The following is a 230686-nucleotide window of genomic DNA, read 5'->3' as shown; positions in this document are numbered from 1 at the left end:
AATTTCATAAAAGAAGAACCTTTGCGCGATGCAAAGGTTCTTTTGGTTAGGAGTGATTTGGTAGCCAGCTGAGGGTGAAGGTCAGTTGCTCAGCTTTCAAGAGGTCTTGGTGTTGAATGCTAGATACTATGGTCTTGTCCAATCGGCATTCTTTGACAAAATTGAAGTGGCTGTGGTTTTGTTCAGCGTGGATATCTAACCATTTATTTTCCTTAGCTAGATAGACACGCAGATGGTCAAAGAGAGGGATTCCGAGGTCGTAGCTGGGTTTGCCTGGACAGGTCGGGTAGAATCCAAGAGCTGACCAGATGTACCAAGCAGAGAGACTGCCATTGTCCTCATCGCCAGGATAGGCTTGCCAGCTTGGGTGAAAGGCTTTCTGACGGAGCGTCTTGATGAGTAGAGCAGTGTAGTCTGGGTAGTTGCTGTAGCGAAAGAAATATGGAATATGGAAGCTAGGCTGGTTAGAGATGGCGACTTGTCCAAAGGGAGCTGTTGCCATCTCGCTCATTTCATGAATCTCGTAACCATAGCCGGTGGTTTCAAAGAGAGGAGCGTCCTGACAGGCTTTCAAAAGATAATTGCTGAAGGCTTCTTTTCCACCCATAAGCTGGATTAAGCCTGGGATGTTATGGAGGACGCCTAAAGTCGCTTGAATGGCAGAGCATTCGGCGTAGTCGCGTCCCCAACTATAGGGAGAGAAGTCAGGGCGGAAGTTTCCTTGGCTGTCTCGGGCTCGCATGTAACCTGTCTCAGCGTCAAATAGATGGCGGTAATTTTGTGACGCAGTTCTATAAGTTTCCGCGATGTCATTCTGACCAAGCTTTTCGGCACAGCTGGCGATACAAAAGTCACTATAGGCGTAGTCTAGGGTGTGGCTGACGCTTTCGTGGTGGTCGGTAGAGAGGTAGCCCAGTTCTTGGTATTGGGCTAGTCCGTGGAGGCCATTGATGCCGAGAGGGTCGGACTTGCTGGCTGTTTCAAGCATGGCCTGGAGGAGTTCTTCTTCTAGGTCGGGGGCCATGTCCTTGCAGGCGCTATCTGCGATAATGCCGTCCAATAGAGTACCAGGCATCATACCACGTTCATCTGGGGCTAGCCATTTTGGAAGGAATCCAGTATCGCGGTAGCTATTGAGGAAACCTTCTAGAAAGCGGTGATAGTGTTCTGGTATGATAAGGGCAAAGAGGGGGAAGGTGGTGCGGAAGGTATCCCAGAAACCATTGTTGCTAAAGAGGACACCGGGCTTGACAGTACCAGTAGCCAGGTCCATGTGGATGGATTGCCCTGATTCATCAACCTCATAAAAAGTCTGTGGGAAGAGGAAGAGTCTGTAAAGGCAGTGGTCAAAGAAGGTCCGGTCGGTTTCCCCTGTCTCCACGATATCAAAACGGTGGAGGAGATTTTCCCAGTTTGCTTGGGCATTTGCTTTACAGCTATCGAAGTCCGTTTGAGGTAGATTGAGCAGCGCTTGAGAAGGAGAAATAAAGGAAGTCGCTAGTTGAATCTCGGCATGGCTATCTGCGAAGTCAATCCGCCAGTCTCCGCTTTCTTGGTTGACAGCAAGAATATCCGTATTTATTTGTAGGGCGGTGAAGAGTATCAGTGGATTTTTATTGGTCTCTGTTTTGCCTTCTTGTCTTAGGGACAGAGTCCGCTTATCTACCTGCTCCACTGTCAGTTCATCTGCTGCGTGAAGATAGAGGGCGAGGGCTTTGCCTTGCTTTTGCTCTAGGCGCATAGAAGCGCCATAGCAAGTCGGTGTGAGCTGGGTTTCAATCTGATAGCGCAGAGAAAAGAGTTTCAAATAGTGAGGCTGGAAGCAAGCTTTATCTATATCATAAGAAGACTGGCGGTGAAAGAGACTGTCTCCCCCAAGCTGACCTGTGACAGGTGTCAGAAGGAGCCACGAGTAGTCCCCAATCCAAGGGCTGGGCTGGTGGGTTAAGCGAATCCCCTGAAAGATGGGCAGATGCGGATCGAAGAACCAAGCTCCCTCCTGGTCACTGGTCTGGGGCACAAAATAATTCATCCCAAAAGGCACGCCCGTGTAGGGCAGGGTATTTCCCCGAGAGAAGGCATGCTTGCTAGCAGTCCCAAAGCGGGTATCGATGGTTTCAAGTAGTGGTTTCATGGTATTTCCTTTAGCTGTTTTTCTACATTATATCAGAAAAATGAGGCCTTTAGATATGGGGTTCGAAAGTAAGCAATTTTGTAGAAAAATGACTATCATTTGTGTATGTATTTTCTGTCTCAAAAACTATATACTGAACATGAAACTTGTTTGAAAGAGGAAACTGCACGATGATTTATTCGAAAGAAATTGTTAGAAAATGGCTGGATGAAGTAGCGGAGCGGGCTAAGGACCATCCGGAGTGGGTGGATGTCTTCGAGCGTTGCTATACAGACACCTTGGACAATACGGTCGAGATTCTAGAAGATGGCTCAACTTTTGTCTTGACAGGGGATATTCCTGCTATGTGGCTTCGGGATTCGACAGCCCAACTCAGACCCTACCTGCACGTGGCTAAAAGAGATCCTCTCTTGCGTCAGACCATTGCAGGTTTGGTCAAGCGTCAGATGACTTTGGTGCTCAAGGATCCTTATGCCAATTCCTTCAATATTGAGGAAAACTGGAAGGGGCACCATGAGACTGATCACACAGAGCTTAATGGCTGGATTTGGGAACGCAAGTACGAGGTGGATTCGCTTTGCTATCCTTTGCAGCTGGCTTATCTCCTTTGGAAAGAGACTGGCGAGACCAGTCAGTTTGATGAGACTTTTGTCGCAGCGACCAAGGAAATTCTTCATCTTTGGACAGTGGAACAAGACCACAAGAACTCTCCTTATCGTTTTGTCCGTGATACGGACCGCAAGGAAGATACTCTGGTAAATGATGGCTTTGGACCTGCCTTTGCAGTGACAGGTATGACCTGGTCAGCCTTTCGTCCGAGTGATGACTGCTGCCAGTATAGCTATTTGATTCCGTCCAATATGTTTGCTGTAGTGGTCTTGGGTTATGTTCAAGAAATCTTTGCAGAACTGGATCTAGCTGATAACCAAAACATCGTGGCAGACGCTAAACGCCTGCAAGCTGAAATCCAAGAAGGCATCGAAAATTACGCTTACACAACTAACAGCAAGGGTGAAAAGATTTACGCCTTTGAAGTGGATGGTTTAGGAAATGCCAGCATCATGGACGATCCAAATGTACCAAGTTTGTTGGCGGCGCCTTATCTGGGCTATTGCGACATTGAAGACGAAGTGTATCAAGCTACACGCCGCACTATTCTGAGCCCTGAAAATCCATATTTCTACCAAGGGAAATACGCTAGTGGCCTAGGAAGTTCTCATACCTTCTATCGCTATATCTGGCCCATTGCCCTTTCTATCCAAGGCTTGACAACAAGAGATAAGGCAGAGAAGAAATTCTTGCTGGACCAGCTGGTTGCCTGCGATGGTGGAACCGGTGTGATGCACGAAAGCTTCCACGTAGACGATCCGACTCTCTACTCTCGTGAATGGTTCTCCTGGGCCAACATGATGTTCTGCGAGTTAGTCTTGGATTACTTGGATATCCGCTAATACTCTTCAAAAATCTCTTCAAACCACGTCAGCTTCGCCTTGCCGTACTCAAGTACAGCCTGCGGCTAGCTTCCTAGTTTGCTTTTTGATTTTCATTGAGTATAAGGAGCTCGCTTTAGTTTCACCGATTCTTGTCAGAATCACACCTTTACATTTAAAACGTTAAAATTTAAGTTAGAATGAGGTTTTACTCATGGAAAATGTTGTTGTACATATTATCTCACATAGTCACTGGGATCGTGAGTGGTACTTGCCTTTTGAAAGCCACCGTATGCAGTTGGTGGAATTATTTGACAATCTCTTTGAGCTCTTTGAAAATGACCCTGAGTTCAAGAGTTTCCACTTAGATGGACAAACCATTGTCCTCGATGACTATTTGGAAATTCGTCCTGAAAATCGCGATAAGGTTCAAGGTTACATCGACCAAGGCAAACTTAAAATTGGTCCCTTTTACATCTTGCAGGATGACTACTTGATTTCTAGCGAAGCCAACGTCCGCAATACCTTGATTGGTCAAGCAGAATGTGCAAAATGGGGCAAATCCACTCAGATTGGTTACTTCCCAGATACCTTTGGAAATATGGGACAAGCTCCCCAAATCCTTCAAAAATCAGGCATTCACGTGGCAGCCTTTGGCCGTGGTGTGAAGCCGATTGGATTTGACAACCAAGTTCTCGAAGATGAGCAGTTTACTTCCCAGTTTTCAGAAATGTACTGGCAGGGCGCGGACGGAAGTCGTGTTCTCGGTATCCTCTTTGCCAACTGGTATAGTAATGGGAATGAAATCCCAGTTGATAAGGACGAAGCCTTGGCCTTTTGGAAACAAAAATTGTCAGACGTGCGTGACTATGCTTCGACCAACCAATGGTTGATGATGAACGGATGTGATCACCAGCCTGTACAGCGAAATCTGAGTGAAGCCATTCGTGTGGCAAATGAACTCTTCCCAGATGTGACCTTTGTGCATAGTTCATTTGACGACTATATCCACGCAGTAGAAAGTGCTCTGCCGGAGCAACTATCTACGGTTACAGGTGAGTTGACCAGTCAAGAAACAGATGGCTGGTACACACTTGCCAATACTTCTTCATCCCGTATTTACCTTAAACAAGCTTTCCAAAAAAACAGTAACTTGCTAGAACAAGTGGTGGAACCATTGACGGTCATCACTGGCGGCCACAACCACAAGGACCAGTTGACCTATGCTTGGAAAGTCCTTCTACAAAATGCACCCCATGATAGTATCTGTGGCTGTAGTGTGGACGAGGTTCACCGTGAGATGGAGACACGTTTTGCTAAGGTCAATCAAGTCGGAAACTTTGTGAAAACTAACCTTCTCAACGAGTGGAAGGGTAAAATTGCAACTCAGGAAGCTCAAAACGACCATCTCTTTACGGTTATCAATACAGGCTTGCATGACAAGGTTGATACTGTCAGCACAGTGATTGATGTGGCGACTTGTGATTTCAAAGAATTGCACCCAACAGAAGGCTATAAGAAGATGGCAGCCTTGACCTTGCCAAACTACCGTGTCGAAGACTTGGAAGGACATGCTGTAGAAGCGAAAATCGAAGATTTGGGAGCTAATTTTGAGTATGATTTACCAAAAGACAAGTTCCGTCAGGCTCGTATCGCTCGACAAGTGCGCGTGACAGTGCCGGTTCATCTGGCACCACTTTCTTGGACAACCTTCCAATTGCTTGAAGGAGAACAAGAACACCGTGACGGTATTTACCAAAATGGAGTGATTGATACGCCATTTGTAACGGTAAGTGTGGATGAAAACATCACAGTCTACGACAAGACAACTCATGAAGCTTATGAAGATGTTGTTCGCTTTGAAGACCGTGGTGACATCGGAAATGAGTACATCTACTTCCAACCAAAAGGAACAGAACCTATCTACGCCGAGCTGAAAGGCTATGAAGTTTTGGAAAATACAGCTCGTTTTGCCAAGATTTTGCTCAAGCATGAATTGACAATTCCAGTAAGTGCAGACGAAAAATTGGATGCAGAACAAAGAGGCATCATCGAGTTTATGACGCGTGAAGCTGGGCGCTCAGAAGAATTGACAAGCATTCTTCTTGAAACAGAGATGACCGTCTTTGTTGACAATCCACAAATTCGTTTCAAGACTCGCTTTACTAACACAGCCAAGGACCACCGTATCCGTCTCTTGGTTAAGACTCATAACACTCGTCCAAGCAATGACTCTGAAAGTATCTATGAGGTGGTGACAAGACCAAACAAACCAGCTGCTTCTTGGGAAAATCCTGAAAATCCACAACACCAACAAGCCTTTGTCAGCCTTTATGATGATGAAAAAGGGGTGACGGTGGCTAATAAAGGACTGCACGAGTATGAAATCCTTGGAGATGACACTATTGCAGTGACCATTCTTCGTGCCTCAGGTGAGTTAGGAGACTGGGGTTACTTCCCAACACCAGAGGCTCAGTGCTTGCGCGAGTTTGAAGTCGAGTTTGCTCTGGAATGCCACCAAGCAGGGGAACGCTTCTCAGCTTTCCGTCGTGCCAAAGCCTTTCAAACACCATTCACTAGTCTTCAGGTCGCTAAACAAGAAGGAAGTGTGGCAGCGACTGGCAGCCTCTTGAGCCATGCGGCGCTCAGCTTACCACAAGTCTGCCCGACAGCCTTTAAGGTAGCTGAAAATGAAGAAGGATATGTTTTCCGTTACTACAATATGAGCCAAGAAAATGTGCGCATATCTGAACACCAACAAACCATTCTTGACTTACTTGAGCGACCATATCCAGTTCATTCAGGACTCTTAGCACCACAAGAAATTCGCACAGAATTGATCAAAAAAGAAGACATTTAACAGTTTTAAAGTGTTTGATAACTAATACTATGAGATAGAAAGGAGGGGCGAAAGAGTAAGGACTAACTACTGATTCGCCCCTTTTTATGGGAAGAACAATGACCATTGCAACGATTGATATCGGAGGGACTGGGATTAAGTTTGCCAGTCTGACTCCTGATGGGAAAATATTGGATAAGACAAGCATCCCAACTCCAGAAAGTTTGGAGGATCTACTAGCTTGGCTAGACCAACGCTTGTCAGAACAAGATTATAGTGGGATCGCCATGAGTGTTCCAGGCGCGGTCAATCAAGAAACAGGTGTGATTGAGGGAATCAGTGCCGTGCCTTATATTCATGGCTTTTCTTGGTATGAAGCTTTTGCTCATCATCAACTCCCTGTCCATCTAGAAAATGACGCCAACTGTGTTGGACTTAGTGAACTGCTGGCTCACCCAGAGATTGAAAATGCAGCCTGTGTCGTTATTGGGACAGGAATTGGCGGAGCTATGATTATCAATGGAAAACTTCACCGAGGTCGTCATGGCTTGGGAGGAGAGTTTGGCTATATGACAACCATTGCACCTGCTGAAAAACTCAACAACTGGTCGCTACTAGCCTCTACAGGAAACATGGTTCGCTACGTAATTGAAAAATCTGGTCAGACTGACTGGGATGGTCGCAAGATTTACCAAGAGGCCGCAGCAGGCAATGCTCTCTGTCAAGAAGCTATTTTGCGCATGAACCGCAATCTGGCGCAAGGTTTGCTCAATATTCAGTATCTGATTGATCCAGATGTCATTAGTCTGGGTGGCTCTATCAGCCAAAACCCTGATTTTATCCAAGGCGTCAGGAAGGCTGTCGATAACTTTGTCGAGACCTACGAAGAATACACGGTCGCACCAGTTATCCAGGCCTGCACCTATCACGCAGATGCCAATCTCTACGGTGCCCTTGTCAACTGGCTACAGGAGGAAAATCAATGGTAAGATTTACAGGACTTAGTCCCAAACAAACTCAGGCAATCGACTTGCTAACAAAGCATATCTCTTTACCAGATGTGGAAGTTGCAGTCGCTCAGTCTGACCAAGCCTCTATCTCTATCAAGGGTGAGGTAGGACACTATCAACTAACCTATCGCAAACCTCACCAACTCTATCGCGCCTTGTCCTTATTGGCAACAGCTCTGGAAGAAGGGGGTAAGGTCGAGATTGAGGAGCAGGCAGCTTATGAAGATTTGGCCTATATGGCAGACTGTTCTCGAAATGCAGTTTTGAATGTCGCTTCTGCCAAGCAGATGATTGAGGTTTTGGCACTCATGGGCTACTCAACATTTGAGCTTTACATGGAAGACACCTACCAGATTGAGGGGCGGCCTTATTTTGGTTACTTCCGTGGGGCTTATTCAGCTGAAGAGTTACAGGAAATCGAAGCCTACGCTCAGCAGTTTGACATGACCTTTGTGCCCTGCATTCAGACCTTGGCCCACTTGTCGGCCTTTGTCAAATGGGGTGTCAAGGAAGTGCAGGAACTTCGTGATGTAGAGGACATTCTCCTCATTGGAGAAGAAAAGGTTTATGACCTGATTGATGGCATGTTTGCCACTCTATCTAAACTGCAGACTCGCAAGGTCAATATCGGGATGGACGAAGCCCATTTGGTTGGTTTGGGGCGCTACCTCATTTTGAACGGTGTTGTGGACCGTAGTCTCCTCATGTGCCAACACTTGGAGCGCGTATTAGATATTGCTGACAAGTATGGTTTCCATTGTCAGATGTGGAGTGATATGTTCTTCAAACTCATGTCAGCGGATGGCCAGTACGATCGTGACGTGGAAATTCCAGAGGAAACGCGTGTCTACCTCGACCGACTTAAAGATCGTGTAACCTTGGTTTACTGGGATTATTATCAGGACAGCGAGGAAAAATACAACCGCAATTTCCGCAATCACCACAAGATTAGCCAAGATATTGCCTTTGCAGGTGGTGCTTGGAAGTGGATCGGTTTTACGCCCAACAACCATTTCAGCCGTCTCATCGCTGTAGAAGCCAACAAAGCCTGCCGCGCCAATGATATCAAAGAAGTGATTGTGACGGGTTGGGGGGACAATGGTGGAGAAACTGCTCAGCTCTCTATTCTACCAAGTCTGCAAATCTGGGCAGAACTCAGCTACCGCAATGACCTAGACCGTTTGTCTGCTCACTTCAAGACCAATACAGGTCTATCAGTTGAGGAATTCATGCAGATCGACCTAGCCAACCTCTTGCCAGACCTGCCAGATAATCTCAGTGGTATCAATCCCAACCGCTATGTCTTTTATCAGGATGTTCTCTGTCCGATTCTTGACAGACACATGACACCTGAACAGGACAAACCACACTTCGCTCAGGCAGCTGAGATTCTCTCTGACATTAAAGAAAAAGCTGGGAACTATGCTTATCTCTTTGAAACTCAGGCCCAGTTGAACCAGATTTTAAGCAGTAAAGTGGATGTGGGACGACGCATTCGTCAGGCCTACCAAGTAAACGATAAAGAAAGTCTGAGAGAAATCGCAAGACAAGAATTACCAAAACTTAGAAGCGAGATTGAAAACTTCCATGCCCTCTTTAGCCACCAATGGTTGAAAGAAAACAAGGTCTTTGGTTTGGATACAGTCGATATCCGTATGGGCGGACTCTTGCAACGTATCAAACGAGCAGAAAGCCGTATAGAGGCTTATCTGGCAGGGCAGATTGACTGCATCGACGAGCTAGAAGTTGAAATCCTACCATTTACTGACTTCTACGCAGACAAGGACTTTGCAGCCACAACAGCCAACCAGTGGCATACCATTGCGACAGCTTCAACGATTTATACGACTTAATACTCTTCGAAAATCTCTTCAAACCACGTCAGCTTCGCCTTGCCGTATAGATGTTACTGACTTCGTCAGTTCTATCTGCAACCTCAAAGCAGTGCTTTGAGCAGCCTGTGGCTAGCTTCCTAGTTTGCTCTTTGATTTTCATTGAGTATAAAAACAAGAACCGTGTCCCTTGTTCAGAGTGTTCCTCGTGAAACCTATTTCTTATAAAAAACTTCTCCACAAAAAATAATTTGTGGAGTTTTTTCTATAATTAGTAGTTTAACCTGACCTTCAAATAGGAGTATACTAATAATGTAATCGTTATCAAACCTAAAAATTCGATGAAATCAGTTTTTAGGAATAAAAAGGGAGGAAATTATGAAAAAGTTTTCAAAGACCTTGAGAGATAACTGGATCTTTCTCTTGATGGTTTTACCAGGGGCACTCTGGTTGATTCTATTCTTTTACATTCCAGTATTTGGGAATGTGGTCGCCTTTAAAGACTACCATATGACCAGTAATGGTTTCATAGATAGTATTGTGAATAGTAAATGGGTCGGGTTAGATAATTTCAGATTCTTGTTTAGTTCAAAAGATGCCTTTATCATCACTCGAAATACCGTTCTCTACAATCTTGGCTTTATCTTTATCGGTTTGATTGTATCAGTAGGGATTGCCATCATCCTCAGCGAGCTCCGCTCTAAGAGAATGGTTAAGATTTTCCAAACGTCTATGTTGTTCCCTTACTTCCTGTCATGGGTTATCATCAGTTTCTTTACAGATGCCTTCCTAAACATTGACAAAGGGGTCTTCAACCATTTCCTAACATCCATTGGCATGAAGGAAGTCAACTTCTACGCTGACTTAGGCATTTGGCCATACCTTCTCCTTTTCCTAGGTATTTGGAAAGGCTTTGGATATAGCAGTGTCATGTACTATGCGACGATCATGGGAATTGACCCAACCTACTACGAAGCAGCAACAGTGGACGGGGCTAGCAAGTGGCAACGTATTCGCAACGTAACCATTCCTCAGTTGATTCCGCTTGTAACAGTCTTGACCATCCTTGCAGTCGGAAATATCTTCCGTGCAGACTTTGGTCTCTTCTATCAAATCCCACACAATGCTGGTCAGCTTTACAATGTAACCAACGTTTTGGATGTATATGTCTTTAATGGTTTGACTCAGACAGCAGATATCGGTATGGCTTCAGCAGCCGGTCTTTACCAATCCGTAGTCGGTTTGATTCTGGTTATCCTATCAAACTTGCTTGCAAGACGAGTTGATCCAAACTCAGCTTTGTTCTAGAAAGGAGGAGAATATGGCAGAAAAGAAAATTAAAAAAGAAAAAATCGATAATGTCGGCATTCACTCCTTCAGTAAGAAAGCAGATATCTTCTTTAGTATTATCTCTGGTTTGATCGCTCTTTCTTGTATCTTACCCTTTATCTTCGTTATCATCATTTCGGTGACAGACGAAAAGAGCATCCTCCAGTATGGATATAGCTTTTTCCCTTCGAAGTTTGGTGTAGATGGATTCCAGTTCCTAGCTCAGTTTAAAGATAAGATCCTCCAAGCGCTCTTTATCTCAGTTTTTGTAACTGTAGTCGGAACAGTGACCAACGTCTTCATCACAACCACTTATGCCTACGCCATCTCACGGACAACCTTTAAGTACCGCAGATTCTTTACGATTTTCGCTCTTCTTAGTATGTTGTTCAATGCTGGTTTGGTACCAGGCTATATCGTGGTCACTCGCCTGCTTCAACTTGGTGATACCGTTTGGGCCTTGATTGTTCCAATGCTTCTCTCACCATTCAACATCATCTTGATGCGTTCCTTCTTCAAGAAGACCATTCCAGAAGCCATTCTCGAATCTGCTCGTATCGATGGTGCCAGTGAAGCTCGGATCTTCTTCCAGATTTGTTTGCCATTGTCACTTCCAGGTATCGCAACCATCACGCTTTTGACAGCTCTTGGTTTCTGGAACGACTGGTTCAACGCCCTTCTTTACATCAAGAGTGACAACTTGTATCCATTGCAATATTTGCTTATGCAAATCCAGCAAAATATGGACTACATTGCAAAAGCAGTCGGCCTATCTGGCCAACTGGGAGTTGCTCTACCAAAAGAAACAGGTCGTATGGCCATGGTTGTGGTTGCAACCCTTCCAATCGCGATTCTGTATCCATTCTTCCAACGCTACTTTGTTAAAGGTTTGACGATCGGTGGTGTGAAAGAATAGCACTTGCTGAGAAACACCGTTTCTCCCTTCCCAACTTCATCATAGCGATTGAAGTTAAAAATCATTAAATCGTTTATAAGTTTAAAAATAAAAAAAGGAGTTTTTATCATGAAAAACTGGAAAAAATATGCTTTTGCATCTGCTAGCGTAGTCGCTTTGGCTGCTGGTCTTGCTGCTTGTGGAAACCTTACAGGTAACAACAAAAAAGCTGCAGATACTACTTCAGGTGAAAAACCTGTAATCAAAATGTACCAAATCGGTGACAAACCAGATAACTTGGATGAATTGCTAGAAAATGCAAACAAAATCATCGAAGAAAAAGTCGGTGCTAAATTGGATATCCAATACCTTGGATGGGGTGACTATGATAAGAAAATGTCTGTTATCACATCATCTGGTGAAAACTATGATATCGCATTTGCGTCTAACTATGTCGTAAATGCTCAAAAAGGTGCTTATGCTGACTTGACTGAATTGTATAAAAAAGAAGGAGCAGAGCTTTACAAAGCACTTGACCCAGCTTACATCAAAGGGAACACTGTAAACGGTAAGATCTATGCAGTACCAGTTGCAGCTAACGTTGCATCATCTCAAAACTTTGCCTTCAACGGAACTCTTCTTGCTAAATACGGTATCGATATTTCAGGTGTAACTTCATACGAAACACTTGAGCCAGTCTTGAAACAAATCAAAGAAAAAGCTCCAGATGTAGTACCATTTGCGGTTACGAAGAACTTTATCCCATCTGATAACTTTGACTACCCAGTACCAAATGGACTTCCATTTGTTATCGACCTTGAAGGAGACACTACTAAGATTGTAAACCGTTACGAAGTACCTCGTTTCAAAGAACACTTGAAGACTCTTCACAAATTCTATGAAGAAGGATACATTCCAAAAGACGTAGCAACCAGCGACACTTCATTTGACCTTCAACAAGATACTTGGTTCGTTCGTGAAGAAACAGTAGGACCAGCTGACTATGGTAACAGCTTGCTCTCACGTGTTGCTAACAAAGATATCCAAATCAAACCAATCACTAACTTTATCAAGAAAAACCAAACAACACAAGTTGCTAACTTTGTCATTTCAAACAACTCTAAGAACAAAGAAAAATCAATGGAAGTGTTGAACCTCTTGAACACGAACCCAGAACTCTTGAACGGTCTTGTTTACGGTCCAGAAGGCAAGAACTGGGAAAAAATTCAAGGTAAAGAAAACCGTGTACGCGTCCTTGATGGCTACAAAGGAAATACTCACATGGGTGGATGGAACACTGGTAACAACTGGATTCTTTACATCAACGAAAACGTTACAGACCAACAAATCGAAGATTCTAAGAAACAATTGGCAGAAGCTAAAGAATCTCCAGCACTTGGATTCATCTTTAACACTGACAATGTGAAATCTGAAATCTCAGCAATTTCTAACACAATGCAACAATTTGATACAGCTATCAACACTGGTACTGTAGACCCAGATAAAGCTATTCCAGAATTGATGGAAAAATTGAAATCTGAAGGTGCCTACGAAAAAGTATTGAACGAAATGCAAAAACAATACGACGAATTCTTGAAAAACAAAAAATCATAAGAACGATTGATTTCGTGTATTCATTCCTAATTCCTAAAAATGTGATCACTGCCTTCCTTAGTTCTCTAGGGGAGGTAGTGATTTTTAGGATGTAAAAATGAAAAGAGTGGTTCTGAGGGTTTATACGATGTGATACACATACATCTATAGAGGATTTATTATGAAAAAATATCGTCTTCTTTTCAAAATGAGTGCTGTCTTCTCTTACCTATTTTTCGTATTTGGCCTTTCCCAGCTGACGCTTATTGTCCAAAACTATTGGTAATTTCTTCTGGATTCAAAATATCTTGAGTTTGCTATTTATCGGAGTCATGATTTGGATTCTGGTTAAGACAGGCCATGGTTATCTCTTTCGCATTCCAAGAGAAAAATGGCTTTGGTATTCGATTTTGACAGTATTAGTGGTAGTGCTCCAGATCTTTTTTAACGTTCAGACAGCTAAACATGTTCAGTCAACTGCTGAAGGTTGGGCTGTATTGATTGGTTATAGTGGGACTAACTTTGCAGAGCTAGGTATCTATATAGCCCTGTTCTTTCTGATTCCACTGATGGAAGAGTTAATCTATAGAGGATTACTGCAACACGCCTTTTTTAAAGATTCGAGATTTGCTCTTGATTTGCTTCTTCCTTCTATTTTATTTGCTCTCCCTCATTTTTCAAGCCTGCCTAGTCTGTTAGATATCTTCGTCTTTGCAACAGTTGGAATCATCTTTGCTGGTTTGACCCGCTATACCAAGAGCATTTATCCATCCTATGCGGTGCATGTTATCAATAATATCGTAGCAACATTGCCATTTTTGCTGACTTTTTTACATAGGGTGTTTGGGTAAAATACTGGCTGGAGAGTTAGGAATTATAGTTTTTCAATTTATAAGCGAATTTCAGGAGTGAAATGAGTATGACACCATTAAAATGGTTTGCTGGAGGAAGTGAAAGACGTTGTGAAGCCATGACGATCATTGATCATCTATTGGAAGATATAAAGGCTGCGCCTCAACTTACTCCCTTGAAAAATCAGTTAGTGATTTATCAAAAACGATTAGAGGATGATGGAATCTCTACTCCATTTATTCTGAGCCAAATGAACATTGACATCTCACGTGTGTTGATTGAAAATAAGCTGGGTTTGTCAGAAAGTCAAGCTAAGCAAGTCAAAAAATTGAGAGAATTATCTGCGATTCGGTATGGTTACTGATGAAGTACAGTGGCAGGTCTCTCTATATAATTTCCGGTCAAATAAATTGCATTCGTTTTCCCAAGTGGGTATACTAGAATAGTTGAATGAAAAATTCTGAAAATTTAAGAATAGAAAAGAGAACAAATCTTATGGCAAAAGATATTCGTGTCTTACTTTACTACCTCTATACTCCAATTGAAAATGCAGAGCAATTTGCGGCAGATCACTTGGCTTTCTGTAAATCAATCGGTCTCAAAGGCCGTATCCTAGTCGCTGACGAGGGGATTAACGGGACTGTTTCAGGTGATTACGAAACAACTCAAAAATACATGGACTACGTTCACAGCCTCCCAGGAATGGAAGACCTCTGGTTCAAGATTGACGAAGAAAATGAACAAGCCTTCAAGAAGATGTTTGTTCGCTACAAGAAAGAAATTGTCCACCTTGGTTTGGAAGACAACGATTTTGACAACGACATCAACCCACTTGAAACGACGGGTGCTTACTTGTCTCCAAAAGAGTTCAAAGAGGCCCTTCTTGACGAAGATACAGTGGTCCTTGACACACGTAACGATTATGAGTACGACCTAGGACACTTCCGTGGGGCTATCCGCCCAGACATCCGCAACTTCCGTGAGTTGCCACAATGGGTTCGTGACAACAAGGAAAAATTCATGGACAAGCGTGTCGTGGTTTACTGTACAGGTGGGGTTCGCTGTGAGAAATTCTCAGGCTGGATGGTCCGTGAAGGCTACAAAGATGTTGGTCAATTGCACGGAGGAATCGCAACTTACGGTAAAGACCCAGAAGTTCAAGGCGAGCTTTGGGATGGGAAAATGTACGTCTTTGACGAGCGTATCGCCGTCGATGTCAACCATGTTAACCCAACCATCGTAGGGAAAGACTGGTTTGATGGAACACCATGTGAACGTTATGTCAACTGTGGCAATCCCTTCTGTAACCGTCGTATCTTGACATCAGAAGAAAATGAAGACAAGTACCTTCGTGGATGCTCACACGAGTGCCGTGTTCACCCACGAAACCGCTATGTTGCTGAAAATGAATTGACACAAGCAGAAGTGGTGGAGCGCTTAGCTGCTATCGGTGAAAGCTTGGAAACAGTGGTAGCTCAGTAATAAGGAGAGATCCTAATGGAAAAATTTTGCGTTTATGGTAAATTAATTGCCAAAGAAGGAAAGGAGCAGGAACTTGCTGCTTATATGCAAGAAGTTGTCAAAGAAATGCAAAATCTTGATACTTGTTTCTGCTATATCTTAGGAGAGAAGGCAGACGAACCCAACAGCATCTATATTTATGAGGTTTGGGAGAGCGAGCAAGCTCACAATGACAGTCTGACCTTGGAAGTTTTTCAAAATCTCATTGCAAAAGCTAGACCCATTATTGCAGGCATGGAAAATTTACATAAGCTGACTATTTTTGATGGTAAGGCAAGTTTCTAAATTCCTAAGAAAAACTAAAAACTTTAGACGATTCAAACGTCTAAAGTTTTTTATCATTTATCTACAGGTAAAAGTCTTGCTGGACAGAGATTTGGGAAAGCAGACTATTTCCGCTGATTCTTGGGGCATCTCGCGGATTATCACTTGATTTCTGGTTTTCTTTCCACAGTTCTGATTTTTTGTCCTTTCTTTTTGATGTGATATAATGAACTTAAATAAATGGGAAAGGAGCAAGTCTATGTCTAAAGATATCATGGAAGAAGTAGCAGCCTATCTGCGTCAGCATGCAGATGAAGAGCTGAGTCTGACCGATTTGGCTGAGCATTTCCATTATAGTCCTTCCCATCTATCTAGAACTTTCAAGAAAAAGATGGGTTTTTCTATCAAGCAATATGTGGAAGCTCTTAAGATGGAAAAAGGGATTCAGGAGATTGTAGAAAGCCGGCAAAATGTGACCGAGACCTCTATGGAAGCTGGTTATGATAGTCTAGGCAGTTTTTCCAATACTTTTAAGCGGCATACTGGACTTTCGCCTAAAAAATACTACCAAGAATCAACCAAGGCTTATGATTTTATGGTAAAACAGCTGGATGAGAAGGGAGCTTTGTTGCATCAGGATCCTGACCACAAAAGTGGCAATCGGTTGACTGTGGCGTTATCTTATCCCGAGGGGTATGAACCACGCATTAGCTGTGTCGGGTTGTTTAAAACCCGAATACCCAAAGAAGAGCCGGTTATCGGAGTAGCACTGAGTCAGGAGAGACAGTTTACTTTTGAAAATGTACCCGATGGTCGCTACTATCTTTTGGCCTGTGAATTGCTGGAGGATTTACGCCTAACTAAAAACTATGTCTTGAAGCATAACTTTCGCTGGGGCAGCGATGAGCCTCTCACTTTTTCAGGCGATAGCATCTATCAGGAGGAAATCAGCATGCGCAGACCCTTGCCCAGCGATCCACCTATTACAGTTAATCTTCCAGTTTTAATCATGCGTTCCCTAGCCAAACAAGCGCAATTGAGAATAAGAAAATTTTTGCCATAATTGATACACTGATGGTAGAGAGTTATTCTCAGATATAAGAAATCGGAGGAACAATAATGAAATTAGATGTGTTTTTAAGTTTTAATGGCCAGGCCGAAGAAGCTTTTCGTTTTTATGCTGACCTTTTTCAGACAGAGATTAAGGGACTTGTCCGAGCCAGTGAGATGATGGATCCAGCTGGCCTTCCTGCAACAAAACGGGATAAGATTGCTTGGATTGCCTTAGATACGGAAAACTTGACCCTGAATGGTGAGGATGTAGGCATTTTTAACGACCTGTCTATTCCTAGCAATCATCAGCCCAATCAATGGTTAGTTCTGAGCCCAGACAGTAGAGAAGAAGCCGATGAGCTCTTTGCTAAGCTTGCTGAAGGTGGGCAGATTCTCTATTCTCTAGAGAATCAGGCTTTCGCAGAGTTTTATGGCCGCTTGATTGACCGTTTTGGTATCGGCTGGGATGTGATGAAATGAGGTAGAAGGATGGCATATAGTGAATCCTTAGCCCAGCAAGTCCGTGCCATTTTAGCTACTGAACTTCCTCCTCATGTTTTTGAAGAAGAGGTAGAAGAGAAGAAGATGTTTGGTGGTTTGGCTTTTATGATCCGAGGTAAGATGACCGTGACTGTGAGTTCAGAAAAGGGTCAAGAGCTTGTCATGGTGCGCATCGGTAAGGAACTGGAAAAGCAGACTCTGCCTAAAAATGGTGCCAGTGTGACTTTAATGAAGGGTAGGCTTTATCATGGCTATATTGATTTAGATGGTGAAGCACAAAAAGAACTGTCTTATTGGATCAATCTAGCTTTGTCCTACAATCAGGAACTGACGCAGCAGGATAAAAAGTAAGAAGAGCTCAGAATGAGTTTTTGCTTTCTTAGAAGTTCATTCATTGCTTTTCTATGAAATTCAGATATATTCTCAGAATATGTATTGATTTTGTGACTTTAATTAGCAAGATTTTATGAAAATAAATCTTATACGAAGAAATGATGCTAAGAAGGGACACGTAGGCAATTAAATTGATAGGCAAATTAAAAAGATCTACAATCATAAAAAGATATATGAGATTATAAAGAAATACTTACCTTTAGTTATAAGCGTAATATAGACGAAATGCTTGAACATCTAAGTTACGATTCCAATTATTCGTGTGGATACTTTGATAATAAGGAAGAAAAAATAAAATTTTCAAAGATTCAATTTGTAATAATTGATAAGGAAGAGGTTATTTTTGTCTCATCATCTTATGCGTCTTATCCATATTCTTTGAAAGGAATCGGTGGGGGTATATAGAAAATATTTTGAACAAGCATGGCAGTTAGCTACAAAATTAAAGTCAGATAGCAATATAGATAAGGACAGTATAAGCTATATAGAATTTACTTACAGAAAATAAAGACGATTCCTTTGGTCGTCTTTATTGCATTTCTAGGGTGTGTGAATACCGATTACTTTTAGTCTGCTGAATGTCAAGCAATTTTCAGGGGCTGTTTTTCTATGCTTTTTATCTAAAAATCTAAAATTTGTTTCTGTATCTTTCAGGAAAATAGGTTATACTATATGTAAACGATTTCAAAGGAGGCCAGTTATGGCGAAAACATTTTTTATCCCAAATAAAGAAAGCATTCTAGGACAACAGGAGGTCTTGACTGCCAAGTCTATCTTGGCCTTGGTGGAGGGCTTGGAGTCACACAGTTATGATGCGGTCTATCTCCGTCAGCCCCTCAATCGTCTCGAGTATATCGAGTGTGGGATTGTAGGTCAGTCACAATTTCTCTTCAAGGTCAACTATGCGGATAGTCGAAAAGGCTATCAAGTGGTGATTCCAGACTTCCTTACCAGAGCGGACTGGGAGATTGTAGAGGCTCTCCTCCAAGCCCTATCGAGTAATTTGGGGCAAATGGTAGAAGGGCTAGAAGGGTTTGAATTTGAAGCTTATTTCCGACAAATAGTTCAGAATTATCTAGCTGACAAAGCGGCTCGTCTAGTATACTGCCAAGGGCTCTTGTCCCCTATCTATCTCAACAAGGAATACCTCGAGAGCTTTTTGGCTGAGGATGGATTGGCACGTTTTGAAGAGCTGGTCAAGAAGGTTCAAGGCTCTGATGCCTACCTTGCCAGTGTAAAATTTTACCCAGATGCTCAGGGCAAGGTACACGGTATCTATCACCTAGCCCAAGGAGTCAAGACGATTTTGCCAAAGGAACCCTTTGTACCAGCTCCTTATACCGAGCAGCTGGCAGGCAAGGAGCTTGTTTGGGAGATTGACCTAGTGACGATTTCTGGTGATGGGTCCAAAGCCGAAGACTACGAATCCATCGCTCGCTTGGATTATGAAAAATTCCTAGAGTCACTACCAGAAACATTTTACCAGCAATTAGATGCTAATCAATTAGAAGTACAAGCCATTTTGGGAAAAGACTTTGAAGAATTGGCAAGCATCGAGTAGACCTTGTCCAAAAAAGAGTAAGCATAAAAATCCCTGTCATTAACAAATGGCAGGGATTTTGATTAAAAGAATGTCAGGATGCGAAGGTAGTCTACTGTTAGCGCAAGCTCTGCTATGAAGAAGGGTAAGAGAATAGCGCCATCAAGTAAGACAGCTAGCAAGAATCGATAAAATGGGTCAAGGCTACTGGTCTTACTTGGCTTGCTAATCACAAAGAGATTTCCAAGGGCAAAGATGGCCATGCTGAGAAGAGTTAGGATGCCAGCAAATCGTAAGCCCCCAAAGAGTGCAAAGAAACTTGCTAGAGCCGTTAGGACAAGTGGGATAGCAAAGAGTCGGCTGTAACGATCGCAAGCTTCTTGGAATGTGAAGTCGCTCTCCTGGTCCAGTACCCGTCGGACAGTAAAGCCTCCCAAAATGATAGAAAAGTAAAATAGAGCGCTAGCGACCAAGATAGAAAGGCCAGCAAAGAGATCTAAAGGAGGGAGCTGGTTAGGAGAACTATTAGCAATAGAAATCATATAGCCATAGTAGAGGTGCTTGATATGATAGATACTAAAGAAAAGGTTAATTGAGGATAGCAAAGTGAGCAGGGCAAAGACACTGTAACGATGCTTTTGGTCCGTAGTCTTGCTGGCAGTTGGTTCTTGGATAGCATCCAGCAGCCAAGTCCAAAATAGTGCGATTTCTTCTTTGAATCTGGCTGTTTTACGAGGGTCAATATCTGGGATATAGGGGCTTTCTAAAGCATTGCTGAGGATACTTTTCTCTTTTGTAGGGTTTTCTTGCTGGTGTTCCTCTTCAGCTTTCCCTTCTCCCTCTTCCTCGGTTTGGGTTTCCTCAGTCATTTCGGGAGCTTTCTCCTCGTGGGTTTCCATCTCTTTAGGTGAGACAGATGTTTCTTGGCTTACTTGTAGTTCGGTCTCCACAGTTTCTGAAGTCTCAGGCTCGTTGGGCTGGATTTCTGATTTTGTCTGAGGTGATTTCTTCTCAAGATCGGCACTTTCAAACCATTCTTGTGTCATGGTGGAACCTCCTTTTTTATGGTCGTTTTCTATTTTTAGATTAGCAGATGAAAGCGTTTTTGTCAATGATTGCTAGGTGGAGCAGAGTACTCTTCTTCCTCGGGGAGGTAGATATCCTGATTGGCTTTTATAATGAGCAGGTCCTTGACATCTGCTTTTTCCGTTTTATAAGGGTTGGCAAGTTCATTGTCTTTTTGTTTAGGATGTTCTCTTTGTGCTTTACGATAAATACCGCCGTGCTTAGAAGAAATATCTAAATTGATACGATCGAATTCAGTCTTAGAAAGAAAGAGTCTTAAGTCGTGATGAGAGTCTAGTTCAACCTTGCCTTGGATCTTGATGTTTTCAGCATAGATGTGTCCCCCCTCCGTCTTGACTTGACTATCTGTTAATTCGGTATCAAAGATATTGATGATGTGAGGTGTCGTTAGTGTGCTGTTCTTGATAGAACTTTCTGTTAGTCTTAAGAGATAGCCTTTTGTTTTAATTGTCGCATTTTCAAGATTGGCTTGACGAATGTTGGTTTGTCCAAGATTGGCTGAGACGGTGATGGCTTGCAAGGTTCTTCCTTTAGGGAGGGAGAGAATGACTTCGTCAAAACGGTGAGAATAACTGCTGGCGATACGAAGTAGGCCTTCGATTCCTGAGCCGAGAAAACGATGTTGGGCGGCTTGTTTGTCAGTGACGGTCAGTGTTTTGTCACTCATGCCAGTAGTCAGATCATGACGACCAGACACCGAAGGATGATAGGTGATATGGATCTTGTCATCTACAGACTCTGTGATGGTTAGGCTATGTTCTTCAAGGGTCAAATCAAGTTTTTCCACTTCATTTCCAAAGGTCACTTCTTCGATACGATTGTCATAGACGGGGTCTTTTGACATGGCAAGTAAACTTTGAATACCATTGGACTGCGCGCCTACAATGATCATGATAAAACCGAGGATTGTAGAAACCACACCAAAAATGAGAAATCCTTTTGTCAATTTACGCATGTCTGTCACCTCTCTTTCCTTTTTTAAGAATCCATTGCACCAAGCGGACGATCAGGAGCCCAAAGAAACGAGCTACATAGGAGATGCCCAGTAGAACAAGAGAAGAAGCACCGATAGAAAGCAAACCGGCCCCAAAAATCAAGATAAAGGCAGATTTGGCTTCGACTAGGACGCTAAAGCTCTCTACGATAAAGAGTCCACCTAGCAGGATACCCGTCACAGAGACGGTAAAGAAGGCTAGAATGACGGAGGCAGCCGCGATAAAAATACCGATGATGGCCATGAGGATGCCAATCCCGACCGGAATTCCGATAGGAGCTACTAGCAGGGCCAGGAGGGCAATGTGTAGCAGTTGACGGTCATTCTTTTGAGCAGGGGCTTCATTGACTTTTTTATCGAGAAGATCAGAGAGGACATCATGGGCAGCTTCTTTTGGAGTGCCTAGACTGGCAATAAGCTCCTCTTCGCCCTCAGGGCCGGCATCGTCAAATAGTTCCTTAAAGTAGTCCATAGCTTCGATGCGGTCAGCTTCAGGCAGTTTATTGAGATAGGTTTCTAACTGAGTCAGATAGTCAGTTCTTGTCATGGCGGATACTCCCTTCTATGATGCCGTTGACGGTGTCGGTATAGAGCGTCCACTCTTCCTTTAGAGTAACGAGCTGCTCTACGCCCCGATTGGTCAAGGAGTAGTATTTGCGCATACGCCCCTGAAACTCTCTAGAGTAGGTGGTCAGAAAGCCACTGGCTTCCAATTTTTTGAGAATGGGATAGAGCGTAGATTCTTTGATATTGGCGATGAGCTTAATAGTTTGACTAATCTCATAACCATAAGAATCCCCCTGCTCCAGTACAGCCAAGATGAGAAACTCGATCAAGGCAGAGGATGTTGGGAAGTACATGGGAAACCTCCTTTATATTATATAAAAATTTTATATATACTCTTTTCAAATATATTGTATCTCAATATGAAAGCCCTGTCAAGAAATATGTGTAAAAATTTTACATATAAAAAACTCCTAGTAAAAACTAGAAGTTTAAAGGATCTTATCCGCCCGATCTACCATAAAGAGCGAGATAGTCATGATGATATCGATGACTAGAAGGGCAAGGACAGCTGGGATCCAAGATTGAAAAAGTTCAAAACTATAACCAAACAAGGCAGGTCCAAAAGCAGCTAAGATGTAGCCTCCTGTTTGCGCTAGTCCTGATAGCTGAGCGGTCTTTTCAGGAGAACTGGTTTTAAGAGAAAAACAAACCATGAGGTAGGGGAAGAGGGCACTGCAGGCCGTTCCAATCAAGAGATGGACGACTAACCAGTAGAGGAAATTATTGGTTGGATACAAGAGCATGGCAATTCCTGTCAGCCCAGCGATAGAGATAATTGCTAGCATGATTCGACGGTGACCATCTGATAGACGAGTCGTTAGACTTGGAACAGTCATTGAAAAAGGAATGCTGATCAGTGAGAAAATAGAAGCGAGGAGAGCCACATCATTATTAGAAAGGCCAGCACTAACAGCCATCGTTGGCAACCAGGTCATACTTGTATAAAAGAGCAAGGACTGAAGCCCGCCAAAGATAATGATAGCCCAGACATCTTTACTTTTTAGAATATTCTCTTTGACTTGCTTTTCTTTTTGGCTTTCTAGGTGGTGGTTATGGCGATGATTTGGCAACCAGACTAGCAGAGTGACCAGACAGAGAAAGCTGAGAACGAGGATGAGGCCCTTCCAAGAACTAGCTTGGGTGATAGGGACGGATAGATAAGAAGCGATGGCTGTCGAAATTCCCATGGCAGTGACATAGAGAGTTGTTAGGAAACTAATCTTTTGAGGCTGATTTGCCTGGATCATACTTGGGAGGAGTACATTGAAGATCGCAATGCTTGCTCCCACAATTAAGGTCCCTAGATAGAGAAGGGGGAGATTGAAAATTCGAATGACAGAGCCAACAGTTAAGAGGAGGAGACAGTAAGTAAAGAGATGTTCCAACCCAATTTTTTGTGCCAAGCGACTTGCAAAAGCAGAGAAAAGAGCAAACATCAAGAGAGGGAGACTGGTTAAAATCCCAAGAGAGCTAACCTCCACTCCTAGTCCCTGAGCGATATCTCCTAAAATAGTTGGTAGAGCAGTAAAGGGAGAACGTAAAACGGTCCCGATTAAGACAATTCCTAGAACAAAAAAGAGTGATTGTTTTTTCATAAAAACCTCGATAGGATGATTTTAATAACAGCTTATTTTAAGGTTTTTTCCTTATAATGTCAAGTAATGACAGCCAAGACAGTTCAATCAATGGAAGTGAAAATAAAGTGAAAAGAGACAGATTTCTTTACTAGAATTTTCCTTGATTTGATATAAAAATAGGAAACTAGGAGAATTTGTGATAAAATAGTGGAAGGAAATCTATACATTGGAGAAAAACTGTGCCTGAAAAGCAAAAAATCAGCGTCTTGATGTCGGTCTATGTAAAGGAAAATCCGACGTTTTTAAGAGATGCTATCAAAAGTGTTCAAAACCAGACCTTGAAACCGAGTGAACTTGTTCTTGTTGAGGACGGGCCGCTCACACCCGAACTCTATCAGGTGCTAGATGAAGTGGAAGCTCAGTCAGACATTACAGTGAAACGGTGCCCCTTAGAAGAAAATCAAGGTTTAGGCTTGGCTCTTCGATACGGCGTTTTACAGTGCCAGTATGATATTATTGCTCGCATGGATACGGATGATTTAGCCGTTCCGGATCGTTTTGAGAAACAGCTTCAGCTAATGGAGAAAGAAGATCTCGATCTCTTAGGCGGGCATATCGCAGAGTTCATTGACAATCCAGATGAGATTGTGTCTTATCGTCGTGTTCCAACTCAACATGCAGACATTGTGGCTTATCAGAGAATGAGAAGCGCCTTTAACCATATGACAGTCATGTTTAAAAAGGACATGGTCCTCAAGGCGGGCAACTATGAAGATGGCCTTTACATGGAGGATGACCTCCTTTGGCTCAATATGATTGCGGCAGGTGCCAAGACTGGGAACCTTGATCAAATCTTGTGTAAGGTTCGTGTCGGTGCAGGGATGTTTGAGCGTCGAGGTGGCTTGCGTTACCTTAAACTCTATCGTCAAGCTCGCCAACGGATGCTTGAGCGAGGGCAAATTTCTTACATGGAATATGCTAAAAGTGTAGCCATTCAGGCAATTGTTGCACTTTGTCCAGGCTTTGTACGTCAGTTTATCTTCGTCAAACTTTTAAGAAAGAGAAAGTAAGCCCCGATAGACTGAATGATTCAGGTTATCATAACAACAGTATCATCTGACTCTTTTAAGGGGGAGTAAATTCCTATGAATAAAAAACTAACAGATTATGTGATTGATCTGGTTGAAATTTTAAATAAACAGCAAAAACAAGTGTTTTGGGGGATATTCGATATTCTGAGTATGGTGGTTTCCATCATCGTATCTTATATCTTGTTTTATGGCCTTATAAATCCTGCGCCTGTGGATTACGTGATCTACACTCTTTTAGCTTTCCTCCTCTATCAAATCATGATTGCTTTTTGGGGACTGAATGCTAGTATCAGTCGTTATAGCAAGATTACGGATTTCATGAAAATCTTTTTCGGAGTGATGCTCAGCAGTGTTCTTTCTTATGGAATCTGTTATGCCTTTCTTCCATTGTTTTCTATCCGTTTCATCGTACTCTTCATTTTGTTGAGTACCTTCCTCATCTTGCTTCCTCGTATCACTTGGCAGTTGATTTATTCTAAACGTAAAAAAGGTAGTGGAGATGGAGAGCATCGTCGGACCTTCTTGATTGGTGCTGGTGATGGTGGTGCCCTCTTTATGAACAGCTACCAACATCCAACTAGCGACCTTGAGCTAGTGGGGATTTTGGATAACGATGAAAAGAAAAAGGGACAAAAACTAGGTGGCATCCCAGTTTTGGGCTCTTATAATAATCTACCTGAATTAGCTAAACGTCACCAAATCGAGCGTGTCATCGTGGCCATCCCTTCGCTTGACCCATCAGAGTACGAACGCATCTTGCAGATGTGTAATAAACTAGGCGTCAAATGTTACAAGATGCCTAAGGTTGAGACAGTTGTTCAAGGACTCCATCAACTAGGTAGTGGCTTCCAGAAAATTGATATCACAGACCTTTTGGGCCGTCAGGAAATTCGTCTTGATGAATCGCGTCTGGGTACTGAGATTACAGGCAAGACCATCCTGGTGACAGGAGCTGGTGGTTCGATTGGTTCAGAGATTTGTCGTCAGGTTAGCCGCTTCAATCCAGAACGTATTATCTTGCTTGGGCATGGCGAAAATTCCATCTATCTCGTTTATCATGAATTGATTCGTACATTCCAAGGAATTGATTATGTTCCTGTTATTGCAGATATTCAGGACTATGCTCGCCTCTTACAGGTGTTTGAACAGTACAAACCAGCCATTGTTTACCATGCTGCAGCCCACAAGCACGTTCCGATGATGGAACGCAATCCAAAAGAAGCCTTCAAGAACAATATCCTCGGGACTTACAATGTTGCCAAGGCTGTGGATGAGGCCAAAGTGCCTAAGATGGTCATGATTTCGACTGACAAAGCGGTCAATCCACCCAATGTTATGGGTGCAACTAAGCGCGTGGCAGAATTGATTGTCACTGGCTTTAACCAACGTAGCAAATCAACCTACTGTGCAGTTCGTTTTGGGAATGTTCTCGGTAGTCGTGGTAGCGTGATTCCTGTCTTTGAACGCCAGATTGCTGAAGGCGGTCCTGTAACAGTAACAGACTTCCGTATGACACGTTACTTCATGACCATTCCAGAGGCTAGCCGTCTAGTAATCCATGCTGGCGCTTATGCTAAGGACGGAGAAGTCTTTATCCTCGATATGGGCAAACCAGTTAAAATCTATGACTTGGCTAAGAAAATGGTCCTTCTAAGTGGGCACACGGAAAGTGAAATTCCAATCGTTGAGGTCGGTATCCGCCCAGGGGAAAAACTCTATGAAGAACTCTTGGTTTCGACCGAATTGGTTGATAACCAAGTCATGGACAAGATTTTCGTTGGTAAGGTAAATGTCATGCCGCTAGAAGCCATCGATCAAAAGATTGAAGAGTTCCGTTCACTCAGCGGAGATGAGCTCAAAGAAGCGATTATTTCCTTTGCGAATGAGACAACTCATGCTGAGTAAGAGTGTCCAACTACCTTCATAATGAAACAACTATCGCCAGTTTTCTGAGAGAATCAGAAAGCTGGTTTTTATAAATAGAGAGTAGAGAACATCGGATCTTTCAAAGGTTTAATAAGCGCAACTATTCAAGGGACGATGTTATGTGATCTATCAGGAGAGTGATTTCAGACAATCTAAAAACTACCTCTTTTTTAAGCTGGTAACATAACTTTGCGAAATAAGTATTAAAATCAAAAGGAGATTTTTTGTATGCTGAGTGCTATTAGGAGTTTTTTCAAAGGCTATGCAAATTTTTCTGGTCGTTCCACACGTCCAGAATTTTGGTGGGTTTGGCTACTAAATATGGTGATTTTCTTGCCCGCCTACTACTCACTTTTTACTGGAGTAGAATCTGATAAAGCCATCAGGAATATTGCGGTCTTCAGTATGTGTATTATTTTGTTTATAGTAGAGTTTGTTCCTCTACTAGCACTGATAGTACGTCGCTTACGAGATGTAGGTATCCATTGGGCCTATATCTTTATTGTATTTGTTCCTTTAGGTGCAGTAACACTGCTCGTTATGCTCGCTATGCCAAGTCAACGATTTGTAGAAAAAGTGATAGAGAATAGTGAAACAAATAAAGAGAACACTGAAGACTCTCGATTTGAAGAAATGGTACGAAAATATTAAGATATTTTTACTTTATTTAAAAACGGCTGAGTCGTTTCGCAGCAAATAATCCCTTCAGGGCTTGTCAATCATTCTACTTTATGGTAGACTCTATGAAGAAAAAATAAAGGAGATTATTGTATGTTTAATGCTTATAAGAACTTTTGGAAGGGTTATGTAAACTTTACTGGTCGTTCAACTCGTTCGGAGTACTGGTGGATTTATTTTACAAACTTATTAATCTGTCTTCCTGCTTACATGAAATATCATGATGCAGTGTCAACTCGCCCATATAACTTGGAGGCACTCCGTAGTTTACAAGCTATGAGTGGTTTTTACTTCTTTTTAGCGGCTATTCTCATGTTGCCTTCTATCGCCGTAACTGTTCGTCGCTTACGAGACGCTGGTTTCCACTGGGCCTTTATCTTCATTGCTTTGGTTCCTATCGTTGGACCGATTGCCCTTATTGTGATGCTTGCTTGGCCAAGTAAGAAGGATGAAGATGCAGATACTGAAGAACAGGATCAAATTACTGCTTAAGCATGGAGTTGATTCCTTCTGATAGTAACAACATATAAAAAATACTCCTCAACCTAGTTCACTAGTGTTAGGAGTATTTTTGTATATTGTATTATTTATAGTTGCTTAATGATATCGTCAATGGTACGGGCAATCCAGTCAGGCTGATAGCTGAGTAAATCAGCCTCTTCTCCAAATCCCCAAGTAACAGCGAACTTTTTGATGCTAGTTTCTTGGGCTCCAATCATATCAAACTTGGTATCTCCGATGATAAGGACTTGGTCTGCAGGGAGTTGATGCGTTTGCAAGGCAAAACGGATGACATCCGCCTTGTGTGGCGTTTCCGGACTAGAGCCGTAAATGCCATCAAAGAAATGATGGATTCCCAGATTTTTAGTCATATCATGAGCAGTAGGAGTATTCTTTGTTGTAGTGATGTAGAGAGGGTAGTTTTGTGAAAGTTCTTGGAGTAATTCCGTTATTCGGGGGAAGAGTTGGGCTTCGTGGATCCCTTTTTCCTTGTAGTAAGAGCGGTATATCTGGACGGCCTCCGAGATTTGTTCCTTGGGAAGACAAGTTGCAAAACTACTTTCAAGGGGTGGTCCCATAAAACCACGAATGGTTTTGGCATCAGGGCTCGGAACTCCTAGCTCTTTAAAGGTATGGGTAAAGGCATTGTGGATCCCGAGGGAACTGTCAACCAAGGTTCCGTCTAGATCAAAAAAGATTGCTGAGATAGAGGACATAGTTTCTCCTAATAGATATAGATAAGCTTATTCTCCGAAGATTTCTTTTTGTAGGCGGCGACCAGTAGGTGTAGCGGCGAGTCCACCCTCGGCCGTTTCACGAAAGGCAGTTGGAAGACTTGATCCGACTTGGTACATGGCATCGATGACTTCGTCAACAGGGATCTTAGACTCGATACCTGCCAAGGCCATGTCTGCTGCGATAAAGGCAAAGCTGGCTCCCATGGCATTGCGCTTAACACAGGGAACTTCAACCAAACCAGCGACGGGGTCGCAGATGAGGCCCAGCATATTTTTAATGACAAAGGCGATGGCTTGGCTAGCTTGATAGGGCGTTCCACCTGCAGCCAAGGTCAAGGCTGCGGCACTCATGGCAGAGGCAGAGCCAACTTCGGCCTGACAGCCACCTTCAGCACCTGAGATAGAGGCGTTGTTTGCGATGACTAGTCCAAAGGCACCCGCAGCAAAGAGGAAATCCAGCTGTTCTTCGTGGCTAAGGTCAAGTTTTTGGATAGCAGCAGTGAGAACGGCTGGCAGACAGCCGGCACTTCCTGCAGTTGGAGTGGCGCAGACCAAGCCCATCTTCGCATTGTGTTCATTGACCGCGATGGCATTTCGGGCAGTTGATAGAATGGTAAAGTCCGATAAGGCCTTGCCACTTTTGAGATGGCGGTCTAGTTTGGCCGCGTCTCCACCCGTTAAGCCACTACGAGATTTGTTTTCACTGAGGCCGAGCTCGACAGAGGCTTTCATGACTTCTAGATTGCGTTCCATGAGGAGGAGAACTTCTGGCCGTTCCCGACCAGTTAGTTGATATTCTGTCGCAATCATGAGTTCTGCAACATTTCCTCGGAAGTCTAGATCTGCTTGCTCAACCAATTCTTTGATAGAATAAAACATGTTTCCTCCTACTTAAAGAAATTGACATTGTGGAGATGAGGGATTTTTCGAATTTCTTTAATCGCCTCTTCGCAACTTCGACTATCGACTTCGATAATCATAATGGCTTTTTCTCCAGCTTTTTCCCGAGTCACATTCATCTGCGCGATGTTGATATCGAAACGAGAGAGGGCTTCAGTAACATGGGCAATCATACCCGGAACATCCTGATGCACGATGATGATGGTCGGTGTATTCATGTTGAGAGAGACAGCAAAGCCGTTAAGCTCCGTAACTTGGATATTTCCCCCACCAATGGAAATTCCTGTCACACTAATGGACTTGTGTTCATTCTTCACAGTAATTTTAGTGGTGTTAGGGTGAGGAGCGTTGCTGTCTTTCTGAATGGTCCAGACAATCTTAATGCCACGTTTATGGGCAATCTCTAGGCTATTTGGAATGTCGGGATCGTCCGTATCCATACCTAAAATACCAGCGACGAGAGCAAGGTCCGTTCCATGACCACGGTAGGTCTTGGCAAATGAGTTAAATAATTGGAATTCTACCTCTGTTGGCGTATCGTCAAAGATGGAAGAGACGATTTTCCCGATACGAACAGCACCAGCAGTATGGCTACTTGATGGGCCAATCATAACTGGTCCGATAATATCAAAGACAGACTGAAAACGAAGTGAGTGCATCTGTTTCCCCTTACAAAGATTCTTATATCTATTATATCAAAGAATGGCCCTCTGCGCTTATTTCCCTTATCAAAAGCTTAAAATGATTAAAGATAGTATAAAATAAGGTCTTTTGTGACAAAAACCTACTTAAAACGGTAAATATAAAACATTTTTGTAATATTTCTACATAAAACCGTTAAACAACGGTAACATTTAAAAGGTATCATAGATATATCCAATGGAAGGAGAATTTTTAGATATGTCATTAACAACTAAAAAAATTAAAACAACTATCGCAGGAGTAGCAGCTTTGCTTGCTTTCTTTGCTCCATCACTTGCATCTGCCCAAGAAACTGTAACTTACACAGTTAAATCAGGTGATACTCTTTCAGAAATCGCTGAGAAGTACAACACAACTGTTGAAAAATTGGCAGCAAAAAACAACATCAAAGATATTCACCTTATCTATGTTGACCAAGTTTTGGTTATCGAAGGAACAGCTCCATCGACAGCAACTGCAACCGCTGCAGCTTCAACAACAACTTATGAAGCACCAGCAGCTGCGGAAGAAACTGCAGAAGAAGTAACTGAAACAACAACCTATGAAGCGCCAGCTACACCAGCTACACCAGCAGCTCCGGCAGCAGAAAGCAACACTGCAGCAGCTTCTACTGTAAGTGGTTCTGAAGCAGAAGCCAAAGAATGGATTGCTCAAAAAGAATCAGGCGGTAGCTACACTGCTACAAACGGACGTTACATCGGACGTTACCAATTGACAGATTCATACTTGAACGGTGACTACTCAGCTGAAAACCAAGAACGTGTAGCAGATGCCTACGTTGCAGGACGTTACGGTTCATGGACAGCTGCCAAGAACTTCTGGCTTAACAACGGTTGGTATTAAGAACTAGCTAACAGAAAAATATGTAAAAGTCGAGGAAATCCCTCGACTTTTTTATATTTCCTTTGGTTGATGATAGGTCTCCACTTCTTTTTTGAGATGAGCTAGCATGGAGGTTTCATCGGTTAGTTCCAGAAGGGAGAAACCTTTTTGGATAAGTTTAGAATCATCCGTACAAATCCCAATACGGACATAGCAGATAGCAAGCCTATCGTAGCTTTTCTTGTTCTTGGCATCCTCCAGTAAAGTGTAGCAGATTTGTTGGCACATGTTTTTATCTTGATTGTATAAGTAAATGGTAGAGAGGTTGAGTAGGATTGCCATTCGCAAGTCATATAAATGTTGATAGTTTTTATAGACTTCTAAGCGTTGCAAGATTTTTCCAGTGATGAGATGGATATGTTCTATAGGAAAGGTAAAGAGAATGGTATTGAGGATTTTTAAGTCATTCTCGTACCAAGTGTCCTGCTTTTCTATCTTCTTCCATAGCTTCTTTACAGTATTGTTAACTTCGATTGACAGTTTTTTAGTCCCATTTTGGCGGGTATAGATAACAATTTCTAGCATATCTCGTATCTCTTTGATGGGGAGGTCGTGGTGAGTTTTGAGGTAGTCTTGACATTTTTGAAATAGTTTTTCGAGTTCATTAGTCCCTAGGATTGAGCTCATATTGAGATAGGTTTGCATAATTTCTGTGCGTTGACTTGGTTGATAAAGTTGACAGATATATTCAAACTCTTCAAAACTCATATTGACTTGTCGGAGAAGAAACTCCATATTCTCATATTTAGGAGTTGTTTTCCCGCTTTCGATTTTTGATAGGCTGGTTCTTGAGAGAATATCCCCACAGACCTCCTCTTGAGTTAACCCTTTTGACTCACGGATTTCTTTATATACTTTTCCGAAATCATAGCGCATGTTCTCCTCCTTATTTGTGAAAAAAGTTAACAAAAAATAGAAATTGATTAAAAATATTGTATCATAAAGACAGAAAAAGTAAAATAAAGATCTAAGATAATTTTGTGAAAAAGCCAACAAAGATCTTTGGCGTTACGAAAAAGAGTTATAATATAGCTATAAAAAGATCGGAGAAACATTATGGATAAAAAAGTATTTCGCTTTTTGGTCTTTTTTGCATTCTTGGTCACCTTAGCTTCACAGTTTCCGTGGAATTGGCCAATATAATGTGCTAGTTATTTAATCAAGAGAGGAGGGAGCTTACGACATATAGAGACGTAATGTGCTATCATTAGCCAATTGGTGTTAGATTTGTATAGTGCTAGGGGGTGATATTTTTGAAAAGAAATAAAAATGACTATATAGTTGATTTTATTTTTGGTGTCGTTTTCATGGGATTGTTGTTGACGGGTTGTTATATTTCATTTTTTCAACCAGATATTTATAAGATTCAAATTATATTTTTGATACTGTTAACATTCCCTATTAGTTATGTTGTCATTAAATATTTTATAAGAAAGTAGGTTTGCAAAATTAAAAAATGTTCTCTGTTTCTTTTGACCATAATTTTTCTTAATATATTCTCTCCAACGGCTTTAGCTTTAGAATCTGCTATGAATAGCAAATCTAATTTGACAACGTCTGATTTTCAATCCAATCCGTCGTATGTTCGTGTTGTAGATTCACATAATCTAGCAATCACAAACGAAGATGGAACGGTGTCAAAAGTATATATTGATGACGAACACAATGTTTTTATTGATGGGGTCTTAGAACTAACCTCAGATGAATTTAATAGTATGGTTCAAGTAAGTAAAAATGAAGAGCAGTCCACTGAACAGCCTGTTATGGCGAGATCAGCTACTACTTGGTATTATCTTGATACACATACTTATAATATTGACTTTCAAAATAGAAGTCGTACAGTCTTGCTAGGTGTCATTTCTTTTCTAATCCCTTATTTAAGCCCTGCGATTGGTATTGGTTCAATATTAGATGCCTTATTAGGACAAGGAGCTCCGGGCATGTATGTAAAACTAAACAGATACTATCGAAAAGGGTATCAATTTTACAAATACTGTTACCATTTTTACTCTGATGCAGCAATGAGATATAAGGTGGCTTATAGAGAAGAAATCAAACGAATGTGGTAATATATTACAATTTCTAGTTTTAAGAATAAAGATAATAGTTAAAATATTTTTCAAATCAAGGGAGTCAATATGGGACTCCCTTGTATTCTTCAAAAAGTGTTATAATCAATCTTGTTTAAAGAACAGGACTTCGATGTTTACAAATGAACCAATTCATCTGTTTCTGCGAAACAGTTAAAGATATAAGATGTGAGGAAAATATCATGAAAAAATTAGTGTAGCAACCGTAATGGCATGTGGTTTGCTTGCTACGACAAATGTTTTGGCAGTATGGGTTGATGGTGGTCAATGGAATTATGGAGTAGGTTGGACAGGAACTTTTGGATATTCTGATTATTTACATTCTACTCGATCTCATACAGCAACGGTCCGACATGGTAGTAGAATCTCTAAGGAGCGTGAAGCTCCCTAGGTTTGGGCTCAAGCTTCCCTCACAAAGATTCCGCCAACAGGATTAGAATATTTCTATGGATTTTAAGTGGAATTTTCCCTCTCCTATTAGGAGAGGGAGAACTTTATTGGAGGTATCTTTATGAAAAAAATCTGTAATTTCTGTATGTTACTCCTGCTTTTGTGTACCACTTTTTTTGTTTTTAATATAAACTACACACGAGAAGTGGTGCGGATTCGGGAAATGGGAAAGACTGTAGATTCTTTGGATTTGTATTTGAAAGATATTAATGAACCTGCAGTATCTGTTCTTCGATTTTTTGAGGATGTATCAAAGGAGTACAAAGTCTCCATTATCAAAACAGACAGTGGTGATGAGGTGGTCAAGTCTGGTGTTTTTGATAAAGATACCTTCCCCTACCAAGAGTTTGGGATTTCTTCTCTTGATTTTACCACAGATGGTGAGGGAGTTTACAGTAATAAAGAAATTTCCAATAAACTTGGTACGATTCCGACTTTTCTAAAAGCCAAGCCTATTCAGCTTATGACTTTTCAAACCTATATCAAGGATACATCTCGTAGTTTAAATGGTCGCTATACGATAACTTCTACACAAGAGATGGACAAGGATAGGATTGTACAGAAATGGAGCGATTTTTTCAAGATAGACCAGGCTACCTTGCTAGAGCCGACCTATAAAAGTGCAGTGGAAGTCATAAATCGAGATTTGCTTTTATCTGCCATTGTTTTTGTCTTGGCTATTTTACTTCTTGTGTTAGTGACAGTGTATCAACCGATGATGGAGATGAAAAGAGTTGGGGTACAAAAATTACTTGGTTTTCAAGATCGGGCTGTTTTAGCTGATGTTGTGAAAGGCAACCTCTACCTCCTACTAGGTGGGACGCTTGTGATCAATCTAGGAGTGTTTTTCTTGCTTGATTATAAGCCAAAAGATTTGTTCCCTATGTTATGGTTGTCGCATTTTTTGCTTTTGCAACTTTATCTCTTTATCAGTTGGTTGACTTACCTCTTAATCCAAAAAATGACAATCAGCTCTCTGCTGAAAAGTTTTTCATCTTTCAAATTTGGTTTACTCTTTAATTATTTGATGAAAATTGGAACTACCATTTTACTGACAGTCTTGCTAGTTGGGGTAGGAAAAAGTTTGGAGCAAGAAAACAAAGAGTTGGATTACCAGAAACAGTGGATCAGTCAAGGAAATTATCTGACCTTGGAAACTTTCCAACTCAATGATAACCTGTGGCAAGAGCAGTTGGCAGGCTCAGGGCAGGCAGTGGATTATTTCTATCGATTTTATCAGGATTTGGTAGAAAAAACGCAGGCGGGCTATGTGCAAAGTAGCAGTCTTCCTGTAAAAAATTTTGTCAAATCAGAACAGATTCAGCAATATCAGTTGACAGATACGGTGGATGTTTACTATGCTAATCGCAATTTTCTAAAGAGCAAGGGATTCAAGTTACCCGATACCAGCACTAAAAAAGTTATTTTGATGCCAGCAAGTACGAAAGGTGAAGAAGATAAAAATCAGCTCTTGGGCAAGTTAATTGCCTATCATTCGATGAAGTATGAAGAGCAGCAAAAACGAACGATAGAGGAGATGGATATCGAGATTGCTTACTATGAAGGTGATTGGTCATTCTTCCCCTATAACGAGAAGCGAAAGGAAAATCTCTACAATCCAATTATTAGCTTGGTCAATGATTCTGATATGATGTGGGATGAAAAAGCTTCCCTTTCAACAACAGGTTTAAATAATCCCATTAAAATCGAAAATACAGCTCAACATCAAAAAGAGGTGACAGCGTTAGTTGAGAAATTATCAGATGGGAATTATTTAAAATTTTCATCTATTCAAGCCATTCAACAAGAGAAGGTGGATAGTTATCGAGATGCTGTTCGGAATTTCAACATACTCTTTGCTTTGGTTGGTCTTCTTAGTATGATGATTTCCTACTTCTTATTAGTAACAACTTTCTTATTGAAGCGAACAGACATTATCACCAAGAAGTTTATGGGCTGGAAATTGATAGATCGGTATCGTTCCTTGCTGGGTCTTCTATTAGCTGTCTATAGACTTCCTTTTGTAGCCCTGCTATTCTTTACACAGGCACTGTTCCCGCTCTTGCTTTTCGCAGGATTTACAGGCTTAGATATTCTGTTTGTACTTTTTTTGGGCTCTAAGATGGAACAAAGAAATGTAGTGCAGTTATTGAAAGGGGATCACTTATGATAAAGTTGGAAAATGTTACGAAAACCATTGGGAAAAAAGTTATTTTGGAGAACTTATCTCTAAAAATTAACCAAGGAGATTTAGTTGCCATTGTTGGAAAAAGTGGCAGTGGCAAGTCAACCTTGTTAAATCTCTTGGGTTTGATAGATGGCGATTACAGTGGACATTATGAAATTTTCGGTCAGCAAAATGTACCTGTCAATTCTGTTAAGTCGCAAGCGATTATCCGCGAACATATCTCCTATCTGTTTCAAAACTTTGCTCTGATTGATAATGAAACGGTAGAGTATAATCTCATGCTCGCTCTAAAGTATGTGAAATTGTCCAAGAAAGATAAAGTTAAAAAGATAGAAGAAATTTTAGAGAGAGTGGGCTTGTCATCAACCCTACATCAGAAGGTTTCAGAGTTATCTGGAGGGGAACAGCAACGAATCGCAGTTGCTAGAGCCATTCTAAAACCGAGTCAGCTCCTTTTAGCAGATGAACCAACTGGTTCCCTAGACCCTGAAAATCGAGATTTGGTTTTAAATTTTCTCTTAGATATGAACAAGGAAGGGAAAACGGTCATTATCGTTACCCACGATATCTATGTGGCTCAACAATGCCATCGAGTTATTGAATTGTGAAAGAGAATGTGGAGAGTTCATTGATCTCTTCATCTTACCTGTAATTGGACAATTGTATTTTTAAAACTCAAATAGTATAAATAAGCTTATTATGTGTAAAAATATATCATATAATAAGCTTTTTCTTGATTTAAATGAAATAAAATACAGTTTTTCCTTGACAAACGAGAACGAGAAGAGTATTATTTATACAATAATAAAGTATAAAAATAAAAGGAGGCTCTTCTATGAATAAAGTGAAGAAGGTGTTGATGACGATGTTTGGTTTGCTTATGTTTCCCTTATTATTTGCTTGTAGTAACACTCAATCCCAAGGTGTTGAAGTCATTAAGGCTAAAGGAAAATTGGTGGTGGCCCTAAATCCAGAGTTTGCTCCATTTGAATACCAGAAATTGGTTGATGGGAAAAATCAGATTGTAGGTTCAGATGTTGAACTAGCCAAAGCCATCGCAAAGGAACTAGGTGTAGAAGTGGAGTTCTCTCCAATGAGTTTTGACAATGTACTAGCTAGTCTTGATTCAGGTAAGGCCGATCTTGCCATATCAGGTGTTTCTAAAACGGAAGAGAGAAGTCAAGTTTACGATTTTTCAATTCCCTACTACACTTCGAAAAATAAGGTTATCGTAAGGAAAGCTGAATTAACGAATTACCAATCAGTCAAGGATTTGGCTCAGAAAAAGGTTGGAGCGCAGAAAGGTTCTATCCAGGAAACTCTGGCTAAAGAAACCTTGCAGAATTCTTCTCTCGTTTCACTTCCTAAAAATGGAAATTTGATAACAGATTTAAAATCAGGGCAACTGGATGCGGTTATCTTTGAGGAACCAGTGGCAAAAGGATTTGTAGAGAATAATCCAGACCTAGCCATCGCTGAGTTTGATTTTGACAATGACAAGGAAGATTCCTACGCTGTTGCGATGAAAAAAGACAGTAAAGAATTAAAAGAGGCGGTTGACAAAACCATCCAGAAGTTGAAGGATTCTGGGGAATTGGACAAATTGATTGAAGATGCTTTTAAAGCCTCTATCGAAAAATAGAAAGAAGGAAGAGAAATGAGTAAGGAAAAAGTCATTTTAGCCTATTCAGGTGGATTGGATACATCAGTTGCTATTACATGGTTAAAAAAAGACTATGATGTGATTGCTGTTTGTATGGATGTGGGTGAAGGAAAAGACTTGGAGTTCATCCATGATAAAGCTCTCAAGGTTGGGGCTGTTGAGTCTTATGTCATTGATGTTAAGGAAGAATTTGCTAATGACTATGTTTTAGTGGCCCTTCAGGCTCATGCCTACTACGAACAGAAGTATCCCTTGGTATCTGCTCTGAGTCGTCCTCTTATTTCAAAAAAACTCGTTGAAATAGCTCATCAGACGGGGGCAACCACAATTGCCCATGGTTGTACAGGTAAGGGAAACGACCAAGTTCGGTTTGAAGTCTCTATTGCAGCTTTGGATCCCAATTTAAAAGTAGTTGCGCCTGTTCGTGAGTGGAAATGGTCTCGTGAAGAAGAAATCCAATATGCCAAAGAAAACGGTGTTCCAGTTCCTGCTGACCTTGACAATCCTTACTCTGTCGATCAAAATCTTTGGGGACGCGCAAATGAATGTGGTGTTTTGGAAAACCCTTGGAACCAAGCGCCAGAAGAAGCATTTGGTATCACATCTTCTCCAGAAGAGGCACCAGACAGTCCAGAATTTATTGACATTGAGTTTAGCTGCGGGGTGCCCATCTCCCTCAATGGAGAGAAGATGAAAGTGGCGACTTTGATTCAAAAGCTCAATGAAATTGCAGGCAAACACGGTGTTGGTCGTATTGACCATGTGGAAAATCGCCTAGTCGGTATTAAGTCAAGAGAGATTTATGAGTGCCCAGGTGCTGTGACTTTATTGGCAGCTCATAAGGAGATTGAGGACTTGACTCTTGTGAGAGAAGTGGCTCATTTCAAACCTATTATCGAAAATGAGTTGTCCAATCTCATCTATAATGCCCTGTGGTTTAGCCCAGCAACTCAGGCTTTGATTGCCTATATCAAGGAGACACAGAAAGTTGTCAATGGAACTGCAAAAGTTAAACTCTATAAGGGGAATGCCCAGGTAGTGGCTCGGAAATCTCCAAATTCTCTTTATGATGAAAATTTGGCGACTTATACCAGTGCGGATACTTTTGACCAAGATGCGGCTGTTGGATTTATCAAGCTTTGGGGGCTTCCGACTAAGGTTTATTCAGAAGTTCAGAAAAATGTTGAGTAGTGACGCGATAGAAAGGGACGACAGGATATGCCGAAAAATACAAAATTATGGGGTGGTCGATTTGAAAGCACTGTGGAAGAGTGGGTAGAACAGTTCGGTGCGAGTATTTCCTTTGACCACCAGCTGGCAAAATTTGATTTGATGGGTTCCCTAGCTCATGTTCAAATGCTAGGACAGACTGGCATTTTGAACTTGGAAGAGGCGGAGCAGATCCAAGATGGTCTGAAAGCTTTGTTGCGAGATTTAGAGGCAGGAGAGCTTCATTTTGATATTGCAAATGAAGATATTCATATGAATATGGAAGTGTTGCTGACAGAGAAAATCGGTCCTCTGGCTGGGAAACTACACACGGCTCGTTCTCGGAATGACCAAGTCGCAACGGATATGCACTTATATCTAAAGGAGCAACTTGGGCATGTCTTGGATAAGTTGGCGAATCTGAACAGTGTTTTGCTGGATTTGGCTGAAAAACATGTGGAAACCATCATGCCAGGCTATACCCATTTACAGCACGCCCAACCGATTAGTTTTGCCCACCATCTCATGGCTTATTACAATATGTTCCAAAGGGATAGCGAGCGTTTTGCATTTAACCTGAAACATACGGACCTATCTCCCCTGGGTGCGGCTGCCTTGGCGGGGACAACTTTTCCAATCAATCGTCAATTATCGAGTGATTTATTGGGCTTCCAACAACCCTATACCAATTCCTTGGACGCAGTGAGTGACCGCGATTTTATCTTAGAATTTCTGTCAAATGCCAGCATTTTGATGATGCATATGAGCCGTTTTTGTGAGGAAATCATCAATTGGTGCAGTTTTGAGTATCAGTATATTAGCTTGTCTGATAGCTTTTCAACGGGTTCATCTATCATGCCCCAGAAGAAAAATCCTGATATGGCCGAATTGATTCGAGGGAAGACAGGACGGGTTTACGGACACTTACTCGGACTATTGACCGTCATGAAGTCTTTGCCTCTGGCCTATAATAAGGATTTGCAAGAGGACAAGGAAGGCATGTTTGATACAGTAGAAACGATTTTGAATTCTCTGGATGTGCTGGCAGGTATGCTATCGAGCATGCAGGTTAATAAGGCCAAAATGCAGCAATCCACAGAGAATGATTTTTCAAATGCGACCGAACTGGCAGATTATTTGGCTGAAAAAGGCCTCCCTTTTAGAGAAGCGCATGAAATAGTAGGGAAATTGGTTCTAGACTCTATCAAGCATGGTAAAAACATCCAAGATTGGGATTTGAAGGAGTTGCAAGCCTACCATTCCTTGATTGAAGAGGATATTTATATCTACTTGCGCCCAGAAACCGCTGTTCAGAGACGGAATTCCTTAGGAGGAACCGGCTTTGAGCAAGTAAAATACCAGATAGAACAAGCGAAGAAAGAACTTGAAGGGGAAAATTGATTCGTTTGTAAAGTAAGAAAGAGAGGCTGAGATGATTTATCAGCCTCTTTCTTGTCTTCTCTAACCAAGCGTGTTATAATGAATACTGCTCAAGCGACCTTCAATCGTGAAGCACACACGACCTTCAATCGTGAATAAACGAATAGATGGGAGACTTACCATGAGTGATAACTCTAAAACACGTGTTGTCGTGGGGATGAGTGGTGGTGTTGATTCGTCGGTGACGGCTCTTTTGCTCAAGGAGCAGGGCTACGATGTGATCGGTATCTTCATGAAGAACTGGGACGACACAGATGAAAACGGCGTCTGTACGGCGACCGAAGATTACAAGGATGTGGCTGCGGTGGCAGATCAGATCGGCATTCCTTACTACTCTGTCAATTTTGAAAAAGAGTACTGGGACCGCGTTTTTGAGTATTTCCTAGCGGAATACCGTGCAGGGCGCACGCCAAATCCAGATGTTATGTGCAACAAGGAAATCAAGTTCAAGGCCTTTCTGGACTATGCCATGACCTTAGGCGCAGACTATGTAGCGACTGGGCATTATGCTCGAGTGGCGCGTGATGAGGACGGCATCGTTCACATGCTTCGTGGCGTGGACAATGGCAAGGATCAGACCTATTTCCTCAGCCAACTTTCTCAAGAACAACTCCAAAAAACCATGTTCCCCTTGGGGCATTTGGAAAAGCCTGAAGTACGAAAACTAGCAGAAGAAGCAGGCCTTGCGACTGCCAAGAAGAAAGACTCGACAGGGATTTGCTTTATCGGAGAAAAGAACTTTAAAGAATTTCTCAGCAACTACCTGCCAGCCCAGCCAGGTCGCATGATGACTGTGGATGGACGCGATATGGGGGAGCATGCGGGTCTGATGTATTATACGATTGGTCAGCGTGGCGGACTCGGTATCGGTGGGCAACACGGCGGTGACAATGCGCCTTGGTTCGTTGTCGGAAAAGATCTGAGCAAGAATATCCTCTATGTCGGCCAAGGTTTCTATCATGACTCGCTCATGTCAACAAGCCTAGAAGCCAGTCAAATCCACTTTACTCGTGACATGCCAGAGGAATTTACACTAGAATGTACGGCTAAATTCCGCTACCGTCAGCCTGACTCTAAGGTGACAGTTCATGTCAAAGGTGACAAGGCGGAGGTCATCTTTGCGGAGCCACAACGCGCGATTACACCAGGACAGGCAGTTGTCTTTTACGATGGCGAAGAGTGTCTCGGTGGTGGCTTGATTGACAATGCCTACCGCGATGGACAAGTTTGTCAGTACATTTAAGATTTTCTAAGAGGAAAGAGAATGTTTCAGTTTTTTAAGAAAAAAACGGCTAAAAAAGAGCAAACAATGAGTCTCTCTGACTATAAGAAAGAGTATTTGAGAGAGAAAACGACAGAGTCTATTGAAGCCTTGTTCAAGGAATTGAAACAAGCTAAAGTCTGGGTCCCCTTCAATGCTTCTCTAGTGAATGGGAGTGACGGACAAGAAGGTGCTCGCCTAAAACCAGATATTCTGCGAAAGGGAGACGACTACTTCTATCCTTGTTTCTTAACTGAACAAGATATTCCTAAGGACTATTATGACCGTTTTTCCTGGTTGCAATTGCTTCTTACGGACTGTTTAGTTGCTGCGGAAGAGATAGGGGAGTTTCCGGTGAGAGGGATTGTTCTGGATGCCTTCTCTGACCCAGTTGAGATTGACAAAGGAGCTTTTGAAGCGATTCGCCAATCATAGTACATTTAGATTGACAAATTTTCTCAATTTGCTACAATAATAACAGCAATAGAAATGATGGTCAAAGCTCATGGATGTTGCAGGCTTTTTGTCCTGCACTTCTTTGGAGTTTTGACTGTTTTTGTGTCGTTTAAGGGAAAGGAAAAAAATGACTCAACAAGACTTTCGGACAAAAGTAGGAAATACTGTTTTTGGTGTTCGGGCGACAGCCTTGATTCTCCAAAATTGCCAGCTCCTAGTTACCAAAGATAAGGGCAAGTATTACACTATTGGCGGTGCTATCCAAGTCAATGAAAGAACGGAAGACGCGGTAGTCCGTGAAGTGAGGGAAGAACTGGGTGTCAAAGCTCAAGCTGGGCAGCTAGCTTTCGTGGTTGAAAATCGTTTTGAACAGGACGGTGTTTCCTATCACAACATCGAGTTTCATTATTTGGTAGACTTGCTTGAAGATGCCCCATTGACCATGCAGGAAGATGAGAAAAGGCAGCCTTGTGAGTGGATTGATTTGGATAAACTCCAGAATATCCAGCTAGTTCCAGCCTTTTTAAAAACAGCCCTGCCAGATTGGGACGGCCAACTAAGACACATTCATCTTGAGGAATAGGAGAGAAAATGACTTATAATTTTACGGAAGAATACGATATTATTGTAATCGGTGCGGGACACGCTGGAGTCGAGGCTTCCTTAGCTGCCAGCCGTATGGGCTGTAAGGTCTTGCTTGCGACCATCAACATTGAAATGCTGGCTTTCATGCCTTGTAACCCTTCAATCGGTGGTTCTGCCAAGGGGATTGTCGTGCGTGAAGTGGATGCCCTTGGTGGCGAAATGGCTAAGACCATTGACAAGAGTTACATCCAGATGAAGATGCTCAACACTGGGAAGGGGCCAGCTGTCCGTGCCCTTCGTGCGCAGGCTGACAAGGAACTTTACTCTAAGGAAATGCGCAAGACAGTTGAAAATCAAGAGAATCTGACTCTTCGTCAGACCATGATTGATGAGATTTTGGTGGAAGATGGTAAGGTTGTCGGTGTGCGTACAGCAACCCATCAAGAGTATGCTGCTAAGGCCGTTATTGTGACGACAGGGACTGCACTCCGTGGGGAAATCATCATCGGAGACCTCAAGTACTCATCAGGACCTAACCACAGCCTAGCTTCGATTAACCTAGCTGATAATCTCAAGGAACTTGGGCTTGAAATTGGTCGTTTCAAGACAGGAACCCCTCCACGTGTCAAGGCTTCTTCTATCAACTACGATATGACAGAAATTCAGCCAGGAGACGAAGCGCCTAATCACTTCTCATACACTTCGCGTGATGAGGACTATGTCAAAGACCAAGTTCCATGCTGGTTAACCTATACCAATGGTACCAGTCATGAGATTATTCAAAACAACCTCCATCGTGCGCCTATGTTTACAGGTGTAGTTAAGGGTGTAGGGCCTCGCTACTGTCCGTCGATTGAGGACAAGATTGTGCGCTTTGCGGATAAGGAACGCCACCAACTCTTCCTTGAGCCAGAAGGGCGCAATACAGAGGAAGTCTATGTTCAAGGTCTTTCAACCAGTCTGCCTGAAGATGTACAGCGCGAGCTAGTTCATTCTATCAAAGGTTTGGAAAATGCTGAGATGATGCGAACTGGTTATGCTATCGAGTACGACATGGTCTTGCCTCACCAGTTACGTGCCACTCTGGAAACCAAGAAAATCTCAGGCCTTTTCACAGCTGGTCAGACAAATGGAACATCAGGTTACGAAGAAGCTGCTGGCCAAGGGATCATCGCGGGTATCAATGCAGCTCTGAAAATCCAAGGCAAACCTGAATTGATTTTGAAGCGAAGCGATGGTTATATCGGGGTCATGATTGATGACTTGGTGACCAAGGGAACGATCGAACCTTATCGCCTTTTGACCAGTCGAGCTGAATATCGTCTCATCCTCCGTCATGACAATGCCGACATGCGGTTGACCGAGATGGGACGCGAGATTGGGCTTGTGGACGATGAACGCTGGGCTCGTTTTGAGATTAAGAAGAACCAATTTGACAATGAGATGCAGCGTCTTGATAGCATCAAACTCAAGCCAGTCAAGGAAACCAATGCCAAGGTTGAGGAGATGGGCTTCAAACCATTGACTGATGCGGTGACAGCCAAGGAATTCCTTCGTCGCCCAGAAGTTTCTTACCAAGATGTGGTAGTCTTCATTGGTCCAGCTGCTGAGGACTTGGATGACAAGATTATCGAATTGATTGAAACAGAAATCAAGTACGAAGGCTATATTTCCAAAGCCATGGATCAGGTTGCCAAGATGAAACGCATGGAAGAAAAACGCATTCCAGCCAATATCGACTGGGATGACATTGATTCTATCGCAACAGAAGCTCGCCAGAAGTTCAAACTGATCAATCCAGAAACCATCGGTCAAGCTAGCCGTATTTCGGGAGTAAATCCAGCAGATATTTCTATTTTGATGGTGTACCTAGAAGGTAAAAATCGTAGTATTTCTAAGAATCAAGAAAAGAAAGCATAGAAAAACAGCTCCGAAGATGGGGCTGTTTTGTTGATTTTCGAAGAGTATTATTCTTCATCTGGTGTGAGGATCATCGGGATGATAATCGGCTCACGTTCCGTATTTTCATAGAGAAAGGGGCGAATGGCGTTGACAATAGCACCATTGACAGATTGCACGCTAGCATCTTTGTTCTTCAGTGCGATACGAATAGCATTGAAGAGGATACGTTGGCTTTGGCGAATCAAGTCGCCAGATTCCCTCATGTAGACAAAGCCTCGGCTGAGGATATCTGGACCAGATAGAATCATCTGCGACTTAAAGTCAACAGTTGCGACTGCTAGAACGACACCATCTTCAGATAGATCTCTGCGGTCTTTGAGGACAGCCGCACCGATTTCACCGATACGATTTCCATCAACATAGATGTCTTGGGCATTGAAGTGCCCTGCGATACGGGCTGAGTTAGCAGTAAGGGCAAGCACATCACCATTGCTCATGATAAAGATATTGTCCTTCTCGACACCCGTATCCACCGCTAGTCCAGCGTGGACTTTCTGCATACGATATTCACCGTGAACAGGCATGAAGTATTTGGGCTTGATCAAACGAAGCATGAGTTTTTGCTCTTGCTGACCACCGTGTCCAGAGGTGTGGATATTGTTAATCTTTCCGTGAATGACTTCGACACCAGCTTCTGAGATAATGTTAATCAGCTTGTTGACGCTAGTGGTATTTCCAGGGATAGGACTTGAAGAGAAGATAACGGTATCGCCGGGTTGAAGTTGCACCTGACGGTGGGTTCCGTTAGCGATACGAGAGAGGGCAGCCATCGGCTCGCCTTGACTACCTGTACAGAGGATCAGAACCTCGCCTGCAGGGTAGTCTTTGATTTCATTTGGCTCGATAAAAGTTCCCTTAGGAGCTTTGATGTAGCCAAGCTCGATACCGTTGACAATGGCCTTTTCCATAGAACGTCCAAAGACCGCAATCTTGCGTCCAGTCTTAACTGCAGCATCCGTTGCTTGCTGGAGACGGAAGATATTTGAGGCAAAGGATGCAAAGATGATACGTCCTTCGATGCCTTGGATAATCTTCATGATGGACTGACCAACGACTTTTTCAGAGTTGGTAAAGGTTGGAACTTCTGCATTTGTCGAGTCAGAGAGGAGGCAGAGTACGCCTTCTTCACCAAGGGCTGCCATACGGTGCAAGTCCGCTGGTTCCCCAACTGGAGTAAAGTCAAACTTAAAGTCACCCGTACAGACGATTTTACCTTGAGGAGTATGAATGACAATCCCCAAAGGCTCTGGAATGGAGTGGGTGGTTCTAAAGAAAGTTGCCTTGAGATTTTTAAAGGTCAACTCAGTATTGTGGTTGATTTCGTAAAGTTTGGCGTTGCGCAAGAGACCGTGTTCTTCGAGTTTTCCACGGATCAAAGCCAAGGCAAGTGGTCCAGCGTAGATAGGGACATTTGCTTGCTTGAGCAGGAAAGGAATTCCACCAATGTGGTCCTCGTGTCCGTGTGTGATCAAAACAGCCTTGACACGGTCGATATTGTCTACGATGTAAGAGTAATCAGGAATGACATAGTCGATACCCAGCAAGTCATCTTCTGGGAATTTAATCCCAGCATCGACGATGATAATCTCATCTTGGTATTCAATTCCGTAAGTGTTTTTCCCGATTTCTCCCAGACCACCGATGGCAAAAACGCCGACTTCTTCAGGTTTAAGAGTGTAGGCCATATTAGAACTCCGTAATCTCGAAAGCGCCAGTTTCTTTTTCGTAATCTAGCAATTTGTCAGACAAGAGTTCGATGAATTCGATGTTGTACTCTGGGCGGTTTTCTTCGACAAGTTGGCGAGCAGCGATACGTCCCTCAAGTTCTGAGTTGGCATCGATGTCTAGGTAAAGTGAGCGTGTTGTTTCACGACGTGGGCTACGTTCTTTTGTTTCTTGATAAAAAACTTTGTAAATCATATAGTTCCTTTCTATTTACAGGTCAGCTTATTCCAAACTTTTAGCAGAGATTTGCTTGATTTCATTCCATTTTGTGTCTAGATTGACCTTGATTCGTTACAATTATTTCAATTATACCACAAAATGAAAAATTAGTAAAAGACGGAAATGGAGAAAGTAGGGAGGGTAAGAAGGAGCAAAAAGACAGGTAGGATTTGGTCGGAGAGCGCTTAGGTGTTATAATTAAAGGGGGAATCTATGGAGATAGTAGATTTAAGGAAGAATACAGTTTTAGTTTCATTAATCGTTGGTGTAGATGGCTGGGACAGAATGATACCTTTGAAAAAAGAAAAACTCTTGAGAAATCTCAAGAGCAAATAAAAAGGCTGAGACAAAACTCGGGGATTTTCCTGGGGCAGTCCAGATGGTAGCACCTCTGCCTGAAGCGAATGCATCGCAACCTTTGAATGACTTGTCACCAAATCAAACTCGATCTCAGCTTTTACTTAATTCTATCATCTATGAGGCTAAGAAGTCAATCTATAAGTATAACGATGTAGAAATAGCAAGATGGAGTGGAGTGCTTACTGAACAGGCAAGGGAAAGTCCTTAATTTAAGAGTAAGCAAAAAAAGAGGACGTATCTGCTCAAGGGTTCTTTACAGCCCGAAGCTGAAAGTAGCACCTCACCCGTACTTGAAACAAGTACCTTTGAACGCTCTGTCACCAGTCGCCCTATGTTATCCTCTCGATATTTATACTTTACTATAACTTACTGAGGGAATCAACTTTAAAAGCATCAAAAAGCTCCTGACCGAAGTCAAGAGCCGTCAAACACTGGGGGCGAATTGTTCAATCGCAATTTCAGTTCTTTAGAAACCAAAGTTTCAGGGATAGCACTGCAACCCGAAGAGTAAACAACTCAACCTGATTTTCCTACCAATGTTGAATTACATTTTAACATTGATAGACCAACATTGTCAACAGTTTATATAAAAATAGCAATACCAAAAGGAGGATTAAGAATGTTTAGTTTGTTTGAATTTGCAGTAGGGGTTCGCCTCTTGATGTTTGTAGTCTTTGTAGCTTGTGTCTATGGGGGGAATGCCCTGTTTGTGCATCTGGAACACCGCAAAACAAAGTTCCTTTGGAAGCTTGCTTTTGTGACGCTCTATTCAATTTTTCTCCTCCTGGTCACCTATGTTGTCTGGCTCGTTTTCTACTTTGGTTTAAATGCCTAAAGTCAATTATTCCTCTAGATATACAGAAAATCCACCTCGTCTTTAGATGGGATGGATTTTTCTATTTTTAGGTGCTATCTTTATTGTTATGACGATGATTTCTAACGTCGACAATCGAGTTAAGGAATATATGACTTATTTACACTTCTTTTTGTCTAAGTGGTAGGCCTTTTTGTTTGGAAACAAAGAAAATTCCCATGCGTCAGCTTTTGTAGTATAATAGTAAGCAGACAAAAAGATAGGAATGTGTTATGAAAGTATTAGCTTTTGATACGTCCAGCAAGGCTCTTTCTCTCGCTATTTTAGAGGACAAGCAGGTTCTTGCCGAGACGACGATTAATATTAAGAAGAATCACAGTATTACCCTTATGCCTGCCATTGATTTTTTGATGGCCAGTTTGGATTGGACACCTAAGGATTTGGATCGAATCGTGGTCGCTGAAGGGCCAGGTAGCTACACAGGTTTGCGAATTGCGGTAGCAACTGCCAAGACCTTGGCTCATACCCTGAACATTGAGTTGGTTGGTATGTCTAGCCTCTTGGCTCTGGTGCCACGCCAACAAGAAGGCTTACTTGTTACTTTGATGGATGCGCGTCGCAACAATGTTTATGCAGGATTTTATGAAAATGCCAAACCTGTCATGCCAGAAGCACACTTGTCCTTTGCGGAAGTGCTAGAAAAAGTCAAGGATGCTGAACAGGTGACCTTTGTCGGAGAAGTTGGTCCCTTTGTGGAGCAGATCCAAGAACAGCTACCACAAGCTAGCTACCAAAAAACCTTGCCAAATGCAGCTAATCTAGCTTTGTGGGCATGGGACAAGGGAGCAGACTCCTTACACGACTTTGTACCAAATTACCTCAAGCGTGTCGAAGCCGAGGAAAATTGGCTCAAGAACCACACCGAGTCTGGTGAGTCCTACATTAAACGCCTATGATAGAAATCAAACGAATCCAAAGACAGCCTGACCTAGCTCAATCTATCTATGCTGTCATGGCAGATGTTTACCCAGTCAGCCCTTGGACACTGGAACAAATCCAAGCAGACCTGTCCCAAGGCCAGACTTGGTACGCTCTGGCTTATGATGGGACAGAAGTGATTGGCTTTCTAGCTGTGCAGGAGAATCTCTTTGAGGCAGAAGTCCTGCAAATTGCTGTCAAAGGAGCCTATCAGGGTCAGGGAATTGCGTCAGCCTTGTTTGCTCAATTGCCAGCGGATAAGGAGCTTTTCCTCGAAGTCAGAAAGTCAAACCAACGAGCGAAAGCATTTTACAAGAAAGAAAAGATGGCGATCATCGCTGAGCGAAAGGCTTACTATCATGACCCAGTCGAGGACGCCATCATCATGAAGAGAGAAATAGATGAAGGATAGATATATTTTAGCATTTGAGACATCCTGTGATGAGACTAGTGTCGCCGTACTGAAAAACGATGATGAGCTCTTGTCCAATGTCATTGCGAGTCAAATTGAGAGTCACAAACGTTTTGGGGGTGTAGTGCCAGAAGTGGCCAGTCGTCACCATGTCGAGGTTATTACAGCCTGCATCGAGGAGGCGCTAGCAGAAGCAGGAATTACCGAAGAGGATGTAACAGCCGTTGCCGTTACTTATGGACCTGGATTGGTTGGGGCTTTGCTAGTTGGTTTGTCAGCTGCCAAGGCCTTTGCTTGGGCGCATAGCTTGCCTCTAATTCCCGTTAATCACATGGCTGGTCACCTCATGGCAGCTCAGAGTGTGGAGCCTTTGGAGTTTCCTTTGTTGGCACTCTTGGTCAGCGGAGGACACACCGAGTTGGTCTATGTGTCAGAGGCTGGCGATTACAAGATTGTTGGGGAGACACGAGATGATGCGGTTGGTGAGGCCTATGATAAGGTCGGCCGTGTCATGGGCTTGACCTATCCAGCAGGTCGCGAAATTGATGAGCTAGCTCATCAGGGGCAGGATCTTTATGATTTCCCTCGTGCCATGATTAAGGAGGACAATCTAGAGTTTTCATTCTCAGGTTTGAAGTCTGCCTTTATCAATCTTCACCACAATGCCGAGCAAAAGGGAGAAAGCTTGTCCAAGGAAGACCTGTCAGCGTCCTTCCAAGCAGCAGTCATGGATATTCTTATGGCCAAAACCAAGAAGGCCTTGGAAAAATACTCTGTTAAAACTCTGGTCGTGGCAGGTGGCGTGGCAGCTAATAAAGATCTCAGAGAACGCCTAGCGGCCGAAATTACAGATGTCAAGGTCATCATTCCACCCCTGCGTCTCTGTGGAGACAATGCAGGTATGATTGCCTATGCCAGTGTCAGCGAATGGAACAAAGAAAACTTTGCAGACTTGGACCTCAATGCCAAACCAAGTCTTGCCTTTGATACCATGGAATAAAGAGTCAGCTTGAAGCTGGCTTTTTTGCTAAAATATTTTATAATATGTTAAAAAAGGAAAAGTTTTTACGAATAGAATAGTAAAGGGAGTTTGGCCATGATTGAAAAAATGGAATTGGGAGAATTTTACAAGGAATTGCGTCTGGCGAGAAAACTCAAGCAGTCAGATGTGGCTTGTGATGGACTGACAGCATCCCAGCTATCCAAGTTTGAACTAGGACAGTCTATGCTGTCTGCGGATAAGCTGATCCTAGCTATCCAAGGGATAAATGTGACCTTTGATGAGTTTGGGCACAAGCTCAACAACTATCAAGAATCCCCACACATACGATTTGGTCGAAAGGTTGTGGATCGTTTTGCCCATCAAGATATAGCGGGTTTAGAGCAACTGTTGGAGGAAGTCGAACAAGAACAGATAGCGCAGACCTATCGTCGTTTGAACGCTATTGTGATTAAAAATGCTATCCATTCCTTGGATAAAAGCTATCTACTCGAAGAGGAGGATCGTGAGTTTTTGACCACTTATCTCTATGCTATCGAGTCTTGGACCTGGTTTGAACTTTATATTTTTTGTAATACCATGCCCTTCTTGAGTAATCAGGACCTAATCTTTTTATCCACCTCTTTACTTGAAAAATCCAAGGAATTTAAAGAGTTAGTACACAATCGATTGTATATGAAACAAGGACTGTTAAATATCATCTCAGAGCTCATGGAGCGCAAACTTTTTTCTTATATCCCAATCTTTGAAGCCGAGTTGGAGAGCATGCTCCGTCCATACGATGTTTTTGAGAAATTATTGTGGCAGTTTTTAAAGAAGATGAGCATTTTCCTTCAAACCAAGGGAAGTAATCAAAAAGAGATTGAAGACTTTATCCAATCTCTACAAGTATTAGAAAATCCACAATTAACAGCCCTTTTTGAACTACGCTTACAGCAATATAAAGACCTTATCGATTAACAAACAATCGCAAAAATGAAATTTCTATAAGAAAAAATGTCAAATATGCGATTTTCTAAAATAGGGCATTTTTCGTGTTATACTGTCTTTATTTCATAGTATAGGAGAAAATAAAATGAAAAAGATAATCTCACGCTACTACTTGTTTGTAGCTATTCTACTTGTCATTACTGACCAGTTCTTGATTCGTCTGCTCTTACACAGCGACTTTGCTGCTGGTCTATCTGACTTTGCCTATTATTTGTCGGATATGATGTTGAATTTTCTTGTGGTTCTGCTTGCTATTATTGTTATGGTTTGGTCAGGTAAATGGCAGAAAATCAACAGTAGAAAATTTAAAGGGTCTTATCTTTTTTATTCCTTTTTAGCTCTTCTTGCTTTTGTTATTTGGAATTTTGTCACATTTGTTATTTTCCCACCTACCAAAAATGAAATTGCTTATCAACTGGATGTTCCTACTTTTACAGGTGCAACGGCATTTTTGATGTATTTTTTCTATCCTGTGATTGCAGGTCCCATTTTTGAAGAGATGATTTATCGTGGGTTGGTGATGACTGCTCTGGAAAAAGGAAAGAAGTGGGGTCTGGATGTGCTTGGTTCTGCTGCTTTGTTTGGAATCTTGCACATTAGTAATCACGGTTGGGTCTTGACAGACTTTTTCGTATATATGGGTGGTGGCCTCATACTTGCAGTCTTGTTTAGAGTAACCAAGTCCATTTATTGGCCTATTGGACTGCATATAGTCAATAATGCCATTGGTCAAATTCTGCCCTTGTTGTTTTAGAGTTTCTGCCAATCATAAAAACAAAAGAACTGACTAGCTAAGTATTATAAATAAGACTGTTTTTTCAGTCTTTTTTATTTTGAATGTCTGTTACTAATTTTTGAGTAGTCCTTTGTTTCCTCCAAATTTAGAGAATAAGTCTCAAAATGTAATCGGAAAATCCAAAGTTTGTCAGTCTGAGACTTTTTTTGTATAGTAGAAATATGAAATTTACAAAAATAATCAGTAGTCTGCTTGCTCTTGGAGCTTTACTCATGCTTTTATCAGCTTGCCAGAATATCAAAAAGACACCACTGGTCTTGTTTGAATCCCTTTCGTTCGGTATTTCTCCTAAATCTGTTGAAGAAGTATTTGGAAAGGTAAGCGAGGTGGAGGAAGAAGAGGAAACGGCCTATCGCGACACTTGGCGCGCAGAAGATCCGTATTTCTATAAAACAGGTCGCCTTTTCTATCACTATGAGCAGATTAATTTGAAAGGCTATACTGGTCGAGCAACCTTTACATTTTCAAAAACGCATCGCTTGGAAACAGTAGCGGCTTATTTCCCCGTTGCCTCAAAAGCTGAGCAGCAAGCATTGCTCGATAACTTATCCCAGACTGTAAAAAAAGAGCTTGAAGAACTCCCAGATTACCAGTCCATGACAACTGAGACAGTAGGCATCTATGATGACGGTTATCGCTACAAGGTCAAGTTAAAAGGACAACAGTGGGAACTCTGGGTTGATGTCTATCCAACAGAAAATAAATATGCTACAGACACAGAAACCGATAAGTATACTATCCGAGTGGATCAATTTCTCATGTATCCATGATGCTTCCTCTTCAGCACTTTTTCTGGCAATAGGTTTCGAATCCGAAACTTTTTTCTCTTCTTTGAATATGTTATAATAGTCCGTGCTGTGGCTGTGATGACGAACAGCCTCAATTGGAGAGAATATGAGGAGAAGGATGAAAGAAAAAGGATTTTGGGAAGGTGTTCAGGCGGCCATGCCGACTGCTCTTGGCTATGTCAGCATTGGTCTAGCCTGTGGGATTATTGGTGCGCCTTATGTGACACCTGTTGAGATGGGCTTGATGAGCCTCTTTGTTTATGCTGGGAGCGCCCAGTTTGCCATGTTGGCACTGATTGCGGTCCAAGCGCCTGTGGCAGCTATTGCTATGACGGTCTTTTTGATCAACTTGCGACTCTTTTTGCTGAGCTTGCATGCATCGACCTATTTCCGTCATACTAGTCTTTGGCAAAATATCGGCATGTCCAGTCTCCTGACAGATGAGACCTATGGGGTTTTGATGGGAGAATTAGCCCATACAGACAAGGTCCATCCTATGTGGATGCACGGGAACAATCTCAATAGTTATGTAGCCTGGTTTATTGGGACAGTTGCGGGGACAGCTTTAGGTGGCCTTCTGCCAAATCCTGAAGTCTTTGGCTTAGACTTTGCCCTTGTCGGGATGTTTATCGGGATTTTTACTTCGCAATTTCAGATTATGCAAAGACGGGTTCCTGTCCGCAATCTGCTGCGAATCCTAGCAGTTGTTGCAGTGTCTTTCTTTTTGCTCTTGACAGTAGTGTCTCAGTCGCTAGCTGTTCTGTTTGCGACCTTGCTAGGTTGTACTATGGGGGTGGTCTTAGATGGTCAGTAAATATCTTTTGTTAGCCGTTATCTTTTCAGGCCTAGTGACTTGGGTTCCCCGTATGATTCCCTTCATCTTGGTCAAGTATAAGGGCTTGCCTGCTATCGTTGAGCGGTTTTTGAAGTTCTTGCCTGTTTCCATTATTTTTGCCTTGATCCTTTCAAGCGTAGTGACTGGCAAGGTTGGGAGCCTTCCTCAGATCAAATGGCTGGACTTCTTGGCAGTTTTTCCAACGGCTTGGGTAGCCTTTCGCTACCGCAATCTAGTAGGTACGGTTCTTTTTGGGGTAGTCTTGATTGCAGTCTTGCGTCTGGTCTTTTAAATCAGCCATAAAAAAAAACTATCACCGAGATAGATATCATATAATGGCAAAAAAAAATATTTTCTGTTAAGATAGTAAAGTATTCTATTTTGGAGGAAATGACATGAAAAAAATCGTCAAATATTCATCTCTTGCTGCTCTAGGACTTGTTGCCGCAGGTGTACTAGCAGCTTGCTCAGGTGGTGAGAAGAAAGATGCTGCATCTGGTGAAGCAACATCTAGTAAAAAAGAAATTATCGTTGTAACCAATGCTACACCAAAACCATTCAACTATGAAGAAAATGGCGAATTGACTGGTTACGAGATTGAAGTGGTTCGCGCTATCTTTAAAGATTCTGACAAGTATACTGTCAAGTTTGAGAAGACAGAGTGGTCAGGTGTTTTTGCAGGACTTGATGCTGATCGTTACCAAATGGCTGTTAGCAACATCAGCTACACTAAAGAACGTGCTGAAAAATACCTTTATGCAGCTCCAACTGCTAAAAACCCTAACGTTCTTGTAGTGAAAAAAGATGACTCTAGCATCAAATCGTTTGATGATATCGGTGGAAAATCAACAGAAGTTGTTCAAGGAACAACATCTGCTAAACAGCTAGAAGACTACAACAAACAACACTCAGATAACCCAACTATCCTTAACTACGTTAAAGGGGACTTCCAACAAATCATGGTACGTTTGAGTGATGGCCGATTTGACTACAAGATTTTTGATAAGATCGGTGTAGAGACAGTCATCAAGGACCAAGGTTTGGATAACTTGAAAGTTATCGAACTTCCAAGCGACCAACAACCTTACGTATACCCACTTCTTGCCAAAGGTCAAGATGAGTTGAAGGCATTTGTGGATAAACGCATCCAAGAATTATATAAAGATGGAACCCTTGAAAAGCTATCTCAACAGTTCTTTGGCGGTTCTTATCTGCCAGCAGAAGCTGATATTAAATAGTCGTATGAAATCATCCAGTCTGAGAAAGGCGGATGATTTCTCAATTTTTAGGTATATAGTTTCAAACTATATGTCTGCCTATCTAATAACAATTTGCTAAATCAAATAAAGTATGAGATACTATTACGGTATTATTTTTAAAGGAGATAGAATCATGAAAATTAAAAAATGGCTCGGTGTAGCAGCTCTTGCTACAGTCGCAGGTTTGACTCTTGCAGCTTGCGGAAATTCAGAAAAGAAAGCAGACAACGAAACAGTTGTCAAAATTGCAACAGTTAACCGTAGCGGTTCTGAAGAAGCGCGTTGGGATAAAATCCAAGAATTGGTTGAAAAAGATGGAATTAAATTGGAATTCACAGAGTTCACAGACTATTCACAACCAAACAAGGCAACTGCTGATGGCGAAGTAGACTTGAATGCTTTCCAACACTACAACTTCTTGAACAACTGGAACAAAGAAAACGGGAAAGACCTTGTAGCGATTGCAGATACCTATATCTCACCAATCCGCCTATACTCAGGTAAAAATGGGGAAGAAAACAAGTACACCAAAGTGGAAGAAATCCCAGATAACGGTGAAATCGCCGTACCAAACGATGCAACAAACGAAAGCCGTGCACTTTACTTGCTTCAATCAGCTGGTTTGATCAAATTGGATGTTTCTGGAACTGCACTTGCAACAGTTGCTAACATCACAGAAAATCCAAAGAACTTGAAGATTACTGAATTGGACGCTAGCCAAACAGCTCGTTCATTGTCATCAGTTGATGCTGCCGTTGTAAACAATACCTTCGTTACAGAAGCAAAATTGGACTACAAGAAAGCACTCTTCAAAGAACAAGCTGATGAAAACTCAAAACAATGGTACAACATCATTGTTGCGAAAAAAGATTGGGAATCATCACCTAAGGCTGATGCCATCAAGAAAATTATCGCAGCTTACCACACTGATGAAGTGAAAAAAGTTATCGAAGAAACATCAGACGGTTTGGACCAACCAGTTTGGTAATAAGACACAGGGAGGTGGGAGAGAGTTTCCACCTCTTGCTTTTGTATAGAGAGTTGATTTTAAAGAGGCACTTGTGGTCGTTCTGAAGACACAAGTAGGTAGTAGAAAGAGAGAGAAAATGGTTTTTCCTAGCGAACAAGAGCAGATTGAAAAATTTGAGAAGGATCATGTTGCCCAGCATTATTTTGAAGTCTTGCGCACCTTGATTTCCAAGAAATCAGTCTTTGCCCAACAGGTTGGACTCAAGGAGGTCGCAAACTATCTGGGTGAGATTTTCAAGCGTGTAGGGGCTGAAGTGGAGATTGATGAGAGCTATACGGCTCCCTTTGTCATGGCGCATTTCAAGAGTTCGCGTCCGGATGCCAAGACCTTGATCTTCTATAATCACTATGACACCGTGCCAGCGGATGGCGACCAGGTGTGGACAGAGGATCCTTTTACCCTTTCTGTGCGAAATGGCTTTATGTATGGGCGTGGGGTTGACGACGACAAAGGCCATATCACAGCTCGTTTGAGTGCTTTGAGAAAGTATATGCAGCACCATGATGACCTGCCTGTCAATATCAGCTTTATCATGGAGGGAGCAGAGGAGTCTGCTTCCATGGATCTAGATAAGTATTTAGAGAAACACGCAGACAAACTTCGTGGAGCGGACTTGCTAGTCTGGGAACAAGGAACCAAGAACGCCTTGGAACAGCTGGAAATCTCTGGCGGAAACAAGGGAATTGTAACCTTTGATGCTAAGGTGAAGAGTGCGGATGTGGATATCCACTCGAGTTATGGTGGTGTCGTGGAGTCAGCTCCATGGTATCTTATCCAGGCCTTAAGTAGCCTACGTGCAGCAGATGGACGTATCTTAGTAGAAGGCCTGTACGAGGATGTTCAAGAGCCAAATAAACGAGAGCTAGCCTTGGTGGATACTTACGCCCAACGCAATCCAGAGGAAATTAGTCGCATTTATGGTTTGGAATTACCTCTCTTACAAGAGGATCGTGCAGCCTTTCTAAAACGGTTCTTTTTCGAGCCAGCCCTTAATATCGAAGGGATTCAGTCAGGTTATCAAGGGCAAGGGGTTAAAACGATTTTGCCAGCAGAAGCCAGTGCTAAGTTAGAAGTTCGTTTGGTTCCTGGCTTAGAACCGCATGATGTTCTGGAAAAAATTCGGAAACAGCTAGACAAAAATGGCTTTGATAAGGTAGAATTATACTATACCTTGGGAGAGATGAGTTATCGAAGCGATATGAGCGCGCCGGCCATTCTCAATGTGATCGAGTTGGCCAAGAAATTCTATCCACAGGGCGTTTCAGTCTTGCCGACCACAGCGGGGACAGGACCTATGCATACGGTCTTTGATGCCTTAGAGGTACCCATGGTGGCCTTCGGTCTAGGAAATGCCAATAGCCGAGACCATGGTGGAGATGAAAACGTGCGAATCGCCGATTACTACACCCATATTGAATTAGTAGAGGAGCTGATTAGAAGCTATGAGTAGAGATATTATCAAGTTAGATCAGATCGATGTGACTTTTCACCAAAAGAAGAGAACCATCACAGCGGTCAAGGATGTGACCATTCACATCCAAGAAGGGGATATCTACGGAATCGTTGGATATTCTGGAGCAGGGAAATCAACCCTTGTACGGGTGATTAACCTCTTGCAAAAACCATCTGCAGGGAAAATCACCATTGATGACGATGTGATTTTTGACGGTAAGGTCACTTTGACGGCGGAGCAGTTGCGTCGGAAACGTCAAGATATCGGGATGATTTTCCAACACTTTAATCTTATGAGCCAGAAAACGGCCGAGGAGAATGTGGCCTTTGCCCTTAAACATTCTGGACTCAGCAAGGAAGAAAAGAAAGCTAAAGTAGCCAAGTTGTTGGACTTGGTTGGCTTGGCGGATCGTGCTGAAAACTACCCTTCACAACTATCAGGAGGGCAAAAACAGCGTGTGGCTATTGCGCGTGCCTTGGCCAATGATCCAAAAATCTTGATTTCAGATGAGTCAACTTCTGCCCTTGACCCTAAGACAACCAAGCAGATTTTGGCCTTGTTGCAAGATTTAAACCAAAAATTAGGTTTGACGGTTGTTTTGATTACGCATGAAATGCAGATTGTCAAAGACATTGCCAACCGTGTGGCGGTCATGCAGGATGGCCGTTTGATTGAAGAAGGAAGTGTTCTTGAAATCTTCTCAGACCCTAAACAACCTTTGACACAGGACTTTATCTCAACAGCTACAGGTATTGATGAAGCCATGGTCAAGATTGAGAAGCAAGAAATCGTAGAACATTTATCTGAGAACAGTATTTTAGTGCAGCTCAAGTATGCAGGGGCTTCGACAGACGAACCACTTTTGAATGAATTGTACAAGCGTTACCAAGTAACGGCTAATATCCTCTATGGAAATATCGAAATTCTCGATGGCACTCCTGTTGGAGAATTGGTTGTGGTCTTGTCAGGTGAAAAAGCAGCACTAGCAGGTGCTCAAGAAGCCATCCGTCAGGCTGGTGTGCAGTTAAAAGTATTGAAGGGAGGACAGTAAAATGACAGAGTTGATTCAAACTTACTTACCAAATGTCTACAAGATGGGCTGGGCTGGTCAGGCAGGCTGGGGAACGGCTATCTACCTAACTCTTTATATGACAGTTCTTTCCTTCATCATCGGAGGATTCTTGGGGCTGGTGGCAGGTCTTTTCCTCGTCTTGACAGCGCCAGGTGGTGTCTTGGAAAATAAGGTTATCTTTTGGATTTTGGATAAGATTACCTCTATTTTCCGTGCGGTTCCTTTCATCATCCTCTTGGCAATCATGTCACCACTCTCTCACTTGATTGTGAAGACTAGCATTGGGCCAAATGCAGCCCTTGTCCCCCTTTCTTTTGCGGTCTTTGCCTTCTTTGCCCGTCAGGTGCAGGTTGTCTTGGCTGAGTTAGATGGTGGTGTCATTGAGGCTGCTCAAGCAAGCGGAGCGACCTTCTGGGATATCGTGGGTGTTTACCTATCAGAAGGTCTTCCAGATTTGATTCGTGTGACGACAGTAACCTTGATTTCCCTTGTTGGTGAAACAGCTATGGCGGGAGCAGTTGGTGCTGGTGGTATCGGTAATGTGGCCATTGCCTATGGATTCAACCGTTACAATCACGATGTGACCATCTTGGCGACCATCATTATCATCTTGATTATCTTTACAATCCAGTTCTTGGGAGATTTCTTGACCAAGAAATTAAGTCATAAATAAAAAGAGCCGAAGGGCTCTTTTTTAGTGATTAGATTTTGTGTGTAAACTTTTTACTAATGGCTTGTCCAAGCAAAGCCCCAATCAAGGCACCTAGGAGGATGCTTGAAACAAAGAGAAGGATTTTGTCCAACTCTGGAGCGACCATGATACGCTCAATGTATTCTTGGGATTTCCCACGTGCAACTAAGGTGGCCACGTAAGCTTTGGGACGGATCCACATGAGGAAGATAGGGCCACTTGTGCTAAAAGCAAAGACGAGGAAGGAGAGGGTGTTTTTGATTCGATCTCTGTAGTTTCCGAGACGAGCGATGGCATCTGCTGCAAGACCACAGGCGAGTCCTGGGAGAAAGGCACCAGCGCCATGCTTGCTAGCTAGGAAGAAAAGTGCCATAAAAAGTCCTAGAGTGGTGATAGCGCCAAAACGAGGGACCTTCGTCAAAAGAAGCATGTAGACACTGCCACCGACAAGGGCAGAAAAGGCCGGCGCGTAGAACATATTGCCTGTTTGATCGACCAGGTGTCCTAGGAAGACTCCAATCCCTAGACAGAGGAAATAAAGGACGGCGGCCAAGAGGGTGGTTAAGATATTTTTCTTCATGAGAATCTCCTTGATGCGAATTAACAAAACCAATTGTATCACGCTTTTTGAGGATTGTAAATGGGAGTTCTATATTTTTGAAAACGTTTGAAATATGATATAATAGTTACATCATTAGTTTAAGGAGAGTAGCATGGGAAAATTTCTAGAATTCGTCTTTAATCGTATCTTTTTGGGAATGATTGCGACGGCTTATTTCTGGCTATTAACACTTGCAGGAGGAGTAGTCTTTGGTTTGGCACCAGCTAGTGCAACTCTTATGAGTTTGTATGCGGAGCATGGGTATACCTATCGAGCATACCATTTGAAGGAAGCTTGGGAATTGTATAAGAGCAATTTTGTCAAGAGCAATCTGGCTTTCTATAGTTTTGTGTTTGTGGATCTTGTTCTGATTTATGGTTTGTATCTTCTAGTTCAATTGCCCCACCAGACGATTTTCTACCTTTTGGCGACCTTTCTCAACGTCCTTGTAGTTGCTCTTGTCTTTCTAGCCTATACTGTGTCCTTGAAACTTCAGGTGTACTTTGATTTATCCTACCAAAATACCTTGAAACTGTCCCTTATCGGGATTTTTATGAGCTTACCTGCGATTGCCAAGGTTTTACTCGGGTCCGCTCTCCTTGTAGGAGTTGGTTATTATATGCCTGCCTTGCTCTTTTTTGTAGGAATTGGAATGTGGCATTTCTTTATCAGTGATATGTTGGAACCTATTTATGAAAGTATCCATGAAAAATTGGCGACAAAATAGAATGAAGCAGTTTTGGCTTCACTCTCTTTTACGGATTTATAGTTTGGTTATGATCGTGGTCATTGCCAGTTTTGCAATTATGCTATCGTATGCTGACTGGGACTCGCGTGAGAAAGAGGCCCAACGGGTTGCAGAACGTGTGACCACTCGGACAGTGAGTGAAGTGGAATACTATCACAGAGAGTCAACTCAACTTGCTCAGTCTTTGGTTGAAAATCAGGCCCGCATCGAAGGAATTTACAAGTATTTTAGTCTCAGCACACCAGACTATTTCTATTGGCAATTAGAGCGTAAAACTTCGCCTTATATCTCGGTTTCCCTGTATGAAAATATTGATGACCTCTATGTTCGGAATGATTTTGTGACTGGAGTGGCTATTGTTCTTCAGGACTACAAGGAAGTCTATGTTTCGACTAGAGAAAAACGCAGTGGAGAGAAAATTCCTGCGGAGGATTTTAAGCCAACAGCCAATAGTTTTGCCATTCCTGTTTCCGATCCTGTGTCTGACAAGGATTTAGGAGTGATTTATATCTCCCTATCCCCAGATGTTTTACATGGCGCTATTGACAATACAAGGGGCCATATCCCAATGGCTGTAACAGTAACTTCGCCTTTTGAGACTGAGATGTTCCATATTGGGGAGAAGGTCTCAGCCGAGCGAGAAAACTGGTTTGTAGGTGTCACCTCTCACGGTTATCAGGTTCGAGTTGCTGTTCCTAAAAATTTTGTTCTTACAGGAACTTTGACGAGTTCAGCTGTCATTATTGGGCTAAGTATTCTCTTTATCATCATTTTGTACGTGACCCTTAGACAGACTTTTTCAAATTACCAAAAGCAGGTCGTAGACCTAGTTGATTCGATCGAGGTGATTGCTCAAGGGGAAGAAGGCCTTCGAATCGATACCTCTGAAAAAGACCAAGAATTGCTTCTCATTGCAGAAACAACCAATGATATGTTGGACCGCCTGGAAAAAAATATCCACGATATCTATCAGCTAGAGCTCAGTCAAAAAGATGCCAATATGCGAGCCCTGCAGGCTCAAATCAATCCTCACTTTATGTACAATACTCTGGAGTTTTTACGGATGTATGCCGTCATGCAAAGTCAGGATGAACTGGCGGACATTATCTATGAATTTAGTAGCTTGTTACGCAACAATATCTCCGACGAGCGGGAAACGACCTTGAAGCAGGAGTTGGAATTTTGCCGAAAATATAGCTATCTCTGTATGGTGCGTTATCCTAAATCCATTGCCTATGGTTTCAAGATTGCACCAGAATTGGAAGAAATGAGGATTCCAAAATTTACACTCCAACCATTAGTAGAAAACTACTTTGCCCATGGTGTTGACCATCGCAGAACGGATAATGTCATCAGTATCAAAGCCTTGAAGGGCCAAGGCTTCGTTGAAATCCTAGTGGAAGACAATGGTCGAGGAATGCCCGCTGAGAAACTAGCTAGCTTGCAGGAAAAATTAGCTCAGAGAAGTTTTGAACACGAAGCAAGCTACAGTGGGGAGCGGCAATCAATTGGAATAGTAAATGTGCACGAACGCTTTGTTCTCTACTTTGGGGATCGCTACCAAATCAGTGTAGAGTCAGCTGAGCAAGAAGGTGTTCGTTACCATATCACTATCCAGGATGAATAGAAAGGGTAGAAATGTATAAAGTTTTATTAGTAGACGATGAGTACATGGTGACAGAGGGGCTCAAGCGATTAATCCCCTTTGAAAAATGGGATATGCAAGTCGTCGCAACAGCTAATCACGCAGATGATGCTTTGGACTATGTTAAGAAAAATCCAGTAGATGTGGTCATTTCCGATGTCAACATGCCAGATAAGACCGGACTTGAGATGATTAGGGAAATGAAAGAGCTACTTCCAGATACCTATTATATCTTGCTGTCTGGTTATCAGGAGTTTGACTACGTCAAAAAAGCCATGAACCTTAGTGTCGTGGATTATCTGGTCAAGCCAGTAGACAAGGTGGAGTTGGGCAATTTATTAGAAAAGATTGCGCGACAGCTTCAGGAAAAGGTGGAGAAAAGTCAGACCCTCAGTCAAGAATTGGATGAGACAGGATTTACTAACTATCTGTCAGATAAAGACAGCTGGTGGATAGGACTTTCAAAGGAAAAGCAGGGATCTTTTACCATTCCTTACTACGTTTTGGGGCAAGACTGGCAGATTTTCATCTCTGATCAGCCACTAGATGGCATCGTCGTGACACCATTTGAAGCACCCTACCAGCAGTCTTTTGAGAATTGGAAGATCAATGCTGAGAAAGCCCTCTTCTACGGTTCAGTCAATCTAGAAAAATCCGAGAGTTTGTTTGCTTATTACGAGCCGATTTATCGGGTGATTATCCAAGGGAATATCAATCAAATCATCGAAGAATTAACCCTGCTAGAGAAGATTGTTTTGAAGAATACCCCGCGCGTGGCCATCACGAAGCAGCTCTTTACCCAGTTTGTCATGGATGTCTTTCATTTGTTTGAACACCTAAAAGCAGATGATATGACCGAGATTGTCAAAGCTATCCATGCCATTAATACCTTTGAAGAATTGGTTGCCTATATCAAAGAAACTTTGACCAAGTTCTTTGGCCAGTACCGCATGAATGAAAATGTGGTGAGTGTTCTGGAAGTGATTGGGCGTGATTATCAGAAAGAGCTCTCACTGAAGGATATTAGCAAGGATCTCTTTATCAATCCTGTCTATCTCGGTCAGCTGATCAAGAGGGAAACCAACTCAACCTTTGCGGAATTGCTCAATAAACAGCGAATTAAGGCAGCGCAGCAACTCTTACTTTCGACCAGTGATAGCATCGAAGATATTTGCTATGCAGTTGGCTATAGTAATGTTGGATATTTCTACAAGGTTTTCCGTAAATTGTGCGGAAAATCACCGAAAGCTTATCGGAAACAAGTTGAAACCAGCTTGTAAAAGTTGTATTCCTGTACAAAAAATGCTATAATGTTCAAAATATCTTATGGAGGAAAACATGAAAAAGAATCCTATTTATCTTTGGGTTTTGTTAGTCCTATCAGCCCTCATTTCATCTATGTCATTGTTTGGAATCTTGAGTCCATTGCCAAGTAAAGATGTGCTTCGTACAAGCCTATCTAATAGTGGGTCCCTTACTGCTCAGCAAATAGAAGACACGGTTAACTATACTTACCAAGTAACAGCGTCATCGCACTCTATTTTTAATACGTTGTTGATTGTTTTATCTGCAATTTTAGTTGTAGTAGCCTTTGTATTTCTAGTACGTAAAAATGTGCAATTCGCAAACTATGCTTATATTGGCTATGTTCTACTAGCGATTGTTGGTTTGGTTTATAGCTATATGAACGTTCAAGATGCGGTTCAATTAATCAAAGATACTACTCTCGGCTTAGGAATGGGAGCATTTGCACAAGGAACGAATATTTTGTTCATCATTATCAATGTTCTCTTTTTAGCCTTAGTCTTTTACAAGATGTGGCGCCAACAAAAAGATTTGGCCGAAGAAGTCGAAGCAGAAGAAGTTGCCTAAGTATTGACAAAAAAGAACTATCAAGTTACAATCTTGGTAGTTCTTTTTAAATCGTAAACAAAAAATAGAGGTCAACATGAAAAAAATATCCCTAGTGTATATCAGTCTGAGTGGGAATACAGAGAGTTTTGTAACCCGACTCAAGGACTATCTCTTGTCTCAGTATGAGGGAATTGAGGTCCAAAAAATCCATATCAAGGATTTGGTCAAGGAAGGCCAAGAATTCTTTGAAATGGAACATCCCTATGTCGCTTTCTTGCCGACCTATCTGGAAGGTGGAAATGGTGTCGATAACGGCGATGTTGAGATTCTAACGACTCCAGTGGGCGACTTTATCGCTTATGGAGACAATGCTAGTAAGTGTTTTGGGGTAGTGGGTTCCGGTAATCGCAATTTTAACAATCAATACTGCCTAACAGCCAAGCAGTATAGCCAGCGCTTTGGCTTCCCAGTTTTGGCTGACTTTGAAATGCGTGGTATGCTGGGAGATATTAAAAAAGTCGCAGCAATCATTGCAGACTTGTATGAGTTAGAGACAGAAAAATAAAGTAGTATTAAGGGGCAGTTGAGATTTTCAACTGCTTTTGAGTATGCAAAAGCACCCCCGTAAGGGTGCCATTTATAAACTATCCTGCTTTTCCGATAGCAAGTGCATAGATAAAGAAAATAGCAAAGCCAAAGAGGAAAATCAAACCTGCGATAGCGAGGAGTTTTAGCCAAGAAGGAAGATTTTTATTCTCACGTGTCACCAATACATAGTTCAAAAGAGCGAAGAATGGTGTTGTCAGGAAAGAACCGATCATAGCAAAGCGAAGCATGGTGGAAACTTGTCCAGCAAAGAATTTAATAATTACGATACCAATGATAGCGGTAATGGTCATCCAGATGTTCAAAGATTTGCGAGTATCCTCTTTTTGACGAATCAAGAGTCGCAGCGATTCCTGATTGACACGAGAGTAGCCATCGATAACGGTGATGACCGTTCCAAAGATACAGAGAAAGGCGATAAAGGTAATCAAATAACGGGACCATTCTCCAAGAACAGAGGCATACATACCCACAAATTGAGAGATGTATTTGACTGAAGCAGCTTCAACTGCCTGCCCGGTAGGATACTGAATCAGTGCTCCTAGTGCCACGAAGAATACAGCTAGGATAGCAGTTCCAATGTAACCAACGTTAAAGTCGAAAAGAGCGTCCGCTGTATTAAAGTTGACGGTCTTTTTCTTTTCAGCAGACCAGAGTGAATTGATGGCTGAAATTTCAATAGGAGCAGGCATCCATCCTAAGAGGGAAACGATGAAAGGGAGGGCCGCCATTTGCCAAGGTGTCTTTTCGACAAAATCAGAGCTGTATTCTGGATGTTTAATTGCTGCAATAATAACTGCAAGAACTGTTGCAATGGTCAAAGCAGACATGATCCATTTTGCCATACCATCCAATAGTTTGTAGCCACCAAAGAGTAGCATGGCCCAAATGACTGCAACAAGGATAAGAGACCATTGAGTGATGCTAAGACCAATCATTGGAAAAGCGCTAGCGATGATAGCTGAGCAAAGGATAGCGACTCCAGCTGTATTAACCATTGCAGAGAAGACGTTGAGGACAAAGAAAATCCAGAGATAGAGTTTTCCTTTTTCGGCATAACCTTCCACCAAGGTTTTACCAGTGTCGGCAGTATATTCGGCACCAAAACGGAAAAATGGATATTTAAAAACATTGGCCAAGATAACCAAGAGGAGTAGTGACCACCCATAAGAACCACCAGCTTGAGTAGAGGATACGATATGAGAACCTCCAACAGCAGCAGAAGCCATTAGGATTCCTGGTCCCATTGCCTTTAGTTTGCTTGCCCAGGTTGACTGGTTTGATAACGTAACTTGTGACATAATAAACGCTCCTATTTTTAAATTTTCAGAATAATCTGAATATACAGCTACTATTCTACAAAAAACTTAAAGGAAATGCAAGAATATTTTGAAAAAATATAGAAAATTACAGAAAACTTTACATGTATTAATGAAATTTCTCCAAGGAGAATATGGTAAGCCTAAAAAATCCGAGAAGAAAGCTTCTCGGATTTTGATTATTTCAATTGATCTGTAACGTCTTTTGAGAGCAACATTCCCAGATGGTAAGTTTTATTGATATGTGCAATGACATCATTGATATTTTCAGTCGTGTGAATTTTCTCTTTGATGTCAGACCTAAATGTCTCGTCCTTCAAGAGTTGCTCTTGGTAGAGTCTTTGAAGTCTTTCCTTCTCGTACTTATTGAGCAGAAAAAGGAAAACCAAGCTAAGTACAACGAGGATATAAGCATATTGGCTCATAAGGAATCTCCCAGTGTGATAAATAGTAAAAGTGAATAAATTGTTTCATTGAACAGCTGCAAGGCCGAACAAAATATAAATGTTATTTTGCTCAATCGTTCGGATTGCTTTCAAGTAATTTAAAAGATTACGACATGAGCCTAACCAAATCGATATTATTTGGTTAGGTGAATTAGTGAAGCGTTTAGGCAATTCGTACTGGTTACGACGTCATGGGCTCTAAATCGATTATATTTAGGGACCATGACTAGTGAAGCGCCAAGCCAAAGTCCGAATAGGATTTGGCGTTAGTTACTTAGATTGCTCTGCAATCAAGTAACTTTGGCGATTTACATCTTCTCCGGCGCTTCTACTCCGAGCAAACGAAGAGCTTCTTTGAGGATGACTGCGGTTGCGTAGTTGAGGGCCAGACGACTGTCGCGCTCAGGACTTTCATCTAGGATACGTGTATGTGCATAGTACTTGTTGAAAGCTTGAGCCAGACTAATCGCAAATTTCGCAATGATAGAAGGTTCAAAGTTATCTGCTGCACGATTGATAATACGTGGAAAGTCTTGGAGTAGTTTAATGATTTCCCAGCTTTCAGCATCGTTCAAGCTGTAGTTGCCAGCTGTATCTGGTTTGAAATCGGCTTTGCGCAAGATAGATTGGATACGAGCGTAGGCGTATTGAACGTAAGGTCCAGTTTCTCCTTCAAAGGATACCATAGCTTCAAGGTCGAAGTCATATCCATTTGTACGGTCGGTCTTAAGATCATAGAACTTGATAGCCCCAACTCCAACAGCGTGGGCAACTTGGTCTTTATTTTCTAACTCAGGATTTTTCGCCTCGATTTGGGCCTTGGCACGACTAACAGCCTCAGCGATAGTCGGTTCTAGCAAGATGACATTTCCTTTACGAGTAGAGAGTTTTTTCCCTTCTTTTGTTACCAATCCAAACGGAACATGGACAATGTCTTGGCTCCAATCGTAGCCCATCTCTTGTAGTACTGCCTTGAGTTGTTTGAAGTGGGCAGATTGCTCTTGACCAACAACATAGATGGATTTTGCAAATTGGTATTCGTTTTTACGGTAAAGGGCTGCAGCCAAGTCTCGTGTGATATAGAGAGTTGCACCATCAGATTTTTTGATAAGGGCTGGATGTTCAATTCCATATTTCTCAAGATTGACAACTTGAGCCCCTTCTGACTCAACAAGAAGTCCTTTTTCAGCGAGAATGTCTACAACAGCATCCATCTTATCATTGTAAAAGGCCTCCCCGTTGTAGCTGTCAAATTCGACTTGCAATTCATTGTAAAGGCGGTTGAATTCCACTAAACTTTCATCACGGAACCATTGCCAGAGAGCGAGGGCTTCCTCATCTCCATTCTCCAGTTTGCGGAACCATTCGCGCGCTTCTTCATCCAAGCTAGGATCTTTTTCAGCTTCAGCATTGATGCGAACGTAGAGTTTAAGAAGTTCATCGATTGGATGCGCTTTAACGGCTTCCTCATTTCCCCATTTTTTGTAGGCGACAATCAGCATCCCAAACTGTTTGCCCCAGTCTCCCAAATGATTGACCTTGACTGTTTGATAACCGATTTTTTGGAAAATATGTGACAAGCTATCTCCGATAACTGTTGAACGCAAGTGCCCAATAGAGAATGGTTTTGCGATGTTGGGACTAGACATATCAATAATGACATTTTCTTGCTTGCCAATGTTTTGGTCAGCATAGTGATCTTTTTCAGTGATAACATCCTGTAATACCTGAGCCGAAATAGCACTTTTATTAAGGAAAAAGTTGACGTAAGGTCCAGTAGCGACAACCTTTTCAAAGGCTTGACTATTGATTTTTTCAGCAATATCTGCTGCAATCATTTGAGGAGCTTTACGCTCGACCTTTGCTAGAGAAAAGGCAGGGAAGGCGATGTCTCCCATTTCTGAGTTTTTAGGTGTTTCCAGTAAATTTAAAATAGCCTCTTGATCCAGGCTATCAATGACGCTAGCCAACTCACTAGCAATCAGTTCTTTTGTATTCATAAGGGCTCCTTTTGGGCTTTTTTACTATTTTAACACAATTTACTACATTTTTTGAGAAAGAAAAGAATTTTTTTGAATTATCTAGTTTTTTTGGTATAATGTAGTTATAAAATAAATGTAAAACTTGTTATAAATATTCACTTAAGAGGATAATATGAGAAAAAGAGAACGGCATCAGTTGATTAAAAAGATGATCACCGAAGAAAAACTTGGGACACAAAAAGAGATTCAAGATCGTTTAGAAGCTCGTAATGTTTATGTGACACAAACGACTTTGTCACGTGATTTGCGTGAAATCGGCTTGACCAAGGTTAAGAAAAATGATATGGTGTATTATGTACTAGCAAATGAGACAGATAAGATTGATTTAGTTGAGTTTTTGTCTCATCATTTAGAAGGAGTTGCAAGAGCAGAGTTTACCTTGGTACTGCATACCAAACTTGGGGAAGCTGCAGTCTTAGCAAACATTGTAGATGCAAACAAGGATGAATGGATTTTAGGAACGGTTGCTGGTGCTAATACCTTATTGGTTATTTGTCGAGACCAGCACGTTGCCAAGCTGATGGAAGATCGTTTGCTAGATTTGATGAAAGATAAATAAGGTCTTGGGAGGTGCTCTCAAGACTTATTTTTAGCAAGGAGAGACGGAAAATGGCAACAGAAAAGTTATCACCCGGCATGCAACAGTATGTGGATATTAAGAAACAATACCCAGATGCTTTTTTGCTTTTTCGGATGGGTGATTTTTACGAGTTGTTCTATGAAGATGCAATCAATGCAGCACAAATTTTAGAAATTTCCTTAACGAGTCGGAATAAAAATGCAGAAAATCCGATACCCATGGCGGGCGTCCCCTATCATTCTGCCCAACAGTATATCGATGTTCTGATTGAGCAGGGCTATAAAGTTGCTATAGCTGAACAGATGGAAGATCCCAAACAAGCAGTGGGGGTTGTCAAGCGAGAGGTGGTGCAGGTCATCACACCTGGTACAGTAGTCGATAGTAGTAAGCCCGATAGTCAGAATAATTTCTTGGTTGCCTTAGATCGTGATGGCAATCAATTTGGTCTGGCTTATATGGATCTAGTGACAGGTGATTTTTATGTGACTGGTTTATTGGATTTTACTCTCGTTTGTGGGGAAATCCGTAACCTCAAAGCCCGAGAAGTGGTACTGGGTTATGACTTGTCAGACGAAGAAGAGCAAATCCTCAGCCGTCAGATGAATTTGGTACTTTCTTATGAAAAAGAAGCCTTTGAGGACCTTCATTTACTGGATTCACGACTGGCAGCTGTGGAGCAAGCGGCAGCTAGTAAGCTCCTCCAGTATGTTCACCGGACCCAGATGCGGGAATTGAACCACCTCAAACCTGTTATCCGCTATGAAATCAAAGATTTCTTGCAGATGGATTATGCTACTAAGGCTAGTTTGGATTTGGTTGAGAATGCCCGTTCAGGCAAGAAGCAAGGCAGTCTTTTCTGGCTTTTGGATGAAACCAAAACGGCTATGGGTATGCGGCTCTTACGTTCTTGGATTCATCGTCCCTTGATTGATAAGGAGCGAATCGTCCAGCGTCAAGAGGTGGTGCAGGTCTTTCTTGACCACTTCTTTGAGCGTAGTGATTTAACGGACAGTCTCAAAGGTGTTTATGATATCGAACGCTTGGCTAGTCGGGTTTCTTTTGGCAAGACCAATCCCAAGGATCTCTTGCAGTTAGCTACTACATTGTCTAGTGTGCCACGTATTCGTGCGATTTTAGAAGGGATGGAGCATCCTGCTCTGGTCTATCTCATCGAACAGTTGGATGGAATCCCTGAGTTGGAGAGCTTGATTAGCGCAGCGATTGCTCCTGAAGCTCCTCATGTGATTACGGAGGGTGGCATTATTCGGACCGGATTTGATGAGACTTTGGATAAATACCGCCGAGTACTCAGAGAAGGGACTAGCTGGATTGCTGAGATTGAGGCTAAGGAGAGAGAAAATTCTGGCATCAGCACGCTCAAGATTGACTACAATAAAAAAGATGGCTACTATTTCCATGTGACCAATTCGCAACTGGGGAATGTGCCAACCCACTTTTTCCGCAAGGCGACGCTGAAAAACTCGGAACGCTTCGGTACCGAGGAATTAGCCTGTATCGAGGGGGATATGTTGGAGGCGCGTGAGAAGTCAGCCAACCTAGAGTATGAAATCTTTATGCGCATCCGTGAGGAAGTCAGCAAGTACATCCAGCGTTTGCAGACTCTAGCTCAAGGAATTGCAACGGTTGATGTCTTGCAAAGTCTCGCAGTTGTGGCTGAAACCCAGCATTTGATCCGACCTGAGTTTGGGGATGATTCACAAATCGATATCCAAAAGGGACGCCATGCTGTCGTTGAAAAGGTCATGGGAGCTCAGACCTATATTCCTAATACCATTCAGATGACAGAAGATACCAGTATTCAGCTAATCACAGGGCCAAACATGAGTGGGAAGTCTACCTACATGCGTCAGCTAGCCATAACAGCGGTTATGGCCCAGCTGGGTTCTTATGTGCCGGCTGAGAGCACCCATTTGCCTATTTTCGATGCTATCTTTACCCGCATTGGAGCAGCAGATGACTTGGTTTCAGGTCAATCAACCTTCATGGTGGAGATGATGGAGGCCAACAATGCCATTTCTCATGCGACCAAGGATTCCTTGATTCTCTTTGATGAGTTAGGTCGAGGAACTGCGACTTATGATGGGATGGCTCTTGCCCAGTCCATCATCGAATACATTCATGAACATATCGGAGCCAAAACCCTCTTTGCGACCCACTACCATGAGTTGACCAGTCTGGAGTCTAGCTTGGAACACTTGGTCAATGTTCATGTGGCAACCTTGGAGCAGGATGGGCAGGTCACCTTCCTTCACAAGATCGAACCAGGACCAGCTGACAAATCCTACGGTATCCATGTTGCTAAGATTGCTGGTTTACCAGCAGAACTTTTAGCAAGGGCGGATAAGATATTGACTCAACTGGAGAGTCAAGGGACGGAAAGTCCTGCTCCGATGAGAGAAACAAGTGCTGTCAAAGAACAGATGTCACTCTTTGATGCGCCTGAAGAACATCCTATCCTAGCAGAATTAGCTAAACTGGATGTGTACAATATGACACCTATGCAGGCTATGAATGTCTTAGTCGAGCTCAAACAAAAGTTATAAAAAGAATCCCACTCATGTATTTGTGAGTGGGGTTTTCTCTATTACTTTTTATGAGCCAAGAGTTGATTGATGTGGTCCACTTTTTTAGCTTCTCTTTTATAGAGAATAGCCCAGATGATGAGGTAGACAATAGCAAACTCTGGAATGAGCTGGAGATAGAAGGTCCAGTGGAAGGGGAACCAACCAGCTAGAGTTGCTAGTGGAACAAAGCCAGCCAGCATGAGGAAGAAATGGGAAAGTGTGGCACGGAGTAAGCTCCAGTCACGGCTGAATAAGCGACTGCCAAAGCTAAAGAGAACTCCGATAGCTGACCAGATGATCATACAGTAGAGCAAGACCAGGGCACCGTGAATCTGATGTTGCACCATCGCTTGTCCGATCAGAGACTCGGGGCTCAGCGGGGCATAGGTATTTGGGGCATAAATGAGTGAAAAAAGGATAGAGAGGATGAGGCCGATAAGAACACCAGCAGCTGCATCGTGAAAGATTTGTTTTTTCATAGTTCTAATTTCTCCTTGATGGTTTTTAGGTAGCGGCGTGAAGAGTAGGTGAAGCTTTCGTTTTTTAAGAAAATTTCAACCAGACCGTTGGGCGTGAGCTTGAGATGAGAGATGGAGTCGATATTGACGATTTCAGATTGGGAAATTTGGATAAAAGTGGTCGGCAAGAGTTCAAGAACCTGATAGAGTCGCAAATCAACGCTGTAGGTCTGAGATGCAGTTTCTGCTAGAACCTTGCGATTCTCGATATAGAAGCGTTGTATCTTACTAATTTCAATTAGATAGACCTGATTATCGATCTTACCTTTGATTGTTTCTTTTTGGTCAATATTTTCTGCGAACTCGATGACTTTCTGGACTTTTTCGGTCGGCTGAGGAGTTTGGACAATCAGCTTTTCCTCCTCGTAAGTCTCCTTAATCTGTAGTTCTACTTTCATAAATTTCCCTCCTTTTCAGTTATACAAGGTTGTGATCACTTCCTGTACACCTTTATTAAACACTATTTTACGGCCCGTGGCAAGAGCTTTTGTCTATGTGGAGAGATTTGGAGTCTATGTGGTATTTGCTTTTTCTGATAGTATCTGAAATATGGTATAATAGCACTAATCAATTTCTAGGAAAATAGATACAGAAAGGGGCTGAAAGATGTCTCAAATTATTGAATTGCCAGAGGTGCTGGCAAACCAGATAGCGGCAGGAGAGGTCATTGAACGTCCTGCCAGTGTAGTCAAAGAGTTGGTAGAAAATGCTATTGACGCGGGCTCTAGCCAGATTATCATTGAGATTGAGGAAGCTGGTCTCAAGAAAATTCAAATCACAGATAATGGTCATGGAATTGCCCACGATGAGGTGGAATTGGCCTTGCGTCGTCATGCAACCAGTAAGATAAAAAATCAAGCAGACCTCTTTCGGATTCGGACGCTCGGATTTCGAGGTGAAGCCCTGCCCTCTATCGCTTCTGTTAGTGTCTTGACTTTGTTGACGGCGGTGGATGGTGCGAGTCATGGGACCAAGCTCGTTGCGCGTGGGGGTGAAGTCGAAGCAATCACTCCTGCGACAAGTCCAGTGGGGACCAAGGTTTGTGTAGAGGACCTCTTTTTCAACACGCCTGCACGTCTCAAGTATATGAAGAGCCAGCAGGCGGAGCTGTCTCATATCATTGATATTGTCAACCGTCTGGGCTTGGCCCATCCAGAGATTTCTTTTAGTTTGATTAGTGATGGCAAGGAAATGACACGAACAGCTGGTACGGGTCAACTACGCCAAGCTATTGCTGGAATTTATGGCTTGGCGAGTGCCAAGAAGATGATAGCCATTGAGAATTCGGATCTAGACTTTGAAATTACAGGTTTTGTGTCCTTGCCTGAGTTGACTCGGGCTAATCGCAACTATATCAGCCTCTTCATCAATGGGCGATATATCAAGAACTTCTTGCTCAATCGTGCAATTTTGGATGGCTATGGCAGCAAGCTCATGGTGGGCCGTTTTCCACTGGCTGTCATTCACATCCATATCGACCCTTATCTAGCGGATGTCAATGTGCATCCGACCAAGCAAGAAGTGCGGATTTCTAAGGAAAAAGAACTGATGGCGTTAGTCTCAGAAGCTATTTCTAACAGTCTCAAAGAGCAAGCCTTGATCCCTGATGCCTTGGAAAATCTTGCCAAGTCGACCGTGCGCAATCGTCAAAAGGTAGAACAGACCATTCTCCCACTCAAAGAAAATACGCTCTACTATGAAAAAACAGAACTCTCAAGACCTTGTCAAGCTGAGGTGGCTGATCATCAGGTTGAATTAACTGAGGAAGGTAGGGACTTAACCCTGTTTGCCAAGGAAACCTTGGACCAGCTAACCAAGCCCGCAAAACTGCATTTTGCAGAGAGAAAGCCTGCTAACTACGACCAACTAGACCATCCAGAGTTAGATCTTGCTAGCCTCGATAAGGCTTATGACAAGCTAGAGCGAGAAGAATCATCCAGCTTCCCAGAGTTGGAGTTTTTCGGACAAATGCATGGAACTTATCTCTTTGCCCAAGGGCGAGATGGCCTCTACATCATAGACCAGCACGCGGCTCAGGAACGAGTTAAGTACGAGGAATACCGTGAAAGCATCGGCAATGTTGACCAGAGCCAGCAGCAACTCCTAGTGCCCTACATCTTTGAGTTCCCAGCAGATGATGCCCTTCGTCTCAGGGAAAGAATGGCACTTTTAGAGGAAGTGGGCGTCTTTCTAGCAGAGTACGGAGAAAATCAATTTATACTGCGTGAACATCCTATTTGGATGGCAGAAGAAGAAATCGAGTCTGGCATCTATGAAATGTGTGATATGCTCCTCTTGACCAAGGAAGTTTCGATCAAGAAATACCGAGCAGAGCTGGCTATCATGATGTCCTGCAAGCGGTCTATCAAGGCCAACCATCGTATCGATGACCACTCAGCCAGACAGCTCCTTTATCAGCTTTCTCAATGTGACAATCCCTATAACTGTCCACACGGACGTCCCGTTTTGGTGCATTTCACCAAGTCGGATATGGAAAAGATGTTCCGACGTATTCAAGAAAATCATACCAGTCTTCGTGAGTTGGGGAAATATTAAGAACACAAAAAGCCTTTGTTTTTCCAAACAAGGCTTTTTAGCTTTTCTAAGGTGGGAATTTTGAATGGACATGGGCAACTTGACACGAGGTTTACACTTGCTTGACAAGACCAGTCCTATAAAAAATGTTGAGAAAACAGAATTAGGTGATTCAAGGTTTTGTAGAGTCGTCTTTGTCGGAAGGATTCTCAGGACCAATTACCTTATCAAGATAACGTTGTTTGGTTTTGAGAGTCTTGTTAATCGCAATTGCTGAAGCAATCAAAAGAACGAAGGTCAGCCAAATCCAGGCAGTGAATTCGGCTGGTAAACTCGAACCGGCTAAAAAGAGATAGATAGCCAGAGCCAAGACGAAAATATAAATCACTTGCCAGAGACCATAGGATTTAACCTCTTTATAGTAGTTGTCCTTGTCTTCCTCCAAGGTCACTGCTGTGGAACCTTTTTCAGAGTTTTCATCCAGAAGTAGATAGTCAGTTGTCACTTGGAAAATCTTGCTTAATTCAATGATTTTTTCGATTTCAGGAAGGACTTGTCCAGACTCCCATTTTGAGATGCTTTGCCGAGAAACATTGATTTGTTCAGCTAGCTTTTCTTGGGACCAACCTTTTTCCTTTCTGAGTTCAAATAGTTTTTCTGCGAGTTTCATCATTCTATCCTCCTTTTTCTACCTCTATCCTAACAATTTTTACTTATAATGAGAATACAATCTCCTGTACTATTTGTCAACCAGAGGTTGCACCTTTTGTTGCAGTTTTCAGCAAAAAAATATGATATACTAGGTAAGAAAAAGCGAAGAAATTATGAAAAAGGAATGAAAGATGAAAGAATTTTTTGCCCTCCCCAAGCAAATTCAAATGCGGGAATGGATGAGCTTTGTAGCACGGATTTTAGAGAGTGCCATTACTCCTTTTATGGCCATGTACTATGTTCAATATTTTGGAGCCTTTTGGGCGGGGTTATTGATGATCACAACCAAACTCATTGGTTTTTTAGCTGGGCTGTATGGTGGACATTTGGCGGATCTTTGGGGACGTAAGAAAGTCATTGACTGGGGAAACTTTGGTCTTGCGAGTGGCTACTTTCTTGTGCTGCTGGCAAATATGCCTAATCATATTTTTCCCTTTTTGACTTTTGTCGGAATGTTGCTGGCAGAGACCGCAGGAACTTTCTCTTGGCCGGCTATTGATGCGATGATTATTGATTTGACCGACGAGCAAAATCGCCGTTTCGTTTATACGATTAGTTATTGGTTTGTCAATGTATCCGTTATGTTAGGAGCAGGGCTTGCAGGTTTCTTTTACGACCACCATTTTTTTGAGTTGCTTCTGGTTTTGACGGTGATTAGCTTCTTGAATTTTTTCCTCGCTTGGAAATATTTTTCAGAAAGCAAGCCAGCTAATCTGGTCTTTGAGCATGGTAGCAGTCCTTTGGCAACTGTGAAAAATTATGTTTCTGTTTTTCAGGACAAAATTTTCCTACTTTATACGTTAGGGACTGTATTTAATGGTGTTATCTGGTTGCAAATTGACAATTATATACCCGTTCATTTGAAAGAGTCATTCATCGCGAGTAGTATTTTCGGTATTCATATTTCAGGAGCTAAGATGCTCAGTATCATGGTCTTTATCAATACCCTGATTATTGTTTGCTTCATAACGACTGCCAATCGTTTGACCAAGGAAATGAAGCTCATACCGCAGTTTTTATTGGGAAGTATTATCTTTGACTTGGGTATGCTTTTCACCATTGTCTTCAGGAGTTTCTGGGCTCTGTTTTTGCTAGCCATTCTCTATACTATGGGGGAACTCATCTGCATGCCGCCAAGCCAAGTTTTGCGGGCGGAAATGATGAATGAGAATAAGCTCGGAACCTACTCAGGTTTCCTTAATATGGCGCAGCCTTTAGCGTCTATTTTAGCGGGGGCGATGATTTCTATCAGCGCTGCAACAGGTGCTGTAGGTGTTTGGCTCGTTTTTATTGTGTGTGCAGTACTTGGGTTGCTTCTTATCATCAGAGCAGCGCATTTACAAGGAATTGCAAATCAATTATAGAAAGTGAAAATTATGTACGAATATCTAAAAGGAATCATTACCAAAATCACTGCTAAATATATCATCCTTGAGGCAAATGGTATCGGTTATATCTTGCATGTAGCCAATCCCTATGCCTACTCAGGTCAGGTCAATCAAGAAACTCAGATTTATGTGCACCAAGTTGTTCGTGAGGATGCCCATCTGCTCTACGGTTTTCGCTCAGAAGATGAGAAAAAGCTCTTTCTCAGTCTGATCTCGGTCTCAGGGATTGGTCCTGTGTCAGCTCTTGCTATCATCGCAGCTGATGACAATGCTGGCTTGGTTCAAGCGATCGAGACTAAGAACATCACCTACTTGACCAAGTTCCCTAAAATTGGCAAGAAAACAGCCCAGCAGATGGTGCTGGACTTGGAAGGCAAGGTAGTCGTGGCTAGTGATGACCTTCCTTCCAAGGTCGCAGTACAAACCAGCGCTGAAAACCAAGAACTGGAAGAAGCTATGGAAGCCATGCTGGCACTGGGCTACAAGGCGACAGAGCTCAAGAAAATCAAGAAATTCTTTGAAGGAACGACAGATACAGCTGAGAACTATATCAAGTCGGCCCTTAAGATGTTGGTCAAATAGGAGTATAATATGCCAAAACGCTGTGGTTGGGTAAAAATGAATAATCCCTTATATCTAGCCTATCATGATGAGGAGTGGGGGCAACCCCTTCATGATGACCGCGCTCTTTTTGAACTGCTCTGTATGGAGACTTATCAGGCTGGTCTGTCTTGGGAAACGGTACTCAACAAACGCCAGGCTTTCCGAGAAGCATTTCATGGCTATCAAATTCAAGCGGTCGCGGAAATGACAGATGGGGAGTTGGAAGCCTTGTTAGAGAATCCAGCCATCATCCGAAATCGTGCCAAGCTCTTTGCGACGCGTGCCAACGCCCAAGCATTTTTACAAATCCAGAAAACCTTTGGCTCTTTTGATGCTTATCTCTGGTCCTTTGTTAAGGGGAAAACGATCGTGAATGATGTTCCTGACTATCACCTAGCACCTGCTAAAACAGCCTTGTCTGAAAAATTGGCTAAAGATCTAAAAAAACAAGGATTCAAGTTCACAGGCCCAGTTGCCGTTTTATCTTTTCTACAAGCAGCAGGGTTAGTTGATGACCACGAGAATGATTGTGAGTGGAAGGGGAATTAAATGATGTCTAACAAAAATAAGGGAATTCTGATTTTTGCGATTCTCTATACAGTTCTCTTTGTATTTGATGGAGTTAAATTGCTGGCTTTCTTGATGCCATCTGCTATTGCAAATTATCTAGTTTATGTAGTACTAGCTCTATATGGCTCTTTCTTGTTTAAGGATCGATTGATCAAACAATGGAATGAGATTAGAAAGACTAAAAGGAAATTCTTCTTTTGCGTCTTAACAGGATGGCTCTTTCTCTTTCTGATGACTTTTGTCTTTGAATTTGTATCAGAGATGTTGAAGCAGTTTTTTGGGCTAGTCGGACAAGGTCTAAACCAGTCGAATATTCAAAGTACCTTTCAAGAACAACCAATACTGATAGCAGTTTTCGCCTGTATCATAGGACCTTTTGTGGAAGAACTCTTTTTCCGTCAGCTCTTGTTACATCACTTGCAGAAACGTCTGTCAAGTTGGCTAAGCATTCTTCTGGTAGGACTTGTTTTTGCTCTGACTCATATGCACAGTTTGGCTTTATCAGAGTGGGTCAGTGCAGTCGGTTATCTAGGTGGAGGCATTGCCTTTTCTATCATCTATGTGAAAGAAAAAGAGAATATTTATTATCCTCTAGTTGTTCATATGTTAGGCAATAGCCTTCCCTTGATTATTTTAGTTATCAGTAGTATGTGACGTTTTAGTAGTTATACAAGAGAAAAAGCTGAGAATCTCCTCTCAGCTTTTTGATTATATGCTAGTAACTTTTATAGTGCAGTAAGAAATGTCAGTCCACCTAAGACAACGCCAGCTGAGTTTGGAATAATTAGTATCCAATCCTTCTTAGGTTCTTTTGTCCATCCATAAATAACCCAAATTAAACAAGATACTGCTGCGGATAAAGGCTGGAATGGTTGAGCTTTGTTGCCTTGTAAATTGGCAAAAATTTGTGGGATGTAGGCGATAAATACAATAATCCCGATAAAGGCCCCGATTGAACCGACAATTTGATTTATTTTTTGTTTAGTCATATACACCTCCTTCAAAAAGATATCATAGAAATTAGCGAAAATCAATACAAAAGCATAAAAATGGAGAAATTGTTTATTTTTTGTTATAGTCAAAGCGAATGACTTGCTCTTTTGCATCCACATAAGCATAGACGCCAAAGGGTACAATGGCTCTTGGTGTGGCGTGCCCAACGTTTAGATTATAGACAATTGGGATATTGCTGTCAACGATGCTCATTAGTGCCTCTTTATAGTCGTCATAGAAGGCTTCATCCATTGGCTTTCCGACCAAGAGTCCACTGATGACCTCAAATACCCCAGTTTCTTTCAAAGCCAGCACCATCTTTTTGAAGTTTTCCGGCTCAGGCTTCTCTTCGCTTGTTTCTAACAAAAGAATCTTTCCTTCCCAGTCGGATAAGTCAGGGAAGAGTTTGTACTTTTGGCAGAGCTCCGTGCTATCTACGTATCGAGAATTGTCAAAGATATCATAGAGGGATTCAAGGCAACCGCCGAGAATTTCTCCCTCAAACTGGGTATTTCCTTGTAACAAATCAAAGCCTGTATTTACATGACTGATACGAGCTGTTCCCAGGGCCTTGGGACTAAAATCAGTTCGTTCCTCATACCAAACGTCGCTAGGGCGGATTTCTGAGATTCTTCCAGTCTCAATCAGTTCTTTAAAGTAGTGAAAGCTATAGGGCAACATCTCCTTGTCCAATTCACAAATGTCTGCTAGAAAGGATTGCCCATAAAAAGTCTTGACCCCTAGTTTGTGCAACATAAGGTGGTTCATAGTAGTATCCGAGAAGCCAAGAAAAATCTTTGGCTTGATAACCTTTTGAAGCTGGTCGTTTTCAAAAAGATAAGGTAGCAAGCGATAGGTATCATCCCCACCGATGGCACATAGGATCATGTTGATGCTATCATCAGAAAAGGCCTGCATCAAATCCTCTGCACGTGCCTCCGGATGGTCCTTGCTAAAGTCTAACCCTTTTAGCGAATGGGGCAAAAAGACAGGATTGAGTCCCAAATCCTTGAGACGTTGGAGACCCAAGTCGACTTCGTGTTTGACAAAATTCTCTCCGATAATGCCACTAGACAAACTAACAATACCAATAGTAGAAACTATATCTCATCCTCCTAGAAATAGATTGATACTCTTCGAAAATCAAATTCAAACCACGTCAGCTTTGCCTTGCCGTACTTAAGTACAGCCTGCGGCTAGCTTCCTAGTTTGCTCTTTGATTTTCATTGAGTATGAGCCTATTTTATCACAAAAGATGAAAGAAAACTATAAGAATCAGACTCAGAAGTTCTATTGAATTTCAAGAAAGCAAGTGAAAAAGCAACCGCCTGTGCAGTTGCTTTTCGTTTTTCTAATCTCGCTAGATATGAGTTACTTGGTCAACTCTTGATTATAGGAGAGAGCTAAATCAATCCAGTAAGGAAGTTCTTTTTGACCTTCGATATCTAGGTCTATATAGCCATGATAAGGTCGCCCTCTCATCAATGTAGTACGAGCTCCTGTTCGGGGTAGAACTTGCTTTTCCATTTCTTTGCCAATTCTCACCATAACCAGCTCGTCTTTTCTGGAACTGACTGTAAGGACCATTTTCCCACGAATCATAAAGGCAAGGCCACCAAACAGTTTCTTTTCTTCTAACTCTTCTTCGAAAATTTGGGGAGGAAGTTTGAGCGCTAGAATTTTTCGAATCTGCTGAGCTAAGGATTGACTATATGCCATAGCTTTTCACTTTTCTTAATAACGTGATGGGCCCGCGCTTGCACTTCGGATGTTGAAACGTTTCTTGAGATAGAAGCGAAGGGCGAGAAGGGCAGCTCCCAGGATAGCCAAAGGCAATGGAGCAAGGACTGGATTGAGGCTGGTTGGTAGGAAGCTTGTTGCAAAGAAGACAACCAACCAAAGGACCATAGAGGCCAGGATAACGAGGATTGATTTCCAGAATGGAGGACGTTGGCTACGGTCTGTGTCTGGTCCATAATACTGGTAGACAAAGTAGTACATCAAGTAGAAGGCAAGTCCTCCTACAAGTCCAACCAACAAGAGGGTAATCAACCCATAGCCAATAGCCTGATCTGTAGAGAAGAAGGTAGTCAGAGCGCTAACTAATGCAAAGAGACTAGTGATAAAAAGGGCTGAGTCCATAATCATGAGTTTTGGATCGTCATTTTCTTTTGGATGCTCTTTTTCATATTGCTCCTTGACAGTGAAGCTATGGGCCCAGTGAGTTGGAGCGCCGTAGAGGGAACGAGCTGTCGTTCCTTTGGCTTGCTCTTCAAGGATTTTAGGAATGACTTCCTCAAAGACGGCCTTGATTTCAGCGTCTGTTTTACCATCTTTGATAAATTGTTGGGTAGCGATGTGGATAAACTCTTGGTTTTTCTTAGTTAATTTTTGTAGATCAATCTGAGACATAGGGATTCCTCTTAGAACCATTTTTTATGGATGAGATAGAGAGTGAGCGAAACACTCATAGCAAAGGCGATAAAGACGATTAACCAGAAGGCGTGCGGCTCACCGTTCAGAGGGATTTCATTATCCTTGAAGTTCATCCCATAGGCTGAGAAGATCATGGTTGGGACAGACATGACAATGGTCACGAGAGCCAAAGTTTTCATGATATTGTTCTGGTTATTGGAAATGATAGAGGCAAAGGTCTCTGTCATAGAGTGAAGGACATTTCCATAGATATCTGCCATCTCGATGGCCTGTTGGGTTTCAATCAGAGTGTCTTCGAGTAGGTCTTCGTCTTCTAGGTATTTCTTGATATTGCTAGTTGCGCTAGTCAATTTCTTAATCACGCGCTCGTTCGTCTTCAGTGAGGCCTTGAAATAGACGATGGTCTTTTCCAATTCCATGAGCTCGATCAGCTCTTCGTTTCGAGTGGATTTGTGAAGTTGACTTTCGATTTGTTCACTCTTACGGTCGATCGAACGAAGGGCCGTAAGGTAAAGTTCGGCGTTGCGATAGAGAATCTGGAAGATAAAGCGTGAACGCATGAAGGTGTAGAAATTGCGCAGTCTACGGTTGATAAAGACATCGAGAACGGGGAGGGATTCCAAGCAGGTGGTGATAATGGTTTCCTCGGTGATGATAATCCCCAGCGGAATCGTAACGTAGTAGGTACGATTGTTTCTTTCCTCTGTGATGGGAACGTCCACGATGATCAAAGTATACTCATCTTCGATGGTAATACGGGACATTTCTTCCGCATCGAGCGGTGCTCGAAGGTCAGCGATGTCAATGTCAAAGGCATTGGCAATTTCCAGTGATTCATTTTGTGTAGGATTGACGAGGTTGATCCAAGTACCCGGTTCAAGCGTGTCGATCTCTTTAAATTCAGTTGTTGTTGAGAGAAAAACTTGTTTCATATCCCCTATCCTTTCCTACTATTCAGTGATTCATTTTTTGCACCGTACTATTATACTATAAAAACAGCTTTTTGGGTAATAGAATTTCACATTTTTTGGTATAATGGAAAGCAATAATGGACTAGAAAGAACAAAGATGCAAGATAAAATTGTGATTCATGGGGCGCGTGCCCATAACTTAAAAAATATTGATGTGGAGATTCCGCGAGACAAGCTAGTTGTTGTGACTGGTTTGTCAGGGTCTGGGAAATCCAGTCTGGCCTTTGATACCCTCTATGCGGAGGGCCAACGTCGCTATGTAGAGAGTTTGTCAGCCTACGCTCGCCAGTTCTTGGGCAATATGGAAAAACCAGATGTGGATGCCATTGATGGTCTCAGCCCAGCTATTTCCATCGACCAGAAAACCACCAGCAAAAACCCTCGTTCGACCGTGGGAACGACGACTGAAATCAATGACTATCTGCGTCTCCTCTACGCACGTGTGGGGACGCCTTACTGTATCAACGGACACGGGGCTATCAAGGCTTCTTCTGTGGAGCAAATCGTTGATAAGGTCTTAGAATTGCCAGAACGCCAACGCTTGCAGATTTTGGCCCCTGTTATCCGCAAGAAAAAAGGACAACATAAGAGCGTCATTGAAAAGATTCAGAAAGATGGCTATGTTCGTGTCCGAGTGGATGGGGAAGTCTATGATGTGACCGAAGTGCCTGAACTGTCTAAGAGCAAGCAACACAATATCGATGTTGTGGTCGACCGTATTGTCATCAAGGAGGGCATTCGTAGCCGTCTCTTTGACTCCATTGAGGCTGCCCTTCGTATCGCAGAAGGTTATGTGATTATCGACACTATGGACGATTCGGAGTTGCTCTTTTCTGAGCACTATGCCTGTCCAGTTTGTGGTTTTACCGTACCAGAGTTAGAGCCTCGTCTCTTCTCCTTTAATGCTCCTTTTGGCTCATGCAGTGAGTGTGACGGTTTGGGCATCAAGCTGGAGGTGGATGTTGACTTGGTGGTTCCTGATACCAGCAAAACTTTGCGTGAGGGAGCATTAGCACCTTGGAATCCTATTTCATCCAACTACTATCCAAACATGCTTGAGCAGGCCATGACAGCCTTTGGAGTGAAAATGGATAAGCCCTTTGAGGACTTGTCAGAAGAAGATAAAAACTTGATTCTCTACGGGTCTGATGGCAAGGAATTCCATTTCCACTATGAAAATGAATTTGGCGGTGTGCGCGATATTGACATTCCTTTTGAGGGGGTTGTCAATAATATCAAGCGTCGTTACCATGAGACTAACAGTGATTACACGCGCACCCAGATGCGCCTCTACATGAATGAGCTGACCTGCGGAACTTGCCACGGCTACCGTCTCAATGACCAGGCCTTGTCTGTTCGTGTGGGTGGGGAGCAAGGACCACATATCGGTGAAATTTCGGACCTGTCTATCGCAGACCATTTGGAATTAGTGAGCCAGCTGACCTTATCTGAAAATGAAGCCATCATCGCCCGTCCTATTCTCAAGGAAATCAAGGATCGCTTGACCTTCCTCAATAATGTGGGACTCAACTATTTGACTCTGTCACGTTCGGCAGGAACCCTATCAGGTGGAGAGAGTCAGCGTATTCGCTTGGCGACTCAGATTGGGTCTAACCTATCAGGTGTCCTCTATATCTTGGATGAGCCATCGATTGGTCTCCACCAGAGGGATAATGACCGCCTGATTGCTAGTCTGAAAAAGATGCGTGACTTGGGCAATACTCTCATCGTGGTGGAACACGATGAAGATACCATGCGCGAGGCGGATTATCTGATTGATGTTGGTCCGGGTGCTGGTGTTTTTGGTGGAGAGATTGTCGCTGCAGGAACGCCCAAGCAGGTGGCTCGCAACAGCAAGTCTATCACAGGCCAGTACTTATCAGGAAAACGAGCGATTCCAGTACCAGAAGAGCGCCGTGCCGGAAATGGTCGTTTTATCGAAGTGACAGGTGCGCGTGAGAACAACTTGCAAAATATCACTGCTCGCTTTCCGCTAGGAAAATTCATCGCAGTGACAGGTGTATCAGGTTCAGGAAAATCGACCTTAATCAACAGCATCCTCAAAAAAGCCATTGCCCAGAAGCTAAACCGTAATTCAGACAAACCTGGTAAATTCAAGACCATCACAGGGATTGAGCATGTAGACCGTTTAATTGATATTGACCAGAGCCCCATTGGACGAACGCCGAGGTCCAACCCAGCTACCTATACGGGAGTTTTTGACGATATACGTGACCTCTTTGCCCAGACAAATGAAGCTAAGATACGAGGCTACAAGAAGGGCCGTTTCAGTTTTAACGTCAAGGGTGGTCGTTGCGAAGCCTGCTCAGGTGACGGGATTATCAAGATCGAGATGCACTTCTTGCCAGATGTTTACGTGGCTTGTGAAGTCTGCCACGGGACTCGCTACAACAGTGAAACCCTTGAAGTTCACTACAAGGAAAAAAATATCTCGCAGGTCTTGGATATGACCGTCAACGATGCGGTGGAATTCTTCCAACACATTCCTAAGATTCAACGTAAACTCCAGACCATCAAGGATGTAGGGCTGGGCTATGTAACGTTAGGACAACCAGCTACCACCCTTTCAGGTGGAGAAGCCCAGCGTATGAAGTTAGCTAGTGAGCTCCACAAACGCTCGACAGGAAAATCCTTCTACATTCTGGATGAGCCGACGACAGGGCTTCATACCGAGGATATCGCTCGCTTGCTCAAGGTTTTAGCTCGCTTTGTCGACGATGGCAATACTGTTCTCGTCATTGAGCACAATCTGGATGTCATCAAGACGGCAGACCATATCATCGATTTGGGACCTGAGGGCGGTGTCGGTGGCGGAACCATCATCGCAACAGGAACTCCAGAAGAAGTAGCGGCCAATGAAGCCAGCTACACAGGACACTATTTGAAAGGAAAGTTACATCATGAATAAACGTGTGCAAGCATTTCTAGCTAAAATGCAAGAAAAAGAACTAGATGGTATCATCATCAACAACCTTAAAAACGTCTATTATTTGACTGGTTTTTGGGGTTCAAATGGAACAGTCTTTATCAGCCGTGACCGTCAGATTTTGGTGACAGACTCTCGCTATATCATTGCAGCTAAGCAAGAAGTGACAGGTTTTGAGATTGTGGCTGACCGCGATGAATTGGCTGTTATTGCAGGCATTGTTAAGGATATGGGCTTGTCTCGCGTCGGTTTTGAAGACGAGATTTCGGTCTCTTATTATCACCGTATGCAGGCAGCATTTGCAGGGATCGACTTGCTTCCACAGACTCAGTTTGTTGAAGCGCTTCGTATGATTAAGGATGAGGCGGAGATTGCGACTATTCGTAAGGCATGTTCTATCTCAGACCAAGCTTTTTGCGATGCGCTTGATTTTATCAAACCAGGAAAAACTGAGATTGAAATTGCCAACTTCCTTGATTTCCGCATGCGGGAGCTAGGAGCGGCAGGCTTGTCTTTTGATACCATTTTAGCAAGTGGTATCAACTCTTCCAAACCTCACGCCCACCCAATGCACAAACCGGTTGAAGCAGGAGAAGCCATCACCATGGACTTCGGCTGTCTCTACGACCACTATGTCAGTGATATGACACGGACCATCTACCTCGGTCATGTCAGTGACGAGCAGGCAGAGATTTACAATACGGTTCTGAAAGCCAACCAAGCTCTGATTGATCAAGCCAAGGCAGGGTTAGGTTTTCGTGAATTTGACAAAATCCCTCGTGATATTATCATCGATGCAGGCTATGGTGACTACTTTACTCACGGTATTGGACACGGTATCGGACTGGATATTCACGAAGAACCTTACTTTAGCCAAACTTCCAAAGAAGTCATTAAATCTGGTATGGTCTTGACCGATGAGCCGGGTATTTATCTGGATGGAAAATACGGGGTGCGTATCGAGGATGATATCTTGATTACGGATACAGGTTGCGAATTATTGACCCTTGCTCCAAAGGAATTAATTGTTATTTAAGAAAATTAAGATAAATCATTGACTTTTATATTTTAAAGGTTTATACTGATAGACGAAAACGGTAGGTGAGGCTACCATAGGGATACGGATGACTACCGCAAAGCAGTGGAGACACTACTCGTTGGTCAACAGTCCTGGTCGCGAAGGCCAAGACTAAGCTCATTACATCGCCCTATGGAGTTAAAGCTTGAACGAAAAAACAGATAATTAGTTTTTTAATCCTGCCATTTTATGGTGGGATTTTCTACTGTTTTAGAACAAGGAAAGGAGACAAACGATGCAAATTGACGATCATCCAGAACCGCACATACACAGCCAATCGCTGATTTGTGTCGTTCTGCCCTTATAAAGTGATTGGTCTCTGTGTATGAAACACATCATTCATACAGATAGGAGAAACCAATGAAAACTACAAAAGAAAGATTAGCAACAGCTATTCACACACCCTTAAACGAAACTCTATCTTTTTATAAGACAAGTCTAACAGGCTTGACTGAGGAGCAGGTGGAGAAAAATCGTGACCTATATGGCGAAAACACCATCACCAAGGGTCAAGAAGACAGTATCCTCAAAAAGATTTACGAATCTATTATCAATCCATTTACAATCATCCTGCTGGTCATCGCTATGATCTCCATGGTGACCAATGTCTGGTTGGCGAAGCCTGGACAAGAAGATCCGACGACCTCTATCATCATCGTCGTTCTCGTATTGATTTCTGGTGGCATACGCTTTGTCCAAGAACTGCGGAGTGACAAGGCTGCGACCAATCTATCAAAAATGATTGTGAACACTGCCACAGTTATTCGCGAAGGCCAGAGTTTAGAGGTCGCAATTGAAGATTTGGTCGTTGGAGATATAGTCAAGTTAAGTGCTGGGGATATGATACCAGCAGACCTCATTTTAATTGAATCACGCGATTTCTTTGTTCAACAGTCTGGTTTGACAGGTGAAAGTGACTCGGTTGAAAAACTAGCCTTGTCAAAAATGAGTCAGTCAAACTTTGATAGTCTGCTAGAAGCAGAAGCACTCGCCTTTATGGGAACCAATGTGATATCAGGGAGTGCCAAGGCTTTGATCCTAGCGGTCGGCGATGACACTATGATGGGAGAAATCGAGCAAACTCTCAATACCTATGACGAACCGACCTCTTTTGAACGGGAGATGAACAGCATCTCTTGGCTCTTGATCCGTTTGATGTTGGTCATGGTTCCCATCGTGTTTCTCTCCAATGGCTTGACAGATGGCGACTGGCTGGAAGCAGGTGTGTTTGCACTGAGTGTTGGTGTTGGATTGACACCTGAGATGCTTCCTATGATCATCACGGCCAGTCTAGCAAAAGGCTCCATTATCATGGCCAAGGAAAAAGTCGTCATCAAAAAACTCAATGCCATACAGGACCTAGGTGCTATTGATATCCTATGCACGGATAAAACCGGAACCCTTACCCAAGATGAAATTGTCCTTGAATATCCTTTGGATATACATGGAGATTTGGATTTGTCTGTGTTGAGACGGGCCTACCTCAATTCCTATTTTCAAACCGGTTTGAAAAACTTGATGGACCGTGCCATTATCAGTAGAACTGAAAAAGAAGCTAAAGAACACGCTATTCTACAAAATTTGGATACTAGCTTCCAAAAAATAGATGAATTACCTTTTGATTTTGAACGCAGACGGATGAGTGTCATCGTCAAGGATGAGAACGAAGTTGTTAGTTTGGTAACCAAGGGTGCCCTAGAGGAAATGCTTGCGATCTCAGCCCATGTGGAATATCAAGGTCAGATTAGCCCTCTGACGGATGATATCCGAGTGGAAATCTTAAAAGAAGTAGATCAACTTAATCAACAGGGATTGCGAGTCTTGGGAGTTGCCTATAAAACAGGCCTAAAAGAAGGTTTTGCTTACTCCGTTGAAGATGAAAAAGAGATGATTCTAACAGGATATCTTGCCTTTCTAGATCCACCAAAACCATCAGCAGCACCTGCTATCCAAGCTTTGTTAGAACACGGTGTTCAAACAAAGATCTTGACGGGGGACAATGAGAAGGTGACCCAAGCAGTTTGCGAAAAAGTTGGTCTAGACGTTGATCAAATCTTGTTGGGTTCTGATATTGACGCCATGACGGACGAAGAATTGGCTCAAGCAGTTGAGAAGGTGACTGTCTTTGCCAAACTCTCTCCGGATCAAAAAGCACGAATCATTTTACAAATCAAATCGAATGGACATTGTGTCGGCTATATGGGAGATGGGATCAATGATGCCCCTTCTATGAAAGTGGCAGATGTGGGGATTTCTGTTGATACAGCAGTAGATATTGCCAAAGAAACGGCTGATGTCATTTTGTTAGATAAGGATTTGATGGTGCTTGAAAAAGGGCTGGTTGAAGGACGCAAAGTCTATGCTAATATGACCAAATATATCAAGATGACGGTCAGCTCTAATTTCGGGAACATTTTCTCTCTGTTAGTGTCTGGTATCTTTTTACCTTTCCTTCCTATGGCTCCGATTCACTTGATTGTGTTAAACCTCGTCTACGACCTTTCTTGCATTGCCTTGCCATTTGATAATGTGGATGAAGACTTTTTGAAGCATCCTCATAAGTGGGAGGCTAAGTCTATTACTCGTTTTATGATTTGGATGGGTCCGATTTCGTCTGCCTTTGATATTTTGACCTTTATCTTACTCTATTTTGTCATTGTCCCAATGGCGACAGGCCAAGCCTATGCTCACGGAGCAGAGTCTGCAACGGGCTTTATCATCTTGTTCCAGACAGGTTGGTTCATTGAATCCATGTGGTCCCAAACCATGGTTATCCATATGCTTCGTTCAGCAAAACTTCCTTTCTTACAAAGTCGTCCATCATGGTTTGTTCTTGGGACAACCTTGCTAGCGGCTAGTTTTGTGACCTTCCTTCCCTACTCTTCAATTGCTAGCCTGCTTCATTTAACCCCTTTGGAACCAATTTATTTCCTCTTTTTGCTTTTGATTATCGTTCTCTATATGATAAGTGTTACAGTTGTGAAACGATTGTATATCAAAAAATTTAAAAGTTGGTTATAAATTGATTTTGTCAAGAAAAAAGTACGAAAATCGCGAAAAAAGTTAATTTTTTTTAAAAATAGGTCGCAAGTCGGATGTTTTTTATGGTATAATAGACTAAACTGATAGTAACATGTAGCGAAAGGGGTAGGTACATGATCAAAATTTATACAGTCTCAAGTTGTACTAGCTGTAAAAAAGCGAAAACCTGGCTCAATGCCCACCAGTTAAGTTATAAAGAACAAAATCTCGGTAAAGAAGGAATTACAAGAGAAGAGTTATTAGATATTCTCACGAAAACAGATAATGGAATTGCCAGTATCGTTTCGTCAAAAAACCGCTACGCTAAGGCACTTGGAGTTGACATCGAGGATTTGAGTGTCAATGAAGTGCTCAACTTAATCATGGAAACACCACGGATCTTAAAGAGTCCGATTCTCGTTGACGAGAAGCGCCTACAAGTCGGCTATAAAGAAGATGATATCCGTGCCTTCTTGCCACGCTCTGTCCGTAATGTAGAAAATGCAGAAGCACGTCTACGTGCAGCTCTATAAAACATCAAGGCTGGGAGTGACTCCTGGCCTTGTTTGCTCTTTTGTTTTAAAATCATGTGAGGAATTATGAAAAAGTTACTAATTGCTAGTTTTGCTCTCCTCTTTTTGCTTGCGGGATGTGGGCAAAAAAAGGAAACTCCTGCTGCTACCACAACAGCATCTGAACCTCTTCAATCAAACCTTCCCGTTTTGGACAATGCCGAAAAGAATACGGTTGTTACCAAGACCCTGTTGATGCCGAAGTCAGAAAATGGAACGCAGCAGACTCAGACCATTACCTATAAAGGTAATCAGTTTTTGACCTTGACCATTCAGCAAAAACGACCTGTCGGGGATGAACTCAAGACCTTTATCTCTGAAAATGGCCTAGAGGAGACGCAAAAAGCGCTTCTAGAAGCGGAAGAAAAGGATGAGACCATCCAAGAGGCACGCAAACTAGCAGGATTCAAACTGGAAACAAAGCTACTCAGCGAGACAGAAATCCAGACTACAACGACTTATGATTTTCAAGTATTGGACGTCAAAAAGGCATCTCAGCTGGAATATTTAAAAAATATCGGCCTTGAAAATCTCTTAAAAAACGAACCTAGCCAGTATATTGCTGACAGAGTGGCAAATGGGGCGACAGAACAATAGAAAATCCAAATAAATAGACTGACTTATTTGTAGAACGTCAGGGAATGTGCTATAATAGTACTATTCTAAGGAAAGAGGGTGTTAGAATGGGATTTACTGAAGAAACTGTACGGTTTAAATTGGATGATTCCAATAAGAAAGAAATTAGCGAAACATTGACAGATGTTTATGCTTCTTTGAATGACAAGGGCTACAATCCGATTAACCAGATCGTCGGTTATGTATTGAGTGGTGACCCTGCCTACGTTCCTCGTTATAACAATGCGCGAAATCAAATCCGTAAGTATGAGCGTGATGAAATTGTTGAAGAATTGGTACGCTACTACCTTAAGGGACAAGGAGTCGATCTATAATCTATGAGAATTATGGGATTGGACGTCGGTTCAAAAACAGTGGGTGTTGCCATTAGCGATCCCCTAGGCTTCACCGCTCAGGGACTTGAAATCATCCAGATCAATGAGGATCAGGGCCAGTTTGGTTTTGACCGTATCAAGGAATTGGTTGACAGCTATAAGGTAGAACGCTTTGTAGTAGGTTTGCCAAAGAACATGAACAATACCAGCGGTCCGCGAGTAGAAGCCAGTCAAGCCTATGGTGCCAAGCTAGAAGAACTCTTTGGTTTGCCGGTAGACTATCAGGATGAGCGTTTGACAACGGTCGCTGCGGAGCGTATGTTGATTGAACAAGCAGATATCAGCCGTAACAAACGCAAGAAAGTTATTGATAAGTTGGCTGCTCAGCTGATTTTGCAAAATTATTTAGATAGAAAATTTTAAGACAGAGGAGAAACTATGTCACACGATCACAACCATGACCACGAAGAACGTGAATTGATTACACTAGTAGATGAGCAAGGAAATGAAACCTTGTTTGAAATTCTTTTGACCATCGATGGGAAAGAAGAATTTGGTAAAAACTATGTTCTGCTAGTGCCAGTTAACGCAGAAGAAGATGAAAATGGTGAAGTTGAAATCCAAGCTTACTCATTCATCGAAAATGAAGATGGAACAGAAGGCGAATTGCAACCAATCCCAGAAGACTCAGAAGACGAATGGAACATGATTGAAGAAGTCTTCAACAGCTTTATGGAGGAGTAAAAACATCCAGTGGATGTTTTTAGCCCTGCGCCAGAAATTAGAAACGCAGGAACGTCCGGTGGACGTTTTTAGCCCAGTTCCTTAAAATAAGAGAGAACTGGTTTGTTCAGTGAACATTTTTACCCTTACGCTAAAAATAAAGACCGTAAGTAAGTCCGGTGGACGTCTTTAGCCCACGTTGAAATTCATAGTAGCTAGTGATTAGCTAACCAGGTAAGAGGTCGGGATTTTAGTCCCGACCTCGCTTTTTATTTGTAATCATACTTTGATGCGGTAGTTGATTGGACTTTTGTTAAGGAGACATGTATGTTTGAAGTAGAAGAATGGCTGCATAGTCGGATTGGTTTAAACTTTAGATCTGGTCTTGGACGAATGCAGCGAGCAGTGGATTTGCTGGGGAATCCAGAGAAGACTTATCCTATTATCCACGTAACAGGGACTAACGGTAAAGGGTCAACTATTGCCTTTATGAGGGAGTTGTTTGTTGCTCATGGTAAAAAAGTTGGTACTTTTACCTCTCCTCATATCGTCAGTATCCATGATCGAATCTGTATTAATGGACAGCCGATCGCAGAGGAAGACTTTGTCCGTATAGCCAACCAAGTCAAGGAGATGGAGAAAATTCTTTTAGAAACACATGATCAATTGTCTTTCTTTGAGTTGTTGACCCTGATTGCCTTGCTTTATTTTAAAGAGCAGGGAGTGGATCTAGTTCTGCTAGAAGTGGGGATTGGTGGTTTGCTTGACACCACTAATGTCGTAACAGGAGAGATTGCAGTTATTACTTCCATTGGGCTAGATCATCAGGAGACCTTGGGCGATAATCTGGAGGAAATAGCCAAGCAGAAAGCTGGTATTTTCAAGGCTGGCAAGAAGGCGGTCATTGCCAAGCTTACTCCAGAAGTGGAGCTTGTCTGTCAAAAAAGAGCAAGAGAGCTAGCTGTTGAACTTTATCAAGCTAGGCGAGACTTCTCCTTGAATGCTGGGGATTTTTCAAGTAACCTAGCTAGTTTTTCACAACTTGAAATCAGTTTGGAGGGTGCTTATCAGCAAGAAAATGCTGCCTTGGCTTTAGAAACTTTTCTTCTGTTTATGGCGTCAAGAGAGGAAGGTGTCGAGGAAGAGCCTGTTAGACAGGCTTTGAAGAAGACACATTGGGTAGGTCGATTGGAACGGATTCGTCCGCAAATCTACCTAGATGGGGCTCACAATCTGCCAGCCTTGACTCGTCTAGTAGAGTTTATCCAGGGGAAAATCCAGCAAGGTTACCAGGTTCGCATCCTTTTTGGAGCACTTAAACGCAAGGATTATCAGGGGATGCTAGGCTATCTATCTGAGCAGTTGCCTCAGGTAAAACTTAAGGTAACAGGCTTTGACTACCAAGGCTCTCTGGATGAAAAGGATGTGGTAGGTTATGATTTGATTCCTTCCTATGGCGACTTTATCAGAGAATTTGAAGATAAGGCCAATGGCCAGAACTTGCTTTTCGTGACGGGATCCCTCTACTTTATCTCGGAAGTCCGAGCAAGTTTGGTAGGAAGCGACGAGATTAGTTGACCTTATAGGTTTATGTTGCTATACTGTAGGTAGGAGGTATATCTGGAAACGATTCTAGCAAAACATTGGCACAAAAGAAAGGAAATCGCTATGAAAACGAAAACATTCACACTTTCTATTGCTTCTTTAGCAATTCTTAGTCTTTTAGCAGCTTGTGGGCCTAAGGAACAAGCATCTACCCAGCCATCTGCTCAACAATCATCTACTCAACAAGAATCATCTTCTAGTGCGGCTACCAGTGCTAGTCAACCACAGGCGTCCTCAAGCCAGGACACCGCTGCGGCAGCTCAACCGACTAATATTGATGGTACCTATACTGGAAAAGATGAGAACGACCAGATCACTCTTGTTGTAACAGGCAAAACTGGTACATGGACTGAGGTCGAACCAGATGGAGATAAGGAAATCAAGCAAGTCAGCTTTGAGCCAGAAAATCAACGTGTCATTATCGGAGATGATGTTAAAATTTACGCGGTTAATGGTAATCAAATGATTATCGATGACATGGACCGAGAGGCATCTGACCGAGTGGTCTTAACAAAATAGGATCTCAAATTTAAATAGAAGTTTGGAATTAAGGTTTCAGCTTTACCTTCTACAACTTCAATAGCGACTGTCATAGGATTTGTGCGATATTGAAAAATATAAATAATATTGGAAAGAACTATCATTTTGGTAGTTCTTTTTAAGCCTCTTAATACCCTAGTTAAAAAGATAAGAGGGGCAGCGCTTCATATAGTGTGGGTGTAGTATAGAAATCTTGCAGTTTTTGGAATAGTTTGCATAGAAAAAGGTAAACGGTTGCCATCTACCCTTGAACTGAGGTATACTAGTAGAAACATGAGTTTATCAAGCAGTTAAGGAGAATGTTAGAAAAGGAAGGGGATTTATGACAGCTAGAAAAATGCAGCTACTCATGTCCAAATATGGTTTTAGTATTACAATCATGTTGGCAGAGTTGTTTATCGTCTTTGGTTTGTTTCTCTATCTAGGCCAGATGGCTCCAATTGTCTGGATTATCCTAGTCATTTTAGTGAGTTTAGCGACCATTGTATCGATTGTCAATCGATCTATGAATCCTGAGAGTAAGGTAACATGGCTGTTAGTAGCCTTTGTACCAGTGTTTGGCCCCTTACTCTATATTATGTTTGGAGAGCGTCGTTTATCTAAAAAGGAAATGAAGCAGCTAAAGCAGCTCCAATCAATGGTTGATCGAGAGGACAATAGCAGAGCCCTCCGTTTGGAGTTAAAGGAACAAGACAAGTCGGCTTACGGCGTTATCAAATCACTCCTCAGCATGGACACGAATGCCGATGTCTATGATCGAACGGATACACAATTTTTTGCATCTGGTGAAAGCATGTGGCATCAGATGCTAGAGGATCTCAAGAAAGCTGAGAAGTTTATCTTTCTCGAATACTATATCATCGAAGAAGGTTTGATGTGGAATAGTATTTTGGAGATTTTGGAAGAAAAGGCAGCTCAAGGAGTAGAGGTGAAGCTTCTCTATGATGATATTGGTTGTATGGCAACCTTGCCTGGAGATTACACCATCCAGCTTCGTGGTCGAGGGATTGAAGCCCACAAATTTAATAAGGTGATTCCACGTTTGACCGTTGCTTATAACAACCGTGATCACCGTAAAATCATGATTATCGATGGTCAAATTGCCTATACAGGTGGTGTCAATCTGGCCGATGAGTATATCAACCATATCGAACGCTTTGGTTATTGGAAGGATAGCGGTATTCGTCTGGATGGACCGGCAGTTAAGGCTTTTACTAGACTCTTTTTATCTGCATGGTATATCAACCGTGGGGAGATTAGTGACTTTGACCAATACCATCTCGAAAATCAGCCCAAAGATGGGATGGGGCTCTGTATTCCCTATAGTAGTGGGCCAAAACCCATCTACAGAGCTCAAGTTGGAAAAACGGTCTATCAAAATCTTATCAATCAAGCTACAGACTATGTTTATATCACGACACCCTATCTGATTGCTGACTATGATCTCACCGAAAGTATCAAAAATGCAGCGTTGAGAGGGGTAGATGTGCGAATCGTGACGCCTTGTATCCCAGATAAGAAGGTCATCCAATTGGTTACTCGAGGAGCCTATCCAGACTTGTTATCTGCAGGGGTTCGTATTTATGAGTACAGTCCGGGATTCCTTCATAGCAAGCAAATGCTTGTCGATGGAGAGGCGGCTACTGTGGGGACCATCAATTTTGACTATCGTAGCTTGCTCCACCACTATGAAAATGCCGTCTTACTTTATAGAACGCAGTCCATCATCGATATTGAAAGGGACTTCGAAGAAATTTTTAAAGTTTCTCAAGAAATTTATCCTCACACCATCAAAACCAGCTGGTATCAAAGCCTAATCAAGGAAATTGTCCAGTTGTTTGCACCTATGCTCTAACTATCGACCAAGATCTAGCCCAAGGCTGGATCTTTTTTGTCTTCTTACGAATAGATAAGTAAAGGAGAAAACCATGCTTAATCTAGAAGATGATGATTTTATCAGAGAGTATAGTAATAGTCGATTTCATCGTTTTCGTGAAATCGAACGCTTTGCGTTATTGGATAAGAAATTCAGCAAATATCAATCCCAAGCTGACATTCCTGTAAGATTTTGATATACTAAAACAGATAAACTTAGAGGAGAAATTGAATGAACGTATACGGGAAAATAGATGAGAAACAAGAAGAATCTCATTACCAAGACTGGTCAGTGCCAGAAAAACGAGAAGGAGCTCCCATTCCCTTTTTTAGTATTTTGCTTTGGAGTTTAGTAGCCACAGCCATTTCGGTTGCCCTGCCTTTTATTTTTGGTTTAATCAGTCCGCAACAAAGTCAGGATCTTTATACCGGTTGGGCCTTGCATCAAAATGGTCAAATGTATACAGATTACTTTGGAACGAATGGATTGCTCTATTACTTGCTAACCTATCTTTCCCTAGGAAGTATTCTGCTTGCTTTGGTTGAGTGGTTGGCTTTGTTTGGAGCAGGTATTATTCTTTTTAAGGCTGCGGATACTCTTGTCGGTCAAGAAAAAGAAGCGAAGCGAGTTGTCTTTATTTTATACTTGCTTGTAGCAGGCCTCGCTTTTGGTGGCGGTTATGCTCTCTTGCTAGCTCTGCCTTTCCTATTTTATTCATTGAGTATCGTTACAAATTATCTAGCTTTTCCAAAGGACGACAAAGGATTTGTACGAGTGGGGATGAGCCTTGCACTTGCTTTCTTCCTTGCGTCAATCCCAACCGCCTTGTTTGCGGCTGTACTGGCCTTGGGTATTATCGGCTTTAATCTAGGCAAAGGTCACTTTGTTCATGGCCTATATCAGTTCTTTGCGTCAGCCCTAGGATTTTCACTCTTATTCTATCCTTTAGGCTACTATACAGTGTGGACAGGTAGTTTTGGAGATGCCATTAGCCAGACCTTGTATCCGGTAAATACTCTTAGCCTCTTTTCGAACTCGCATTTGCTTGAAAATGCAGCCTTCTATGGCTTGCTTGCTATTGGATTAGGTTTCCTTGGTTTGCTCTTTGCAGGCTTGTTCCAGTCAAAACCAGCCAAGCAATATGCCCTCTCAATTGCTGCTAGCTTGGGATTGTTGGTTTCTTTGGGAATCTTGATTCTCTCCAAAGAACCTATCAACGGTACTCGTCTTGTGGTGCTAATTCCTTTCTTGGTCTTGCTCCTTCTGACAGGAATCAAGGAAGATGTTTCTGAAGGAGGGAGTCGTCGTAGAAGAAGACGTGAGAAACAAACTTCTTTCCTTAAAGGAAATTTCTATCTACCACTGATTGCCCTTGCCTATCTCATTGTTCTTCCTATCGTGAGTCGCTACCTTTCTCACCCAGCGGCTTATCAGGAGAGAGAACGTCTTGCCAGCGTGGTCAAACAACAAACGAGTTCTGAGGATCGTGTCTATGCTTGGGATGATCGTCCTGATTTCTACCGTGCAAGTGAACGCTTGGCGCCGACTTCTCTATCAACTCCAACACTTTATACTGCAAGCGATGAAAATAAAACCAAACTGATGAATGACCTGAAAGAGAATCAACCGAAGATGATTTTGGTCAATCAAAAAGTTGCCTTGTGGTCAGATGTAGAGAGCTGGCTCAGTGAAAACTATGAGCTTGTTCAGACAGATACTAGCGAGTTCAAACTTTATAAATCAAAATAACAAAAAATCAATATCTTGTGGAATTTTAAAAATTTTAGGATTTTTAACACAAGATATTGATTTTTATTTTTAGAGTGGTATAATACTTCATAGAACAACATTTTAGAAAAGAGCATGGATATGATTGTATTAGAAGAAAAGCTTGCAACCGTTCCCACCTTGTTCGTTGAAAAACGAGATGGTAGACGTGTGGTGTTTGATGTAGACAAGATTGACAAGGCTCTCCACAAGGCGGCGGAAAAGGTTATGGACGTTACGCCTCTAGTAGAAAAACGCCTAAATGGTCTAGTTGAAAGAATCGTGACGGAAATTCACAGCCGCTTCCCTCAAGGTGTCAAGATTTACGAAATTCAAAATGTCGTAGAACATGAACTCCTTGAAGCCAAAGAATATGCGCTAGCTGAGGAGTATATCACTTATCGGACACAAAGGGATTTTGAGCGCTCAAAAGCGACAGATATCAACTTTAGTATCCATAAGCTCCTCAATAAAGATCAAGCAGTTGTCAATGAAAATGCCAATAAAGATAGCGATGTCTTCAACACCCAACGTGATTTGACAGCGGGGATTGTTGGGAAATCAATCGGACTGCAAATGCTTCCTAAGCACGTAGCCAATGCTCACCAAAAAGGGGATATCCACTATCATGACTTGGACTACAGCCCCTACACTCCTATGACCAACTGCTGTTTGATTGATTTTAAAGGCATGTTGGAAAATGGTTTTAAGATTGGCAATGCAGAGGTAGAGAGTCCTAAGTCTATCCAGACTGCGACAGCTCAAATTTCACAAATCATCGCCAATGTCGCTTCTAGCCAGTACGGGGGCTGCTCAGCTGACCGTATCGATGAAGTCTTAGCTCCGTATGCAGAGAAGAATTACCAGAAACACCTCAAGGATGCGGAAGAGTGGGTCCTGCCTGATAAACGGGAAGATTATGCTTGGAAGAAAACGCAAAAGGACATCTACGATGCCATGCAATCTCTCGAGTATGAAATCAACACCCTCTTCACTTCAAATGGCCAAACACCTTTTACTTCGCTAGGTTTTGGTCTGGGAACCAATCGTTTTGAGCGTGAAATTCAAAAAGCTATTTTGACCATTCGTATCAAGGGTCTGGGTTCAGAACATCGAACAGCCATCTTCCCTAAACTCATCTTTACGCTAAAAAGAGGACTCAACTTAGAGAAAGGTTCACCTAACTACGACATCAAACAGTTGGCTCTTGAGTGTGCAACCAAGCGGATGTACCCAGATGTCTTGTCCTATGATAAGATTATCGAGCTGACAGGCTCCTTCAAGGTTCCTATGGGATGCCGTTCTTTCCTTCAAGGCTGGAAAGATGAAAATGGTGTTGAGGTCAATTCAGGTCGTATGAATCTAGGTGTTGTGACAGTCAATCTGCCTCGTATCGCTCTCGAGTCCGATGGTGACTTGAACAAGTTCTGGGAAATCTTCAACGAGCGAATGAACATCGCGGAGGATGCTCTGGTTTATCGTGTCGAACGAACCAAGGAAGCAACACCAGCAAATGCCCCTATCCTTTATCAGTATGGAGCCTTCGGCCGCCGTCTCGGAAAAGAAGAAAGTGTAGACCAACTCTTTAAGAATCGCCGTGCAACTATTTCTCTAGGCTATATCGGTTTGTATGAAGTGGCGACGGTCTTCTTTGGTAATAGCTGGGAAAGCAATCCTGAAGCCAAGGAATTCACGCTTGACATCATTCGTGATATGAAACGACGTGTAGAAGAGTGGTCAGATCAATATGATTACCATTTCTCTATCTACTCAACACCATCCGAAAGTTTGACGGACCGTTTTTGTCGTTTGGATACAGAGAAGTTCGGCTCTATTCCTGACATCACGGATAAGGAATACTACACCAACTCGTTCCACTACGATGTCCGGAAAAATCCAACACCGTTTGAAAAATTAGACTTTGAGAAAGTTTATCCAGAAGCAGGTGCGTCAGGTGGTTTCATCCATTATTGTGAGTATCCAGTTCTTCAACAAAATCCTAAAGCCTTGGAAGCTGTTTGGGACTATGCCTATGACCGTGTCGGTTATCTAGGGACCAATACTCCGATTGATCGTTGCTACAAGTGCGACTTTGAAGGGGATTTTGAACCAACTGAGAGAGGATTTGCTTGTCCCAACTGTGGCAATAGCGACCCTAAAACAGTAGATGTGGTCAAACGTACGTGTGGTTATCTGGGAAATCCTCAAGCACGTCCGATGGTTAACGGACGCCACAAGGAAATCGCTGCGCGTGTCAAACACATGAACGGTTCAACTATTAAAACAGCAGGACATGAAGTAACAAATTAGAAGGAAATGGAATGGGGAAATACCAATTAGACGATAAGGGACGCGCACAAGTGACCCGTTATCACGAGAAACACTCGAAAGGTGGAACAGGTAAAAAAGAACGCTTGCTCAACCTCAGAGAACAGTTTTTAAACAAGAACAAGAAAAAATAAAAGTGAGAGTCTGCTCTCACTTTTCTCTTAGGTGGGAGGGGAATATGGAACTACGCAGACCGATATTGGCAGATAAAGAAACAGTTTTAGAGATGATGGCAGAGTTTGAACAGACTCAATCAGCCCACGATGGTGGGTTTTGGAACGCCAACAATTTTGTTTATGAAGAGTGGCTAGAAGAAAATCTTCAAGCGGAAGCGGGACTCAATATTCCTGAAAACTGGGTTCCTGCTATCCAGCTGGTTAGTTTTGACGTAGCAGGCCAGGCTCTTGGCTTTCTCAACCTTCGTCTCCGATTAAATGACTACTTACTAGAAAATGGGGGCCATATTGGCTACTCCATTCGTCCATCTGAAAGAGGCAAAGGTTATGCCAAAGAAGCCCTCAGACAAGGTCTGCAATTTGGCAAGGAAAAGAACATCAAAAAAGCACTTGTGACCTGTAGTACGGAAAATCCTGCTAGTAGGGCGGTGATTGTTGCAAATGGCGGACTCTTTGAGGATATTCGCAATGGCGTAGAACGTTACTGGATAGATTTGGAGTAGAAGGATGACATGGAATATACCAAAACCAGGTGAATGGAAAAGTGAGGAGCTTAGTAAAGGGCGAATCATTGATTACAAGGCTTTTAACTTTGTCGATGGAGAAGGTGTGCGAAACTCTCTCTATGTATCAGGTTGCATGTTTCACTGCGAGGGGTGCTATAATGTTGCGACTTGGTCTTTCAACGCAGGCATTCCCTATACGGCAGAATTAGAAGAACAAATCATGGTAGACCTTGCCCAGCCCTATGTTCAAGGCTTGACCTTACTGGGGGGAGAACCTTTTCTTAATACAGGTATCCTCTTACCTCTCGTTAAGCGAATTCGAAAGGAATTGCCAGACAAAGACATCTGGTCCTGGACGGGCTACACGTGGGAAGAAATGATGCTGGAGACTCCAGACAAATTGGAACTCTTGTCGCTGATTGACATCCTTGTCGATGGACGGTATGATAAAAGCAAGCGCAATCTTATGCTCCAGTTCCGAGGTTCCTCTAATCAACGTATCATTGATGTGCAAAAATCCCTCAAAAGTGGGCAAGTGGTGATTTGGGACAAGCTTAATGACGGAAAAGAAAGCTATGAGCAGGTGAAGAGAGAATGAAGAAAAAAGACCTGATAGAACAACTGGTTTCAGAGATCGTAACGGGAAGAGTTAGGACGCTAGGGATCTACGGCCATGGGGCTTCAGGCAAGTCAAGCTTCGCTCAGGAATTACATCAAGCCCTAGATTCTACTACAGTAAATTTACTAGAAACAGATCCCTATATCACCTCAGAACGTCACCTGGTAGTACCAAAGCAAGCGCCAGATCAAAAGGTGACAGCTTGTCTCCCAGTGGCGCATGAACTGGCAAGTTTACAGAGAGATATTCTCGCCTTGCAGGCAGGTATGGATGTCTTAACAATCGATGAACCGTGGAAGGCTAGCGAGGTCTTGTCTGGAGCCAAGCCGATTCTGATTGTTGAAGGGATGTCTGTGGGATTTCTACCCAAGGAACTCTTTGACAAAACTATCTGTTTCTACACGGATGAGGAGACCGAATTAAAGAGGCGCTTAGCTCGAGATACGACTATGAGAAATCGGGATGCATCTTTTGTATTGGCTAGCCATCAGATGAGACGGGAGCAGTATCTGCGATACTATAGAGAAACCGAGTCAAGGGCGGACATTCTAGTGGATCAATCAGACGATACATTCAAGGTTAAAATGACACACATTATATAGAAGAAAAGATTGATTTTTATAGATGTAAATCAGTAATCATAGGAAGATGAAATAGGAAAACAGTTTCATCCTAAAAAAACGAAAAAAAGCTCACAAATCCCTTGCAATCGCAGGGGCTTTGTGTTATTCTATTATGGTGCTGTAAATTACAGCCTTAGCTTTGATGCAAGAGGTTGCGACACGCTCGGTTGCATTGCCACGCAACGCGCGTCGGTTTTCTTGTGGAGCTAGCCTATTATCTTAAATAGACGAAAAGGAGAAAAAGATGGCAAACAAAAAAATCCGTATCCGTTTGAAAGCTTACGAACACCGTACGCTTGACACAGCGGCTGCAAAAATCGTAGAATCAGCTACTCGTACAGGTGCACAAGTTGCGGGTCCAATCCCACTTCCAACTGAGCGTAGCCTCTACACAATTATTCGTGCGACTCACAAATACAAAGACTCTCGCGAACAATTTGAAATGCGTACACACAAACGTTTGATCGATATCGTTAACCCAACTCAAAAAACAGTTGATGCGTTGATGAAATTGGATCTTCCAAGTGGTGTAAACGTAGAAATCAAACTTTAATCTAAAGCTTGATACCTTGAGCATAAAAAACGCTCGTTAAAAACTTTTTGAATAAAAAATATAGAAAAGGAACTATTTTCTCATGACAAAAGGAATCTTAGGGAAAAAAGTGGGAATGACTCAAATCTTCACTGAAGCTGGCGAATTGATCCCTGTAACAGTTATTGAAGCAACTCCAAACGTTGTTCTTCAAGTTAAAACTGTAGAAACAGACGGATATAACGCTATCCAAGTTGGTTTCGATGACAAACGTGAAGTATTGAGCAACAAACCTGCTAAAGGACATGTAGCGAAAGCTAACACGGCTCCTAAGCGCTTCATTCGTGAATTCAAAAACGTTGAAGGCTTGGAAGTTGGTGCTGAAATCACAGTTGAAACATTCGCAGCTGGAGACGTTGTTGACGTAACTGGTACTTCTAAAGGTAAAGGTTTCCAAGGTGTTATCAAACGCCATGGACAATCACGTGGACCAATGGCTCACGGTTCTCGTTACCACCGTCGTCCAGGTTCTATGGGACCTGTTGCACCTAACCGCGTATTCAAAGGTAAAAACCTTGCAGGACGTATGGGTGGCGACCGCGTAACAATTCAAAACCTTGAAGTTGTACAAGTTGTTCCAGAAAAGAACGTTATCCTTATCAAAGGTAACGTACCAGGTGCTAAGAAATCTCTTATCACTATCAAATCAGCAGTTAAAGCTGGTAAATAATAAAGAAAGGGGAAATCAGTCACAATGGCAAACGTAACATTATTTGACCAAACTGGTAAAGAAGCTGGCCAAGTTGTTCTTAACGATGCAGTATTTGGTATTGAACCAAATGAATCAGTTGTGTTTGATGTGATCATCAGCCAACGCGCAAGCCTTCGTCAAGGAACACACGCTGTTAAAAACCGCTCTGCAGTATCAGGTGGTGGACGCAAACCATGGCGTCAAAAAGGAACTGGACGTGCTCGTCAAGGTTCTATCCGCTCACCACAATGGCGTGGTGGTGGTGTTGTCTTCGGACCAACTCCACGTTCATACGGCTACAAACTTCCACAAAAAGTTCGTCGCCTAGCTCTTAAATCAGTTTACTCTGAAAAAGTTGCTGAAAACAAATTCGTAGCTGTAGACGCTCTTTCATTTACAGCTCCAAAAACTGCTGAATTTGCAAAAGTTCTTGCAGCATTGAGCATCGATTCTAAAGTTCTTGTTATCCTTGAAGAAGGAAATGAATTCGCAGCTCTTTCAGCTCGTAACCTTCCAAACGTGAAAGTTGCAACTGCTACAACTGCAAGTGTTCTTGACATCGCAAATAGCGACAAACTTCTTGTCACACAAGCAGCTATCTCTAAAATCGAGGAGGTTCTTGCATAATGAATTTGTATGATGTTATCAAAAAACCTGTTATCACTGAAAGCTCAATGGCTCAACTTGAAGCAGGAAAATATGTATTTGAAGTTGACACTCGTGCACACAAACTTTTGATCAAGCAAGCTGTTGAAGCTGCTTTCGAAGGTGTTAAAGTTGCCAATGTTAACACAATCAACGTAAAACCAAAAGCGAAACGTGTTGGACGTTACACTGGTTTTACTAACAAAACTAAAAAAGCTATCATCACACTTACAGCTGATTCAAAAGCAATCGAGTTGTTCGCTGCTGAAGCTGAATAATCTAAGGAGGAAATATCGTGGGAATTCGTGTTTATAAACCAACAACAAACGGTCGCCGTAATATGACTTCTTTGGATTTCGCTGAAATCACAACAAGCACTCCTGAAAAATCATTGCTTGTTGCTTTGAAGAGCAAGGCTGGTCGTAACAACAACGGTCGTATCACTGTTCGTCACCAAGGTGGTGGACACAAACGTTTCTACCGTTTGGTTGACTTCAAACGTAACAAAGACAACGTTGAAGCAGTTGTTAAAACTATCGAGTACGATCCAAACCGTTCTGCAAACATCGCTCTTGTACACTACACTGACGGTGTGAAAGCATACATTATCGCTCCAAAAGGTCTTGAAGTAGGTCAACGTATCGTTTCAGGTCCAGAAGCAGATATCAAAGTCGGAAACGCTCTTCCACTTGCTAACATCCCAGTTGGTACTTTGATCCACAACATCGAGTTGAAACCAGGTCGTGGTGGAGAATTAGTTCGTGCAGCTGGAGCTTCTGCTCAAGTATTGGGTCAAGAAGGTAAATACGTTCTTGTTCGTCTTCAATCTGGCGAAGTTCGTATGATTCTTGGAACTTGTCGTGCTACAGTTGGTGTTGTCGGTAACGAACAACATGGACTTGTAAACCTTGGTAAAGCAGGACGTAGCCGTTGGAAAGGTATCCGCCCAACAGTTCGTGGTTCTGTAATGAACCCTAACGATCACCCACACGGTGGTGGTGAAGGTAAAGCACCAGTTGGTCGTAAAGCGCCATCTACTCCATGGGGCAAACCTGCTCTTGGTCTTAAAACTCGTAACAAGAAAGCGAAATCTGACAAACTTATCGTTCGTCGTCGCAACGAGAAATAATAGTAAACTAGTCGCCTAAGCAACTAGGAAATCCGCCAGCTCGGTAGCGCTCCATGTGAGCGCAAGCCGCTGTGGTACAACATTTAAAGGAGAAAATATAAAAATGGGACGCAGTCTTAAAAAAGGACCTTTCGTCGATGAGCATTTGATGAAAAAAGTTGAAGCTCAAGCTAACGACGAAAAGAAAAAAGTTATCAAAACTTGGTCACGTCGTTCAACGATCTTCCCAAGTTTCATTGGTTACACTATTGCAGTTTATGACGGACGTAAACACGTACCTGTTTACATCCAAGAGGACATGGTAGGTCACAAACTTGGTGAATTTGCACCAACTCGTACTTACAAAGGTCACGCTGCAGACGACAAGAAAACACGTAGAAAATAAGGAGAACATAAATGGCAGAAATTACTTCAGCTAAAGCAATGGCTCGTACAGTACGTGTTTCACCTCGTAAATCACGTCTTGTTCTTGACAACATCCGTGGTAAAAGCGTAGCCGATGCTATTGCAATCTTGACATTCACACCAAACAAAGCTGCTGAAATCATCTTGAAAGTTTTGAACTCAGCTGTAGCTAACGCTGAAAACAACTTTGGTTTGGACAAAGCTAACTTGGTAGTATCTGAAGCATTCGCAAACGAAGGACCAACTATGAAACGTTTCCGTCCACGTGCGAAAGGTTCAGCTTCACCAATCAACAAACGTACAGCTCACATCACTGTAGCTGTTGCAGAAAAATAAGGAGGTAACATCGTGGGTCAAAAAGTACATCCAATTGGTATGCGTGTCGGCATCATCCGTGATTGGGATGCCAAATGGTATGCTGAAAAAGAATACGCGGATTACCTTCATGAAGATCTTGCAATCCGTAAATTCGTTCAAAAAGAACTTGCTGACGCAGCAGTTTCAACTATCGAAATTGAACGCGCAGTAAACAAAGTTAACGTTTCACTTCACACTGCTAAACCAGGTATGGTTATCGGTAAAGGTGGTGCTAACGTTGATGCACTCCGTGCAAAACTTAACAAATTGACTGGAAAACAAGTACACATCAACATCATCGAAATCAAACAACCTGATTTGGATGCTCACCTTGTAGGTGAAGGAATTGCTCGTCAATTGGAGCAACGTGTCGCTTTCCGTCGTGCACAAAAACAAGCAATCCAACGTGCAATGCGTGCTGGAGCTAAAGGAATCAAAACTCAAGTATCAGGTCGTTTGAACGGTGCAGATATCGCCCGTGCTGAAGGATACTCTGAAGGAACTGTTCCACTTCACACACTTCGTGCAGATATCGATTACGCTTGGGAAGAAGCAGATACTACATACGGTAAACTTGGTGTTAAAGTATGGATCTACCGTGGTGAAGTTCTTCCAGCTCGTAAAAACACTAAAGGAGGTAAATAACCAATGTTAGTACCTAAACGTGTTAAACACCGTCGTGAATTCCGTGGAAAAATGCGCGGTGAAGCAAAAGGTGGAAAAGAAGTAGCATTCGGTGAATACGGTCTTCAAGCTACAACTAGCCACTGGATCACTAACCGCCAAATCGAAGCTGCTCGTATCGCCATGACTCGTTACATGAAACGTGGTGGTAAAGTTTGGATTAAAATCTTCCCACACAAATCATACACTGCTAAAGCTATCGGTGTGCGTATGGGATCTGGTAAAGGGGCACCTGAAGGTTGGGTAGCACCAGTTAAACGTGGTAAAGTGATGTTCGAAATCGCTGGTGTATCTGAAGAGATCGCTCGCGAAGCGCTTCGTCTTGCAAGCCACAAATTGCCAGTTAAATGTAAATTCGTAAAACGTGAAGCAGAATAAGGAGAAGGCATGAAACTTAATGAAGTAAAAGAATTTGTTAAAGAACTTCGTGGTCTTTCTCAAGAAGAACTCGCGAAGCGCGAAAACGAATTGAAAAAAGAATTGTTTGAACTTCGTTTCCAAGCTGCTACTGGTCAATTGGAACAAACAGCTCGCTTGAAAGAAGTTAAAAAACAAATTGCTCGTATCAAAACAGTTCAATCTGAAGCGAAATAATAGACTAGGGAAGGAGAAATTTCAATGGAACGCAATAATCGTAAAGTTCTTGTTGGACGTGTTGTATCTGACAAAATGGACAAGACAATCACAGTTGTAGTTGAAACAAAACGTAACCACCCAGTCTATGGTAAACGTATTAACTACTCTAAGAAATACAAAGCACATGATGAAAACAATGTTGCCAAAGAAGGCGATATCGTTCGTATCATGGAAACTCGCCCGCTTTCAGCTACAAAACGTTTCCGTCTTGTAGAAGTTGTTGAAGAAGCGGTCATCATCTAATCAAACCTGAAAGGAGAAAACTGAAATGATTCAAACAGAAACTCGTTTGAAAGTCGCAGACAACAGCGGTGCTCGCGAAATCTTGACTATCAAAGTTCTTGGTGGTTCAGGACGTAAATTTGCAAACATCGGTGATGTTATCGTGGCATCTGTAAAACAAGCTACTCCTGGTGGTGCGGTTAAAAAAGGTGACGTTGTAAAAGCTGTTATCGTTCGTACTAAATCAGGTGCTCGTCGTGCTGATGGTTCATACATCAAATTTGACGAAAACGCAGCAGTTATCATCCGTGAAGACAAAACTCCTCGCGGAACACGTATCTTTGGCCCAGTTGCACGTGAATTGCGTGAAGGTGGCTTCATGAAGATCGTGTCACTTGCTCCAGAAGTACTTTAATTGGTTGCTCAAAGAAAATTAAAACAAGTCTAGGAAGTAAGACGAAAGCATAACTTAAGTTAGGTGAGTTGAAACTGACGAAGGATTGCTTTGATTTTCGCAGAGCAAAAACAAACAAACTAGTCCCCTAGCTTTAAGCTAGGGTGCCCTTATGGGCGTAAGAAAAATCAAGGAGAAACCTAATGTTTGTAAAAAAAGGCGACAAAGTTCGCGTAATCGCTGGTAAAGATAAGGGAACAGAAGCTGTTGTCCTTACTGCCCTTCCAAAAGTAAACAAAGTTATCGTTGAAGGTGTTAACATCGTTAAGAAACACCAACGTCCAACTAACGAACTTCCTCAAGGTGGTATCATCGAGAAAGAAGCAGCTATTCACGTATCAAACGTTCAAGTTTTGGACAAAAACGGTGTAGCTGGTCGTGTTGGTTACAAATTTGTAGACGGTAAAAAAGTTCGCTACAACAAAAAATCAGGCGAAGTGCTTGATTAATCACGAAGGAAAGGAGAAGTATAATGGCAAATCGTTTAAAAGAAAAATATCTTAATGAAGTAGTTCCTGCTTTGACAGAACAATTCAACTACTCATCAGTGATGGCTGTGCCTAAAGTAGATAAGATCGTTTTGAACATGGGTGTTGGTGAAGCTGTATCAAACGCTAAAAGTCTTGAAAAAGCTGCTGAAGAATTGGCACTTATCTCAGGTCAAAAACCACTTATCACTAAAGCTAAAAAATCAATCGCCGGCTTCCGTCTTCGTGAAGGTGTAGCGATCGGTGCAAAAGTTACCCTTCGTGGTGAACGTATGTACGAATTCTTGGACAAATTGGTTTCAGTTTCACTTCCACGTGTGCGTGACTTCCACGGTGTTCCAACAAAATCATTTGATGGACGCGGAAACTACACTCTTGGTGTGAAAGAACAATTGATCTTCCCAGAAATCAACTTTGATGACGTTGACAAAACTCGTGGTCTTGACATCGTTATCGTAACAACTGCTAACACTGACGAAGAGTCACGTGCATTGCTTACAGGCCTTGGAATGCCTTTTGCAAAATAATATAGGAGGTAAATCTAATGGCTAAAAAATCAATGATTGCTAAGAACAAACGTCCAGCGAAGTTCTCTACTCAAGCTTATACTCGTTGTGAAAAATGTGGTCGTCCACATTCAGTTTACCGCAAATTTAAACTTTGCCGTGTTTGCTTCCGTGAATTAGCTTACAAAGGACAAATTCCTGGTGTAACAAAAGCATCTTGGTAATATCATGATACAAAGAGCGTAACAACCACAGCAAAAATAGGAAATTTGGTGAAGGAGCGATGCTCCAAAACAAATTTATCTTTTTTGCACAGGTTGTAGCTCGTGTTCAAATAAGAGTTCTCTCATTTGAATGTGTCAATACTATCTGAGCCTAGCTCAATCATTAACTAGCAAGTGCAACTTGCAAACTACTAGTAAGAGGAGAAAAACAAAATGGTTATGACTGACCCAATCGCAGACTTCCTAACTCGTATTCGTAACGCTAACCAAGCGAAACACGAAGTACTTGAAGTACCTGCATCAAACATCAAAAAAGGGATTGCTGAAATCCTTAAACGCGAAGGTTTTGTTAAGAACGTAGAAATCATCGAAGATGACAAACAAGGCATCATCCGTGTATTCCTTAAATACGGACCAAACGGTGAAAAAGTTATCACTAACTTGAAACGTGTTTCTAAACCAGGACTTCGTGTCTACAAAAAACGTGAAGATCTTCCAAAAGTTCTTAACGGACTTGGAATTGCTATCCTTTCAACTTCTGAAGGTTTGCTTACTGATAAAGAAGCTCGCCAAAAGAACGTTGGTGGGGAAGTTATCGCTTACGTTTGGTAAAATCAAGATACAAAGCTCGTGAAGAACAAAGAAAAATTAGGAAGTTGGAGAAGTTTGTTTACAAACAAGACAAGTTATCTATTTTGCACAGTTCTTAGAGCGTGTTCAATTTAGCTATTGAACTCAATAAGTATCTTTAACCCCCGTGAAAACTGGCCGTTCTGGCCTGACAATTTAACAGGAGAATAAAAACATGTCACGTATTGGTAATAAAGTTATCGTGTTGCCTGCTGGTGTTGAAATCACTAACAATGACAACGTTGTAACTGTAAAAGGACCTAAAGGAGAACTTACTCGTGAGTTCTCAAAAGATATTGAAATTCGTGTGGAAGGTACTGAAGTAACTCTTCACCGTCCAAACGATTCAAAAGAAATGAAAACAATCCACGGAACTACTCGTGCCCTTTTGAACAACATGGTAATTGGTGTATCAGAAGGATTCAAGAAAGAACTTGAAATGCGCGGGGTTGGTTACCGTGCACAACTTCAAGGATCTAAACTTGTTTTGGCTGTTGGTAAATCACATCCAGACGAAGTTGAAGCTCCAGAAGGAATTACTTTTGAACTTCCAAACCCAACAACAATCGTTGTTAGCGGAATTTCAAAAGAAGTAGTTGGTCAAACAGCTGCTTACGTACGTAGCCTTCGTTCACCAGAACCATATAAAGGTAAAGGTATCCGTTACGTTGGTGAATTCGTTCGCCGTAAAGAAGGTAAAACAGGTAAATAATGTTGAGTGGTTGATTTTCAACCACCAACCTATTTTCCAACTTAGTGCATAGCACACGATTTAAAACTAAAGAGGTGAAAACTGTGATTTCTAAACCAGATAAAAACAAACTCCGCCAAAAACGCCACCGTCGCGTTCGCGGAAAACTCTCTGGAACTGCTGATCGCCCACGTTTGAACGTATTCCGTTCTAATACAGGCATCTACGCTCAAGTGATTGATGACGTAGCGGGTGTAACGCTCGCAAGTGCTTCAACTCTTGACAAAGAAGTTTCAAAAGGAACTAAAACTGAACAAGCCGTTACTGTCGGTAAACTCGTTGCAGAACGTGCAAACGCTAAAGGTATTTCAGAAGTGGTGTTCGACCGCGGTGGATATCTATATCACGGACGTGTGAAAGCTTTGGCTGATGCAGCTCGTGAAAACGGATTGAAATTCTAATAGGAGGACACTAGAAAATGGCATTTAAAGACAATGCAGTTGAATTAGAAGAACGCGTAGTTGCTGTCAACCGTGTTACAAAAGTTGTTAAAGGTGGACGTCGTCTTCGTTTCGCAGCTCTTGTTGTTGTTGGTGACCACAACGGTCGCGTAGGATTTGGTACTGGTAAAGCTCAAGAAGTTCCAGAAGCAATCCGCAAAGCAGTAGAAGATGCTAAGAAAAACTTGATTGAAGTTCCTATGGTTGGAACAACAATCCCACACGAAGTTCTTTCAGAATTCGGTGGAGCTAAAGTATTGTTGAAACCTGCTGTAGAAGGTTCTGGAGTTGCCGCTGGTGGTGCAGTTCGTGCCGTTGTGGAATTGGCAGGTGTGGCAGATATTACATCTAAATCACTTGGTTCTAACACTCCAATCAACATTGTTCGCGCAACTGTTGAAGGTTTGAAACAATTGAAACGCGCTGAAGAAGTTGCTGCCCTTCGTGGTATTTCAGTTTCTGATTTGGCATAAGAAAGGGGATAAAATGGCTCAAATTAAAATTACTTTGACTAAGTCTCCAATCGGACGCATTCCATCACAACGTAAAACTGTTGTAGCACTTGGACTTGGCAAATTGAACAGCTCTGTTATTAAAGAAGACAACGCTGCTATCCGTGGTATGATCACTGCAGTATCTCACTTGGTAACAGTTGAAGAAGTAAACTAATGAATTTTTAGGGGATGTGGCAATACTCATCCCCTAAAACTAGGTATAGTCATCTAAGATGACCATGTATAGGCGAGTTGATAAGGGAGACAACCTTTTCTCTCTTATCGGCGCTAGCATTTTACAAAAGAGGAGAAAATAATAATGAAACTTCATGAATTGAAACCTGCAGAAGGTTCTCGTAAAGTACGTAACCGTGTTGGTCGTGGTACTTCATCAGGTAACGGTAAAACATCTGGTCGCGGTCAAAAAGGTCAAAAAGCTCGTAGCGGTGGCGGAGTTCGCCTTGGTTTTGAAGGTGGACAAACTCCATTGTTCCGTCGTCTTCCAAAACGTGGATTCACTAACATCAACGCTAAAGAATACGCAATTGTAAACCTTGACCAATTGAACGTCTTTGAAGACGGTGCAGAAGTAACTCCAGTTGTACTTATCGAAGCAGGAATTGTGAAAGCTGAAAAATCAGGAGTTAAAATTCTTGGTAACGGTGAGTTGACTAAGAAATTGACTGTGAAAGCAGCTAAATTCTCTAAATCAGCTGAGGAAGCTATCACTGCTAAAGGTGGTTCTGTAGAAGTCATCTAAGAGAGGTGACCCATGTTTTTTAAATTACTAAAAGAAGCGCTCAAGGTTAAACAAGTTCGATCAAAAATTCTCTTTACAATTTTTATCATTCTTGTTTTCCGTATTGGGACAAGTATTACTGTTCCAGGTGTGAATGCGAAAAGTTTAGAAGCTCTCAGCGGTTTATCTTTCTTGAACATGCTTAGTCTTGTTTCAGGGAATGCCATGAAGAACTTCTCCGTTTTTGCACTCGGAGTAAGTCCGTATATCACTGCTTCTATCGTTGTTCAATTGCTACAAATGGATATTTTACCGAAGTTTGTAGAATGGGGCAAACAAGGGGAAGTAGGACGGAGAAAACTAAATCAGGCTACCCGTTATATTGCACTTGTACTTGCATTTGTTCAATCTATCGGGATTACAGCAGGATTTAATACTCTATCTGGGGCGAAATTATTAACGACAGCTTTAACTCCACAAGTCTTTGTTACCATTGGTATTATCCTCACAGCAGGTAGTATGATTGTAACTTGGCTCGGGGAACAAATTACAGATAAGGGATACGGAAATGGTGTTTCTATGATCATCTTTGCAGGTATTGTTGCTTCAATTCCTGAGATGATTAAAGGCATCTATGTTGACTACTTCGTCAATATTCCAAGTAGCCGTTTGACTTCATCTATTATCTTTGTCGTTATTTTGATTATCGCTGTCTTGTTGATTGTATACTTTACAACCTTTGTTCAACAGGCAGAATATAAAATTCCAATCCAATATACAAAAGTTGCTCAAGGAGCCCCATCAAGCTCATACCTTCCATTGAAGGTAAACCCAGCGGGGGTTATCCCAGTTATCTTTGCAAGTTCCATCACAGCAGCACCTGCAGCCATTCTTCAATTTTTGAGTGCTACAGGTCATGATTGGGCTTGGGTACGTACAGCACAGGAAATGTTATCTACAACATCTCCGACTGGTGTTGCTATGTATGCCTTGCTAATCATTCTCTTTACGTTCTTCTATACATTTGTACAGATCAATCCAGAGAAAGCAGCAGAAAACTTGCAAAAGAGTGGAGCCTACATTCATGGTGTCCGTCCTGGTAAGGGAACTGAAGAATTCATGTCGAAACTTCTTCGTCGCCTTGCGACTGTCGGATCGATCTTCCTAGGTGTGATTTCTATCTTGCCGATTGTGGCAAAAGATGTCTTTGGTCTTTCAGAAGCTGTTGCTTTTGGGGGAACTAGTCTTTTGATCATTATCTCAACCGGTATTGAAGGAATCAAACAGCTAGAAGGTTACCTATTGAAACGTAAGTATGTTGGTTTCATGGACAAAACAGAATAAAAGCAAAATTACTTTTGCTTAGAGAGTGGAGTATGAAGGTCTATCTATTAGAGAGATTTTCGTCTCCCCTCTTCTATTTTGTTTTTAAATAGGGGTTGAAAGAGATTTCTGCTTCTATTTAAATACAAAATAAGGAGATCCTATCATGAATCTTTTGATTATGGGCTTACCTGGAGCAGGTAAGGGAACGCAAGCAGCTAAAATTGTGGAGCAATTCCACGTGGCACACATTTCAACTGGAGATATGTTCCGTGCTGCTATGGCAAATCAAACTGAAATGGGTGTACTTGCAAAGTCATACATCGACAAAGGTGAGTTGGTTCCAGATGAAGTTACAAATGGAATCGTTAAAGAACGCCTTTCACAGGACGACATCAAGGAAACAGGTTTCTTGTTGGATGGTTACCCACGTACTATTGAACAAGCCCATGCCTTGGATAAAACATTGGCGGAACTCGGTATCGAACTAGAAGGTGTGATCAATATCGAAGTGAACCCAGATTGTCTCTTGGAACGTTTGAGTGGCCGTATCATCCATCGCGAAACAGGTGAAACCTTCCACAAAGTTTTCAACCCACCAGTTGACTATAAGGAAGAAGATTATTACCAACGTGAAGATGACAAACCGGAGACAGTGAAGCGTCGTTTGGATGTGAATATTGCACAAGGTGAACCAATCATTGCTCACTACCGTGCCAAAGGTTTGGTCCACGATATCGAAGGAAATCAAGATATCAATGATGTGTTCAAAGACATCGAAAAAGTATTGACAAATTTGAAATAAAGCGTTTTTCACACTTGCAAAAAATCGCTACAAATGTTATACTGAGATAGTCTGACTTATAATTGTTGTCTCTGTTTTCAGAGGCATCGAATCGAAATTTATGGAGGTGCTTTTGCGTGGCAAAAGACGATGTGATTGAAGTTGAAGGCAAAGTAGTCGATACAATGCCTAACGCAATGTTTACGGTTGAACTTGAAAATGGACATCAGATTTTAGCAACAGTTTCTGGTAAAATTCGTAAAAACTATATTCGTATTTTAGCGGGAGATCGTGTTACTGTCGAGATGAGTCCATATGACTTGACACGTGGACGTATCACTTACCGCTTTAAATAATCGAAAAACTTGGAGGGATAAGAAATGAAAGTAAGACCATCGGTCAAACCAATTTGCGAATACTGTAAAGTAATTCGTCGTAATGGTCGTGTTATGGTAATTTGCCCAGCAAATCCAAAACACAAACAACGTCAAGGATAAGATAGAAAGGAGAAAACATGGCTCGTATTGCTGGAGTTGACATTCCAAATGACAAACGCGTAGTAATCTCATTGACTTACGTTTATGGTATCGGACTTGCAACATCTAAGAAAATTTTGGCTGCTGCTGGAATCTCAGAAGATGTTCGTGTACGTGACCTTACATCAGATCAAGAAGATGCTATCCGTCGTGAAGTGGATGCAATCAAAGTTGAAGGTGACCTTCGTCGTGAAGTAAACTTGAACATTAAACGTTTGATGGAAATCGGTTCTTACCGTGGTATTCGTCACCGTCGTGGACTTCCTGTCCGTGGACAAAACACTAAAAACAACGCTCGCACTCGTAAAGGTAAAGCTGTTGCGATTGCTGGTAAGAAAAAATAATATAGGAGGTAAAAGTCTTGGCTAAACCAACACGTAAACGTCGTGTGAAAAAGAATATCGAATCTGGTATTGCTCATATTCACGCTACATTTAATAACACTATTGTTATGATTACTGATGTGCATGGTAATGCAATTGCTTGGTCATCAGCTGGTGCTCTTGGTTTCAAAGGTTCTCGTAAATCTACACCATTCGCTGCTCAAATGGCTTCTGAAGCTGCTGCTAAATCTGCACAAGAACACGGTCTTAAATCAGTTGAAGTTACTGTAAAAGGTCCAGGTTCTGGTCGTGAGTCAGCTATTCGTGCGCTTGCTGCCGCTGGTCTTGAAGTAACAGCAATTCGTGATGTGACTCCAGTGCCACACAATGGTGCTCGTCCTCCAAAACGTCGCCGTGTATAATCATCGCATTACACTGCTTTTCGTTTAAGAGGGAGTAACTAAATGATTGAGTTTGAAAAACCAAATATAACAAAAATTGATGAAAATAAAGATTATGGCAAGTTTGTAATCGAACCACTTGAACGTGGTTACGGTACAACTCTTGGTAACTCTCTTCGTCGTGTACTACTAGCTTCTCTACCAGGAGCAGCAGTGACATCTATCAACATTGAAGGTGTCTTGCATGAGTTCGACACAGTTCCAGGTGTTCGTGAAGACGTGATGCAAATCATTCTGAACATTAAAGGGATTGCAGTGAAATCATACGTTGAAGACGAAAAAATCATTGAACTGAATGTTGAAGGTCCCGCTGAAATTACAGCTGGAGACATTTTGACTGACAGTGATATTGAAATTGTAAATCCAGATCATTATCTCTTTACAATCGGTGAAGGCTCTTCTCTAAAAGCGACAATGACTGTTAACAGTGGTCGTGGATATGTACCTGCTGATGAAAACAAAAAAGATAATGCACCAGTTGGAACACTTGCTGTAGATTCTATTTATACACCAGTTACAAAAGTCAACTATCAAGTAGAGCCTGCTCGTGTAGGTAGCAATGATGGATTTGACAAATTAACCCTTGAAATCTTGACTAATGGAACAATTATTCCAGAAGATGCTTTAGGGCTTTCAGCACGTATCTTGACAGAACATCTTGATTTGTTTACAAATCTTACTGAGATTGCTAAGTCAACTGAAGTGATGAAAGAAGCTGATACTGAATCTGACGATCGTATTTTGGATCGTACGATTGAGGAACTGGACTTGTCTGTGCGTTCATACAACTGTTTGAAACGTGCCGGTATCAACACTGTGCATGATTTGACAGAAAAATCTGAAGCAGAGATGATGAAAGTACGAAATCTTGGACGCAAGAGTTTGGAAGAAGTGAAACTCAAACTCATTGATTTGGGTCTTGGATTAAAAGATAAATAAAGGAGGAATACATGGCTTACCGTAAACTAGGACGCACTAGCTCACAACGTAAAGCAATGCTTCGCGATTTGACAACTGACCTTTTGATCAACGAATCAATCGTGACAACTGAAGCTCGTGCTAAAGAAATCCGTAAAACTGTTGAAAAAATGATTACTCTAGGTAAACGTGGTGATTTGCATGCACGTCGTCAAGCAGCTGCTTTCGTACGTAATGAAATCGCATCTGAAAACTATGATGAAGCAACTGATAAGTACACTTCAACTACAGCACTTCAAAAATTGTTCTCAGAAATCGCACCTCGTTATGCTGAACGTAACGGTGGATACACTCGTATCCTTAAAACTGAACCACGTCGTGGTGATGCTGCGCCAATGGCGATCATCGAATTAGTATAAAATCATCAATTTTGTTGAGTGTTATGATGATGGAGTCTTGTGCTCTTAGTCTAGCTCTGGTCTACCGCTGGGACTTCGGTCCTAGCGGGAACACTCATCATCATTTGATAGGGTAGACGCTTGTTTACGAAATTGTTTTTTTCTTAAGAACAACTTCGTAAGCAGGCGTTTTTTAGTATTTTCTATGGAAATATGCTATACTAGGAAAAAAGAAAATCAAAAACGTTCAGGTTTTCTAAAAATCGTAGAAATGGGGTATAAGAATGAAGGCTATTATTACAGTAGTTGGTAAGGACAAGGCTGGGATCGTTGCAGGCGTGTCTACTAAGATTGCAGAGTTGGGTTTGAATATTGACGATATTTCTCAGACGGTGTTGGATGAATACTTTACCATGATGGCGGTCGTTTCTAGTGACGAAAAACAAGATTTCACTTATTTGCGAAATGAGTTTGAAACTTTCGGTCAGACCTTGAATGTCAAAATCAATATTCAGAGTGCGGCGATTTTTGACGCTATGTATAATATCTAGGAGGTGGCTATGGATATTAGACAAGTTACAGAAACCATTGCCATGATCGAGGAGCAGAACTTCGATATCAGAACCATCACCATGGGGATTTCCCTTTTGGACTGTACTGATCCAGACATCGAACGTGCTGCTGAAAAGATTTACCAAAAAATTACCACTAAAGCTGCAAATTTAGTGGCTGTAGGAGATGAAATTGCTGCGGAACTAGGGATTCCTATTGTTAATAAACGGGTATCGGTGACACCGATTTCTTTAATTGGTGCTGCGACTGATGCGACAGACTATGTTGTTTTGGCAAAGGCTCTTGATAGGGCTGCTAAGGAGATCGGTGTTGACTTTATTGGTGGATTCTCAGCTTTGGTACAAAAAGGCTACCAAAAAGGAGATGAAATTCTCATCAATTCTATCCCACGCGCTCTAGCTGAGACAGACAAGGTTTGTTCGTCCGTCAATATCGGCTCGACCAAGTCAGGTATCAACATGACTGCGGTCGCTGATATGGGACGTATCATCAAGGAAACAGCTGCGCTATCAGATATGGGTGCGGCCAAATTAGTCGTATTTGCTAATGCTGTTGAGGACAATCCTTTTATGGCAGGGGCCTTTCATGGTGTTGGCGAAGCAGATGTTATCATCAATGTCGGGGTTTCGGGTCCTGGTGTGGTCAAGCGTGCCTTGGAAAAAGTTCGTGGACAGAGCTTTGATGTGGTAGCGGAAACAGTCAAGAAAACGGCCTTCAAGATTACTCGTATCGGTCAATTAGTTGGTCAGATGGCCAGCGAGAGACTGGGTGTTGATTTTGGAATTGTCGACCTAAGTTTGGCACCTACTCCTGCAGTTGGCGATTCTGTGGCTCGTGTCCTTGAGGAAATGGGCCTAGAAACAGTTGGTACGCATGGGACGACGGCTGCCCTCGCTCTTTTGAATGACCAAGTTAAGAAGGGCGGAGTGATGGCTTGTAACCAAGTCGGTGGCTTGTCAGGTGCTTTTATCCCCGTTTCTGAAGATGAGGGGATGATTGCTGCGGTGCAAGATGGCTCTCTAAATTTAGAGAAACTAGAGGCCATGACGGCTATCTGTTCTGTTGGGTTGGATATGATTGCCATTCCGGAGGATACGCCTGCTGAAACCATTGCAGCTATGATTGCGGATGAGGCGGCAATCGGTGTTATTAACATGAAAACAACGGCTGTCCGTATTATTCCAAAGGGCAAAGAAGGCGATATGATTGAGTTTGGTGGTTTGCTAGGGACAGCTCCAGTTATGAAGGTCAACGGGGCTTCGTCTGTTGATTTCATCTCTCGCGGTGGGCAAATCCCAGCTCCAATCCATAGTTTTAAAAATTAATAAAAAAGAGAGAGGATTTAAGTTGAGTCTAAGGATGGCTGTGTATACTATAATCATTAAATAAAGACCTCCTAACTTTATTTAATAGAAACCCTAAACTTTTTCATAATAATCTCCTAGGGAAGCTACCATGAGGGTAGCTTTTCTTTTGGATAATTTACAAATGTTGGCTTTGCTTTTGAAAGCCGAATATTTCTTTGATCCATGGTATAATAGAAGAAAATGGAGGATAGAAAATGTCTAAAGTAAGATTGTACTTGGTCCGTCATGGGAAAACGATGTTTAACACCATTGGACGTGCTCAAGGATGGAGTGATACACCTCTGACTGCAGAAGGTGAGTTGGGAATCCATGAACTGGGAATTGGCTTGAGAGAGTCTGGTTTACAATTTGACCGCGCTTATTCCAGTGATTCAGGGCGCACCATTCAAACTATGGGAATTATCCTAGAAGAACTTGGCTTGCAGGGGAAAATCCTTTACCGCATGGACAAGCGCATCAGAGAGTGGTGCTTTGGTAGTTTTGATGGGGCCTATGATGGGGACCTCTTTATGGGCTTGATTCCTCGTATTTTTAATGTGGACCATGTTCACCAGTTGTCCTATGCAGAGCTAGCAGAAGGTCTAGTTGAGGTTGATACTGCAGGCTGGGCTGAAGGTTGGGAAAAACTCAGTGGTCGAATCAAGGAAGGCTTTGAAGCGATTGCCAAAGAAATGGAAGAACAAGGTGGGGGCAATGCTCTCGTCGTAAGCCATGGAATGACCATTGGTACCATTGTTTATCTAATCAATGGCATGCATCCGCATGGTCTAGATAATGGTAGCGTGACGATCCTTGAATATGAGGATGGCCAGTTTAGTGTAGAAGTTGTCGGTGACCGTCGTTATCGGGAACTGGGACGTGAGAAGATGGAAGAGCCCTCTATTCAGTCAAAATAGAACTGCTTGCGATAAACTAGAGATTTGATAACCATATCAAAATAAGAAAAAACAGCCAAGGGATATCCTTTTGGCTGTTTTTGATAGGGGAAAACTAGAGGGTAATGCTACTGTTTTTAGAAATTTTCATAAATAGTAATAATGAAGTAACTGTCAAGACAGTGAGGATAGTTGACAAAGCAGCTGCTACGCCATAATTTCCACGAAGTACTTCAGTGTAGATAGCTACGGTCATAGTTTTTGTTTTGGCATTATATAGCAGGATAGAAGTAGATAGTTCTGAAATCATTGTTACCCATGATAGAATAGATCCAGAAATAATACCGGGTAACATCATTGGAACAGTGATTTTACTGAAAGTATTGAGACGGCTACTTCCTAAACTCTCAGCTGCTTCTTCAATACTAGGTGCTATTTGTTGTAAGCTAGCAACAGATGAGCGGATTGTATAAGGGAGTCTTCTTACAGATAAGGAGATAATCAAGATGAAGGCTGTTCCTGTAATCATAAGGAAGCCACTTCCGAAGATACCTGTATTGAATGAAGAGATAAAGGCAATGCCGAGAACTGTTCCTGGTACGATATAAGGTACCATACTAAGGCTATCAATTAAGTTTGTAAACAAATTTCGTTTTCTAACAGCTAGGTAGGAGATAAATGATGCAAATAAAACAACTAGAATCAAAGCAATCAAAGGAATGCGAATCGTATTAAAAATAGTAGCTCCCATGCGATTGAAGGCAATCTTGTAACTGTTTAGAGAATAGCCTTTGACAAATACCATACCTGATGTTTTTAGGAAAGAGGTATAAATCAAAAATAATTGAGGTAGAACAGAAAATAAGACAATTCCGTAAACTGTTGCATAAATTGCTACCATTTTTCCTTTTGTAATTTTTTTCGGCTCAATTGGATGGAGAGAATTCATGCTGAAACTATAGCGATTGGAAATATATTTTTGAATAAGAAAGATTGTTAAAGCAATTATAATCGCCATGATTGCTAAAGCAGATGCAAAAGCAGAATTTCCGCCAACCTCACTAATGAATTGATTATAAATTAAAACAGGGAAAGTTCGATATCCTTCACCAATTAACATAGGAGTTCCGAAGTCGGAGAATGCTCTCATAAATACGAGTAGGGCAGCAGCAAGTAAAGTTGGAACTAAAAGGGGCAAAATAACTGTTATCATACGTTTGAATCCAAATACCCCCATATTTTCAGCGGCTTCAAGAAGAGAATGGTCAATTCTTTTCATGGCTCCAGCCACGTATAGAAAAACTAATGGGAATAGCTGGAGTGTAAACACAAGTACAATTCCTTTGAAGCCATAAATATCAATAGCTGGAAGATGAAGGGCATTTGTCAAGAATTTAGTGATGACACCATTTCGTCCCAACAAGAGAATCCAAGAGTATGCCCCTACGAAAGGAGCTGACATGGAAGCGATAATAATCAATATCTGTAAAAATTTCTTTCCTTTGAAGTCATATATAGAAAAGAGGTAAGCTAATAAGGTCCCTAAAACTAGGGAAGTTACAGTAGAAGTAATGGAGACGTTAAAACTGTTTACCAGTGTCTCAGAGTAATAGGATTTACTAAAGAAATCCTCGAAATTAGCTAGTGAGAATTGACCTTCATGTATGAGTGCTTGCTTGAGTACAATAATAATTGGATAAACAAGAAAAATAAGATAGGTAAGAAAGATGAAGAATGAGGAGGCTGTCCAAATATTTAGTTTTTTACCTTTCATAGCCAACTCCTGTAATAAGATTACGCGAACCATCTGCAGAAAAGACATTTAACTTTTGAGTATTGATTCGTAGACGAATTCGATCCCCTTTTTGAAGATCTTCTTCAAAAGTTGATTCTTCGCTGACCTGTATTTTTAAAGAAAATGCAGTCTTTACAAAATATTCAGTGGTGAGTCCAAGATAAACACTATCGGAAATGATTCCTTCAATATCTCCAGATTCATCTTTGATAAACTCTTCGGGACGGATACTCACAAGAACAGCTTGTTCCTTAGCTTGATCAAGAGCTGGCATAGGGAGGGCATAGTCATCTGAGAAGACGATATAAGCACTGTCGCTCTTTTTTTGTAGTTTGGCTGGGATGAGATTTGTGCGTCCAATAAAGGTTGCCACAAACTCATTAGCTGGTTTATGATAGAGTTCTTTTGGTCGTCCGACTTGTTGGATGATCCCATCTTTCATAACGGCAATCTGGTCTGAAATAGCCATCGCTTCTTCTTGATCGTGGGTCACATATACAGTTGTAATTCCCACTTCGTGTTGAATTTCTCGAATAACTTGGCGCATATCTAAGCGAAGTTTCGCATCCAGGTTACTAAGTGGCTCGTCCATGAGGAGAACACTTGGATTAACAGCTAATGCACGTGCTAAGGCGACACGTTGTTGTTGTCCACCACTGAGCTTATCGGGCTTTCGATCTGCGTATTGATCAATTTGCATTAGTTCCAGATATTTATTAGTTTGTTGAACTAATTCATCTTTTGGAACCTTTTTTTGTTTAAGACCAAAAGCAACATTATCTCGGACAGTCAAATGTGGGAAAATAGCGTAGTTTTGGAAAACCATGCCGATGTTGCGTTTGCTGGGTTCTATATTATTTATTTTAGTATCATCGAAGTAAAATTCTCCGCCTTCAATACTGTTGAAGCCTGCAATCATTCGAAGAAGGGTCGTTTTTCCACAACCTGAAGGTCCAAGAATGGTGAAAAGACTTCCTTTTGGAATCGTAACGTTTAAATTCTCAATGACAGGAATGTCGTGGTAGATTTTTTTTGCGTTAATAATTTTGATCTCACTCATAGTGAACCTCTTTTACTGTTTCGATTGAATATTAGTGAAAATATCATTGTACTTTTTAAGAATAGCTGATTTATTTTGGATGACATAATCTGAATCTTCAGTAGCGATATTGATTTCTGTCATTGCTTTCATATTTTTATTGATTTTAGCATTTTTTCGAATGGGTCTAATGGTTGTTTCAGTTCCTAGTTTATCCTGAATGTCTTGAGAAAGAAGGAAATCGATAAATTTTTTAGCGTTTTCCATGTGTTTGGCATTTTTGATAATAGCTGCGTTACCAGGCAAAAAGACCGTTCCTTCTTTTGGATAAATGACTTTTACATCAACGCCATCGTTTAAGAGTTTCAATGCAGGATCTTCATAGGTGAGTCCTACAGCCATTTCTCCGTCAGCGACAGATTTGTAGACATTTGAAGAACTAGAAGCAATTTTCCCGTCTACTAAGCTAAATAGATTTTTTACATATGTCCAAGCTTGCTCATTTTCATAGCCCCCCTGATCCACAAGAATGTTTGTTAATTGAGCAAAGGCACTAGAAGAATTACTTGGATCAGCAGTAGCGATTTTTCCTTTTAATTTGGGATTGAGTAAATCATTGTAGCCTTCAATTTTAATGTCTTTTGTAAGAGCTGAATTGGCAATGATGACACTGACGTCAAGTGTATAAGGGGTGTAGAATCCGGTTTTATTTTGATATTCGGGGATAATTTGGTCGTTTTCTTGGGAAGTATACGGCTCAAAGAGCTTTTCGTTAGAAGAGAAGAGTGCGTAGGAACCTCCGAAAATGACATCGGCTTCAGGAGCTTCTTTCTCAGCCTCAGCTTTCTTGAATAATTCACCAGTACTAGCTTGGACTAAATCAACCTTGATACCATATTTTTCTTCGAAAGCTGGGATTGTTTCTTCAATAAGATCTTCAGGGTTAGGCGAATAAACAACTAAAGTCTTATCCGTATCATTTTCAATGCTAGTTTCAGCTTCTGTTGTTGAAGAACATCCTGACAAAAGTAGAAATATCCAGCTGAAATAGAGAAGTGATAGTGTTTTTTTCATAATTTTTCTCCTTTTTACGAACATTATTCTCTGTTAGTTTACCTAATGTTTTCAATTACAGAGTTCTACATCATATAATAAAAACCTTAAAGAAATCTAAAACGAGAAATATGAGTTAAAGAAGTTAGGGGAAGTAGCTACAAGAGACAAATAATCAATAGAAGTTAGCTCCAAGTGGGAGCTAATTTTTTTCCTGTTAAATAAGTTGGATTTGCGACTCAGTATTTCTTGTTATCCAAGTCTAAAAGAACATTTCTCGTCTTTCAAATTCCCCCAAAAATGGTATAATAGTAACATCATAAAATTGGAGAGAGACCATGAGTTTTTACAATCATAAAGAAATTGAGCCTAAGTGGCAGGGCTACTGGGCGAAACATCATACATTTAAGACAGGAACAGATGCATCAAAACCGAAGTTTTATGCTCTCGATATGTTCCCATATCCGTCTGGAGCGGGTCTGCACGTAGGACACCCAGAAGGCTACACTGCAACCGATATCCTCAGCCGTTACAAACGTGCGCAAGGCTACAATGTCCTTCACCCAATGGGATGGGATGCCTTTGGTTTGCCAGCTGAGCAATACGCTATGGATACGGGGAATGACCCAGCAGAATTTACAGCGGAAAACATTGCCAACTTCAAACGTCAAATCAACGCGCTTGGATTCTCTTACGACTGGGATCGTGAGGTTAACACAACAGATCCAAACTACTATAAGTGGACACAATGGATTTTCACTAAGCTTTACGAAAAAGGCTTGGCCTATGAAGCGGAAGTGCCAGTAAACTGGGTTGAAGAGTTGGGAACAGCCATCGCTAATGAAGAAGTCCTTCCTGACGGAACTTCTGAACGTGGTGGCTATCCCGTTGTCCGCAAACCAATGCGCCAATGGATGCTTAAAATCACGGCCTATGCAGAGCGCTTGCTTAATGACTTGGATGAGTTGGATTGGCCAGAGTCTATCAAGGATATGCAACGCAACTGGATTGGGAAATCAACTGGTGCCAATGTAACTTTCAAAGTGAAAGGGACTGACAAGGAATTCACCGTCTTTACTACTCGTCCTGATACTCTTTTCGGTGCGACCTTCACAGTCTTGGCTCCTGAGCATGACTTGGTTGACGCTATCACAAGTCCAGAGCAAGCTGATGCAGTAGCTGACTACAAACACCAAGCTAGTCTCAAGTCTGACTTGGCTCGTACCGACCTTGCCAAGGAAAAAACTGGTGTTTGGACTGGTGCTTATGCTATCAACCCTGTCAATGGCAAGGAAATTCCAATCTGGATTGCGGACTATGTTCTTGCTAGCTATGGAACAGGTGCGGTAATGGCTGTTCCTGCCCATGACCAACGTGACTGGGAATTTGCCAAACAATTTGACCTTCCAATCGTAGAAGTGCTAGAAGGTGGAAACGTAACAGAAGCTGCCTACACAGAAGATGGTCTTCATGTCAATTCAGACTTCCTAGATGGCCTTAACAAAGAAGACGCTATTGCTAAAATTGTGGCTTGGTTGGAAGAAAAAGGCTGCGGTCAAGAAAAAGTCACCTACCGTCTCCGTGACTGGCTCTTTAGCCGTCAACGTTACTGGGGTGAGCCAATTCCAATCATTCATTGGGAAGATGGAACTTCAACAGCTGTTCCAGAAAGTGAATTGCCACTTGTCTTGCCAGTAACCAAGGACATCCGTCCTTCAGGTACTGGTGAAAGCCCGTTGGCTAACTTGACAGATTGGCTGGAAGTGACGCGTGAAGATGGCGTCAAAGGTCGTCGTGAAACCAACACTATGCCACAGTGGGCTGGTTCAAGCTGGTACTACCTCCGTTATATTGACCCACACAATACTGAGAAATTGGCTGATGAGGACCTTCTCAAACAATGGTTGCCAGTAGACATCTACGTGGGTGGGGCAGAGCATGCTGTTCTTCACTTGCTTTATGCTCGTTTCTGGCACAAATTCCTCTATGACCTCGGTGTTGTTCCGACTAAGGAACCATTCCAAAAACTCTTTAACCAAGGAATGATTTTGGGAACAAGCTACCGTGACCACCGTGGAGCTCTTGTAGCGACTGATAGGGTTGAAAAACGTGACGGTTCTTTCTTCCATGTGGAAACAGGAGAAGAGTTGGAGCAAGCACCAGCCAAGATGTCTAAATCGCTCAAGAACGTTGTCAACCCAGACGATGTGGTGGAACAATATGGTGCTGATACCCTTCGTGTTTATGAAATGTTCATGGGGCCACTCGATGCTTCCATCGCTTGGTCAGAAGAAGGTCTGGAAGGAAGCCGTAAATTCCTTGACCGTGTTTACCGTTTGATTACAAGTAAAGAAATTGCTGCGGAAAATAATGGTGCTCTTGACAAGGTTTATAACGAAACCGTTAAATCTGTCACTGAGCAAATTGAGTCCATGAAATTCAACACAGCCATTGCCCAACTTATGGTCTTTGTCAACGCTGCTAATAAGGAAGACAAACTCTATGTGGACTACGCCAAAGGCTTTATCCAATTGATTGCCCCATTTGCGCCTCACTTGGCAGAAGAACTCTGGCAAACTGTTGCTGCAACAGGTGAGTCCATCTCTTACGTGGCTTGGCCAACATGGGACGAAAGCAAATTGGTTGAAGACGAAATCGAAATCGTCGTTCAAATCAAAGGAAAAGTCCGTGCCAAATTGATGGTTGCTAAAGACCTATCACGCGAAGAATTGCAAGAAATCGCTCTGGCTGATGAAAAAGTTAGAGCAGAAATTGACGGCAAGGAAATCGTGAAAGTGATTGCAGTACCTAACAAGCTGGTAAATATCGTTGTGAAATAAGATAGGAATCCTTCAGAGTAGAATCTGGAGGATTTTTTGAATTTTTTCATGAAAGTATGATATACTATGTGCAATTATAAAGTTTGAAAAGTGAATCAAGGAGAAAACAATGCCAGTAAATGAATATGGTCAGATAATTGGTGAGTCAATGGAAGGTTATACTCCAGGAGAATTGCCTTCCATTGATTTCTTAGAAGGGCGCTACGCTCGGATAGAGGCTCTTTCGGTGGAAAAGCATGCGGAGGATTTATTAGCTGTTTATGGTCCAGGTACTCCTCGGGAGATGTGGACCTACCTCTTTCAGGAACCAGTGGCAGATATGGAGGAACTGGTTACCGTCTTAAATCAGATGTTGGCTCGTAAGGACCGTTTTTACTACGTGATTATAGACAAGGCAACTGGTAAGGCTTTGGGAACTTTTTCTCTCATGCGTATTGACCAGAATAACCGAGTAATAGAAGTGGGAGCTGTCACTTTTTCTCCAGAACTCAGGGGAACACGTATAGGGACAGAGGCTCAATATCTCCTAGCTCGCTATGTTTTTGAGGAGCTCAACTATCGTCGCTATGAGTGGAAATGTGATGCTCTAAATCTGCCATCCAGACGAGCTGCGGAACGTTTGGGCTTTGTCTATGAAGGGACATTCCGCCAGGCAGTCGTATATAAGGAGCGTACAAGAGATACGGATTGGTTATCTATGATTGATAAGGACTGGGCTCAAGTCAAAGCTCGTTTGGAAGCATGGATGGCTACTGAAAATTTTGATAAAAATGGACGGCAGTACAAGAGCTTAAGAGAATTCTGAGAAGTATTGAGATGATGACTATTAGAAGGCAAGAAATTGTCAAGCTAGAGGATGTTTTGCATCTCTATCAGGCAGTTGGATGGACAAATTATACCCATCAACCTCAGATGCTGGAGAAGGCCTTGTCTCACTCCTTAGCGATTTATCTGGCACTTGATGGTGATGCCGTGGTGGGCTTGGTCCGTTTGGTCGGAGATGGTTTTTCATCAATTTTTGTCCAGGATTTGATCGTTTTGCCTAGCTATCAGCGCCAAGGGATTGGTAGCAACTTGATGAAAGAGGCTTTAGGTGACTTCAAAGATACCTATCAAGTCCAACTAGTGACCGAACAGACAGAAAAAAACTTGGGATTCTATCGATCTCTGGGATTTGAAACCTTATCTACTTATGATTGTACAGGAATGATTTGGGTGGATCGAAAAAGATAAAAAAATTATTTTTCTTAAGTAAAGTTTAAGTCTCCTCGTGTATTATATAGTTATTAGATAAAGACCTCCTAATACTCTTCGAAAATCTCATCAACCTTCGTTAGAGTCGACTTAGCTAACTATAGTTATGCTTGCGCCTATCTGCCTAGTCTGATTTCGATTTTCATTGAGTACCCTTTATTTAATGAAATCCCAAACTTTTCTTTTTCATCATAATCTCCTAAAGAAGTCACCCAATCAGGTGGCTTTTTTTATGTTCACCTGTAGAAATTTTAAAATAAAATTGACCACATAATCATCCATTTCGACCACATAACACCAAACTATATTTTTTCTTTTTCCTTTTTGTTAAACTGAGGGTGTGAAAAGGAGGAAAGAAATATGATTTTACAAGCAAAAGACATCACTAAGAAGTATGGAGACCATATAGCAGTTAGAAATATAAATTTAGAGTTTAAAAAAGGGAGTTTTAATGCAATCTTAGGACCTAATGGGGCTGGTAAATCGACCACGATTTCAATGTTAATCGGACTTAAACGAGCTACTAATGGTCAAATCATCTATGCGCCCAATACTAGGATTGGAGTTGTTTTTCAAGCAAGTGTATTGGATGGAAAGTTGACAGTCAAAGAAAACCTAACCATTCGAGCCCAGCAGTATAAGGGGATTAAAGGTGGTCGTGTGGAAGATTTAATCAATCAACTAGGGTTGACTGCTTTTCAGAAACAACTTTATGGAACTTTATCAGGAGGACAGAAACGTCGAGTTGACATTGCTCGGGCTCTCCTATCCAATCCCGATATTTTATTTCTAGATGAGCCTACGACTGGACTAGATATTCAGACTCGCAAATCCATTTGGGATTTATTGTATCGTCTACAAAGAGATGAAGGGATGACTATTATCTTAACGACTCATTATCTGGATGAAGCAGATGAGGCAGATCAACTTTATATTATAGATCATGGAAAGGTTATTGCTCAAGATTCTGCTACTGAGATTAAAAGTGAGTACGCTTCCAATCTTTTAAAAATTTGTTTTAAAGATAAGCAGGTGGAGAAATTCTTACCTAAGAATATGCCTGTGGAAAAGGAAAATGAGTTTGAGTATAGTCTTTATCCTAAGAGCCAATTGGAAGCGATTGATTATTTGACCCAAGTTCGTGAGAAGATTGCTGGCTTTGAATTTCGTCCAGGAACTATGGATGATGCCTTCATAGCTCTTACAGGAAGAGAGGTGCGCTAATGTTAGCCTTATTAAAACGTGATTTTTTGTTGTATTTTCGTAATCGTTCAGGAGTCTTTTTCTCATTACTAGGAGCTTTGATTTCCTTTCTACTCTATATCATTTTTTTGCAGAAAAATTTGATGGATGCCTGGTCCCAACTTCCTGATAATAAGAGTCTATTAAATAACTGGCTGATGGGTGGAACCTTGGCTGTTACTGGGATTACAACCAGTTTTACAGCTTTGACCCAGATGGTACAAGACCGTGAAAATCAAGTGGATCATGATCTCTTTTTGACAGACTTAGGGAGCTGGGGCTTGCAACTGTCTTATCTTATTAGTAGCCTTATCATTTCCTTTGTTATGCAAGTATTTATGCTTATTGTTATGAGCCTTTATTTTCAAGAAATTCCAGCTATGAATAAGCTATTTGAAATAAGTTTAATCATGCTGCTAAGTAGTCTCCTTTCAACATTGGTAAATGTACTCTTGATTTATCATTTCCAGTCAGTAGATAGTCTAGGTAAATTGGCTACCATTGTAGGTACAGCTTCAGGGTTTTTAGTAGGAACTTATGTACCAATGGGAATTCTTCCTAATTTCGCTCAAGTTCTCATGAAGTGCACACCGGCTACCTATCTTGCTTCTCTCTATAGACAGGTCTTAATGAAGGAGCAATTAGAAACTACATTTATGGGGAATAGTAGCTTATTAGAAGAGTTTCAAGAAAAATTAGGAATCCAGCTTAATTGGCAGAACCTTTTAACAAAGGAAGAAACATACTTAATAGTGGTGAGTATCTGCCTCCTAACTTTTCTGCTTTGGCTGGTAGTAGTTAAAATCTCTAGCAAAAAAATAAAATTTATAGGTTAAGCTAACTTTAAGTCTTCTCTTGTATCATATGGATATTAAATAAAGACCTCCTAACTTTATTTAATGAAATCCTAAACTTTTCTTTTTCATAATAATCTCCCTAAAGAGGCCACCCAATCAGGTGGCTTTTTTGTTTGTGGCTTGGATTTTTGATATAATAGAGCCATGAGTAGAATTTTAGACAATGAGATCATGGGGGATGAGGAGTTAGTAGAACGTACCCTCCGTCCCCAATATTTACGTGAATATATCGGTCAGGATAAGGTCAAGGATCAGCTTCAAATCTTTATTGAGGCAGCAAAAATGCGGGATGAGGCACTGGACCATGTTCTTTTATTTGGTCCTCCAGGTCTCGGGAAAACAACCATGGCCTTTGTTATTGCCAATGAACTGGGAGTCAATCTCAAGCAAACGTCTGGTCCTGTTATCGAAAAAGCGGGTGATCTGGTAGCGATTTTGAATGATTTGGAGCCTGGAGACGTTCTCTTTATTGACGAGATTCATCGCTTACCCATGTCGGTGGAAGAGGTGCTCTATAGTGCCATGGAGGACTTCTACATTGATATCATGATTGGGGCTGGAGAGGGCAGTCGCAGTGTTCATTTGGACTTGCCACCTTTTACCTTGATTGGTGCAACGACACGTGCGGGGATGCTCTCAAATCCTCTACGGGCACGTTTTGGGATTACAGGTCATATGGAATACTATGCCCACGCTGACTTGACAGAGATTGTTGAGCGGACAGCAGATATTTTTGAGATGGAAATCACCCATGAGGCAGCTGCTGAGCTGGCCTTACGCAGTCGAGGAACTCCTCGTATTGCCAATCGTCTCCTCAAGCGCGTGCGCGACTTTGCCCAGATTATGGGAAATGGGGTTATCGATGATGTTATTACCGATAAGGCTTTGACCATGCTAGATGTAGACCATGAAGGTTTGGACTATGTAGACCAAAAAATCCTTCGTACCATGATTGAGATGTACGGTGGTGGTCCAGTTGGTTTAGGAACTCTTTCTGTTAATATTGCCGAGGAGCGTGAGACAGTCGAAGATATGTACGAACCTTACCTTATACAAAAAGGCTTTATCATGCGAACTCGTTCTGGACGGGTTGCAACGGCTAAGGCATATGAGCATTTAGGTTATGAATACAGTGAAAAATGAGCAAGAAATTCTAGATGCTTTCAGAGAAAATCCAGATATGATGACCATTCTGACCATCATTCGTGACCTTGGTCTGAAAGATTCGTGGTTGGCGGCAGGTTCTGTCAGGAATTTCATCTGGAATCTCTTGTCTGACAAATCGCCTTTTGATAGTGAGACGGATGTGGATGTGATTTTCTTTGATCCAGATGTTTCTTATGAGGAAACAGTGTCCCTAGAGAAAAAACTGAGAGAGGATTTTCCTCAGTATCAGTGGGAGTTGAAAAATCAGGTCTATATGCATCTGCACAGTCCCCACACTGTGCCTTACACGAGTTCCCGTGATGCCATGAGTAAGTATCCAGAACGATGTACGGCGATAGGACTCCGCTTGCATGCCGATGCAACTTTAGAGCCCTTTGCGCCCTATGGTCTAGAGGATATTTTAAAGTTTCAAATTTCCCCAACTCCTCATTTTTTAGAGAATGAGGACCGAATGAAGCTCTATCAAGAACGCTTGTCCAAGAAAAATTGGAAAGAAAAATGGGAAAATCTGACTTTCTCAAAAAACTTAAGAAAAATTTAAGTTAGGGACGGTATACTAGGTTCATAAGTTAAGAGGAACTTAACTTAAACTCCTAAAACTTTTTCATAATAATCTCCCTATAAAACTAAGTCGCCCAATTAGGCGGCTTATTTTTTGTCTTTACGGAGAGCTAATAACTTAGCAATAGAAGAAAATAGGGAAATATGGTATAATGAAACGATAGATTTTTGAATAGGAATAAGATCATGTTTGGATTTTTTAAGAAAGATAAAGCTGTAGAAGTCGAGGTTCCAACACAGGTTCCTGCTCATATTGGCATCATCATGGATGGGAATGGTCGTTGGGCTAAAAAACGGATGCAACCACGGGTTTTTGGTCATAAGGCAGGAATGGAAGCCCTCCAAAAGGTGACCAAGGCAGCTAACAAGATGGGAGTCAAGGTCATCACGGTTTATGCCTTTTCAACGGAAAATTGGACGCGCCCAGATCAAGAAGTCAAGTTTATCATGAACTTGCCCGTTGAGTTTTATGATAACTATGTCCCTGAATTGCATGCAAATAATGTTAAGATTCAGATGATTGGGGAGACAGACCGTTTGCCTAAGCAGACTTTTGAAGCTTTGAAAAAAGCAGAGGAATTGACCAAGAACAATACGGGCTTGATTCTCAATTTTGCGCTTAACTATGGTGGTCGTGCTGAAATTACGCAAGCTCTTAAGGGCTTGGCTCAAGATGTTCTAGATGCTAAAATAAACCCTGGTGACATCACAGAAGATATGATTGGGGACTATCTTTTTACGCAACACCTGCCAAAGGATTTGCGGGATCCTGATTTGATTATCCGTACGAGTGGTGAGTTGCGTTTAAGTAATTTCTTGCCATGGCAAGCAGCCTATAGTGAGCTTTACTTTACGGATACCTTGTGGCCTGATTTTGATGAAGCCGCCTTGCAGGAAGCTATTGCTGCTTTTAACCATCGCAATCGCCGTTTTGGAGGAGTTTAGGAGAAGATATGACCAAGGATTTACAAAAGAGAACATTGTTTGCGGTATTGGCCCTGGCAATTTTCCTTCCAGTCTTGTTTGCAGGAGGGCTCTTGTTGCAGATAGGGATTGGCTTGTTAGCCATGTTAGGCGTCCATGAACTCTTGCACATGAAGGGGCTAAAGACTATGACCATTGAGGGTGCATTGACTCTCTTTGCGACCTTCGCTCTCACAGTTCCTTTGGAAAATTACCTAACATTTTTGCCTGTTGATGGGAATGTAGTTGCCTATAGTGTTCTGATTACCATAATGCTAGGGACAACCGTTTTCAGTAAAAACTATACGATTGAAGATGCCGCTTTCCCAATTGCTGTGAGCTTTTATGTTGGTTTTGGCTTCAATGCCTTACTAGATGCTCGGGTGGCAGGTTTTGACAAGGTACTTTTGGCCCTTTTTATCGTTTGGGCGACAGATAGCGCAGCCTACCTGACAGGGATGAATTTTGGTAAACATAGGTTGGCTCCGAGAGTTTCTCCTAATAAGAGTATTGAGGGCTTTGTCGGGGGTATTCTAGGTGCGGTACTGATAACAGTGATTTTCATGTTAGTGGACAGCACAGTTGCTCTTCCTTATGGGATTTATAGAATGAGTCTCTTTGCTGCCTTCTTCAGTGTGGCAGGTCAGTTTGGTGACTTGATTGAGAGTGCCATGAAACGCCATTTCGGTGTCAAGGATTCTGGAAAATTTATCCCTGGACATGGTGGTGTATTGGATCGCTTTGACAGCATGCTGATTGTGTTTCCAATGATGCACTTATTCGGCCTGTTTTAAAGAAAGGAATATTGAATGATTGGATTGCTAACCTTTATCCTCGTTTTTGGGATTATTGTGGTGGTGCATGAGTTTGGACATTTTTATTTTGCCAAGAAATCAGGCATTCTAGTTCGTGAATTTGCCATTGGTATGGGGCCCAAGATTTTTTCCCATATCGGTAAGGATGGCACTGCTTATACCATTCGAATCCTTCCTCTAGGAGGCTATGTTCGTATGGCAGGCTGGGGTGATGATGCGACAGAAATCAAGACAGGAACTCCAGTCAGTTTAACACTTGCTGATGATGGTAAGGTCAAACGGATCAACCTCTCAGGGAAGAAACTGGATCAAACGGCTCTTCCTATGCAGGCAACCCAGTTTGACTTTGAAGACAAGCTCTTTATCAAGGGGTTGGTCTTGGAAGAAGAAAAGACTTTTACAGTAGATCACGATGCAACAGTTGTTGAAGAAGACGGAACCGAAGTGCGCATCGCTCCTTTGGATGTACAGTATCAAAATGCTTCTATCTGGGGCAAGCTCATCACCAACTTTGCAGGTCCTATGAATAACTTTATCTTAGGTGTTGTTGTTTTTTGGATCTTGATCTTTTTGCAGGGTGGTGTTAGAGATACTCAGACCAATCTCTTTCATGTCATGCCAGAGGGAGCATTGTCTAAGGTAGGCGTAGCTGAGACCGCTCAAATTACCAAGGTCGGCTCGCATGAGGTTAAGAATTGGCAAGACTTGACTCAGGCTGTGGAAGCAGATACCAAGGACAAGACAGCCCCGACCTTGGATGTGACCATTTCTGAAAATGGTAGTGAAAAACAAGTCACTGTGACTCCAGAAGAAAATCAAGGACGCTATATTCTTGGGGTTCAACCGGGAGTCAAATCAGACCTTCTATCCATGTTTGTTGGTGGATTTACAACTGCTGCTGACTCAGGGCTCCGTATCCTTTCGGCTCTGAAAAACTTGATTTTCCATCCAGATTTGAACAAACTCGGTGGTCCCGTTGCCATTTTTAAGGCAAGTAGCGATGCTGCTAAAAATGGTCTTGAGAATGTCCTCTATTTCCTAGCTATGATTTCCATCAATATCGGGATTTTTAACTTGATTCCTATCCCGGCTTTGGATGGTGGAAAGATTGTGCTCAATATCCTAGAGGCTATCCGCCGGAAACCCCTTAAACAAGAAATTGAAACCTATGTCACCATGGCTGGTGTAGTTATCATGGTTGTTTTGATGCTAGCTGTGACCTGGAATGACATTATGCGACTCTTCTTTTAGATAATCGAGGAATATTATGAAACAAAGTAAAATGCTAATCCCAACGCTTCGCGAAATGCCAAGCGATGCTCAAGTTATCAGCCACGCCCTTATGTTGCGTGCTGGTTATGTTCGTCAAGTTTCTGCTGGTGTTTATTCTTACCTACCACTCGCTAACCGTGTGATTGAAAAGGCTAAGAATATCATGCGCCAAGAGTTTGATAAGATTGGTGCTGTTGAGATGTTGGCTCCTGCCCTTCTCAGTGCCGATCTCTGGCGCGAATCAGGTCGTTATGAAACCTATGGTGAAGACCTTTATAAACTGAAAAACCGTGAAAAGTCAGACTTTATCCTAGGTCCGACACACGAAGAGACTTTTACAGCTATTGTTCGTGACTCTGTGAAATCTTACAAGCAATTGCCACTTAACCTTTACCAAATCCAACCGAAATACCGTGATGAAAAACGTCCACGTAACGGACTTCTCCGTACGCGTGAGTTTATCATGAAAGACGGATATAGTTTCCATGCTAATTACGATAGTTTGGATGTGACTTATGACGAGTACAAGGCGGCCTACGAACGTATTTTCACTCGTAGTGGCTTGGATTTCAAGGCCATCATCGGTGACGGTGGCGCTATGGGTGGTAAGGATAGCCAAGAATTTATGGCCATTACACCAGCCCGTACAGACCTCGACCGCTGGGTTGTCTTAGACAAGTCAGTTGCCTCATTTGATGAAATTCCTGTAGAAGTGCAAGAAGAAATCAAGGCAGAATTGCTCAAATGGATGGTTTCTGGTGAAGACACCATTGCCTACTCAAGTGAATCTAGCTATGCAGCTAACTTAGAAATGGCAACAAACGAGTACAAACCAAGTAACCGTGTCGTTGCGGAAGAAGAAGTAACTCGCGTCGAAACTCCAGGTGTTAAATCCATTGATGAAGTGGCAGCCTTCCTTAACGTGCCAGAAGAGCAAACGATTAAAACTCTCTTCTACATGGCAGATGGAGAACTTGTTGCAGCCCTTCTAGTTGGAAATGACCAACTTAATGAAGTTAAGTTGAAAAATCACTTGGGTGCAGATTTCTTTGATGTTGCGAGCGAAGAAGAAGTGGAAAGTGCTGTTCAAGCTGGCTTTGGTTCGCTTGGTCCAGTTGGTTTGCCAGAAAATGTCAAAATCATTGCAGACCGTAAGGTACAAGATGTTCGCAATGCTATTGCCGGAGCCAACGAAGATGGCTACCACTTGACGGGTGTGAACCCAGGTCGTGACTTTACTGCAGAATACGTAGATATTCGCGAAGTTCGTGAGGGTGAAATTTCACCAGACGGACAAGGCGTTCTTAACTTCGCCCGTGGTATTGAGATTGGTCATATTTTCAAACTCGGAACTCGCTACTCAGCAAGCATGGGTGCAGATGTTTTGGATGAAAATGGCCGTGCTGTGCCAATCATCATGGGATGTTACGGTATTGGTGTTAGCCGTCTTCTCTCAGCAGTTATGGAGCAACACGCTCGCCTCTTTGTCAACAAAACGCCTAAAGGGGAATACCGTTATGCTTGGGGAGTTAACTTCCCTAAAGAATTGGCGCCATTTGATGTGCACCTGATCACTGTCAATGTCAAGGACGAAGAAGCGCAAGCCTTGACAGATAAACTTGAAGCCAACTTGATGGAGGCTGGTTACGAAGTCTTGACAGATGACCGTAACGAACGTGTCGGAGTGAAGTTTAGCGATAGCGACTTGATTGGTCTTCCAATCCGTATCACTGTTGGGAAGAAAGCGACTGATGGTATCGTAGAAGTTAAGATTAAGGCGACTGGTGACACCATCGAAGTTCATGCAGACAACTTGCTTGAAACCCTTGAAATCCTCAGCAAGAAATAAAAACTATAATCAGAAGAAAAACAAGGCAAAAATGTAACTAGTTTTTACCTTGTTTTTTCTATATAATGGGGAAAATGAGTAAATGAAGAGGTATAACAATGCTAAAATTTCCAAAGGATTTTGTTTGGGGTTCCTCCACTTCTGGACCACAGACAGAAGGACGAGTTCTTGGTGATGGTAAGGGAGATAATCTCTGGGATTATTGGTATCAGGTGGAGCCAAACCGTTATTACAATGGAATTGGACCTGACAAAACATCTACCTTCTATGAAAACTGGAAAAAGGATATTGAGCTTTTGGTAGAGACTGGGCATACAGCCTTCCGAACTTCTATTCAGTGGTCTCGTATTTTCCCGCAAGGTCGTGGAGAATTCAATCCTCAAGGGGTGACTTTCTACCGTCAGGTTTTTGAAGCGATTAAGGCCAAGGGGATTCGTCTCTTAGTCAATCTCTATCACTTCGACCTGCCATTTGTCCTCCAAGAAGACGGCGATGGTTGGGAAAATAAGGAAACTGTCAAGGCTTATGAAGACTATGCTCGTTTTTGTTTTGAGACTTACGGTGACTTGGTAGACCAATGGATTACCTTTAACGAGCCCATCGTTCCTGTAGAGTTTGGCTATTTCTATGATGCTCACTATCCTCACAAGGTAGATGCCAAAGCGGCGGTTAAGGTTGCCTATCACACACAACTGGCTAGTAGTCTTGCGGTTAAGGCCTGTCATGAAGTTTTGCCTGATTCCAAGATTGGGATTGTCCTCAACTTGACACCGGCCTATCCACGTAGTCAGCACCCCGCAGATGTCAAGGCCGCTCGCATTGCCGATCTCTTCCAAGCTCAATCTTTCCTAGATCCGTCTGTTTTAGGAGCTTATCCAGAAGAATTAGTAGAAATCTTGTCTGAGCATGATTTGCTGCCAGAGTACACTGTTGAAGAGTTAGAACTCATTCGTGAGAATACAGTTGATTTCCTAGGAGTCAACTACTACCAACCTTTGCGCGTTATGGCGCCACGTTTTGCTAAACATCCAGACAGTCCCCTCTTGCCAGAACATTTCTATGAGCCTTACGTCATGCCAGGACGTAAAATCAATCCACACCGTGGTTGGGAAATCTACGAGCAAGGGATTTTCCATATTGCCCAAAACATCAAGGAAAACTATGGCAATATCGAGTGGATGCTGACAGAGAATGGTATGGGTGTTGAAGGGGAAGAAAAATTCCGTCAAGATGGGATGATTCAAGATGATTACCGTATTGACTTTGTAAAGGGGCATCTTCGTGAACTTCACCGTGCGATTGAAGATGGAGCCAACTGTAAAGGATACTTAATATGGACCTTTATTGACTGCTGGTCATGGCTCAACAGCTATAAAAATCGTTACGGTTTGGTTGAGCTTGACTTGGAAACACAGGAACGTCGTCTAAAAAAATCAGGCCATTGGTTCAAGGAACTCAGCGACCATAATGGATTTTAAGAATAAAAAGAGTGAGATGGCGTTCATCTCACTTTCTATTACAATATCATCACCAAGGTCCCGATCGTAATCAGGATACAGCCAATAATTGTTTTAAACGTCAGGACATCTTGTAGGAAGAAAAAGGCTAGAACGAGGGTAATGACGAGACTGAATTTATCGACAGCAGATACCTCAGTCGCATTGCCCATCTGTAGTGCCTTGTAGTAGCAGAGCCAGGAGGCGCCAGTGGCCAAGCCAGATAAGATGAGAAAGAGCCAACTTTTTCTACTGATGTTGACAATTTCGGTCTGACTATTGGTCAAGAAAACCATGGCCCAGGCCATAAGAATGACGACGACTGTACGAATGGCGGTTGCTAGATTAGATGGAACTCCCTCAATCCCAATCTTGGCTAAAATTGACGTTAAGGCTGCAAAGACAGCTGATAAAAGTGCGAAGAAAAACCACATGGCAAATACCTCCTCTTTTTATTATAAGTAATTGACGCTGACTTGTCAGGTATCAAGTGAAATTTTGATAAAATACCAGATAGAAAAACTATACCAATTTTTATTCTTGACAAGTGAGAAAAACAATTATATACTGTTTTTGCTGATTCTGTAAAGTGAGAATCAGACTATACCAATTTAAGGAGAAAGCACAGCTGGTCTGTGTCGTATATACTATGTGTGGAATTGTTGGTGTTGTTGGAAACACAAATGCAACTGATATTTTGATTCAAGGGCTTGAAAAGCTTGAATACCGTGGCTATGATTCTGCGGGAATTTTTGTCCTAGGTGGTGCTGAAAATCATCTAGTCAAGGCTGTCGGTCGTATCGCAGAATTATCTGCCAAGACAGCTGGTGTTGAGGGAACAACAGGTATTGGACATACTCGTTGGGCGACTCACGGGAAACCAACGGAAGATAATGCTCACCCACACCGCTCTGAGACAGGACGTTTTGTCTTGGTGCACAATGGAGTGATTGAAAACTACCTTGAAATCAAGGAAGAATACCTTGCAGGTCACCACTTCAAGGGGCAAACCGATACGGAAATCGCTGTTCACTTGATTGGGAAATTTGCAGAAGAAGGTCTCTCAGTTCTTGAAGCCTTCAAAAAAGCTCTTCACATCATCCGTGGTTCTTATGCCTTTGCCTTGATTGACTCTGAAAATCCAGATATCATCTATGTCGCTAAGAACAAATCTCCACTTTTGATTGGTCTTGGAGAAGGCTATAACATGGTCTGCTCCGATGCTATGGCCATGATTCGTGAGACCAACCAATACATGGAAATTCATGACCAAGAGTTGGTAATCGTCAAGGCTGATAGTGTCGAAGTTCAAGACTATGATGGCAATCGCCGTGAACGTGCTAGCTATACTGCGGAGCTAGACTTGTCAGATATCGGTAAGGGGACTTATCCTTACTACATGCTCAAGGAAATCGACGAGCAACCAACGGTTATGCGTAAACTCATCCAAGCCTACACAGATGAGGCTGGTCAAGTTGTGGTAGATCCAGCTATCATCAAGGCTGTTCAAGATGCAGACCGCATCTACATCCTTGCAGCTGGAACATCTTACCATGCAGGATTTGCTTCTAAGAAGATGCTGGAAGAGTTGACAGATACACCAGTTGAACTTGGAATTTCATCTGAGTGGGGCTACGGTATGCCACTTCTCGGCAAGAAACCACTCTTTATCTTTATCAGCCAGTCTGGTGAAACAGCTGACAGCCGTCAGGTTTTAGTCAAGGCTAATGAAATGGGCATTCCAAGCTTGACAGTGACAAACGTACCAGGTTCAACTCTTTCTCGTGAAGCCAACCATACTATGCTTCTTCACGCGGGCCCTGAAATTGCTGTGGCATCAACCAAGGCCTATACAGCACAAATTGCAGCACTTGCCTTCCTTGCAAAAGCAGTCGGAGAAGCAAACGGGAATGCCAAAGCGCAAGCCTTTGACCTGGTTCATGAGTTGTCAATCGTAGCTCAGTCTATCGAATCAACCCTTTCAGAAAAAGAAACCATTGATGCCAAGGTTCGTGACCTTCTTGAAACCACTCGCAATGCCTTTTACATTGGACGTGGTCAAGACTACTACGTAGCCATGGAGGCCAGTCTTAAGCTCAAAGAGATTTCTTACATCCAGTGTGAAGGTTTTGCGGCAGGAGAACTCAAGCATGGAACCATTGCCTTGATTGAAGAAGGAACGCCTGTCTTGGCCCTCTTGTCAGATCCAGTCCTTGCTAACCACACTCGTGGAAATATCCAAGAGGTCGCAGCCCGTGGTGCCAAGGTTCTCACTATCGCAGAGGAAAATGTTGCTAAAGACACAGACGATATCGTCCTTACGACTGTACACCCATACCTTTCACCAATCTCAATGGTCGTACCAACGCAATTGGTCGCTTACTTTGCAACTCTACACCGTGGACTCGATGTGGACAAACCACGTAACCTTGCTAAGTCAGTAACAGTAGAATAAGCTAAGAAAGTCTAGTTCATCTAGACTTTTTTGCTCTCTCTTGGTATACTTGGGTGAGGAGTATTTTTGCTCGGCTCTAATTTTTTATAAGGAGAAGAAAATGAAGAAGAAAAAAAATATTATTGCTATGCTGATTGGTATCGTCTTGTCTAGTTCTTTCTTGATACGTACAATCTTGATCCATCAGCAGAGACAAGCGAAAAAGCAAAACCTGGAACGGATTGCTGCGGTGCAAGAGACGGTTCAGTCTCAAGATCAAAAGAAAGCTGAAGAGCAGAAAGAACACTTTAAAAAAGCATTTGAAGGTATAGATAGAATTTCCATTCAAATGAAAGACTACGATAGCCACACAAAGATTAATGCGGACTACAGTTTTGGTACCAAGGATGGAGTACACTACCTAGTAGAATTAAAAACAGGGAATAAAGTAGCTCTGGAAGGTGTGGACAAGGCCTTTCCATTGTCTGTCAAAAATGAGGACACAAATAGTACGGAGCTTGCCCTGGTTGTCCGTAAAGACCAAGTCTGGTACATGATTGATACAAAGGGTGAGACGATTTACACTTTTGAACAAACAGAATTGACAGAAAACTCGAAGTTAACTTTGAAAGACAATAAACTACAGGTAGAATAAACTAAGAAAGTCTAGTTCATCTAGGCTTTTTCTAATGAGCAAATTTATTGAAAATAAAACTAATTAGTGATAAAATACCCTAAAACTAAAAGAGATAGCGAGGAAACAGGATGGTGGAATTAGGAATTTCAACATTTGGTGAAACAACAGCTCTGGAAGCGACTGGGCAGATTTACAGTCATGATGAACGCATTCGTCAGTTGGTGGCAGAAATTGAGCTGGCTGATAAGGTTGGTTTGGGTGTGTACGGGATTGGGGAGCATCATCGGGAGGACTTTGCGGTATCGGCGCCAGAGATTGTTCTTGCAGCTGGGGCAGTCAATACCAAGAAGATTCGTTTGACTAGTGCAGTCAGCATTCTCTCGAGTATGGATCCGATTCGCTTGTTCCAACAATATGCCACCATCGATGCCTTGTCAAATGGCCGTGCGGAGATTATGGCTGGGCGTGGTTCATTTACCGAATCCTTCCCTCTGTTTGGCTATGACTTGAAAGACTATGAAGCTCTCTTTGATGAAAAGTTAGACCTGCTTCAGCTGGCAAATGAAAGCACCAAAGTGAATTGGCAGGGGCAATTGACCCAAAGCATTGCTGGAAAAGATGTTTATCCTCGTCCAGTTCAGGACAAATTGCCATTGTGGGTGGCGACAGGTGGTCATGTCGAATCAACAGTGAAGATTGCTCAGGCGGGGTTGCCGATTGTCTATGCCATTATCGGTGGCAATCCGCATTATTTTAAAAAGCTGATTCAAGCTTATCGTGAGATTGGAAGGAAGGCTGGTTATGCGGATAAAGACCTGAAAGTGGGCGCTCATTCTTGGGGCTGGATTGCTGAAGATGGCGAGCAGGCTGTCAAAGATTATTTCCATCCGACCAAGCAAGTGGTGGATGCGATTTCCAAGGACCGTCCACACTGGCAGGAGTTGACCTATGAGCAATATTTGGAGCAAGTTGGTCCAAATGGAGCCATGTTTGTGGGAAATCCAGACCAGGTGGCAGAAAAATTGATTCGCATGATTGAGGATTTAGACTTGGACCGTTTCATGCTCCATCTACCGCTTGGTTCTATGCCACATGATCAAGTTTTGAGAGCTATTGAGCTCTTTGGCACGCAAGTGGCGCCCAAAGTACGTGCTTACTTTGCCATGAAAGAGGAGTTATAAAAAAATTCAATCGGCTTGATAGAAAATCTATATCAACTCCTTTTTGAAAAATAGATGAAAATAAAGTGAATCTTTGAAAGGCTAGTAACATCAAGCTTTTCAGGGATTTTTTTCTTTACAGATATAAAAATTTCCAATCGAGTTGATAGTCAATATATATTGGGAAAAGGGGAAAAGGAGTGGTAAGATGGTTTCATTCCAGATGGAAGGAATGGAGGAGATTAAAATGAGTATTAGTCAATCTCATTTAGAAGAAGAATTTAAATGGTTTCATAGTCACCCTGAATTGTCATTTGAAGAATTCGAGACAACGAAACGAGTAAGACAGTTATTAGAAAAAACTGGCATTGAGATTCTAGATTTACCCTTAAGAACGGGCCTAGTAGCAATTATTAGAGGTAATAAGAGTGGGCCAACAATTGCCATCAGAACAGATATTGATGCCCTTCCTATCCAAGAAAACACATCTCTAGACTATCGTTCTACCCATTCAAATGTGATGCATGCATGTGGTCATGATTTTCATCTAACTTCTGTATATGGAGCAACACTCCAGTTGCATGCGCTAAGAAAAGACTTAAAAGGTACTATAAAAATTATTTTTCAACCAGCTGAGGAAATTTTTTCAGGAGCTGTTCATGTGATGGAAGCGGGCGTTTTGGATGATGTCGATGCTATATTTGGTTTACATGTCAATCCCTCTTTGCCTGTAGGAACTGTTGCTATTAAAGCAGGTAGTGTTACAGCAGCCGTGGATCGTTTTCAAATCACTCTACGAGGAGTGGGAACTCATGCAGCTCACCCGGATCAGGGAATTGATCCCATCATTGGGACAACCCAATTAGTGACAGCTCTACAGTCAATCATCAGTAGAAATGTCAATCCTTTTTCAACAAACTTAATTAGTGTAACTCATATAAAAGCTGGAGCAACTTGGAATGTGATACCAGAAGATACTTTTGTTGAAGGGACTGTAAGGACTTTAGATATGGTGGATAGGAAATTTATTAAAAAGAGGATTTATGAACTAACAGAAAATATTGCACAAGCCTTTAATCTAAAATCGGAGATTAATTGGATTGCAGGACCTCCGGCAACCAAGAATGACGGAAAATTAGCTGAGTTTGCCACAGAAATTGCTCAAAAAAGTGGATTGGAAGTTGTCCAGCCGGCAGATAGTTTAGGTGGAGAGGATTTTGCCTTCTATCAACAAAAGATTAAAGGAATGTTTATTCTGGTAGGAACAGGCGAATCTTATCCTTTACATCATCCAGAGTTTCAAGTGAATCCAGGAGCTCTTCTTGCCACTTCGAACTTGCTAGCAAGAATTGGGAAAGAATATTTAGAGAAACTTGTTGAGAAAGGGGAGTAAATGATTGAATTAAGAGACGTTACGAAACAGTTTCAAACCAAACAGCACACGGTTACTGCCTTAGATAAAGTTTCCCTAAAAATTGAAAAGGGTGATATCTTTGGAATTATTGGTTATTCAGGTGCTGGGAAGTCGACATTGCTAAGAATGGTAAATGGATTAGAGAAGCCGAATGAGGGCGATGTTATTGTCGCAGGTAAGTTAATCAAAGATTTGACAGAAAATGAACTCAATCAACTTCGGAAAAAAATTGGAATGGTGTTTCAACAGTTTAGTTTGTTAGAAACAAGAACAGTATTTCAAAATATTGCACTTCCTTTGGTATTGTTAAGAAAGAATAAGAGTGATATCGCTCAAAGAGTAGAAGAACTACTTGATTTTGTGGACTTAAAGGATAAAAAGGATGTTCCAGTAAATAAATTGTCAGGAGGACAAAAACAACGTGTAGGTATCGCTAGGGCTTTAGCCACAAATCCAGAGATTCTACTCTGTGATGAGGCGACAAGCGCTTTAGATCCCAAAACAACACAATCTATCTTGAAATTATTAAAAAAAATCAATCAAAACTTTGGGATTACGATCTTGTTGATTACTCATGAAATGGAAGTTGTAAAGGAAATTTGCAATAAAATGGCTGTCATGGAACATGGGGAAATCGTAGAACAAGGTAGTGTTGTAGATTTGTTTACTTCTCCAAAAAATGACTTGACAAGAAGTTTTATTCATACCATTGTGAATCACAATATTCCACGAAGTATTTTAAAAAGACTTGATCAACGATTTCCTATCTATAGATTGACTTTTTTAGGTGAGAATTCAGAACAGGATCTTCTATCAAGAATCAATAAAGAATATAAGGTTTCGACTCGGATTTTATCTGCTTCTGTAAATGAAGTAGGGGAAACTGTTTTAGGAATTTTGTTTATCCAAATTGAAGGAGAAGAAAATTTACTCAAAGAGGTTGAGGAGTATGTTCGTAAAAATCAAGTTTCAATAGAGAGGGTTGAGTATGGTGAAGGATTGGTTACAAATTAGTAGTGATAAATTAGTTGAATCAGCGAATCAGACCATATATATGATTGGTTGGTCCTTATTTTTTGGAATGTTACTGGCGATTCCCTTGGGATTAGCAATGACTTTATGTAGAAAAGGTGGCCTAAAGGAAAATTTAGTTGTATTTTGGATTATCAATGGTATTGTAAATATCGTTCGTTCAGTTCCATTTGTTATTCTATTGGTGTTTATAGCACCAATAACAAAAATTGTTGTGGGGACTCGGATTGGAACTACTGCAGCTATTGTTCCCTTGGTTTTGTATATTGCACCCTACTTAGCTCGCTTAATAGAGGCTTCTTTATTGGAAGTGAAATCTAGTGTATTGGAGGCAGCTCAGGCAATGGGAGCCAGTACATTGCAGATTATCTGGCATTTTCTATTACCAGAGGCAAAAGCTTCGCTTATTTTAGCTTTGACAACAGGAACAATAGGTTTGCTTGGCGCGACGGCTATGGCAGGTACGATTGGAGGAGGGGGAGTTGGAGATTTGGCCTTAACTTACGGTTACCAACGCTTTAATACACCCCTGATGTTTGCTACTGTCGTGATTTTAATTGTGATTGTTCAACTGATTCAAGCAATTGGAAATTATTTATCTCATAAATTTAGATAGAAGGAAAGAAAAAATCAATGAAAAAACTAACAAGTGTGATTCTATTTTTAGTAGGACTACTGTTTTTAGTAGCCTGTTCAACAAATGGTGGAAGTACAGAATCTGCAAAAGAACAATCCTCTGATAAGAAAGTTATCAAGTATGGGAAGGCTGCAGGTCCTTATACAGTTTTATTTGAAGATGCTATTATTCCCATCTTAGAAAAGGAAGGGTATCAATTTAAGGTAGTGGAATTTTCAGACTTACTACAGAATGATACAGCTCTAAATGAAGGTGAGATTGATGTCAATGTTGAACAACATACTGCTTATATGGAAAATTTCAATAAAACGCAAAATGGAGATCTTGTTGCTATTAGTAAAATTCCAACAATTCCAGCAGGTATTTTCTCATCTAAGAATAAAGATTTAAAAGCTATCACTAAAGGAGCAAAAATTGCCATTCCAAGCGATGCTTCAAATACAGCTCGTGCTTACAAGTTACTTGAAAAAGCAGATTGGCTAAAACTAGATCCAAATGCATCTGTTTCGAAATTGACGAAAGACGACATTGTTGAAAATCCTTATCAACTTGAGATTACGGAAATGGATTCAGCTAATATCCCTAGATCTTTGGATGATTTTGATTTCGCAGTTATAACAGGAAGTATTGTTTACAGTGCAGGAATTGATGCTTCAACAGCTCTGTTGCAAGAGGATATCTTGGAACATTTGATTTTACAAGTGGTCGTTAAAGAGAAAAATAAAGATAGTGACTGGGCAAAGGCAATCAGAGATGCTTACCATTCAAAAGAATTTAAAGACTATTTAGAAAAAAATAATAAGGGCTTGTGGTTTGTACCGAATGATTGATTTTATAGATAAAAAATAAAAACAACACCCCATGACTAGAAGATTCTTCTAATCATGGGGTGTTTTTCTATAGGAGGGCTAGTTTATACTCTTCGAAAATCTCTTTAAACCTCGTCAGCTTCGCCTTGCCGTAGGTATATGACGCTGACTCAATCAGTTCTATCCACGACCTCAAACCAGTGTTTTGAGCAGCCTGCGGCTAGCTTCCTAGTTTACCCTTTGATTTTCATTGAGTGTTATTTCTTTTTCTTGTTTTTTATCAACCATCCAAGTCCGAGAAGGGCAAGGATGCTGAATCCAGCAAGGGCAAGAAGGGATTTGTTCTCAGTACCTGTGTTTGGAAGGACTTTCTGAGAAAGAGTCTCTGTAGCAGTTTCTTGAGAGTCAGGATTTGCTACTAGGTTTTGGGCTAGGTCTTGTTCTGATTCAACTTCCAAGCTAGAAAGATCAAATTCTGGTTTTTCTTCCACGGCTGGGGCGACAATAGCACCACCTTGAGACAAGCGGAGAACAACGGCAGTGAGAGCGTTCAATTTCAAGCCTTTTTCAGTCCATTCGAGACCTTGAGGTTTAGCGATTCCTACTGGTCCGGCTTGATTTTCATCTGCCAGGACTTCAGCCTTTCTCAAGTGAGCAAATGCAGTTCCTAGAGTAAATTCACGAGCCTTATCATCCGCATTGACAAAGACAGCGTAGACATCACCGTTTGGAGCAGTGATTTGGTAGCCGATGGTCACATCTTCTTTTTCAACGCCATTTTGTCCTGGGACAGTAATGAGTTGGACGCGCTCCTTGATATCTTGCAGACTCTTGAGTCGGAAAGCGTCTGTAGATTGACGAAGAGCGATCAATCCTTTCATGTAGTCACGGCTCTTGACATTTTCAGGATATGCTTTGCCATCAGTTGCTTTGGTCCAATCAAACTTGTTGACAGCATCGCTAGAGTCGTAAGAGTCATGGATAAAGTAAGGATAGACAAATGGCTTGCCGTCCTTGTCGCGCAACAAGTGAGACTTGTTTGGAACCTTATCCTCTGAGACAGGATTCTTATAGGCTGGATCAAGGAATTGTTTGGTACGTCCGTATTCCTGACCAGAGTGGATAAACGGAGTTCCTTGAGCGGTCAAGACCATGAGGTTTCCAAGTCGCAAACGACGATGGATCTCAGCGTAGTTTTCAGCCTTGCTTGGGTCTTTTTTGATCGACTGAGCAATAATGTCAAAGAGGGTCAAGTTATCATGGGCTGCGATATACTGGATAACATCTCCAGGGTTGTCTGCTTCAAAGTTGGTTGGTTGGGCAATGAGATTTTTAAAGATGGTATTGATATCGCGTTTGCCACCTGTGATAAAGGCAGGTTGACCTTCGTTTGGATAGCCAGACTTGAGGTTGTTGCGGATGTCGTCTGAAAAGACAGCGACAGTATCTGTTTTCTTCATCCAATCTTGGTCGGCAGGTTGTACAGGCGTATTTTCATCACCAGCATAGGTTCTCCAACCTTCGCCTAGCATGATAAGATTTGGATTGAGGGCGCGTGCAGCTTTGTACGCTTCTTCGATAGAAGCCGCATCGTGGTCACCCATCATATCAAAGCGGAAACCATCTACTTTGTAGGTTTCAACCAGATACTTGATAGAGTCTACCAAGACACGTTTAGACATGTAGTGGGTAGTTCCCAAACGGCCGCCTCCGAAGCTAGTACGTGGAGTTCCGTCTGCGTTCATAAAGTGGTAGTAGTTTGGCTCAATATCCTCAAAAATATCAACATTGGCAGTATGGTTGTAGACCACGTCCAGGATAGCACCCATGCCACGTTTGTGGATTTCGTTGATGAGGTTTTTGAATTCGGCAATACGTTTTTCTGGATCCTTAGGATCGCTTGAGTACATACCAGTCAAGGAGAAGTAGTTTTGAGGGTCATATCCCCAGTTATAGTTGCTGTTGCTTGAAGCGTAGGCAGACAAACGTTCTTGGTTCTTCAATTCATTGACAAAGTAGTAGGACAAGACAGGAAGGAGTTGGATATGAGTCACACCCAAGTCTTTAAGATAGTCTAGTTTTTCGATAAAGGCTTCAAAGGTACCAAATGGTTTGGTCAAGTCTTTTGCGATGGCAGGATCCGAAGTGAAGTCACGTACATGAGCTTCGTAGATAACGGCATCTTCACGCGATTTGAAGTTACGAATCTTTCCATAGGTCAAGTCTTGCGGACCTAACTTCGCTGGATCGACAAAGGCAGCTTTAGCGACCTTATGAGCGGCATCTGTTTTTGCTAGGTCACTGTTCCAAGCCGCTAATGATTTGGCATAAGGGTCAAGAACGAGGACAGTTTTACCTTGGCGCTCGATCTGGTAGTGGTAGTAATAGCCAGTGTAGTTGCTGATACCGAGACCAGAGTTTGCATCCAGAGTTTGTTTCCAGGTTCCTTTTTCTCCTTTTTCAAGGGCGACAGTTCCAACTACCTTTTCAGGGTCTTTCTTGTCATAGACAACAACGGAAACCTTATCAGCACTTGGAGACCAGAGGGTGAGGTCAACACGCTTGCCATCTTCTTTTAGAGTTGCGCCGAGTGGACCATCGTAACTGTAGGACTCATCCTTGAGGCGCCAGCTTGAACGTGTGGTAAAGCTGTCTGAATTGTAGCTGACAGTGTACGGGTGTTGAGTGTCAGAGAAGTCGCCGATGTAGGTCACTTTTTTACCTGCCTCATCCACTTCCACGTCTGTGATAGCTACTTTATTCCCTTGGTAATCAGTGATGCTGGAGTGTTTGAGGATATCGTCTTTCTTAGCTCCAACGAGGGTAGAAAAACTGCTTTCGATACGAGATTTAGCCACGTGTTGGGCACCAGTCATGCGGATATCGTGCACATAGTAGGGGTTAGTGTAGATGGTTTCGTCATCATCTTTGAGGAAAATCTGACTGTGATTTTTTAGATCAGTGAATTTATAATCTTCTTTTCTGATTTTCACATCATCGCCTTTCTTGCTTTCGTCTAGTAATAAAAATCCAAATTCTCTTGCAGCTTCATTGAGTGGGATATCAATGTAGCGTCCATATTTTCCAGTTGCGGTAAAGTCAGTACCGTCAGGCCATTCTCCACTGCTTGGGTTTTTAACATCGCCCCAATACCAGAGAGATTTTTTGTCATAGTTGCCATCGGTGCGGTAGTAGTTGACACGAATAGTTCCTGCTGGTTGAGGGCGGTAGTTGTATACCTTGTAGTTTTCATCTAGCCAGGCCTCATTCATTTTTGGAGAGAGGCGCTCTACCGAACGGTCTCCCGTCAGGTTATCCCCTTTGGTATTGTTGATGAGGAAGCTGACTTTCTTGGCTTGCTCATTTTTGAGTTTGATATCTAGATAATAGCCGTAGTCATCTTGCTTGGCATCCTTAAAGGACTTGGCTCCATTGGGCCAGTTTTCAGACGGTTTTTCAACATCGTCCCAAGTCCAAAGACCTTGAGAATCTTTGTTTTCTTCAGGGAGTTTTTTTACATGGATGCGGAAGTGGTTATCTGCGATGGGTTCTTCAGAGGATGTATCAGCTTGTGGTTTTTGATCTGAAGTTGGCGTCGAAGTGCTGGCATTTACTTTCTCTTCCTTGCTGTCAGCCTGGCTTGTAGTAGCATCTTCTGTTTTAGGTGTTTCTGGCGCTGTAGTAGTTTCCGCAGCTGGAGCTTCCTTTTTAGAATCAAGGGAAGCGCTTGCATTCTTTTGTTCAGAAATAGGCGTTTCCTTTTGAGTTTGACTCGTTTCAGTCTCAGTAGGGTCCTTGGCCACAGCGCTAGTATTTTCCTGAACTTGAGGGAGGTTTTCGTTAGCCGAAATGGTTGGCATTGTAGCTGAAAGCAGGACAACGCTAGCACCGATAAGGACAGATCCTGTTCCATTTTTTAAGGAACGAATACCGTAAATCATTTTTTCTCAGTTTGAGATAGGATTTTTTTATCACAATTCTCCTTGTGTAGTTGTTTCCTATCAGTATAGCACGAGGTAAACATTAGTGCAAGCGTTTTCCTAATTTTTGAGAGAAAATAGAATGCTTCATTCTCTTGAAATTTTAAAATAATATATAGGAGAAGATTGTTTAAAAAATAGTAAAAAACCTTGAAAAATCTAGCTAAATAAGGTATAATGTAAATAATCATTTGTCGTAGGTTTTGTCTGAAATATTGTCCAGACAAGGCTCACAGCAGTTAAATCTTCTGAAAAAGTCAGATTTAGCTGCTCTTTTTGTGCTTTTTTTCAGGTTTTTGAGTGCTTGTAACAAAGATTTAAAGATTCTGAAAATTCATCAAAGGGACACGGTGATAGGGGTTTTAAAAACCATATGACGATTAGAAAAGCCTGATTGACAAGGCTTGGAATTTATTTACAAAGGAGAATCATCTTGGCAGGACATGACGTTCAATACGGGAAACATCGTACCCGTCGTAGTTTTTCAAGAATCAAAGAAGTTCTTGACTTACCAAATTTGATTGAAATTCAAACGGATTCATTCAAAGATTTCCTAGATCACGGTCTTAAGGAAGTATTTGAAGATGTATTGCCAATTTCAAACTTCACAGACACAATGGAGTTGGAATTTGTTGGCTATGAAATCAAGGAACCAAAATACACGCTCGAAGAAGCTCGTATCCACGATGCTAGCTACTCAGCACCAATTTTTGTAACCTTCCGCTTGATCAATAAAGAAACAGGCGAAATCAAGACCCAAGAAGTCTTCTTTGGTGATTTCCCAATCATGACCGAAATGGGTACTTTCATCATCAATGGTGGTGAACGTATTATCGTTTCTCAGTTGGTCCGCTCACCAGGTGTTTACTTTAATGACAAAGTAGACAAGAACGGCAAAGTGGGTTACGGATCAACTGTTATTCCTAACCGTGGAGCTTGGTTGGAACTTGAAAGCGACTCAAAAGACATCGCTTATACTCGTATCGACCGTACTCGTAAGATTCCATTTACGACCTTGGTTCGTGCGCTTGGTTTCTCAGGTGATGATGAAATCTTTGATATCTTTGGTGATAGCGAATTGGTTCGCAATACTGTTGAAAAAGATATCCACAAAAACCCAATGGACTCTCGTACAGACGAAGCCTTGAAAGAAATCTACGAACGCCTTCGTCCAGGTGAGCCTAAGACTGCTGAGAGCTCACGTAGCTTGCTTGTAGCGCGTTTCTTTGATCCACGTCGCTACGATTTGGCAGCAGTTGGTCGTTACAAGATCAATAAAAAACTCAACGTTAAAACACGCTTGCTCAACCAAACTATCGCTGAGCCATTGGTAGACCCTGAAACTGGTGAAATCTTGGTAGAAGCTGGTACCGTTATGACTCGCAGTGTGATCGAAAGTATCGAGAGTCATTTGGATGGCGACTTGAACAAAATCGTTTATATTCCAAACGATGCAGCTGTTCTGACAGAACCAGTTGTCCTTCAAAAATTCAAGGTTGTTGCCCCAACGGACCCAGACCGTGTTGTAACCATCATCGGAAATGCTAATCCAGACGACAAGGTTCGTGTTGTAACTCCTGCGGATATCCTTGCTGAAATGAGCTACTTCCTCAACTTGGCGGAAGGTATCGGCCGTGTGGATGATATCGACCACCTTGGGAACCGTCGTATCCGTGCAGTTGGTGAATTGCTTGCCAACCAAGTACGTCTTGGGCTTTCTCGTATGGAACGTAATGTTCGTGAACGTATGTCTGTTCAAGACAATGAAGTCTTGACACCACAACAAATCATCAATATCCGTCCTGTAACAGCTGCGGTTAAAGAATTCTTTGGTTCATCACAGTTGTCACAGTTCATGGACCAACACAACCCGCTTTCTGAGTTGTCTCACAAACGCCGTTTGTCAGCCTTGGGACCTGGTGGTTTGACTCGTGACCGTGCTGGATATGAAGTTCGTGACGTGCACTACACTCACTATGGTCGTATGTGTCCAATCGAAACACCTGAAGGACCTAACATCGGTTTGATTAATAACTTGTCATCATATGGTCACTTAAACAAGTATGGATTTGTTCAAACACCATACCGTAAGGTTGACCGTGAAACAGGTGTAGTCACAAACGAAATCGTTTGGTTGACAGCCGATGAAGAAGATGAATTTACTGTAGCGCAGGCTAACTCTCGCCTCAACGAAGACGGTACTTTTGCTGAGAAAGTTGTCATGGGACGTCACCAAGGGGTCAACCAGGAGTACCCAGCAGAAGTCGTTGATTACATGGATGTGTCACCAAAACAGGTAGTTGCCGTTGCGACAGCATGTATTCCTTTCTTGGAAAACGATGACTCCAACCGTGCCCTCATGGGTGCCAACATGCAACGTCAGGCTGTGCCTTTGATTGACCCCAAAGCACCTTACGTTGGTACTGGTATGGAATACCAAGCAGCTCATGACTCTGGTGCTGCTGTTATTGCTCAGTATGATGGTAAAGTTACATATGCAGATGCTGATAAGGTAGAAGTTCGCCGTGAAGATGGTTCGCTAGATGTTTACCACATCCAAAAATTCCGTCGTTCAAACTCAGGTACTGCCTACAACCAACGCACTCTCGTTAAAGTTGGCGATGTCGTTGAAAAAGGCGATTTTATCGCTGACGGACCTTCTATGGAAAAAGGGGAAATGGCGCTTGGACAAAACCCAATCGTTGCCTACATGACATGGGAAGGTTACAACTTCGAGGATGCTGTTATCATGAGCGAACGCTTGGTCAAAGACGATGTCTACACATCTATCCACCTCGAAGAATACGAATCAGAAACCCGCGATACAAAGCTTGGGCCTGAAGAAATTACTCGTGAAATTCCAAACGTTGGTGAAGATGCTCTTAAAGACCTTGACGAAATGGGCATTATCCGTATCGGTGCTGAGGTTAAAGAAGGCGATATTCTTGTAGGTAAAGTAACACCTAAGGGTGAAAAAGACCTTTCAGCTGAAGAACGTCTCTTGCACGCTATCTTCGGAGACAAGTCTCGTGAAGTGCGTGACACTTCTCTCCGTGTACCTCACGGTGCCGATGGTGTCGTTCGTGATGTTAAGATCTTTACACGTGCAAACGGTGATGAATTGCAATCTGGCGTTAACATGCTGGTTCGCGTCTACATCGCTCAAAAACGTAAGATCAAGGTCGGAGATAAGATGGCCGGACGTCACGGAAACAAAGGGGTTGTCTCTCGTATCGTTCCTGTAGAAGACATGCCATACTTGCCAGATGGAACTCCAGTCGATATCATGTTGAACCCACTTGGGGTACCATCACGTATGAATATCGGTCAGGTTATGGAACTCCACCTTGGTATGGCAGCCCGTACTCTTGGTATCCACATCGCAACACCAGTCTTTGACGGAGCAAGTTCTGAAGACCTTTGGGACACTGTTAAAGAAGCAGGTATGGATAGCGATGCCAAAACAATCCTTTACGATGGACGTACAGGTGAGCCGTTTGACAACCGTGTATCAGTTGGTGTCATGTACATGATCAAACTCCACCACATGGTTGATGATAAATTGCACGCGCGTTCAGTCGGACCATACTCAACCGTTACCCAACAACCACTCGGAGGTAAAGCTCAGTTTGGTGGACAACGTTTCGGTGAGATGGAAGTTTGGGCTCTTGAAGCCTACGGTGCATCAAATGTCCTCCAAGAAATCTTGACTTACAAGTCTGACGATATCAACGGACGTTTGAAAGCTTATGAAGCTATTACAAAAGGAAAACCAATTCCAAAACCAGGTGTTCCAGAATCCTTCCGAGTTCTTGTGAAAGAATTGCAATCTCTTGGTCTTGATATGCGTGTCCTTGACGAAGATGACCAAGAAGTGGAACTTCGCGACTTGGATGAAGGAATGGATGAAGATGTCATCCACGTAGATGACCTTGAAAAAGCCCGCGAAAAAGCAGCCCAAGAGGCTAAAGCAGCCTTTGAAGCTGAAGAAGCAGAGAAAGCAACAAAAGCGGAAGCAACAGAAGAAGCTGCTGAACAAGAATAAGCAGTTCACTTAGAATAGAAAGGGAAGAAATAGTGGTTGATGTAAATCGTTTTAAAAGTATGCAAATCACCCTAGCTTCTCCAAGCAAAGTCCGTTCATGGTCTTATGGAGAAGTCAAAAAACCTGAAACAATCAATTACCGTACGTTGAAACCAGAACGTGAAGGACTCTTTGACGAAGTCATCTTTGGTCCTACAAAGGACTGGGAATGTGCTTGTGGTAAGTACAAACGCATTCGTTACAGAGGGATTGTTTGTGACCGCTGTGGGGTTGAAGTAACGCGTACAAAAGTTCGTCGTGAGCGTATGGGGCACATCGAGTTGAAAGCTCCTGTATCTCACATCTGGTACTTCAAGGGGATTCCAAGCCGTATGGGCTTGACTCTTGATATGAGCCCTCGTGCCCTCGAGGAAGTTATCTACTTTGCGGCTTATGTGGTGATTGATCCTAAGGATACACCACTTGAGCACAAGTCTATCATGACAGAGCGCGAATACCGTGAGCGCTTGCGTGAGTACGGTTATGGATCATTCGTTGCCAAGATGGGTGCCGAAGCTATCCAAGACCTCTTGAAACAAGTAGATCTTGAAAAAGAAATTGCCGAACTCAAAGAAGAGTTGAAAACAGCTACTGGACAAAAACGTGTCAAAGCCATCCGACGTTTGGATGTTTTGGATGCCTTTTACAAGTCTGGAAACAAACCTGAATGGATGATTCTCAACATCCTCCCAGTTATTCCACCAGATCTTCGTCCAATGTTGCAGTTGGATGGTGGCCGTTTTGCCTCATCTGACTTGAACGACCTTTACCGCCGTGTTATTAACCGTAACAACCGTTTGGCTCGTTTGCTTGAGTTGAATGCACCAGGTATCATCGTTCAAAATGAGAAGCGTATGCTTCAAGAAGCGGTTGACGCTTTGATTGACAATGGTCGTCGTGGTCGCCCAATTACAGGACCAGGTAGCCGTCCATTGAAATCATTGAGCCACATGCTTAAAGGGAAACAAGGACGCTTCCGTCAAAACTTGCTCGGTAAACGTGTCGACTTCTCAGGACGTTCTGTTATCGCCGTTGGTCCAACTCTTAAGATGTACCAATGTGGTGTGCCACGTGAAATGGCGATCGAGCTCTTTAAACCATTCGTTATGCGTGAAATCGTCGCTCGTGACATTGTGCAAAACGTTAAGGCAGCTAAACGCTTGGTAGAACGCGGAGACGAACGTATCTGGGATATTCTTGAAGAAGTAATCAAAGAACACCCAGTACTTTTGAACCGCGCACCGACCCTTCACCGTTTGGGGATCCAAGCCTTCGAGCCAGTCTTGATTGATGGTAAGGCTCTTCGCTTGCACCCACTTGTCTGTGAAGCCTATAATGCCGACTTTGACGGTGACCAAATGGCCATCCACGTACCGCTTTCGGAAGAAGCCCAAGCAGAAGCTCGTATCTTGATGTTGGCTGCTGAGCATATCTTGAACCCGAAAGATGGTAAACCAGTTGTTACTCCATCTCAGGACATGGTTTTGGGTAACTACTACTTGACTATGGAAGAAGCTGGTCGTGAGGGTGAAGGAATGGTCTTCAAGGACCGTGACGAAGCTGTTATGGCTTACCGCAATGGCTATGTTCACCTTCACTCACGTGTTGGTATTGCAACAGATAGCCTCAACAAACCATGGACAGAAGAACAAAAACACAAGGTCTTGCTGACAACAGTTGGTAAAATCCTCTTCAATGACATCATGCCAGAGGGTCTACCTTACTTGCAAGAACCAACAAATGCCAACTTAACAGAAGGTGTTCCAGCTAAATACTTCTTGCCACTAGGTGGAGATATCAAGGAAGCAATCAGCAATCTTGAACTCAACCCTCCATTCAAGAAGAAAAATCTTGGGAATATCATCGCTGAAATCTTCAAACGTTTCCGTACGACAGAAACTTCTGCCCTACTTGACCGCATGAAGAACCTCGGATACCACCACTCAACTCTTGCAGGTTTGACAGTGGGTATTGCCGATATCCCAGTCGTTGAAGACAAGGCTGAAATCATCGAAGAATCACACAAACGTGTAGAACAAATCACCAAACAATTCCGTCGTGGTATGATCACAGATGACGAGCGCTACAATGCTGTTACAGCTGAATGGCGTGCTGCTCGTGAAAAATTGGAGAAACGTTTGGTTGCCAACCAAGATCCTAAGAACCCAATCGTTATGATGATGGATTCTGGAGCCCGTGGTAACATCTCAAACTTCTCACAGCTTGCTGGTATGCGTGGTCTGATGGCTGCTCCTAACGGACGTATCATGGAATTGCCAATCCTTTCAAACTTCCGCGAAGGTTTGTCAGTACTTGAAATGTTCTTCTCAACTCACGGTGCTCGTAAAGGTATGACCGATACAGCCCTTAAAACAGCTGACTCAGGTTACTTGACTCGTCGTTTGGTTGACGTTGCCCAAGACGTTATCATCCGTGAGGACGACTGTGGAACTGACCGTGGTCTCTTGATCCGTTCTATCGCAGAAGGAAAAGAGATGATCGAGTCTCTCGAAGAGCGTCTCAATGGTCGTTACACTAAGAAAACTGTTAAACATCCAGAAACTGGTGCGGTAATCATCGGTCCAAATGAGTTGATTACAGAAGACAAGGCGCGTGAAATTGTCAATGCTGGTGTGGAAGAAGTGACTATCCGCTCTGTATTTACATGTAACACTCGTCATGGTGTCTGCCGTCACTGTTACGGTATCAACTTGGCGACAGGTGATGCGGTTGAAGTTGGTGAAGCAGTTGGTACAATCGCTGCCCAATCTATCGGGGAACCTGGTACACAGCTTACAATGCGTACCTTCCACACGGGTGGGGTTGCCTCAAATACCGATATCACTCAGGGTCTTCCTCGTGTCCAAGAAATCTTTGAAGCCCGCAATCCTAAAGGGGAAGCGGTCATCACAGAGGTCAAAGGGCAAGTTACTGCTATCGAAGAAGATGCTTCAACTCGTACTAAGAAAGTCTTCGTTAAGGGTGAAACTGGCGAAGGTGAGTACGTGGTTCCATTTACAGCACGTATGCGTGTCGAAGTTGGAGACCAAGTCTCTCGCGGTGCAGCATTGACAGAAGGTTCTATCCAACCAAAACGTCTCCTTGCTGTTCGTGATGTCTTGTCAGTTGAAACTTACCTTCTCGGTGAAGTACAAAAAGTTTACCGTAGCCAAGGGGTAGAAATCGGTGACAAACACATCGAGGTAATGGTTCGTCAAATGATCCGTAAAGTTCGTGTCATGGATCCAGGTGACACAGACCTTCTTATGGGTACTCTCATGGACATCAACGACTTTACAGATGCCAACAAGGATGTTCTTATCGCAGGTGGAGTTCCAGCGACTGGTCGCCCAGTTCTTATGGGAATCACCAAAGCCTCACTTGAAACAAATAGTTTCTTGTCAGCGGCTTCCTTCCAGGAAACAACTCGTGTCCTTACTGATGCGGCCATCCGTGGTAAGAAAGATCATCTCCTTGGACTCAAGGAAAATGTTATCATCGGTAAGATCATCCCAGCTGGTACTGGTATGGCTCGCTACCGTAACCTTGAACCACAAGCTATCAATGAAGCAGAATATCTGGCTCCAGAACAAGAAGAGGCAGAACTTGCTCCTGTAGAGGAAGTTGTGGAAATCCAAGTTGAAGAAACAGTAGAATAAAAGCAAACAAGAGAACCTTTGGGTTCTCTTTGTTTTATTTCAGAAAAATTTTCCTACTTTTTCATAAAGTATGGTAGAATAGAAGAACTAAAATGCCAAGGAGGTGTCCGTATGGAACAAACATTCTTTATCATTAAGCCAGATGGTGTGAAAAGAGGGCTGGTGGGCGAAATTCTGCAAAGAATGGAGCAACGAGGTTTCAAACTCGAAAAATTAGAGTTACGTTCAGCAGTTTCAGAAGCTTTGATTGACCAACACTATCAAGACTTGGTTGAAAAAAGTTTTTATCCTCCTATCCGTCAGTTTATGACTTCAGGACCAGTAGTAGTGGGCATTCTATCAGGTCCGAAAGTGATTGAAACTTGGCGGACCATGATGGGGGCTACTCGTCCAGAAGAAGCTCTGCCAGGAACTATCCGAGGAGATTTTGCCAAGGCTGCAGGAGACAATCAAGCCATTCAAAATGTAGTTCACGGCTCCGATTCGGAAGCTTCTGCAAAACGTGAAATTGCTCTCTGGTTTAAGGATTAGACTGGTAAAAAAACAGTTCTGTGTACAACAGAACTGTTTTTTGGTCAGTTGAGCACAAAAAATGGACACTTGAGGCGGAAACAATCATTTCAAACTCCTCACAAGGTATAATCCCATATAGGGAGGGAGAAGAAATGGTAAAATCAATTCGCCTATTGTTGTTGATTGCAGTCATCCAGATTAGTTTTAGTAGTTGCCTATTATGGAAAGAATCCTTTTTATCTTTAAAACAGACCAATGCTTATTTTTTGATTTTGATAGTAGGAATTTCTGTTTTGTGCGCTGGGATAAATTATTTCCATACAGCAGACCAGTCTAGATATAGTATTTTGCATGTTCAAAAGAAAGTGAGTCTTGTTTATTGCCTCCTTTTAGTAGTCAATCTTCTGGCAACCTGTCTGGTTCTCTCAGAAAGCATCCAGACCACTAGCAAATTGCAGCAGGAATTGGTTGACCTCTTTTTGCCCTCCTTTTTTTTCTTGCTAGGAGTAGATCTATTGATTTTCTTACCTTTTGATAAAATTTTTCGCGATATAGAAAATCACCTAAATAAAAAGAAAACAGTCGTCATTTCCGTTCTAGCTACGATGGTTTTCTTGAGGAATCCCTTAGTGATTTCCTCGATTCTCCTTTATATCAGTGTCGGTTTTCTATGTGCACGTTTCCTTTTTCCCAAATGTATCCAAAGGGAAATCTCCTTTTATGGACACCTGATTCGGGATATCCTGTTTGTTTTTTCAATAGTTGTATTCTTTTAAGTGGAGGAAAAATTTTCAAAATTATTATAGTAAGTCCATAAAGAAAATTCACACAAAAGAAAACTTTTTGGTATAATAGTAGCATGCACACAAAAAATGAAGAAGAGCTTCTAGCTCTCGGAGAAAGATTAGGTCATTTGCTTCAAAAAGACGATGTTCTGATCTTGACTGGAGAGTTGGGTGTGGGTAAAACAACCTTTACAAAAGGTCTTGCCAAGGGCTTGGGTATCCGTCAGATGATTAAAAGTCCAACCTATACCATTGTCAGAGAGTACGAAGGGCGTTTGCCACTTTACCACTTGGATGTCTACCGTATCGAAGGTGATGCTGATTCTATTGACTTGGATGAGTTTCTCTTTGGAGGTGGTGTGACTGTTATTGAGTGGGGGTATCTTTTGGGTGAAGATTTACCAGATTCTTACTTGGAGTTGGAAATTTTGAAAGAAGCTGAGGGTCGTTGTCTTCATTTTACGGCTCATGGCTCTCGGGCTGAACAACTCATCAAGGAGCTTCAAGATGGAGTATGAGTTGTGTATTCGTGAGGCAGAGATTTCAGATGCTACAGCCTTAATTGCATTTTTAGATTGTGTTGGTCAAGAGACAGATTTTACCAGCTTGGATGAAAATGGTATCATGATGACAGCTTCTGAAATGGCTCTTTTTATCGAAAAACAAGCTACATCAGAGAATCAAATTACTCTCCTCGCCTTACTGAATGATGAGATTGCAGGAGTCTTAAATATCACAGCAGACCAACATTTAAGAGTTCGACATATCGGTGATGTTTTTCTAGCAGTTCGCAAGAAATTCTGGAACCAAGGCTTGGCGACTATACTTCTAGAAGAAGGCATCGAGTGGGCTAAATCCAGTGGTGTCTTGCGCCGTTTGCAACTCAGTGTACAAAAACGAAACGAGGCCGCTATCCACCTCTACTCAAAAATGGGATTTATCACAGAAGGCTTACAAGAAAGAGGAGCCTATTTAGCAGAAGGGATATTTTTAGATGTTTGTCTTATGGGCAAGCTGATAAATGAATAACGAGATGATTAAAAAATTAATTGGAATGGTGCTAGGTTTCCTAGCAGTGACAGTTGTAGGTGTAGCGGTTTATGGCTATACCATCTACCAACAGGGAACAGAAACCCTAAGTAAAAAGACTTACAAAAAAATCGGGGAAGAAACCAACGTTATCGAAGCGACTGAGCCTCTGACTATCCTCTTGATGGGGGTAGATACGGGAAATGTGGAACGTACAGACCCGTGGGCGGGGAATAGTGATTCCATGATTCTCCTGACGGTTAATCCCAAAACAAAGAAAACCACAATGATGAGTTTGGAACGGGATATTTTGACCAAGATTGAGACTGGAAACGGTCAAGTTCAGGAAGCTAAACTCAATGCGGCCTATGCTAATGGTGGTGCGGAACTTGCAATTTCTACTATTCAAAAGATGATGAATATCCACATTGACCGCTATGTGATGGTTAACATGCAGGGGCTTCAACAATTGGTGGATGCAGTTGGTGGAATTACCGTCAACAATACACTTGGTTTCCCGATTTCGATTGCTGACCAAGAAGAGTTTAATAAGATTTCTATCGGTGTTGGAGAACAAACCTTGAATGGTGAGGAAGCTCTGGTGTATTCACGAATGCGTTACCAAGACCCAGAAGGAGACTATGGTCGTCAAAAACGTCAGCGTGAAGTCATTCAAAAGATCGTTGAGAAGGTTTTGAGCCTAAACAGTGTGAGTCATTATCAAGGCATCCTCAAAGCTTTGAGTGATAACATGCAGACCAATGTGGACTTATCAGCTAAGAGCATTCCACAATTGCTCGGCTATCAAGATTCTTTCAAGAATATCGAAACGCATCAATTGCGTGGGGAAGATGCTGAGCTACAGGGAATTTCTTATCAGATTGTCACTTCAGAACATATGCTCGAGATGCAAAATCTCTTGCGTCGTTCACTAGGTAAAGAGCCAGTGACAGAATTGGAAACCAATGCGGTACTGTACGAAACAGCCTTTGGTCGGACAGCACCTTCAACCAGTACTAACACTTCAAACGAAGAAGCAGAATAAGAAAAGAATCAAATCGTGGGAAATTTCCTGCGATTTTTTCAAAAAAATTCGAATAGATAAGTAGGAGGAAACATGAAAGCAGAAATTATTGCTGTCGGAACAGAAATTTTAACAGGGCAGATTGTCAATACCAATGCTCAGTTTTTATCAGAGAAACTAGCCGAAATCGGGGTAGATGTCTACTTCCAAACAGCTGTTGGAGATAATGAAGCTCGTCTTTTGTCCTTGCTTGAGATTGCGAGTCAACGTAGTAATCTTGTGATTTTGACAGGGGGCTTGGGACCAACTGAGGATGATTTGACCAAACAAACTCTGGCAAAATTTTTAGGAAAAAATCTAGTGTTTGACCCTCAAGCACAAGAGAAACTGGATATTTTCTTTGCTCATAGACCTGACTATGCTCGGACACCGAATAATGAGCGTCAAGCCCAAATTGTAGAAGGGGCGACTCCACTGCCAAATGAGACAGGTTTAGCAGTAGGAGGGGTTTCGGAAGTGGATGGCGTGACCTACGTGGTCCTTCCAGGACCACCTAGTGAATTGAAACCTATGGTCTTAAATCAACTCTTGCCCAAGCTGATGACAGGCACCAAGTTATACTCACGAGTGCTCCGTTTCTTTGGAATTGGGGAGAGTCAGTTGGTGACCATTTTGGCGGATTTGATTGACCATCAAACCGATCCGACTTTGGCGCCGTATGCCAAGACGGGAGAAGTGACCTTGCGCTTGTCTACAAAAGCAGTCAGTCAAGAAAAGGCTGATCAAGCGCTGGATATCTTAGAAAATCAAATCTTGAGTCGCCAAACTTTCGAGGGAATTTCTTTACGAGACATCTGTTATGGATACGGGGAAGAAACCAGTCTAGCAAGTGTCGTTGTAGAAGAGCTAAAGAAGAGACAGAAAAGCATTACTGCGGCAGAAAGCTTGACGGCAGGTCTCTTTCAAGCGACATTAGCAGACTTTTCGGGCGTTTCAGCCATCTTTAATGGCGGCTTTGTCACTTACAGCCTAGAAGAAAAGTCTAAGATGTTGGATATTTCTGAGCAAGAGCTAAAAGAATACGGGGTCGTTTCTGAGTTTACGGCTCGAAAAATGGCAGAGCAGGCACGGATTAAGACTCAGTCTGACTACGGAGTTAGTTTGACGGGTGTGGCAGGGCCAGATAGCCTAGAGGGGCATCCAGCTGGTACAGTTTTTATTGGACTGGCACATGCAAAAGGGACAGAGGTGATCAAGGCTAATATTGCAGGACGGAGTCGAGCAGATGTTCGACATATTGCAGTCATGCATGCCTTTAACCTAGTTCGCAAAGCTTTATTAAGTGACTAAATTTTGGTATAATGAAAGATAGGTCTAAGGACCAGTAGAATATAGGAGAACAAAATGGCGAAAAAACCAACAAAAAAATTAGATGAAATTGGTAAAAAATTTGGAGCTGACCGCGAAAAAGCATTGAACGATGCTCTTAAATTGATTGAGAAAGACTTTGGTAAAGGCTCAATCATGCGCTTGGGTGAGCGCGCGGAGCAAAAAGTTCAAGTGATGAGCTCAGGCTCATTGGCTCTGGACATTGCTCTTGGTTCAGGTGGTTATCCTAAAGGACGTATCATCGAAATCTATGGACCAGAATCATCTGGTAAGACAACGGTTGCCCTTCACGCTGTTGCGCAAGCACAGAAAGAAGGTGGTATTGCAGCCTTTATTGATGCGGAGCATGCACTTGATCCAGCCTATGCAGCAGCCCTTGGTGTGAACATTGACGAATTGCTCTTGTCACAACCAGACTCAGGTGAACAAGGTCTTGAAATTGCTGGAAAATTGATTGACTCAGGTGCAGTTGACCTTGTCGTTATCGACTCGGTTGCGGCCCTTGTACCTCGTGCGGAAATTGATGGGGATATTGGAGACAGTCACGTTGGTTTGCAGGCTCGTATGATGAGTCAGGCCATGCGTAAACTCGGAGCTTCTATCAATAAAACCAAGACAATTGCCATCTTTATCAACCAATTGCGTGAAAAAGTTGGGGTCATGTTTGGAAATCCAGAAACAACACCTGGTGGACGCGCTTTGAAATTCTACGCTTCAGTCCGTTTGGATGTTCGTGGAAGTACACAAATCAAGGGAACTGGTGACCAAAAAGATACCAATGTCGGTAAGGAAACCAAGATCAAGGTCGTGAAAAACAAGGTGGCTCCACCATTTAAGGAAGCCTTTGTTGAAATCATGTACGGAGAAGGAATTTCTAAGACTGGTGAGCTCTTGAAGATTGCAAGTGATCTCGATATCATCCAAAAAGCGGGAGCATGGTACTCTTACAAGGGTGAAAAAATCGGGCAAGGATCTGAAAATGCTAAGAAATACTTGGCGGATCACCCAGAAATCTTTGATGCCATTGACCACCAAGTTCGTGTTCAATATGGCTTGATTGAAGATGAAGAAGGGACAACTCCTACCACTGGCGCAGAAGATCTAGCACCTAACCAAGAAGTAACGCTTGACCTAGGCGACGGACTTGAAATCGAAATTGAAGATTAAAAATAAAAGCGGAGAAGTCTTTCTCTGCTTTTTATGTTTAATTATTAAGTCTCCATAGGCTTCAAAAGCGTAATAAAAGAGTATTTAATCAAAAAAATTAAAAAAACTGTTGCAATTTTTTTAATTTGATGATAAAATTAAAACATTCTATAAAAAGGAGACTACTATAATGGAAAAACGCCTTGTTCGTAACGTACAAGACAAAAAGATTGCTGGTGTTTGTGCAGGTATCGGTGACTACTTTAACATGGACCACACACTTGTTCGTGCACTTTGGATCATCTTCACCCTACTTGGTGGTTCTGGAATCTTAGCTTATGCTGTTCTCTACTTCCTTCTTCCAGAAGGCAATGCAGAAGCTTAAGCCATAGAGAGAATAAAAGTTTATTCTGATCAGTTGAAAATAAAAAATGCATGTAATCGTAGATTACATGCATTTTTATATGTAGCTTCTATCGAAAAAGAGAGGTTCTTCACTAGATGGATAAGTCCTGTTTAATGGTCACTAAAACGACGATACTCTATATGAAAGTCAAAATAATGTTCATTTTGTAACTTTTGGAAGATGTCGCGATAGGCCTCTTCGTCAAAATAGTCGCCACGGTAGAGAATTTCAAAACTCAAACCATCGTACTCTAGAAAAGCGTTGGCTGTTTTGAAACCATTTTGGCGATAGAAATCCATGCGGGCCTTTCTCTGCTCCAAGTTATCGCATTCTTCGTCCAATCGCTCGACTTCTAGTAACATGGTTCGCTGGTAAAAATCAGTCAGCTTTTCGATGATTTCTTTTCCATATCCGTGGCTTCTCAAGTGGGGCATGATGGCAAAAAAACTGATATAGAAGGCCTTTGGATTGGAGATGGCAAAAGCAAAGCCGACAAACTCTTCTTGGTTATAAAAGGCAAAAAAGTGAGCGTCTTCTCGGTCTTGATAGCGTAAAAATTCTGACAGAGGAACTCGTTCTTCCTCAGGGAATGCTTCCTTGTTTAGCTTTTCAACCTTATCCAGATCAGGAAATACATCCGTTATTAATTGACTAGTCAAACTCATAAATGACCTCCTTTTCTTGATTATAGCAAATTGTCTCTCTGTAAGCAATTGATTCCAAACTTAGTGACAGAGCCTTGTCGCTCCTCTAGAAAGCTGATATAATAGCTTTATGAATAAGAAACAATCCGTGGACTTGATACATGGTCCTATTCTTCCTTCGCTTTTAAGCTTTGCCTTTCCAATCTTGCTGTCTAATATCTTTCAACAGCTTTATAATACGGCTGACGTCTTGATTGTTGGGCGTTTTCTTGGCCAAGAATCCTTGGCAGCAGTAGGAGCAACAACGGCCATTTTTGACTTGATTATAGGCTTTACGCTTGGTGTTGGAAATGGCATGGGGATTGTCATTGCCCGCTATTATGGGGCTCGTAATTTCACTAAAATTAAAGAAGCAGTAGCAGCAACCTGGATTTTAGGAGGGCTTCTCAGTATTTTGGTCATGCTGATGGGCTTTGTCGGTCTGTATCCACTCTTGCAATATTTAGATACCCCTGCAGAAATTCTTCCCCAATCCTATCAATATATTTCTATGATTGTGACTTGTGTAGGCGTCAGTTTCGCTTATAATCTCTTTGCGGGTTTGTTGCGGTCCATTGGAGACAGTCTAGCAGCTCTTGGCTTCCTGATTTTTTCTGCTTTGGTTAATGTGGTTCTGGATTTGTATTTTATTACGCAACTGCATCTGGGAGTTCAATCTGCGGGGCTTGCTACCATCATTTCACAAGGGTTATCAGCGGTTCTTTGCTTTTATTATATCCGCAAAAGCGTTCCAGAACTCTTGCCACAGTTTAAACATTTCAAATGGGACAAGAGCTTGTATGCGGATCTCTTGGAGCAAGGTTTAGCTATGGGCTTGATGAGTTCGATTGTGTCTATTGGTAGTGTGATTTTACAGTCTTCTGTCAATACTTTTGGAGCCGTGATTATAAGTGCGCAAACAGCGGCTCGACGCATTATGGCCTTTGCTTTGCTTCCGATGACGGCTATTTCTTCTGCCATGACAACCTTTGCTTCTCAGAATCTTGGGGCCAAGCGACCAGACCGCATTGTTCAAGGACTTCGAATCGGTAGTCGCCTGAGCATGTCGTGGGCAGGCTTTGTCTGTATCTTTCTCTTTTTTGCTAGTCCGACCTTGATTTCCTTCTTGGCCAGTTCAACGGATGGTTACTTGATTGAAAATGGTAGCCTCTACTTGCAGATCAGTTCAGTCTTTTATCCGATTTTGAGTCTCTTGTTGATTTATCGCAATTGCTTGCAGGGCTTGGGCCAAAAAATCCTGCCTTTGGTATCTAGTTTTATCGAGCTAATCGGTAAAATTGCTTTTGTGGTCTTGATTATCCCTTGGGCAGGGTATAGGGGAGTTATTCTCTGCGAACCCCTTATCTGGGTTGCCATGACTACCCAACTGTACTTTTCACTTTTCCGCCATCCCCTGATAAAAGAAGGCAAGGCAATCTTGGCAACAAAAGGACAATCCTAGCTGGATTTGCTGAATAAAATCCATTTCCTCTAGTGAAAATCGAAAAAACTTGTGTTATAATAAGAAAGATTAAAATGTGAAAAAAGGAGATTCCTAATGGGACGTAAATGGGCCAATATCGTAGCCAAGAAAACGGCTAAAGATGGAGCTAACTCTAAAGTATATGCAAAATTTGGTGTAGAGATCTATGTAGCAGCAAAAAAAGGTGATCCAGACCCAGAATCAAACACTGCTTTGAAATTCGTTATCGACCGTGCGAAACAAGCCCAAGTGCCGAAACACGTTATCGATAAAGCGATTGATAAAGCCAAAGGAAACACAGACGAAACCTTTACAGAAGGACGTTACGAAGGATTTGGACCAAATGGTTCTATGCTGATCGTTGATACCTTGACTTCAAACGTCAACCGTACGGCAGCCAATGTCCGTGCAGCCTTTGGTAAGAACGGTGGAAACATGGGTGCTTCTGGTTCAGTTTCATACCTCTTTGATAACAAGGGTGTGATCGTATTTGCAGGTGAGGACGCTGATGCGGTCTTTGAGCAATTGCTCGAAGCAGATGTGGATGTGGACGATGTAGAAGCAGAAGAAGGAACAATCACGGTTTACACTGCTCCAACAGACCTCCACAAGGCTATCGTTGCCCTTCGTGAGTCTGGCATCGAAGAATTCCAAGTGACTGAATTGGAAATGATTCCTCAGTCAGAAGTGGAATTGTCAGGTGAAGACCTTGAAACCTTTGAAAAACTTTACAGTGTTCTTGAGGACGACGAAGACGTACAAAAGATCTACACAAACGTAGATGGATTCTAATAGAAAAACGAACAGTTTTACTAGCTGTTCGTTTTTTTGATATTTGAACTTAAACTCTGGTTTCAGAATCGTTTTGTTTCTTGCTTTTTTCTAGACCTAGACCGACTGCATGTTTTTGGACGAGCAAGAGCTGTCCATTGTCTTGTTTTGCAAAAGTTAAGGTAACGGTCTTGATCTTGTCTCCAATGGAGATATAGGTGATTTTTCTCGTATCATAGCCTCCGATAGTGGAGTCAAATTCGGAGTCTGGTAGTCCGTGTTTTTTGATAATATCCTTGTAGTTGGTACCACCTTTTCCTTTGTTATCAAGGTCACCTTCGATTAAGGCGTCAAACTCTTTTTGGGTCCAGGTGAAGGTATCGTCTTCTTCCTCCTCTGGGATGGAATAGGCGCTATCATCTGTCAAGTCGCTTTCTTCTTCGCGCTCCATTGAGGCACTTGCCTCGCTGTAGGAACGGTTAAACTCCCTGACAAACTCTTTGTAGACATTAGCGTACAGTACTTGGGTCGTAAAGAAAAGTACAAAAGAAGCAACTGCGAGGGATGTTCCGATAATGGCCATGGTTTTCCGTTTTTTGAGATTGACGATAAGGCCGATAATCCCCAAGATAAATGCGACAATGGCGATGAAAAATGATAGATAGTTAATAAATGGAATCCAGGACCCTAAAAGTGCGATGGCTCCAAAAATGGTTGCTAAGATTCCTAAAACTCGTTGTTCTTCTGGTTTCATTTGAACGTTTTCTCCCTTCATCGAGTGAATGGATTTCTATCCACAGTAGTTAGTGCTTATTATAGAAAAAATATTGCCTAATGTCAATTTAAACTAAAATAGTTCTCTTGGAAACTTTTTTCTTGACATCTTTTCTGAAAATGATAAAATAGTTCTCATGGAAACTTATATAGTTCTTGTGAGAACTATATTTATCGTAAGAAAGGAGCAATCATGGACAAGCCGATGTTAATGTTCAAACGTTTTGGACACCAGGTTCATCTGATGGTACAGAAAGAAGCCAAGCGATGTGGCATTGAATTTATGGGTGGACCGCAAGGGCAGGTTCTGCGTTTTTTAGATCATTGTGAACAAAAAGAGGAACTGGTCTTGATTAAGGATATCGAGCAGGAACTCAATATTACCAAATCTGTGGCGAGTAATCTAGTCAAGCGTATGGTGCAAAATGGTTTGGTTGAGTTAGAGGCCAGCCCGAGCGATAAGCGGGCAAAATTTGTTCGCCTGACGGAGAAATCGCATTCGCAGATGCAAAAAGTTAAGGAATTTTTTGATCGGATTGATCAGAGTCTGCTAGAGGGGGTTTCAAAGTCAGACTTAGCAATCTTTGAAAAGGTACTCGGGCAATTGCAAGCAAATGTAGAAAAAATAGGAGGAGAGAATGAAGAAACTCGCTAAACGTATTACAGGAAAAGAGTGGGGAATGATCGTCCTTACGATTCTGTTTACTTGTTTCTCGGTCTATCTCGAGTTAGAGGTGCCGACTTACATTTCGCAAATTACAGAATTACTGGGAACGTCTGGAACGCAGTTGGGTGAACTCTGGTCACCAGCTGCGAAGATGATTGGTTTGTCTTTATTGGCTTTCTTTTCATCTGTTATGGTTGGTTTCTTTGCCGCTCGTGTTGCAGCATCCTATACAACCCATCTACGCACTGACGTATTTCATCGTGTTTTAGATTTTTCGCAGACAGAGATCAAGCGCTTTTCAATCCCAAGTCTCTTGACTCGGACGACCAATGATATTACCCAGGTACAGATGCTCTTTACCATGGGATTACAGGTAGTGACTCGTGGGCCGATTATGGCTATCTGGGCCATTGGAAAAATCCTTGGGAAATCGGAATACTGGCTCTGGGCGGTCGTTGTGGCTGTTATTGTGAATGTCTTGATGACCACCGTTCTTATGACTCTGGCTTTTCCAAAACAATCGGTCATCCAAAAATTAACAGATAAACTCAATAGTATCACTCGTGAAAGTTTGACTGGGATTCGAGTTGTTCGCGCATACAATGCGGAAGATTACCAAGATAAGAAATTTGAAGCAGCCAACGATGAGGTAACACGTCTCAATCTCTTTGTCAATCGATTGATGGCCATTATGAACCCGATCATGATGGCGATTTCCAGTGGATTGAGTTTAGCCATTTACTGGATTGGTGCCTATATCATCAACGATGCAAGTTTGACAGAACGTCTGCCACTCTTTAGTGATATGGTAGTCTTCATGTCCTATGCTATGCAGGTCGTAATGGGATTTCTTCTCATGGGAGCACTCTTTATTGTTCTTCCTCGTACCTTGGTTTCGGCAGGACGTATCAATCAAGTATTGGATCTGCATTCTTCTATTGAAAATCCTAGTCATGCACAGACAGCGGATCCTTCAGTTCAAGGACAAGTGGAATTCCGTGATGTGACTTTCCGCTACTCTAAAAACTCAGAAGCAGTCGTGGAACATGTCACTTTCAAGGCAGAAGCGGGTCAAACCGTAGCCTTCATCGGATCGACTGGATCAGGAAAGTCCACCCTAGTCAACCTCTTGCCTCGTTTTTACGACGTTTCAGATGGACAAATCCTAGTGGATGGTGTCAATGTACAAGATTACAATTTGGAAGATTTGCGCAATAAGGTCGGCTATATCCCTCAAAAAGCAGTCCTCTTCTCAGGAAATGTCAAGGGGAACTTGGACTTTGGTAAGAGCAAAGAAAGTCCTCTAAGCGAAGCTGCTATGTGGCAAGCCTTGGAATTGGCCCAGTCTAAAAGCTTCATCGAGGACAAGGAAGCAGGTCTTGCATCAGAAGTAGCCCAAGGTGGAACCAACTTCTCAGGAGGTCAAAGACAGCGTTTGGCCATTGCGCGTGCCTTGGCTCGTAAACTAGAGATTCTCATCTTTGATGACTCTTTCTCAGCCTTGGACTACAAGACAGATCGTGTCCTTCGCCAAGAGCTAGCTGAGAAAACAAAATCCATGACCAAGCTCATCGTAGCGCAACGGATTTCTACCATTATGGACGCCGACCTGATCTTAGTTTTGGATCAAGGTAAAGTCGTGGGACAAGGCACCCACAAGGAACTTCTAGCTACCAACGAAGTCTACCAAGAAATTGCCTACTCACAACTATCGAAGGAGGAATTGGAACATGGAAAATAAAAAAGTTTCGGTCTGGAAACAGTGCAAACCTTATATGGCAGGCCTCCAACTCCCTCTCCTAATAGCAGTTGTGGCTGCAGTCATTTCAAGTATCATTACCGTTTATGGTCCAACTAAGATTAAAGAAATTACTAACTTGATTTCAGATGGTTTGGCTACAGAAATCGACTTGGTAGCTGTGTCAAACATTGCTAGCTTTTTAGTGATTCTCTATGTATTTGGCGCCATCCTTAACTATACACAGGCCTATATATTTTCAACGAGTATCCAACATTTTTCAAAACGCTTGCGGACGGCTATCGCTGAAAAAATCAATCGTTTGCCACTTGGCTATTTTGACCGTCATTCACAAGGAGATACCCTTTCGCGCGTGACCAATGATGTGGATACAGCAGCGCAATCTCTCAACCAAAGTCTAGGGACAGTTCTTTCAGCTAGTTTCTTGTTGATTGCTGTCTTGGTGACCATGTTTGGGATGAACTGGATTTTGGCATTGGTAACCGTTGTATCAACTCTTGTTGGTTTTGCGGCGGTTTCCGTAATCATGGCTAAGTCACAGGGTTATTTTAAAGCCCAACAAAATAATCTAGCAGCCGTCAATGGTTATGTGGAAGAGATGTACTCTGGACACAATGTAGTGACCAGCTACAACGCAGTGGACACCTCCAAAGCGAGATTTGCAGGCTTAAACCAAGACTTGCATGATAGTATCTGGAAATCTCAGTTTATCTCTGGTATCATGATGCCAGCCATGTTCTTTGTTGGGAACTTTAGTTATGTCTTAGTCATCATCGTTGGAGCTGCGCTGGCGTTAGAAGGGCATATCACAATAGGGATTATTGTAGCCTTTATGGTTTACGTACGGACCTTCTCCCAACCTCTGTCACAGATTGCCCAAGGGATTACGAGCTTGCAACAAGCGAGTGCAGCCATGACTCGTGTATTAGAATTTCTAGCTGAAGCAGAGATGCAGGATGAATCTCATAAGGAGAGACAATTGAGCGACATGAAAGGGGAAGTAGTCTTTGATCACGTGTCCTTTGGCTATACACCAGAGCGCACCATTATCCATGACTTTTCTGCGACAGCTCATGCAGGTCAGAAGGTTGCTATCGTTGGACCGACTGGGGCTGGGAAGACAACCATTGTCAATCTTTTGATGAAGTTCTATGAGATAGATAAGGGAAGTATCCGTATCGATGGTGTGGATACCAAGGACATGAAGCGCTCTGAAGTGCACGATGCCTTTTCAATGGTCTTGCAGGATACTTGGCTCTTTGAAGGAACCATTCGTGATAATCTCATCTACAACCAAACAGGGATTAGTGATGAACGAATGATTGAAGCAGCAAAAGCAGTAGGAATCCACCACTTTATCATGACCCTACCAGATGGATACGATACTATTTTAGATGATACAGTGACCTTGTCAGTCGGACAGAGACAGCTCTTAACCATTGCTCGTGCCCTTATCAAAGATGCACCACTCTTGATTTTGGATGAAGCGACATCCTCAGTCGACACACGTACAGAGGAGTTGATTCAAAAAGCCATGGACCGTTTGATGGAAGGTCGAACTTCCTTTGTCATCGCCCACCGCTTGTCAACCATCCGAAATGCAGACTTGATCTTGGTCATGAAAGATGGAAATATCATCGAACAAGGCAATCATGAAGAACTCATGGCTCAAGGTGGTTTCTATGCGGATCTCTATAATAGTCAGTTTACAGAAGACGAAGCAGAAGAATAAATCAAAAGAAGGCTTGACGGCCTTCTTTTTCTGCACTATACTAGAAGACAAACGTCTCACCTGTAGACGAAAACAAAGTAATGAATGAGAAGTATAAATGAAAAATTATCAAGAATGGTATCGAAATATCAGCTCTAGGCTCACCAGCCATCCCACCCTTCTATTTCTGTTACGCAGTTTCAATCGTTTGATGACAGTCGCCATGCCTCTGGTCTATTTGACCTTGCTAGTCACTACTTATCTGCAGCTAGGACTTGGGAAGCAAGTTGTGGTCTATTTGCTTGTCCCCGCTACAGGTTTTGTGATCTTGTCCCTTTTTCGTAAGAAAATCAATCATCCGCGTCCCTACGAAACTTGGGATATCCGTCCCCTGCTTGAAAAAGATAGTTCGGGACAGTCGATGCCTAGTCGCCATGTCTTTTCAGCAACTATCATCTCCATGGCCTGTTTCCATGCTTGGACTTTGATCGGAATGATCTTTCTTATTTGCTCAGGACTCTTAGCCTTGGTCCGAGTACTAGGTGGTGTTCATTATCCCAAGGATGTCTTGGTTGGCTATGCTTGTGGTCTCATGTGGGGGCTCCTTTTCTTCTTATTTTGACATGTAAGTTAAGCTAGTCCTACAACCACTTACTGCTTCAAAATGACCACTTGCTTTTTTGCCCTTGTATTCCTAACTTAGCTTTGATATAGTAGAGTCAGAAAGGAGATGTGATGAAGTTACGAATTGAGATTGACGGCAATTTAGAGGAGACTGAAATTGTCATCAAGACCCCCACTTTGACAGATGAAATTGCAGACTTGCAACGACTTTTGCAAGAGTCAAAGGCTCCGAGGTTGACTTTTTACAAGGGGACAGGTGAATATTATCTAGACCTGTCAGAAATTCTCTTCTTTGAAACAGAAGGGAGCAAGATCTACGCTCATAACCAGAAGGAAGCCTATGAAGTTCGTCTCAAACTTTATGAGTTGGAGTCTATCTTGCCTCGCTATTTTAGTCGAGTTTCCAAGTCAACGATCGCAAACATCCGTCAGATTTACTCAGTGGACAAGTCCTTTTCAGGAACGGGGACCATTTCCTTTTATCAGACGCACAAGGAGGTTCATGTCTCACGGCATTACCAATCCCTCCTAAAAGAAAATCTAAGAAATATGAGGTAACAGACATGAAAAAGAAAGCATTTGGTATTGTTTTATTGGTTTTAGCAGCTTGGATCTTGCTGCAAGGGAATTTTGGAATTCCTTCTTTGGATGGCAAGATATGGCCTTTACTAGGTATTGTTTTTTTTGCTTACCAATCAGTTGAAGCTTTGCTTCGTCGTCATCTAACATCAGCAGTTTTTACCGCTCTAGTAGCCTTAATGATTGCGAATCATTTTTATAACATTTTTCCTATTCCAAACCAGTCTTTGTTTTGGGCTAGTATCTTAGCAGTTCTAGGTGTCGGTTATCTTACTCACTCAAGTAAGTTCTGGAATGAAAAAAAATGGTGGTACAATGGGAAAAAAACAGTCGTCACGGATAAGGAAGTCGCTTTTGGTAGCGGGACCTTCTATAAACAGGATCAAGATCTCGTAGATGACCAAGTGGAAGTCGCTTTTGGGGATGCTAAAATCTACTATGATAATGCAGAGATGTTAGGTGATTTTGCGACTTTAAATATTGAAGTGGCTTTCGGGAATGCAACCGTCTATGTTCCACAACACTGGCGTGTCGATTTGAAAGTAGAAACATCCTTTGGTGCAGCTAAGGCAGACGCTCCTGTAGCACCAACAAACAAAACCTTGATTATCCGTGGAGAAGTCGCTTTTGGTAAACTTGGAGTTGTTTACGTTAAATAAAAAAATAGTTTAGGCCCTTGATAAATTCAAGAAAGTGTGATAACATAGTACGGTATGTGGTGCTAGCACATCCGCTATATTAGATCTAATAGGAGGAAAACACAATGGCTAAAGTATGTTACTTTACAGGTCGTAAGACTGTATCAGGAAACAACCGTTCACACGCGATGAACCAAACAAAACGTGCCGTAAAACCAAACCTTCAAAAAGTTACGGTTCTTATCGATGGTAAACCTAAAAAAGTTTGGGCTTCAGCTCGTGCTTTGAAATCAGGTAAAGTTGAACGCGTTTAATAAAAATGAAAAGACCGCTTAGGTCTTTTTCTTTTGCTCTAAGGATAAAATCATTTGAAAAATAGAGTAAATATCCGCCGATACAGCATTCTGCTTTTACACTTGGGCTGAAATATGATAAAATAGAGTATCAACTAGTTGAGGTAAAAAAAATGACTGTAAAAATTAATACAAAAGATGGTCAAATCGAACTGACAGATGAAGTGATTGCAACCGTAGTAGGTGGTGCCGCAACTGAGATTTTTGGTGTGGTCGGTATGGCTAGTAAAAATGCCCTCAAAGACAATTTCCAAGCCCTTCTTGGTAAGGAAAATTATTCTAAGGGTGTTGTTATAAAAGCAGCCGAAGATGGTAGCATTGCAGTTGATGTTTATACCGTATTGAGCTACGGAGTAAAGATAAGCGAAGTGTCAAAAAACATTCAAGAGCGTGTTCGTTTTAGTTTAGAAAATCAACTAGGAATTACTGCTCAGACTGTGAATGTCTACATTCAAAATATCAAAGTTGTAGGAGAATAATCGTGTCAAAAATTACTACCAGTTTATTCCAAGAGATGGTGCAGGCTGCATCAACTCGTTTGAATAAGCAAGCAGAATATGTCAATTCATTGAACGTCTTTCCAGTTCCAGATGGAGATACTGGGACAAACATGGGAATGACCATTGAAAATGGTGCCAAAGAAGTAGCAGACAAGCCTGCTTCTACTGTTGGAGAAGTAGCGAGCATTCTTGCTAAAGGTCTCTTGATGGGTGCGCGTGGGAACTCAGGGGTTATCACTTCTCAGCTCTTCCGTGGCTTCTCTCAGGCTATCAAGGAAAAAGATGAATTAACAGGTCAAGACTTGGCTCTTGCCTTCCAATCCGGTGTCGAAGTAGCTTATAAAGCGGTTATGAAACCAGTTGAAGGGACCATTTTGACTGTTTCTCGTGGAGCGGCTATTGGGGCTAAGAAAAAAGCCGAGGAGACAGATGATGCTGTTGAGGTCATGCGTGCAGCCTTGGAAGGCGCGAAAGCAGCTTTGGCTAAGACACCAGAAATGCTTCCAGTCCTTAAGGAAGTTGGTGTGGTAGACTCAGGTGGTCAAGGTTTGGTCTTCATCTACGAAGGATTCCTTTCAGCTCTTACTGGTGAATACAGTGCTTCTGAAGACTTTGTAGCGACTCCTGCTAACATGAGTGAAATGATCAATGCAGAGCACCACAAGTCTGTAGCAGGGCATGTGGCAACTGAGGATATTACCTTCGGTTACTGTACAGAGATCATGGTAGCCCTCAAACAAGGTCCAACTTATTCTAAGGACTTTGACTATGATGAATTCCGTAACTACTTGAATGACTTAGGCGACTCACTCCTTGTTGTCAACGATGATGAGATCGTCAAAGTTCACGTCCATACAGAAGATCCAGGTCTTGTCATGCAAGAAGGTCTCAAATATGGTAGCTTGATCAAGGTAAAAGTGGACAACATGCGTAACCAACACGAGGCGCAAGTTGAAAAAGAAGCAAGTCAAGGCAACAAGCCTGCTGAAACAAAAGAGTATGCCCTTATCGCAGTAGTAGCTGGTCAAGGTTTAGCAGATATCTTCCGTGCCCAAGGTGTGGATTATGTCATCGAAGGTGGTCAGACGATGAACCCTTCAACAGAAGACTTTATCAAGGCTGTTGAACAGGTCAATGCTCGCAACATTATCTTCTTGCCAAACAACAAAAATATCTTTATGGCAGCTCAGTCTGCGGCTGAAGTGCTTGAACAACCAGCTGTTGTGGTAGAAGCACGTACAATTCCTCAAGGATTGACCAGTCTTCTTGCCTTTGATCCAAGCAAATCAATCGAAGAAAACAAAGAACGCATGACTGCAGCCCTTGGTGATGTCATCAGCGGTAGTGTAACAACTGCCGTTCGTGATACAACTATCGATGGATTAGCAATTCATGAAAATGACAATCTTGGTATGGTAGATGGGAAAATCCTCGTGTCAAATCCTGACATGCACCAAACCTTGACTGAAACTTTGAAGCATATGTTGGACGAAGACAGTGAAATCGTGACTTTCTATGTCGGAGAAGACGGAAGCGAAGAACTTGCCAATGAAATTGCCCAAGAAATCGCAGAAGAATTTGAAGATGTTGAAGTAGAGATTCACCAAGGTCAACAACCTGTATATCCATATCTTTTCAGTGTGGAATAGGAGACTTTGAATGAAGAAAGTTTTAGGATTAGTTTTTGCATCGTTACTTGTTCTTTCTGGCTGTGGTCAAACCAATACTGCAACAACAGAGTCAAGTGGCACAGCGAGTTCGGTTGATTCATCCACAAAGTCAAGTCAGGTGAAAGAAGAAATCAAGGAAACGACCAAAGTTCTCAAAGGGAAGATGGAAGAATTTGATGTCACTATGACTTTTGTTTACACGGATGTTGTAAAACAATTCAAGATGGATATGTTGGGAGAATTTGGAGAGGAAATTCCTGCAGAAATTACTCCGGAAGAATTTCAAGAAGTCTTTCGCGAAGCAGTGGAAAGCTCTCCAGAGTATATTGAAATCAAGGACGAGCCAGGTGTTAAAGTTGAATATTTTATCACCGATAATAAAAAGATGAGAATAGTTATTGATCTTGACCTTGAGAAAGCAGATATGGATAGAATTAAAAAGACTTATTTCTTTGAATCACTTAAGGATAGTGTAGAAGACTTTAAGAAACCAAATACTCTGATTGCTGGTTTAAAGTTACAAGGATTTAGAGAAGAATAAACGAAAGAGGCTGGGACAATAGTCCCTTATCTCCAAAAAAATGTTCTTTGTCAACTGTAGTGGGTTGAAGAAAAGCTAGATCTAGAAAGGATGAAATTCGTCCTTTCTTTTTTGATGTTGAGAGCGATAAAAATCCGTTTTTTGAAGTTTTCAAAGTTCCGAAACCCAAAGGCATTTCGCTTGATAAGTTTGATGAGATTATTGGTCGCTTCTAATTTGGCGTTGGAATAAGGCAATTGAAGGGCGTTGACAATTTTCTCTTTATCCTTGAGAAAGGTTTTAAAGACAGTCTGAAAAAGAGGATGAACCAGCTTAAGATTGTCCTCAATGAGTCCGAAAAATTTGTCAGGCTCTTTATTCTGGAAGTGAAAAAGCAGGAGCTGATAGACATTGTATTGGTGTTTCAAGTCTTCTGAATAGTTCAAAAGCTTGTCTAGAATCTCTTTATTTGTTAAGTGCATACGAAAAGTAGGGCGATAAAATCGCTTATCGCTGAGTTTACGACTATCCTGTTGGATGAGTTTCCAGTATCGCTTGATAGCCTTATATTCATGAGACTTTCGATGAAACTGATTCATTATTTGGATACGGACACGACTCATAGCACGGCTAAGATGTTGCACAATGTGAAAGCGATCTAGAACGATTTTAGCACATGGGAGTGAAACAGTCTGGGAGACTGTTTCAGCCTGAGCCTAGAAATTTGAAAGCGAAGCTGTTTAGCTAAATCATAGTAGGGACTAAACATATCCATCGTAATGATTTTCACCTGACAACGAACAGCTCTATTGTAGCGAAGAAAGTGATTTCGGATGACAGCTTGTGTCCTGCCTTCAAGAACAGTGATGATATTAAGCTTGTCAAAATCTTGCGCAATGAAACTCATCTTTCCCTTAGTGAAGGCATACTCATCCCAGGACATAATCTCAGGAAGTCGGCTAAAATCATTCTTAAAGTGAAAGTTATTAAGTTTACGTATGACAGTTGACGTTGAAATGGACAGTTGATGGGCAATATCGGTCATAGAAGTCTTTTCAATCAGCTTCTGAGCAATCTTTTGGTTGATGATACGAGGTATTTGGTGATTCTTCTTGACGAGGGAAGTCTCAGCGACCGCCATTTTTGACCATTGATAGCACTTGAATCGACGTTTTTCCAGAAGAATTCTAGTAGGCATACCAGTCGTTTCAAGGTAAGGGATTTTAGACGGTTTTTGAAAATCATATTTCTTCATTTGGCTTCCGCAATCAGGGCAATCTGGCACATCGTAGTCCAGTTTAGCGATGATTTCCTTGTGTATATCCATATTGATGATATCTACAATCTTGATGTTAGGGTCTTTAATATCGAGTAGTTTTGTGATAAAATGTAATTGTTCCATATGATTCTTTCTAATGATGGTTTGGTTGCTTTTCATTATAGATCTTATGGGACTTTTTTCTACAACAAAATAGGCTCCATGATATCCATAGGGGATTTACCCACTACAAATATTATAGAGCCGAAAACAACAGAAGGAAGCTGGTTTTACAGCTTCCTTTTTCTATGCAAACGGAGTTATAAAGAAATTTATGTAGAAATGAACATTCTATTGGAAATTCTATTTACTATAAGTTATAATGATAAAGCTGTTATATTAGATTAAGTATGAATATAAAGGAGAAATGATGAAGAAAAAAATTTTTAATCAATCTTTTTCCCGCTTTTCAATTAGAAAGTTAAGTGTTGGGACTTGCTCGGTATTGTTAGGAACCTTTATGGTGATGGCTACTTCTCCAGTGCAAGCGGATGAAGCTCAAGTCAACAATAAGGAACAACAAACGCAGGCGGAAATTCAACAGAAGGAAAAAAGTGCTGAGAATGGACAGGAAGTCATTTCTGAGCCTCAAAAAGTGGTAACACAGAACGAAGCGGTTAAGGAGCTGGAGAATAAAACTGAACCGCCCAAAACAGAAGTATCTGCACCAGTCGCTCAGAGCCAACCAGTTTCTCAAGTTGACAATACGAAGGAAGCGAGTCAGCCTTCTTTAGATGAGGAGAAAAAGCAATCTCTAGAATCAACTCCAACTGAGCAGAAAAGCAAGGAAGAAAGTGGCTCTAGCGGGAAAACTTCTTCTAGGCGCAAGAGATCGCTAGATGAAGTCAATGCAGAATTTAAAACTCATTCGCCAATCAAGGATATCCATGCGGTAGATAGTGTCCGTGAATCCTTGACCTTTAGTATTACTGGACACGAAGCAGACTATTCTGGTGGGTATATTAAAATTCATTTCCAAAATGGGAAGGCTATTAAGTTGACCCCTTCTCCAGTTGGTGGTGTAAAGTTCAGCCAAGAAAAAACGAATGGGGACCTTGATTTAAAGATAGAACCTGCGAATCTGAGAGGTGGAGCAAACTATAACTTCGTCTATACTTTTCAGATAGATCCTCTGACGCATAACTGGGGAGGTGCTGTCCAAGCCATTGGGCCAGATCATAAGGTGACCGCAACTGCTAAGCTCTATGACAAAAATGGCAATGTCCTCAAAGAACTTGGAAGTATTGAACACACGTGGAAAGTCTTAGAAAACGGTGTAGGGGGTCTGACACCAATGTCTAACAATCAGGTCATTGGCTACGATCGAAATAACGATGGTATTGTCGATGATGATTCATCGGTCGTGTCCTTCTATCTATTTAACGGTGCGAAAGATCTTAAGAATAATACGGCTCGCAATGATTACTTCAACTATGGAAATGGTGTTTTTGATGGTCGTATGATCAATGGTATGGGGATTAGTGATGTCGGGGGGCATATCATTGATCCTGTCACTTCTTATACCTATAATATAGAGTTAAAAGAAGGTTATGAGTTGACAGATGAAGCCAAAGCTTTGGGATGGACTGCCGATGCAACGGGTTACCATCTGACCATTAACAGAGCTAACAATCCGCTTCAAGATATTAATAACAATAAAAATAAGCTTATTCCAATTTCTTTCAAGTTAAAGAATGCCAAAGTAGCAGATATCAATGGAAAAGCGCAAAAGCTAACTGTGACGGGTATCTATACAAAAGCAGATGGGACTAGTTATCAAAATACGGCTGTTCTTCCCTATGCTCTTTTTGTTCAAAAAACAGATCAGCCAGAGTCTTCTCTCTTTGAATATAGACACTATAATCAGTCTGACTCGGAGATGATTCGTTCTTATGGTGAAACAGAATACCGTTCTAATGTTCGACTTTCATCAGTCGCAGAGGTTGAAAAAGATTATCCTATCAATGACTACACGGTCACCCATAAGATACAGGATTCACGAGAGTCTTATCGGGAAGTCAATGCGATTGAGGAGCGTTATTGGAATGAATTTTTCTCTTCACCGGATGCATCCGTAGAAGTATACAATAAAGCTACAGGTGAGTTATTAGGGACTTTTAATAGTAACACCCGTAGTCTACGATTGACGGAAGAGCAAGATGTGAAGGAACTGGAGTACAAGTTTAAAAATATCAAGATGAGGAAGTCCTCAACCAATGATACTTCGGCATTTTTTTTCCAGACAAAAACACGTTTTAATAATTGGGAAAGTCTCTATAAAGATTCGACGATTAGTAAGTTGGATTCTAGAACGGATTTCACTTTTAAGAATACTGGAAACACTGTTTCCTTCTCTCAAACGGCCTCAGCCGAATTGACGCGTGTTGTCCAGCAAATTTCAATGATTGGGCGAGCCCGAACAGATGTTTTCAATCGACATACAGATGCTTCTGGTTTTAAGCAAGATTTTATCACAAGGACTGCGGGTAAAGACACCCCTACTCAGAACTTCGCAAACTTGACAGGAGTTTACCATCTGGCTTATTTGGCTGACCCACAATTAAACTTTAGTGGAAACCCTAATTTTAAGGTTTATTATAATTACAAAGATACTGGGAAAACTCTCTACTATGCCCAAGTAAAGGGGACTCCAGACTCCCCTATGCCTGCAACACTTTTGAAGTTAGAAAACAAGACGATTCCAAATGGGACCTACACCTATAAAGCGATTGCTTTTTGGGACGAGGAACTTCCTGACGTTCAAGCTCAGAATGGTTATGACTTGGGGGAGCTAGATGGGATTACAGTTACCTCGAAAAATTCGGTTTCTTATGACTTCGATGTGATCGTACAGGCTTCTGAAGCGAGTGGTGTCTACTCTGAAGTGAAGAGAGCTGCAGATCAACACTTTGCCTACAATACCCAAGAGCACTATCCTGGCGATGAGATTGATTTCAGAGTGACCTATAAAAACGCAGCGAAACAGGCGGTTTCAGATGTCTATGTTTTATCATCCCTGCCGATGAAAGGTGATAAACAGCTAGAATCCAGAAATCGTGGCTCTGAATTTACAATGAGTTTGACAAAAGCTCTAACACCACCTTCAGGCTGGGAAGTTCAATATAGTCGTACTGCGGGCACTGCTGCAGAAATTAATGCTTCACAATGGCTCATAGCAGACCAAGTGTCGGATTGGTCAGAGATTCGTGCAGTTCGCTGGCATTCGACTGCTCCGGTTGCTGCTGGAAGTAGGGTTCAGTTTCCTATCGATGGAGCAGTTATCGGGCAAGATACTGCCCCAGGTGCTATGGCTTATCTTTCTTCGGCACTGGCAAATGGCAGTTCCAAGTACACTGAGTCCAATAATGTTTCAATCCAAATGTCTACCAAACTGTCATCTGCAAGTTTTACCTTTGTGGATGTAAACAATCCATCTAAGGAAGTACAACTAGGACAGGTAGACACAGTTGTAGGAAAACCTAATGGACCAATTTCTTATGATCCTGCTGATCGAATTAAGGAATTGGAAGATGCAGGATATGAACTGATCAGTAACGATTTTACAGATCATACCTTTGGTGACTCGGCTAGTCCAAAACAATTCAAGTTTCAGTTTAGACACAAGATTACAGAACTAACCGAAACTGTTCGTGGAACTCGCGAGGTTGATTTTGAATATCTCAAAAAAACAAACCATTCTGATTTATCACTCCTCCCTCCAAAACATGTTGAGACTCATTCGTTTACTCGAACCAAGAGAATTGATCAGGTTTTGGCGAAACGGCAACCAAATGATGCGACAGCAGGTGTGACAAACTCAGCCTGGTCTGCAGACCAAACTTGGTCTCAAGTGATTTCTCCTGAAATTCCTGGCTATTATCCAAGAGAGGATATTGACGCAAACACAATGTCGGGAGAAGGAGCTCTCGATGAATATTTATTGACCGCGGATGATCCTAGAGATGAAGAGTTGGAAAAAGAATTTACCTGGTATCGGGTGGTGTATTATATTCGGATTCCAGTTGTACCTTCAGCAAGTGCAGCGAAATCTAAAGGCCTTCAAGGGCAGAAGCAGGCAGCGACGATTCACTTTGATGAGGATAGAGCAAGCGAGAGTGAGGTTCACTTTACAAAAGGGACAACAACCATTAATGGAGCAAAGAAATCCGTTGAACTAGTCCAAAGTAGTGTCTTTCTTTATGATGAGAATGGACAAAAGGTAACTTCGCTAACCATTGCCGACCAAGGGACGTACGATTTAGATCTTGTAAATAAAACAATTGTCTTTACTCCACTGAAAACCTTCTATGGTCCGGCAACTCCAGTTCAAGTTGGAGTGGTGGATAAAAATGGAGAGTCGGCTGTAACGACCTATACCCCAGTTGTTGAAAGAATAACACCAACAGGTTCAGGTGATAAGACAGAAGGACTTCAAGGTCAAGTGCAAGAAGGTAAAGTGACCTTCACCCCAGGCCATGACTCAGTTCCATTCCCAGCTGATTCGACTCCACTATTTGACAATGGTACAGCTGTGAAAGAAGTGCCAAATGTTGGTAAATTCGAAGTGGACGCGGACGGTAAGGTGACCTTTACTCCTGACAAACAGTTCAAGGGTGAAACGCCAGAGCTTGAATTGACTCGTGTGGATGCCAACGGAACTCCTGTTACTGTCAAGTACCAAGCGGTGGTGAAAGAAGTAGTTCCAACCAGCACTAACGCAACCAGCACAGGTCCTCAGGGTGTTCCACAAACAGGAACTCCAAGCTTCCAAGGTGGCGACCCATTGGTTCCAATTGATGAAACAGTCGAGCCAACCTTCGAAGATGGAAGCAAAGAGAAGTCTATTCCAGGTCAAGGAACTTACACAATTGCGCCAGATGGGACAGTAACATTTATCCCAGACAAACAGTTTGTCGGCAAACCAGATCCAGTAACAGTCAAACGCGTAGATAAGAATGGCACCCCAGTGACTGCGACTTACAGCCCAGAGTTTACTAAGGTGACTCCAACTGGAACCGGTGCAACGAGCACAGGTCCTCAAGGACTTCCACAAACAGGCACTCCAAGCTTCCAAGGTGGTGACCCACTTGTTCCAATCGATGAAACAGTCGAGCCAACCTTCGAAGATGGCAGCAAAGAGAAATCTATTCCAGGTCAAGGAACTTACACGATTGCGCCAGACGGAACTGTAACTTTCACTCCAGACAAACAGTTTGTTGGAAATCCAGCTCCAGTCACAGTCAAACGCGTAGATAAGAATGGCACCCCAGTTACTGCGACTTACAGTCCAGAGTTTACGAAAGTAACCCCAACTGGAACCGGTGCAACCAGCACAGGCCCTCAGGGTGTTCCACAAACAGGCACTCCAAGCTTCCAAGGTGGTGATCCACTGGTTCCAATCGATGAAACAGTTGAGCCAGCCTTCGAAGATGGCAGCAAAGAGAAATCTATTCCAGGTCAAGGAACTTACACGATTGCGCCAGACGGAACTGTAACTTTCACTCCAGATAAGCAGTTTGTTGGGAACCCAGCTCCAGTCACAGTCAAACGCGTAGATAAGAATGGTACCCCAGTTACTGCGACTTACAGCCCAGAGTTTACTAAGGTGACTCCTACAGGAACCGGTGCAACCAGCACAGGTCCTCAAGGACTTCCACAAACTGGTACTCCAAGCTTCCAAGGCGGTGATTCACTGGTTCCAATTGATGAAACAGTAGAGCCAACCTTCGAAGATGGAAGCAAAGAGAAATCTATTCCAGGTCAAGGAACTTACACGATTGCGCCAGACGGAACTGTAACTTTCACTCCAGACAAACAGTTTGTTGGAAATCCAGCTCCAGTCACAGTCAAACGCGTAGATAAGAATGGCACCCCAGTTACTGCGACTTACAGTCCAGAGTTTACGAAAGTAACGCCAACTGGTTCAGGTGATAATACAGAAGGTTTGCAAGGTCAGGTACAAGAAGGTAAAGTGACCTTCACGCCAGGCCATGACTCAGTTCCATTCCCAGCTGATTCAACTCCACTATTTGACAATGGTACAACTGTGAAAGAAGTGCCAAATGTTGGTAAGTTCGAAGTGGACGCAGACGGTAAGGTGACCTTTACTCCCGATAAACAGTTCAAGGGTGAAACACCAGAGCTTGAATTGACTCGAGTGGATGCCAACGGAACTCCTGTTACTGTCAAGTACCAAGCGGTGGTGAAAGAAGTAGTTCCAACCAGCACTAACGCAACCAGCACAGGTATCCAAGGTCAACCGCAAAAGGGTACCCCAACCTTCACAGAAGGCAATCCATTGGTTCCAATTGATGATACGAAACCAATGACTTTCGAAGATGGTCAGTCAACAAAAACAGTTCCAGGTGTAGGTGAATACAGTATCAATCTAGATGGATCTATTACCTTTACGCCGGATAAGAAGTACGTTGGAACTCCAAATCCAGTAACAGTTAGACGGGTAGATAAGAATGGAACTCCAGTCACTGCGACTTATACCCCAACAGTGACTAAAGTGACACCTACAGGGACTAACGCAACAAGCACAGGCCCTCAAGGTGTTCCACAAACAGGCACTCCAAGCTTCCAAGGTGGTGATCCACTGGTTCCAATTGATGAAACAGTAGAGCCAACCTTCGCAGATGGAAGCAAAGAGAAATCTATTCCAGGCCAAGGAACCTACACGATTGCGCCAGATGGTACAGTGACCTTCACTCCAGATAAGCAGTTTGTAGGCAACCCAGATCCAGTCACAGTCAAGCGCGTAGATAAGAATGGCACCCCGGTGACTGCGACCTACAGTCCAGAGTTTACGAAAGTAACGCCAACTGGTAAAGATACTTCTTCAGTTAACATTAAGGGTCTTGTTCAAACAGGTACCCCAACATTTGAAGGTGGTGATCCGCTTGTTCCAATCGATGAAACTGTGGCAGCAACATTTGAAGATGGATCAACTGAAAAAGTGATTCCAGGTGAAGGGACTTATGCAATCTCACCAGATGGCACAGTGACCTTCACTCCAGAAGCTAATTTTGTAGGAAAAGGAACCGGTGTAACGATTGTCCGCAAGGATAAGAACGGTACTCCAGTTACTGCAAGCTATCGCCCAACAGTTGTAGGTCCATCTACTGGTCATGATACGGTTTCTACAGGAGCAAAAGGCCAACCACAAGTGGCAACACCAGTGTTTGAAGGACATATCGATTCGACTGTACCACCAACATTTGAGGATGGTAGCACGACTATGGTTGTTCCGGGTGAAGGAAGCTATACAATTGATAAAGATGGTAAGATTACCTTTACTCCAGAACCAGACTTTGTTGGTACAGCTAAAGGATTGGTTGTGAAACGTTTGGATGTGTATGGAAATGTAGTTACTGCTCACTACACACCAACTGTCCTTGGACAAACACAAGTGAGTGATGCGACATCAGAAGGTCTTAAAGGTCAAACTCAGACTGGTAAACCAAACTTTACAGGTGATGTCGATCTGACAGTTCCGCCAACCTTTGAAGATGGATCAACTGAAAAAGTGATTCCAGGTGAAGGAACTTACGTAATCTCACCAGATGGCACCGTCACCTTTACCCCTGAGGCAGACTTTGTAGGACAAGCCAAAGGTGTGAAAGTGATCCGTAAAGACCGTAATGGAAATATCATTTCAGGATTCTATACTCCAACAGTAGTAGAACTTCCAGAGCAAGTGAAGCCGTCTGATAAAAAAGAACTTTCAGTACCTGATTCGAAACCAGATCAATTGACGCAAAACATCTCTGTAGAAAAAAATCAACTTCCAAATACAGGAAGTCAAGAAGATGGTTTGAAAAATCTAGGAATTCTGACAGCCCTAGCAGGTGCCATGACACTTGGATTGCTAGGTAAAAAGAAACGAAACGATGAATCAGACTAATCATTTTTAAGAACCGAGAAATCGGTTCTTTTTTATGACATTTGTCATATTTCCTAGTGACAGAAGCATCTAGCTCCGTTAACTTCAAAGGACTATAATTGAAGTATGAAATGGAGGAAGAAGAAATGAAAAATAAAATGATTGTCGCAGTGAGTTTAGTAGCAGCAGGAGTTATGACCTATCTCATGTTTTCAGGATTGGACGAGGGTTTCTATCATTTTCCTTGGGAGCTCTTTGCTGGCTTTGGAATGATGTCTTGGCTTGTCAGAGAAGGTTTGAAATTGGTCAGAGATGTGAAAAAGGAGTTTGAGGAATGAAAAAAGCAATCATCTATTTCTTTATCGGCCTGTCACTCTTGGTATGGTTAGTGGAAATGTTTACTGGGTGGTTTGACCAAACCTTGCTTCGCCAATTCATTCGTGGTGCTTGGGGTTTTGGATTTATGATTTTTGTCGTTTTCCCTATGGGAATGAAGTGGTTGAAAGGAGAATCTCATGACTGTGATTAAAGTTGAGAAATTGAGTAAGAAAATAAAAGACAAGGAGATCTTGCGGAACATCTCCTTTGAAATCAACGATGGTGAATGTGTCGCCTTGATCGGGCCTAACGGAGCAGGGAAGACAACCTTGATTGATTGCCTCTTGGGCGACAAGTTCATGAGCTCAGGTCAGATAGCCATTCAAGGCTTTGCACCAACAGATCCTCGATTAAAGCAGCTTATTTCTGTCTTGCCCCAAGAAAATGCAGTTGTTCAAAGCTTGAAAGTGAAAGAACTTTTATCATTTTTCAAGTCACTTTATCCCAACAGTCTTTCAGACAAAGAAATTGATGACTTGCTTAGATTCTCAGACAAGCAGAAAAATCAGTTAGCGGGCAAGTTGTCTGGTGGGCAAAAACGTTTGTTCTCTTTCGTGTTGGCTTTAATAGGTCGTCCGAAAATTCTATTTTTAGACGAGCCAACTGCTGCCATGGATACCTCGACACGTCAGCATTTTTGGGAAATTGTCAATCAGTTAAAGAAAAATGGTGTGACTATTGTCTATTCTTCTCACTATATCGAAGAGGTGGAACATACGGCTGACCGCATTTTGGTTCTCCACAAGGGAGAATTGATTCGCGATACGACGCCTTATGCTATGCGTGGTGAAGAACAAGAAAAACATTTTACGGTACCTCTAACTTATCAGGAAGTTATCAGAACTTTAGACCAAGTTCAAGAGCTTGAAATCAAGCAAAATGCTCTTTCCTTCACCACCAAAGAAGCTAGCCAGGTATGGGAAGTCTTGCAAGAACAGGGCTGCACGATCGAAGAAATTGAAGTTCGCAATCGAACTCTCTTAGACAGTATCTTCGAAACGACTCAAGACTAAAGGAGATTGACGATGAAAAATATGACAAGTCTCATGAAAGTGGAAATCATTCTGATGAAACGGCAAGCAGTCTACTACTTGCTATCCATCGGACTCCCAAGTGTGTTTTACCTTATCTTTTCTGGTATGATGTCAGGGTCAGATATTCCAGAAATTGCTCTTCAAGCCTATCTTTTTGCCATGACGCTCTTTAGTATCATGTCAAGTGCTTTTTTCAGTATCCCAAGCACACTCGAGTCTGATAAGACAAACAACTGGCAAAAATTGATTCAACATTCTCCCGTATCTATGGTAGAATATTATGTATCAAAACTGTTCAGTACCCTACTGACTTTCTTGTTATCAATTACAGTTGTCTTTTCAGTTGGTCATTTTGTCCGTGGAGTGACTCTGCCTTGGCTTGACTGGATGGTAATTGGTGCTATTTTGCTGATCGGAAGCGTGGTCTTTATCAGCATGGGGGTCTTGGTGAGCTTGCTACCCAGTGCTCAACTGATGACGGTTGTTGGAAATATTGCCTATATTGCTTTGGCTGTTCTAGGTGGACTGTGGTTCCCCTTGGATTCCTTCCCAGAATGGCTCCAATCTATTGGAAAGCTGACTCCAACCTATCAACTGATGCAGGTCGTCTCTACTTATTTGGAGCACCACGAGTTTAACATTCTTGCTGCCTTGGTTGTACTAGGTTATACAGTTTTCTTTGGTGTCTTGGTAATCCAACTGAAAAAACGGATTGAGGTAAAATAAATCTATGTTGGAAAAATTTAAAAACATTCATTATATGTTTCATATTTCAATTGTGTTTATCATCTTTCCTATAGCGGGTGTCATCGTTGGAGATTACCCGCTTTTAACCTTGCTATGGACCCTACTATTTGTACTTGCCTTCTATTCGGTTTTAATCAGTCAGAATCGCACCGTGCAGTGGCTAGCATGGTGGTCCATGCTTGTCTACATTTTTTATACATCTGTTTGGCTAAGTTCGGGTTTCACATGGTTTATCTTTTATTTATCCAATCTTCTCATTTATGAGCTGGATGAGATTTCTTTTCACTCTTGGCGTTTTGTCAGTTTTGTTGTCTTACAACCGTTCATTCTGACCGGAATCTATATGGTCAATCATGTTAGTCCCTGGCAATTGGTCTTTTTCTTAGTTACCTTTGTCTTTTCGGATGCACTGATCTTTGGTCTTTATCGAATTCGAGTGTCAGAAGAAATAAAAGAAGAAAAGATGAAACAAAATGCCAAGCTCAGTCTTTTCTTGGCTGAAAATGAACGCAATCGTATCGGTCAGGATCTCCATGACAGTCTAGGTCACACCTTTGCTATGCTGAGTGTCAAGACAGATTTAGCATTACAGTTATTACAGATGCAGGCTTATCCACAGGTGGAAAAAGAATTAAAAGAAATTCATCAGATCAGTAAAGAATCCATGAACGAAGTCCGTACAATTATCGAAAATCTTAAAACCAGAACCCTTGCTTCCGAATTTGCGACTGTTAAAAAAATGCTGGAAATTGCAGGAATTGAAACGGAAATCAATCACCAATTAGATACTGCTAGCTTAACTCAAGAATTGGAGTCAACAGCTTCCATGATTTTGCTTGAGTTAGTGACAAATATCATCAAACATGCCAAAGCATCGAAGGCTTACTTGAAATTAGAACGAACTGAGAAAGAACTCATTCTAACAGTGAGAGATGATGGATGTGGCTTTGCTTCTTTAAAAGGAGATGAGCTCCATACCGTTCGAGACCGTGTCCTTCCTTTTTCAGGAGAAGTAACAGTGATCAGTCAGAAACAGCCGACTGAAGTGCAGGTTCGACTACCTTATAAGGAGAGAAACTAAGATGAAACTACTTGTTGCAGAAGATCAAAGTATGTTGCGAGATGCTATGTGCCAGTTGCTTACCTTTCAACCAGATGTAGATTCTGTCCTACAAGCCAAGGATGGCCAAGAAGCAATCCAACTTTTAGAAAAAGAGTCTGTGGATATCGCCATTCTTGACGTAGAAATGCCTGTTAAGACAGGCCTCGAAGTCTTGGAGTGGATACGAGCAGAAAAGCTAGAAACAAAGGTGGTTGTGGTGACGACCTTCAAACGTCCCGGATATTTTGAACGTGCGGTCAAGGCTGGAGTGGATGCTTATGTCTTGAAAGAAAGAAGTATTGCAGACCTCATGCAAACCTTGCACACTGTTCTCGAAGGACGTAAGGAGTATTCGCCTGAATTGATGGAAGTGGTGATGACGCACCCCAATCCGCTAACAGAGCAAGAGATTGCTGTTTTAAAGGGAATCGCTCAGGGCTTGTCTAATCAAGAAATCGCAGATCAGCTTTATCTATCAAATGGAACCGTCCGAAACTATGTCACCAATATTCTTTCCAAGCTAAATGCAGGCAATCGAACAGAGGCAGCCAACATTGCAACAGAATCTGGTTGGCTTTGATCAGAAGGGTTAAAAAATTCCGAAACGATAACTTGAATAGAAGGAAATCCATACTAAAATGTAGGAGGCAAATCGCCTCCTTCTTGGGTTTAGAAAAGCGGTTAGAACTAGTGTCAAAGAGTTAAAAGATCAGAATAAAAATGAAAAATATCTTGACAATGAAGGAAAAATTGTGTTACAATAATAGACGGTACTTTTTACTTTTGGTCTCTCAAAAGTGTACAGGGACGTGCTGACAAATGTTGCAAAAGTACACACAGATGGTAGCTGTCACCAAGTGTATCATCACCAAAAATAAAAAAACACAGGAGAATGTAGATGCCTACAATTAACCAATTGGTTCGCAAACCGCGTAAATCAAAAGTAGAAAAATCTAAATCACCAGCTTTGAACGTTGGTTACAACAGTCATAAAAAAGTTCAAACAAACGTTTCTTCACCACAAAAACGTGGTGTTGCAACTCGTGTTGGAACAATGACACCTAAAAAACCTAACTCTGCCCTTCGTAAATTCGCTCGTGTACGTTTGAGCAACCTTATCGAAGTTACTGCCTACATCCCAGGTATCGGACACAACTTGCAAGAGCACAGCGTGGTGCTTCTTCGTGGTGGACGTGTAAAAGACCTTCCAGGGGTACGTTACCATATCGTCCGTGGTGCACTTGATACTGCAGGTGTTAACGATCGTAAACAAGGCCGTTCTAAATACGGTACTAAACGTCCAAAAGCATAAGGAAAGGGGATAAAGAGAAATGAGTCGTAAAAATAGAGCTCCAAAACGTGACGTATTGCCAGATCCGCTTTACAATTCACAACTAGTTACTCGTCTTATCAACCGCGTTATGCTTGATGGTAAACGTGGTACAGCTGCTTCAATCGTTTACGGTGCTTTTGAGCAAATCAAAGAAGCTACTGGCAACGATGCACTTGAAGTATTTGAAACAGCTATGGAAAACATAATGCCTGTACTTGAAGTACGTGCACGTCGTGTTGGTGGATCTAACTACCAAGTCCCAGTTGAAGTTCGTCCAGAACGTCGTACAACACTTGGACTTCGTTGGTTGGTAACCATCGCTCGCCTTCGTGGTGAACACACAATGCAAGACCGTCTTGCAAAAGAAATCTTGGATGCTGCGAACAACACTGGTGCAGCAGTTAAGAAACGTGAAGACACTCACCGTATGGCTGAAGCTAACCGTGCCTTCGCACACTTCCGTTGGTAATAAAATGATACCAAGAGCGGTAAAGGCCCAAGGCAAAAATAGGAAACTGATGCAGTGTTCCGTGAACACAAAGCAGTTTATCTTTTTTGCACCGGGCCTCGCTCGGGTTCAAATTAGCTAAAACGATTAGTATTAGCTTCAATTCAACTTATCTACAAGTTGAAACCAACAAAAACAAGATAAACATTGAGAACGGGTAGGTCCTGCCTATCCGTTTTTATTAAAATCGTGTTATAATAGAATAGAAATTAAAAATAAATAGGAGAAACAAACCTCATGGCACGCGAATTTTCACTTGAAAAAACTCGTAATATCGGTATCATGGCTCACGTCGATGCCGGTAAAACAACAACTACTGAGCGTATTCTTTACTACACTGGTAAAATCCACAAAATCGGTGAAACTCACGAAGGTGCGTCACAAATGGACTGGATGGAGCAAGAGCAAGAACGTGGTATCACAATCACATCTGCTGCGACAACAGCTCAATGGAACAACCACCGCGTAAACATCATCGACACACCGGGACACGTGGACTTCACAATCGAAGTACAACGTTCTCTTCGTGTATTGGATGGTGCGGTTACTGTTCTTGACTCACAATCAGGTGTTGAGCCTCAAACTGAAACAGTTTGGCGTCAAGCAACTGAGTACGGAGTTCCACGTATCGTATTTGCCAACAAAATGGACAAAATCGGTGCTGACTTCCTTTACTCAGTAAGCACACTTCACGATCGTCTTCAAGCAAACGCACACCCAATCCAATTGCCAATCGGTGCTGAAGATGACTTCCGTGGTATCATCGACTTGATCAAGATGAAAGCTGAAATCTATACTAACGACCTTGGTACAGATATCCTTGAAGAAGATATTCCAGCTGAATACCTTGACCAAGCTCAAGAATACCGTGAAAAATTGGTGGAAGCAGTTGCTGAAACTGATGAAGATTTGATGATGAAATACCTTGAAGGTGAAGAAATCACTAACGAAGAATTGAAAGCTGCTATCCGTAAAGCAACTATCAATGTTGAATTCTTCCCAGTATTGTGTGGTTCTGCCTTCAAGAACAAGGGTGTTCAATTGATGCTTGATGCGGTTATCGACTACCTTCCAAGCCCACTTGATATCCCAGCAATCAAAGGTATCAACCCAGATACAGATGAAGAAGAAACTCGTCCAGCATCTGACGAAGAGCCATTCGCAGCTCTTGCCTTCAAGATCATGACTGACCCATTCGTAGGTCGTTTGACATTCTTCCGTGTATACTCAGGTGTTCTTCAATCAGGTTCTTACGTATTGAACACTTCTAAAGGTAAACGTGAACGTATCGGACGTATCCTTCAAATGCACGCTAACAGCCGTCAAGAAATTGACACTGTTTACTCAGGTGACATCGCTGCTGCCGTTGGTTTGAAAGATACTACAACTGGTGACTCATTGACAGATGAAAAAGCTAAAATCATCCTTGAGTCAATCAACGTTCCAGAACCAGTTATCCAATTGATGGTTGAGCCAAAATCTAAAGCTGACCAAGATAAGATGGGTATCGCACTTCAAAAATTGGCTGAAGAAGATCCAACATTCCGCGTTGAAACAAACGTTGAAACTGGTGAAACAGTTATCTCTGGTATGGGTGAGCTTCACCTTGACGTCCTTGTTGACCGTATGCGTCGTGAGTTCAAAGTGGAAGCGAACGTAGGTGCTCCTCAAGTATCTTACCGTGAAACATTCCGCGCTTCTACTCAAGCACGTGGATTCTTCAAACGTCAGTCTGGTGGTAAAGGTCAATTCGGTGATGTATGGATTGAATTTACTCCAAACGAAGAAGGTAAAGGTTTCGAATTCGAAAACGCAATCGTCGGTGGTGTGGTTCCTCGTGAATTTATCCCAGCGGTTGAAAAAGGTTTGGTAGAATCTATGGCTAACGGTGTTCTTGCAGGTTACCCAATGGTTGACGTTAAAGCTAAGCTTTACGATGGTTCATACCACGATGTCGACTCATCTGAAACTGCCTTCAAGATCGCGGCTTCACTTGCCCTTAAAGAAGCTGCTAAATCAGCACAACCAGCTATCCTTGAGCCAATGATGCTTGTAACCATCACTGTTCCAGAAGAAAATCTTGGTGATGTTATGGGTCACGTAACTGCTCGTCGTGGACGTGTAGATGGTATGGAAGCACACGGTAACAGCCAAATCGTTCGTGCTTACGTTCCGCTTGCTGAAATGTTCGGTTACGCAACAGTTCTTCGTTCTGCATCTCAAGGACGTGGTACCTTCATGATGGTATTTGACCACTACGAAGATGTACCTAAGTCAGTACAAGAAGAAATCATTAAGAAAAACAAAGGTGAAGACTAATCAGTCCTCACTCTAGAAGGAAGTCACTTAGTGGCTTCCTTTTTTGTCTTTAACTATTCATTTTTGCTGAATATAGTATACAAATTTGGTCGCTAAGTGAGAAAAATACTAATTCTATCCAAAAAGAAAATAATCTAATTTGATAAATTAAAGTAAATAAAGGTTCCTAATTCCGTAGAAAAGTTAATAAAAATGAGGGAAAGATTCATAAATACACTTTTAGATAGAAAATTCAGAAAATTGACTCTTTTGCCTTGAAAATTTTTGAAAAAATGGTATGATAGTAACAAGCTATTTTTTTAAGAGAAGAGAAAGGGGAACAATGGAGAAAATCAGTTTAGAATCTCCTAAGACGGGGTCGGACCTAGTTTTGGAAACACTTCGGGACTTAGGGATTGATACCATTTTTGGTTATCCTGGTGGTGCAGTCTTACCTTTATATGATGCGATATACAATTTTAAAGGTATTCGCCACATCTTGGGACGCCATGAGCAAGGTTGTTTGCACGAAGCTGAAGGATATGCCAAATCAACTGGAAAGTTGGGCGTTGCCGTCGTCACGAGCGGACCGGGAGCAACAAATGCCATTACAGGGATTGCAGATGCCATGAGCGATAGCGTTCCCCTTTTGGTCTTTACAGGTCAGGTTGCGCGAGCTGGAATTGGGAAAGATGCTTTTCAGGAGGCAGACATCGTGGGGATTACCATGCCCATTACCAAATACAATTACCAAGTCCGTGAAACGGCAGACATTCCCCGTATCATTACGGAAGCTGTCCATATCGCAACGACAGGTCGTCCAGGTCCAGTTGTGATTGACTTACCAAAGGATGTATCAGCTCTAGAGACAGATTTCATCTATTCACCAGAAGTTAATTTACCAAGTTACCAACCGACGCTTGATCCGAATGACATGCAAATCAAGAAAATCTTGAAGCAATTGTCAAAAGCCAAGAAACCTGTTTTGTTAGCAGGCGGTGGTATCAGCTATGCGGAAGCTTCTAAGGAACTCAATGAATTTGCTGAACGTTACCAAATTCCAGTAGTCACTAGTCTTTTGGGGCAAGGAACCATTGCAACGAGTCATCCGCTCTTCCTAGGGATGGGAGGCATGCACGGTTCTTTCGCAGCCAACATTGCAATGACGGAAGCGGACTTTATGATTAGTATTGGTTGCCGTTTCGATGACCGCTTGACCGGGAACCCTAAGACCTTTGCTAAAAATGCTAAGGTTGCCCATATCGATGTTGACCCAGCTGAGATTGGTAAGATTATCAGTGCAGATATTCCTGTAGTGGGGGATGCTAAGAAAGCCTTACAGATGCTTTTAGCAGAACCAACTGTTCATAACAATACCGAAAAGTGGATTGAAAAAGTCACTAAGGACAAGAATCGAGTTCGTTCTTATGATAAGAAAGAACGTGTGGTTCAGCCTCAGGCCGTTATTGAACGCATCGGTGAGTTGACGCATGGGGATGCCATTGTCGTAACTGACGTAGGGCAACACCAAATGTGGACAGCTCAGTATTATCCTTACCAAAATGAGCGTCAGTTAGTCACTTCAGGTGGTTTGGGTACCATGGGATTCGGAGTTCCTGCAGCTATCGGAGCCAAGATTGCCAATCCAGAAAAAGAAGTCATCCTTTTTGTCGGTGATGGTGGTTTCCAAATGACCAACCAAGAGTTAGCGATCCTAAATATCTACAAGGTACCGATTAAGGTTGTCATGTTGAATAACCACTCACTAGGAATGGTTCGTCAGTGGCAGGAATCCTTCTATGAGGGTAGAACTTCAGAGTCAGTCTTTGATACACTTCCTGACTTCCAGCTGATGGCACAGGCCTACGGCATCAAAAATTATAAATTTGACAATCCAGAAACTATAGAAAAAGATCTAGAGGCTATTCTGGAGGATGTGCCGATGTTTATCGAGGTGGATATTTCTCGTAAGGAACAGGTCTTACCGATGGTACCAGCTGGTAAGAGCAATCATGAGATGTTGGGGGTGAAGTTCCATGCGTAGAATGTTAACAGCTAGATTGCAAAACCGTTCAGGAGTTTTGAATCGTTTTACAGGTGTCCTTTCTCGTCGTCAAGTCAATATTGAGAGTATCTCAGTTGGTGCGACGGAGAACCCCAATGTATCTCGCATCACTATCATTATTGATGTAGCTTCTCATGATGAAGTAGAGCAAATCATTAAACAGCTCAATCGTCAGATTGATGTGATTCGCATTCGTGATATCACAGATAAACCACACTTGGAAAGAGAAGTTATCTTGGTGAAGGTATCTGCTCCTGCTGAGAAGCGTGCAGAAATCTTGGCCATTATCCAACCTTTCCGTGCAACGGTAGTAGATGTGGCTCCAAGCTCAATCACCATCCAGATGACGGGAAATGCTGAAAAGAGTGAAGCTTTATTACGAGTGATTCGACCATATGGTATTAAAAATATCGCTCGTACGGGTGCAACTGGATTTACCCGCGACTAATACTCTTTGATTTTCAATGAGTATAAAATCCAGCATAAATTTGTTTAACCAGCCTATAAGGCAATAAAAATAGAAAAGAGAGAAAAACTATGGCAGTTCAAATGGAATACGAAAAAGATGTTAAAGTAGCAGCGCTTGACGGTAAAAAAATCGCCGTAATCGGTTATGGTTCACAAGGACATGCGCATGCGCAAAACTTGCGTGACTCAGGTCGTGATGTCATCATCGGTGTGCGTCCAGGTAAATCTTTTGACAAAGCAAAAGAAGACGGTTTTGACACTTACACAGTAGCAGAAGCAACTAAATTGGCTGACGTTATCATGATCTTGGCACCAGACGAAATCCAACAAGAATTGTACGAAGCAGAAATCGCTCCAAACTTGGAAGCTGGAAATGCAGTTGGATTTGCTCATGGTTTCAATATCCACTTTGAATTTATCAAAGTTCCTGCAGATGTAGATGTCTTCATGTGTGCTCCTAAAGGACCAGGACATTTGGTACGTCGTACTTACGAAGAAGGATTTGGTGTTCCGGCTCTTTATGCAGTTTACCAAGATGCAACAGGAAATGCTAAAAACATTGCTATGGACTGGTGTAAAGGTGTTGGTGCAGCTCGTGTTGGTTTGCTTGAAACAACTTACAAAGAAGAAACTGAAGAAGATTTGTTTGGTGAACAAGCTGTACTTTGTGGTGGTTTGACTGCCCTTATCGAAGCAGGTTTTGAAGTCTTGACAGAAGCAGGCTATGCCCCAGAATTGGCTTACTTTGAAGTTCTTCATGAAATGAAATTGATCGTTGACTTGATCTATGAAGGTGGATTCAAGAAAATGCGTCAATCTATTTCAAACACTGCTGAATACGGTGACTATGTATCAGGTCCACGTGTGATTACTGAGCAAGTTAAAGAAAACATGAAAGCTGTTTTGGCAGATATCCAAAATGGTAAATTTGCAAATGACTTTGTAAATGACTACAAGGCTGGTCGTCCAAAATTAACTGCTTACCGTGAACAAGCAGCTAACCTTGAAATTGAAAAAGTTGGTGCAGAATTGCGTAAAGCAATGCCTTTCGTTGGTAAAAACGACGACGACGCATTCAAAATCTACAATTAATTCTTGTAAAGAGAGACAGAAGGCGAGTTGGGGGTACCTAACTCGTTTTTTATCTTGAACAGTATTTGAGGAGGAGACAATGCTAAGTGCAAAAGATGTGGTGAAAGCCCACAAAGTTTTGAGTGGTGTAGTAGTTGATACACCACTAGAATATGATCATTATTTATCAGAAAAGTACCAAGCAAAGATTTATCTCAAAAAGGAGAATGCGCAACGAGTTCGCTCTTTTAAAATTCGTGGAGCCTATTATGCCATTTCTCAGCTATCAAAAGAAGAACGCGAGCGTGGTGTAGTCTGTGCTTCTGCGGGAAATCATGCCCAAGGTGTCGCCTATACTTGTAATGAGATGAAGATTCCTGCAACAATTTTTATGCCTATTACAACACCGCAACAAAAGATTGGGCAGGTTCGCTTTTTCGGTGGAGAGTTCGTGACAATCAAGTTGGTTGGGGATACCTTTGATGCTTCTGCTAAGGCAGCACAAGAGTTTACACTGTCGGAAAACCGCACCTTCATCGATCCTTTTGATGATGCGCATGTTCAGGCTGGTCAAGGGACTGTAGCTTATGAGATTCTTGAAGAAGCCCGTAAAGAGTCTATCGATTTTGATACAGTACTTGTACCAGTAGGTGGTGGCGGATTGATTGCCGGTGTTTCTACATATATTAAGGAAACCAACCCGACTATTGAAGTGATCGGGGTAGAAGCTAATGGTGCTCGCTCTATGAAAGCTGCCTTTGAAGCTGGGGGACCAGTTAAACTCAAAGAAATTGATAAGTTTGCTGATGGGATAGCCGTACAAAAGGTTGGACAATTAACCTATGAAGCGACCCGAAAAAATGTTGAAACGCTGATTGGGGTGGACGAGGGATTGATTTCCGAAACCTTGATTGATCTTTATTCCAAACAAGGAATTGTAGCAGAACCAGCCGGAGCTGCCAGCGTTGCAGCCTTGGAAGTTCTATCAGACTATATCAAAGGCAAGACGATTTGTTGTATCATTTCTGGAGGAAATAACGATATCAACCGCATGCCAGAGATGGAAGAACGTGCCTTGATTTACGATGGAATCAAGCATTACTTTGTAGTGAATTTCCCACAACGTCCTGGAGCTCTACGAGAGTTTGTAAATGACATTTTGGGGCCAAATGATGACATCACTCGTTTTGAATATATCAAACGAGCAAGCAAGGGGACAGGCCCTGTCTTGATTGGGGTAGCCCTTGCCAATAAGCATGATTATGCTGGATTGATTCATCGAATGGAAAAGTTTGACCCATCTTATATTAATTTGAATGGGAACGAAACGTTGTATAATATGTTAGTTTAAGCTAAAATAAAATTATTATCATATTATTTGCGTAATGGTAATGATGGTGCTATAATGAGGGTGACGAAAGGGGGAGATTCCCATGTTTTTACAAATTTTACTTGTTTTATTGTTTTTAGTGGTGATTGCATCAGTGATCATGGTTAGTTCTGTGTATGTGGTTCGACAACAATCTGTCGCTATCATAGAACGCTTTGGTAAATACCAAAAGTTGAGCAATAGCGGTATTCATTTACGAGCTCCTTTTGGGATTGATAGGATTGCGGCAAGAGTTCAACTACGCTTGTTGCAAAGTGAGATTGTTGTAGAGACAAAGACGCAAGATAATGTATTTGTAACGATGAATGTGGCAACTCAGTATCGAGTAAATGAAAACAATGTCACAGATGCCTATTATAAATTGATGCGTCCAGAAGCCCAAATTAAATCCTATATTGAAGATGCTTTGCGTTCATCTGTACCAAAGTTAACCCTAGATGAGTTGTTTGAGAAGAAGGATGAAATCGCCTTAGAAGTTCAAAAACAAGTGGCGGAAGAAATGTCTACGTATGGGTATATCATTGTCAAAACGCTGATTACTAAGGTTGAACCTGATGCTGAAGTAAAACAATCAATGAATGAAATTAACGCGGCTCAACGTAAGAGAGTTGCGGCGCAAGAACTTGCTGAAGCAGATAAGATTAAAATCGTGACCGCAGCAGAAGCTGAAGCAGAAAAAGATCGCCTACATGGTGTAGGGATTGCAGAGCAGCGTAAAGCAATTGTTGACGGACTAGCTGATTCTATCCAAGAGTTAAAGGGAGCCAATGTTGAACTAACTGAAGAACAAATCATGTCTATCCTATTAACGAACCAGTATTTAGATACGTTGAATAATTTTGCAGATAAAGAGGGTAATAATACAATCTTCCTACCAGCAAATCCTAATGGAGTTGAGGACATAAGAACTCATATATTATCGGCTTTAAAAGCCAAATAAAAATATGCAGAATAATATAGTTACGACGTATATATGTTTTTTTATTGACAAATGAAATAAAAACGTATACAATTAAGTATTGTAAAGAATAATTTAGGAGAAGAACATGGCTAAGTCGAACTTTGAAAAAGTAGAAGCAGTTGTTGGCTGGGTTCGTGATAAGAAAATCACAGGCTACCGTATCTCTAAAGAAACGAATGCGCGTGAAATGTCTATCATTGCTCTAGCACAAGGACGCGCAAAAGTTAAAAATATTTCATTTGAAACAGCTCTTGGTTTAATCGATTTCTATGAAAAAAATCATGAAAAATTTGAAGATTAAACTGTGGTCACAGGCAGATTCCTGAGTCGAGTCTGCCTTTTCTTTACAATTACAAATTAAAAAGACTGCATTCTTTATGCAGTCTTTGTTTATTAGCTGAGATAGCGTTGAAGAAATTCTTTTGTCCGTTCTTCTTTAGGGTTCGTGAAGAGTTCTTCTGGTTTACCTTCTTCAGCAATGACGCCCTTATCCATAAAGATGACACGGTGAGAGACATCGCGAGCGAATTCCATTTCGTGGGTTACGACGATCATGGTCAAGCCTTCTTGAGCCAAATCCTGCATAATTTTGAGGACTTCTCCGACCATTTCAGGGTCAAGGGCAGATGTTGGTTCGTCGAAGAGAATGGCATCAGGATTCATGGAGAGTGCGCGGGCGATAGCCACGCGTTGTTTTTGGCCTCCGGAGAGTTGCTTCGGCTTGGCTTGCCAGTAGCGTTCTCCCATGCCGACTTTTTCGAGATTCTCTTTGGCAATTTTTTCAGCTTCAGAGTGGTCGCGTTTGAGTACAGTCGTTTGGGCAACGATCGTATTTTCAAGGACATTCAGATTTTCAAAGAGATTGAAAGATTGGAAAACCATACCGAGCTTTTCACGATAATGGGTGAGGTTATAGCCTTTTTCTAAGACATTTTCTCCTCGATAGAGAATCTCTCCCTCTGTAGGTGTTTCTAGTAAATTAATCGAACGAAGGAAGGTTGATTTTCCGCTTCCTGAGCTCCCGATGATGGAAATAACCTCTCCTTTATGGACGGCGAGAGAAATGTCTTTTAGCACTTCGTTTTGTCCATATGATTTTTTGAGGTGTTTGATTTCAAGAATTGGTTGTGTCATTTTTTCAAATCCTCCGTTTGCATTTGATTAGCACCTGTAGTGTAAGTATCCATGTCCATACGACGTTCGATGAAGCGTAGGATACGGGTCACAGTGAAGGTGAGGACAAAGTAAATCACGGCGATGATGGTAAAGGTCTGGAAGTATTGATAGGTTTGTGTTGCTACAGTATTTCCTGAGAAATAAAGCTCAACAACTGAAATAACGTTCAATACAGAGGTATCTTTGATATTGATGACAAACTCATTACCAGTAGCAGGTAGAATATTACGGACAACCTGAGGTAGGACAATCTTACGCATGGTTTGATTGTGGGTCATACCAAGAGCAGTTGCAGCTTCAAACTGTCCTTTGTCAACTGCTAGAATACCACCACGAACGATCTCTGTCATGTAGGCACCCGTGTTGATTGAGACGATGAAGATAGCGGCTAGTGTGCGGTCAAGATTGATACCGAAAGCTTGGGCAGTTCCATAGTAGATAACCATGGATTGAACAATCATTGGTGTACCACGGAAGATCTCGATATAGACATTGAGAATCCAACCGACTAGTTTCTGTAGGGCGTACATTGCCTTGTTCTCAGATAGTGGAGCGGTACGGAAGACCCCAATCGCAAGTCCGATAAGGAGACCTGTGATGGTTCCGATAATGGAGATTAAGAGTGTGATACCAGCGCCGCGCAGGAGTTGTTGCCAGTTTTCAGAAAGGATCTTAGCGACTTGGCTAAAGAAACTACTTTCTTCCTCTGTTGTTGTAGACTCCACAGGTTGCTCTTTGATCATACGATCCATGAGGGCTACTTGTTCATCCTTAGAGATGGTTTCGATGCTCGCATTGATTTGGCTGATACGGCTGTCATCTTTACGAAGTCCAATGGCAATAGCTGTATCTTCTTCGCCAGTTTTGAAACCTGGTTGAGGTTGGATCATTTTGAACTTAGCGTTAGCAGACTCAGCGGTCATTGCTTCAGGTCGTTCAGAAACATAGGCATCAATAACACCAGCCTCCAGAGCTTGACGCATCTGAGCGAAGTCACCCATAGCAGTTTCTTTTTTGGCACCTGGAATTTGGGAAATCAGGTCATAAAGGTAAACACCTTGTTGAGACGTGATTTTTGCTCCGCTAAAGTCTTCCAAAGATTTAGCATTCGCATAGGCAGAGTCCTTTTTTACCAATAGAACCGGTTCGCTAGTATAGTAACTGCTTGAAAAAGCAATTTCTTGTTTGCGTTCAGCGGTTGGGCTCATACCGGCAATGATCATATCAATTTTGCCAGAAGTAAGGGCTGGAACAAGTCCTTCCCATTTGGTTTTCACGACCAAAGGTTCCTTGCCTAAGTCTTTGGCAATCTTTTTAGCGATTTGAACATCGTAGCCGTTGGCATATTGGTTGGTACCGTCGATTTTGACGGCGCCGTTACTATCGTCGTCTTGGGTCCAGTTGAAGGGAGCGTAAGCTGCCTCCATCCCGATGCGTAAATATTCGTCGGCTTGGACTTGGCTAACTAGTCCTAAGGTAAGGGCTAGGCTAGCAAGGATAGATAAGCATAATTTTTTCATGTTTTCTCCTATTTCTAGTCTAAAAATGACTCTCTCTATTGTATCTAAAAATAGTGAGATTTTCAATACAAGTAAGCCTTTATTTATAAAAAATGATATAATGGTAAAAAGATTGAAAGGGAACCGATTATGAAAAAAAGATGGCTGTTGGCTTTGGTATTTACTTATTTATTATTTATACCGAGCCTGGTTTTTGCAGTAGACTTTGATATCTTATCCTATCAGGGTGATTTGAATATTCATGCAGATAATACTGCAATTTTTAAGGAAACAATTACCTACCGCTTTGGAGATGATTATAATGGTCAGTTAGTTGGACTCGGGAAAGTTGGGAAAATGCCAGAAGGATTTGACATTGATCCCGATCCGACCGTTCAGGTCTCTAAAAATGGAAGAATTGTTCAAAATGCTTCCTTCTATACTATGGAGGAAGAGGACGGCTACAAGGTAAAAATTTACAATGCTGGATATGCCGGAGATACTGTTCGGGTAACGGTTACCTGGAAACTAACAAACCTTCTCTTCTTATATAAGGATATCGCAGAGCTAAATTGGCAACCCTTGACCGATAGTACTGGAGACATCAAAGAGATTGAGTTTAAGGTCAGCTCTGATACTCCAGCAGAGAACCTCTATTTTCATGCAGGCCAACTCCTAAGGGACTCTAGTGTTGAAAAAGTAAATAATCTCTATCATGTCAAAATGAAAGACCTTCCTAGAAAGCGACAGATCGAATTACACGCAAACTGGCCTAGAAGTGCTTTTGCAGGAGCTCCAGATCAAGGATTAGAGGAAGAACGTTTAACCGATTTTAACCGGATTGAAAGCAATATAGCAACAGAAAAAGCGCAAAGTGAGATTTTGATGAAATGGATGCTTCCCGTCATTTTTATGAGTCTCTTACTTCTAGTCCCTATCTTCTATAGGATGTTTCGTCAGAGTACAAGTATTAAAAAGGTCTTTCCAAAAGATCATCGACTCTACGAACCACCGATGGATTTGCCTCCAATGGTTTTAGCAGAAGCAGTGTATTCAACTTCCTTAGAGGAAGTCAATCCCCTAAACAAATCAGGGTTTGGTAAATTTACTTTTGAACGTTTGATTCAGGCAACCTTGTTGGATTTAGTAGATCGAGGTCATTTATCTATTTTTCAAAGGGATGAGGAACCTTATGTGCGCATTATCAGTGAAAAGGGTTTGTCCAATTTTGAGAAGGAATGCCTGCGCATGACTTTGTCAAATAAGAAAGAATTGGCTATTTCAGAGCTCTTCCCTGATTACCAAGTTTCATCTTCCCTTTACCGTGGTGCCAAAGAGTCAGATGAAAAACATATCCGAGAAACAGGCTCGCGTCTTAAACGCTCCTTTGAAGGAAGACTTCAACGCATTCAGTCTTGTGTCAAGGATAAGGTCCATGTACTTCGTATCCCAAGCTATTATCGTCCCTTGACAAGTGAGGAACGCCGCCTTGCTCTTGGGATGCGGGTCTGTTCAGCCATAACAGCTCTAGGTGGATTGCTTTTCTTTTATTATAGTTGGCAAACACATGGGTTCTTTTCGATCCCGTTTCTACTTTTAGGATTGACAGGATTAGGGGCTAGTTTCTGGGTTTATCTTGCCACGCGAGGAGCCTATCGCGATGGAGTTCTGACAGAGGAAGGAGCGGAAATCTTCTATCTCTGGACGAGTTTTGAAAATATGCTTCGCGACATTGCTCATCTAGATCAGGCTGAGCTAGAGAGCATCGTCCTTTGGAACCGTCTACTGGTCTATGCGACTCTCTTTGGTTATGCCAAGAAGGTGAGCAAGTTAATGAAAGTCCGTCATATTCAGCTTGAAAATCCAGATTTGAATCTTTATGTAGCCTATGGTTGGCACTCACAGTTTTACACCTCAACTGCACAAATCAAGCAATATACTGCTGTCGCAAATACAGCTAGCAATTACTCTGTATCTTCTGGAAGTGGAAGTTCAGGTGGAGGATTCTCAGGAGGCGGAGGCGGTGGTAGCATCGGCGCCTTCTAAAAAATCTATCGCAACATCCGAAATTATGCTATAATAGAGGACAGAAAAAGGAGTAATACATGTATCTTATTGAAATTTTGAAGTCGATCTTTTTTGGGATTGTTGAAGGAATTACAGAATGGTTGCCCATTTCAAGTACGGGTCACTTGATCTTGGTTGAAGAATTTGTACAATACAAGGACCAAAATGAAGCCTTCATGTCCATGTTTAATGTTGTTATTCAGCTCGGCGCTATCTTAGCGGTTATGGTCATTTACTTTAACAAGCTTAATCCTTTCAAACCTGGTAAAACTAAGGTCGAAGTTCGTAGAACTTGGCAATTGTGGTCAAAAGTCTTTGTTGCGACCTTGCCTTTGCTCTTGGTTTTTAAACTAGATGATTGGTTTGATGCCAACTTCCATAACATGGTTTCAGTTGCAATCATGTTGATTATCTATGGTGTTGCCTTTATCTACCTTGAAAAACGAAATAAGGCGCAAGCTATTGAACCAACAGTAACAGAGTTAGACAAGTTGCCTTATAAAACAGCCCTTTACATTGGGCTCTTCCAAGTCCTCGCTCTCTTCCCGGGAACGAGCCGTTCAGGTGCAACTATCGTTGGTGGTTTGTTAAATGGAACGAGTCGCTCTGTCGTAACAGAGTTTACCTTCTATCTCGGAATTCCTGTTATGTTCGGAGCCAGTGCCTTAAAGATTTTTAAATTTATCAAAGCAGGTCAACTCTTGAGTTTTGGACAACTGTTCTTGCTCTTGGTTGCTATGGGTGTTGCCTTTGCGGTCAGCATGGTTGCCATTCGTTTCTTGACCAGCTATGTGAAGAAACACGACTTTACACTCTTTGGTAAATACCGTATCGTACTTGGTAGTGTTTTGTTGCTTTATAGTTTTGTGCGTTTATTTGTATAAGAAAAAAGCTTGAGGGAATTTTCCTTCAAGCTTTTTAAAATCCCGTCACTGTCAGTCCTAGCAGTCGGATACCTCGTGGTTGTTCTTCCAAGCTATCGTATATCTCATGCGCAGTTCGCTCGATTTGCTCCTTGTCTTGAGTAGCTAAGGCCAAACTTTTCCTTTTAGTCAAGGTGGAGAAGTCAGCATATCGTATTTTTAGGATAATGATTTTTCCAGCTTTGTCCTGCTTGCTGAGATTGTGAGCTACCTTTTCGGAGAGAAGGGTCAGCTCTTTTTTGATGTCTTCTTCTACTTGCAGAATCTTTCCATAGGTTTTTTCCTTGCCAATGGACTTACGAATGCGATCGGACTTGACCGGTGAGTTATGAATGCCCCTTGCCTTTCGATAAAGGTCAAAACCGAGTCTGCCGAACCGATCGATTAAAGTGACTTCTGAGACGTCCAATAAGTCTGCACCAGTATAAATGCCCATTTCATGAAGGCGTTCAACTGTTTTTTTGCCCACGCCATGAAATTTAGCAATGTCCATTTGTTTGAGGAAGTCTTGGGCTTGATCTGGGAGAATCATTGTCAAACCATGTGGTTTTTGATAGTCACTAGCCATCTTAGCTAGGAATTTGTTATAAGAAACACCTGCAGAAGCAGTCAGGTGTAGTTCCTGCCAGATATCCTCTTGGATGAGACGAGCTATTTTGACGGCTGACTTGATACCGAGTTTATTTTCCGTCACATCCAAGTATGCCTCGTCAATACTCATAGGTTCGATCAAATCAGTGTAGCGTTTAAAAATAGCACGAATCTCAAGTCCCACAGTCTTGTATTTTTCATAATTTCCAGAGATAAAGATAGCTTGGGGACAGCGTTCATAAGCTTCTTTAGAGCTCATGGCAGAGTGTATTCCAAAAGCTCGCGCCTCATAGCTACAGGTAGAAACGACACCACGCCCACCTGTTTGTCTGGGATCGCTTCCGATAATGACAGGTTTGCCCTTTAACTTGGGATTATCTCTGATTTCCACCGCAGCAAAAAAGGCATCCATGTCAATATGGATGATTTTTCTGGACAGATCATTTATCAATGGAAATATGAGCATTCCAATCCCTTTCTAGTGTCATTTTCTATTTATTATACCCTTTTTTCTGAAAAAATGGGAAAGTTCAACCTGACTTTCAAAAATATAATACAGATAAGAACAAAAAAGAGACTGTATTATAAAAGAAAGCGTCTAAAATGCCGATTTTCTCTTGTTGAAATCGGTTACTGTATGGTATACTTGACTCAAGAATGTAACAGATGACTGTTACTAGAAAAAAGAGGACATTAACATGGTTGTTAAGACAGTTGTTGAAGCACAAGATATTTTTGATAAAGCTTGGGAAGGCTTCAAAGGCGTAGATTGGAAAGAAAAAGCAAGTATTTCTCGCTTCGTTCAAGCTAACTACACACCTTACGATGGAGATGAAAGTTTCCTTGCTGGACCAACAGAACGTTCACTTCACATCAAAAAAATCGTAGAAGAAACAAAAGCACACTACGAAGAAACTCGTTTCCCAATGGACACTCGTCCAACATCTATTGCTGATATTCCTGCTGGATTTATCGACAAAGAAAATGAAGTTATCTTCGGTATCCAAAACGATGAACTCTTCAAATTGAACTTCATGCCAAAAGGTGGTATCCGTATGGCTGAAACTACTTTGAAGGAAAATGGATATGAACCAGATCCAGCTGTTCACGAAATCTTTACTAAATACGTAACAACAGTTAACGACGGTATTTTCCGTGCCTACACTTCAAACATTCGTCGCGCTCGTCACGCTCACACTGTAACTGGTCTTCCAGATGCCTACTCACGTGGACGTATCATTGGTGTTTACGCACGTCTTGCTCTTTACGGTGCAGACTACTTGATGCAAGAAAAAGTAAACGACTGGAATGCGATCAAAGAAATTGATGAAGAAACAATCCGTCTTCGTGAAGAAGTAAACCTTCAATACCAAGCATTGCAACAAGTTGTTCGCTTGGGTGACCTTTACGGAGTTGATGTCCGCAAACCAGCGATGAACACGAAAGAAGCCATCCAATGGGTTAACATCGCCTTCATGGCTGTCTGCCGTGTTATCAACGGTGCTGCTACATCTCTAGGACGTGTGCCAATCGTATTGGATATCTTTGCAGAACGTGACCTTGCTCGTGGTACATTTACTGAATCAGAAATCCAAGAGTTCGTTGATGATTTCGTTATGAAACTTCGTACAGTTAAATTTGCTCGTACAAAAGCTTATGACCAATTGTACTCAGGTGACCCAACCTTCATCACAACTTCTATGGCTGGTATGGGTAACGATGGTCGTCACCGTGTTACTAAGATGGACTACCGTTTCTTGAACACTCTTGACAACATCGGTAACTCTCCAGAGCCAAACTTGACAGTTCTTTGGACTGACAAATTGCCATACAACTTCCGTCGCTACTGTATGCACATGAGCCACAAACACTCTTCTATCCAATACGAAGGTGTAACAACAATGGCTAAAGACGGATACGGAGAAATGAGCTGTATCTCATGCTGTGTGTCACCACTTGACCCAGAAAACGAAGATCAACGCCACAACATCCAGTACTTCGGTGCTCGTGTAAACGTTCTTAAAGCCCTTCTTACTGGTTTGAACGGTGGTTACGACGATGTTCACAAAGACTACAAAGTATTTGACATCGATCCTATCCGTGACGAAGTTCTTGAATTCGAATCAGTTAAAGCCAACTTTGAAAAATCTCTTGACTGGTTGACTGATACTTACGTAGATGCTTTGAACATCATCCACTACATGACTGACAAGTACAACTACGAAGCTGTTCAAATGGCCTTCTTGCCAACTAAACAACGTGCCAACATGGGATTCGGTATCTGTGGATTTGCTAACACTGTTGATACATTGTCAGCTATCAAATACGCTACAGTTAAACCAATCCGTGACGAAAATGGATACATCTACGATTACGAAACAATCGGTGAATACCCACGTTGGGGTGAAGATGACCCACGTTCAAACGAATTGGCAGAATGGTTGATCGAAGCTTACACAACTCGTCTACGTAGCCACAAACTTTACAAAGACGCAGAAGCTACTGTATCACTTTTGACAATCACATCTAACGTTGCTTACTCTAAACAAACTGGTAACTCACCAGTCCACAAAGGTGTATACCTCAACGAAGATGGTTCTGTGAACTTGTCTAAACTTGAATTCTTCTCACCAGGTGCGAACCCATCTAACAAAGCTAAAGGTGGATGGTTGCAAAACTTGAACTCACTTGCTAGCCTTGACTTTGGTTACGCAGCTGACGGTATCTCATTGACAACTCAAGTTTCTCCACGTGCTCTTGGTAAGACTCGTGACGAACAAGTTGATAACTTGGTAACAATCCTTGATGGTTACTTTGAGAACGGTGGACAACACGTTAACTTGAACGTTATGGACTTGAACGATGTTTACGAAAAGATTATGTCAGGTGAAGACGTTATCGTACGTATCTCTGGATACTGTGTAAACACTAAATACCTCACTCCAGAACAAAAAACTGAATTGACACAACGTGTCTTCCACGAAGTTCTTTCAATGGATGACGCATTGAGCTAAGATAGTATAAAGAAAACTAGCCTTAAGGCTAGTTTTTTTGTTACTGAGGTTTTGATAATTATAAAACAAGGAATATTATAGTTTTTACTCCCAGAGAGAAGAGACAAATTACTTCTATATAAAATATGACTTTTTCTGCCTTGCTGCAGGTGTCATAGAATTGACTAAAAAGGATCGAATTCTATAAAATATAGACTTCAATCCTTTTTTAAAATATACTATCTAGCTTGAAGAGTAAATGACATATACTTTAGTCGTTATCTTCTTCTTTACGTTTGAATAGTGTAAGACCTAGGGCTGCAAATAGAGCTAGAGCACCAGTCACTGCTGCAGAGTGATTGTTTTCTGTTCCTGTATTTGGTAATACTTTGGTATTATCAACAGTAGTTTGCTCAGTATTTGCATGGTTTTGTTGACTATCTTGACTTAATTGGTCAGTATTATTTGGAGTGGTTGCAGTAGTAGTAGCTGTTCCTATTCTTACAATTTCATCAGTAGGTGTAATTGTAACTGTAGAAGAGAGAATGTTGCTAGAAATAATCTGTCCTTTATCATCAAAAACTTCTTCGATAATGATTGTACGAAGGCCAGCTTTACCTGGGGCCACAATCGTTTTTGTTCCACTAGGCAATTTATCATCATAAATGGATTGAATACCATAAGGAATAGAAAGTTCAATAGTTCGCTGAGCTGTTCTAGTAAGTGGTTTTGTTCCCACAAGTACGATCTGTTTAACAGGTTCAGTTTGTTCATCAGAGATAACACGAGACGAGATCACAGTATTGTTTCGGTTGTCAATAGTATCTTCGTGAACAATAGTTCTAGTGCCTTTAACACCAGGGGTTTGAATCTCTTCTTCCCCAACAAATAGCTTATCAGAAGGCACTTTAACGATATCAAAGTCAATATCCTGTTTCTCAGTTCTTTGAGCAGTTACAGTAAGTGGTTTTGTTCCCACAAGTACGATCTGTTTGACAGGTTCGGTTTGTTCGTCAGAGATAACACGAGACGAGATCACAGTATTGTTTCGGTTGTCAATAGTATCTTCGTGAACAATAGTTCTAGTGCCTTTAACACCAGGGGTTTGAATCTCTTCTTCCCCAACAAATAGCTTATCAGAAGGCACTTTAACGATATCAAAGTCAATATCCTGTTTCTCAGTTCTTTGAGCAGTTACAGTAAGTGGTTTTGTTCCTACAAGTACGATCTGTTTGACAGGCTCAGTTTGTTCATCAGAGATGACGCGAGACGAGATCACAGTATTGTTTCGGTTGTCAATAGTATCTTCGTGAACAATAGTTCTAGTGCCTTTAACACCAGGGGTTTGAATCTCTTCTTCCCCAACAAATAGCTTATCAGAAGGCACTTTAACGATATCAAAGTCAATATCCTGTTTCTCAGTTCTTTGAGCAGTTACAGTAAGTGGTTTTGTTCCTACAAGTACGATCTGTTTGACAGGCTCAGTTTGTTCATCAGAGATGACGCGAGACGAGATCACAGTATTGTTTCGGTTGTCAATAGTATCTTCGTGAACAATAGTTCTAGTGCCTTTAACACCAGGGGTTTGAATCTCTTCTTCCCCAACAAATAGCTTATCAGAAGGCACTTTAACGATATCAAAGTCAATATCCTGTTTCTCAGTTCTTTGAGCAGTTACAGTAAGTGGTTTTGTTCCTACAAGTACGATCTGTTTGACAGGCTCAGTTTGTTCATCAGAGATGACGCGAGACGAGATCACAGTATTGTTTCGGTTGTCAATAGTATCTTCGTGAACAATAGTTCTAGTGCCTTTAACACCAGGGGTTTGAATCTCTTCTTCCCCAACAAATAGCTTATCAGAAGGCACTTTAACGATATCAAAGTCAATATCCTGTTTCTCAGTTCTTTGAACAGTTCTAGTAAGTGGTTTTGTTCCCACAAGTACGATTTGCTTAATAGGTTTAGTAGTGATACTATCAGAAACTTGTTCTCTTGAAATTAGATCATTTGTATCATTATCACGGATTTCTCGATAAGAAACAGTACGGATTCCTTTGACACCAGGAGTTTTGATGACAGAATCACCAACTAGAATAGTATCATCGTTTACATATTCTGTTTCGAAATCGACATCAAACTGATCAAATGCTCCAATAGCTTTGGAAGTTCGTGTACCTACATGGACAATACGATTTTGCGGTGCCGTAGTTACATTTTCATCAGTAAATGTATATTGCGTATCGTTCTTCAAACCAATTGGAAGATTTTCATAGCGATAGGCCATCTCAGTTGTTTGAGTTTGGTTTTTAGTGTCAGTGTAACTATACGTTTTAGTGGCTGTCATAATTTTGCCATCTGTGGTTGTATAGTCTGCTCGAAGCAAGCCAGGAATGCGATCATTATCAGTAGCTTCTCGAATATTTGTTGTTGCATAGAAGTATCTGAGACCATAGTTTAGGATATCGGTTCCACTTGATTTCTCATAAGCAGAGTTATCGACACTAGTCGCATAGGTATTTACAATTTTCGTTCCAGCTACACCAGGAGTTTTCTCAATGCTAGTTCCAGCTGCAATAGTTTTATCGTTCACGTAGATTGTCTCATATGGAACAGTCTCTTCTGAACTGTTGATTAAACTAGGGGAACTTGTTGAAAAACGACTAACTCCCATATTGAATTGAGTGCTATTCTTTTCCTTGTTAGGAGTAAGGCGTTCGGTTGCAGGCTTATAGATCGCATTGCCAAGTGGATCGGTTTTCGTATCGGTAGTAGAAGCTGTGATTTCTGATTCGGAAGTGAAGGTATTGTTTTCAGTATATCGAACCAGGTGATTGGCTTCTAATACACGGATTGGCAAATCAACATTGTTAGCATAACTAATATTAGAAATTTTAATATCGTTTCCAATAAAAGCTAATGGTTGAGTTCGACTAAGTGTATTTGGAAGGTTGCTTGGAGTTCGAGTTGTATTAATACCAAAGCCAAGTCCAGGTTGCACCAAAGTACCATTATTTCCATTTAAACTAATTAACGGCGTTTGCGTTGCAGCGTTCTTAGCTAAAGTTTGCGTGATTTCACCAAAATCTAAATTATTATCTTTAAAAAGAATACCTTCTGCATTAGTTGTAATAGAAATGATAGGCATTGTTTTTTGTTTTCCGATGATGCCAGGTCTAGTACTCATGAAGGTTCGTTTGACTTTAATGTCATTGTTTTGGAAAACAACAGACCCACGGAACTTATCTTGGTTAGCTCGAATTGTTTTATCTGCGACATTAAAATTACTAGTCGATTCAGCGATTGTAATAGCAGATAAATCTTTATTTGGATCACCGTAAAGTTCTTCAAGCTCGACTTTATTATTACTAATGTTGATGGAACCAGAACCATATCCCAATCCGTTTGCAAATTTACTTGTATCAGATAATGTAGCGGTTCCCCTAATATTGTCATTAGAAGAGTTAATCATCTTAATCAAATCGTTTGCTGAGTGTCCAGTGATTTGATTGTTTTTTATATTCAGTACATAGTTTAGATAAGGCTCTTGCATACGAACCAAGATAGCATTTGTATTGTAGTCTTGGTTTGTAGCGGTTCTACCTGATGAATCCAAATCTTGAATGCGGTTATTACTAATTTCAAAATAACCTACGGCTCCGTCTGCACTCAAGTCCTGAGATTTTTCATTCGTTTGTAAATGAATCGCTTCATACTGGAGGTAATCATGGCCATGTGTGAATTTTCCGTCAACTTTCAAGTCATCTCGTACTAGACGATTTGTTTTATCTTGTGTGACAACGTTGTTTCGAATGACAACATTTTCCATTTTAAAGTTTCGGTTGTAGACAGAGATACCTAACAAGCGATCTCCGTATGAAACGTTGTTTTCGATTAAAATTCGGTCACCGTCGTGAATATCCAAACCTTTACGATAGTTATAGGTACTCGTATTGTTTCGGAAAACTATTCCATTATTGTAGGATCCAGCCTCTGAAGCGAAACCATAACCTGTACTTCCGTTTAATTTGTGTCCATTTTCAGAAGTGGTTGTTCCTTCAATAAGGATATTGGTTTGGTAAGAGAATTGAACTCCAGCCACTCGGTTATTGTGAGTATTACTGTTTAATACTTTATTGTTTTCACCTAAGTTTAGACTACTGAAAGTATAACCAGGAGCTTTTCCAGCAATCAAATTACTCACAGAGCGAGGACGGCCCCAACCAGGTAGAGAGATATTTGAGACACTGTTATATGACGACCCGAAGCGGATACCAGCTTTGTTAGCTCCACTCGCTTCAACGTTCTCAACAGTTACATTATCAGAATCATTGATAAGGACGCCATCGACTTTTCCATAGTAGGGCATTCCTTTGACGTAGAAGCCATCATGTTGTTCTCCAAAAGCTTCTTTTAAGTTTTGGATAGAAACAGATAAATCTTTTACAAGGAATCCATTTTGATTTTCAACTAGCAAAACAGCATGGTCGCGATTGTCAGTATCATTCTCGTTGCTATCCCAAGGATTTCCTAGCTGAACTAAATTTGTTTTTAATACGGTTGTTCCTGGACCGTCTCCAAAGAGACCGGTTACATTTGAGTGCTCGGAACCGATTTTAATTTGATTAAAGGAGCCACTTTCGCTTTTGCGATAGATAGGCAGTGCTATTCCTGTAAGGTTTTCTCCGTTAGAACTAACATAACGAACAAGTCCATCCGAGTCTACACGAAGATTTTCATATTCTTCTTTCGTAACATGCGAAAGATTCTGAACACCATCAATTCGTCCTTTTTGTATAGGCATAGGGACACCTGATCCGTATGTTAAAATTTTATAGTGATCAATTTCGCCTTTATCACGAGCAACATTGACAATTCCAGAAAGTTTGACGGCAACACCAGTATGTTGTGTACCATCTGGATCAGCCATTACAATTTCATTTGCTGCTTTTAGTGCTTTATTAACAGCGAGAGTATCATCTTGGTTATCAGCTACATTCAAACCAAAATCAGTAGCATTGACATAGTACCATTTGTTTTTATGATCATAGTGAACATCATACTCAATACCTTCAACAGTTGGTTTTGAAACAACGGTTCTTACATCTTCTGTGATGGCATCTTGAATTTTCTTTGATTGGTTTTCTTTTGGTATTTCAGGAATGGCTTTTGCTTTGATTGCTTCCTCGTCAGCTTTTACTTCTGGTTTTAGAGCGGGTTCGATAGATTCAGCGGGCTCAGTCGGTATAGAGTCTTTTGGCTGACTTTTATTTTTTTCCGCAGATGTGGATGCGCTTACACTTCGGAATCCACTTCGTCCTATTTGTTTACTATCTGCTGGCTCTGCTGGCTTCGTAGGAGTTTCAGCTACAGTGCTAGCACTATCGGATACATTGGAAGAAGGAGTAGTAGACTGTTCAGTCACTGAACTAGGATTATTACCATTCTCAGCAGAATTTGGAGTATTTCCGTCTTCATTGGTTTTTTCAATCGTTGAAGATGTAACTGTAGTCGGTTGTAGCATTTCTGAAGTGTCTCCCCCAACTTCATTAGCGGCTACGTTATTGACTAATAAGGCTGATGTAACAATTCCGATTGAAACAGCAACCCAGTGCTTCTTTACTTTACGTAACTTTTTCATAAAATTATAATTCCCTTTATAATGTATATATTAAGTAGTTTAGCCACAATTATTCATAATAATTTATATTTAGTTTCTCCTACAAATAACTGTAATAATAATATATAAAAATATATTGTAGCTATACTATTTTAACAAATCAAGTAGTTTGAGTCAAGAAATTAAACTAGAAAATTACAAGATAATTACAGAATGATTACAATTATTTAATAATTCAAATTATTTTATTTACAAAATAGTTAAACTTAGATTAGTTTTACTTGACAAAGTAGTATGTATAATGCTAGAATGTAAGTGGTTATTTATGTTTAATACTTAAAGTGTTTGGAGGGCTTTAGCTACTAAATATCAAATAATCTGTGATTTCTTCTTCGTTTCTCAGGAGAGGGATTAAGAACATTGAAAATAAAATATAGAAAAGAGGGAAAACATGGCAAAAAGCAAAATGCTGAAATTGCTTTCAAAACTTTCAGCTGCAGCTCTTTCTGTCTTGACACTTACATCTGTTTCGACAAATACTGTTAAAGCTGATGACCCGACGCCAAAGGAATTAACGCAAGTTATTACAGGTGTTGAGTTGTTGGATGCTTCAGATACGAAACAGAATGTAACTTCTGAGGGAGATTATGCAGTTCGTACAGGGAATGCCTACAAGCTTCGTGTAACGTTTGATCTCAAACAATACAATGAAAACTTGAACAATGGTGATTATTTCACTTTCGACATTCCTGCACCAATGACAGTCTACAACGGCACTCAACAGTTGGTTGACCCAGCTACGCAAGTAACGATTGGGGAAGCAGTTGTAACATCGAGTGGTAATGGCCAAGGTGGTAAAGCAAAAATTACCTTGAAAAACTTGGACAAGTACCTAGCTGCAACTGGTGGAGATAAAGTTAAGGATGTATCTGGTAACTTTGCGGCATCATTCCGCTTCCTAACAGACCAGACTAAGACACCAATTAGCTTTAATTCTTCTTCTATGAAGCAAGAGGTAACTCATACCTATACGTCTAAGACAATCACGGGTCCTAAAGTTGGTACTGAGAACTATGCGAAAGCTGGTGGACAAGCTTCCCGTGAAAGCTGGAACTCTCCAAAACTAGCAGCTATCGGTTCAGTAAGCTCAGGTAACGAGCAATCAAACTGGCGTGTACGTGTGAACACAGAAAAACAAGATTTTGGACAAAACATTGTGCTTCATGACACAATTCCAAATGATGACACATCCTACACACCAGCTCAATACATTCCAGAAAGCTTGAAGATTTACAAGGCTGATATTACAGGCGGTACTTCTGCTGTTCCTGATGGGGCACAATTGATGGTTGAAGGTACTGACTATACAGTTGCTTGGAACTCAAACTATACATCATTTGATGTTACAATCAAAGATGGAACGACTTCTTACTTCGTTACATATAGTACTACCACTCCAAATGATGGTACGAAAGTAGCAAATATCGTAGCTTTGTCTCTTGCAGACGGAACAAAACTTGCACAAAATACAAGTCGCCCAGGTGCGCTTAGCATGAAAGCGGAAGCAACATCTTTGATTTCTGGTACAATTGTAGCATCTACAGCCTACCAAATTAAGATTAATAAGACAGACGCGTTCACTCTTACACCTGTTCAAGGAGCAGTTTATACTGTGACAGCAGCAGATGATGCAAGTGAAACAACAGAAGTGACTACGAATGAAAAAGGAGTAGGGCTTACTAAAACTTATGATCAGAAATGGGAAGGTAAAACGTTCAAGATCAAAGAGAAGACTGCTCCATCAGGCTATAAGCTAGATGAAAAAGAGTACACAGTCAAACTCGGAGCAGCAGGTTCTACGATCAACCTTAAGGACGAACCTGTTCCAGCTGTGTTCAATGTAACAGCTAAGAAAGTGGTAGAAGGTCGTACAGATAAACTTCCAAAAGCGGATGAGTTTACCTTTAACCTATATACAGCAGAGAACTTGAAGACTCCAGTAGCCACAGCGAAATCAAAAGCTGATGGAACGATTACCTTCGAGAACATTGAAGTAAAAGGTGCGGGAACTTACCGCTACGTCATCAAAGAAGATACTTCAGCAGCAGCTTCTGGTATTACATTTGATGAAGAAGGTAAGGAAGTTACTGTAACAGCAGCATTCCAAGGTGGAGTATTGACAGCTTCTGTCACTTCAGCAGAACCAACTTTCACCAACACTTATAAAGCCGCTTCAACAGATGCGACAATCAAAGCAACTAAGAAGATTACAGGTAAAGAACTTGTAGCTGATGCTTATACTTTCGAATTGAAAGAAAAAGATACAGATAAAGTTGTAGCTACTGCTAAGAACGCTGCTTCAGGCGAAGTTGTCTTCAACGTCAACTACACAGAAGCAGGCGAGCACACTTACACTATCACTGAAAAAGCAGGAACAGAGTCAGGTGTGACTTACTCAACTGAATCTTACACAGTTAAAGTGAATGTAGTAGATAACGGTCAAGGTCAATTGGTTGCGACTGTAGATGAAGCAGAACGTGTCTTCACTAACACTTATAAAGCCGCTTCAACAGATGCGACAATCAAAGCAACTAAGAAGATTACAGGTAAAGAACTTGTAGCTGATGCTTATACTTTCGAATTGAAAGAAAAAGATACAGATAAAGTTGTAGCTACTGCTAAGAACACTGCTTCAGGCGAAGTTGTCTTCAACGTCAACTACACAGAAGCAGGCGAGCACACTTACACTATCACTGAAAAAGCAGGAACAGAGTCAGGTGTGACTTACTCAACTGAATCTTACACAGTTAAAGTGAATGTAGTAGATAACGGTCAAGGTCAATTGGTTGCGACTGTAGATGAAGCAGAACGTGTCTTCACTAACACTTATAAAGCCGCTTCAACAGATGCGACAATCAAAGCAACTAAGAAGATTACAGGTAAAGAACTTGTAGCTGATGCTTATACTTTCGAATTGAAAGAAAAAGATACAGATAAGGTTGTAGCTACTGCTAAGAACACTGCTTCAGGCGAAGTTGTCTTCAACGTCAACTACACAGAAGCAGGCGAGCACACTTACACTATCACTGAAAAAGCAGGAACAGAGTCAGGTGTGACTTACTCAACTGAATCTTACACAGTTAAAGTGAATGTAGTAGATAACGGTCAAGGTCAATTGGTTGCGACTGTAGATGAAGCAGAACGTGTCTTCACTAACACTTATAAAGCCGCTTCAACAGATGCGACAATCAAAGCAACTAAGAAGATTACAGGTAAAGAACTTGTAGCTGATGCTTATACTTTCGAATTGAAAGAAAAAGATACAGATAAGGTTGTAGCTACTGCTAAGAACGCTGCTTCAGGCGAAGTTGTCTTCAACGTCAACTACACAGAAGCAGGCGAGCACACTTACACTATCACTGAAAAAGCAGGAACAGAGTCAGGTGTGACTTACTCAACTGAATCTTACACAGTTAAAGTGAATGTAGTAGATAACGGTCAAGGTCAATTGGTTGCGACTGTAGAAAATCCGGATGCAGAACGTGTCTTCACTAACACTTATAAAGCCGCTTCAACAGATGCGACAATCAAAGCAACTAAGAAGATTACAGGTAAAGAACTTGTAGCTGATGCTTATACTTTCGAATTGAAAGAAAAAGATACAGATAAAGTTGTAGCTACTGCTAAGAACGCTGCTTCAGGCGAAGTTGTCTTCAACGTCAACTACACAGAAGCAGGCGAGCACACTTACACTATCACTGAAAAAGCAGGAACAGAGTCAGGTGTGACTTACTCAACTGAATCTTACACAGTTAAAGTAACTGTAGCAGATAACGGTCAAGGTCAATTGGTTGCGACTGTAAAAGATGCGGATGCAGAACGTGTCTTCACAAATATTTATACAGCACCAGTTCCACCGGCTCCAACAGCTACATCAGAAACACTTGAGTTTACGAAAGAATTGACTGGTCGTGCTTTGGTTGATGGTGAATTCCAATTTGAATTGTATGAAGATACAAACAAACTGGATACAAAAACAAACCAAGCTGGAAAAGTAACGTTTAATGTAATCAACTATGATGCAGAAGGTGTTCATACTTATACTGTAAAAGAAGTGAATGCCGGAGCAGCTGGTATTACTTACGATACAGAAAAGACTGCAGTGGTAACAGTAACCAAAGATGCAGCAACAAATGCCTTGAAGGCAACTGTTGAATATCCAGCAGGTAGTGTCTTTAAGAACGTCTACACGCCAGATCCAGCGCCAACGCCAGATCCAAAACCAACGCCAGATCCAGCGCCAACGCCAGATCCAAAACCAACGCCAGATCCAGCGCCAACGCCAGATCCAGCACCAACGCCAGATCCAGCGCCAACGCCAGATCCAGCGCCAACGCCAGATCCAGCGCCAACGCCAGATCCAGCACCAACGCCAGATCCAGCACCAACGCCAGATCCAGCGCCAACGCCAGATCCAGCACCAACGCCAGATCCAGCGCCAACGCCAGATCCAGCACCAACGCCAGATCCAGCACCAACGCCAGATCCAGCACCAACGCCAGATCCAGCGCCAACGCCAGATCCACAACCAACACCTCCAGTAACTGAGGAAAAAGGTCAAGCTGAACTTCCAAACACAGGTGAAGCAACCTCTATCCTTTCTGCAATTGGATTTGTAGTATTGGCATTGAGCGGATTGGTATTCTTCGTAAAACGTAAAGCTTAGGCTTTCGTAGGAGAAACATGAAACTTGGTAAGTGAGAATATTTCTTCTCTCTTAAACTTGATAGAGAAAGTCTCTAGAAAATTCGTTTTCTAGGGGCTTTTTTTGTACTTCAAAAAATTTTTTAAAAAATAGTCAAATTTGGTCAAAAAACTATTGACTTTTACTGACCAATGTGATATAGTAGGAACATAAGGAAAATGAATTCCTTAGAAAACTTCATTTTCAATGATCCTATTTCTTGAAAATGTATGATAGATACCCTAGAAAGGGGTGAGGCCTATGTTAAATCTAACAGATTTTGAAAAGAAGATGATAAAAGGCTTATTTAAGAAAGAAAAACCAGAAATTATACGTAGGGTAGCTAGTTAGCTAGTCTAAAATTTTTAAAACAAAGGTCAAAGATAGTCAATATCAGAGATCGCATATAATTAAGAATAAACGAGGTAAAGAATATGAACAACAACTTTAATAACTTTAACAACATGGATGATTTATTTAACCAATTGATGGGAGGTATGCGAGGGTATAGTTCTGAAAATCGTCGCTACTTGATTAATGGACGTGAAGTGACACCTGAGGAATTTGCTCACTATCGTGCAACTGGTCAATTGCCAGGTAATGCAGAATCTGATGCACAAATGCAACAACACGCTTCAGGTATGAAACAAGACGGTGTCCTTGCTAAACTAGGTCGCAACTTGACAGCGGAAGCTCGTGAGGGCAAGCTGGATCCTGTAATCGGACGAAACAAGGAAATTCAAGAAACATCTGAAATCCTCTCACGTCGTACGAAAAATAATCCTGTTCTAGTTGGAGATGCAGGTGTTGGTAAGACAGCCGTTGTCGAAGGTCTAGCACAAGCGATTGTGAATGGAGATGTTCCGGCTGCCATCAAGAACAAGGAAATTATTTCTATTGATATCTCAGGTCTTGAGGCTGGAACTCAATACCGTGGTAGCTTTGAAGAAAACGTTCAAAATCTAGTCAATGAAGTAAAAGAAGCAGGGAATATTATCCTCTTCTTTGATGAAATTCACCAAATCCTTGGCGCTGGCTCAATCGGAGGAGACAGTGGTTCTAAAGGGCTTGCGGACATTCTCAAGCCAGCTCTCTCTCGTGGTGAATTGACCGTTATTGGAGCGACAACTCAAGACGAATACCGTAACACCATCTTGAAAAATGCAGCTCTTGCTCGTCGTTTCAACGAAGTCAAGGTCAATGCTCCTTCAGCAGAGGATACCTTTAAAATCCTTCAAGGGATTCGTGACCTCTATCAACAACACCACAATGTCATCTTGCCAGACGAAGTCTTAAAAGCAGCAGTGGATTATTCTATCCAATACATTCCTCAACGTAGCTTGCCAGATAAGGCTATTGATCTTGTGGACGTAACGGCTGCTCACTTGGCAGCTCAACATCCTGTAACAGATGTTCATGCTGTTGAACGGGAAATTGAGGCAGAAAAAGACAAGCAAGAAAAAGCAGTTGAGGCAGAAGACTTTGAAGCAGCTCTCAATGCTAAAACACGTATTGCAGAATTAGAGAAAAAAGTCGAAAACCACACAGAAGACATGAAAGTGACTGCAAGCATCAACGATGTGGCTGAATCTGTGGAACGTATGACTGGTATTCCGGTATCTCAAATGGGAGCGTCAGATATCGAACGTTTGAAAGATATGGCTCATCGCTTGGAACACAAGGTAATCGGTCAAGACAAGGCAGTTGAAGCTGTAGCTCGTGCTATCCGTCGTAACCGTGCTGGTTTTGATGAAGGCAATCGCCCAATCGGTAGCTTCCTCTTTGTAGGTCCAACTGGGGTTGGTAAGACAGAACTTGCTAAGCAATTGGCGCTGGATATGTTTGGTACCAAGGATGCGATTATCCGCTTGGATATGTCTGAATACAGTGACCGCACAGCCGTTTCTAAATTGATCGGTACAACAGCCGGTTATGTGGGTTATGATGACAATAGCAATACCTTGACAGAACGTGTTCGTCGCAATCCATACTCTATCATTCTCTTGGACGAAATTGAAAAGGCTGATCCTCAAGTAATCACCCTTCTCCTCCAAGTCTTGGATGATGGTCGTTTAACTGATGGTCAAGGAAATACAGTGAACTTCAAGAACACGGTCATTATCGCGACATCAAATGCTGGATTTGGCTATGAAGCTAACTTGACTGAAGATGCGGATAAACCAGAGTTGATGGATCGTTTGAAACCATTCTTCCGTCCAGAGTTCATCAACCGCTTTAACGCAGTTATCGAGTTCTCACACTTGAATAAGGAAGACCTTTCTAAGATTGTGGACTTGATGTTGGCGGAAGTCAACCAAACCTTGGCTAAGAAAGACATTGATTTGGAAGTCAGCCAAGCAGTTAAGGACTTTATCACCGAAGAAGGCTATGACGAAGTCATGGGTGTTCGTCCTCTCCGTCGTGTGGTTGAACAACAAATTCGTGATAAGGTAACAGATTTCCACTTGGATCATCTAGATGCTAAACATCTGGAAGCAGATATGGAAGATGGCGTTTTGGTCATTCGTGAAAAAGCCTAACTCAAGATTTTGAGAATAAAAAAAGAAGGAACTAGCTACAAGCTGGTTCCTTTTTGTGTTTAGATGATATGGCGCTCAAAGGCATCATCTGAGATTCCTTGTTCTAGGATGAGTTTGGCCCATTCTTTAGCAGAAAAGAGGCTGTGGTCCTTGTAGTTTCCGCAAGATTCGATGGTTGTTCCAGGGACATCTTCCCAAGTAGTGGTTTCAGCAATTTCCTTGAGCGAATCCTTGATAACAGCTGCAATTTCAGCACTGGTATGGCGACCCCACATAATCATGTGGAAGCCTGTACGGCAACCAAATGGCGAACAGTCAATCATGCCGTCGATTCGAGTACGGATGAGTTTGGCCAAGAGGTGTTCGATAGTGTGAAGGCCAGCGGTAGGGATAGAGTCCTCATTTGGCTGTACCAAGCGAATATCAAAGTTGGAGATGACATCTCCCTTTGGTCCGGTTTCTTCCCCAATCAAGCGAACATAAGGTGCTTTAACAATGGTGTGGTCAAGTTCAAAACTTTCAACAATAACTTCTTTTGACATGGTAGTTCCTTTCAGTTTTCTTCTTTCATTATATCATAAAGACTGCTCTTGAAACAGAGAGAAAACCTCTCCAAGAAAGGAGAGGTTTGAGTTTTTATTTCCGATACAAGCGATCGTATTGGTAGTATGGGTCAAAGGTTACGTTGATGCCTAGTTTGCGAAGGACGTTCTTGTCTTCATCGGTCAAGATGATGGTAGAGTGGGCTTCGCTTCCTTTGAGATTCCCAAGTTCCTCCATGGCACGCGCAGCGTCAGGATTTTCCATAGCTGTGATGGCTAGTGCAATCAGGATTTCATTTGAGTGGAGGCGAGGATTGCGACTGCCGAGATGATTAATTTTAAGGCCTTGAATTGGTTTGACGACTTCAGGCTCGATTAGTTTCACTTCCTTAGCGATATCAGCTGATTTTTTGATGGCATTGATCAAGGCTGCAGCTGTAGGACCAAAGAGTTCAGAGTTTTTACCAGTTACGATTTCCCCATTTGGCAATTCAAGGGCTAGGGCAGGGCCACCGGTTTCTTCAGCCTTTTGGCGTGCAGCAACAGCAACCTTACGGTCTGCAGGTGTGATACCGAGGTCGTTCATGAGAAGTTCAATCTTCTTGACAGCAGTTTCTCCGACTTTTTCAGCTTTAAAATCAAGAACAGTTTGATAGTAGCGACGGATGATTTCTTGTTTAGAGGCTTCGATAGCAGCCTCATTATCTGTAATAGCAAAGCCAACCATATTGACACCCATGTCTGTTGGTGAAGCGTATGGAGATTCACCGAGAATGCGCTCCAACATACGTTTGAGCACTGGGAAGATTTCGATATCACGGTTGTAGTTGACAGTGGTTTCTCCGTAGGTTTGGAGATGGAAGGGGTCAATCATATTGACATCATCAAGGTCCGCGGTTGCAGCCTCGTAGGCCAAATTGACTGGATGATGAAGGGGCAGGTTCCAAACTGGGAAGGTTTCAAACTTAGCGTAACCAGACTTGATGCCATTAAGTTGGTCGTGGTACATATTGGACATACAAGTGGCCAATTTTCCAGAACCAGGTCCAGGAGCTGTTACGACGATCAAGTTGCGACTGGTTTTGATGTAGTCGTTTTTCCCCATGCCTTCGGGAGAAATAATGTGATCCATATCCGTCGGGTATCCTTTGATCGGATAATGAAGATAAGAATCAATCCCGTTTTTATCTAACTGGTTGCGGAAGGCATCTGCAGCAGGTTGTCCAGCGTACTGTGTGATGACAACTGAGCCAACAAAAATTTCCAGCTCATTGAATTTGTCAATCAAACGAAGAACTTCTTGGTCATAAGAAATGCCCAGGTCGCCACGCGATTTAGAATGCTCGATGTTGCTGGCATTAATGGCGATTACAACTTCAACTTGCTCTTTCAATTCTTGCAAGAGCTTGATTTTATTGTCAGGCTCATAACCAGGAAGGACACGAGCAGCGTGGAAATCTTCTAACATTTTGCCACCAAACTCCAAATAGAGCTTGCCGTCAAATTGGTTGATGCGCTCCAAAATGTGGTCGCGCTGTAGATTCAAATATTGTTCAGAACTAAAAGCTTGTTTTTTCATTTTTTTACCTCTGACCTCTATTATAATAAAAAATTGGAAGATAGGAAACTACGGAGTCAAAAAAGAAATTAAAAAGATTAGGCAAACGCTTGCACAAAGTTTTAAAAAGCGCTATCATAGACTATAGATTATTAAAATAATGAGGTAAGAAGATGCAAGAAAAATGGTGGCATAATGCCGTAGTCTATCAAGTCTATCCCAAGAGTTTTATGGATAGCAATGGAGATGGGATTGGTGATTTGCCAGGAATTACCAGTAAGTTAGACTATCTAGCTAAGTTAGGAATCACAGCTATTTGGCTTTCTCCCGTTTATAACAGTCCGATGGATGATAATGGCTATGATATTGCCGATTATCAAGCAATTGCAGCTATTTTCGGAACCATGGAGGACATGGACCAACTGATCGCAGAAGCTAAGAAGCGTGGCATTCGAATTATCATGGACTTGGTGGTCAATCATACCTCAGATGAACATGCTTGGTTTGTCAAGGCATGTGAAAATCCTGACAGCCCTGAGCGTGACTACTATATCTGGCGGGATGAGCCTAATGATTTGGAGTCTATCTTTAGTGGGTCTGCTTGGGAATACGATGAAAAGTCAGGTCAATACTATCTCCACTTTTTCAGTAAGAAACAGCCGGATCTCAACTGGGAGAATGAAAAACTGCGCCAGAAAATTTACGAGATGATGAACTTCTGGATTGATAAAGGCATTGGTGGTTTCCGTATGGATGTTATTGACATGATTGGGAAAATTCCTGATGAGAAAGTAGTCAATAACGGTCCTATGCTCCATCCCTATCTCAAGGAGATGAATCAAGCCACTTTTGGTGATAAAGATCTCTTGACAGTAGGGGAAACCTGGGGAGCAACGCCCGAGATTGCTAAGCTCTACTCGGATCCAAAGGGGCAAGAATTGTCTATGGTCTTCCAGTTTGAACACATCTGTCTTCAATATCAGGAAGGGCAACCTAAGTGGCACTACCAAAAAGAGTTAAATGTAGGGAAGTTAAAAGAGATTTTTAACAAATGGCAGACTGAGTTGGGAGTTGAAGACGGCTGGAATTCCCTCTTCTGGAACAACCATGACCTTCCTCGCATCGTCTCTATTTGGGGAAATGACCAAGAATACCGTGAGAAATCTGCCAAAGCCTTTGCAATCTTGCTTCATCTCATGAGAGGGACTCCCTATATCTACCAAGGTGAGGAGATTGGGATGACCAATTATCCTTTTGAAACACTGGATCAAGTAGAAGATATTGAATCCCTCAACTATGCGCGTGAGGCTCTTAAAAAAAGTGTTCCGCTAGAGGAAATTATGGACAGTATCCGTGTTATCGGTCGTGATAATGCACGTACTCCGATGCAATGGGATGAAAGCAAAAATGCTGGTTTCTCAACAGGTCAACCTTGGTTGGCAGTTAATCCAAACTATGAAGAAATCAACGTTCAAGAAGCACTGGCAGATCCAGAATCTATTTTCTATACTTATCAAAAACTCGTTCAAATCCGTAAGGAGAACAGCTGGCTGATTCGAGCTGACTTTGAATTGCTTGATACAGCTGATAAGGTCTTTGCCTATATTCGTAAAGATAGAGACCGTCGTTTCTTAGTTGTGGCTAACTTGTCCAATGAAAAACAAAACTTTTCAGTAGAAGGAAGAGTTAAGTCAATCTTGATTGAAAACACTGTGACTCAAGAAACAGTTGAAAAACAAACCTTAGAGCCATGGGATGCTTTCTGTGTGGAACTAACGGATTAAAATAAGTGAACCTCAAGCCTTTGATGCTTGAGGTTCTTTTACTAAAAAATATATAGAAAAGTCTTTAAAAAATATTTGTTAGAATTTTCTAAAAAATCTGGCGAAAGTCCTTGCTTTTATGAAAAAATAGGGTATAATGGTGAAAACACTATCTTTAAGGAGATTACTTATGAAATCGAAAAAGTGGCTCTTAGGAGCAGGTGCTGTTTTGAGTGCAGCCCTACTGTTAACTGCTTGTGGGCAAAGTGAAAAGAAAGCGGATGCTCCCAAGACATTCTCTTATGTCTACGCTATGGATCCATCTTCTTTGGACTATAGTGTGACGAGCAAGAGCTCAACCTCTGACGTTATAGCAAACGTCGTTGATGGTCTTTTGGAAAATGATAAGTATGGGAACTTAATTCCATCACTTGCAGAAGACTGGTCTGTTTCAAAGGATGGTTTGACTTACACCTACAAACTTCGTAAGGGTGTAAAATGGTATACTTCTGATGGAGAAGAATACGCTGAAGTTAAAGCTAAAGACTTTGTTACTGGGCTTAAACATGCCGCTGACGGAAAATCAGATGGTCTTTCTTTGATTCAGGATTCTATCAAAGGTTTGGCAGAGTATGTCAGTGGTGAGAGCAATGATTTCTCTACCGTAGGAGTTAAGGCTGTTGATGATTACACGGTAGAATACACGCTTAACAAACCAGAAAGTTTCTGGAACTCTAAGGTCACAACTGCAACCATGCTTCCAGTTAATGAAGAATTTTTGAATTCTAAAGGGAGCGACTACGGTGCACCAACCCCATCAGGTATCCTATATAATGGTCCTTATTTCTTGAAATCATTGACTTCAAAATCAGTCATTGAATATGAAAAGAATCCAAACTACTGGGATAAGGACAATGTCAAGATTGACAATATTAAACTAACCTTCTACGATGGATCAGACCAAGAATCCTTGATTCGTAGCTTTACACAAGGTGCCTATACAACAGCCCGTCTCTTCCCAACAAGCTCAAACTTTGAGTCAACTAAACAAGAGTACGGCGATAAGATTGTTTACAGTCCACAAGAAGCGACTAGCTACTACCTCACTGTTAACGTAAACCGCCAATCTTACAATAAAACAGCCAAAACAGACGAAGCTCAAAAAACATCAACGAAAGAAGCTCTTCTTAACAAGAACTTCCGTCAGGCGCTAAACTTTGCCCTTGACCGTCACTCATACACTGCTCAGTTGAATGGTGAAGAAGGTGCGAACAAGATTATCCGTAACAGCCTAGTGCCTCATGACTACGTTCAAGTTGGTGAAAAAACCTTTGGAGAGTTGGCACAGGCAGAGCTCGTTTCATATGGAGACCAGTGGAAAGATGTAGCCCTTACAGATGGCAAGGATACGATTTACAGTCCTGAAAAAGCTAAGGCAGCCTTTGCTAAAGCCAAGGAAGAATTGCAGGGCAAGGGAGTTACCTTCCCAATCCATTTGGATATCCCGGTTGAACAAACAGATGTAATCGCAGTTCAACAAACCAACTCACTCAAGCAGTCAATCGAATCATCGCTTGGTACTGAAAATGTCATTGTCGATGTCCTTCAAATGACAGATAATGAAAAAATTAGCATTACGTCTCAAGCCAAGGTGCCATCTCAAAAAGACTATGACTTGAACGGAACTGGTTGGGGACCAGACTATCAAGACCCAGCTACCTACCTCAACATCCTTGATGCCAAGAAGGGATCGGCCCTTAAACACTTGGGAATCACTCGCGGAAAAGATCCAGAAGTGATGGCTCAAGTTGGACTGGACGAATACAAGAAACTTTTGGATGATGCTGCAGCTGAAACTAGCGACCTTAATAAGCGTTATGAAAAATACGCTAAAGCTCAAGCTTGGGTGTCAGACAGCTCGCTCTTAATCCCAGTTGCTTCTTCAGGTGGTTCTCCAACTGTTAGCCGAACTGTACCATTCACAAAAGCATACTCTCAAGTCGGAATCAAGGGAGACCCATTTGTGTTCAAAGGTTTGGAGTTGCAAAATGACGTTGTGACTGCAAAAGAATACGAAGAAGCCTTCAAGAAATGGCAACAAGAAAAAATCGAAACAAATGCCAAATACCAAAAAGAACTTGAAAAACACGTCAAGTAATCTATAAACAGAAAAGGAAGTTGCAGGAAACTGTGCTTCCTTTTTTTGTTTTGAGACACCAGTTGTCATAAAAGTAGTAACTTTACATTTTTGAATAAATTTGATAAAATATGGTTATGTTATAAAAAGTGACATAAAGGAGTGAATGATGATCAAACTGAAAAAAAGACTAATCGGGACAGGTCTTGTCTTAGCGACAGGGATTTTGCTCTCTGCATGTGGACAGTCCAACACAGATACTAGCACTTATTCATCAACATTTAGTGCGAATCCAACAACTTTTAACTATCTCCTAGATTATTATGCAGATAACACTGCCGTTATTACCAATCTTGTAGATGGTTTGTTAGAAAATGACAGCTATGGGAACCTCGTACCTGCTCTTGCGGAGGATTGGTCTGTTTCAGCAGATGGTTTGACTTATACCTACAAGCTTAGAAAAGATGCCAAGTGGTATACAGCTGACGGTGAGGAATATGCTTCAGTCAAAGCTCAGGATTTTGTCACTGGGATCAAATATGCCGCGGACAATAAGGGGCAAGCCATGGATCTGATCCAAAATTCAATCAAGGGATTGAATGACTATGTGACGGGTGTGACCAATGACTTTTCAACTGTCGGTGTCAAAGCCTTGGATGATTACACAGTCGAGTACACTTTGACTCGACCAGAACCGTATTGGAATTCAAAGACAACCAATAGTATTCTTTTCCCAGTCAACGAAGAGTTCTTGAAATCAAAGGATAAAGATTTTGGTACCTTGACACCAGACAGTATCCTTTATAACGGTCCCTATCTGTTAAAAGATTTCACATCAAAATCTTCGATCGAATATGTGAAGAATCCACACTATTATGATCATGATAAAGTAACCATTGAAAAAGTTAAGTTAGCTTACTTTGATGGGTCAGATCAGGAGATGACCATTCGAAACTTTGAAAGTGGTGCTTACTCGATTGCAGGAGTCTATCCAAATAGTTCGAACTATGCTAAGACAAAAGAAAAATACCAAGACAATATCGTCTATAGCTTACAAGATAAGACATCTTGGTACTTTAACTTTAACGTTAACCGAAAAGCCTATAACCATACTGCAAAAACCTCAGACCAGCAAAAGAAATCAACTCAAACAGCTATCTTAAATAAAAATTTCCGTCAAGCTATCAACTTTGGTATTGATCGAACAGCCTACTCTGCTCAATCTAACGGTGAAGAAGCAGCGAGCAAAACCCTTCGTAATACTCTAGTTCCTCCAACATTTGTCCAGGTGGGAGATAAGACCTTTGGAGAAGTAACAGCTTCTAAGCTTGTGAACTACGGAACTGAGTGGTCAGGTATCAATTTGGCAGATGCTCAAGATGCCTACTTTAACAAGGAAAAGGCCCAAGCAAAATTTGCGGAAGCTAAAAAGGAATTGGAAGCCCAAGGCGTGACTTTCCCAATCCATTTGGATGTCCCTGTTGATCAGACGAATAAAAATGCGGTTTCTGGTATGAACTCGGTTAAACAAACCCTTGAAACAGTACTAGGTTCTGACAATATCGTCATTGACGTTCAACAGCTTTCTACAGATGACTTTGGAAATGTTGCCTTCCTAGCACCAAATCCAGCAGCTCGTGACTACGACCTAAACTTTGATGGTTGGGTTGGTGATTACCAGGATCCATCAACTTATCTAGACCCCTTCAATGCTGAAACTGGCTTCTATCTCAAGATTTTTGGTCTTGATGCCAAGGAAGACCAAGAGCTCATTAAGAGTTTGGGGCTTGATACCTATACACAACTCCTGAAAGAAGCAGATGCTGAGAATAAAGATGTCGCTAAGCGTTATGAAAAATACGCTGAAGCTCAAGCTTGGATGATTGACAATTCTCTAGTCATGTCTGCTATGTCAAATGGTGGTACAGCCTCTGTAACCAAAGTAACTCCGTTTACACGTGCCTACTCCCTAGTGGGAATCAAGGGTGACGGAAATAATTATAAGTACATGAGATTGCAAAAAGACCCTGTTACCAAGAAACAATTTGATGAAGCCAAGGCTAAGTGGGAAGAAGAAAGTAAAAAAGCTATCGAAAAGAGCCAGAAAGAGTTTGAAAACCACGTAAAATAAGATTACAGACAAGGTTGCCCCTAAGCGCCTTGTCTTTTTGTGTAGAATCGCATTCGTAAGTTTGGTCAAATTTTAGTGTAATTTATTTGGCCAAATTTTAGTGTAATTTAAGAGAACAAAAGCGAATGAAAACGCTAAAAATTGTGAGTTAGATGTATGGTATTTCTTGTGTAATTGTGATATAATAGCTCAGATTATAATGTACGGGAGATATTTATGAGTAGACGTTCGAAGAGAGCTCGTTTAGGGAATGTAAAACGAAATGTTAATATGGTTTTAGCAACCATTTATTTATTATTGAGTGGTTTTTTGCTGTTCTTAATTTTTAAACATAATATCCTAGCTTTTCGATACCTCAATATCCTTACGGCGGTTCTTATTTTTATTTCTGCTGTAATTGCAATCCTTCTGATAGTGTATAAAAAAGCCGAGAAGTTTACGGTTTTCTTTTTGACACTTGCTATCGTAGTTAGCTCGGTTTCTCTCTATGCTTTGCAACAGTTTGTCGGTTTTACCAATCATATCAATGCGACTTCAAACTACTCAGAGTATTCGATGAGTGTGGTCGTTTTGAAAGATAGTGAAATCAATAATGTGACTCAGTTAGAGAGTGTTACAGGTCCGACTGAAACAGATAATGATAATATCCAAAAGTTGGTGGCGGATATTAAAACGACACAGAGTAAAGACTTGACAGTTGAACAGAGTGCTTCTTATCTAGCAGCTTATAAGAGTCTGCTTTCTGGCGAAACGAAAGCAATTGTCTTAAATAGTGTTTTTGAGAACATCATCGAAGCAGAGTATCCAGATTATGCTTCGAAAATTAAGAAAATCTATACAAAAAAACTAACCAAGGATGTTGCGGCACCAAAGGTATCGAAGAATAAAGCTTTCAATATTTATGTGAGTGGTATTGATACCTATGGTCCGATTAGTTCCGTTTCGCGTTCAGATGTAAACATTTTGATGACTGTGAACCGAGATACCAAGAAAATCCTTCTGACTACAACGCCTCGAGATTCCTATGTTCCGATTGCGGATGGGGGAAATAATCAAAAGGACAAATTGACCCACGCTGGGATTTATGGAGTGGACTCGTCGATTCATACCCTGGAAAACCTATATGGTGTGGATATCAATTACTACGTCCGTTTGAACTTCACTTCTTTCTTGAAGTTGATTGACCTTTTAGGAGGGATTGATGTTTATAATGATCAAGAATTTACCGCGCATACTAATGGGAAGTACTATCCAGTAGGAAATGTCCACTTAGATTCTGAGCAGGCTCTGGGATTTGTTCGTGAGCGCTACTCTTTAGCAGATGGAGATCGTGATCGTGGACGCAACCAACAAAAGGTTATTGTAGCTGTGATTCAGAAATTAACATCAACTGAGGCTTTGAAGAACTACGATAACATCATCAAGGGATTGCAAGATTCTCTTCAGACCAATATGCCTTTGGAAACTATGATGGATCTGGTTAATACTCAATTGGAGAGTGGCGGGAACTACAAAGTCAACTCTCAAGACTTGAAGGGAACTGGACGCACGGATCTTCCTTCATACGCTATGCCAGATAGTAACCTCTACATGATGGAAATTGATGAAAGTAGCTTGGCCGCTGCGAAAGCTGCTATCAATGATGTGATGGAGGGCAAGTAGCATGATAGATATCCATTCGCATATCGTTTTCGATGTGGATGATGGTCCAAAGTCGATAGAGGAAAGTAAAAAGCTTCTAAGAGAGGCCTATAGTCAAGGAGTAAGAACAATCGTTTCCACTTCGCATAGACGAAAAGGGATGTTTGAAACTCCTGAAGAAAAAATTGCAACCAACTTTCTAAAGGTGCGAGAAATGGCTAAGGAAGTTGCGGATGACTTAATCATTGCCTATGGAGCGGAAATCTACTATACTCCGGATGTTGTTGAGAAGTTAGAAAAGAAATTAATCCCAACCCTCAACGATAGCCGCTATGCTTTGATTGAGTTTAGTATGAATACAGCCTATCGAGATATGCATAAGGGATTGAGTGATATTCTAATGTTAGGCCTTACACCCGTCATTGCCCACATTGAACGCTATGATGCTTT

The 230686-nt window shown here is 41.9% G+C and carries 210 protein-coding genes, 4 pseudogenes and 1 riboswitch (2 of these 215 only partly in view); of the genes and pseudogenes, 176 read left to right on the top strand and 38 right to left on the bottom strand.

Annotated elements, in window-relative coordinates:
* Nucleotides 1–10 carry the 3' end of an alpha-L-fucosidase gene (locus FD735_RS09335; RefSeq protein ID WP_176553077.1) on the top strand. The gene continues 1670 nt to the left of window position 1, outside the view, so the window shows 10 of its 1680 coding nt (coding positions 1671–1680); its start codon lies off the left edge, out of view; it ends in the stop codon at nt 8–10.
* A 36-nt stretch (nt 11–46) separates the two neighbouring features.
* Here FD735_RS09335 and FD735_RS09330 read toward each other — a convergent pair whose 3' ends face one another.
* A complete protein-coding gene (locus FD735_RS09330; RefSeq protein WP_139659038.1) occupies nt 47–2134 on the bottom strand; it encodes a GH92 family glycosyl hydrolase in 2088 nt (695 codons plus the stop codon).
* 170 nt (nt 2135–2304) lie between these two features.
* Here FD735_RS09330 and FD735_RS09325 point away from each other — a divergent pair, with 170 nt between their 5' ends.
* The 15 genes and pseudogenes from FD735_RS09325 (at nt 2305) to FD735_RS09250 (ending at nt 19207) form a co-directional block, all read left to right on the top strand.
* Nucleotides 2305–3585, top strand: a complete 1281-nt coding sequence (locus FD735_RS09325) for a glycoside hydrolase family 125 protein (protein WP_049504571.1) — start codon at nt 2305–2307, stop codon at nt 3583–3585.
* A 193-nt stretch (nt 3586–3778) separates the two neighbouring features.
* Nucleotides 3779–6424, top strand: a complete 2646-nt coding sequence (locus FD735_RS09320; RefSeq protein WP_139659037.1) for an alpha-mannosidase — start codon at nt 3779–3781, stop codon at nt 6422–6424.
* A 98-nt stretch (nt 6425–6522) separates the two neighbouring features.
* Entirely contained in the window at nt 6523–7392 is an 870-nt protein-coding gene (locus tag FD735_RS09315; protein WP_176553076.1) for an ROK family protein, read from the top strand.
* Nucleotides 7386–9266, top strand: coding sequence for a beta-N-acetylhexosaminidase (locus FD735_RS09310; RefSeq protein ID WP_139659035.1), 1881 nt, complete (start codon nt 7386–7388; stop codon nt 9264–9266). Before FD735_RS09315 ends, FD735_RS09310 begins: the two co-directional genes overlap by 7 nt.
* A gap of 357 nt (nt 9267–9623) precedes the next feature.
* A complete protein-coding gene (locus tag FD735_RS09305) occupies nt 9624–10553 on the top strand; it encodes a sugar ABC transporter permease (RefSeq protein WP_139659034.1) in 930 nt (309 codons plus the stop codon).
* 13 nt (nt 10554–10566) lie between these two features.
* Nucleotides 10567–11490 carry a carbohydrate ABC transporter permease gene (locus tag FD735_RS09300; RefSeq protein WP_000818344.1) on the top strand — a complete coding sequence of 308 codons (924 nt, stop codon included), beginning with the start codon at nt 10567–10569 and terminating at the stop codon, nt 11488–11490.
* Between the two features lie 108 nt (nt 11491–11598).
* Nucleotides 11599–13083 carry an ABC transporter substrate-binding protein gene (locus tag FD735_RS09295; RefSeq protein WP_084939959.1) on the top strand — a complete coding sequence of 495 codons (1485 nt, stop codon included), beginning with the start codon at nt 11599–11601 and terminating at the stop codon, nt 13081–13083.
* Between the two features lie 160 nt (nt 13084–13243).
* Nucleotides 13244–13913: pseudogene (locus FD735_RS09290) on the top strand (lysostaphin resistance A-like protein).
* Between the two features lie 68 nt (nt 13914–13981).
* Nucleotides 13982–14278 carry a bacteriocin immunity protein gene (locus FD735_RS09285; protein ID WP_176553068.1) on the top strand — a complete coding sequence of 99 codons (297 nt, stop codon included), beginning with the start codon at nt 13982–13984 and terminating at the stop codon, nt 14276–14278.
* Between the two features lie 131 nt (nt 14279–14409).
* The gene (locus FD735_RS09280; protein WP_139659032.1) at nt 14410–15396 is read left to right on the top strand and encodes a rhodanese-related sulfurtransferase; all 987 of its coding nucleotides are present in this window, start codon (nt 14410–14412) and stop codon (nt 15394–15396) included.
* 15 nt (nt 15397–15411) lie between these two features.
* Complete coding sequence (locus FD735_RS09275) at nt 15412–15720, top strand: putative quinol monooxygenase (RefSeq protein ID WP_139659031.1); 309 nt, start codon at nt 15412–15414, stop codon at nt 15718–15720.
* 238 nt (nt 15721–15958) lie between these two features.
* On the top strand, nt 15959–16762 hold the full coding sequence (locus FD735_RS09265; RefSeq protein WP_139659030.1) for a helix-turn-helix transcriptional regulator: 804 nt from the start codon (nt 15959–15961) through the stop codon (nt 16760–16762).
* 56 nt (nt 16763–16818) lie between these two features.
* Complete coding sequence (locus FD735_RS09260) at nt 16819–17232, top strand: VOC family protein (RefSeq protein WP_139659029.1); 414 nt, start codon at nt 16819–16821, stop codon at nt 17230–17232.
* A 9-nt stretch (nt 17233–17241) separates the two neighbouring features.
* Complete coding sequence (locus tag FD735_RS09255) at nt 17242–17604, top strand: TfoX/Sxy family protein (RefSeq protein ID WP_139659028.1); 363 nt, start codon at nt 17242–17244, stop codon at nt 17602–17604.
* Between the two features lie 742 nt (nt 17605–18346).
* Nucleotides 18347–19207: a DUF4299 family protein gene (locus tag FD735_RS09250; protein ID WP_139659027.1), complete on the top strand. Its 861-nt coding sequence runs from the start codon at nt 18347–18349 to the stop codon at nt 19205–19207.
* Between the two features lie 62 nt (nt 19208–19269).
* On the opposite strand, the gene FD735_RS09245 is transcribed toward FD735_RS09250, so the two are convergent.
* From FD735_RS09245 to FD735_RS09225, 5 genes are all read right to left on the bottom strand, one after another.
* On the bottom strand, nt 19270–20232 hold the full coding sequence (locus tag FD735_RS09245) for a DUF6574 domain-containing protein (RefSeq protein ID WP_139659026.1): 963 nt from the start codon (nt 20230–20232) through the stop codon (nt 19270–19272).
* A gap of 62 nt (nt 20233–20294) precedes the next feature.
* On the bottom strand, nt 20295–21227 hold the full coding sequence (locus FD735_RS09240) for a DUF4097 family beta strand repeat-containing protein (RefSeq protein ID WP_139659025.1): 933 nt from the start codon (nt 21225–21227) through the stop codon (nt 20295–20297).
* Nucleotides 21220–21813: a DUF1700 domain-containing protein gene (locus FD735_RS09235; RefSeq protein ID WP_139659024.1), complete on the bottom strand. Its 594-nt coding sequence runs from the start codon at nt 21811–21813 to the stop codon at nt 21220–21222. Before FD735_RS09235 ends, FD735_RS09240 begins: the two co-directional genes overlap by 8 nt.
* Nucleotides 21800–22126 carry a PadR family transcriptional regulator gene (locus FD735_RS09230; RefSeq protein ID WP_000273860.1) on the bottom strand — a complete coding sequence of 109 codons (327 nt, stop codon included), beginning with the start codon at nt 22124–22126 and terminating at the stop codon, nt 21800–21802. The genes FD735_RS09235 and FD735_RS09230 overlap by 14 nt, the downstream gene beginning before the upstream one ends.
* A gap of 135 nt (nt 22127–22261) precedes the next feature.
* Nucleotides 22262–23428: an MFS transporter gene (locus FD735_RS09225; RefSeq protein ID WP_139659023.1), complete on the bottom strand. Its 1167-nt coding sequence runs from the start codon at nt 23426–23428 to the stop codon at nt 22262–22264.
* A gap of 221 nt (nt 23429–23649) precedes the next feature.
* Here FD735_RS09225 and FD735_RS09220 point away from each other — a divergent pair, with 221 nt between their 5' ends.
* The 4 genes from FD735_RS09220 to FD735_RS09200 all read left to right on the top strand — a co-directional run bounded on the left by FD735_RS09220 (nt 23650) and on the right by FD735_RS09200 (nt 27597).
* A complete protein-coding gene (locus FD735_RS09220) occupies nt 23650–24480 on the top strand; it encodes a glycosyltransferase (protein WP_139659022.1) in 831 nt (276 codons plus the stop codon).
* Between the two features lie 75 nt (nt 24481–24555).
* Nucleotides 24556–26406 (top strand): nucleoside-diphosphate sugar epimerase/dehydratase, encoded by a 1851-nt coding sequence (locus FD735_RS09215; protein ID WP_139659021.1) that lies wholly within the window; start codon nt 24556–24558, stop codon nt 26404–26406.
* 249 nt (nt 26407–26655) lie between these two features.
* Nucleotides 26656–27078 carry a DUF805 domain-containing protein gene (locus FD735_RS09210; protein WP_049504595.1) on the top strand — a complete coding sequence of 141 codons (423 nt, stop codon included), beginning with the start codon at nt 26656–26658 and terminating at the stop codon, nt 27076–27078.
* Nucleotides 27079–27198: 120 nt separating this feature from the next.
* The gene (locus tag FD735_RS09200) at nt 27199–27597 is read left to right on the top strand and encodes a DUF805 domain-containing protein (protein ID WP_061421504.1); all 399 of its coding nucleotides are present in this window, start codon (nt 27199–27201) and stop codon (nt 27595–27597) included.
* 95 nt (nt 27598–27692) lie between these two features.
* Here FD735_RS09200 and FD735_RS09195 read toward each other — a convergent pair whose 3' ends face one another.
* From FD735_RS09195 to sdaAB, 3 genes are read right to left on the bottom strand one after another with little or no spacing between them, the layout of a single operon-like run.
* Nucleotides 27693–28322, bottom strand: coding sequence for an HAD-IA family hydrolase (locus FD735_RS09195; protein ID WP_061421503.1), 630 nt, complete (start codon nt 28320–28322; stop codon nt 27693–27695).
* 27 nt (nt 28323–28349) lie between these two features.
* Nucleotides 28350–29222, bottom strand: a complete 873-nt coding sequence (sdaAA, locus tag FD735_RS09190) for an L-serine ammonia-lyase, iron-sulfur-dependent, subunit alpha (protein ID WP_139659020.1) — start codon at nt 29220–29222, stop codon at nt 28350–28352.
* 8 nt (nt 29223–29230) lie between these two features.
* The gene (sdaAB, locus tag FD735_RS09185) at nt 29231–29902 is read right to left on the bottom strand and encodes an L-serine ammonia-lyase, iron-sulfur-dependent subunit beta (protein ID WP_000555869.1); all 672 of its coding nucleotides are present in this window, start codon (nt 29900–29902) and stop codon (nt 29231–29233) included.
* Between the two features lie 241 nt (nt 29903–30143).
* Between sdaAB and FD735_RS09180 the strand changes: the two genes are divergently transcribed.
* Nucleotides 30144–30788, top strand: a complete 645-nt coding sequence (locus FD735_RS09180) for a LysM domain-containing protein (RefSeq protein WP_139659019.1) — start codon at nt 30144–30146, stop codon at nt 30786–30788.
* A 51-nt stretch (nt 30789–30839) separates the two neighbouring features.
* Here FD735_RS09180 and FD735_RS09175 read toward each other — a convergent pair whose 3' ends face one another.
* A complete protein-coding gene (locus tag FD735_RS09175) occupies nt 30840–31703 on the bottom strand; it encodes a helix-turn-helix domain-containing protein (RefSeq protein WP_139659018.1) in 864 nt (287 codons plus the stop codon).
* 653 nt (nt 31704–32356) lie between these two features.
* Between FD735_RS09175 and FD735_RS09170 the strand changes: the two genes are divergently transcribed.
* The 11 genes and pseudogenes from FD735_RS09170 (at nt 32357) to mnmG (ending at nt 44089) form a co-directional block, all read left to right on the top strand.
* Nucleotides 32357–32896 carry a hypothetical protein gene (locus FD735_RS09170; RefSeq protein ID WP_255296285.1) on the top strand — a complete coding sequence of 180 codons (540 nt, stop codon included), beginning with the start codon at nt 32357–32359 and terminating at the stop codon, nt 32894–32896.
* Between the two features lie 229 nt (nt 32897–33125).
* Nucleotides 33126–33374 (top strand): annotated as a pseudogene (locus FD735_RS09165) (lactococcin 972 family bacteriocin).
* Nucleotides 33375–33428: 54 nt separating this feature from the next.
* Nucleotides 33429–35537 carry a bacteriocin-associated integral membrane family protein gene (locus tag FD735_RS09160; RefSeq protein WP_139659016.1) on the top strand — a complete coding sequence of 703 codons (2109 nt, stop codon included), beginning with the start codon at nt 33429–33431 and terminating at the stop codon, nt 35535–35537.
* Entirely contained in the window at nt 35534–36163 is a 630-nt protein-coding gene (locus tag FD735_RS09155) for an ABC transporter ATP-binding protein (protein ID WP_139659015.1), read from the top strand. The genes FD735_RS09160 and FD735_RS09155 overlap by 4 nt, the downstream gene beginning before the upstream one ends.
* 227 nt (nt 36164–36390) lie before the next feature.
* Nucleotides 36391–37197: an ABC transporter substrate-binding protein gene (locus FD735_RS09150; RefSeq protein WP_139659014.1), complete on the top strand. Its 807-nt coding sequence runs from the start codon at nt 36391–36393 to the stop codon at nt 37195–37197.
* A 15-nt stretch (nt 37198–37212) separates the two neighbouring features.
* The gene (locus FD735_RS09145) at nt 37213–38409 is read left to right on the top strand and encodes an argininosuccinate synthase (protein ID WP_000031910.1); all 1197 of its coding nucleotides are present in this window, start codon (nt 37213–37215) and stop codon (nt 38407–38409) included.
* 27 nt (nt 38410–38436) lie between these two features.
* Nucleotides 38437–39828, top strand: a complete 1392-nt coding sequence (gene argH / locus FD735_RS09140; protein ID WP_139659013.1) for an argininosuccinate lyase — start codon at nt 38437–38439, stop codon at nt 39826–39828.
* A 160-nt stretch (nt 39829–39988) separates the two neighbouring features.
* The gene (mnmA, locus tag FD735_RS09135) at nt 39989–41110 is read left to right on the top strand and encodes a tRNA 2-thiouridine(34) synthase MnmA (protein ID WP_139659012.1); all 1122 of its coding nucleotides are present in this window, start codon (nt 39989–39991) and stop codon (nt 41108–41110) included.
* A gap of 21 nt (nt 41111–41131) precedes the next feature.
* The gene (locus tag FD735_RS09130; protein WP_049504618.1) at nt 41132–41563 is read left to right on the top strand and encodes an SseB family protein; all 432 of its coding nucleotides are present in this window, start codon (nt 41132–41134) and stop codon (nt 41561–41563) included.
* A 148-nt stretch (nt 41564–41711) separates the two neighbouring features.
* Nucleotides 41712–42167 carry an NUDIX hydrolase gene (locus tag FD735_RS09125; RefSeq protein WP_049504622.1) on the top strand — a complete coding sequence of 152 codons (456 nt, stop codon included), beginning with the start codon at nt 41712–41714 and terminating at the stop codon, nt 42165–42167.
* Between the two features lie 8 nt (nt 42168–42175).
* Complete coding sequence (mnmG, locus tag FD735_RS09120) at nt 42176–44089, top strand: tRNA uridine-5-carboxymethylaminomethyl(34) synthesis enzyme MnmG (protein WP_139659011.1); 1914 nt, start codon at nt 42176–42178, stop codon at nt 44087–44089.
* A gap of 47 nt (nt 44090–44136) precedes the next feature.
* On the opposite strand, the gene FD735_RS09115 is transcribed toward mnmG, so the two are convergent.
* Together FD735_RS09115 and FD735_RS09110 are read right to left on the bottom strand one after the other, a co-directional pair.
* A complete protein-coding gene (locus FD735_RS09115; RefSeq protein ID WP_070569451.1) occupies nt 44137–45816 on the bottom strand; it encodes a ribonuclease J1 in 1680 nt (559 codons plus the stop codon).
* A 1-nt stretch (nt 45817) separates the two neighbouring features.
* On the bottom strand, nt 45818–46051 hold the full coding sequence (locus tag FD735_RS09110) for a DNA-dependent RNA polymerase subunit epsilon (RefSeq protein WP_000639581.1): 234 nt from the start codon (nt 46049–46051) through the stop codon (nt 45818–45820).
* Between the two features lie 237 nt (nt 46052–46288).
* Here FD735_RS09110 and FD735_RS09970 point away from each other — a divergent pair, with 237 nt between their 5' ends.
* From FD735_RS09970 to FD735_RS09035, 15 genes are all read left to right on the top strand, one after another.
* Complete coding sequence (locus FD735_RS09970; RefSeq protein WP_255296283.1) at nt 46289–46411, top strand: hypothetical protein; 123 nt, start codon at nt 46289–46291, stop codon at nt 46409–46411.
* A gap of 643 nt (nt 46412–47054) precedes the next feature.
* Nucleotides 47055–47270 carry a hypothetical protein gene (locus FD735_RS09100; protein ID WP_000492029.1) on the top strand — a complete coding sequence of 72 codons (216 nt, stop codon included), beginning with the start codon at nt 47055–47057 and terminating at the stop codon, nt 47268–47270.
* 251 nt (nt 47271–47521) lie between these two features.
* A complete protein-coding gene (gene tsaB, locus FD735_RS09095; RefSeq protein ID WP_139659009.1) occupies nt 47522–48205 on the top strand; it encodes a tRNA (adenosine(37)-N6)-threonylcarbamoyltransferase complex dimerization subunit type 1 TsaB in 684 nt (227 codons plus the stop codon).
* Nucleotides 48202–48639 (top strand): ribosomal protein S18-alanine N-acetyltransferase, encoded by a 438-nt coding sequence (rimI, locus tag FD735_RS09090; protein WP_139659008.1) that lies wholly within the window; start codon nt 48202–48204, stop codon nt 48637–48639. Before tsaB ends, rimI begins: the two co-directional genes overlap by 4 nt.
* On the top strand, nt 48629–49639 hold the full coding sequence (gene tsaD / locus FD735_RS09085; protein WP_139659007.1) for a tRNA (adenosine(37)-N6)-threonylcarbamoyltransferase complex transferase subunit TsaD: 1011 nt from the start codon (nt 48629–48631) through the stop codon (nt 49637–49639). Before rimI ends, tsaD begins: the two co-directional genes overlap by 11 nt.
* Before the next feature lie 96 nt (nt 49640–49735).
* A complete protein-coding gene (locus tag FD735_RS09080) occupies nt 49736–50599 on the top strand; it encodes an XRE/MutR family transcriptional regulator (RefSeq protein WP_139659006.1) in 864 nt (287 codons plus the stop codon).
* A 115-nt stretch (nt 50600–50714) separates the two neighbouring features.
* Nucleotides 50715–51383, top strand: coding sequence for a CPBP family intramembrane glutamic endopeptidase (locus tag FD735_RS09075; RefSeq protein WP_139659005.1), 669 nt, complete (start codon nt 50715–50717; stop codon nt 51381–51383).
* A gap of 203 nt (nt 51384–51586) precedes the next feature.
* The gene (locus FD735_RS09070) at nt 51587–52195 is read left to right on the top strand and encodes a hypothetical protein (protein WP_139659004.1); all 609 of its coding nucleotides are present in this window, start codon (nt 51587–51589) and stop codon (nt 52193–52195) included.
* A gap of 136 nt (nt 52196–52331) precedes the next feature.
* The gene (locus FD735_RS09065) at nt 52332–53027 is read left to right on the top strand and encodes an AzlC family ABC transporter permease (RefSeq protein WP_000659754.1); all 696 of its coding nucleotides are present in this window, start codon (nt 52332–52334) and stop codon (nt 53025–53027) included.
* Nucleotides 53017–53340, top strand: coding sequence for an AzlD domain-containing protein (locus FD735_RS09060; protein ID WP_000253946.1), 324 nt, complete (start codon nt 53017–53019; stop codon nt 53338–53340). Before FD735_RS09065 ends, FD735_RS09060 begins: the two co-directional genes overlap by 11 nt.
* Before the next feature lie 103 nt (nt 53341–53443).
* On the top strand, nt 53444–54286 hold the full coding sequence (locus tag FD735_RS09055; RefSeq protein WP_084921146.1) for an amino acid ABC transporter substrate-binding protein: 843 nt from the start codon (nt 53444–53446) through the stop codon (nt 54284–54286).
* Between the two features lie 154 nt (nt 54287–54440).
* On the top strand, nt 54441–55295 hold the full coding sequence (locus FD735_RS09050; protein WP_000694533.1) for a MetQ/NlpA family ABC transporter substrate-binding protein: 855 nt from the start codon (nt 54441–54443) through the stop codon (nt 55293–55295).
* 118 nt (nt 55296–55413) lie between these two features.
* Entirely contained in the window at nt 55414–56787 is a 1374-nt protein-coding gene (locus tag FD735_RS09045) for a M20/M25/M40 family metallo-hydrolase (protein WP_000231780.1), read from the top strand.
* Nucleotides 56780–57841: a methionine ABC transporter ATP-binding protein gene (locus FD735_RS09040; RefSeq protein WP_042903024.1), complete on the top strand. Its 1062-nt coding sequence runs from the start codon at nt 56780–56782 to the stop codon at nt 57839–57841. The genes FD735_RS09045 and FD735_RS09040 overlap by 8 nt, the downstream gene beginning before the upstream one ends.
* A gap of 1 nt (nt 57842) precedes the next feature.
* On the top strand, nt 57843–58535 hold the full coding sequence (locus FD735_RS09035) for a methionine ABC transporter permease (protein WP_000137507.1): 693 nt from the start codon (nt 57843–57845) through the stop codon (nt 58533–58535).
* A 28-nt stretch (nt 58536–58563) separates the two neighbouring features.
* On the opposite strand, the gene FD735_RS09030 is transcribed toward FD735_RS09035, so the two are convergent.
* The gene (locus FD735_RS09030; RefSeq protein ID WP_139659003.1) at nt 58564–59133 is read right to left on the bottom strand and encodes an MptD family putative ECF transporter S component; all 570 of its coding nucleotides are present in this window, start codon (nt 59131–59133) and stop codon (nt 58564–58566) included.
* A 133-nt stretch (nt 59134–59266) separates the two neighbouring features.
* Here FD735_RS09030 and FD735_RS09025 point away from each other — a divergent pair, with 133 nt between their 5' ends.
* From FD735_RS09025 to nrdI, 5 genes are all read left to right on the top strand, one after another.
* Nucleotides 59267–59881, top strand: coding sequence for a YesL family protein (locus FD735_RS09025; protein ID WP_000514459.1), 615 nt, complete (start codon nt 59267–59269; stop codon nt 59879–59881).
* Entirely contained in the window at nt 59859–61529 is a 1671-nt protein-coding gene (locus FD735_RS09020; protein ID WP_000800569.1) for a sensor histidine kinase, read from the top strand. Before FD735_RS09025 ends, FD735_RS09020 begins: the two co-directional genes overlap by 23 nt.
* An 11-nt stretch (nt 61530–61540) precedes the next feature.
* A complete protein-coding gene (locus FD735_RS09015; protein ID WP_000278920.1) occupies nt 61541–62827 on the top strand; it encodes a response regulator transcription factor in 1287 nt (428 codons plus the stop codon).
* Nucleotides 62828–62885: 58 nt separating this feature from the next.
* On the top strand, nt 62886–63419 hold the full coding sequence (locus tag FD735_RS09010; RefSeq protein WP_139659002.1) for an ABC transporter permease: 534 nt from the start codon (nt 62886–62888) through the stop codon (nt 63417–63419).
* A gap of 76 nt (nt 63420–63495) precedes the next feature.
* The gene (gene nrdI / locus FD735_RS09005) at nt 63496–63966 is read left to right on the top strand and encodes a class Ib ribonucleoside-diphosphate reductase assembly flavoprotein NrdI (RefSeq protein WP_000724244.1); all 471 of its coding nucleotides are present in this window, start codon (nt 63496–63498) and stop codon (nt 63964–63966) included.
* Nucleotides 63967–64045: 79 nt separating this feature from the next.
* Here nrdI and FD735_RS09000 read toward each other — a convergent pair whose 3' ends face one another.
* The 3 genes from FD735_RS09000 to argS form a co-directional block, all read right to left on the bottom strand.
* Nucleotides 64046–65308: an NRAMP family divalent metal transporter gene (locus FD735_RS09000; protein WP_139659001.1), complete on the bottom strand. Its 1263-nt coding sequence runs from the start codon at nt 65306–65308 to the stop codon at nt 64046–64048.
* Nucleotides 65309–65505: 197 nt separating this feature from the next.
* Nucleotides 65506–65751, bottom strand: coding sequence for a hypothetical protein (locus FD735_RS08995; RefSeq protein WP_000084865.1), 246 nt, complete (start codon nt 65749–65751; stop codon nt 65506–65508).
* Nucleotides 65752–66080: 329 nt separating this feature from the next.
* On the bottom strand, nt 66081–67772 hold the full coding sequence (argS, locus tag FD735_RS08990) for an arginine--tRNA ligase (protein WP_139659000.1): 1692 nt from the start codon (nt 67770–67772) through the stop codon (nt 66081–66083).
* Between the two features lie 154 nt (nt 67773–67926).
* Between argS and argR the strand changes: the two genes are divergently transcribed.
* Nucleotides 67927–68373 (top strand): arginine repressor, encoded by a 447-nt coding sequence (argR, locus tag FD735_RS08985; RefSeq protein WP_001231483.1) that lies wholly within the window; start codon nt 67927–67929, stop codon nt 68371–68373.
* Between the two features lie 50 nt (nt 68374–68423).
* Nucleotides 68424–70958: a DNA mismatch repair protein MutS gene (mutS, locus tag FD735_RS08980; protein ID WP_139658999.1), complete on the top strand. Its 2535-nt coding sequence runs from the start codon at nt 68424–68426 to the stop codon at nt 70956–70958.
* Nucleotides 70959–70999: 41 nt separating this feature from the next.
* Here mutS and FD735_RS08975 read toward each other — a convergent pair whose 3' ends face one another.
* Together FD735_RS08975 and FD735_RS08970 are read right to left on the bottom strand one after the other, a co-directional pair.
* Nucleotides 71000–71458 (bottom strand): DUF3021 domain-containing protein, encoded by a 459-nt coding sequence (locus FD735_RS08975; RefSeq protein WP_139658998.1) that lies wholly within the window; start codon nt 71456–71458, stop codon nt 71000–71002.
* A complete protein-coding gene (locus FD735_RS08970) occupies nt 71455–71895 on the bottom strand; it encodes a LytTR family DNA-binding domain-containing protein (RefSeq protein ID WP_139658997.1) in 441 nt (146 codons plus the stop codon). The genes FD735_RS08975 and FD735_RS08970 overlap by 4 nt, the downstream gene beginning before the upstream one ends.
* 208 nt (nt 71896–72103) lie before the next feature.
* Between FD735_RS08970 and mutL the strand changes: the two genes are divergently transcribed.
* Nucleotides 72104–74053 (top strand): DNA mismatch repair endonuclease MutL, encoded by a 1950-nt coding sequence (gene mutL, locus FD735_RS08965; protein WP_139658996.1) that lies wholly within the window; start codon nt 72104–72106, stop codon nt 74051–74053.
* A gap of 151 nt (nt 74054–74204) precedes the next feature.
* On the opposite strand, the gene FD735_RS08960 is transcribed toward mutL, so the two are convergent.
* Nucleotides 74205–74705 carry a helix-turn-helix domain-containing protein gene (locus FD735_RS08960; protein ID WP_139658995.1) on the bottom strand — a complete coding sequence of 167 codons (501 nt, stop codon included), beginning with the start codon at nt 74703–74705 and terminating at the stop codon, nt 74205–74207.
* A gap of 169 nt (nt 74706–74874) precedes the next feature.
* Between FD735_RS08960 and FD735_RS08955 the strand changes: the two genes are divergently transcribed.
* The 4 genes from FD735_RS08955 to FD735_RS08940 are packed head-to-tail and all read left to right on the top strand — an operon-like array spanning nt 74875 to nt 77958.
* Nucleotides 74875–76107, top strand: a complete 1233-nt coding sequence (locus FD735_RS08955; RefSeq protein ID WP_000657470.1) for an MFS transporter — start codon at nt 74875–74877, stop codon at nt 76105–76107.
* A 12-nt stretch (nt 76108–76119) separates the two neighbouring features.
* Nucleotides 76120–76713 (top strand): Holliday junction branch migration protein RuvA, encoded by a 594-nt coding sequence (gene ruvA / locus FD735_RS08950; RefSeq protein WP_000273401.1) that lies wholly within the window; start codon nt 76120–76122, stop codon nt 76711–76713.
* Between the two features lie 9 nt (nt 76714–76722).
* Nucleotides 76723–77283: a DNA-3-methyladenine glycosylase I gene (locus FD735_RS08945; RefSeq protein ID WP_139658994.1), complete on the top strand. Its 561-nt coding sequence runs from the start codon at nt 76723–76725 to the stop codon at nt 77281–77283.
* Entirely contained in the window at nt 77284–77958 is a 675-nt protein-coding gene (locus FD735_RS08940) for a CPBP family intramembrane glutamic endopeptidase (RefSeq protein WP_000987418.1), read from the top strand. It abuts the gene before it with no gap.
* 71 nt (nt 77959–78029) lie between these two features.
* Here the strand turns inward: FD735_RS08940 and FD735_RS08935 are convergent, their stop codons facing one another.
* The 5 genes from FD735_RS08935 to FD735_RS08910 form a co-directional block, all read right to left on the bottom strand.
* Nucleotides 78030–78293, bottom strand: a complete 264-nt coding sequence (locus FD735_RS08935; protein WP_000166112.1) for a SemiSWEET family transporter — start codon at nt 78291–78293, stop codon at nt 78030–78032.
* A 73-nt stretch (nt 78294–78366) separates the two neighbouring features.
* Nucleotides 78367–79401 (bottom strand): S66 peptidase family protein, encoded by a 1035-nt coding sequence (locus FD735_RS08930; RefSeq protein WP_042767657.1) that lies wholly within the window; start codon nt 79399–79401, stop codon nt 78367–78369.
* A 267-nt stretch (nt 79402–79668) separates the two neighbouring features.
* Nucleotides 79669–80016: a TfoX/Sxy family protein gene (locus FD735_RS08920; RefSeq protein WP_007520826.1), complete on the bottom strand. Its 348-nt coding sequence runs from the start codon at nt 80014–80016 to the stop codon at nt 79669–79671.
* Between the two features lie 15 nt (nt 80017–80031).
* On the bottom strand, nt 80032–80709 hold the full coding sequence (locus FD735_RS08915) for a DUF1129 domain-containing protein (protein WP_176553066.1): 678 nt from the start codon (nt 80707–80709) through the stop codon (nt 80032–80034).
* 11 nt (nt 80710–80720) lie between these two features.
* Nucleotides 80721–81665 (bottom strand): magnesium transporter CorA family protein, encoded by a 945-nt coding sequence (locus FD735_RS08910; RefSeq protein WP_000815620.1) that lies wholly within the window; start codon nt 81663–81665, stop codon nt 80721–80723.
* A gap of 136 nt (nt 81666–81801) precedes the next feature.
* On the opposite strand from FD735_RS08910, the gene uvrA reads away from it, so the two are divergent.
* The 50 genes from uvrA (at nt 81802) to FD735_RS08660 (ending at nt 118701) form a co-directional block, all read left to right on the top strand.
* Nucleotides 81802–84633 (top strand): excinuclease ABC subunit UvrA, encoded by a 2832-nt coding sequence (uvrA, locus tag FD735_RS08905; RefSeq protein ID WP_139658992.1) that lies wholly within the window; start codon nt 81802–81804, stop codon nt 84631–84633.
* Entirely contained in the window at nt 84626–85687 is a 1062-nt protein-coding gene (locus tag FD735_RS08900) for a Xaa-Pro peptidase family protein (RefSeq protein WP_139658991.1), read from the top strand. Before uvrA ends, FD735_RS08900 begins: the two co-directional genes overlap by 8 nt.
* Nucleotides 85688–85742: 55 nt before the next feature.
* Nucleotides 85743–85894: riboswitch (M-box (ykoK) riboswitch) on the top strand.
* A 195-nt stretch (nt 85895–86089) separates the two neighbouring features.
* Nucleotides 86090–88750 carry a magnesium-translocating P-type ATPase gene (mgtA, locus tag FD735_RS08895; RefSeq protein WP_139658990.1) on the top strand — a complete coding sequence of 887 codons (2661 nt, stop codon included), beginning with the start codon at nt 86090–86092 and terminating at the stop codon, nt 88748–88750.
* A gap of 134 nt (nt 88751–88884) precedes the next feature.
* A complete protein-coding gene (spx, locus tag FD735_RS08885) occupies nt 88885–89283 on the top strand; it encodes a transcriptional regulator Spx (RefSeq protein ID WP_000591165.1) in 399 nt (132 codons plus the stop codon).
* A gap of 66 nt (nt 89284–89349) precedes the next feature.
* The gene (locus FD735_RS08880; RefSeq protein ID WP_000734690.1) at nt 89350–89919 is read left to right on the top strand and encodes an SP0191 family lipoprotein; all 570 of its coding nucleotides are present in this window, start codon (nt 89350–89352) and stop codon (nt 89917–89919) included.
* An 86-nt stretch (nt 89920–90005) separates the two neighbouring features.
* Nucleotides 90006–90272, top strand: coding sequence for an IreB family regulatory phosphoprotein (locus FD735_RS08875; RefSeq protein WP_000507059.1), 267 nt, complete (start codon nt 90006–90008; stop codon nt 90270–90272).
* Nucleotides 90273–90275: 3 nt separating this feature from the next.
* On the top strand, nt 90276–90695 hold the full coding sequence (gene ruvX, locus FD735_RS08870) for a Holliday junction resolvase RuvX (RefSeq protein ID WP_002876031.1): 420 nt from the start codon (nt 90276–90278) through the stop codon (nt 90693–90695).
* A 15-nt stretch (nt 90696–90710) separates the two neighbouring features.
* On the top strand, nt 90711–91016 hold the full coding sequence (locus FD735_RS08865; protein ID WP_000017624.1) for a DUF1292 domain-containing protein: 306 nt from the start codon (nt 90711–90713) through the stop codon (nt 91014–91016).
* Between the two features lie 306 nt (nt 91017–91322).
* Nucleotides 91323–92573 (top strand): folylpolyglutamate synthase/dihydrofolate synthase family protein, encoded by a 1251-nt coding sequence (locus FD735_RS08860; RefSeq protein ID WP_139658989.1) that lies wholly within the window; start codon nt 91323–91325, stop codon nt 92571–92573.
* A 90-nt stretch (nt 92574–92663) separates the two neighbouring features.
* Nucleotides 92664–93119 (top strand): SP_0198 family lipoprotein, encoded by a 456-nt coding sequence (locus FD735_RS08855; RefSeq protein ID WP_139658988.1) that lies wholly within the window; start codon nt 92664–92666, stop codon nt 93117–93119.
* 343 nt (nt 93120–93462) lie between these two features.
* Nucleotides 93463–94995: a cardiolipin synthase gene (cls, locus tag FD735_RS08850; RefSeq protein WP_139658987.1), complete on the top strand. Its 1533-nt coding sequence runs from the start codon at nt 93463–93465 to the stop codon at nt 94993–94995.
* 73 nt (nt 94996–95068) lie between these two features.
* Nucleotides 95069–95212 carry a hypothetical protein gene (locus FD735_RS09830; RefSeq protein WP_164497043.1) on the top strand — a complete coding sequence of 48 codons (144 nt, stop codon included), beginning with the start codon at nt 95069–95071 and terminating at the stop codon, nt 95210–95212.
* 35 nt (nt 95213–95247) lie between these two features.
* Entirely contained in the window at nt 95248–96765 is a 1518-nt protein-coding gene (locus FD735_RS08845) for a damage-inducible protein CinA (protein ID WP_139658986.1), read from the top strand.
* 120 nt (nt 96766–96885) lie between these two features.
* Nucleotides 96886–99093, top strand: coding sequence for an anaerobic ribonucleoside-triphosphate reductase (gene nrdD / locus FD735_RS08840; protein WP_084974772.1), 2208 nt, complete (start codon nt 96886–96888; stop codon nt 99091–99093).
* A gap of 11 nt (nt 99094–99104) precedes the next feature.
* A complete protein-coding gene (locus FD735_RS08835; RefSeq protein WP_000521625.1) occupies nt 99105–99245 on the top strand; it encodes a hypothetical protein in 141 nt (46 codons plus the stop codon).
* Nucleotides 99246–99289: 44 nt separating this feature from the next.
* Entirely contained in the window at nt 99290–99790 is a 501-nt protein-coding gene (locus tag FD735_RS08830) for a GNAT family N-acetyltransferase (protein WP_125391433.1), read from the top strand.
* 4 nt (nt 99791–99794) lie between these two features.
* Complete coding sequence (nrdG, locus tag FD735_RS08825) at nt 99795–100391, top strand: anaerobic ribonucleoside-triphosphate reductase activating protein (RefSeq protein ID WP_084971909.1); 597 nt, start codon at nt 99795–99797, stop codon at nt 100389–100391.
* Nucleotides 100388–101014, top strand: coding sequence for a uridine kinase (locus FD735_RS08820; protein ID WP_125423170.1), 627 nt, complete (start codon nt 100388–100390; stop codon nt 101012–101014). Before nrdG ends, FD735_RS08820 begins: the two co-directional genes overlap by 4 nt.
* A gap of 265 nt (nt 101015–101279) precedes the next feature.
* A complete protein-coding gene (gene rpsJ, locus FD735_RS08815) occupies nt 101280–101588 on the top strand; it encodes a 30S ribosomal protein S10 (RefSeq protein WP_001284513.1) in 309 nt (102 codons plus the stop codon).
* Nucleotides 101589–101670: 82 nt separating this feature from the next.
* On the top strand, nt 101671–102297 hold the full coding sequence (rplC, locus tag FD735_RS08810; protein WP_000160197.1) for a 50S ribosomal protein L3: 627 nt from the start codon (nt 101671–101673) through the stop codon (nt 102295–102297).
* A 24-nt stretch (nt 102298–102321) separates the two neighbouring features.
* The gene (rplD, locus tag FD735_RS08805) at nt 102322–102945 is read left to right on the top strand and encodes a 50S ribosomal protein L4 (RefSeq protein WP_000024537.1); all 624 of its coding nucleotides are present in this window, start codon (nt 102322–102324) and stop codon (nt 102943–102945) included.
* Nucleotides 102945–103241 (top strand): 50S ribosomal protein L23, encoded by a 297-nt coding sequence (locus tag FD735_RS08800; RefSeq protein ID WP_001055347.1) that lies wholly within the window; start codon nt 102945–102947, stop codon nt 103239–103241. The genes rplD and FD735_RS08800 overlap by 1 nt, the downstream gene beginning before the upstream one ends.
* Before the next feature lie 17 nt (nt 103242–103258).
* Nucleotides 103259–104092, top strand: a complete 834-nt coding sequence (rplB, locus tag FD735_RS08795) for a 50S ribosomal protein L2 (RefSeq protein WP_000512910.1) — start codon at nt 103259–103261, stop codon at nt 104090–104092.
* 103 nt (nt 104093–104195) lie between these two features.
* The gene (gene rpsS / locus FD735_RS08790) at nt 104196–104477 is read left to right on the top strand and encodes a 30S ribosomal protein S19 (RefSeq protein ID WP_000533766.1); all 282 of its coding nucleotides are present in this window, start codon (nt 104196–104198) and stop codon (nt 104475–104477) included.
* A gap of 11 nt (nt 104478–104488) precedes the next feature.
* Entirely contained in the window at nt 104489–104833 is a 345-nt protein-coding gene (rplV, locus tag FD735_RS08785) for a 50S ribosomal protein L22 (protein ID WP_000818137.1), read from the top strand.
* A gap of 12 nt (nt 104834–104845) precedes the next feature.
* Nucleotides 104846–105499 carry a 30S ribosomal protein S3 gene (rpsC, locus tag FD735_RS08780; RefSeq protein ID WP_000529936.1) on the top strand — a complete coding sequence of 218 codons (654 nt, stop codon included), beginning with the start codon at nt 104846–104848 and terminating at the stop codon, nt 105497–105499.
* 3 nt (nt 105500–105502) lie between these two features.
* A complete protein-coding gene (rplP, locus tag FD735_RS08775; protein ID WP_000960946.1) occupies nt 105503–105916 on the top strand; it encodes a 50S ribosomal protein L16 in 414 nt (137 codons plus the stop codon).
* A gap of 9 nt (nt 105917–105925) precedes the next feature.
* The gene (rpmC, locus tag FD735_RS08770; RefSeq protein ID WP_000772918.1) at nt 105926–106132 is read left to right on the top strand and encodes a 50S ribosomal protein L29; all 207 of its coding nucleotides are present in this window, start codon (nt 105926–105928) and stop codon (nt 106130–106132) included.
* 24 nt (nt 106133–106156) lie between these two features.
* Nucleotides 106157–106417, top strand: a complete 261-nt coding sequence (gene rpsQ, locus FD735_RS08765; RefSeq protein ID WP_000440801.1) for a 30S ribosomal protein S17 — start codon at nt 106157–106159, stop codon at nt 106415–106417.
* Between the two features lie 25 nt (nt 106418–106442).
* The gene (gene rplN / locus FD735_RS08760) at nt 106443–106811 is read left to right on the top strand and encodes a 50S ribosomal protein L14 (RefSeq protein ID WP_000616545.1); all 369 of its coding nucleotides are present in this window, start codon (nt 106443–106445) and stop codon (nt 106809–106811) included.
* Between the two features lie 182 nt (nt 106812–106993).
* Nucleotides 106994–107299 (top strand): 50S ribosomal protein L24, encoded by a 306-nt coding sequence (rplX, locus tag FD735_RS08755; RefSeq protein ID WP_000497691.1) that lies wholly within the window; start codon nt 106994–106996, stop codon nt 107297–107299.
* Between the two features lie 23 nt (nt 107300–107322).
* Nucleotides 107323–107865, top strand: a complete 543-nt coding sequence (gene rplE / locus FD735_RS08750; RefSeq protein WP_000013542.1) for a 50S ribosomal protein L5 — start codon at nt 107323–107325, stop codon at nt 107863–107865.
* Between the two features lie 17 nt (nt 107866–107882).
* Nucleotides 107883–108068: a type Z 30S ribosomal protein S14 gene (locus FD735_RS08745; protein ID WP_001085697.1), complete on the top strand. Its 186-nt coding sequence runs from the start codon at nt 107883–107885 to the stop codon at nt 108066–108068.
* 213 nt (nt 108069–108281) lie between these two features.
* Nucleotides 108282–108680, top strand: coding sequence for a 30S ribosomal protein S8 (gene rpsH / locus FD735_RS08740; protein WP_000245504.1), 399 nt, complete (start codon nt 108282–108284; stop codon nt 108678–108680).
* Between the two features lie 193 nt (nt 108681–108873).
* Nucleotides 108874–109410, top strand: a complete 537-nt coding sequence (rplF, locus tag FD735_RS08735) for a 50S ribosomal protein L6 (protein WP_000086624.1) — start codon at nt 108874–108876, stop codon at nt 109408–109410.
* Between the two features lie 83 nt (nt 109411–109493).
* A complete protein-coding gene (rplR, locus tag FD735_RS08730; protein ID WP_004244055.1) occupies nt 109494–109850 on the top strand; it encodes a 50S ribosomal protein L18 in 357 nt (118 codons plus the stop codon).
* Nucleotides 109851–109867: 17 nt separating this feature from the next.
* A complete protein-coding gene (rpsE, locus tag FD735_RS08725; RefSeq protein ID WP_000874204.1) occupies nt 109868–110362 on the top strand; it encodes a 30S ribosomal protein S5 in 495 nt (164 codons plus the stop codon).
* 13 nt (nt 110363–110375) lie between these two features.
* Nucleotides 110376–110558 (top strand): 50S ribosomal protein L30, encoded by a 183-nt coding sequence (rpmD, locus tag FD735_RS08720; RefSeq protein ID WP_000057241.1) that lies wholly within the window; start codon nt 110376–110378, stop codon nt 110556–110558.
* 144 nt (nt 110559–110702) lie between these two features.
* Nucleotides 110703–111143 carry a 50S ribosomal protein L15 gene (gene rplO, locus FD735_RS08715; RefSeq protein ID WP_000766089.1) on the top strand — a complete coding sequence of 147 codons (441 nt, stop codon included), beginning with the start codon at nt 110703–110705 and terminating at the stop codon, nt 111141–111143.
* A gap of 12 nt (nt 111144–111155) precedes the next feature.
* Nucleotides 111156–112466 carry a preprotein translocase subunit SecY gene (secY, locus tag FD735_RS08710; RefSeq protein ID WP_000465385.1) on the top strand — a complete coding sequence of 437 codons (1311 nt, stop codon included), beginning with the start codon at nt 111156–111158 and terminating at the stop codon, nt 112464–112466.
* A 145-nt stretch (nt 112467–112611) separates the two neighbouring features.
* Nucleotides 112612–113250, top strand: a complete 639-nt coding sequence (locus tag FD735_RS08705) for an adenylate kinase (RefSeq protein WP_001050433.1) — start codon at nt 112612–112614, stop codon at nt 113248–113250.
* A 116-nt stretch (nt 113251–113366) separates the two neighbouring features.
* Entirely contained in the window at nt 113367–113585 is a 219-nt protein-coding gene (gene infA / locus FD735_RS08700; protein WP_001029883.1) for a translation initiation factor IF-1, read from the top strand.
* Between the two features lie 24 nt (nt 113586–113609).
* Nucleotides 113610–113726, top strand: coding sequence for a 50S ribosomal protein L36 (gene rpmJ / locus FD735_RS08695; protein ID WP_001808836.1), 117 nt, complete (start codon nt 113610–113612; stop codon nt 113724–113726).
* Between the two features lie 17 nt (nt 113727–113743).
* Nucleotides 113744–114109: a 30S ribosomal protein S13 gene (gene rpsM, locus FD735_RS08690; protein WP_000090781.1), complete on the top strand. Its 366-nt coding sequence runs from the start codon at nt 113744–113746 to the stop codon at nt 114107–114109.
* Nucleotides 114110–114126: 17 nt separating this feature from the next.
* Nucleotides 114127–114510, top strand: a complete 384-nt coding sequence (gene rpsK, locus FD735_RS08685; RefSeq protein WP_001118385.1) for a 30S ribosomal protein S11 — start codon at nt 114127–114129, stop codon at nt 114508–114510.
* Nucleotides 114511–114552: 42 nt separating this feature from the next.
* Complete coding sequence (locus FD735_RS08680) at nt 114553–115488, top strand: DNA-directed RNA polymerase subunit alpha (RefSeq protein ID WP_061421459.1); 936 nt, start codon at nt 114553–114555, stop codon at nt 115486–115488.
* An 11-nt stretch (nt 115489–115499) separates the two neighbouring features.
* Entirely contained in the window at nt 115500–115886 is a 387-nt protein-coding gene (gene rplQ / locus FD735_RS08675) for a 50S ribosomal protein L17 (RefSeq protein WP_000331493.1), read from the top strand.
* Nucleotides 115887–116149: 263 nt separating this feature from the next.
* Entirely contained in the window at nt 116150–116416 is a 267-nt protein-coding gene (locus FD735_RS08670) for an ACT domain-containing protein (protein ID WP_000644111.1), read from the top strand.
* A 9-nt stretch (nt 116417–116425) separates the two neighbouring features.
* Nucleotides 116426–117763: a PFL family protein gene (locus FD735_RS08665; RefSeq protein WP_139658984.1), complete on the top strand. Its 1338-nt coding sequence runs from the start codon at nt 116426–116428 to the stop codon at nt 117761–117763.
* A 236-nt stretch (nt 117764–117999) separates the two neighbouring features.
* The gene (locus FD735_RS08660; RefSeq protein ID WP_139658983.1) at nt 118000–118701 is read left to right on the top strand and encodes a histidine phosphatase family protein; all 702 of its coding nucleotides are present in this window, start codon (nt 118000–118002) and stop codon (nt 118699–118701) included.
* 94 nt (nt 118702–118795) lie between these two features.
* Here the strand turns inward: FD735_RS08660 and FD735_RS08655 are convergent, their stop codons facing one another.
* From FD735_RS08655 to FD735_RS08645, 3 genes are read right to left on the bottom strand one after another with little or no spacing between them, the layout of a single operon-like run.
* On the bottom strand, nt 118796–120454 hold the full coding sequence (locus FD735_RS08655; RefSeq protein ID WP_139658982.1) for an iron ABC transporter permease: 1659 nt from the start codon (nt 120452–120454) through the stop codon (nt 118796–118798).
* Nucleotides 120444–121535: an ABC transporter ATP-binding protein gene (locus FD735_RS08650; protein ID WP_033630403.1), complete on the bottom strand. Its 1092-nt coding sequence runs from the start codon at nt 121533–121535 to the stop codon at nt 120444–120446. Before FD735_RS08650 ends, FD735_RS08655 begins: the two co-directional genes overlap by 11 nt.
* A gap of 12 nt (nt 121536–121547) precedes the next feature.
* The gene (locus FD735_RS08645; RefSeq protein ID WP_139658981.1) at nt 121548–122588 is read right to left on the bottom strand and encodes an extracellular solute-binding protein; all 1041 of its coding nucleotides are present in this window, start codon (nt 122586–122588) and stop codon (nt 121548–121550) included.
* A 317-nt stretch (nt 122589–122905) separates the two neighbouring features.
* On the opposite strand from FD735_RS08645, the gene leuS reads away from it, so the two are divergent.
* The 12 genes from leuS to FD735_RS08585 all read left to right on the top strand — a co-directional run bounded on the left by leuS (nt 122906) and on the right by FD735_RS08585 (nt 136865).
* Nucleotides 122906–125407, top strand: coding sequence for a leucine--tRNA ligase (gene leuS, locus FD735_RS08640; RefSeq protein ID WP_139658980.1), 2502 nt, complete (start codon nt 122906–122908; stop codon nt 125405–125407).
* Nucleotides 125408–125516: 109 nt separating this feature from the next.
* Nucleotides 125517–126212: a GNAT family N-acetyltransferase gene (locus FD735_RS08635; protein WP_033630400.1), complete on the top strand. Its 696-nt coding sequence runs from the start codon at nt 125517–125519 to the stop codon at nt 126210–126212.
* Between the two features lie 11 nt (nt 126213–126223).
* On the top strand, nt 126224–126640 hold the full coding sequence (locus FD735_RS08630; RefSeq protein WP_033630399.1) for a GNAT family N-acetyltransferase: 417 nt from the start codon (nt 126224–126226) through the stop codon (nt 126638–126640).
* A 381-nt stretch (nt 126641–127021) separates the two neighbouring features.
* A complete protein-coding gene (locus FD735_RS08625) occupies nt 127022–127885 on the top strand; it encodes an ABC transporter ATP-binding protein (protein ID WP_139658979.1) in 864 nt (287 codons plus the stop codon).
* Complete coding sequence (locus tag FD735_RS08620; protein ID WP_139658978.1) at nt 127885–128739, top strand: ABC transporter permease; 855 nt, start codon at nt 127885–127887, stop codon at nt 128737–128739. The genes FD735_RS08625 and FD735_RS08620 overlap by 1 nt, the downstream gene beginning before the upstream one ends.
* A gap of 165 nt (nt 128740–128904) precedes the next feature.
* Nucleotides 128905–129903, top strand: coding sequence for a Holliday junction branch migration DNA helicase RuvB (ruvB, locus tag FD735_RS08615; protein WP_084877322.1), 999 nt, complete (start codon nt 128905–128907; stop codon nt 129901–129903).
* Entirely contained in the window at nt 129884–130468 is a 585-nt protein-coding gene (locus FD735_RS08610) for a nucleotidyltransferase family protein (RefSeq protein ID WP_139658977.1), read from the top strand. Before ruvB ends, FD735_RS08610 begins: the two co-directional genes overlap by 20 nt.
* Nucleotides 130469–130674: 206 nt before the next feature.
* Nucleotides 130675–131433: an isoprenyl transferase gene (locus FD735_RS08605; protein ID WP_049520812.1), complete on the top strand. Its 759-nt coding sequence runs from the start codon at nt 130675–130677 to the stop codon at nt 131431–131433.
* Between the two features lie 8 nt (nt 131434–131441).
* Complete coding sequence (locus FD735_RS08600; RefSeq protein WP_139658976.1) at nt 131442–132245, top strand: phosphatidate cytidylyltransferase; 804 nt, start codon at nt 131442–131444, stop codon at nt 132243–132245.
* Nucleotides 132246–132260: 15 nt separating this feature from the next.
* Complete coding sequence (gene rseP / locus FD735_RS08595) at nt 132261–133517, top strand: RIP metalloprotease RseP (protein WP_139658975.1); 1257 nt, start codon at nt 132261–132263, stop codon at nt 133515–133517.
* A 16-nt stretch (nt 133518–133533) separates the two neighbouring features.
* The gene (locus FD735_RS08590) at nt 133534–135387 is read left to right on the top strand and encodes a proline--tRNA ligase (RefSeq protein WP_139658974.1); all 1854 of its coding nucleotides are present in this window, start codon (nt 133534–133536) and stop codon (nt 135385–135387) included.
* A 98-nt stretch (nt 135388–135485) separates the two neighbouring features.
* Nucleotides 135486–136865: a glycoside hydrolase family 1 protein gene (locus FD735_RS08585; RefSeq protein ID WP_139658973.1), complete on the top strand. Its 1380-nt coding sequence runs from the start codon at nt 135486–135488 to the stop codon at nt 136863–136865.
* A 38-nt stretch (nt 136866–136903) separates the two neighbouring features.
* Here the strand turns inward: FD735_RS08585 and FD735_RS08580 are convergent, their stop codons facing one another.
* Complete coding sequence (locus FD735_RS08580; RefSeq protein WP_000264215.1) at nt 136904–137317, bottom strand: EamA family transporter; 414 nt, start codon at nt 137315–137317, stop codon at nt 136904–136906.
* Nucleotides 137318–137532: 215 nt separating this feature from the next.
* Here FD735_RS08580 and glmS point away from each other — a divergent pair, with 215 nt between their 5' ends.
* From glmS to FD735_RS08545, 7 genes are all read left to right on the top strand, one after another.
* A complete protein-coding gene (gene glmS, locus FD735_RS08575; RefSeq protein ID WP_125391451.1) occupies nt 137533–139338 on the top strand; it encodes a glutamine--fructose-6-phosphate transaminase (isomerizing) in 1806 nt (601 codons plus the stop codon).
* Nucleotides 139339–139438: 100 nt separating this feature from the next.
* Nucleotides 139439–139972, top strand: coding sequence for a hypothetical protein (locus FD735_RS08570; RefSeq protein ID WP_125391415.1), 534 nt, complete (start codon nt 139439–139441; stop codon nt 139970–139972).
* A gap of 110 nt (nt 139973–140082) precedes the next feature.
* Entirely contained in the window at nt 140083–141135 is a 1053-nt protein-coding gene (locus FD735_RS08565) for an LLM class flavin-dependent oxidoreductase (protein ID WP_139658972.1), read from the top strand.
* Nucleotides 141136–141361: 226 nt separating this feature from the next.
* On the top strand, nt 141362–142507 hold the full coding sequence (locus tag FD735_RS08560; protein ID WP_255296282.1) for an amidohydrolase: 1146 nt from the start codon (nt 141362–141364) through the stop codon (nt 142505–142507).
* Nucleotides 142508–143542: a methionine ABC transporter ATP-binding protein gene (locus tag FD735_RS08555; RefSeq protein WP_061428311.1), complete on the top strand. Its 1035-nt coding sequence runs from the start codon at nt 142508–142510 to the stop codon at nt 143540–143542.
* Nucleotides 143517–144176 carry a methionine ABC transporter permease gene (locus FD735_RS08550; protein ID WP_125391412.1) on the top strand — a complete coding sequence of 220 codons (660 nt, stop codon included), beginning with the start codon at nt 143517–143519 and terminating at the stop codon, nt 144174–144176. Before FD735_RS08555 ends, FD735_RS08550 begins: the two co-directional genes overlap by 26 nt.
* Before the next feature lie 17 nt (nt 144177–144193).
* A complete protein-coding gene (locus FD735_RS08545) occupies nt 144194–145027 on the top strand; it encodes a MetQ/NlpA family ABC transporter substrate-binding protein (protein WP_139658971.1) in 834 nt (277 codons plus the stop codon).
* Nucleotides 145028–145263: 236 nt separating this feature from the next.
* On the opposite strand, the pseudogene FD735_RS08540 reads toward FD735_RS08545, so the two are convergent.
* Nucleotides 145264–149030, bottom strand: a pseudogene (locus FD735_RS08540) (pullulanase).
* Nucleotides 149031–149419: 389 nt separating this feature from the next.
* Between FD735_RS08540 and rpoB the strand changes: the two are divergent.
* From rpoB to FD735_RS08490, 10 genes are all read left to right on the top strand, one after another.
* Entirely contained in the window at nt 149420–153031 is a 3612-nt protein-coding gene (gene rpoB, locus FD735_RS08535) for a DNA-directed RNA polymerase subunit beta (protein ID WP_139658969.1), read from the top strand.
* A 32-nt stretch (nt 153032–153063) separates the two neighbouring features.
* Nucleotides 153064–156729, top strand: a complete 3666-nt coding sequence (gene rpoC, locus FD735_RS08530; protein ID WP_000228753.1) for a DNA-directed RNA polymerase subunit beta' — start codon at nt 153064–153066, stop codon at nt 156727–156729.
* 111 nt (nt 156730–156840) lie between these two features.
* Nucleotides 156841–157260: a nucleoside-diphosphate kinase gene (ndk, locus tag FD735_RS08525; RefSeq protein ID WP_000438280.1), complete on the top strand. Its 420-nt coding sequence runs from the start codon at nt 156841–156843 to the stop codon at nt 157258–157260.
* 134 nt (nt 157261–157394) lie between these two features.
* Nucleotides 157395–158018 (top strand): hypothetical protein, encoded by a 624-nt coding sequence (locus tag FD735_RS08520; protein WP_125414027.1) that lies wholly within the window; start codon nt 157395–157397, stop codon nt 158016–158018.
* Between the two features lie 83 nt (nt 158019–158101).
* Nucleotides 158102–158545, top strand: coding sequence for a tRNA (adenosine(37)-N6)-threonylcarbamoyltransferase complex ATPase subunit type 1 TsaE (tsaE, locus tag FD735_RS08515; RefSeq protein WP_139658968.1), 444 nt, complete (start codon nt 158102–158104; stop codon nt 158543–158545).
* On the top strand, nt 158535–159056 hold the full coding sequence (locus FD735_RS08510; RefSeq protein WP_139658967.1) for a GNAT family N-acetyltransferase: 522 nt from the start codon (nt 158535–158537) through the stop codon (nt 159054–159056). The genes tsaE and FD735_RS08510 overlap by 11 nt, the downstream gene beginning before the upstream one ends.
* A 4-nt stretch (nt 159057–159060) precedes the next feature.
* Entirely contained in the window at nt 159061–160101 is a 1041-nt protein-coding gene (locus FD735_RS08505) for an LCP family protein (protein WP_139658966.1), read from the top strand.
* Between the two features lie 72 nt (nt 160102–160173).
* Complete coding sequence (locus FD735_RS08500) at nt 160174–161430, top strand: competence/damage-inducible protein A (protein WP_139658965.1); 1257 nt, start codon at nt 160174–160176, stop codon at nt 161428–161430.
* 54 nt (nt 161431–161484) lie between these two features.
* Nucleotides 161485–162636 carry a recombinase RecA gene (gene recA / locus FD735_RS08495; RefSeq protein ID WP_084877348.1) on the top strand — a complete coding sequence of 384 codons (1152 nt, stop codon included), beginning with the start codon at nt 161485–161487 and terminating at the stop codon, nt 162634–162636.
* Nucleotides 162637–162805: 169 nt separating this feature from the next.
* Entirely contained in the window at nt 162806–163000 is a 195-nt protein-coding gene (locus FD735_RS08490) for a PspC domain-containing protein (protein ID WP_000415528.1), read from the top strand.
* A 131-nt stretch (nt 163001–163131) separates the two neighbouring features.
* Here FD735_RS08490 and FD735_RS08485 read toward each other — a convergent pair whose 3' ends face one another.
* On the bottom strand, nt 163132–163686 hold the full coding sequence (locus FD735_RS08485; protein ID WP_000060284.1) for a GNAT family N-acetyltransferase: 555 nt from the start codon (nt 163684–163686) through the stop codon (nt 163132–163134).
* 109 nt (nt 163687–163795) lie between these two features.
* Here FD735_RS08485 and FD735_RS08480 point away from each other — a divergent pair, with 109 nt between their 5' ends.
* Together FD735_RS08480 and FD735_RS08475 are read left to right on the top strand one after the other, a co-directional pair.
* On the top strand, nt 163796–165166 hold the full coding sequence (locus tag FD735_RS08480) for an MATE family efflux transporter (RefSeq protein ID WP_139658964.1): 1371 nt from the start codon (nt 163796–163798) through the stop codon (nt 165164–165166).
* Nucleotides 165167–165262: 96 nt separating this feature from the next.
* Entirely contained in the window at nt 165263–165979 is a 717-nt protein-coding gene (locus FD735_RS08475) for a YebC/PmpR family DNA-binding transcriptional regulator (RefSeq protein WP_000532894.1), read from the top strand.
* Nucleotides 165980–166028: 49 nt separating this feature from the next.
* Here the strand turns inward: FD735_RS08475 and FD735_RS08470 are convergent, their stop codons facing one another.
* Nucleotides 166029–166733, bottom strand: a complete 705-nt coding sequence (locus FD735_RS08470; protein ID WP_139658963.1) for a CD20-like domain-containing protein — start codon at nt 166731–166733, stop codon at nt 166029–166031.
* A gap of 192 nt (nt 166734–166925) precedes the next feature.
* On the opposite strand from FD735_RS08470, the gene FD735_RS08465 reads away from it, so the two are divergent.
* The 10 genes from FD735_RS08465 to FD735_RS08420 all read left to right on the top strand — a co-directional run bounded on the left by FD735_RS08465 (nt 166926) and on the right by FD735_RS08420 (nt 175774).
* Nucleotides 166926–167387 carry a MarR family winged helix-turn-helix transcriptional regulator gene (locus FD735_RS08465; protein ID WP_042769107.1) on the top strand — a complete coding sequence of 154 codons (462 nt, stop codon included), beginning with the start codon at nt 166926–166928 and terminating at the stop codon, nt 167385–167387.
* The gene (locus tag FD735_RS08460) at nt 167371–169140 is read left to right on the top strand and encodes an ABC transporter ATP-binding protein (RefSeq protein ID WP_139658962.1); all 1770 of its coding nucleotides are present in this window, start codon (nt 167371–167373) and stop codon (nt 169138–169140) included. Before FD735_RS08465 ends, FD735_RS08460 begins: the two co-directional genes overlap by 17 nt.
* On the top strand, nt 169130–170890 hold the full coding sequence (locus tag FD735_RS08455; RefSeq protein ID WP_139658961.1) for an ABC transporter ATP-binding protein: 1761 nt from the start codon (nt 169130–169132) through the stop codon (nt 170888–170890). Before FD735_RS08460 ends, FD735_RS08455 begins: the two co-directional genes overlap by 11 nt.
* A 97-nt stretch (nt 170891–170987) precedes the next feature.
* The gene (locus FD735_RS08450; protein ID WP_000800936.1) at nt 170988–171491 is read left to right on the top strand and encodes a phosphatase PAP2 family protein; all 504 of its coding nucleotides are present in this window, start codon (nt 170988–170990) and stop codon (nt 171489–171491) included.
* Nucleotides 171492–171604: 113 nt separating this feature from the next.
* Nucleotides 171605–172051, top strand: coding sequence for a LytTR family DNA-binding domain-containing protein (locus tag FD735_RS08445; protein ID WP_000776591.1), 447 nt, complete (start codon nt 171605–171607; stop codon nt 172049–172051).
* Between the two features lie 5 nt (nt 172052–172056).
* The gene (locus FD735_RS08440; RefSeq protein ID WP_000725755.1) at nt 172057–172731 is read left to right on the top strand and encodes a hypothetical protein; all 675 of its coding nucleotides are present in this window, start codon (nt 172057–172059) and stop codon (nt 172729–172731) included.
* 104 nt (nt 172732–172835) lie between these two features.
* Nucleotides 172836–173024, top strand: a complete 189-nt coding sequence (gene rpmB / locus FD735_RS08435; RefSeq protein ID WP_001140948.1) for a 50S ribosomal protein L28 — start codon at nt 172836–172838, stop codon at nt 173022–173024.
* Nucleotides 173025–173176: 152 nt separating this feature from the next.
* Complete coding sequence (locus tag FD735_RS08430) at nt 173177–173542, top strand: Asp23/Gls24 family envelope stress response protein (RefSeq protein ID WP_000216434.1); 366 nt, start codon at nt 173177–173179, stop codon at nt 173540–173542.
* Nucleotides 173543–173544: 2 nt separating this feature from the next.
* Nucleotides 173545–175212 carry a DAK2 domain-containing protein gene (locus FD735_RS08425; RefSeq protein ID WP_139658960.1) on the top strand — a complete coding sequence of 556 codons (1668 nt, stop codon included), beginning with the start codon at nt 173545–173547 and terminating at the stop codon, nt 175210–175212.
* Between the two features lie 10 nt (nt 175213–175222).
* A complete protein-coding gene (locus FD735_RS08420) occupies nt 175223–175774 on the top strand; it encodes an SP0191 family lipoprotein (RefSeq protein WP_061421420.1) in 552 nt (183 codons plus the stop codon).
* Nucleotides 175775–175824: 50 nt separating this feature from the next.
* On the opposite strand, the pseudogene FD735_RS08415 reads toward FD735_RS08420, so the two are convergent.
* Nucleotides 175825–177155, bottom strand: a pseudogene (locus tag FD735_RS08415) (ISL3 family transposase).
* Nucleotides 177156–177438: 283 nt separating this feature from the next.
* Here FD735_RS08415 and FD735_RS08410 point away from each other — a divergent pair.
* From FD735_RS08410 to FD735_RS08330, 16 genes are all read left to right on the top strand, one after another.
* Nucleotides 177439–184980: a YSIRK-type signal peptide-containing protein gene (locus FD735_RS08410; RefSeq protein ID WP_139658959.1), complete on the top strand. Its 7542-nt coding sequence runs from the start codon at nt 177439–177441 to the stop codon at nt 184978–184980.
* A 110-nt stretch (nt 184981–185090) separates the two neighbouring features.
* Nucleotides 185091–185297, top strand: a complete 207-nt coding sequence (locus FD735_RS08405) for a hypothetical protein (protein WP_000390701.1) — start codon at nt 185091–185093, stop codon at nt 185295–185297.
* Nucleotides 185294–185488 (top strand): hypothetical protein, encoded by a 195-nt coding sequence (locus FD735_RS08400; RefSeq protein WP_000709165.1) that lies wholly within the window; start codon nt 185294–185296, stop codon nt 185486–185488. Before FD735_RS08405 ends, FD735_RS08400 begins: the two co-directional genes overlap by 4 nt.
* Nucleotides 185475–186350: an ABC transporter ATP-binding protein gene (locus FD735_RS08395; protein ID WP_139658958.1), complete on the top strand. Its 876-nt coding sequence runs from the start codon at nt 185475–185477 to the stop codon at nt 186348–186350. The genes FD735_RS08400 and FD735_RS08395 overlap by 14 nt, the downstream gene beginning before the upstream one ends.
* Nucleotides 186351–186362: 12 nt before the next feature.
* Nucleotides 186363–187097, top strand: a complete 735-nt coding sequence (locus FD735_RS08390) for an ABC transporter permease (protein WP_000794226.1) — start codon at nt 186363–186365, stop codon at nt 187095–187097.
* Nucleotides 187098–187101: 4 nt separating this feature from the next.
* On the top strand, nt 187102–188199 hold the full coding sequence (locus FD735_RS08385; RefSeq protein ID WP_139658957.1) for a sensor histidine kinase: 1098 nt from the start codon (nt 187102–187104) through the stop codon (nt 188197–188199).
* 1 nt (nt 188200) lies between these two features.
* Complete coding sequence (locus FD735_RS08380) at nt 188201–188800, top strand: response regulator transcription factor (RefSeq protein WP_139658956.1); 600 nt, start codon at nt 188201–188203, stop codon at nt 188798–188800.
* Between the two features lie 318 nt (nt 188801–189118).
* Nucleotides 189119–189532, top strand: coding sequence for a 30S ribosomal protein S12 (gene rpsL / locus FD735_RS08370; protein ID WP_001142332.1), 414 nt, complete (start codon nt 189119–189121; stop codon nt 189530–189532).
* 19 nt (nt 189533–189551) lie between these two features.
* Nucleotides 189552–190022 carry a 30S ribosomal protein S7 gene (rpsG, locus tag FD735_RS08365; protein ID WP_000087873.1) on the top strand — a complete coding sequence of 157 codons (471 nt, stop codon included), beginning with the start codon at nt 189552–189554 and terminating at the stop codon, nt 190020–190022.
* Nucleotides 190023–190298: 276 nt separating this feature from the next.
* The gene (gene fusA / locus FD735_RS08360) at nt 190299–192380 is read left to right on the top strand and encodes an elongation factor G (RefSeq protein ID WP_000090339.1); all 2082 of its coding nucleotides are present in this window, start codon (nt 190299–190301) and stop codon (nt 192378–192380) included.
* Nucleotides 192381–192702: 322 nt separating this feature from the next.
* Nucleotides 192703–194403, top strand: coding sequence for an acetolactate synthase large subunit (locus tag FD735_RS08355; protein WP_139658955.1), 1701 nt, complete (start codon nt 192703–192705; stop codon nt 194401–194403).
* Nucleotides 194396–194872: an acetolactate synthase small subunit gene (gene ilvN / locus FD735_RS08350; protein ID WP_001253813.1), complete on the top strand. Its 477-nt coding sequence runs from the start codon at nt 194396–194398 to the stop codon at nt 194870–194872. Before FD735_RS08355 ends, ilvN begins: the two co-directional genes overlap by 8 nt.
* 89 nt (nt 194873–194961) lie before the next feature.
* Nucleotides 194962–195984 (top strand): ketol-acid reductoisomerase, encoded by a 1023-nt coding sequence (gene ilvC / locus FD735_RS08345; protein ID WP_000290683.1) that lies wholly within the window; start codon nt 194962–194964, stop codon nt 195982–195984.
* A 79-nt stretch (nt 195985–196063) separates the two neighbouring features.
* Nucleotides 196064–197314 carry a threonine ammonia-lyase IlvA gene (gene ilvA, locus FD735_RS08340; RefSeq protein ID WP_033630365.1) on the top strand — a complete coding sequence of 417 codons (1251 nt, stop codon included), beginning with the start codon at nt 196064–196066 and terminating at the stop codon, nt 197312–197314.
* 82 nt (nt 197315–197396) lie between these two features.
* Nucleotides 197397–198293 carry an SPFH domain-containing protein gene (locus tag FD735_RS08335; RefSeq protein WP_000479681.1) on the top strand — a complete coding sequence of 299 codons (897 nt, stop codon included), beginning with the start codon at nt 197397–197399 and terminating at the stop codon, nt 198291–198293.
* Between the two features lie 106 nt (nt 198294–198399).
* Complete coding sequence (locus tag FD735_RS08330) at nt 198400–198615, top strand: hypothetical protein (RefSeq protein WP_001130031.1); 216 nt, start codon at nt 198400–198402, stop codon at nt 198613–198615.
* A 92-nt stretch (nt 198616–198707) separates the two neighbouring features.
* Here the strand turns inward: FD735_RS08330 and FD735_RS08325 are convergent, their stop codons facing one another.
* Nucleotides 198708–199448, bottom strand: coding sequence for an amino acid ABC transporter ATP-binding protein (locus tag FD735_RS08325; RefSeq protein WP_000193349.1), 741 nt, complete (start codon nt 199446–199448; stop codon nt 198708–198710).
* Nucleotides 199445–201010 (bottom strand): ABC transporter substrate-binding protein/permease, encoded by a 1566-nt coding sequence (locus tag FD735_RS08320; RefSeq protein WP_000732044.1) that lies wholly within the window; start codon nt 201008–201010, stop codon nt 199445–199447. The genes FD735_RS08325 and FD735_RS08320 overlap by 4 nt, the downstream gene beginning before the upstream one ends.
* Nucleotides 201011–201139: 129 nt before the next feature.
* On the opposite strand from FD735_RS08320, the gene FD735_RS08315 reads away from it, so the two are divergent.
* Together FD735_RS08315 and FD735_RS08310 are read left to right on the top strand one after the other, a co-directional pair.
* Entirely contained in the window at nt 201140–203035 is a 1896-nt protein-coding gene (locus tag FD735_RS08315; RefSeq protein WP_139658954.1) for a DUF2207 domain-containing protein, read from the top strand.
* Nucleotides 203036–203094: 59 nt separating this feature from the next.
* The gene (locus FD735_RS08310; RefSeq protein WP_000280787.1) at nt 203095–203940 is read left to right on the top strand and encodes an undecaprenyl-diphosphate phosphatase; all 846 of its coding nucleotides are present in this window, start codon (nt 203095–203097) and stop codon (nt 203938–203940) included.
* Between the two features lie 34 nt (nt 203941–203974).
* On the opposite strand, the gene dinB is transcribed toward FD735_RS08310, so the two are convergent.
* A complete protein-coding gene (dinB, locus tag FD735_RS08305) occupies nt 203975–205036 on the bottom strand; it encodes a DNA polymerase IV (protein WP_139658953.1) in 1062 nt (353 codons plus the stop codon).
* Nucleotides 205037–205268: 232 nt separating this feature from the next.
* Here dinB and pflB point away from each other — a divergent pair, with 232 nt between their 5' ends.
* Nucleotides 205269–207584 (top strand): formate C-acetyltransferase, encoded by a 2316-nt coding sequence (gene pflB, locus FD735_RS08300; protein WP_000260621.1) that lies wholly within the window; start codon nt 205269–205271, stop codon nt 207582–207584.
* Between the two features lie 250 nt (nt 207585–207834).
* Here pflB and FD735_RS08295 read toward each other — a convergent pair whose 3' ends face one another.
* Entirely contained in the window at nt 207835–213201 is a 5367-nt protein-coding gene (locus FD735_RS08295) for a G5 domain-containing protein (protein ID WP_139658952.1), read from the bottom strand.
* Between the two features lie 430 nt (nt 213202–213631).
* On the opposite strand from FD735_RS08295, the gene FD735_RS08290 reads away from it, so the two are divergent.
* Nucleotides 213632–217906 (top strand): Spy0128 family protein, encoded by a 4275-nt coding sequence (locus FD735_RS08290; RefSeq protein ID WP_139659116.1) that lies wholly within the window; start codon nt 213632–213634, stop codon nt 217904–217906.
* Nucleotides 217907–218358: 452 nt separating this feature from the next.
* The gene (locus FD735_RS08285) at nt 218359–220464 is read left to right on the top strand and encodes an ATP-dependent Clp protease ATP-binding subunit (protein ID WP_139658951.1); all 2106 of its coding nucleotides are present in this window, start codon (nt 218359–218361) and stop codon (nt 220462–220464) included.
* Nucleotides 220465–220523: 59 nt separating this feature from the next.
* On the opposite strand, the gene FD735_RS08280 is transcribed toward FD735_RS08285, so the two are convergent.
* Together FD735_RS08280 and FD735_RS08275 are read right to left on the bottom strand one after the other, a co-directional pair.
* Nucleotides 220524–221006 carry an S-ribosylhomocysteine lyase gene (locus FD735_RS08280; protein WP_000032556.1) on the bottom strand — a complete coding sequence of 161 codons (483 nt, stop codon included), beginning with the start codon at nt 221004–221006 and terminating at the stop codon, nt 220524–220526.
* Nucleotides 221007–221100: 94 nt separating this feature from the next.
* Complete coding sequence (locus FD735_RS08275; protein WP_139658950.1) at nt 221101–222585, bottom strand: DUF1846 domain-containing protein; 1485 nt, start codon at nt 222583–222585, stop codon at nt 221101–221103.
* A gap of 152 nt (nt 222586–222737) precedes the next feature.
* Between FD735_RS08275 and FD735_RS08270 the strand changes: the two genes are divergently transcribed.
* The 5 genes from FD735_RS08270 to cps4B form a co-directional block, all read left to right on the top strand.
* Nucleotides 222738–224348: an alpha-glucosidase gene (locus FD735_RS08270; RefSeq protein ID WP_139658949.1), complete on the top strand. Its 1611-nt coding sequence runs from the start codon at nt 222738–222740 to the stop codon at nt 224346–224348.
* Between the two features lie 169 nt (nt 224349–224517).
* Entirely contained in the window at nt 224518–226485 is a 1968-nt protein-coding gene (locus FD735_RS08265; RefSeq protein ID WP_139658948.1) for a peptide ABC transporter substrate-binding protein, read from the top strand.
* 148 nt (nt 226486–226633) lie between these two features.
* Nucleotides 226634–228595: a peptide ABC transporter substrate-binding protein gene (locus FD735_RS08260; RefSeq protein ID WP_139658947.1), complete on the top strand. Its 1962-nt coding sequence runs from the start codon at nt 226634–226636 to the stop codon at nt 228593–228595.
* Nucleotides 228596–228811: 216 nt separating this feature from the next.
* Complete coding sequence (locus FD735_RS08255; RefSeq protein WP_139658946.1) at nt 228812–230257, top strand: LCP family protein; 1446 nt, start codon at nt 228812–228814, stop codon at nt 230255–230257.
* Between the two features lies 1 nt (nt 230258).
* Nucleotides 230259–230686, top strand: the 5' portion of a protein-coding gene (cps4B, locus tag FD735_RS08250; protein ID WP_139658945.1) for a capsular polysaccharide biosynthesis protein Cps4B. The gene runs 304 nt beyond the window's last position; only the first 428 of its 732 coding nucleotides appear in the window; it begins with the start codon at nt 230259–230261; its stop codon lies beyond the right edge, outside the window.

It is taken from the genome of Streptococcus sp. 1643, assembly GCF_006228325.1.
Taxonomy (GTDB): domain Bacteria; phylum Bacillota; class Bacilli; order Lactobacillales; family Streptococcaceae; genus Streptococcus.
This window is presented reverse-complemented; position numbering and strand designations above follow the sequence as displayed.

Excerpts from the sequence above, each read along its gene's own strand:
- FD735_RS09330 (WP_139659038.1), bottom strand. The coding sequence starts at position 2,134 with ATGAAACCACTACTTGAAACCATCGATACCCGCTTTGGGACTGCTAGC.
- FD735_RS09325 (WP_049504571.1), top strand. The coding sequence starts at position 2,305 with ATGATTTATTCGAAAGAAATTGTTAGAAAATGGCTGGATGAAGTAGCG.
- FD735_RS09320 (WP_139659037.1), top strand. The coding sequence starts at position 3,779 with ATGGAAAATGTTGTTGTACATATTATCTCACATAGTCACTGGGATCGT.
- FD735_RS09315 (WP_176553076.1), top strand. The coding sequence starts at position 6,523 with ATGACCATTGCAACGATTGATATCGGAGGGACTGGGATTAAGTTTGCC.
- FD735_RS09310 (WP_139659035.1), top strand. The coding sequence starts at position 7,386 with ATGGTAAGATTTACAGGACTTAGTCCCAAACAAACTCAGGCAATCGAC.
- FD735_RS09305 (WP_139659034.1), top strand. The coding sequence starts at position 9,624 with ATGAAAAAGTTTTCAAAGACCTTGAGAGATAACTGGATCTTTCTCTTG.
- FD735_RS09300 (WP_000818344.1), top strand. The coding sequence starts at position 10,567 with ATGGCAGAAAAGAAAATTAAAAAAGAAAAAATCGATAATGTCGGCATT.
- FD735_RS09295 (WP_084939959.1), top strand. The coding sequence starts at position 11,599 with ATGAAAAACTGGAAAAAATATGCTTTTGCATCTGCTAGCGTAGTCGCT.
- FD735_RS09285 (WP_176553068.1), top strand. The coding sequence starts at position 13,982 with ATGACACCATTAAAATGGTTTGCTGGAGGAAGTGAAAGACGTTGTGAA.
- FD735_RS09280 (WP_139659032.1), top strand. The coding sequence starts at position 14,410 with ATGGCAAAAGATATTCGTGTCTTACTTTACTACCTCTATACTCCAATT.
- FD735_RS09275 (WP_139659031.1), top strand. The coding sequence starts at position 15,412 with ATGGAAAAATTTTGCGTTTATGGTAAATTAATTGCCAAAGAAGGAAAG.
- FD735_RS09265 (WP_139659030.1), top strand. The coding sequence starts at position 15,959 with ATGTCTAAAGATATCATGGAAGAAGTAGCAGCCTATCTGCGTCAGCAT.
- FD735_RS09260 (WP_139659029.1), top strand. The coding sequence starts at position 16,819 with ATGAAATTAGATGTGTTTTTAAGTTTTAATGGCCAGGCCGAAGAAGCT.
- FD735_RS09255 (WP_139659028.1), top strand. The coding sequence starts at position 17,242 with ATGGCATATAGTGAATCCTTAGCCCAGCAAGTCCGTGCCATTTTAGCT.
- FD735_RS09250 (WP_139659027.1), top strand. The coding sequence starts at position 18,347 with ATGGCGAAAACATTTTTTATCCCAAATAAAGAAAGCATTCTAGGACAA.
- FD735_RS09245 (WP_139659026.1), bottom strand. The coding sequence starts at position 20,232 with ATGACACAAGAATGGTTTGAAAGTGCCGATCTTGAGAAGAAATCACCT.
- FD735_RS09240 (WP_139659025.1), bottom strand. The coding sequence starts at position 21,227 with ATGCGTAAATTGACAAAAGGATTTCTCATTTTTGGTGTGGTTTCTACA.
- FD735_RS09235 (WP_139659024.1), bottom strand. The coding sequence starts at position 21,813 with ATGACAAGAACTGACTATCTGACTCAGTTAGAAACCTATCTCAATAAA.
- FD735_RS09230 (WP_000273860.1), bottom strand. The coding sequence starts at position 22,126 with ATGTACTTCCCAACATCCTCTGCCTTGATCGAGTTTCTCATCTTGGCT.
- FD735_RS09225 (WP_139659023.1), bottom strand. The coding sequence starts at position 23,428 with ATGAAAAAACAATCACTCTTTTTTGTTCTAGGAATTGTCTTAATCGGG.
- FD735_RS09215 (WP_139659021.1), top strand. The coding sequence starts at position 24,556 with ATGAATAAAAAACTAACAGATTATGTGATTGATCTGGTTGAAATTTTA.
- FD735_RS09210 (WP_049504595.1), top strand. The coding sequence starts at position 26,656 with ATGCTGAGTGCTATTAGGAGTTTTTTCAAAGGCTATGCAAATTTTTCT.
- FD735_RS09200 (WP_061421504.1), top strand. The coding sequence starts at position 27,199 with ATGTTTAATGCTTATAAGAACTTTTGGAAGGGTTATGTAAACTTTACT.
- FD735_RS09195 (WP_061421503.1), bottom strand. The coding sequence starts at position 28,322 with ATGTCCTCTATCTCAGCAATCTTTTTTGATCTAGACGGAACCTTGGTT.
- sdaAA (WP_139659020.1), bottom strand. The coding sequence starts at position 29,222 with ATGTTTTATTCTATCAAAGAATTGGTTGAGCAAGCAGATCTAGACTTC.
- sdaAB (WP_000555869.1), bottom strand. The coding sequence starts at position 29,902 with ATGCACTCACTTCGTTTTCAGTCTGTCTTTGATATTATCGGACCAGTT.
- FD735_RS09180 (WP_139659019.1), top strand. The coding sequence starts at position 30,144 with ATGTCATTAACAACTAAAAAAATTAAAACAACTATCGCAGGAGTAGCA.
- FD735_RS09175 (WP_139659018.1), bottom strand. The coding sequence starts at position 31,703 with ATGCGCTATGATTTCGGAAAAGTATATAAAGAAATCCGTGAGTCAAAA.
- FD735_RS09170 (WP_255296285.1), top strand. The coding sequence starts at position 32,357 with ATGAATAGCAAATCTAATTTGACAACGTCTGATTTTCAATCCAATCCG.
- FD735_RS09160 (WP_139659016.1), top strand. The coding sequence starts at position 33,429 with ATGAAAAAAATCTGTAATTTCTGTATGTTACTCCTGCTTTTGTGTACC.
- FD735_RS09155 (WP_139659015.1), top strand. The coding sequence starts at position 35,534 with ATGATAAAGTTGGAAAATGTTACGAAAACCATTGGGAAAAAAGTTATT.
- FD735_RS09150 (WP_139659014.1), top strand. The coding sequence starts at position 36,391 with ATGAATAAAGTGAAGAAGGTGTTGATGACGATGTTTGGTTTGCTTATG.
- FD735_RS09145 (WP_000031910.1), top strand. The coding sequence starts at position 37,213 with ATGAGTAAGGAAAAAGTCATTTTAGCCTATTCAGGTGGATTGGATACA.
- argH (WP_139659013.1), top strand. The coding sequence starts at position 38,437 with ATGCCGAAAAATACAAAATTATGGGGTGGTCGATTTGAAAGCACTGTG.
- mnmA (WP_139659012.1), top strand. The coding sequence starts at position 39,989 with ATGAGTGATAACTCTAAAACACGTGTTGTCGTGGGGATGAGTGGTGGT.
- FD735_RS09130 (WP_049504618.1), top strand. The coding sequence starts at position 41,132 with ATGTTTCAGTTTTTTAAGAAAAAAACGGCTAAAAAAGAGCAAACAATG.
- FD735_RS09125 (WP_049504622.1), top strand. The coding sequence starts at position 41,712 with ATGACTCAACAAGACTTTCGGACAAAAGTAGGAAATACTGTTTTTGGT.
- mnmG (WP_139659011.1), top strand. The coding sequence starts at position 42,176 with ATGACTTATAATTTTACGGAAGAATACGATATTATTGTAATCGGTGCG.
- FD735_RS09115 (WP_070569451.1), bottom strand. The coding sequence starts at position 45,816 with ATGGCCTACACTCTTAAACCTGAAGAAGTCGGCGTTTTTGCCATCGGT.
- FD735_RS09110 (WP_000639581.1), bottom strand. The coding sequence starts at position 46,051 with ATGATTTACAAAGTTTTTTATCAAGAAACAAAAGAACGTAGCCCACGT.
- FD735_RS09970 (WP_255296283.1), top strand. The coding sequence starts at position 46,289 with ATGGAGATAGTAGATTTAAGGAAGAATACAGTTTTAGTTTCATTAATC.
- FD735_RS09100 (WP_000492029.1), top strand. The coding sequence starts at position 47,055 with ATGTTTAGTTTGTTTGAATTTGCAGTAGGGGTTCGCCTCTTGATGTTT.
- tsaB (WP_139659009.1), top strand. The coding sequence starts at position 47,522 with ATGAAAGTATTAGCTTTTGATACGTCCAGCAAGGCTCTTTCTCTCGCT.
- rimI (WP_139659008.1), top strand. The coding sequence starts at position 48,202 with ATGATAGAAATCAAACGAATCCAAAGACAGCCTGACCTAGCTCAATCT.
- tsaD (WP_139659007.1), top strand. The coding sequence starts at position 48,629 with ATGAAGGATAGATATATTTTAGCATTTGAGACATCCTGTGATGAGACT.
- FD735_RS09080 (WP_139659006.1), top strand. The coding sequence starts at position 49,736 with ATGATTGAAAAAATGGAATTGGGAGAATTTTACAAGGAATTGCGTCTG.
- FD735_RS09075 (WP_139659005.1), top strand. The coding sequence starts at position 50,715 with ATGAAAAAGATAATCTCACGCTACTACTTGTTTGTAGCTATTCTACTT.
- FD735_RS09070 (WP_139659004.1), top strand. The coding sequence starts at position 51,587 with ATGAAATTTACAAAAATAATCAGTAGTCTGCTTGCTCTTGGAGCTTTA.
- FD735_RS09065 (WP_000659754.1), top strand. The coding sequence starts at position 52,332 with ATGAAAGAAAAAGGATTTTGGGAAGGTGTTCAGGCGGCCATGCCGACT.
- FD735_RS09060 (WP_000253946.1), top strand. The coding sequence starts at position 53,017 with ATGGTCAGTAAATATCTTTTGTTAGCCGTTATCTTTTCAGGCCTAGTG.
- FD735_RS09055 (WP_084921146.1), top strand. The coding sequence starts at position 53,444 with ATGAAAAAAATCGTCAAATATTCATCTCTTGCTGCTCTAGGACTTGTT.
- FD735_RS09050 (WP_000694533.1), top strand. The coding sequence starts at position 54,441 with ATGAAAATTAAAAAATGGCTCGGTGTAGCAGCTCTTGCTACAGTCGCA.
- FD735_RS09045 (WP_000231780.1), top strand. The coding sequence starts at position 55,414 with ATGGTTTTTCCTAGCGAACAAGAGCAGATTGAAAAATTTGAGAAGGAT.
- FD735_RS09040 (WP_042903024.1), top strand. The coding sequence starts at position 56,780 with ATGAGTAGAGATATTATCAAGTTAGATCAGATCGATGTGACTTTTCAC.
- FD735_RS09035 (WP_000137507.1), top strand. The coding sequence starts at position 57,843 with ATGACAGAGTTGATTCAAACTTACTTACCAAATGTCTACAAGATGGGC.
- FD735_RS09030 (WP_139659003.1), bottom strand. The coding sequence starts at position 59,133 with ATGAAGAAAAATATCTTAACCACCCTCTTGGCCGCCGTCCTTTATTTC.
- FD735_RS09025 (WP_000514459.1), top strand. The coding sequence starts at position 59,267 with ATGGGAAAATTTCTAGAATTCGTCTTTAATCGTATCTTTTTGGGAATG.
- FD735_RS09020 (WP_000800569.1), top strand. The coding sequence starts at position 59,859 with ATGAAAAATTGGCGACAAAATAGAATGAAGCAGTTTTGGCTTCACTCT.
- FD735_RS09015 (WP_000278920.1), top strand. The coding sequence starts at position 61,541 with ATGTATAAAGTTTTATTAGTAGACGATGAGTACATGGTGACAGAGGGG.
- FD735_RS09010 (WP_139659002.1), top strand. The coding sequence starts at position 62,886 with ATGAAAAAGAATCCTATTTATCTTTGGGTTTTGTTAGTCCTATCAGCC.
- nrdI (WP_000724244.1), top strand. The coding sequence starts at position 63,496 with ATGAAAAAAATATCCCTAGTGTATATCAGTCTGAGTGGGAATACAGAG.
- FD735_RS09000 (WP_139659001.1), bottom strand. The coding sequence starts at position 65,308 with ATGTCACAAGTTACGTTATCAAACCAGTCAACCTGGGCAAGCAAACTA.
- FD735_RS08995 (WP_000084865.1), bottom strand. The coding sequence starts at position 65,751 with ATGAGCCAATATGCTTATATCCTCGTTGTACTTAGCTTGGTTTTCCTT.
- argS (WP_139659000.1), bottom strand. The coding sequence starts at position 67,772 with ATGAATACAAAAGAACTGATTGCTAGTGAGTTGGCTAGCGTCATTGAT.
- argR (WP_001231483.1), top strand. The coding sequence starts at position 67,927 with ATGAGAAAAAGAGAACGGCATCAGTTGATTAAAAAGATGATCACCGAA.
- mutS (WP_139658999.1), top strand. The coding sequence starts at position 68,424 with ATGGCAACAGAAAAGTTATCACCCGGCATGCAACAGTATGTGGATATT.
- FD735_RS08975 (WP_139658998.1), bottom strand. The coding sequence starts at position 71,458 with ATGAAAAAACAAATCTTTCACGATGCAGCTGCTGGTGTTCTTATCGGC.
- FD735_RS08970 (WP_139658997.1), bottom strand. The coding sequence starts at position 71,895 with ATGAAAGTAGAACTACAGATTAAGGAGACTTACGAGGAGGAAAAGCTG.
- mutL (WP_139658996.1), top strand. The coding sequence starts at position 72,104 with ATGTCTCAAATTATTGAATTGCCAGAGGTGCTGGCAAACCAGATAGCG.
- FD735_RS08960 (WP_139658995.1), bottom strand. The coding sequence starts at position 74,705 with ATGATGAAACTCGCAGAAAAACTATTTGAACTCAGAAAGGAAAAAGGT.
- FD735_RS08955 (WP_000657470.1), top strand. The coding sequence starts at position 74,875 with ATGAAAGAATTTTTTGCCCTCCCCAAGCAAATTCAAATGCGGGAATGG.
- ruvA (WP_000273401.1), top strand. The coding sequence starts at position 76,120 with ATGTACGAATATCTAAAAGGAATCATTACCAAAATCACTGCTAAATAT.
- FD735_RS08945 (WP_139658994.1), top strand. The coding sequence starts at position 76,723 with ATGCCAAAACGCTGTGGTTGGGTAAAAATGAATAATCCCTTATATCTA.
- FD735_RS08940 (WP_000987418.1), top strand. The coding sequence starts at position 77,284 with ATGATGTCTAACAAAAATAAGGGAATTCTGATTTTTGCGATTCTCTAT.
- FD735_RS08935 (WP_000166112.1), bottom strand. The coding sequence starts at position 78,293 with ATGACTAAACAAAAAATAAATCAAATTGTCGGTTCAATCGGGGCCTTT.
- FD735_RS08920 (WP_007520826.1), bottom strand. The coding sequence starts at position 80,016 with ATGGCATATAGTCAATCCTTAGCTCAGCAGATTCGAAAAATTCTAGCG.
- FD735_RS08915 (WP_176553066.1), bottom strand. The coding sequence starts at position 80,709 with ATGTCTCAGATTGATCTACAAAAATTAACTAAGAAAAACCAAGAGTTT.
- FD735_RS08910 (WP_000815620.1), bottom strand. The coding sequence starts at position 81,665 with ATGAAACAAGTTTTTCTCTCAACAACAACTGAATTTAAAGAGATCGAC.
- uvrA (WP_139658992.1), top strand. The coding sequence starts at position 81,802 with ATGCAAGATAAAATTGTGATTCATGGGGCGCGTGCCCATAACTTAAAA.
- FD735_RS08900 (WP_139658991.1), top strand. The coding sequence starts at position 84,626 with ATGAATAAACGTGTGCAAGCATTTCTAGCTAAAATGCAAGAAAAAGAA.
- mgtA (WP_139658990.1), top strand. The coding sequence starts at position 86,090 with ATGAAAACTACAAAAGAAAGATTAGCAACAGCTATTCACACACCCTTA.
- spx (WP_000591165.1), top strand. The coding sequence starts at position 88,885 with ATGATCAAAATTTATACAGTCTCAAGTTGTACTAGCTGTAAAAAAGCG.
- FD735_RS08880 (WP_000734690.1), top strand. The coding sequence starts at position 89,350 with ATGAAAAAGTTACTAATTGCTAGTTTTGCTCTCCTCTTTTTGCTTGCG.
- FD735_RS08875 (WP_000507059.1), top strand. The coding sequence starts at position 90,006 with ATGGGATTTACTGAAGAAACTGTACGGTTTAAATTGGATGATTCCAAT.
- ruvX (WP_002876031.1), top strand. The coding sequence starts at position 90,276 with ATGAGAATTATGGGATTGGACGTCGGTTCAAAAACAGTGGGTGTTGCC.
- FD735_RS08865 (WP_000017624.1), top strand. The coding sequence starts at position 90,711 with ATGTCACACGATCACAACCATGACCACGAAGAACGTGAATTGATTACA.
- FD735_RS08860 (WP_139658989.1), top strand. The coding sequence starts at position 91,323 with ATGTTTGAAGTAGAAGAATGGCTGCATAGTCGGATTGGTTTAAACTTT.
- FD735_RS08855 (WP_139658988.1), top strand. The coding sequence starts at position 92,664 with ATGAAAACGAAAACATTCACACTTTCTATTGCTTCTTTAGCAATTCTT.
- cls (WP_139658987.1), top strand. The coding sequence starts at position 93,463 with ATGACAGCTAGAAAAATGCAGCTACTCATGTCCAAATATGGTTTTAGT.
- FD735_RS09830 (WP_164497043.1), top strand. The coding sequence starts at position 95,069 with ATGCTTAATCTAGAAGATGATGATTTTATCAGAGAGTATAGTAATAGT.
- FD735_RS08845 (WP_139658986.1), top strand. The coding sequence starts at position 95,248 with ATGAACGTATACGGGAAAATAGATGAGAAACAAGAAGAATCTCATTAC.
- nrdD (WP_084974772.1), top strand. The coding sequence starts at position 96,886 with ATGATTGTATTAGAAGAAAAGCTTGCAACCGTTCCCACCTTGTTCGTT.
- FD735_RS08835 (WP_000521625.1), top strand. The coding sequence starts at position 99,105 with ATGGGGAAATACCAATTAGACGATAAGGGACGCGCACAAGTGACCCGT.
- FD735_RS08830 (WP_125391433.1), top strand. The coding sequence starts at position 99,290 with ATGGAACTACGCAGACCGATATTGGCAGATAAAGAAACAGTTTTAGAG.
- nrdG (WP_084971909.1), top strand. The coding sequence starts at position 99,795 with ATGACATGGAATATACCAAAACCAGGTGAATGGAAAAGTGAGGAGCTT.
- FD735_RS08820 (WP_125423170.1), top strand. The coding sequence starts at position 100,388 with ATGAAGAAAAAAGACCTGATAGAACAACTGGTTTCAGAGATCGTAACG.
- rpsJ (WP_001284513.1), top strand. The coding sequence starts at position 101,280 with ATGGCAAACAAAAAAATCCGTATCCGTTTGAAAGCTTACGAACACCGT.
- rplC (WP_000160197.1), top strand. The coding sequence starts at position 101,671 with ATGACAAAAGGAATCTTAGGGAAAAAAGTGGGAATGACTCAAATCTTC.
- rplD (WP_000024537.1), top strand. The coding sequence starts at position 102,322 with ATGGCAAACGTAACATTATTTGACCAAACTGGTAAAGAAGCTGGCCAA.
- FD735_RS08800 (WP_001055347.1), top strand. The coding sequence starts at position 102,945 with ATGAATTTGTATGATGTTATCAAAAAACCTGTTATCACTGAAAGCTCA.
- rpsS (WP_000533766.1), top strand. The coding sequence starts at position 104,196 with ATGGGACGCAGTCTTAAAAAAGGACCTTTCGTCGATGAGCATTTGATG.
- rplV (WP_000818137.1), top strand. The coding sequence starts at position 104,489 with ATGGCAGAAATTACTTCAGCTAAAGCAATGGCTCGTACAGTACGTGTT.
- rplP (WP_000960946.1), top strand. The coding sequence starts at position 105,503 with ATGTTAGTACCTAAACGTGTTAAACACCGTCGTGAATTCCGTGGAAAA.
- rpmC (WP_000772918.1), top strand. The coding sequence starts at position 105,926 with ATGAAACTTAATGAAGTAAAAGAATTTGTTAAAGAACTTCGTGGTCTT.
- rpsQ (WP_000440801.1), top strand. The coding sequence starts at position 106,157 with ATGGAACGCAATAATCGTAAAGTTCTTGTTGGACGTGTTGTATCTGAC.
- rplN (WP_000616545.1), top strand. The coding sequence starts at position 106,443 with ATGATTCAAACAGAAACTCGTTTGAAAGTCGCAGACAACAGCGGTGCT.
- rplX (WP_000497691.1), top strand. The coding sequence starts at position 106,994 with ATGTTTGTAAAAAAAGGCGACAAAGTTCGCGTAATCGCTGGTAAAGAT.
- rplE (WP_000013542.1), top strand. The coding sequence starts at position 107,323 with ATGGCAAATCGTTTAAAAGAAAAATATCTTAATGAAGTAGTTCCTGCT.
- FD735_RS08745 (WP_001085697.1), top strand. The coding sequence starts at position 107,883 with ATGGCTAAAAAATCAATGATTGCTAAGAACAAACGTCCAGCGAAGTTC.
- rpsH (WP_000245504.1), top strand. The coding sequence starts at position 108,282 with ATGGTTATGACTGACCCAATCGCAGACTTCCTAACTCGTATTCGTAAC.
- rplF (WP_000086624.1), top strand. The coding sequence starts at position 108,874 with ATGTCACGTATTGGTAATAAAGTTATCGTGTTGCCTGCTGGTGTTGAA.
- rpsE (WP_000874204.1), top strand. The coding sequence starts at position 109,868 with ATGGCATTTAAAGACAATGCAGTTGAATTAGAAGAACGCGTAGTTGCT.
- rpmD (WP_000057241.1), top strand. The coding sequence starts at position 110,376 with ATGGCTCAAATTAAAATTACTTTGACTAAGTCTCCAATCGGACGCATT.
- rplO (WP_000766089.1), top strand. The coding sequence starts at position 110,703 with ATGAAACTTCATGAATTGAAACCTGCAGAAGGTTCTCGTAAAGTACGT.
- secY (WP_000465385.1), top strand. The coding sequence starts at position 111,156 with ATGTTTTTTAAATTACTAAAAGAAGCGCTCAAGGTTAAACAAGTTCGA.
- FD735_RS08705 (WP_001050433.1), top strand. The coding sequence starts at position 112,612 with ATGAATCTTTTGATTATGGGCTTACCTGGAGCAGGTAAGGGAACGCAA.
- rpmJ (WP_001808836.1), top strand. The coding sequence starts at position 113,610 with ATGAAAGTAAGACCATCGGTCAAACCAATTTGCGAATACTGTAAAGTA.
- rpsM (WP_000090781.1), top strand. The coding sequence starts at position 113,744 with ATGGCTCGTATTGCTGGAGTTGACATTCCAAATGACAAACGCGTAGTA.
- FD735_RS08680 (WP_061421459.1), top strand. The coding sequence starts at position 114,553 with ATGATTGAGTTTGAAAAACCAAATATAACAAAAATTGATGAAAATAAA.
- rplQ (WP_000331493.1), top strand. The coding sequence starts at position 115,500 with ATGGCTTACCGTAAACTAGGACGCACTAGCTCACAACGTAAAGCAATG.
- FD735_RS08670 (WP_000644111.1), top strand. The coding sequence starts at position 116,150 with ATGAAGGCTATTATTACAGTAGTTGGTAAGGACAAGGCTGGGATCGTT.
- FD735_RS08665 (WP_139658984.1), top strand. The coding sequence starts at position 116,426 with ATGGATATTAGACAAGTTACAGAAACCATTGCCATGATCGAGGAGCAG.
- FD735_RS08660 (WP_139658983.1), top strand. The coding sequence starts at position 118,000 with ATGTCTAAAGTAAGATTGTACTTGGTCCGTCATGGGAAAACGATGTTT.
- FD735_RS08655 (WP_139658982.1), bottom strand. The coding sequence starts at position 120,454 with ATGAAAGGTAAAAAACTAAATATTTGGACAGCCTCCTCATTCTTCATC.
- FD735_RS08650 (WP_033630403.1), bottom strand. The coding sequence starts at position 121,535 with ATGAGTGAGATCAAAATTATTAACGCAAAAAAAATCTACCACGACATT.
- FD735_RS08645 (WP_139658981.1), bottom strand. The coding sequence starts at position 122,588 with ATGAAAAAAACACTATCACTTCTCTATTTCAGCTGGATATTTCTACTT.
- leuS (WP_139658980.1), top strand. The coding sequence starts at position 122,906 with ATGAGTTTTTACAATCATAAAGAAATTGAGCCTAAGTGGCAGGGCTAC.
- FD735_RS08635 (WP_033630400.1), top strand. The coding sequence starts at position 125,517 with ATGCCAGTAAATGAATATGGTCAGATAATTGGTGAGTCAATGGAAGGT.
- FD735_RS08630 (WP_033630399.1), top strand. The coding sequence starts at position 126,224 with ATGATGACTATTAGAAGGCAAGAAATTGTCAAGCTAGAGGATGTTTTG.
- FD735_RS08625 (WP_139658979.1), top strand. The coding sequence starts at position 127,022 with ATGATTTTACAAGCAAAAGACATCACTAAGAAGTATGGAGACCATATA.
- FD735_RS08620 (WP_139658978.1), top strand. The coding sequence starts at position 127,885 with ATGTTAGCCTTATTAAAACGTGATTTTTTGTTGTATTTTCGTAATCGT.
- ruvB (WP_084877322.1), top strand. The coding sequence starts at position 128,905 with ATGAGTAGAATTTTAGACAATGAGATCATGGGGGATGAGGAGTTAGTA.
- FD735_RS08610 (WP_139658977.1), top strand. The coding sequence starts at position 129,884 with ATGAATACAGTGAAAAATGAGCAAGAAATTCTAGATGCTTTCAGAGAA.
- FD735_RS08605 (WP_049520812.1), top strand. The coding sequence starts at position 130,675 with ATGTTTGGATTTTTTAAGAAAGATAAAGCTGTAGAAGTCGAGGTTCCA.
- FD735_RS08600 (WP_139658976.1), top strand. The coding sequence starts at position 131,442 with ATGACCAAGGATTTACAAAAGAGAACATTGTTTGCGGTATTGGCCCTG.
- rseP (WP_139658975.1), top strand. The coding sequence starts at position 132,261 with ATGATTGGATTGCTAACCTTTATCCTCGTTTTTGGGATTATTGTGGTG.
- FD735_RS08590 (WP_139658974.1), top strand. The coding sequence starts at position 133,534 with ATGAAACAAAGTAAAATGCTAATCCCAACGCTTCGCGAAATGCCAAGC.
- FD735_RS08585 (WP_139658973.1), top strand. The coding sequence starts at position 135,486 with ATGCTAAAATTTCCAAAGGATTTTGTTTGGGGTTCCTCCACTTCTGGA.
- FD735_RS08580 (WP_000264215.1), bottom strand. The coding sequence starts at position 137,317 with ATGTGGTTTTTCTTCGCACTTTTATCAGCTGTCTTTGCAGCCTTAACG.
- glmS (WP_125391451.1), top strand. The coding sequence starts at position 137,533 with ATGTGTGGAATTGTTGGTGTTGTTGGAAACACAAATGCAACTGATATT.
- FD735_RS08570 (WP_125391415.1), top strand. The coding sequence starts at position 139,439 with ATGAAGAAGAAAAAAAATATTATTGCTATGCTGATTGGTATCGTCTTG.
- FD735_RS08565 (WP_139658972.1), top strand. The coding sequence starts at position 140,083 with ATGGTGGAATTAGGAATTTCAACATTTGGTGAAACAACAGCTCTGGAA.
- FD735_RS08560 (WP_255296282.1), top strand. The coding sequence starts at position 141,362 with ATGAGTATTAGTCAATCTCATTTAGAAGAAGAATTTAAATGGTTTCAT.
- FD735_RS08555 (WP_061428311.1), top strand. The coding sequence starts at position 142,508 with ATGATTGAATTAAGAGACGTTACGAAACAGTTTCAAACCAAACAGCAC.
- FD735_RS08550 (WP_125391412.1), top strand. The coding sequence starts at position 143,517 with ATGGTGAAGGATTGGTTACAAATTAGTAGTGATAAATTAGTTGAATCA.
- FD735_RS08545 (WP_139658971.1), top strand. The coding sequence starts at position 144,194 with ATGAAAAAACTAACAAGTGTGATTCTATTTTTAGTAGGACTACTGTTT.
- ndk (WP_000438280.1), top strand. The coding sequence starts at position 156,841 with ATGGAACAAACATTCTTTATCATTAAGCCAGATGGTGTGAAAAGAGGG.
- FD735_RS08520 (WP_125414027.1), top strand. The coding sequence starts at position 157,395 with ATGGTAAAATCAATTCGCCTATTGTTGTTGATTGCAGTCATCCAGATT.
- tsaE (WP_139658968.1), top strand. The coding sequence starts at position 158,102 with ATGCACACAAAAAATGAAGAAGAGCTTCTAGCTCTCGGAGAAAGATTA.
- FD735_RS08510 (WP_139658967.1), top strand. The coding sequence starts at position 158,535 with ATGGAGTATGAGTTGTGTATTCGTGAGGCAGAGATTTCAGATGCTACA.
- FD735_RS08505 (WP_139658966.1), top strand. The coding sequence starts at position 159,061 with ATGATTAAAAAATTAATTGGAATGGTGCTAGGTTTCCTAGCAGTGACA.
- FD735_RS08500 (WP_139658965.1), top strand. The coding sequence starts at position 160,174 with ATGAAAGCAGAAATTATTGCTGTCGGAACAGAAATTTTAACAGGGCAG.
- recA (WP_084877348.1), top strand. The coding sequence starts at position 161,485 with ATGGCGAAAAAACCAACAAAAAAATTAGATGAAATTGGTAAAAAATTT.
- FD735_RS08490 (WP_000415528.1), top strand. The coding sequence starts at position 162,806 with ATGGAAAAACGCCTTGTTCGTAACGTACAAGACAAAAAGATTGCTGGT.
- FD735_RS08485 (WP_000060284.1), bottom strand. The coding sequence starts at position 163,686 with ATGAGTTTGACTAGTCAATTAATAACGGATGTATTTCCTGATCTGGAT.
- FD735_RS08480 (WP_139658964.1), top strand. The coding sequence starts at position 163,796 with ATGAATAAGAAACAATCCGTGGACTTGATACATGGTCCTATTCTTCCT.
- FD735_RS08475 (WP_000532894.1), top strand. The coding sequence starts at position 165,263 with ATGGGACGTAAATGGGCCAATATCGTAGCCAAGAAAACGGCTAAAGAT.
- FD735_RS08470 (WP_139658963.1), bottom strand. The coding sequence starts at position 166,733 with ATGAAGGGAGAAAACGTTCAAATGAAACCAGAAGAACAACGAGTTTTA.
- FD735_RS08465 (WP_042769107.1), top strand. The coding sequence starts at position 166,926 with ATGGACAAGCCGATGTTAATGTTCAAACGTTTTGGACACCAGGTTCAT.
- FD735_RS08460 (WP_139658962.1), top strand. The coding sequence starts at position 167,371 with ATGAAGAAACTCGCTAAACGTATTACAGGAAAAGAGTGGGGAATGATC.
- FD735_RS08455 (WP_139658961.1), top strand. The coding sequence starts at position 169,130 with ATGGAAAATAAAAAAGTTTCGGTCTGGAAACAGTGCAAACCTTATATG.
- FD735_RS08450 (WP_000800936.1), top strand. The coding sequence starts at position 170,988 with ATGAAAAATTATCAAGAATGGTATCGAAATATCAGCTCTAGGCTCACC.
- FD735_RS08445 (WP_000776591.1), top strand. The coding sequence starts at position 171,605 with ATGAAGTTACGAATTGAGATTGACGGCAATTTAGAGGAGACTGAAATT.
- FD735_RS08440 (WP_000725755.1), top strand. The coding sequence starts at position 172,057 with ATGAAAAAGAAAGCATTTGGTATTGTTTTATTGGTTTTAGCAGCTTGG.
- rpmB (WP_001140948.1), top strand. The coding sequence starts at position 172,836 with ATGGCTAAAGTATGTTACTTTACAGGTCGTAAGACTGTATCAGGAAAC.
- FD735_RS08430 (WP_000216434.1), top strand. The coding sequence starts at position 173,177 with ATGACTGTAAAAATTAATACAAAAGATGGTCAAATCGAACTGACAGAT.
- FD735_RS08420 (WP_061421420.1), top strand. The coding sequence starts at position 175,223 with ATGAAGAAAGTTTTAGGATTAGTTTTTGCATCGTTACTTGTTCTTTCT.
- FD735_RS08410 (WP_139658959.1), top strand. The coding sequence starts at position 177,439 with ATGATGAAGAAAAAAATTTTTAATCAATCTTTTTCCCGCTTTTCAATT.
- FD735_RS08405 (WP_000390701.1), top strand. The coding sequence starts at position 185,091 with ATGGAGGAAGAAGAAATGAAAAATAAAATGATTGTCGCAGTGAGTTTA.
- FD735_RS08400 (WP_000709165.1), top strand. The coding sequence starts at position 185,294 with ATGAAAAAAGCAATCATCTATTTCTTTATCGGCCTGTCACTCTTGGTA.
- FD735_RS08395 (WP_139658958.1), top strand. The coding sequence starts at position 185,475 with ATGACTGTGATTAAAGTTGAGAAATTGAGTAAGAAAATAAAAGACAAG.
- FD735_RS08390 (WP_000794226.1), top strand. The coding sequence starts at position 186,363 with ATGAAAAATATGACAAGTCTCATGAAAGTGGAAATCATTCTGATGAAA.
- FD735_RS08385 (WP_139658957.1), top strand. The coding sequence starts at position 187,102 with ATGTTGGAAAAATTTAAAAACATTCATTATATGTTTCATATTTCAATT.
- FD735_RS08380 (WP_139658956.1), top strand. The coding sequence starts at position 188,201 with ATGAAACTACTTGTTGCAGAAGATCAAAGTATGTTGCGAGATGCTATG.
- rpsL (WP_001142332.1), top strand. The coding sequence starts at position 189,119 with ATGCCTACAATTAACCAATTGGTTCGCAAACCGCGTAAATCAAAAGTA.
- rpsG (WP_000087873.1), top strand. The coding sequence starts at position 189,552 with ATGAGTCGTAAAAATAGAGCTCCAAAACGTGACGTATTGCCAGATCCG.
- fusA (WP_000090339.1), top strand. The coding sequence starts at position 190,299 with ATGGCACGCGAATTTTCACTTGAAAAAACTCGTAATATCGGTATCATG.
- FD735_RS08355 (WP_139658955.1), top strand. The coding sequence starts at position 192,703 with ATGGAGAAAATCAGTTTAGAATCTCCTAAGACGGGGTCGGACCTAGTT.
- ilvN (WP_001253813.1), top strand. The coding sequence starts at position 194,396 with ATGCGTAGAATGTTAACAGCTAGATTGCAAAACCGTTCAGGAGTTTTG.
- ilvC (WP_000290683.1), top strand. The coding sequence starts at position 194,962 with ATGGCAGTTCAAATGGAATACGAAAAAGATGTTAAAGTAGCAGCGCTT.
- ilvA (WP_033630365.1), top strand. The coding sequence starts at position 196,064 with ATGCTAAGTGCAAAAGATGTGGTGAAAGCCCACAAAGTTTTGAGTGGT.
- FD735_RS08335 (WP_000479681.1), top strand. The coding sequence starts at position 197,397 with ATGTTTTTACAAATTTTACTTGTTTTATTGTTTTTAGTGGTGATTGCA.
- FD735_RS08330 (WP_001130031.1), top strand. The coding sequence starts at position 198,400 with ATGGCTAAGTCGAACTTTGAAAAAGTAGAAGCAGTTGTTGGCTGGGTT.
- FD735_RS08325 (WP_000193349.1), bottom strand. The coding sequence starts at position 199,448 with ATGACACAACCAATTCTTGAAATCAAACACCTCAAAAAATCATATGGA.
- FD735_RS08320 (WP_000732044.1), bottom strand. The coding sequence starts at position 201,010 with ATGAAAAAATTATGCTTATCTATCCTTGCTAGCCTAGCCCTTACCTTA.
- FD735_RS08315 (WP_139658954.1), top strand. The coding sequence starts at position 201,140 with ATGAAAAAAAGATGGCTGTTGGCTTTGGTATTTACTTATTTATTATTT.
- FD735_RS08310 (WP_000280787.1), top strand. The coding sequence starts at position 203,095 with ATGTATCTTATTGAAATTTTGAAGTCGATCTTTTTTGGGATTGTTGAA.
- dinB (WP_139658953.1), bottom strand. The coding sequence starts at position 205,036 with ATGCTCATATTTCCATTGATAAATGATCTGTCCAGAAAAATCATCCAT.
- pflB (WP_000260621.1), top strand. The coding sequence starts at position 205,269 with ATGGTTGTTAAGACAGTTGTTGAAGCACAAGATATTTTTGATAAAGCT.
- FD735_RS08295 (WP_139658952.1), bottom strand. The coding sequence starts at position 213,201 with ATGAAAAAGTTACGTAAAGTAAAGAAGCACTGGGTTGCTGTTTCAATC.
- FD735_RS08290 (WP_139659116.1), top strand. The coding sequence starts at position 213,632 with ATGGCAAAAAGCAAAATGCTGAAATTGCTTTCAAAACTTTCAGCTGCA.
- FD735_RS08285 (WP_139658951.1), top strand. The coding sequence starts at position 218,359 with ATGAACAACAACTTTAATAACTTTAACAACATGGATGATTTATTTAAC.
- FD735_RS08280 (WP_000032556.1), bottom strand. The coding sequence starts at position 221,006 with ATGTCAAAAGAAGTTATTGTTGAAAGTTTTGAACTTGACCACACCATT.
- FD735_RS08275 (WP_139658950.1), bottom strand. The coding sequence starts at position 222,585 with ATGAAAAAACAAGCTTTTAGTTCTGAACAATATTTGAATCTACAGCGC.
- FD735_RS08270 (WP_139658949.1), top strand. The coding sequence starts at position 222,738 with ATGCAAGAAAAATGGTGGCATAATGCCGTAGTCTATCAAGTCTATCCC.
- FD735_RS08265 (WP_139658948.1), top strand. The coding sequence starts at position 224,518 with ATGAAATCGAAAAAGTGGCTCTTAGGAGCAGGTGCTGTTTTGAGTGCA.
- FD735_RS08260 (WP_139658947.1), top strand. The coding sequence starts at position 226,634 with ATGATCAAACTGAAAAAAAGACTAATCGGGACAGGTCTTGTCTTAGCG.
- FD735_RS08255 (WP_139658946.1), top strand. The coding sequence starts at position 228,812 with ATGAGTAGACGTTCGAAGAGAGCTCGTTTAGGGAATGTAAAACGAAAT.